Origin of the sequence: Lelliottia sp. JS-SCA-14 (genome assembly GCF_035593345.1) — a bacterium.
GTDB lineage: Bacteria > Pseudomonadota > Gammaproteobacteria > Enterobacterales > Enterobacteriaceae > Enterobacter > Enterobacter wanjuensis.
In genome coordinates, this window is sequence record NZ_CP141606.1 from 3,561,961 (window position 1) to 3,792,646 (window position 230,686).

The following is a 230,686-nucleotide window of genomic DNA, read 5'->3' on the forward strand; positions in this document are numbered from 1 at the left end:
TCCGCTTCTGGCGTCGGGCAATGAATTTATCGCCCTGGACGTGACGCTGGATATCGCGCCGTTTACGGGCGATCGCGAAAGCCGACTGGCGATCCGCCCCTATCCCCTTCAACTGGAAGAGTGGGTGGAGATGAAAAATGGCGAGCAGGTGCTGTTTCGCCCTATCCTGCCCGAAGATGAGCCGCAGCTGCGGGCCTTCATCGCGCAAGTCACGAAGGAAGATTTGTACTATCGCTACTTCAGTGAAATCAGCGAATTTACCCATGATGATTTAGCCAATATGACCCAGATCGACTACGATCGGGAAATGGCATTTGTTGCCGTTCGCCATCGTGATGAAGGCGACGAGATCCTTGGGGTCACGCGGGCGATTTCCGATCCTGACAATGTGGATGCGGAATTTGCCGTGCTGGTTCGCTCCGATCTAAAAGGTCTTGGACTTGGGCGGAGATTGCTGGAAAAACTGATTGGCTATACCCGAGATCACGGTTTGCTCTGCCTGAATGGCATTACTATGCCCCATAACCGCGGCATGATTACTCTGGCGCGCAAACTCGGATTCGACGTGGATATTCAGCTGGACGAAGGGATTGTCGCCCTCTCGCTCCGTCTGGCATCGATGTCAACCCAGGAGTAAGGTACTGGAAATGTTGACCACTTTAGCAAGTACTGGTGGTATCATTGTCCGCTTATGTTGTCTGCAGATGCCAGATAACCCTTCAATGAACAGAGAAGATACGCACTGTGATGTTGTCAAAATTTAAGCGTAACAAACATCAACAACACCTTGCTCAACTACCGAAGATTTCTCAGTCAGTTGATGATGTCGAGTTCTTTTACGCTCCCGCCCATTTCAGGGAGACGCTTCTGGAAAAGATTGCGAGTGCCACACAACGTATTTGTATTGTGGCGCTTTATCTTGAACAGGATGAAGGTGGACGCGCGATTTTAAACGCGGTCTATGAAGCTAAACGCCAGCGCCCGGAACTGGACGTTCGTATCCTGGTTGACTGGCATCGTGCGCAACGCGGTCGAATTGGTGCGGCAGCGTCCAATACCAATGCGGACTGGTACTGCCGTATGGCGCAGGAAAACCCGAGCGTCGACGTGCGCGTTTACGGTGTACCCGTCAACACGCGTGAAGCCCTTGGCGTTCTGCATTTCAAAGGTTTCATCATTGATGACAGCGTCCTTTACAGCGGTGCGAGCCTCAATGACGTCTACCTGCATCAGCTCGATAAGTATCGCTATGACCGTTACCATCTGATCCGCAATGCGCAGATGGCGGACATCATGTTCAACTGGGTGGACCAAAACCTGGTGCATGGTCGTGGCGTGAATCGCCTTGACGATCCTCATCGTCCAAAAAGCCCGGAAATCAAAAACGATATCCGTCTGTTCCGCCAGGAACTGCGCGATGCGGTTTATCATTTCCAGGGGGATGCGGATAACGAACAGCTCTCCGTGACACCTTTAGTCGGCCTGGGCAAATCCAGCCTGCTGAATAAGACCATCTACCATCTGATGCCGTGCGCAGAGCAGAAGCTGACAATCTGTACGCCGTACTTCAACTTACCGGCGATACTGGTCCGCAATATTATTCAGCTGCTGCGCGATGGTAAAAAAGTCGAAATCATCGTCGGGGACAAAACCGCTAACGACTTCTTCATCCCTGAAGATCAGCCGTTTAAGATCATCGGTGCGCTGCCGTACTTGTATGAGATCAACCTCCGTCGTTTCCTGAGCCGCCTGCAGTATTACGTTAATACCGACCAACTGGTAGTGCGCCTCTGGAAAGATGAGGACAACAGCTATCACCTGAAAGGGATGTGGGTTGACGATGACTGGATGCTGCTGACCGGGAATAACCTCAACCCGCGCGCCTGGCGTCTGGATCTGGAAAACGCCATTCTGATCCACGATCCTCGGCATGAGCTTTCGGCCCAGCGCGAGCGTGAGCTCGAATTGATTCGTACCCATACGACGACCGTGCGTCACTACCGCGATTTGCAGAGCATTGCCGATTATCCGGTGAAAGTGCGTAAGCTTATCCGCCGGTTACGTCGTATTCGTATCGACCGCCTCATCAGCCGTATTCTGTAACGAACCAGCCCTGTCATCGACGGGGCTTTTTTTGGAGTCCGTTATGCGAATCTTCCTCCTGCTCTCTCCCCTCTTGCTTTCAGGTTGCAGCCATATGGCCAACGACAGCTGGCAAGGTCAGGATAAGGCCCAGCACTTTATCGCCTCGGCAATGCTCTCTGCCGCCGGGAATGAAGTCGCACAACATCAGGGCTATAGCCGCGATCGTAGCGCCGTTTACGGGTTCATGTTCTCTGTCAGTCTTGGCGCGTCAAAAGAGTTATGGGATAGCCGCCCTGCGGGGAGCGGCTGGAGCTGGAAAGATTTTGCCTGGGATGTCGCAGGTGCCACAACCGGCTATGCGGTGTGGCAACTGGCTCACTATTAAAGACGGATCCCTTTCCCTCTGCGGTGTAGCATCAGGGAGACAATAAATGCGAGCACGCCCATCACAGTGACGTACCAGAAGAAGGTGCTTTCACTGCCGACCGACTTCAGTGTTAGCGCGACATATTCCGCCGAGCCGCCAAAGAGTGCATTCGCCACAGCATAAGACAATCCCACACCTAGCGCACGGACCTGAGCGGGGAACATTTCTGCTTTTAATATTCCGCTGATCGAGGTGTAAAAACTGACGATCACCATCGCCACCATGACGAGTGCGAAAGCGGCATAGGGAGAGGAAACGTGTTGCAGCGCGGTCAGGATTGGGACAGTACAAAGGGCAGATAATCCGCCAAAGATAAGCATTGATGTCCGCCGCCCAATTCTGTCTGACAGCGCACCGATCAATGGCTGAATGAGCATAAACACAAACAGTGCGGCAGTCATAACAACACTGGCCACATTCGCGTGCATCCCGGTGGTGTTGACCAGATACTTCTGCATGTAGGTTGTGAAGGTGTAGAAACTCAGGGAACCGCCAGCGGTAAACCCTAATACCATCACAAAGGCTTTCCGGTTACGCCATAATCCTTTCAACGATCCGGCCTCTTTCAGTGCCCTCACCTCTTTTTGCGAGGTTTCATCCAGTTGACGACGCAGCCACAAGGCGACGACAGCCAGAACGGCCCCCATCGCGAACGGAATTCGCCATCCCCAGGCATGTAACTGTTCATCGGTCAGGATTTGCTGCAGAACAACGACCACCAGAATGGCCAGCAGTTGTCCGCCGATCAAAGTGACATACTGGAAGGAGGCGTAAAAACCTTTACGCCCTTCAACGGCGACCTCACTCATGTACGTCGCGCTTGTACCGTATTCGCCACCGACGGAGAGCCCCTGGAACAAACGAGCCAAAAGCAACAGTGCGGGTGCCCACGTACCGATAGTGTCATAACCTGGCAGACAGGCGATCACCAGCGATCCCAGACACATCATGCAAACGGAGATCAGCATGGAGGTTTTACGCCCCTGCCGGTCTGCAATACGGCCAAACAGCCAGCCACCAATCGGGCGCATCAGGAATCCGGCAGCAAATACCCCTGCGGTTTGCAGCAACTGAGTCGTGGTGTTTCCGGACGGGAAAAAGATATGGGCAAAATAGAGGGAACAAAATGAGTAAACGTAGAAGTCGAACCACTCGACCAGATTACCCGATGAGGCACTGACGATCGCCCATACCCTGCGTCGGGTATCACTGTCAGCCAGCGTCCCGTTCGATGTGATGCTTTCGGCCATTTTACTGTGCTCCTGCCATAAGACTTAAGCGTGTTGGGCGCTGAATGCCCCAATCATTTAGTAAATGAAATGTTATATTTTTGTTATATTTAACATTGTGATTTACGTCGCACATTTACTTAGCAGGATAAGCGATTAGGAGGAGTTCGAGAAATGGTGTTTAACGACAAAAACGCGAAAAGGCCATCCTTTCGGATGGCCTCTTCACTTAATTGATGCCTGGCAGTTCCCTACTCTCACATGGGGAGACCCCACACTACCATCGGCGCTACGGCGTTTCACTTCTGAGTTCGGCATGGGGTCAGGTGGGACCACCGCGCTAAAGCCGCCAGGCAAATTCTGTTTTATCAACACGCATCTCTGCACGCTGATTAATCTGTTATCAGGCTGAAAATCGTCGTCTCTGCTTTCGCCAAAACATCTTCGGCGTTGTAAGGTTAAGCCTCACGGTTCATTAGTACTGGTTAGCTCAATACATCGCTGCACTTACACACCCAGCCTATCAACGTCGTAGTCTTCAACGTTCCTTCAGGACTCTCAAGGAGTCAGGGAGAACTCATCTCGGGGCAAGTTTCGTGCTTAGATGCTTTCAGCACTTATCTTTTCCGCATTTAGCTACCGGGCAATGCCATTGGCATGACAACCCGAACACCAGTGATGCGTCCACTCCGGTCCTCTCGTACTAGGAGCAGCCCCCCTCAATTCTCCAGCGCCCACGGCAGATAGGGACCGAACTGTCTCACGACGTTCTAAACCCAGCTCGCGTACCACTTTAAACGGCGAACAGCCGTACCCTTGGGACCTACTTCAGCCCCAGGATGTGATGAGCCGACATCGAGGTGCCAAACACCGCCGTCGATATGAACTCTTGGGCGGTATCAGCCTGTTATCCCCGGAGTACCTTTTATCCGTTGAGCGATGGCCCTTCCATTCAGAACCACCGGATCACTATGACCTGCTTTCGCACCTGCTCGAGCCGTCACTCTCGCAGTCAAGCTAGCTTATGCCATTGCACTAACCTCCTGATGTCCGACCAGGATTAGCTAACCTTCGTGCTCCTCCGTTACTCTTTAGGAGGAGACCGCCCCAGTCAAACTACCCACCAGACACTGTCCGCAACCCGGATTACGGGTCTACGTTAGAACACCAGCCATTAAAGGGTGGTATTTCAAGGTTGGCTCCACGCAGACTGGCGTCCACGCTTCAAAGCCTCCCACCTATCCTACACATCAAGGACCAGTGTTCAGTGTCAAGCTATAGTAAAGGTTCACGGGGTCTTTCCGTCTTGCCGCGGGTACACTGCATCTTCACAGCGAGTTCAATTTCACTGAGTCTCGGGTGGAGACAGCCTGGCCATCATTACGCCATTCGTGCAGGTCGGAACTTACCCGACAAGGAATTTCGCTACCTTAGGACCGTTATAGTTACGGCCGCCGTTTACCGGGGCTTCGATCAAGAGCTTCGCGTTGCCGCTAACCCCATCAATTAACCTTCCGGCACCGGGCAGGCGTCACACCGTATACGTCCACTTTCGTGTTTGCACAGTGCTGTGTTTTTAATAAACAGTTGCAGCCAGCTGGTATCTTCGACTGGTTTCAGCTCCGTCCGCAGGGACTTCACCTACACACCAGCGTGCCTTCTCCCGAAGTTACGGCACCATTTTGCCTAGTTCCTTCACCCGAGTTCTCTCAAGCGCCTTGGTATTCTCTACCTGACCACCTGTGTCGGTTTGGGGTACGATTTGATGTTACCTGATGCTTAGAGGCTTTTCCTGGAAGCAGGGCATTTGTTACTTCAGCACCGTAGTGCCTCGTCATCACACCTCAGCGTTAAAAAGGTCCGGATTTACCTAAACCTTCCGCCTACATGCTTAAACCGGGACAACCGTCGCCCGGCTAACATAGCCTTCTCCGTCCCCCCTTCGCAGTAACACCGAGTACAGGAATATTAACCTGTTTCCCATCGACTACGCCTTTCGGCCTCGCCTTAGGGGTCGACTCACCCTGCCCCGATTAACGTTGGACAGGAACCCTTGGTCTTCCGGCGAGCGGGCTTTTCACCCGCTTTATCGTTACTTATGTCAGCATTCGCACTTCTGATACCTCCAGCCCCCCTCACAGGACACCTTCAACGGCTTACAGAACGCTCCCCTACCCAACAACGCATAAGCGTCGCTGCCGCAGCTTCGGTGCATGGTTTAGCCCCGTTACATCTTCCGCGCAGGCCGACTCGACCAGTGAGCTATTACGCTTTCTTTAAATGATGGCTGCTTCTAAGCCAACATCCTGGCTGTCTGTGCCTTCCCACATCGTTTCCCACTTAACCATGACTTTGGGACCTTAGCTGGCGGTCTGGGTTGTTTCCCTCTTCACGACGGACGTTAGCACCCGCCGTGTGTCTCCCGTGATAACATTCTTCGGTATTCGTAGTTTGCATCGGGTTGGTAAGCCGGGATGGCCCCCTAGCCGAAACAGTGCTCTACCCCCGAAGATGAGTTCACGAGGCGCTACCTAAATAGCTTTCGGGGAGAACCAGCTATCTCCCGGTTTGATTGGCCTTTCACCCCCAGCCACAAGTCATCCGCTAATTTTTCAACATTAGTCGGTTCGGTCCTCCAGTTAGTGTTACCCAACCTTCAACCTGCCCATGGCTAGATCACCGGGTTTCGGGTCTATACCCTGCAACTTAACGCCCAGTTAAGACTCGGTTTCCCTTCGGCTCCCCTATACGGTTAACCTTGCTACAGAATATAAGTCGCTGACCCATTATACAAAAGGTACGCAGTCACCCCATAAAGAGGCTCCCACTGCTTGTACGTACACGGTTTCAGGTTCTTTTTCACTCCCCTCGCCGGGGTTCTTTTCGCCTTTCCCTCACGGTACTGGTTCACTATCGGTCAGTCAGGAGTATTTAGCCTTGGAGGATGGTCCCCCCATATTCAGACAGGATACCACGTGTCCCGCCCTACTCTTCGAGTTCACAACGTGTGCATTTTTGTGTACGGGACTATCACCCTGTACCGTCGGACTTTCCAGACCGTTCCACTAACACACGCGCTGATTCAGACTCTGGGCTCCTCCCCGTTCGCTCGCCGCTACTGGGGGAATCTCGGTTGATTTCTTTTCCTCGGGGTACTTAGATGTTTCAGTTCCCCCGGTTCGCCTCATGCCACTATGTATTCATGACATGATAGTGTGTCGAAACACACTGGGTTTCCCCATTCGGGTATCGCCGGGTCAAAGGTTCATATCACCTCGCCGACGCTTATCGCAGATTAGCACGCCCTTCATCGCCTCTGACTGCCAGGGCATCCACCGTGTACGCTTAGTCGCTTAACCTCACAACCCGAAGATGTTTCGTAAAACATCTCGTGTTGCGAAAATTTGAGAGACTCGAACACACCGTCACTCTGTTCTTATTACGGAGAACAGACGCAGCGTGTCGTTTCAATTTTCAGCTTGATCCAGATTTTTAAAGAGCAAATATCTCAAACATGACTCGGAAGTCAGTTTTGAGATATTGAGGCAGGTGACTTTCACTCACAAACCAGCAAGTGGCGTCCCCTAGGGGATTCGAACCCCTGTTACCGCCGTGAAAGGGCGGTGTCCTGGGCCTCTAGACGAAGGGGACGTGTAGTCTCAATCGCAAGACGCCTTGCTATTTACTTTTCATCAGACAATCTGTGTGAGCACTACAAAGGCAGGTTCTTTCAGGTAAGGAGGTGATCCAACCGCAGGTTCCCCTACGGTTACCTTGTTACGACTTCACCCCAGTCATGAATCACAAAGTGGTAAGCGCCCTCCCGAAGGTTAAGCTACCTACTTCTTTTGCAACCCACTCCCATGGTGTGACGGGCGGTGTGTACAAGGCCCGGGAACGTATTCACCGTAGCATTCTGATCTACGATTACTAGCGATTCCGACTTCATGGAGTCGAGTTGCAGACTCCAATCCGGACTACGACGCACTTTATGAGGTCCGCTTGCTCTCGCGAGGTCGCTTCTCTTTGTATGCGCCATTGTAGCACGTGTGTAGCCCTACTCGTAAGGGCCATGATGACTTGACGTCATCCCCACCTTCCTCCAGTTTATCACTGGCAGTCTCCTTTGAGTTCCCGGCCGAACCGCTGGCAACAAAGGATAAGGGTTGCGCTCGTTGCGGGACTTAACCCAACATTTCACAACACGAGCTGACGACAGCCATGCAGCACCTGTCTCACGGTTCCCGAAGGCACTAAAGCATCTCTGCTAAATTCCGTGGATGTCAAGAGTAGGTAAGGTTCTTCGCGTTGCATCGAATTAAACCACATGCTCCACCGCTTGTGCGGGCCCCCGTCAATTCATTTGAGTTTTAACCTTGCGGCCGTACTCCCCAGGCGGTCGACTTAACGCGTTAGCTCCGGAAGCCACTCCTCAAGGGAACAACCTCCAAGTCGACATCGTTTACGGCGTGGACTACCAGGGTATCTAATCCTGTTTGCTCCCCACGCTTTCGCACCTGAGCGTCAGTCTTTGTCCAGGGGGCCGCCTTCGCCACCGGTATTCCTCCAGATCTCTACGCATTTCACCGCTACACCTGGAATTCTACCCCCCTCTACAAGACTCTAGCCTGCCAGTTTCGAATGCAGTTCCCAGGTTGAGCCCGGGGATTTCACATCCGACTTGACAGACCGCCTGCGTGCGCTTTACGCCCAGTAATTCCGATTAACGCTTGCACCCTCCGTATTACCGCGGCTGCTGGCACGGAGTTAGCCGGTGCTTCTTCTGCGAGTAACGTCAATCACTGTGGTTATTAACCACAATGCCTTCCTCCTCGCTGAAAGTACTTTACAACCCGAAGGCCTTCTTCATACACGCGGCATGGCTGCATCAGGCTTGCGCCCATTGTGCAATATTCCCCACTGCTGCCTCCCGTAGGAGTCTGGACCGTGTCTCAGTTCCAGTGTGGCTGGTCATCCTCTCAGACCAGCTAGGGATCGTCGCCTAGGTGAGCCATTACCCCACCTACTAGCTAATCCCATCTGGGCACATCTGATGGCAAGAGGCCCGAAGGTCCCCCTCTTTGGTCTTGCGACGTTATGCGGTATTAGCTACCGTTTCCAGTAGTTATCCCCCTCCATCAGGCAGTTTCCCAGACATTACTCACCCGTCCGCCGCTCGTCACCCGAGAGCAAGCTCTCTGTGCTACCGCTCGACTTGCATGTGTTAGGCCTGCCGCCAGCGTTCAATCTGAGCCATGATCAAACTCTTCAATTTAAGTTTGATGCTCGTGAATTAAACTTCGTAATGAATTACGTATGTTCACTCAGAGACTTTGGTATTCATTTAGCGTCTTGCGACGTTTAGAATCCATGTCACTTTGAGTGCCCACACAGATTGTCTGATAAATTGTTAAAGAGCAGTGCAACGCGGCTTTCGCTCACCGTTGCGAGGTCCCGTATAATACGTTTTCCTCATTCAGAGTCAAGCGTTTAATTTCGCTTTTCTCTGTCGGCGTTCATCGCTGAACCCCTGCTGCTACGGCGGCTTGCGTGCCGTTGTTCCGTGTCAGTGGAGGCGCATTATAGGGAGTTATTCTGAGGCTGCAAGTGTAAATCAGAAAACAATGACTGACTGCTCACTTTCCAGGCAAATAATATCCCGGACATTGAGTTTCGCCTGGTTTTTAAACAAAAACGAGCCCCGCAGGGCTCGTTTTTCAGGTTTTGTGAATTACTGCACGGCCACAATTCGGTCTTCGTTCACTTCGAGACGAATGACTTTCCCTGGAATCAGCTCCCCGGAAAGAATTTGCTGTGCCAGTGGGTTTTCAATCTGCTGCTGGATAGCACGTTTCAGAGGACGCGCCCCGTAAACCGGATCGTAACCATTCGCACTCAACAGTTTCAGCGCGTCGTCGGAGATATGGATCTCGTACCCACGCTCTTCGAGACGTTTATACAAACGCTGCAGCTGAATCTGCGCAATAGAAGCAATGTGTTTTTCCCCAAGCGGGTGGAACACGACCACTTCATCAATACGGTTAATGAACTCCGGACGGAAGCTATGGCTAACCACGCCCAGCACCAGATCTTTCATATGACCGTAATCCAGCTCGCCGAAACGTTCCTGAATCAAATCGGAACCCAGGTTCGAGGTCATGATCACCACGGTGTTGCGGAAATCGACCGTTCTCCCCTGCCCGTCAGTCAGACGACCATCGTCCAGAACCTGCAGCAAGATGTTGAAAACATCCGGATGCGCTTTTTCCACTTCATCTAACAAGATGACGGAATAAGGACGACGACGAACCGCTTCAGTCAGGTAACCCCCTTCTTCATACCCGACATATCCTGGAGGCGCACCGACCAGACGCGAGACAGAGTGTTTCTCCATAAACTCGGACATATCGATACGCACCATCGCGTCGTCGCTATCGAACATAAAGTTCGCCAGGGTTTTACACAGCTCGGTCTTACCCACACCGGTCGGCCCCAGGAACAGGAACGAACCAATCGGACGATTAGGATCGGACAAGCCCGCGCGGCTACGACGAATTGCATTCGATACCGCTTCGACGGCCTCATCCTGGCCGATGACACGGTGATGAAGATCATGTTCCATCCGCAGCAGTTTTTCGCGTTCACCTTCCAGCATGCGGGCAACCGGGATCCCCGTCCAGCGCGCCAGTACATCGGCAATTTCCACATCCGTCACTTTATTACGCAGCAGACGCATGGTTTTGCCTTCTGACTGCGTCGCCATCTCCAGCTGTTTTTCCAGTTCCGGAATTTTGCCGTACTGCAGCTCAGACATACGCGCCAGGTCGCCCACGCGACGCGCCTGCTCAATGGCAATTTTCGCCTGCTCAAGCTCAGCCTTGATCGTCTGGGTGCCCGAAAGCGACGCTTTCTCAGCTTTCCACTCTTCTTCTAATTCGGAATACTGACGCTCTTTGTCGTCCAGCTCCTCATTGAGCATATCCAGACGTTTTTTACTCGCCTCATCAGACTCTTTCTTCAGCGCCTGCTGTTCAAGCTTGAGCTGAATGATCCTGCGGTCGAGTCTGTCGAGCTCTTCCGGTTTCGAGTCTATCTGCATGCGAATGCTGGATGCCGCCTCATCAATCAGGTCGATGGCTTTATCCGGCAGTTGCCTGTCAGCGATATAGCGATGAGACAATGTGGCAGCCGCCACAATCGCCGGGTCCGTAATCTGCACATGGTGATGCAACTCATAGCGCTCTTTCAGACCACGCAAGATTGCGATGGTGTCTTCCACCGTCGGTTCAGCCACGAACACTTTCTGGAATCGACGTTCCAGCGCGGCGTCTTTTTCAATGTACTGGCGATACTCATCGAGCGTAGTCGCGCCGACGCAGTGCAGTTCACCGCGAGCCAGAGCCGGTTTCAGCATGTTCCCGGCGTCCATTGCGCCATCGGCTTTACCGGCACCGACCATGGTGTGCAATTCGTCGATGAACAGAATGACATTCCCTTCCTGTTTCGACAGATCGTTAAGCACGCCTTTTAAACGCTCTTCGAATTCACCGCGGTATTTTGCCCCCGCCACCAGCGAACCCATATCCAGCGCCAGCACTCGGCGGCCTTTCAGCCCTTCCGGCACTTCGCCGTTGACAATACGCTGGGCCAGACCTTCGACGATGGCAGTTTTACCGACGCCCGGTTCCCCAATCAGTACCGGGTTGTTTTTAGTACGACGCTGCAGTACCTGAATGGTACGGCGAATCTCTTCGTCACGACCGATCACTGGATCGAGCTTGCCTTGTTCCGCACGCTCAGTCAGATCGACCGTATATTTCTTCAAAGCCTGACGTTGGTCTTCGGCTCCCTGATCGTTCACGCTTTCACCTCCACGCATTTTTTCAATCGCCTGAGTCACACTGGCGGTTGTCGCACCGGATGATTTCAGCAGATCGGTCAGCGTACCGCGTGATTCAAGCGCCGCCAGAACAAAGAGTTCCGACGAGATAAAGTTGTCCCCACGTTTTTGCGCCAGCTTGTCGCAAAGATTCAGCACGCGCACCAGATCCTGAGAAGGCTGAACATCCCCACCGGTGCCTTCCACCTGTGGCAGACGGCTCAGTGCCTGATCGATAGCCGTGCGCAGCTCGCCAGCATTAATGCCAGCAGACGTAAGTAAAGGACGTACCGATCCCCCTTCCTGATTCAGCAAGGCGCTCATTAAATGAAGAGGTTCGATAAATTGGTTGTCGTGCCCCAGTGCGAGAGACTGGGCATCGGCGAGAGCAAGCTGGAATTTATTAGTAAGACGATCCAGACGCATAACTCCTCCCATAACAGGTCAAATTTGCTACTGGAGATTAAATGAGGTCATCCCTCAATTATTCAAGGTTAATGACCTGAATTATGCGAAAAGAAAACGGCGCGTGCCGGATCGTCTTGATTCGTTAGGTTATATCAGCCAAATGAAACTTGCCATACGACCTGTGGTTTTGTCGCGACGATAAGAGAAAAAATCACCCTTTTCGGTGAAGGTACAGCGATCGCCACCGAAGATCTGCGTCACACCGACATTGCCCAGACGCTGACGGGCAAGCTGATAGATATCGGCCAGATATTTATCCCCTGTCGGTTGGAACGCGCTGACGGCTTGCGGATCTTGTTCGATAAAGGCTTCCCGCACTTCAGGGCCGACTTCAAAAGCCATCGCACCGATGGCCGGACCGAGCCATGCGATGATATTGCCTGGAGCATCATCAAAGCAGGCGACCGTCTCTTCCAGCACACCCGCGCACAGCCCCCGCCATCCGGCATGGGCTGCGGCCACTTCGGTGCCCGCACGGTTACAAAACAGAACCGGCAAACAGTCGGCGGTCATCACGGCACAAACTGTCCCGGGCGTATTGCTGTAGGATGCATCGGCGCGTTTAGAAGCATAGGGTTCCCCCGTCAGCTTCAACACATCTTTGCCGTGCACCTGCTCAAGCCATACGGGTTTTGACGGCAAATTCCCTGCCGCAAACATGCGCTTGCGATTCTCTTCAACGTCTTCAGGGTTATCACCACAGTGAGCCCCCAGATTCAATGACGCCCATGCATCGTGGCTCACGCCACCCACACGGGTTGAGCTACAGGCTGCCACGCCTGCAGGAATTGGCCACTCCGGGACAATCAGTTTGGTCATAACCAGTCCACTTTATCCTTATGTTCTTCAAAGTCTGCGCGCATCGCAGCGATGAGATCGACCATATCCTGTGGGATTGGCGCATGCCATTCCATTTCGATACCGGTGATCGGGTGGTAGAGACGCAGCATCGTTGCATGCAACGCCTGGCGGTCGAATTTACGCAGGGTGCTGATAAACTCTTCCGATGCGCCCTTCGGCGGACGCGGACGGCCACCGTAAACCTGATCGCCCACCAGCGGATGGGTGATATGGGACATATGCACACGGATCTGGTGAGTACGGCCCGTTTCCAGACGCAGACGCAGGCGCGTATGAATGCGGAAATGTTCCATGATGCGGTAGTGCGTTACCGCAGGTTTCCCCATCGGATGCACCGACATATGGGTACGCTTGGTCGGGTGACGGCTGATCGGCTCTTCTACCGTGCCGCCGGACGTCATGTGACCAATCGCCACGGCTTCATATTCACGGGTGATTTCACGCAGCTGCAGCGACTCCACCAGACGGGTCTGGGCAGGAACGGTTTTCGCGACCACCATCAAACCGGTGGTGTCTTTATCCAGACGGTGAACGATGCCCGCACGCGGTACGTCAACAATCGGCGGATAATAATGAAGCAGCGCATTCAGTACGGTGCCATCAGGATTACCGGCGCCAGGATGCACGACCAGGCCGCGCGGTTTGTTGATCACCAGAATGTCGTCATCTTCATAGACGATTTCTAACGGGATATCCTGCGCCTCGAAGCGGACTTCTTCTTCTATTTCAGCATTGATGGCGACGGCTTCCCCACCTAACACTTTCTCTTTTGGCTTGTCCCATACTTTGCCGTTAACCAGCACGCGCTGGTCAAGAATCCATTCTTTTATGCGTGAACGCGAATAATCAGGGAACATTTCGGCCAAAGCTTGATCTAAGCGTTGACCGAGCTGATTTTCGGAGACTGTTGCGGTGAGTTCTACTCGTTGTGCCATAGACTGCTTCTTCGTTTAACGTTGGGTTTTACGGCTTTGCCGTATAATATAGTGTGCTATTGTAGCTGGTCTTAATCGGGAGCAGGAAAGAGATTCTCCCGGACAAACATTTGAGGAAAGTCAAAACGTCATGACGCGCATGAAATATCTGGTGGCAGCGGCCACGTTGAGCCTGGCTTTGGTGGGCTGCTCCGGTTCAAATGAACAGGTCCCTGACAATCCGCCGAATGAAATCTATGCGACTGCACAACAAAAACTGCAGGACGGTAACTGGAAACAGGCGATAACGCAACTGGAAGCGCTGGATAATCGTTATCCATTTGGTCCGTATTCCCAACAGGTACAATTAGATCTCATCTACGCCTACTACAAAAATGCCGATCTGCCGCTGGCTCAGGCTGCCATCGATCGCTTCATCCGTCTGAACCCGACTCATCCGAACATCGATTATGTCATGTACATGCGCGGCCTGACCAACATGGCTCTGGATGACAGTGCCCTGCAGGGTTTCTTCGGTGTTGATCGTTCTGACCGTGACCCGCAGCACGCGCGTGACGCCTTCAATGACTTCTCCAAGCTGGTGCGTGGCTATCCGAACAGTCAGTACATCACCGATGCCACCAAGCGTCTGGTGTTCCTGAAAGATCGTTTGTCCAAATATGAGTACTCCGTCGCGGAGTATTACACGCGTCGTGGTGCATGGGTTGCCGTGGTTAACCGTGTCGAAGGCATGCTGCGTGATTACCCGGATACCCAGGCCACTCGCGATGGCCTGAAGCTGATGGAAAACGCATACCGTCAGATGCAGATGAACGCGCAGGCTGAAAAAGTCGCGAAGATCATTGCCGCTAACAGCAGCAATACCTGATCGTTCCCCAAATGCAAAACGGCAGCCCAAGGGCTGCCGTTTTTTTATCCATTATGGTCACTCGCAGAAGCGGTTTCGTACCGACCAATCCTATCAACTATGGCCGCAATTCCTGAGTTCGACAAGGTAAAATTCGCCTGTTCCTGTCTTTCCTCACAAAAAAGCTTCCTTGACAAAAAGTGACAAAATAACGTGATTTAGATCACACATTTTGACATTAGGACAGGTATGCTGGAATCACCAAGACGGAAAGACAAGAGGTAAAATTTATGACAATGAACATTACCAGTAAACAAATGGAAATTACTCCGGCAATCCGCCAGCACGTCGCAGACCGTCTCGCCAAACTGGATAAATGGCAAACTCATTTGATTAACCCGCATATCATTCTGTCTAAGGAACCACAGGGTTTTACCGCTGACGCAACTATCAATACTCCTAACGGCCATCTGGTCGCCAGCGCGAAACACGAAGATATGTACACCGCTATCAACGATTTGATCAACAAGCTGGAACGGCAGCTCAATAAAGTGCAACACAAAGGCGAAGCCCGTCGTGCCACCACCTCGGTGAAAGACGCAAGCTATGCCGAAGAAGTTGAAGAAGAGTAATCCTTTAAATTGAGTGTCCCGCTAACGCGCCTCCGGGCGCGTTTTTTATTGACAGGATGAAAACAGTACGGGTACTTTAAAGGTCTCAATCACAGGATGAACTCATGACACACACTCCGTTTTTCTTCGCATTCTTTTTTACCTTCCCCTGAATGGGAGGCGTTTCGTCGTGTGATAAAGAATGCGAAGACGAACAACAAGGCCTCCCACACCGGGGGGCCTTTTTTATTGATAACAATAAACGAAATAGGCAACGCTATGACATCGGAAAACCCGTTACTGGATCTGCGAGTAAAAATCAGCGCACTGGATGAAAAACTGCTGGCGCTGCTGGCCGAACGCCGTACCCTGGCCGTCGAAGTGGGCAAAGCCAAGCTGGACTCCCACCGCCCGGTACGCGACATCGATCGTGAGCGCGATCTGCTGGAGCGACTGATCGAGCTGGGTAAAGCACACCATCTTGATGCCCACTACATCACTCGCCTGTTCCAGCTGATCATCGAAGATTCCGTCCTGACCCAGCAAGCGCTGCTGCAACAACATCTGAATAAAACCAATCCGCACTCCGCGCGCGTGGCATTCCTCGGGCCAAAAGGCTCTTACTCGCATCTGGCGGCGCGCCAGTATGCCGCCCGCCATTTCGAAGAGTTCATTGAAAGCGGCTGCGCGAAATTTGCCGATATCTTTAATCAGGTCGAAACCGGACAAGCGGACTACGCCGTCGTGCCGATCGAAAACACCAGCTCCGGCGCCATTAACGATGTCTACGACCTGCTCCAGCACACCAGCCTGTCGCTGGTTGGCGAGTTGAATATTCCGATTGATCACTGCGTACTGGTTTCTGGCTCAACCGATCTCAGTCAGATCGATACGGTCTACAGCCACCCGCAGCCGTTCCAGCAGTGCAGCCAGTTCCTGAATCGCTATCCGCACTGGAAAATTGAGTACACCGAGAGCACCTCAGCGGCGATGGAAAAGGTGGCGCAGGCGAACTCTCCACGCGTTGCCGCGCTCGGCAACGAAGCGGGCGGTGCGTTGTATGGCCTGCAGGTACTGGAGCGCAACCTGGCGAACCAGACGCAGAACATTACCCGCTTCGTGGTACTGGCGCGTAAAGCGATTGATGTGTCCGACCAGGTTCCGGCGAAAACGACGCTGCTGATGGCAACCGGCCAGCAGGCAGGTGCCCTTGTTGAAGCCCTGCTGGTGTTACGTAATCACAATCTGATCATGACCAAGCTGGAATCCCGTCCGATTAACGGGAATCCGTGGGAAGAGATGTTCTATCTCGATATCCAGGCCAACCTGAAATCAACGTCCATGCAGAATGCCCTGCGCGAACTGGGCGAAATCACCCGTTCAATGAAAGTACTGGGCTGCTATCCGGGCGAAAACGTGGTACCGGTCGACCCGGTTTAACGTTCGACAAACCGGCTTTTCTTCATCCCTGCCACGCTGACGAGCAGGGTGAAGATCGCCCCGGAGAGCGGATAGTCCGCCACTTCCTGACTATCCATGTTCTCGCGCGTAGTGGTGATAAACAGCGTTTTCATCTCATCGCCGCCAAAACAGACCATCGTCGGGCAACGCACCGGCAGGCGATACTCTTCCAGCTGTTCGCCCTGCGGGGAAAATCGCGCAATACGCCAGCCATCAAACAACGCGCTCCAGTAACAGCCCTCGACATCCATCGCTGCCCCATCAGGAATGCCCTCGCCCTCCTCGAACCGGCGAAACACCTCACGCGCCCCCGGCTCGCCCTGCTCATTCAGCGGCGTACGGTAGATCACGCGATTCGGCGTGTCAGAGGTGAACATCCACCGTTTGTCCGGACTAAACGCGAGGCCGTTGTGCCCGTGAATATCGCACTGAATCACTTTCGGCGTCAGATCGTTATCGATACGCATCAGCATCGCGCCGTTGTAATCGCCCGGCCCCCAAAACGTGCCGGCATAAAAACGCCCGAGGTGATCGGTTCCGCCATCGTTAAAACGAGCCAGCTGAGGATTCGACGGGTTATCGCAGACTTTACGCTGGAGCAGGCCATGCTTATCCGTCAGCCAGATCGCGTTACGCATCGCGACGATAAACCCGCCCTTTTCGCGTATGGCAAAACAGCCGACCTCTTCATGGAAGGAGAGAACAGAGTGTTGACCAGAAGAGAGATGATAGCGATGAATTTCGCCTTCCAGAATATCGGCCCAATAGAGCGCATTCTCGCTTTCGCTCCAGGTCGGGCATTCCGTTAAGTGCCCGGTGTAATCGAATAAAACCTGCGGTTCAGCCATGACAAATCCCCAAAATGAAAAAAGCCAGCAGTGCTGGCTTTTAGTATATACATCATCGGATTACTGGCGACTATCGTTCGCCTGGCGTAACAGGGTGCGGCTCTCGCTCTGGAAGCGCTTCGCGTAATCGCCGAACCAGTGCTCAACCTTGCGGAAACTGTCGATAAAGGCCTGTTTATCGCCCTGCTCCAGCAGCGCTATCGCTTCACCAAAGCGCTGGTAGTAGCGTTTGATCAGCGCCAGATTATTCTCTGACGACATAATAATGTCCGCATACAGCTGCGGATCCTGGGCAAACAGACGCCCGACCATCGCCAGCTCCAGGCGATATATCGGCGAGGAGAGCGCCAGCAACTGCTCCAGCTGCACGTTCTCTTCCGCCAGATGCAGGCCGTAAGCGAAGGTCGCAAAGTGGCGCAGCGCCTGAATGAAGGCCATGTTCTGATCGTGTTCTACCGCGCTGATGCGGTGCAGACGTGCGCCCCACACCTGAATCTGTTCCAGGAACCACTGGTATGCTTCCGGCTGACGACCGTCGCAGTAGACCACAACCTGTTTCGCCAGGCTGCCGCTGTCCGGACCGAACATCGGGTGCAAGCCCAGCACCGGTCCGTTATGGGCTGCCAGCATCGCCTGCAGCGGTCCGTTCTTCACGGAGGCCAGATCCACCAGAATACAATCTTCCGGCAGAGGCGGCAGCTTGCCGATAATCTCTTCGGTCACATGAATCGGCACGCTGACGATCACCATGCCTGCATCGTCCATCAGCTCTGGCGCACGCGCCCAGTCTTCTTTTTCAAGAATGCGCACCTGGTAGCCAGAAAGCGTCAGCATCTTCTCAAACAGACGCCCCATCTGACCGCCGCCGCCGACGATCACCACCGGACGCAGCGACGGACAGAGGGTTTTGAAGCCCTTATCGTTTTCGCTGGAGTAGGATTCACGCATCACGCGGCGCAGGACATCTTCAATCAGATCGGGAGAAACGCCCATCGCCTCGGCCTCGTGACGTCGGGATGCCAGCATCGATGCTTCGCGCTCTGGCACGTAAATCGGCAAACCGTATTTACTTTTGACTTCCCCGACTTCAGCAACCAGTGACATCCGGCGCGCCAGCAAATCCAGCAGCGCCTTATCCACCTCATCAATTTGATCGCGTAGTGCGGTCAATTCTGCAACCATAACAAACCTCTTAAGCCAGACGCGTCGCCAGCTGGCCGTTCAAATCTTTGTGGATCTCACGCAGCAGCGCGTCAGTCGCTTCCCAACTGATGCACGCATCCGTAACGGAGACGCCGTGTTTCATGGCGCTGCGCGGCTGTTCGGATGACTGATTACCCTCGTGGATATTACTCTCAATCATCAGACCGATAATCGAACGGTTGCCATCTTTGATTTGCGCGACAACGGATTCCGCTACCGCAGGCTGGCGACGGTAATCTTTATTGGAGTTACCATGGCTGCAATCTACCATCAGAGCCGGGCGCAGTCCCGCCTGTTCCATCTCTTTTTCGCACTGTGCAACATCTGCCGGGCTGTAGTTCGGTGCTTTGCCGCCGCGCAGGATCACGTGACCATCCGGGTTGCCCTGAGTTTGCAGCAGGCAAACCTGGCCGGCCTGGTTGATCCCGACAAAACGGTGCGGCATCGCCGCAGCGCGCATGGCGTTGATCGCCGTTGCCAGACTTCCGTCAGTGCCGTTCTTAAACCCAACCGGCATCGACAGGCCAGAGGCCATCTCGCGGTGAGTCTGTGATTCTGTGGTGCGCGCACCAATCGCAGACCAGCTAAACAGATCGCCCAGGTATTGCGGGCTGTTCGGATCGAGCGCTTCGGTCGCCAGCGGCAGCCCCATGTTCACCAGCTCCACCAGCAGACGACGCGCAATCTTCAGACCGGCTTCCACATCAAACGAGCCATCCATGTGCGGATCGTTAATCAACCCTTTCCAGCCCACGGTGGTACGAGGTTTTTCAAAATAGACGCGCATGACCAGGTAGAGGCTATCGCTGACCTCCTCTGCTAATGCTTTAAATCGACGAGCGTATTCAATCGCGGTTTCAGGATCGTGTATGGAGCAAGGCCCGCACACCACCAGCAGACGCGGATCGCGACCGGCAATGATGTTGGAGATGGTCTGGCGGGAGTGCTCGATCTGCGCTTCCTGTTCAGAGCTCAGCGGGAATTCGTGCTTCAACTGATCGGGCGTGATCAAAACCTGTTCGTCGGTAATATGTACGTTGTTCAGCGCGTCTTTTTGCATGATGGCGATCCTGTAATGCTCGTTTGCGATAGTGGTTTCCTCGATGAGGTGAACACACAATATCACACCAAGTAAAGATTTCAATCCAAAATACGTAAACATTACGTTACAACAAGCACTTTCAGGCAAAAAACATTCGATTAATCCGTAAACTTAAAATTACACAACGATTCTCTCTTGCCAGGCTATGCTCAAGAAAAAGGAGAATGATTATGCGTCCAACGGTTTTCGCCTTGCTGGCACTATTTTTGACAGGCTGTCAGATTAACCCCTACACCTTCCAGCCCACCTGGACGGGCACCAGCTGGTTCACGGCAGGTAAAGAAGATGCCATGAATGGCGTGTCGATCAAAAGTAACGAAACCCTCGCCGATAATTTCAACGATCCTGACGTTGATCGTAACGAATACCTGCGTGGCTATGCCGACGGGCAGAAAAAAATATGCACTGAGGATTTTGTCTACGCCTGGGGAGTATCCGGGAAAGTATTTCCTGCGAGCTGCGATACAGCAGAAAATGCAGACCTGTTACGCAAATCCTGGCAAAAAGGAATGGATGAAGGGATGCGCGGATCACGGCTTAATTAATTTAATAACATAACCATTTCATTTAGTTGCGAATAAGATTTAACTTAAGTCACCAAAAATTCCACATAATGACTGTTCAGGTAAACAATGGTATTCTGCCCGCAATATTTAAGGACATATATTTCCAGAGCGGTATGGCGGATTCTGGTGAGACATTTTTTTACGTTCCCTTTGTGCCACCTCATTCTGGCGCTCATGTTATGCCTTGTCGGCGGACAGACTTTCGCGGCAGCCATGACAGAAAAAGACAAGTCAGTGCGTTCCATCGTTTCTGGCATCGTCAGCTACACCCGTTGGCCGTCGCTTTCTGGCCAGCCTAAGCTCTGCATCTTCTCGTCGTCCCGTTTTACACAGGCGCTCAGCGACAGCGGCTCTGCGGCGTTACCCTACGTTCCGCTGATTGTTCACAATGAGACTGAGGCATTAAATGCCACCTGCGATGCCGTTTATTTTGGAAATGAATCGCCTGCTAATCAACTTCAATTATTCAGGAATTATCAGGGCCGGGCGTTACTATTAATCGCCGAACAAAACCCGGAATGCGTTATTGGCAGTGCTTTCTGCCTGATAATTAATGAAGAAACAGTGAGATTCTCCGTCAATCTGGATGCCCTGTCTCGCAGTGGCGTAAGAGTGAATCCGGATGTGTTAATGCTTGCCCGGAATAAGAAGCATGAATAAGGAACTTTCTACAACGCCACGCCCAACGTTTAAAAGAACGCTGCAGCGTATTAGCATGATTAGCGTGGTTATTACCATGACGCTAATATGGTTATTATTGTGTATTGCTTCGGTTGTGACGCTGAAACAATATGCGCAAAAAAATCTCGAATTAACCAGCGCCACCATGAGCCGCAGCCTGGAAGCGTCGTTAGTCTTTAATGATGCGACTGCCGCCAGCGAAACGCTCGCGACGCTGGGGAAACAGGGCCAGTTTTCCGTCGCCGAGGTGCTCGACGCCCGCCGCAATCAGTTTGCCTATTGGTCGTGGAACCCTGACGAGAATACCGACACGCTGAGCCCCCTGGTCAGCCGCTGGCTGTTCCCTGTCCCGGCAACCCAGCCCGTCATGCATAACGGCAAGGTTATCGGGGAAGTTCGCATCACCGCGCGCGATAGCCTGATCAGCCACTTCATCCTGACCTCATTTGCCGTCCTGACGGGATGTATTCTCTTCGCCGCCTTTGTGGCGTTGACCATCACCCGCTCTTTGCATGACGGGATCGTCACGGCGCTGCAAAACATCACCGACGTGGTGCATGACGTCAAAACGAACCGTAATTTCGCGCGTCGTGTAGAAGACGAGCGCATCGAAGAGTTTCACCGCTTTGGTCTGGACTTCAACAGCCTGCTCGATGAAATGGAAGAGTGGCAGCTCAAACTGCAGGCGCGGAACGCACAGCTGATGCGCACGGCGATGCACGATCCGCTGACCGGGCTGGCTAACCGCGCCGCTTTTCGCAGCAGTATTGCGGCGCTGATGAACGACTCTTCCGCCCAAATGAATTCCGCCCTGTTGTTCCTGGATGGCGACAACTTTAAGCAGATCAACGACACCTGGGGTCACGCGGCGGGCGATTGCGTGCTGATTGAAGTGGCCAGCCGTATGGTGGAGTTTGGCGGGAAACGTTATCAATCTTACCGTCTGGGCGGCGATGAATTTGCCATGATCCTCTACGGCATTCACTCCCCGGAAGACGTTCAGCAGATCTGCACTGCGCTTTCGCAGAAATTCCTTCTGCCCTACGACCTGCACAACGGGCATACGGCAAAAATGTCACTCAGCATTGGATTTGCTCTGGCGTGGGAAAATACCTCCGTTGAGGCATTACTGGAGCAAGCCGACCGCAATATGTATCAGGTGAAACACCAGCGTCCAACATTAATTTCGTAAAAAAAGGAACACGTTATGTTAAGGCGATATCTCGCTCCAGTCTTACTGGCCTCAACGATTCTGGCAGGCTGCCAGGCACCGCCTCAGGGTAAATTCAACGCAGAACAGATCGCGGCGATGAAATCCTACGGTTTTAACGAAATGAACGGCGACTGGTCCCTCGGCCTGTCGGCCAAAATCCTGTTTGGTAAAAACGAATATCAGCTACGACCGGAGAGCGAGCAGCAGATCCAGACCATGGCGACCAGACTAGCCGCAACGGGCCTGGTCCACGCGCGCATGGACGGACATACGGACAACTACGGTGAAGAGAGTTACAACGAATGCCTCTCTTTAAAGCGCGCTAACGTCGTGGCAGATGCCTGGGCGAAAGGGGCCAATATCCCGCGCAGCAACCTCACCACGCAGGGATTAGGTAAAAAGTACCCGGTCGCCAGTAACGCAACCTCACAAGGACGCGCTGAAAACCGCCGCGTTGCGGTAGTCATCAGCACGCCTTAGGCCATTATTTGGTGGATTCAGACAGGGACAGAATCGACTGCGCGCGCCAGCGCAGCCAGTCAATCAGCACGAAAAAGGCCAGACTGAACCCCATCACCGGCATCATCATTCCCAGCATCACGCTGATGAACAGCGTCACTCCTCGCCCGCTGGCGGGGAGTGCGAGCCAGCACTGACAGAGCGTGAGCACCGGATTCCCTGCGGCCTGCGCCGGACGACGCATCCACCACATCCGATATCCCCATGCGATCAACACGCACAGCCCTGCACCGAAGACGATCAGGACCAGCTGATTCACCAGGCCAAACAGGATCCCCATATGGAAATCCACGCCCCAACGCGTGAGCTTTGCCATCAGCGGGAAGTCCGCAAAACGCGTCTGATCGAGGATCTGCATCGAGTGCGGATCAACGGCCACGCCATCGACCTGCGTTGGCCAGCCCCTGTCGATCTCAGTGACGGTCCATGCCTTGTCTGAACTTTTCGCGGGGCGAATTTCGAGCTTGTTCGCATCAATCCCGGCATTTCTCGCCGCGTGCAGGACGTTATCAAACAGCGTCAGATCCATCGCCATTTCAGGCATCATCATCCCGTCGTGATGCCCGCGATGTTCGGCGTGAGGATCAACGTCTGCCGCGGGACCGTGCAGATGAGTGTTCACCTGCGGCGTCAGCCAGTTCATTTGCGTACGCAGCTTATCGACGTTTCCACCCGCCCACTGCGACCAGGTCAGTCCGGTGGCCGAAAACAGCAACATGCCACCCAGCAGCCCCCAGCCGAGCGCGACGTGCAGACGACGGCGATTCTGGAACCTGTTATTGATGCGCCGCTTTGGACGGGTATAAAACCACAACGCAATTCCGCCCAGGGCTGCGATCCACATCCAGGAGGCGGCCAGCTCGCTATACAGCCGCCCAACATCCCCCAGCATCAGCGAGCTGTGCAGATAGTCGATTTTCTGGCGCAGCGGCAAAATCCCGCTGGTCCCGTAGACCGTGATATCGCCGCGAACCTCCAGACTCACCGGATCGATAAAAATCGCCCGGTTTTCCGACGGCCCAAGCATCGGGTCGGCAAACATCACCCGTGTGGTCTCCCCGGCTATCAGCCCCGGGCGGACGGCCTGCAGGCGCAGGTCTTCCCCAATCGCTTTTTCGGCTACCGCAATTTGCTCAGCCAGCGGCTGAGCTTCCCCGACGGTGTCGGTATGAAGCGCATGTTGATACAGCCTATTTTCGAGCTGCGGTGTCGCCACATAGAGCGTCCCCGTCAGCGCAGCGAAAAAAATGAACGGGCCGACAAACAACCCGATATAAAAATGGAGGCGTCGCAGCAGGTTTCCCCATGCGGCGCGTGGCGTAATGGCAGTCATACTTTTCCTTTGTGCAGGCAAAACGTTATCGATACGCAAAAGCGCATTCTTTATGGTTTACAGGGAAAAAGCAGACAGCAGCGGTGGAGCGCGGGTATCAGGATACAACCAGGGGAAAAAGTGCCAGTGACTGACCGCCTGTCGCGGTGGTTTCACACGCTGGCGCAGCAATACCGCGCACATCAGCACAATCAGCGCCAGCATCACGCCCGGCACATGGGCCAGAAGCACACAATAGCCACAGGCTTCGGCGTGATCGAGCGGCATTGAGTGCGACGTCTCACCATGATGCTCTGCCATCGACATCTGGCTCATATCATGGCGCATCCCTGGCATCGCGCTCATGGGATCTTTTTGTAGCGAAATGGAAATTAGAGGTGCCACCACGATCAGCAGGATCGCAAACAGCGCGGTCCATGCCGCTGCGCGTTTCAAGGCTGACTGATGCAGTGCGTTCTTCACTTACCCTCCGCTAGAGAGCGGGTATTGTAAATGATTTATGACGAGAGGGTTAACAAGCGGAGCGGATTTAGATAAAAAAGGGCCGGCCTTGCGGCCAGCCCTTTTAACAGGATGTTGCTTAAGCGAGTCTTAGTTCAGACGCTCTTTGATACGAGCAGACTTACCAGTACGCTCACGCAGGTAGTACAGTTTAGCTTTACGTACAGCACCACGACGTTTGACAGTAATGCTGTCAACTACTGGAGAGTGAGTCTGGAAGACACGCTCAACACCTTCGCCGTTGGAAATTTTACGAACAGTGAATGCAGAGTGCAGACCGCGGTTACGAATAGCGATAACCACGCCCTCGAATGCCTGCAGACGTTTTTTGGAACCTTCAACAACCCATACTTTCACTTCCACGGAATCACCCGGACGGAATGAAGGTACGTCCTGCTTCATCTGCTCTTGTTCAATTTGCTTAATAATGTTGCTCATAATTTAATCTCTTATCCTGGGTAAACTGATATATCGGGAGCGTATTACGCTTGCCCATCATGTTTATGTTGCTGTTGTGCGTGCTCTTTTTTGAACTCCGCCAGCAACCTTACTTGCTCTTCAGTCAGAGCCAGGTTTTCCAGAAGTTCAGGTCTTCTAAGCCAGGTTCGGCCCAGCGACTGCTTCAAACGCCAGCGACGTATCTCGGCATGGTTCCCCGACAGCAATACCGCCGGTACTTCCATCCCTTCTAACACTTCAGGGCGGGTATAGTGTGGGCAGTCCAGCAATCCATCAGCAAAAGAGTCTTCTGTTGCTGAAGCTTCATGGCCCAGTACACCCGGAATAAACCGGGCAACGGAGTCAATCAGCGTCATTGCCGGTAACTCACCACCGCTGAGAACGTAATCGCCGATTGACCATTCTTCATCAATTTCGGTCTGAATTACGCGCTCATCTATCCCTTCATAGCGACCACATACCAGAATCAGTTTCTGATTCGTGGCCAGTTCGCTTACGCCCGCTTGATCAAGCTTGCGTCCCTGAGGTGACAGATAAATCACCTTCGCGCCTTCACCTGCCGCGGCTTTTGCTGTATGGATCGCATCCCGTAAGGGTTGCACCATCATTAACATCCCCGGTCCGCCGCCGTAAGGACGTTCGTCCACGGTACGGTGCCGGTCATGCGTGAAGTCACGAGGACTCCAGCTTTCGATGTTCAGCAGGCCTTTTTTTACTGCCCGGCCAGTTACCCCGTAATCAGTAATCGCGCGGAACATTTCAGGAAACAGGCTAATTATGCCAATCCACATAGCGCCGTCTTTTACCGTTTATCCGGAGAATTTAAAAACCAGGATCCCAATCTACTTCGATAGTTCGCGTAGTGAGATCGACTTTCTTGATAACCTGCCCATCGAGGAACGGAACCAGCCGCTCCTTGATGCCAAATGCATCTTTCAGGTTTGCCTTAATGACGAGAACGTCATTTGACCCGGTTTCCATCATGTCGATGACTTTGCCCAGGCCATAGCCTTCAGTGGTGACCACCTGGCAACCCATAAGGTCTTTCCAGTAGTAATCACCCTCTTCCAGCGAAGGCAGCTGCGATGAATCGACGACAATTTCGCAATTGGTCAGCAGATTCGCCGCATCGCGATCGTCAACGCCTTTCAGCTTGATCACGATATCCTGATTGTGGTGGCGCCAGCTTTCCAGCTCGACCGCTTCCCACTTACCACCTTTCTGGATAAACCAGGGCTGGTAGTTAAAAATGCTTTCAGCGTCTTCAGTGGAGGAAAACACTCTGAGCCAACCACGGATACCGTAGCAAGAACCCATTTTTCCCAATACGATCGGTTCAACAGGTGCTTTATTGCTCATCATGACCACCGTGACAGATTAAGCTGCTTTGTTTGCTGCTTTGATAAGCGTAGCAACGCGATCGGAAACAGTAGCGCCCTGGCCAACCCAGTGAGCGATACGATCCAGATCCAGACGGGTTTCTTCTTCAGAACCGCTAGCGATCGGGTTGAAGAAACCAACGCGCTCAATGAAGCGACCGTTGCGTGCATTACGGCTGTCAGTCACAACAACCTGGTAGAACGGACGCTTTTTTGCGCCGTGACGTGCTAAACGAATAGTTACCATAACATCCTCTTGTGTGAATAAAACACAGGGCCCCATCGAGGAACGGAGCCCAGTGTCATATTAAAAGCCCGAAAATTTTACTGATTTCTGGGGAAAATGCAATCAACAGTTACTCAGTCTGCTGTAAATGGCAGGCAAGCCAGGCCAATCAGCGGCCCGGGAAGCCTGGGGGCATCATGCCCTTCATGCCACGCATCATTTTCGCCATTCCGCCCTTCTTCATTTTCTTCATCATGCGCTGCATGTCGTCGAACTGTTTCAGAAGGCGGTTAACATCCTGCACCTGCATGCCGCAACCGGCGGCGATGCGGCGTTTGCGCGACCCTTTGATGATTTCAGGCTTCGCACGTTCTTTCAGCGTCATCGAGTTGATGATCGCCTCCATACGCACCAGCACTTTGTCATCCATCTGCGCTTTCACGTTATCAGGGATCTGGCCCATGCCCGGCAGTTTGCCCATGAGGCTTGCCATGCCGCCCATGTTTTTCATCTGGCGGAGCTGCTCGAGGAAGTCGGTCAGATCGAAACCGTCGCCTTTTTTCAGCTTGCTAGCCAGCTTCTCAGCCTGCGCGCGGTCAACCTTGCTTTCGATATCTTCGATCAGCGACAGCACATCGCCCATGCCGAGAATACGGGAGGCGATACGGTCCGGGTGGAACGGCTCCAGCGCTTCGGTTTTCTCGCCGACACCGAGGAACTTAATCGGCTTACCGGTGATATGACGAATTGAGAGCGCCGCACCGCCGCGGGCGTCACCGTCCACTTTGGTCAGCACAACACCGGTTAACGGCAGCGCTTCGTTAAACGCTTTCGAGGTATTCGCCGCATCCTGACCGGTCATCGCATCGACAACAAACAGGGTTTCAACCGGATTAATCGCGGCGTGAACCTGTTTGATCTCGTCCATCATCGCTTCGTCGACGTGCAGACGACCGGCGGTATCCACCAGCAGCACGTCGTAGAATTTCAGCTTCGCTTCTTTCAGCGCTGCATTGACGATATCTACTGGCTTCTGGGCAACGTCGGATGGGAAGAAGTCCACGCCGACCTGCTCTGCCAGGGTTTCAAGCTGTTTGATCGCCGCCGGGCGATAGACGTCGGCAGAGACCACCAGCACTTTTTTCTTGTGCTTTTCGCGCAGGAACTTACCCAGCTTACCGACGCTGGTGGTTTTACCCGCACCCTGCAAACCGGCCATCAACACCACCGCAGGTGGCTGCGCGGCCAGGTTCAGGACCTGGTTCTCTTCGCCCATTGCCGCAACCAGTTCGTTGCGAACAATTTTGACGAACTCCTGACCCGGGGTCAGGCTCTTGTTCACTTCATGACCAACCGCTTTCTCTTTTACGCGGCTGATGAACTCGCGCACAACGGGCAGCGCCACGTCGGCTTCGAGCAACGCCATGCGCACTTCGCGCAGCGTTTCTTTCACATTGTCTTCGGTAAGGCGCCCACGGCCGCTGATGTTGCGCAGCGAGCGCGACAAACGATCGGTTAAATTATCAAACATTGTCTCTCGCCTGAGGTAGAAACGTTAGGTCGCGACAGCGACACGTACATAGAATTTTGCCGGAGTATAACATGAAGGCGTCTTTGTTGTTATGCAACGGTTGGAGCGCGCGTCACGTAACGTTATACTGCTTATCTTTCTTATTAAGACAACTGTCGACGCCTATATGCCTGTTTTCGCACTGATCGCCCTTGTTGCCTACTCTTGCAGCCTTGCGCTGATTATTCCTGGCCTGCTGCAAAAAAACAGCGGCTGGCGGCGCATGGCTATTTTGTCGGCAGTGATCGCCCTGGTCAGCCATGCGTTTGCGCTGGAATCGCGCATTATTCCGGGCGACGGCAGCGTACAAAACCTGAGCGTTCTCAACGTTGGCTCGCTGGTCAGTCTGATGATCTGTACGGTGATGACCATTGTCGCCTCCAAGAATCGCGGCTGGCTGTTACTGCCGATTGTCTACGCCTTCGCGCTGATCAACCTGGCGTTCGCCACCTTCGTTCCCAATGAATTCATCACCCACCTGGAAACCACACCGGGCATGATGGTGCACATCGGTCTGTCGCTCTTCTCTTACGCGACGCTGATCATTGCGGCGCTCTACGCGATGCAACTGGCGTGGATCGACTACCAGCTGAAAAACAAAAAACTGGTTTTCAACCAGGAAATGCCGCCGCTGATGGTCATTGAGCGTAAGATGTTCCACATCACGCAGATCGGTGTGGTGCTACTGACGCTGACGTTGTGTACGGGTCTGTTTTATATGCAAAATCTGTTCAGCATTGAGAATATCGATAAAGCGGTGCTCTCCATCATTGCGTGGTTTGTCTATATTGTCCTGTTATGGGGCCATTATCATCAGGGCTGGCGCGGTCGTCGCGTCGTCTGGTTTAACGTAGCGGGCGCTGGCATCCTGACGCTGGCCTATTTTGGCAGTCGCGTCATACAGCAGTTCGTCGGCTAAGCAACAAAGGAGTTCCCCCTGGAACACATCTCCACCACCACGCTGATCGTTACGCTGATCGTCATGGTGGTTATCTCCGCCTATTTCTCAGGTTCGGAAACCGGCATGATGACCCTCAACCGCTACCGGTTACGTCATCGCGCTAAACAGGGCAACCGTGCCGCCCGACGCGTCGAAAAGCTGCTGCGTAAACCCGATCGCCTGATTAGCCTGGTGCTGATCGGCAACAACCTGGTCAATATTCTCGCCTCTGCGCTCGGTACCATCGTCGGGATGCGTCTTTACGGCAACGCGGGTGTCGCCATTGCCACCGGCGTTCTGACCTTCGTCGTCTTAGTGTTTGCGGAAGTCCTGCCAAAAACCATTGCCGCACTTTATCCCGAGAAAGTCGCCTATCCGAGCAGCTTCCTGCTGGGACCGCTGCTGATCCTGATGATGCCCCTGGTGTGGCTACTGAACATGGTCACGCGCCTGCTGATGCGCATGGTCGGCATTAAAGCCGACGTGGTGATCAGCAGCGCGCTGAGCAAAGACGAACTGCGCACCATCGTACACGAATCCCGCTCGCAGATTTCTCGCCGCAATCAGGACATGCTCCTGTCGGTGCTGGATCTCGAAAAAGTGAGCGTTGACGACATCATGGTGCCGCGCAATGAAATCGTCGGGATTGATATCAACGACGACTGGAAAGCCATCGTCCGCCAGCTGACCCACTCCCCCCATGGCCGCATCGTGCTTTATCGTGACTCACTCGACGACGCCATCAGCATGCTGCGCGTGCGCGAAGCTTATCGCCTGATGACGGAGAAAAAAGAGTTCACTAAAGAGGTGATGCTCCGCGCGGCTGATGAGCTTTACATCATTCCCGAAGGCACACCGCTGAGTACCCAGCTGGTTAAATTCCAGCGCAATAAAAAGAAAGTCGGCCTGGTGGTCAACGAGTATGGCGATATTCAGGGGCTGGTAACGGTCGAAGATATTCTGGAAGAGATTGTCGGTGATTTTACGACGTCGATGTCGCCATCGCTTGCCGAAGAGGTCACGCCGCAAAACGACGGTTCGGTGCTGATCGACGGAAGCGCCAACGTGCGTGAGCTCAACAAAGCCTTCAACTGGCACCTGCCGGAAGACGACGCTCGCACGATTAACGGTATGATTCTGGAAGCACTGGAAGAGATCCCGGCGTCCGGCACCCGTGTGCGCATCAGCCAGTACGATATAGATATCCTGGACGTGCAGGACAATATGATCAAACAGGTGAAAGTTATCCCGGTCAAACCGCTGCGGGATAGCGTGGCCGAACGGTAATGTTGTAGGCCGGGTAAGCGCAGGTGCCACCCGGCACTACAGAGGCAAATTACGCCTTCGCTTTCGCGACAGTCACCATCGCGGCACGGATCGTACGACCGTTCAGCGTGTAACCTTTCTGCATCACAGCCAGCACATTGCCTGCCGTCACCTCTTCAGATTCCACCATCGCAATCGCCTGGTGAACGTTAGGGTCCAGCGCCACGTTGGTATCGGCAACCACTTCCACACCGAACTTACGCACCACATCGAGCATGGATTTCAGCGTCAGCTCAAGGCCTTCGACCATCGCCGCCATGTCCGGATTGGCTTTATCAGCCACTTCCAGCGCACGATCCAGGCTATCAATCACCGGCAGCAGCTCGTTGACGAATTTCTCCAGCGCGAACTTATGCGCCTTCTCCACGTCAAGCTCAGTACGGCGACGCAGGTTTTCCATCTCCGCTTTGATACGCAGCACGCTTTCGCGCTCGCGATTCTGGGCTTCAGTTAACTGAGCTTCCAGATTCGCAATTTTTTCATCGCGCGGATCCACCTGCTCAGCAGAAGCATCCGGCTCTACAGCCTCAACTTCTTCGTGCTGTTCCATGATAATTTCTTCCGGGGCTTGCCCCTCAGGCGTTTTCTGTTCTTTACTACTCATGAATTTCTCCGCGTTTTTCTGCATTCATCTCGCTAACTTCGCTTATTATGGGGATCAGTTTCCGGGATTCAAGGGAACAAAGCATATTGTCACCATCATTCGGCACAAGGACCTCCAGAAAATGAATAATCATTTCAAGTGTATTGGGATTGTCGGACATCCACGTCACCCTACCGCGCTGACGACACATGAAATGTTGTATCGCTGGCTGTGCGCGAAAGGTTACGAAGTGATGGTGGAGCAGCAAATTGCGCAGGAACTGCAGCTTAAAAATGTGAAGACCGGTACGCTGGCGGAGATCGGCCAGCAGGCGGATCTCGCCGTCGTGGTCGGCGGTGACGGTAACATGCTCGGCGCGGCCCGCACGCTGGCGCGCTATGACATCAAAGTCATCGGCATCAACCGCGGCAACCTGGGCTTTCTGACCGACCTCGACCCCGACAACGCCCATCAACAGCTGGCCGATGTCCTGGATGGTCATTACATCAGCGAAAAACGCTTTCTGCTCGAAGCGCAGGTTTGCCAGCAGGACTGCCAAAAACGGATCAGCACGGCCATCAATGAAGTGGTTCTGCACCCGGGCAAAGTCGCGCATATGATTGAGTTCGAAGTCTATATCGACGAAGTCTTTGCCTTCTCTCAGCGCTCAGATGGGCTGATTATCTCCACGCCTACCGGCTCTACCGCCTATTCCCTTTCCGCTGGCGGACCGATTCTCACGCCTTCGCTGGATGCCATCACCCTGGTACCAATGTTCCCGCACACCCTTTCGGCTCGCCCGCTGGTCATTAACAGCAGCAGCACCATTCGTCTGCGTTTCTCACACCGCCGCAACGACCTCGAAATCAGCTGCGACAGCCAGATTGCCCTACCGATTCAGGAGGGAGAAGATGTCCTGATCCGGCGTTGCGATTACCACCTGAATCTGATTCACCCGAAAGACTACAGCTATTTCAACACATTAAGCTCAAAGCTTGGCTGGTCAAAAAAATTGTTCTAAATTTGCATCCAGCACTTTACTGTATATAAAACCAGTTTATACTGTATGAAAATACAGTTATGGTTTTTCATACAGGAAAACAATTATGCTGGCACAACTGACCATCAGCAACTTCGCCATTGTTCGTGAGCTTGAGATCGACTTTCAGAGTGGAATGACGGCCATTACCGGTGAAACCGGTGCAGGTAAATCTATTGCCATTGATGCGCTCGGGTTGTGTCTCGGCGGCCGCGCAGAAGGCGACATCGTGCGTACGGGCGCTAACCGCGCCGATCTCTGCGCACGCTTTTCCTTAAAAGATACTCCTGCCGCGCTGCGCTGGCTCGAAGTGAATCAACTCGAGGATGGACGTGAGTGTTTACTTCGCCGCGTCATCAGCAGCGATGGGCGTTCCCGCGGTTTTATCAACGGCACAGCGGTTCCCCTCTCTCAGCTCCGCGAGCTGGGCCAGCTTCTGATTCAAATCCATGGCCAGCACGCACACCAGCAGCTCATTAAACCTGAACAACAAAAAGCCCTGCTTGATGGCTATGCCGGTGAGTACGCGCTCACTCAGCTGATGGCCGAGCACTATCGCCAGTGGCACCAGAGCTGCCGCGAACTGGCACTGCATCAGCAGCAAAGCCAGGAACGCGCCGCGCGCGCTGAGCTGTTGAACTACCAGCTGAAAGAGCTTAATGAATTTAACCCACAGCCGGGCGAATTTGAGCAGATTGACGAAGAGTACAAACGACTAGCGAATAGCGGCCATCTCATTTCGACCAGCCAACAGGCGCTGAATCTGCTGGCTGATGGCGAAGATATCAACCTGCAAAGCCAGCTCTACACCGTGCGCCAGCAGGTCACTGAACTGGTCAGTCTCGACAGCAAACTGTCCAGCGTACTCGATATGCTGGAAGAAGCGGCGATTCAGATTTCCGAAGCGGGTGAAGAGTTGCGGCATTACTGCGAACGCCTGGACCTCGATCCGAATCGTCTGTTTGAGCTGGAGCAACGTATCTCCCGTCAGATCTCACTCGCGCGTAAGCACTACGTCACGCCGGAAGAGTTGCCGAACTATCACCAGTCACTGTTGGATGAACAGCAACAGCTCGACGATCAGGCCGACTCGCTGGAAACGCTCTCTCTGGCGGTGAATGTTCACCATCAGCAGGCGCTGGCTACGGCGAAGCAGCTTCACGAAGTGCGTCAGCACTATGCGCAGGAACTGGGCCAGCACATCACCGAGAGTATGCATGCGCTGTCGATGCCGCACGGCGTCTTTACCATTGACGTCAAATTTGAAGTCAATCATCTGACAGCAGAAGGCGCGGACCGCATTGAGTTTCGCGTGACCACCAACCCCGGCCAGCCGTTACAGGCCATTTCCAAAGTCGCTTCGGGTGGTGAACTGTCGCGTATCGCCCTGGCGATTCAGGTGATCACCGCGCGTAAAATGGAAACTCCGGCTCTGATTTTCGATGAAGTGGACGTGGGGATTAGCGGCCCGACCGCTGCCGTCGTTGGCAAACTGTTACGTCAGTTGGGCGAGTCAACTCAGGTCATGTGCGTGACTCACCTGCCGCAGGTGGCGGGTTGTGGGCATCATCATTTCTATGTCTGCAAAGAAACCGATGGTGAAATGACGGAAACCCACATGCACCCGCTGGATAAAAAGGCGCGCCTGCAAGAGCTGGCGCGGCTGCTCGGCGGCAGCGAAGTGACGCGCAACACGCTGGCGAATGCGAAAGAACTGCTGGCCGCATAAACTTTTTCGGGATCTCAGGGTCATACAGAACAACAAAAACGCCGTCAGACCGGTTTCAAAGTGGGGCAAGGTCTATTATCATCGGCATATAACATATGAGCCGCGTATTGCTCGGGCCCGAAAAGGAATCAAATCACATGCGCTGTAAAACGCTGACCGCTGTCGCAGCGGTTCTTCTGATGTTGACCGCAGGTTGTTCCACTCTGGAGCGAGTGGTTTACCGTCCTGACATCAACCAGGGGAACTACCTCACACCTAACGATGTGTCTAAAGTTCGTGTCGGCATGACACAACAGCAGGTCGCTTATGCACTGGGAACCCCGATGATGTCCGATCCGTTCGGCACCAACACCTGGTTCTATGTTTTCCGCCAGCAGCCTGGCCATGAAGGCGTGACTCAGCAGACGCTGACCCTGACCTTCAACAGCAGCGGTGTGTTAACTAACATCGATAACAAACCGGCGCTCACCAAAGAGTAAGGTTTCAGAAATGCAAAAAGGTGCTCAGTGAGCACCTTTTTTGTTTCTTACGCTGTTTCGTACTACTTCCCAGCTTTCTCCGCGCGCTGACGGCGCAGTTCTTTAGGATCGGCAATCAGCGGACGATAAATCTCAACGCGATCGCCATCGTTCAATACATCCGTCAATTTTACCGGACGGCTGTAGATCCCCACTTTATTCTTGCTCAGATCGATATCGCTGCGCAGTTCCAGCAAGCCAGAGGCGCGAATCGCTTCTTCAACGGTGGCACCTTCTTCCAGCTTCACGCGCTGCAGATACTGCTTCTCCGGCAGTGCATACGCCACTTCCACCGCTATTTTAGGCGACACTGTAAACCTCTTTGGCGCGGACCGTGAACGCCTGGACCATGTTCGAGGCCAGCTCTTTAAAGATGCGGCCAAATGCCAGTTCGATCAGCTTATTAGTGAACTCAAAGTCCAGATGGAACTCGATGCGGCAGGCATCTGCGCTCAGTGGCGTAAACTTCCAGCCCCCCATCAGCTTTTTGAATGGGCCGTCCACCAGATGCATCAAAATGCTTTGATTATCGGTCAGCGTATTTCGGGTGGTAAACGTCTTACTGATCCCTGCTTTAGACACGTCCACCGCAGCAGTCATCTGCGTCGGGCCAGCGTCCAGCACCCGACTACCGGTACATCCCGGAATAAACTGCGGATAGGACTGAACGTCATTCACTAACTGGTACATTTGTTCCACACTGTAGGGGACAAGCGCAGTACGACTAATCTGAGGCATAGCATTTTCCATGGTCACACAACGGACAAATAATAACATTTATCCCCTGTTAAAAAAACGCTAAGGCTTATCTCGTGCTAAGATAGCGCGTTGGACCTCACAGGACGCAATCGCAATGAGGTTACTTTTTGAACTCAGATTACCTATGGCTTCACGACACTTATGACGAAGAAAAAAGCACATAAACCTGGCTCGGCAACCATTGCGCTGAACAAGCGTGCCCGCCATGAGTATTTCATTGAAGAAGAATTCGAAGCTGGCCTTGCGTTGCAGGGCTGGGAAGTCAAATCCCTGCGTGCAGGGAAAGCCAACATCAGCGACAGCTATGTGATCATGATTGATGGCGAAGCCTTCCTGTTTGGTGCGAACTTTACGCCGCTGGCCGTCGCCTCTTCGCACTATGTTTGCGACCCAACGCGCACGCGTAAACTGCTGCTGAACCAGCGCGAACTGGCTTCACTCTTTGGCCGCATCAACCGCGAAGGCTACACCGTCGTCGCCCTGTCTCTGTACTGGAAGAACGCCTGGTGCAAAGTGAAAATTGGCGTAGCAAAAGGTAAGAAACAGCACGACAAACGTGACGACGTGAAAGACCGTGAATGGCAGGTCGATAAAGCGCGTATCATGAAGCACGCAGGCCGTTAATTTCTGCCTGAATTTTGTACTTTTCAAAGTGATTTAAGAACTTATCGTTCCACGCTGGCATCACCGATGCCAGTTCTGGTATACTGAGTTCAACACATTGGGGCTGATTCTGGATTCGACGGGATTTGCGAAACCCAAGGTGCATGCCGAGGGGCGGTTTGCCTCGTAAAAAGCCGCAAAAAAATAGTCGCAAACGACGAAAACTACGCTTTAGCAGCTTAATAACCTGCTAAGAGCCCTCTCTCCCTAGCTTCCGCTCTTAAGACGGGGATCAAAGAGAGGTCAAACCCAAAAGAGATCGCACGGATGTCCTGCCTGGGGCTGAAGTGTTAAAACTAATCAGGCTAGTCTGGTAGTGGCGTGTCAATCCGCAGGTGCCAGGCGAATGTAAAGACTGACTAAGCATGTAGTACCGAGGATGTAGGAATTTCGGACGGGGGTTCAAATCCCCCCAGCTCCACCAAATATTGATGTACTGAAGTTCAGTAAAGTCTACTAAGCCCGCACAGCACAAGCTCTGCGGGCTTTTTTACGTCTATTGTAGTCTAGTGAGAATTGCTGAGAACTACGAGTTATGGCACCCTGAATGGGACCCACGAAGATGGGTCCTAAAATCGAGGGTCCCAAACATGGCCAAAATCGCTAAGAAGCTCACTGACACTGAAATCAAAAGCACCAAACCTGCCGAAAAAGAGGTTAACCTTTTTGACGGCGATGGTTTGCTGTTGCGAATCGCTCCCCTGGCGAAGGGAGGGAAGAAAAATTGGTATTTCAGATATGCAGTGCCTGTGACCAAAAAGCGAACTAAGGTGAGCTTAGGAACCTATCCTCACCTTACACTTGCGAAGGCACGAGCTTTACGTGATGAATACTTGTCGTTGCTTACAAATGGTATAGACCCCCAAGTTCATAACAACCAAAAAGCCAATGCACTGAAAGATGCCACGGAACATACATTTCAAGCAGTAGCCAAGAAGTGGCTTGATGAGAAAGTCAAAACGTCAGGCATCTCCCAAGATCATGCTAACGACATCTGGCGAAGCCTAGAGAGAAATATCTTTTCCACATTGGGTGATACCCCAATTAAGGAGATTCGCCCTAAAATGCTTAAACAGCATTTAGAACCCATAGAAAAACGAGGTGTCCTTGAAACACTTCGCCGCATCATATCCCGCCTGAATGAAATTTTCCGCTATGCAGCAACAGAAGAACTCATAGAATTCAACCCGGCAGACAACCTGGGGCAACGGTTCAGCAAGCCAAAAAAACAGAATATGCCAGCATTACCCCCTTCCGAACTCCCTCGCTTCTTGGTTGCTCTAAACAATGCTTCTATCCGTTTGGAAACAAGGCTACTGATTGAGTGGCAACTTCTCACATGGGTTCGCCCAGGTGAAGCTGTTCGCACAAGATGGTCAGATATTGATATTGAAACTGGCATGTGGAACATCCCGGCGGAGTTTATGAAAATGAAGAAGCCTCACAAAGTTCCACTGAGCAAAGAAGCTTTGCGAGTTTTGGATTTAATGAAAGTCATCAGCGGGCATAGAGAGTGGGTGTTCCCCAGTATCAAAGCTCCACTCAATCACATGCATGAACAAACAGCTAATGCGGCCATAATCCGTATGGGTTTCGGAGGTGAGCTTGTAGCTCACGGTATGCGATCCATTGCTAGAACGGCTGCTGAGGAGTCTGGCAAGTTTAGGACTGATGTCTTAGAAGCCGCCCTTGCCCACTCGAAGAAAGATGAAATAATTGCAGCCTACAATCGTGCAGAGTATCTCACTGAACGGGTGGTTCTCATGCAATGGTGGAGTGACTATGTTTCGTCTCAAAAATGCAAAGTTATTGCCGCATAACTCTCCCATGATGGATTAACTATCTTGATTTAGTTAAAGAATTAATAATCACACCATTAACCTATGTGGACTAAGCATAGCCATTTACAAATGGGGACATTGAGTCCACATAACGAAAGCTGTCGGTCATATCAGCTAAATAATTCACATCTCTTCTCGATTATCATACACCTCGAAGATCTACCAAATTCGCTCTAATCAATGATAAAACAGTTGAATTCGGTTAAAATTTGATCAATTTTATCCTCTACATTGTATTGAATCATCCATGAGGTTTCGTGCATGGCTAGCGAAAATGACAAAAATCATAGAGTTAGGGTCGCGCAGTACTTGAGGATGTCTACCGACCATCAGCAATATTCTTTACATAATCAGTCCGAATATATCAAAGATTATGCTGAAAAGAACAATATGGAAATCGCTTATACCTACGATGATGCAGGTAAGAGCGGAGTCAGTATCGTAGGCAGGCATTCTTTGCAGCAGTTACTTAGCGATGTAGAACAAAAGAAAATAGATATACAGGCTGTATTATTTTATGATGTGAGCCGTTTTGGTCGTTTTCAAAATAGTGATGAAGCGGCATATTATTCCTTTCTATTTGAGAGAAATGGTGTAGATCTTATATATTGTTCCGAACCTATACCCACTAAAGATTTCCCTTTAGAGTCCTCTGTTATACTGAATATAAAAAGATCTAGTGCTGCATATCACAGCAGGAATTTATCTGAAAAGGTATTTATAGGGCAAGTAAATTTAATAAAGCTTGGTTATCATCAAGGCGGTATGGCTGGTTATGGGCTGAGACGTCTTTTAGTAGACGAAAATGGCATAGCTAAAGAAATATTGAGTTTCCGCAAAAGAAAGAGTATTCAAACAGATAGGGTAATATTAATTCCGGGACCAAAAAATGAAATAAAAATTGTAAATAGAATATATGATCTCTTTATAGATAATAACGTCCCAGAATTCATTATTGCTGAGAGATTAAATGAACAGAACATACCTGCAGAAAATGGAACATTATGGACTCGTGCAAAAATACATCAAATTTTGACAAATGAAAAATATATTGGAAACAACATATATAACAAAACCTCATCTAAATTAAAAAGTAGGCTTGTAAAAAACCCCAAACATGAATGGGTTAGATGTGACAAGGCATATAAACCTATTATTTCAAAGAAAAAATACAATAAAGCTCAAGAAATAATTCAGCTCCGATCCATTCATTTGACTAATGAAGATCTATTAGAAAAACTAAAACAAAAATTAGAATCTAATGGAAAACTATCAGGCTTTATCATTGATGAAGATGATACAGGCCCTTCATCTTCTGTTTATAGAACCCGATTTGGTGGTCTTTTAAGAGCATATACTTTGATTGGTTATAAGCCAGAACATGATTACAGCTATCTCAAAATAAATGAAGCACTAAGATCATTTTACTCAGAGATAATTGAGGATTTTAAGGGTGAAATTTTAAAAAGTAACTGTCATATAGACGAGTATAAATATGCCCCAATGCTTTACATCAATGATGAGTTTTTAATTTCCGTCCTTGTTACTAAATGCATACATATGAAATCAGGTAAACTTAGATGGAAAGTCCGGTTTGATAACTCACAGAAAGCAGACATAACAATTGTTATACGAATGAATTCACAAAATATTTCACCTCTTGATTTTTATATCATACCAAAGATTGAAAACGAATATAATAAAATGTGCATGACGGAAACAAACAACATTCGATTAGATCTCTATAGATTTGATAATCTTGATAAACTTCTACAAATTATTACTCGCATGAAAGTGAGGGAACTATATGCTGCCTGAAAAAAATGAATTCCCAATAATTCAAATTGAGATTGCAAAAATAAAATTTCTTAACCCACGAACAAGAAATAAGGTAGTGCATGAAGAAATAAAGGAAAGCATAAAAAAAAGAGGATTAAGCAAGCCTATAAGCGTAAGAGCTACTGATGAAGGCGATTTCAAATATGCTTTAATTTGTGGTCAAGGGAGAATAGAGGCTCTCGTTGCATTAGGTGAAACTATTATTCCAGCAATTATAAGAGATGTATCAGAAGAAGATGCTTACGTTATGAGTTTAGTTGAAAACATTGCAAGGAGAAGACCACGTTCTAATGAGTTATTACAGGTGATTAAAGACATGAAAATCAGAGGACTTTCAGACTCCGAAATAAGTGAGATTACTGGATATTCATCGAACTGGGTGAGCAGTATTAATATGCTACTTGATAAGGGAGAGCATAAACTTCTCTCAGCAGTCGAACGGGGTAATTTGCCTCTGTATCTCGCAGTGCAATTTGCAAGATGTGAAACTGAGGAAGCACAAGATATTCTTACCGAAGCATATGATAAAAAATTAATAAAAAGTCGGGACATTATAAAGATAAAACACATTCTAAATCAAAGAACAGTTGGGAATAAAGGTGCAAAAGCAGCCGGATTTTATTATCACAAACCATCAAAAAGGATGACTGCAGAGGAGTTGATTGAGCTTTATGAAAATAGTATCGCTGAACATAAATCTGTTTATAACAACTCAAAATTCATAAAAACCAACCTACTAATAGTAAATGAGATTTTTAACATCATAATGATGAATAAAAGCTTTCAACATATACTTGAACAAGAGAATCTTTCAGAACTACCATCTCAGATATTAACCCCAGTAAACAAAGAGGTATTAAAATGATTCAGATACGTTTTGGCGATAATTTTATTTACCTGGAAACTAATAAGTTAATTCCATCTAAGGAATTATTAGAAAACGTAAAGCGAAGCCATAAATATCATCAAATAGTTACCTCTATCGAAAGCTTAGGTATTATTGAACCAATAATAGTATTCTATGACAAAGATAAAGATGTCACTAAGATACTTGATGGCCATTTAAGGGTTGAGGCTTTAAAAGACTTAGGTATAGAAAAAGCTCCATGTATACTTTCGAGCATAGATGATGCTTTCACTCCTAACAAACAAGTGAATCATATAAATGTAGTTGAAGAACATAGAATGATAATTAAGTCTCTGGCAAAAGTATCAATTGAAAAACTTAGTGCTGCTTTGGGCATATCTGTTGATGCCATAAAAGATAAAGCGAATGTGATGAACGGCATAGATCCAAGTGTAATTGCGAAACTTTCTGATAAACCTATACCTAAGGCTACATTTGACGTTTTGAGGAAAATGAAGCCAATTCGCCAAATTGAAGCAGTCGGTACAATGATTAATTTTGATAATTATAGTAAAAAATTTGCAATGAGCATCTTGGATGCAACACCGGCATCGATGATAGTAAATAAAGGGAAAAACACTCCCTATAAAAAGGACATAAAAAAAACCATACTTCGTCTGGAACAAGAAATGGCAACAACTTCGGAAGAAACGAAAAAGCTTCAAACCGAGTATGGTTCAGATATGTTGAAATTCGTTATAATCCAGTCATATATTAATAAATTACTTGGCAATTCTAAAGTTCTTCATTGGTTCTTAGAAAACGAGGTTGATTATCTTAATGAGTTAAAAAGAATTTCTAGAATAAATTCTTTGGATGATAAGACTCTTACTGAAAACAGCAAGTCATAGTCATGGTTTTATATAGCCTAAATAAACCAAGAAGTATACTTACACAACGACCTTCACGCCGAAGAAGCTGTCAGATACGCCAGCAACCAAAGCATTACGTTTAAGTGTCAGTCATTGATACGAAGGGATAACTGCGTATCAGCAGCCGGACATTGAGTCGAATAAAGGCTGGTAGAGAGGGACAGTTCTGTGTCACCGGGAGATTCGTCAGAAACATCAGCGGCAGAACAGATGAACCAGCAATTGGTAGTGCACAGAAAACTCTCCAGTATTTAATTATTCAACTTAACACTAAAAAAAATCACATATTTAATATCATAATTTTTCTTTGGTCTACGTATGCGAGAGATATTGTGGCTTTAACCGGGTATTAGGAGTCGTTTCAGATAAAAGATGTTCTTCGATTCGACTGGACTTGGTAATAGCAATAAGTAATCGTTAATATTGAAGGACGAAAGGCTACTTCAAAACAAAGTAACCTTTCCAATATTCCCATCTATGGGACAAGTGGTACATTAACTGCACATAGTGCAGGATACATATGACATAAAACTTTTTATTTATGGCATACATTATAAATAACTTGTATTTTATGAATGTCAATAGGTTCTTGTTTAATACTTTTAAAATAATTAATTGATTGTTTTTATTATAGCTTCGCTTGTACAAGCGAAGATCCTATTGTTCTTGAATGAATAATGCCAATTATAAGAGAAGCAAGGGCTAACTCTGCGAAGCCGCTGCGCTTGCTTCTCCGGTTTCCCCTTGCTTTTCTTCCCTTCGGTTAGAAAAGAAAAACCTGGTCTTTCTCTTTCAATGTCTGCACATTTACTACAACAGATTAGACAATCGCAACTATTTATTTTATATGGAAAACTAGTGCTTAAATTGCAGCTCTCATTTTTATCAATCATTTTGCATAAGATAAATTTAAGTTTATATACCAAGGCATTCCGTTAGTTTTTACACGTAGGTAAACTAATAGTCAAAATCGAACTTTGAATTGTAGATTCTTTTAATTTAACTCTATCCATCCGGTTAGAGGTAAAGGGAGGTTCATTTCAAGATATCATTGAACACAGTTCCAGATTAATATTATCAAAGAATTGAAAAAGATAATTATTATTGCAATCCGTTAATGAGTCCACTTCAATTTTCCGTTCTTCTTACAGCGTTCTGAACAGTTAAACATATGATAGCTATTTAAAACCTTCGGTAATCTTATCCAATACGGACTTGTCTGGTTTGATAATTACCAGAATCACACTATGCTCTTCAGTCTAATTTGTCAGTGATAAGGAGATCCGACCTATCGAACTTGCGTCATTTCCTAAATTTAGTGATTATAAATGTGGTTATCTATGGTCTTGTTGTGAAGATGTAGGCTGGAATTATCATGACGAACTGCAGCCTACATAAGCCGACAGTACGGCTTTGATCGAATCATTAACTCTTTTATCATCTCAGGAACTGTGCAGACATTCCAGTTCAATTTTATAACGTTCAGTAAAAATTTAAAAAGGTGACAGCCCATGCTCTCAATTGCAGACAATCAACCGTCTTTGATGATCATGGGTATATAAGTTTAACAAGATGTCTTCATCTCATGTGATTAAAATATATAACAACACTAATTTAAAAATCGATTCTTAACTCTTCCAAAATATCACCCTTTATATTTCATTAAATTAATATCATAACTACACATACTAATTAGATAGTGTGTTAATTAAATTCATCTAACTGACTCAATGATCTTTTGTTCTATAACTCGCCCACCTTGCTTTCCAGACAAAGGACCAATTAGTACTTTAAAGTCGGCATAGTCATCTGCCTCAGGCCTATGCTCTATAATAACAATTGCATTGAATAATTTAGATTTTTGATATATAAAATTCAGCACCTTCGAAGCCGTCTCAGAATCAAGTCCAGCGACAGGTTCATCAATAAACAATATTTTGTTTGTTTTTCTGGACTTAGATAGTATTTCACATAATTTTATTCTACGCATTTCACCACCTGACAGGGACTGCGTTTTTCTATTAAGTTTCAAATGTGATATTCCAAGATAATGGATAGTTTCAAGAATAGTATTAATCTTAGTGTTATTAAAAAAAGAGCTTAACTCTTTCAACTCAGTATCATATACATCTATTATATTCATACCATTAATCTGAGACTTTACTTCATCTATATTGTGGTCAAACAGTTTACCCTCACATTTATGACATGATATGTAGATATCCTTTTCAAAACCCCTTTCATATTTTATCACGCCCTTACCTTCACAAACTTTACATCCACCAAGTTTGTTTGGATGGAAATACTCTATATCTAATTTTGTTGTATCGGAGAAAAATTCTGCAATTAATTTATTCAAATCCGTGATAGTTGCGACAGTAGAACGTCCTGTATATGATGACAATTTTTGGCTTATATAAATCGAATCGGTAAGACTACAAATGGCTTTAGCTAAAGATGATTTCCCCGATCCGGAGATTCCAGAAAAAACAGTAACACACTCTTTAGGGATACGTATATTTTGATTAATGATGTTATTTTTATTAAGCCCTTCAAAATAATAGTAATCAGATATATTATTTTTGGGATTGAGGTTCCTTTGCGGCTGAATTTTTTCTTTTTCACAAATTTCCCCACCAGAAGAACCAGCGTATTTACCAACATGGATTTGCTGATCAGCAAGATCTATGAAATACTGCGAGTGCTCTACTAAAATAACTGTGTTTTTTTCTGATAATTTTTTTAGCTTTTGAAAGATAACTTCAAAATCGACAGGGTTAATTTGGGATGATATTTCATCGATAACAATCAGAATACCTGTTGTATTAGATGTTAAAAGCCTGCTGAAAATAAGTTTTTGTATTTCCCCCCCAGAAAGACTGGGAATTGAACGAGACAAATTTAAATATCCCAATCCCATATTATTTATTGAGGACAACACTCTAATTAATACTGAGTCACCTATAGTTTTTTTCAGGGTATTACATAATTCAGATATAGGAGATAGTAAAAATTCATCAAATGTAAATCCTAAAACATCAAGTTGGGCTGTTTCTTGGTTAATTCTGCTTCCATTACAAAATGAGCAATTTTCTTCCTTTTTATACTTTGAATTGTTTTGGCTCCGTCCTATATTCGAATTAGCAAAAGACATTACGCCTTTATAAAAAGCTCTTCTTTGCTTCGTTTTTCCTTTGTGTTTAAATCTAAAAGATAATTTCTCAGCGCTTTCTCCATATAGTATTAGGTTTTTCTTTTCAAGTGATAGTGAATCAAAAGTATCATCTACTTTTATATTATTTTTATCACAATAGACCATAAGTAATTGGTGATAATAATCAGATAACTCACCAGTCCGCCAACATAAAAATGGTTTTTGATCTAGTCTACATTTTTCATTAATTAATTCAGATTCATCCACACTAACTATCTCGCCGAGGCCTAAGCAGTGAGGACATTCATTTCTATAATTGTTTATTTTTAATTTATCATAATTAGGTACTGCTACGTTTCTTTTGATTTTTAAAGATGACAAAGCTTGAGCTATATTCAGATATGAATATATAGTTGAACGAGGGTTGTTATTTGTGTTTCTTTGTGGTATCGCAACAGCGGGAATTAACCCACTGAAATTTGCAACTTTATAATCACTTTCATTCAAATAACCGTTTTCTACAGCATCAAACTCATCTTTGCATAATTGATAAATTGATGAAAATGCTAAAGAACTTTTTCCTGCGCCCGAACGGCCATAAATAGCGGTTATTGTATTAAATGGTATAGTAACATCTAAATTTTTTAAATTATGGGTGGCTATTCCCTCAAAAATGATCTTATTCATACTTTCCTCTACACCAATCACATTCAGGATCACGTGGAACATCTTGGACGTTAAAAGATAAACTTCTAAGACTAAATTCGACTCTTTTATTTTCTTGTTGCAAGTGATCTACTTTCCCGGCAAGTAATTTTATAGCGTCCAAGCTTGCAAGGCTTGCAGCCAGACCTGATAGTGGTGAAAATGAACCTAATTTTCGTTTTACCCGGTGCAATTTCTTCACATTAACAAGGTCTTTGCTATTTATTTTTCCTAAAAATAGGTTAAAACAATTAAAGCATGCTGACTTAAATGGAATAATTGTCTGACCGATAAGGGTTTGATGAAGATTATATCCCCCGCCAACTATATGTGGGATATTATGAATCATACTAAAGAGGGCGATTATTTTACTGGTGTAATCCACATTAGGTTCATCAGCGCAGTTTATTATCAAATCTATATCAGAGGGTAGAATATTTCTTTTAAAAAAATCATCATCGATAATGTCATTGATAATGTCAATCTTAATATCTGGAGATATCTTTTTCAAAGAGTTGAGTAACGCTATATTTTTATCAGAGTTAATTTCATCCTCGAAATAAAACTGACGATGTAAATTACTTATATCTACATTATCGTGATCTACAAATATTATCGAACCAACATTGCAATGAGCAAGATACGTTGCCACATTACTACCGACTGCTCCAATACCTACAATCATTACTTTTGATTTTTTAAGATTAATTATACATTCTAAAACCTCACTGGTGGTATGACAGTAGTCTTCAAATGTATTGATCATTCTATATTGTTCAGTGACAAGCTCTGCAGGGTATTGGCAATCTTGATCGATAATTATATTGTTTTCATTCAAAAACAAAGCTAATTTTTCAAGTTGTTGAATATCGATTCCTGAATAATTTGCTACAATTTCTTGAAGAGAAGTTTGCCCATCAAACATCTTTAAGAGTTCAACTATATTTGGAAAGTTGATTTTTATTTTTATACTTTCTCTAATATTGGATTTAAAAAACTCTACAGTATCATCATTTACGACGATACCAATACTTTGTCGCAGTCTAAAATTATTCATTACAGATTTTGCATCCACTTTGTTTTACCAATTCAAAATTAGTCATTTTGCCTTCGTTTGGAAGGTATTCATACCGACTATTTACATATGAAAATGCTGAATCATCCAACAGGAAGTGAATTAATTTCATGCAACTTAGATTAGCTGAAAAACCATTCATCATTGCTAATCCACCAGGCCCTCCTGGAATATAATTATCATAGACAGATTTTGAAAGGTCCAGTTGAGGATTATTGACTATACTATATACAGGCTTCCATCCTTTTAATGCCTTTGAAAACGTATTTTGGGCACAATCTATACAGGGTGTATGTGGAGGGAATATTAATTCTCCTGAACTCATTAAGTGGGCGTCAAATCCACCTGATACATACAGCGGAATAGCTCTTGCTTGTGCATATCTACCAAGTTTTAAAGAAGTATGACCTATATAAGGCTCATCACAAGTATTAATAATCAGATCTGTATCATCAGAAATGATAGAGGATAGATTAGTAGTAGGTATAAGTTTTTCAAAATGTTTTGTTATTATTACTCGACTATCGATCCAACTCAAAAATTCTGACAGGACATCTACCTTTGGTTTTCCGATTTTCTTATAGTTATAATAACAATGCCTTGCTGCATTTGACTTTGAAAGGGACTTATAATCAACCAAAACTATATTTTTAACACCTGCGCGGACAAGTATTTCTATAATTTTGGCTCCTACAGCTCCACACCCAAATAAAACAACCTTTTTGCTCTCCAAGATATGTTGAGTTTCTACACCAGGTCGTTCAAGGACAAAATCGTCCCAAAATGTAATTTGTCGTGAAAAACGAGGTTCAATATCGCAAATGTTATTTACATCATAAATAAAATGTTGATTTAGTAAAAAAGCAATTAGTTTATCGACATCTTTTGAGCGTAGGGACCCCATCTCAGTAACTATATCATTTATAGTTTTTATACCATCAAGGCTGGCAATAAATCGAGCGACATTTTTATTAGTTTTTATTTCTAATCTATCACGCGTTGTCATCACATGAAATGTGAGTTTGACATTATCAGTATTATCTTCATTCGATATAAAAATATCCACAGTTTCTTTTATTTTATATTTTTTGGAGTCCATTGTATATTCCCAATAAAATCGCCCATCAAGGGCGATTTTGAATTTAGATTAATATTGGAGAACGCCGGCGTTAACCTCCAAGTATTTTTCCCAAGCATCTAAATTCGACGCTGAGTTTTGCTCGTCGTTACCAGCTCGCGTGCATACACGAGTACAACAGTCACTACGTTCTCCAGAGCAACCACCCGTATAGTTGGCGGTAGCATTGGTATTGCTGATGACTTCAAATGTTAAATCTAAACACTGCATATCAGGTCCTTTGCAAGTCAATTGATTAGCAAGCTAAGCATTCTCTTTGATATAGCTTAATTTTAAGAAAAAACTTACCCTTCATGATGATTAAATCACAAAACTTCTGTTCATGGGAATGGTAATTTTTTGTGCGGATTCAATGCCAAATCTCATCAACAGATCGTCCTAAATAGATGCTCGGAATAGTAAAACAGTTTGAGGGAACTCAGCACGCACTGAGCGAAGCAGATCGTAGCACTTCTTCTCCGTAGCGAACGATGCCCGATACATAAAACGCTTCATAAAACCCATGACAAGACCCACACCCGCAGATTGATCACCATGCTGATGTAGCATCGTGGTGACCGTGGCAGAGACACTGCCAAAACGCTCAGCTATGCCCGTTCATCCACTGAGCGTTGGATAAACTGGTTTACAGTTTCGAGGATTGAAGACCAGAAATCGTTGCCTACCGGACACTCTCGTCGCTAGTCGTTAGAGCAAATTCATTCAACAATATAGGCTTACATAAATGCGAACTCGCGTAGTCATACCATGAAGTTTAATGGCTATCTTGCAGATGCTAAATAACCAAGGTGGGGTTCCACTGAGAGTATGTACCTAGCTGAGTATTTTGTGGGATGATAGGCACATGAAAACGGGAGACTTTGAGTGAATATTATACCGATTCGGGGCGATGCCGAATGGACCGCTTTGGAATTCTTTGCTGGTATCGGCCTGGCGAGAGCTGGGATGGAGCAGGCGGGAATCAAGACTGTTTGGTCTAATGACTATGACCTGAACAAAAAATCGATGTATGAAGGCCATTGGAAAACTCACAAGCTTTTTCTGGCAGACATTCATACCCTGAATAGCGAAGACCTGCCAACTGCAGATGTTGCTTGGGCCTCTTCTCCCTGCACTGATCTTAGTCTGGCGGGTAAGCGTGTCGGCCTGCGGGGAGGCAGGGAATCGTCCGCCTTCTTCGGATTTACTGATTTGCTTGCAGGGATGAATGAACGCAAGCCTGAAGTGATCGTCCTCGAAAATGTCACAGGCCTTGCCTCCTCCCATAACAGAGAAGATTTGAGAGCTGCGGTTAAAGAATTTAATGAGTTAGGTTATGCAGTCGACGCAATCACTCTGGACGCCCGACGTTTTGTGCCACAGTCCCGACCAAGGTTATTCCTGATAGGAGCAAAAAATCCTATTGATGGAGGCGAACAGGATTCGTGCCTGAGACCAGACTGGCTTTCCTGGCTGCATAAAGATGCTGAAGTACGCACCTTCATGATGCCTTTACCTAAAGCACCTGAGCTACTAAGCCAAGGGTTCACTCTTGAGATTGAGGCTATCCCAGACAGCGACCCTCGGTGGTGGAATGCTGATAAAGTTTCTCTTTTTAAAGAGTCCATGGCATCGGTACAGCGTGAAAGGTTAGAACATTTTGTCAATCTAGACTGTACAACTGCCCGCACAGCCTATCGTAGAACTCGTAATGGCATTCCCGTATGGGAAATGAGAGCAGAAGACATTTCAGGATGTTTACGCACAGCACGTGGCGGTTCCTCCAAACAGGCGGTGGTGATCATGGGTAGGGGCGCACTCAAAATCAGGTGGATGACCGGACTTGAGTATGCACGTCTGATGGGGGCTGGCTGGTACACGCTGGAAAATTTGCGCGACTCACAAATTCAATATGGTTTTGGGGATGCCGTCGCTGTTCCTGTTGTTGGCTGGGTCGCCCGGCACATGATCCTCCCTCACCTTGAGGCCGCAAAAAAAGCGCAAGGAATAAAAGTGAATGAATAAGTTGAATTACTCCGAAGCGTATCTTGCAGCGGCGAAAGCCTGGTACGAAGGTGAACGAGCCAAGAGTGGCGCGATAAATACCAATGTAATGAATGCAGGACTGATCGTCTCACGTATGATGGCTGATGGTATGCCTATTACTGACGAACGTCTGTACAGCGAAGGAAAAAGCCAAGTACGAGGGCTCAGTGGTGCCACCATATCAAAGATTCTTGAACAACATGGCGAAACCCGCGTTTTTACCCGTGAAGGTGGGCGTACGTCCAGAGGGACTATTTTCCTTGCTGCTGCATTTCGGGATGTACTTAACAATACTCAAGTAAATGGAAATGAGCCTGTCGACACAAAACTGGTTTCCAACCAGCTCGAAGCTTTCTTCACTCAATGCGTGCGTCTGGACTATTTTGACAAACAGAGAATAACAGTCGACCTAGATTACAACAAGCCAGTTGCATCTGTGGTAAGCGATATTCTTAAAGCGTCGGCGGAACGTTCAGACAAACCCACTGGAGCTGTGCTACAGCATCTTATTGGAGCCAAACTCCAATTGCGCTTTCCCAATGTTAAAATCGGCAGTGACAGAGCCAATGCAGCTGACTTACACACTGACCGTGAGGGTGATTTTCAGGTGGGTACTACTGCATTCCACGTGACCACCGCACCTATGGAGAAATTGATTTCGCGCTGTGTCGAAAACAAACGTGCAGGCTACAGGCCGGTCATCCTAACTCTTGAAAGCAAAGTCATTGCAGCACGCCAGATGGCTGATAACGTTGGTATGTCTGAACAGATAGCCGTCCAGGCAGCCGAAACTTTCATCGGTAACAATATTGAAGAGATTGCTATCTATGACGGCGATAAAATCCGTGAGGGTCTCGCAAGACTGATACGTACGTACAACGTCCGTATCAATACTATCGAGATAGATAAATCCCTTATGATTGATGAGCCTCGTTGGATCGTTAACTTACTGACCGACTCCTGAAATACATAGAGATCAGCAAGCTTAACGAGTCGCTTTTTTCCACCATACCTAATCCCCAGAACTAAAGCACTACGGCTTGGTTGGGCTGGCGTAAGTCTGCACACTGGGCCTTTTGCATTATGATTTACTCAGAATATATAACCAATATGTCGGAAAAGGTTTAAAGTGAATGATTCGTTTTGACGGGATACTTACGATTATCATAGCACCATCACATATTGTGTCTCAGACACAAAGTTGAAAATTAAACCTGGAGTAAAAGATATAACATTCCCCCGCTACAATAAGATTCGCCTCAAACATAAAATCTTTAATGAAACACATTTCCTCCTAAGCATTGGGAAACAAAAACCCACCAATCAACCGCGAAATAAAAAAGCACTTTTTGCTAAATATAAATTTATTTATATAAAACATCGCATTAAATTAATCATATAAAAAGAAAACGTTTACTTATTTTTAATTATTAAAAATAAATTTGATTTTTAATTATTTAATAATATATATTCATTCCATCAAAAAAAATAATAAAGGAGAATAAAAATGAAAAAACAAAACCACTCAACCCTGACAAGTTACCTCTCTAAAACAAAAAAGAATACAGACCTCTACCGCCTGTATAACCCGCACTTCTCAGTATTCTGTAAAAATAGCACTGAAGATCATGATTTTTATCTTAATTATTTTTCCAGACATATGGTGACGGAAAGAAACATTCTGACCATATTTGCTATCCATACCTTTTTCTCTTATGGCATGGACAAAAAAGAGACCATAAAAGCCTTTACTCGTTTCCTTAAAGAGGAGAATAACGACGCTTTTTATCAGTCATTTTCTTTTCGTGGCTGCAATATCATTTACACAAACAAAAAAAGAGAAGTGAAAGAGATCTCATGGTTTTCCTTCTCACGGATCTATGACGAGATCGTTAAGATAAAAGAATATGAATACAACAATAATACCTGGCACAAAATGGCCGCTTAAAAAAGGAGCCCCCCCATGAGTAACTATACAGAAGATAATTTATTTGACAGCATATCTAAAAAAGACGTCCAGAATTGCATTGCTGCAGGCATTGACATTAACACACTAAATGAACACGGTGAAAACGCCCTTTTCGGTTGCGACAGTATCGGGGCTTTAAAAGCCATGATTGAAGCAGGCATAGCGCTGAACCATACAGATTGTTATGGTAATAATGCCCTGTTTAGCAGAAAAAGCCCACGAGCACTGGGGCTATTGATAAAATCAGGTATTAACGTTCATCACAAAAATAATAAAGGCCAGTCCTGTCTTCACTGGCAGCACTACGACATAGATTGTGCGGAACTCCTCATTAACGCGGGCGTTGATATCCACAGCACAGATAATGAAGGTCAAACGCTTCTTTACAACCTCCACGATCATGACGTCTTTGATTACTGGGTAAATAAAGGGTGTGACATAAACCACAGAGATTATAATGGCAAAGCGGTGCTGGACCTTCCGACTGACGACGAGTGGTGGATATATGATTTCAGTATTAATGCCCTCAAACGCCATGTTGACAGAATAGACAGCACACCAGTTTTATTTAAACATATTTCAACTGAGGCGTTGCCTCTGATTGCTTTGCTTCATGAAAAAGGGCGTAATATCCTTATCGCTGAACACTGTACCTTCGCATTATATGTCAAAAACATGAAGTCCTTCTTTACCTCACTGAAAAAATATACCGATATCAGTCATGTTCAGTTTTATAATTGTTATCATGACAGACATATTGGTGTCTATACTGGTATTGAGACAGTAAAATGGTTTATTCGAAATGGTATCAGAGTGGACGACGATATACTGAGACAGCGTGCTGACTCTGATAAAATTTTTGACTATATAAGCGGAAGAGAGAAAAAAGATTTTCTCAAAATCATGAAACCAGAAATCACCCATGCGCCGAAGAGAAAAAGAATGTGATAATTTAGCCCTTTATTCAGCCTGAGCAGGTTTCATTTCATGATAACTGACCTGATAAATCCTGATAAGTAAGCCATTCAGCCAATGGCTTACTTATTTTATTTTCTCTGATTATATGCATTATATTTCACATGACGTATTGACTTATTTACATCATCCGTTATCTGTAGTAATAAACAAACAATACAAGGATAACTATGAATAATGACATAACAAGACTATCAAGGCGTGGAAAATTCCATACTGACAAACTTCCGCCTGATGAAAGACGAAGCCACTGCGTCAGTGTCAGATTAAATGAAGAAGAATTAACTATTCTCGACAGTAAAAGAGGCCAGTATAAAAAAGGGGAATGGTTGAGAATGGCCTCCCTGAACAAACTCCCACCGGTTCTGCCCGAAATAAATCGCGAAGCATGGATTAAACTCGGCAGCCTTTCCCAGGATTTAAATTACCTACTGAATCATCTTGACAAGAAAAGTACTGACAGCGAACTAACCCGTACAGAACTCTTTGCCCTGCGCAGACAAATCAAAACGCTTCGGGATCACCTTATTCCCTCAACATTTCTGGAGCAAGACCGATGAAAGGCATGCAGAAAATAAAAAGGGGTAAACAGTTTGCAGGAGTGGTGCTTTACAGCCTCAAATCCGGTCCACACCACAACGTTATGCCTTATGTCATCGGTGGTAATATGATCGGAAGTTCGGTGGCTGAGCTTATCAGTGAGTTTGAAATTTCTAAACAATTGCGTCCCGATGTCGCCAAACCCGTCTGGCATAATTCACTTCGCCTGCCAAAGGGAGAAACACTGTCAGCCAGACAGTGGGCGGCATTCGCCGACGATTATATGACCCGGATGGGGTTCACTGAAACGCACCTTCGCTGTTATATCCTTCACGATGATACCGACGGGCAGCATATCCATATCATTGCAAGTCGCATTAACATGGCCGGTGGAAAGCTGTACCTGGGGAAAAATGAAAATCTCATCAGCACCCGCATTATCAGCGAACTGGAGCGAATACACGGACTCACTGAAACAACACCTGCAACCAGCAGTCGCCCTCAGGCTAAAAGAAAACCCTCACGCAATGAGCTGATGATGGCAGAACGAACAGCAGTTCCCTGCCCTAAGTCTCAGTTGCAGACCCTGATTGATAATGTCTTAACGCATCGTCCCGATTTACTGACTTTTATCGACATGCTGGAACAGAAAGGTGTGACCTGTAAACCCAATATCGCGTCGACCGGAAAAATGAATGGATTTTCATTTCAGTACCAGGGTATTGCCTTTAAAGCGTCTCAGCTTGGAAAAAAGTATGGCTGGTCTTCTCTGCAAACGCAGATTGATTTTACACCAGAGCACCTGGCCTTACTGAAAAAAGAGCAACAACAGACTGTACCAGTGCCAGTGCCAGTGCCAGTGCCAGTGCCAGTGCCAGTGCCAGTGCCATCATGCGAGCCTGAAGAACAGGTTGCAAACCGGGAAACGATTCTGGAGAAAATCCTTCAGCTTGAAGAAAAAATTCGTCTGGAAAGACAACAGGAAACAGTGGGTGTCATTCAACTCAGGAGCAAACTGCACAATACAGCTCGTCAGATACCCCGCCAGCGTCGTCTGCATTCGTGGCTTGTATTGCTCGGCCATATTGTGGCACTTCTCAGGCGCAGGGGCATGTCTCTGTTACATGCCACTGCACATCCTTTCCACCAAATCCTGCACCTGCATCTTCTGACACCCTGTCATTCCATGACAACAAATCCCATTAAAGAACAATTAGTTAAAAATAACCCCCATCCTGCACCATAAGTTAACTAATCCATATTTTAGTGATAGTCAATAAAATATTGATCGTTTATATAGATCGATAATCTTGTTATGATAGTTATAACCTATTAACATAGATCCATCGATCGGTACAAGCAATTTTACTAAAGCGGATCATTCATCGAAAATGTTCAAAAATACATCACCTTAAATCAGGCCACGGAGTCATGATGGATAATAAAACGATTAGCTGCCCCTTCTGCTTTACACAAAGCCCGCACGGCGTGCGGATTTGCAAAGGCTGCCATGCAAAAGTCGCCTACGGTGAGAGTCCGCTCAGTGTGGCATTCCTGTTTCAATTCGTGGCATTAGCTCTCGCCTGGTTAGTATTTTCATTGACCGGCAGCACTCCTGTCTCAGTCATTACGTTTTTTGCCAGCGTCATTATTCTTATCTGCATTATTAAAAAGAAATATGCAGACAGAGTTGTTTTTATACGGTGATATTAATTTCATACCACCGCAAACATAAAAAATTAATATGAGAGAACTTATGAACAGATTCATGATTTCTGTGTTTTTTATTTCTGCTTTCCTTATTTCTGGTTGTTCAACATCAGGCAACCAGCATCTAAAAAAAGAAACAGCACAAAGTCTGCAGTCGAAAATTATAAAAAATAAAACAACGAAATCAGAAATCATTACCGCATTAGGTGAGCCCGAAACCAAAACTACACTTGATAGTGGCAATGAAGAATGGACTTATTCGATGGATAACAATCAGTTTGATGCCACCACATTCATTCCAGTGGTCGGGTTGCTGACAGGCGGTTCACAGACGCAGGCCAAAACGCTGGAAATCGAATTTAAAGGCGAAACGGTCAGTAAGTGGACGTTCTCTGAAAACAACAGCAAGATGAAAACCGGCCTTATTCAATAACGTACTCTACAGTCTGGGATTATTTTATGAAAACATATGCATTTACCACACTCATTGCGTCCATTTTTTTGCTGAGTGGCTGTACCGGTGAACCGTCTGAGCAGGATATTTACACTGCGATGAATAAGGTCATGGAGCAGACGAATGCCATCGTTAAATCCATAGCAGGTAAAGATGTCCCGAAAGACGCACTGCGGGAATTAAAATCTGTCAAAAAGCATGACTGCGAAAAACTATCGGATAAAAGCTATAAATGCAATGTAACAGCTGTTGTCGATAACGAAAAACGCACAGCGGCTGTCACGCTGATCAAAACGGATGATGGCTGGCAGGTCATTGATAAGTAAGACCACAGTAAAACAATCCCGCCAGGCAGGACACCAGACCGGTGGCTCCTGCCTTTTTAATGCCCGGTAATGTCTTGCGGGAAACGACTGCTTTTATGTCACTCTGCCATCCCCTGTCCAGTACGTATCCGCTGCCTCACAGCCTTTTCCTGACCACGGATCCTGGTGGTGTATAAGCCAGAGAACGTGCAATGCGTTTCTTTTCATACTGTGCCAGTAAATCAGCATAAATGTGCTCTGCTTCATCCAGATTGCCTGAAATATAATTCACGAGCGAATTCAGGCAATGCAGTAATGTGTCACTGTTTGCGAGTTGCCTGAGCAGAGGGGCCTTCAGGGTAGAAACGACACCCATAAACATCTGCATGATATTATCAACGTGATAACACGAATTGCGATATTGCGCCCGTGAATAAAAATACTTCAGATGGTATCCAGCGAAAAGCACATAAAGTTTTCTGTAAAAAATATTGTTATTAACACTGTCGCGATGGTGTGTTATATATTTATCAACAACAAATATAAACTTTTCTTCCTGAGAAGAAACACAAATATTACTCATAACCCTCTCCTTTTTTGTTTTTATAATTAAGTACTATCAGCTTTAAAATTTAAATCAATACAAAATTGAAAATATTTTATTTTAAAATGACAACTATTTATTCTTTTAATACTGGAAACAGCTTACGCTGTTGCAATGTTGAGTCCGATCGATTGCATTACCACTTCCTTTTTTCAAAAGCCAGGTAGTTTCCAGATTTCAGATAAAACCCCTTCAGGAATTTTTTTGAGAGAGTGCTACGCACCGGCTCACGCCCCCGACGACAGATATATGTAGATTATTTTTACCCGTCAGATGAAAACCCAACGTTTAATCCCTCTTGCAGCGCCGCTGAGTGCCCACAGCACTCACTCGCTGAAGCAGAAAGGATTTTTCCGAAGGGGTTCCGGCGTGAGCCGTATTAAGTTAACGGGTAAATCATGTAGTCGGGTCCACTCTTTCGCTAAACTCAGCAGTCTGAATCTCTGCGCGAAGCGTATTTGTGCTGAGAGCTAAACCCAACTGTCTGAACTCCTGCGCGAAGCGTATTTCTACTGACAGTTAAACACTATAGCAATGTTCTGAAGCCCAGTGGCGCAACATACAGGTGCGCAGGCTTCACTTAAGGAATAATATTACGAAGGAAAATCAGCAATAGCAGTGTTTATCAAACTGTGTACAATGGAATTTTGTGTCAGTCTAAAGCTAAATTTCGGTTTCTTGTTTCTTTATCACTCTTTTATCTTGCAAATACAAAAAGAAAATTAATCAATTACATCAACAAGTTAAGATAGAATATTGGTTGTATCTTTCAGAACCAAAAATTATTAATGACATAACGGGTGATGGTGAAATTTAGCACCCTTCGTAATAACTCTGACAACCCTTAATATTTCACTAAAAAAATAATCACAGAGCAATAAATATAATATTTTAAAATTTTTATTACTAATAATATTGACAAACAAATTTAATATGCCATATCTGTTATCACAATAATAAAAAAGGAGCCATTATGTCAAACACAAGTGTTATGTTAACTAAAGAACAAAAAGCAATCATTGCAGAAGCATTAGATGTTATGCCCGAAGATCTGGAAGAAATAAAAGTTAAAGCAAGTGCCTGTAAAAAGACATCCTTTCGTGACGATTTTTCGATGGTCTTTAAAGATAATACGGCCACACTCGCCCGAATGGATCTGACACCAACGGCATTCAGAATTGTTCTTTATCTTTTCTCAGTCATTGATTATGGAAATATTATCCCTGACTTTTCACAGTCACGTACTGCCAGAGAGTTAGGACTGAATAAATCGAATGTTTCACGTGCATTCAGAGAATTATTTGAGAGGAAAATACTGATCCGTAACGCTGAAGACGGTCAGGTTTACCTGAATTCTAATTTATGCGTAAAAGGTATTCCTCATCGTTTCAATGAAGATCTGATGGATAAATTCAGTAAATCCAGACTTGAGACTGAAGATTTTGCCACTTCATTCAACTTTTATCGCGCAGGGCGCAAAACAAAGCCTGTAAAAAAATCCAGAAACAGATATCCAACTGACGGCATTCCCTTTTAAAAGACATAACAGCGCGGTGATTTTACGCCCCACACCAGCGAAAAACTTAATAAAACAAAGGATATCTTTATGAAGCAAAGACTCCCTGCTTACCTTTACCAGAATAAATTATCAGATGAACAACGCAATCTGAACAATACTGCTCACTATGTGTTTTGGCTTCTCACATTAATCGCTTCATACACACCAGATAAAAACACTGTTTACCTGAACTTTCACCGTGCAACATCCATCGCACAGCAGGAAGATATACATATTACGCCAGCCCGATTTTATCGGGCCATCGATGAACTGATTGATACGAATGTTATTATACCTACTGAGTTCAAATACCAGTATCGTTTAAACCCTGTATTTTTCAGTTATCTTAAATAAAACAAAGGGCAGAGAATGAAAGTTTAGGATATTCCTATCCTGCAATGCTTACTATAGCAAAACCACATGACCGCTATCAAAAGCACATAATTTTATATATCATTACCAGTAGGATTAAAATAAGAAGGTACAGACTTGTGCTGTCTGTACCCATGATAATTTATTACAGACTTTACACCTTTTTACCTGCGTTATTCTTTCTGATAATATTTTTTTCATTGACAAGGTGCTCAATACACATTCGTACTTCATCATTAATGGTAACATCTGTAGCACCTTCGACCAGTATAGAACACAACAAATAAAGAAGGACGTGCTCAAACTCTATCTCTTCGACTGGATCTACATAATTACGATAGGTTTCAATAGCCTCATACAAGCTATCCGGTGAAGTCACAAATGCACATACAAAATCTTTATCTTCCGGTACTCTGATTGAATTATTCATTTTAAATCTCCTGTACTTATTAATTTATAATGTCACAGTAAAAATGCCATCATAATTTCCACCAATGACTATTGTTATTACTTCTTAATACCAAAGCCTAACCTAATACTACTTATAAAATATCAGGCGGCCCTCGGCTCATTGTTGAATAGCACCATTTATTTTTACACACCAAATTTAATACACTCATCATTAGCCCCGTAATCAGGCTGCATTTTTACGTGAACGTTCAATTGCAGATGCGATCCATTCATCTACTTCGCTTTCGACAAATGCAATTGCACGCGAACCAATTTTTATTGGTTGTGGAAATAAACCTTCGTTGATTAGACGATAAATCCAGGCCTTGCCATAGCCGGTTCTGTTCATAACTTCTGGCAAGCGAATTAGGCGGGTATTTTGATTGTTCATTTTGTTTTCCCTTTGTCGTTGTGATGGGATCACTATACGAACAGTTGGGAAAAGAAAGGAGCGAGCTTCCTAACTGCAGGGTTACGGTCTGCCCTGCAGTAGTAGACTTCGGGAATTCGAGATCAGTTAGAATCAGAGAGTTTCATCACATCTGAAACTCTCATGTTTTTCAGGTGGGGATTTCGGTTCATGAAAAAATTGAACTGCCTAATGAAGTCTATCGTTGCAGCTTTCATCGCAAGCGGACGATCTGAGTCTTTAATGTGATACCCTAAACGGGTAGTTGTTTCTTCATCTTCATCAGTATAAAGAAGCCGGGAGAGGCGATCATCTGAGATTCTTAGTTCTTTCCTTTTTGCCCAAAGTAAGATGTCCAGCATCGCAACCAACCTGTAATTTATGATTTTTTTAATGGTTCCATAGCCGAAACGAACGATACCGGTTTCATTAACTTCCACTCCTTTTACCGATCTCCATTGTGGCAGGGCCGCTTTTATCGATTCGGCTATTTCATCGTCAGTACCACTACCAAGATCGATTTCAAGCAACACCGTTTTCTCACATAAGGGGGACAAGAGTTGTGACACATAAGCTTCGTGATGAGGCGCATTAACACAATATTCATCGTTTCCTTCCTCCCAGGTGAAAAGATTCACACTAAGAGCCATCACACTAAGTTCAGCAAGCCTGGTGATATCCGTGATAAAAATGTGTGGAGGACTGTAGAGAGTATCGTTAACTGTTGGATAATCGAGATGCTTCCCTTTGAAAAGATGGGGGTTCCCACTGAAAATTTCAGTCATGTACACCCATAGCCCTTTCTTTTCTTCGTCAGTAGGCCCAGGCTTGTACAGAAGTGCTCTTGCCCAAAGTTCGTGATACAAGGCATTTAAACTGATGTCTTCGAGCTTGCGATAGTTATCTATGTCAAGCCAAGCTTTGATTTCTTTAGTATGCTCTGGTGACCAGTTTTTCAAAATTCAAATCTCCTGCCTTCTTAAAGATTTAAGTCATACGAATAGAGTTCAGTTAGTTTGAAAAAACTACCGTATTCACTAATCGATGAAAAGCACTTCCTGCTTGCAAGTTAACCTAGCCAGAAGGAAGTTGAACTGAGAAATTTGTTATCTTTTGATGCAACTTGCCAGGGTCTACGTCCTGTCAGGAAAGGAGAGGCAGGGACATGGACCGACTACGCCCTGCCTCTTACTTTACTCTGGGCGTATCTTGTCGTTGTTCTCGACCTGTTCGCCAGAAAAACCGGAGGGGTGGGCAATGAAATTCAATTCTCACCTGACAACAAACTTACCATCAGAGCACTGGAAATGGTTTGGGAGCGCCAGGGGTCAACAACGGGTAAAAAGTGATCCGCATACCGCCACCACCGACGGTCTAATGTTGATCCACCTTGTTTACTCAGGATTAGCTTCAGCGATAACCCCGGCTTTCCGTTTTTGCTTCAGTCGATAGCCTTCTCCTTTTATTTGTACGACGTGTGTGATGTAAAATCCGGTTCAACATTGCCGATGTAATGGTAGCATCTCCCGCGAAGGTTTGGTCCTATAGTCCGGACGGCAGGTTACAGGCGTAAATTTACTGCAGGTGTTTCTGATGTATCCACGGGTGGTTTGTGGAAATTTTTATTCCGCACATCATGAACACCTTTCCCCAGCTGTTGCATTTCACAGAATTTCTGATATCTAATGACTTAAACATTTTTTCATGGGGGTGTTTATGGAATTAGTCATATCCTTATTACAAAAGGGATTATTAGAAAAGGCATTAGACCTTGCCATTTCTGAATCATTCTTCAATGCAAGATCACCTGATGATATAAAGAAAGCTTTAAAAATAGGCTATGACATTAATGCTGTTAACAGTAACGGCAACAATGCCATTTTTGCCTGCAGAACCCTGGAAGCCATGGATTGCCTGCTCAGTTATGGAATTAATATACACCATATCAACGGACATGGGCAAAATGCGCTCTTTCATCAAAAAAATCCAGAAATACTGAAGAAACTGATTGAACTGGGTTTAGACACCTCGCATACGGATACTAATGGCTACACATGCATTTTTGAACATTACAGGAATGCTGAAGGATTGACAGAATTAATTAATGCTGGTTGTGATATAAATCACATCGATAAAAAAGGAATGAATATTCTCTTCATGCCCCTTTCCCCGGAAGTTTTATCCGTAGCAATAGATGCTGGATGCAATGTCAATCAAATTGATCATTCAGGGAAAGGATTTATTGAAAATGTATATGATTATGAATTACATGATATCATTCTCTCGCATATTGATAAATTTGACAGAAGAACGCTGCATGTAGATTTTTGTGATCTCGACTCAGCCTTTTTCTTGTATTACCTTTCTGAACATGGATTCAAAATAGAACTTAATAAAGACCATTTCACCATTAACAGTTACATTGGTGATTATAAAGAAATCTTATCCATACTTGATTTCATCAGTGAAATTCATGATATTCACTTCTATAAATATAAAGGCGGCCCTCTCTATAAAGATATCAACAAGCGAATTGTAAAGTGGATGATAAGAAATAATCTCTTGGTTGATTTATCAAAAATAGATAAACACAAGGATTATGAAGAAATTAATTCATACAAAATCCGTCGAGAACAGAAAGAAATCTCCAGGCATTTAAAACCTGCTAAAAGTATATCTGCAACAGTCAAAAACGGCGGAAGATTGTGAGAGCTTATATGTGTGATTCATTCTCATTGTTTCAATATACTGCCTCAACATGAACAAAGAAATTCAGCATCAACTATATTGGGAATTACTCTATGAATCGTATGGTGCTAAGGGTCTGACGCCTCTGCCTGGTGATGTGGAAGCTGCAGGCAATTTTAAAATATCTGCTCGTTGTTTAGTGAACTTGTCAATCATTACCCAAGTGATATTGATTATCAGCACTCGTGCTGGATCACGGCACTTCTGGAAATAAAACTTAATGAGGTAAATGATTGTCAGATGTATTCGAGAACTGCCCATCGCTGATAGCCAGTATCAATGTCAAATCAGGTTCTGATCTCCTAATCGTGCTCTCGCGATCAGTTTTCATAGAAACAGTATCCTTTATGCTCGGAAAGGCATATACCCCTAAAGCAGCTCAGGTTTATCTGGCTGAGGCTATGACGCGAAACCATTAGGGAATCTAAAAAAAGTAAAGACTGTGTGATTTGTGAGCTTGATTGAATGCACTGAGAGCTCACGCCGCTGGCGATATTGCTTAAACACAACCGGCAAATAGATCGATAGTCCCCACGGAGGAACGAGGGCATATGCCAGCTTACGTTGTTCGGGAACTTCTGCTTAGTGCCAGGAGCGGACATTTTGTCTCTCGATTCAGGCGGCCAAATTCAGTAAACCACTTCATACTCACTGATCAGCCGCGATGTGTGCGCTGTGTTGCCGTTATTGCAATCACATCCTAAGAAGATTTCTGAGAAACGCAATTAACTTCAATGATATTATATACAAAGGAAACGCTGGGAAACCGGGGTAAAGTTTGGGTGTCACAAAGCCCCGAACCGTTTCGCGGTGCATCACATAGCAATCACCTATCCCTGAGGTAACTATATGGACTTTACGGAATATCAAGAAGAAATAATCGAAGATGTTAAATCTTGCCTTGAAAACTTACAAGTCCAACCCATTTTATTCATGGGTGCAGGTATTTCACAACGATATATAAAAGCGCCTGACTGGGAAGGTCTATTAAAGCAACTAGCGGAAATATGCCCCTTGATCAAACGCCCTTATGGTTACTACAGCCAAACAAAGGGTGATAACAAACCTTTGATTGCTAGCGATTTTTGTGACTTCTATGCTGAATGGGCTTGGGATGATGGCAAGGTTCGCTATCCAGAGACATACTTTGAAGGAACGACTCCAAAAGATATTTATATTAAGCATGAAATTGCATCCATTCTGAATGAATTATCAAACTCCGTTGATTTCTCGAACATGGAATATACAGAGGAAGTTCAGAAATTAAGGAAAGTAAAACCTCATGCAATAATCACAACAAATTATGACGACACATTAGAAAAAATATTTGACAATTATCAGGCAATAGTTGGTCATAACGTTGTTAAAGTGAATTATTCATCTTATGGCGAAATCATGAAAATTCATGGTAGCAGTCATGAAGTTGAAAGTATTGTTATTACAAATGAAGATTATGTTGATTTCTATAAACGTAAGAAATATATCAGTGCTAAGTTGCTAACATATTTTGCTGAACACCCCTTGTTTTTCTTTGGGTACAGTATCAATGATGAAAACATAAAGGCAATTCTCTCTGATATAGATGAAATCATCGCTCCCAATAATGCATTGATTCCAAATATTTATCTTGTCTCCTTCAGTAAGGACTGCGAGGCCACTGGTTCTCATCAAAAGGAATTGCTAATCGGTGTTGGTGAGAATAAAAGCGTTCGAATCAAGGTGATATACGCAAATAATTTTGGTTGGATTTTTGATGCGTTATCATCTAATACACCGGAAATTAGCGTTAATCCAAAACTTGTGCGTGCATTTCTAGCCAGAACGTACACATTCGCATCAGAATCCCTTGTTAAACAAGAACTTCCATACGATTTTGAGATGTTCCGCAATATTGCAGAGCATGATGATGCATTAGCAAAAATGTATGGTATCGCTGAACTCAATAATGGGCAGGCACTAAATGCTAGTTTCCCATATACAATGTCTGATCTGGCAAGGATTCTCGACATGGGATCGTGGCACTATGTTAATCAAGAATTCGAAAAATTAAGAAAACTAACCGACTTCAACATTAAAGCATCAGACAACAATTATCATGTTTTCATTAAATCTGGGAAAAGTGGTGTCGGAAAATACTCATCTGAGGCACTTGACTTATTGCGAAAATTAATAAACGGGGAACAGTTTGAGTTAAACCCATAATTAAAGATGATGCACACAATGACGTTATATTAAAGAGGCCGCTGCGAGAGACTTTTTTGCAGCAGCCTTTTCAACATATGGGCATTTCTAACGAACCAGTGATTAGACATTTTCACTGAATCTTGACATTTCTGCCTGAGTTAAATAGTTTTTTACAGTTGTTTTACGTCCGATCCTCGCTCATAGCAGACATGAATACTCTGCTAATTAGCCACTCCGGGCCTGAACGGACGAGGTACACCATCGACTCAAGCGGACAAGTTTATGGGCCACTACAGTATTTGAGATAGAGCAGTTTTTATTGACCCTCTCAGTAATCAGACGCTAAATATCCAGCCACACTTACATTTAGTTTGCCATAGAGCGTGTTATTTTGAAGTCGCTAGGCATGTTGGAACCATGCGAGGTTCTGTGGTTCTACTTTATGGTTCCTTTTTGGAACCCATAACGAAATTAATTTAAACAAAAATATTAAATATCAATACACTATAATTAAAAGCACAGGGACGCCAGCCCACCAAAAATTCTTGGTTGAAGGTCACCAGAGCCTGATACGAAGTCCTGAAAGCCCGCATGTGGACTGACCCCATAAAGTTGGACAGTTCATGTTAAGCGGCTATCGGGGTCTGGGTTCGGTATTCTACCGGACTCAGGCCTTTTAATTTCAGACTGATCCGCTCGTTGTTATAGTAATGGATATAGTCCTCTATCGCCTTCCTCAGTTCATTCAGATTGCTGAACCTGTTCAGGTAAAAACACTCCGATTTCAGTGTGCCGAAGAAGTTCTCCATTACCGCGTTATCCAGGCAGTTTCCCTTGCGTGACATGCTTTGTGTCATACCCTTCGCCTTTAACTTTGCCTGATAACCTGCCATTCGATATTGCCAGCCCTGATCCGTGTGCAGCAACGGTGCATCCTCCGGTTCGAGCACTGAGAATGCATCATGCAGCATCGTATTAACCATCTCCATCACCGGCCTTTCCGACAGGCTGTATGAGATGATTTCCCGGTTAAAAAGGTCCAGCACCGGCGACAGGTACAGCTTTTTACCCTGCACCGAGAACTCGGTGACATCCGTGACCCATTTTTCATTGGCTTTCGATGCACCGAAGTTCCGGCCCAGGATATTGGGTGCAGCCTTGCCCACCTCACCTTTCCAGGCACGATATTTCTTCACCCTTATCAGAGAGCGGAGCGACAGCTCTGCCATCAGCCGCTGCACTGTTTTATGGTTTACCAACAACCCTAGTTTTCTCAATGAGAGCGTGATCCTGCGGTAGCCATAACGCCCTTTGTGATAGTGGTAAATCTCTCTGATTTTGTCTTTCAGCCCGGCATGCCTGTCCACTCGCTTCAGCGCATTTATATTGTGATACCACGTACTGCGGGACATGCCCGCTGCACGCAGAAGATCACTGAGCGCATACTTCAGCCTTAGCTCACTGATTATTGCGGCTTTCTGCCGTTTTTCTCGCTTTGAACTAAGGCCTTCAGCTTTTTTAGGTAGGCATTCTCTGCGCGCAGGTAACGAAGTTCAGCCCGCAACTCTTCGGGAGATAACTTTTCCAGCGCCGCATCGGTAAGTGGAGGTGTTTTTTTGGGTTTTGTCATGTCCTTGCTCCGGCCAGGTTTTATGCTCAGAAGTCCTTTTTCACCTGCGTCTTTGTAGACATTCACCCAGTGCCGGACAACGGTTTCAGTGGAGATATTAAACCGTGCGGCAGCTTCGCGCATCGAAAGTTCTTCAGCGAGAACAGTGCGTACGACAGCAATCCGGAACGCCGGAGAATGGCGGTCATTTTTCCAGGTAATGCCATCAATACCGTGGAGTTGCCAGGCTCTTACCCAGCGTCGCACTGATGTTCTTTCAACACCAAAACGTTCAGCGGTACGATGTGTTCCATCTTTTCCGGCAAGGTAGTGATTGACGACAGCTAATCTGGTTTCGAGGGAATATTTTGGCTTTGCCATAAAAAACTGCACCTTACTCAGTTGGGTGTCCAACTTTTAGGGTGCAGTCCAACGGTGCAAGCCTGGCCTGCGGGCTTTTTTGTGGCTAAAATCTGTCACGAGAGTTTTAAACCGAACCTCATCGCAACTCAGCCAGACACTTCATAGACCATTAACGGTTATCTCAAATAACATCATCACCATTAATCAATTCATCACTACAGGCGTAATATTTCGATCGTTAATGCGCTTTTCACTGTGCCTTGTGTTGGCGTTTGGCCGGATAATTTCACCAGACCCAGTCCAACAATCGTATTATAAAGATTGGCGCGGAAATAATCGGTGTTCACATTCACCACATTACCTTCCTGATCGTAAACACCGACGCCGACACCCTGAGCGGCCCCTTCGGTTGTGTCGGTATTTGCCAGAACTTTCCCGGTTGCTTCATCGGCAGTTCCGACAAATTTATAGGCAATGCGGCTATCCAGCAGCAAATTGTGGCAACCCTGGTCACCGGTAACGGACAGTGAAACCCCTTCATCGGGTGTCGTTTTTACGCCCTGCTCGCGCAGGTTTGTCACATCAGTGCTAAGGTTAACCAGTGCTTTAGAGACATTCACCGTACACGATGCGCTGGTGTCAGGAGTCCCCGTGACATTACCGGCAATATCGATGGTGGCAGATGTATCTATATCTTCAGCATGTGCCGTCGCCATCACAAACAGTGCTGAAATGGCTAAACCTAAAATACGTTTGTTCATATACAGTCCTTATATATTTAATTTTTAAAAATAGGCGAAATACACTAACTCTTGATGCACAATGTATTTCCCTATTGAATTCAAAGGCGTTTACACCGAATCCGAGAATATAATATTGCGGTTATTGTGTGTCTTACGAACGCGGGTATTTGATCCATTTCTGGATTAAATAAAGGGGAGATTATTCTGGGCTATAAAGTTATTGCGCCCGAACGGGCGCTTGCGTTAAAAATCTCTGTACGAGAAGGTCTTCTACAAATTCGCCATCTCATACTTCTTAATCTTCCGATACAGCGTCGCAATCCCAATCCCCAGCTCATCTGCAGCCTGTTTTTTATTGCTGTTACGACTCAGCGCACCGCGGATCATCTGCCTCTCCATCTCCTCCAGCACTGTCACGCTCTCATCCTCGGAAGTCGTACTCGATCCAGGCAGTTGAGCTTCGGCCACTCTCCTGCTGCTCACCAGATTTGGCGGCAGTAATGAGATATCAATCACGCTGCCGGACGGCACGACGTTCACCAGGTACTCGATCAAATTGCTCAATTCACGGATGTTGCCTGGCCACTGGTACTCTTTCAGAAAGGCGATAACGTCGGGTGCGACGCCGGGATAGACCAGGTTAAGGCGACGGGTATGCAGATGCAGGAAATAGTGGATCAGCAGCTCGATATCCTCCTGCCGCTCACGCAGCGGCGGCAGATTAAGCGGAATGACGTTCAGGCGGTAGTAAAGATCCTCGCGAAACTTCCCATTGCTAATGAGTTGCTCGAGATTCTGATTAGTGGCCGAAATAATGCGGATATCCACCGGCAGCGGATGGCTGGCCCCGACTGGCTGAATCTCCCGAGACTCAATAGTGCGCAGCAGTTTGGCCTGCAGCGACAGTTGCATATCGCCAATTTCATCGAGGAACAGCGTCCCATGATTTGCCGCCTGAATCAGTCCGGTTTTACCGTTCGCGAGCGCCCCAGTAAAGGCGCCCTTCACGTAGCCAAACAGTTCGCTCTCCAGCAGCTGTTCCGGGATAGCGGCGCAGTTGATGGCGATAAACGGCTGGTCCCGGCGGTCGCTCAGCTTATGAATCGCACGGGCGACCACCTCTTTACCAGTGCCACTCTCACCGGCAATCATTACGCTGGAAGGGCTCGGCGCTACGCGGCTCATGAGCGTTTTTAACTGTCGCATCGGCGGACACTCCCCCACCATCGCCTCAATCTGCGGCCCCTCCTGAACATGATTCAAATCAGTAGAAGAGTGAGACTGATGAAACGCCATCAAAAACAGCCACTGATCCTGCACCGCATGCAGCTGGCCGATAATCAGCTCCTTCTTATCCTCAATGGAGATGACGTGCTGCATGTGACCGTGTCTGAAGTTACCTTCAAAAGTCAGAGGGCTGAAATGGATGCTTTTTCCCATAATATTGTTGTGCGTGGCGCCCATGATCTTTAACGCCACCTGATTCGCACAGATGACTTTCTGATCGCGCCCCACCACCAGAACGCCTTGGTCCATATTTTCAATCATAGTGGTGAAAAGCTTCTGAATATTGTCGCTGCCCGCCTGATCTTGTAAAAGTCGTGCGACAAATATGGAAGAGATATGTCGAACATAATCAGAAAACGCCTGAATATTGTCATTAATTCGCTCCTGCTGCTCGCAGGTCAGCGCCACCAGGCTAATGACTCCCACACATTGATCCTGGTATATTACCGGCGTTCCCAAAAACGCCTTCTCTTTACAATTCTCTTTATGAGAGCAATCGGTACACAGGGGATCGAAACGCGAATGCGTCACCACCTTCTCTTTTTTTGTTTCTATTATGTAACATAATAACCGGGAGTTTTTGCTGAGTTTTCTCCCGAGAGATTTACCATACGCCCCCGTTCCGGCGACCCGACACAAAGTATTATCAACAATCTCCACCTCAAGCTGCAGCACGCTTGAGAGCATCCTTGCAAACTGTTGAATCGTAGGCTGAATTTGCATAAGAATAGAGGGTGCATTAGAGGAAGTCATAATCAACCTTTTCATATTGTGCATCGGGCGACATATCCGAAAGCGTCATGCCACGTCTTTTCCACAATGATACTACGCTCTCTTTAGCAGGAATTGACATAGAGAGTTTTGTTTCCCGCTTCGTAGCCAAAAATATGCAGCCCTTATCACATTTTCATATCATTATGATATTTAGCGTCGGCCTTTTATCAATTTCGCGAAGAGACTCAGCCTAATTTCACTTGATCAATCCGGCCCCATTGCATTGCCATTAAACATCCTTCTGACTCTCTCGCCTGGTATTACATACGTCTCAAACAAATTCGTGATTAGCTTCGCAAAATCATCACCCTTTCACGCCTGACAGTTCTGCAATCTAGATCTGGCGCACTAATTGCTTGTTGTGCATCAGCGCTGGCTGTCGCTATTTCGGTACCCCCGCACATCCGACCGCACAGCAATCATTAAGCTCGTTACTTACAATCAGGATTGAAAATGAAAACTGTCAACGAATTGATTAAGGATATCAATCAGCTTAATTCTCACCTCCATGAGAAGGATTTCCTGCTGACGTGGGAGCAATCTCCGGATGAGCTGAAACAGGTGCTGGATGTCGCCGCGGCGCTCAAAGGGCTGCGCGCCGAAAACATCGCCACCAAAGTGTTCAACAGCGGACTGGGGATTTCCGTTTTCCGCGATAACTCAACGCGCACCCGCTTCTCCTACGCCTCGGCGTTAAACCTGTTAGGCCTTGCTCAGCAGGATCTCGACGAAGGGAAATCGCAAATCGCCCACGGGGAAACGGTTCGCGAAACGGCCAACATGATCTCCTTCTGCGCGGACGCCATCGGGATCCGTGATGACATGTATCTCGGCGCGGGTAACGCCTATATGCGTGAAGTCGGCGAAGCCCTGGACGACGGCCACCAGCAGGGCGTTCTTCCGCAACGTCCGGCGCTGATCAACCTGCAGTGTGATATCGACCACCCGACCCAATCGATGGCCGATCTGGCCTGGCTGCGCGAGCATTTCGGCTCGCTGGAAAACCTGAAAGGCAAAAAAATCGCCATGACCTGGGCCTACTCCCCAAGCTACGGCAAACCGCTGTCCGTGCCGCAGGGAATTATCGGTCTGATGACCCGCTTCGGTATGGACGTCACTCTCGCACATCCGGAAGGTTACGACCTGATCCCAGAAGTGCTCGAAGTGGCCGAAAGCAACGCCAAAGCCTCCGGGGGCAGCTTCCGTCAGGTGACGGATATGGCCGAAGCCTTCAAAGACGCAGACATTGTTTATCCGAAATCCTGGGCCCCTTACAAGGTCATGGAAAAACGCACCGAGCTGCTGCGTGCCAACGATCACGACGGTTTGAAAGCCCTGGAGAAAGCCTGCCTGGCGCAAAATGCTAAACACAAAGACTGGCACTGCACCGAAGAGATGATGGCGAAAACCCACGAGGGCGATGCCCTGTACATGCACTGTTTGCCTGCGGATATCACCGGCGTTTCATGTGCCGAAGGTGAAGTGGCCGAAGCGGTCTTCGAAAAATACCGTATCGCCACCTACAAAGAGGCGAGCTGGAAGCCTTACATCATCGCCTCAATGATCCTGTGCCGTAAATACGCCAAACCTGGCCAGCTTCTGGCTGAGCTGCTCAGCGAAGGGCAGAAACGCATCAAATAATTCACCCGGCTGGCAGACCCGCCAGCCGTCTCTTTTACACCAGGGAGAAGGATCGCCTATGTCTACTTTCTCAATGAAGATGGATATTGCCGACAACCATTTTTTTACCGGGGAACACTCGTCGCTGTTCTCTCGCCAGCAGGCGCAGCAGGCCCGTCAGTTCCATCAAAAAATAGCCGGTTACAGGCCAACCCCCCTGTATGCCCTGAATGACCTGGCCGCCCTGTTCGGTGTGCACAAAATTCTGGTCAAAGACGAATCTCAGCGCTTCGGCCTCAACGCCTTCAAAATGCTGGGTGGTTCGTACGCCATCGCCCAACTGCTGTGTGAAAAATACCAGTTAGATATCAACGCCCTCTCCTTCAATACGCTGAAAAACAGCATCAAAGAGAAGATGACCTTCGCCACGACTACCGATGGCAACCACGGGCGTGGCGTGGCCTGGGCGGCAAAACAGCTTGGGCAAAATGCGGTGATCTACATGCCGAAAGGCTCCGCGCAGGAGCGCGTTGACGCCATTCTTCGCCTCGGCGCGCAGTGCATCGTCACCGACATGAACTACGACGATACCGTCCGCTTCACACTACAGATGGCACAAAAAAACGGCTGGGAAGTGGTGCAGGACACCGCGTGGGAAGGCTACACCAAAATCCCGACCTGGATTATGCAGGGTTACGCGACCCTCGCCGACGAAGCGGCCGACCAGATGTCCTCTCTGGGGATTGCCCGCCCGACACACGTCCTCTTACAGGCCGGTGTTGGCGCGATGGCCGGCGGCGTGCTCGGTTATCTGACCAACGTCTACGGCGCACATGAGCTGACCTCAGTCATTGTTGAGCCGGACCAGGCCGACTGCATTTATCGCTCCGGCGTGAAAGGCGACATCGTCAATGTTGGCGGCGATATGGCCACCATTATGGCGGGCCTCGCCTGCGGTGAACCCAATCCGCTGGGCTGGGAGATCCTGCGCAACTGCGCCAGCCATTTCGTCTCCTGCCAGGACAGCGTCGCGGCCCTGGGGATGCGGGTGCTGGGCAATCCTCTCGGCAACGACCCCGCCATTATCTCCGGTGAATCCGGTGCCGTCGGCGTGGGGCTACTTGCCGCCATTCACTGCCATCCCGATCGCGATGCGCTAATGCAAAAACTCGGGCTGGACAGCCACTCCGTGGTGCTGGCGATCAGTACCGAAGGCGACACAGACGCGAAGCACTACCGGGAAGTGGTCTGGGAAGGCAAACATCCGGCAGCGCGCTAACGCATTTTCATTTCATCCCGAAACACGGGAAAACAAGGACTGGAGAACAACTCAATGGCTAAGCAAATTCCTTTCAAACTGATTACCGAAAAAGCAAAACATTATCAGGACGATATGACACGTTTTCTGCGCGACATGATCGCCATCCCAAGCGAAAGCTGCGATGAAAAGCGCGTTGTGCATCGCATCAAAGAAGAGATGGAAAAAGTCGGGTTCGACAAAGTGGAAATCGACCCGATGGGCAACGTGCTCGGCTATATCGGCCACGGCCCGCGTCTGGTGGCGATGGATGCTCACATCGATACCGTCGGCATCGGCAACATCAAAAACTGGAACTTTGACCCGTATAAAGGCATGGAAACCGATGAACTGATCGGCGGGCGCGGCGCGTCCGATCAGGAAGGCGGCATGGCCTCCATGGTCTACGCCGGGAAAATCATCAAAGATCTGGGGCTGGAAGATGAGTACACCCTGCTGGTGACCGGCACCGTGCAGGAAGAGGACTGCGACGGCCTGTGCTGGCAATACATCATTGAGCAGTCCGGCATCCGTCCGGAGTTCGTGGTCAGCACCGAGCCCACCGACTGCCAGATCTATCGCGGCCAGCGCGGACGCATGGAAATTCGCGTCGACGTTCAGGGCGTCAGCTGTCATGGCTCTGCGCCGGAACGCGGCGACAATGCCATCTTCAAAATGGGCCCAATCCTCAACGATCTGCAGGGGCTTTCGCACAACCTCGGCAATGATGAATTCCTCGGCAAAGGCACCCTCACCGTCTCCGAAATCTTCTTCACCTCGCCAAGCCGCTGCGCGGTGGCGGACAGCTGCGCCGTCTCCATCGACCGCCGTCTGACCTGGGGCGAAACCTGGGAAGGCGCGCTGGAAGAGATCCGCGCCCTGCCAGCGGTCAAAAAAGTCGGTGCAGTCGTCTCCATGTACAACTACGACCGTCCTTCATGGACCGGTCTGGTCTACCCCACCGAGTGCTATTTCCCGACCTGGAAAGTGGAAGAGAATCACTTCACCGTCCGCGCCCTGAGCAACGCCTATGAAGGCCTGTTCGGCAAAGCGCCGGTCGTCGACAAGTGGACCTTCTCCACCAACGGCGTCTCGATCATGGGCCGTCACGGCATTCCGGTGATCGGCTTTGGTCCAGGCAAAGAGCCGGAAGCGCACGCGCCGAACGAGAAGACCTGGAAATCACACCTGGTTACCTGCGCCGCCATGTATGCCGCTATCCCGCTGAGCTGGCTGGCAACCGAATAATCGCTTTTCGCATCACCTCCCGCCGCGTCCACGGCGGGAGTCTGGGGTTATCTATGCGCCTGTTGATTAAAAATGGCCTTGTCGTCAACGCCGACGGACAGGCAAAGCAGGATCTGTTGATCGAAGGGGGTCGGGTTAAACGCCTTGCCCCACGCATTGAGGTTGAGCCGACCTGCGAGATTATTGACGCCGAGGGGTGCTACGTCATGCCCGGCGGAGTCGATGTTCATACCCACTTTAATATTGATACCGGTCTCGCACGCAGCTGCGATGATTTTTTCACCGGCACCCGCGCCGCCGCCTGTGGCGGGACGACCACCATTGTCGATCATATGGGCTTTGGCCCGTCGGGCTGTCGACTGCGTCATCAGCTTGAGGCCTACCAGGGCTACGCCGCCTACAAAGCAGTGATCGACTATAGTTTTCACGGCGTGATCCAGCACATCAACGCCGCCATTCTCGATGAGATTCCGATGATGGTTGAGGCGGGTATCAGCAGTTTTAAACTCTATCTGACCTATCAGTACAAACTGAACGACGACGAGGTTTTACAGGCGCTGCACCATCTGCATCGCGCCCACGCGCTCGCCACCGTCCATCCGGAAAACGACGCGGCCATCAAGCAAAAGCGCGCCGAGTTTATCACCGCCGGGAAAACCGCCCCGCGCTACCACGCCCTGAGCCGTCCGGTGGAGTGTGAAGCCGAAGCCATCGCCAGGATGATCAATCTTGCCCAGCTCGCAGGTAACGCGCCGCTGTATATCGTGCACCTTTCCAACGGTTTGGGGCTGGACTATTTACGCCTTGCCCGCGCCCGCCATCAGCCGGTGTGGGTCGAAACCTGCCCGCAATATTTGCTGCTCGACGACCGCTGCTATGAACGCGACGACGCGCTGAAGTTTATTCTCAGCCCACCGCTGCGTAATGCCAGCAACAACGACGCCCTGTGGTGCGGCATTGCCGATGGTGGAATTGACGTGGTGGCGACCGATCACTGCACCTTCTCGATGGCCCAGCGCCAGCAGATCTCCGGTGGTGATTTCAGCCGCTGCCCGAACGGTCTTCCGGGTGTTGAAAACCGCCTGCTGCTGATGTTCTCCAACGGGGTGATGACCGGGCGTATCACGCCGGAGCGCTTCGTCGCCCTGACCAGCACCAACCCGGCAAAACTGTTTGGCATGTGGCCGCAGAAAGGGTTGCTCGCCCCCGAATCGGACGCCGACGTGGTGATCATCGATCCGAAAAGAACCACCACCATCCGCCACGAGATGCTGCACGACAATGCCGACTATTCGCCGTGGGAAGGCTTTATCTGCCAGGGCGCGATTCGCCAGACCCTCTCCCGAGGCCGGGTGATTTATCACAACGGTAAATTTACCGGCAGTGCCGGGCAGGGCCGCTTTATCCGCCGTCAGCCTTTTTCCGCTAAGCACGCTCCCGCCACGGGAACATATTTCAATGAGAGGAATCAATGAGTAAAAAAATTGTTCTCGCCCTGGGCGGGAATGCCCTGGGCGACAATCTTGCCGGGCAAATGCAGGCTGTGAAGCAAACGGCGCAGGCGATTGTGGACCTGATCGCGCAGGGTCATCAGGTGGTGGTCACCCACGGCAACGGTCCGCAGGTAGGGATGATCAATCTCGCCTTCGAAGCTGCCGCCAGAACCGAAGCCCACACCCCGATGCTGCCGATGTCCGTCTGCGTAGCCCTGAGTCAGGGTTACATTGGCTACGATCTGCAAAACGCCCTGCGCGAAGAGCTGCTCAGCCGCAACCTGCCCATTCCTGTCGCCACCTTGATTACTCAGGTGGAAGTGGATGCCAACGACGAGGCTTTCCGCAACCCGACAAAACCCATCGGATCCTTCTTCAGCAAAGACGAAGCCGACGCGCTCACCCGCCAGGGCTATACCATGAAAGAGGACGCCGGGCGCGGCTACCGCCGAGTTGTCGCCTCGCCGAAGCCACTGGATATTATCGAAAAAGAGACGGTGAAAGCGCTGATGCATGCCGGTCAGGTGGTGATCACCGCCGGTGGCGGCGGAATTCCGGTGATTCGTGAGGGCAACCATCTGCGCGGTGCCAGCGCGGTCATTGATAAAGACTGGGCCAGCGCGCGACTGGCGGCGATGATCGACGCCGATATGCTGATTATCCTCACCGCCGTGGAGAAGGTTGCCATCAACTTTGGCAAACCTGACGAACAGTGGTTAGAGAAGCTTTCGTTGAGTGATGCCGAGCGCTTCATTGCCGAAGGGCATTTCGCCAAAGGCTCCATGCTGCCCAAAGTGGAAGCGGCAGCCTCTTTCGCCCGTTCGCGTCCCGGTCGTCAGGCGCTCATTACTATGTTGAGCAAAGCCAAAGAGGGCATTGAAGGTAAGACCGGGACGATTATCGAAGGTTAATCAGCAACCGCGTCTGCCATCATCAGGCCCCCAGGGGCCTGATTTTTTACCTGCAAAAGTTCCGCCAGCACGCTGATGGCAATTTCATTCGGCGTTTCGGCCCCAATGTCATACCCCACCGGAGCGCGCAGACGGGCGATATCCGCCTCAGGCACGCCGTTTTCCCGCATCTGGCGGACAAACACCTGCACCTTGCGCCGACTGGCCAGCAGCCCAAGCCAGGCCACCGGCATCACAATCAGCTTATCCAGCGCCTCGCGATCCTGGTTATTGGTGGCGATCAGCACAAAGTTTTCCGGGCAAATCGCCAGTTGCTCAACGGCAGTCCCGAACGTGGGCGCATGCAGCAAGGTGGTCGATGGTGGAAAGTAGTCCGGGTTCAGGCTCTCTTCGTGAATATCCGCCACCGCAACGTCAAAACCCAACAACACAGCGCCATGCGCAATCGCCCGATTCACGTGACCGCCGCCGATCAAGACCAGACGCGGGCGCAGGCCATGCACGCTGATGTAAACCGACATCGCCCCGCCGCAGTCAGACCCCACTGCGTCGCTGCCGTTGCGCGCCATGCGCCCGTGAAACATTCTCGAGGCCTTCTCCTGCATCGCCTCCAGCGCTTCGGTAATCACCTTCCGCTCCACCATTCCCCCGCCAATGGTCCCCAGGATAGAGCCATCATCGCGGACCAGCATCTGGGCGGAATGTCTGGGAGTAGAGCCGCGGCTGTCGACGATTTGCGCCAGTGCAAACGCCCGGTTTTGCTCTTCAAGCCGTGCGGCTTCTGCGAAAATATTCATAACGACCTCGATGATTATTCCTTTGATCTCAATCCTGTTTGCCATGCAAGGTTTATGCTGATTTCATCCCTGTCGTGCTAAAGCGTGAGCGTCGTCGGCTTATTTGCCTTTTCAGTCCCCTTTTCGTCCTGCCGCGATAATCCCTAGGTTCTCACTATTATCATTCTGATAGCTCACTTCTGTTTTTGAGAAATAAAACTTCACCTTAAAAAAGAGTGATTTTAATTCGCATCAGGCATCGGGGGATTATTTATCCTATTGCCTTCGACTTTCGATCTGGTTCACAAATTTATTCAATCCCTGGCCGTGAGCTAACAGGTGGTGTGATTATTGCTCTCCTTCTCCTCATTCACTGGAATTATCACAACACGAGCAATGTCTTTCTGACAAATTAAGGAGAAGGTTATGGGGGATATTATGCGTCCCGTTCCGTTTGAGGAACTCTTGACGCGCATTTTTGATGAATACCAGAGCCAGCATTCCATTTTTGGTATTCCGGAACAGCAGTTTTATCAGCAGAAAGCACCGCACAGCCTGAGCGTGTTTGGCGAAAACTGCACAACGCCCGTGGGCCCTGCCGCAGGGCCGCACACCCAGCTGGCGCAGAATATCATTACCTCCTGGCTGACCGGCGGGCGGTTTATCGAACTGAAAACCGTGCAAATACTCGACCGCCTGGAACTGGAAAAACCCTGTATCGATGCGGAAGACGAATGTTTTAACACCGAATGGTCAACGGAATTTACCCTTCTGAAAGCCTGGGATGAATATCTCAAGGCGTGGTTTATTCTGCATCTGCTGGAAGAACTCTTCCCTCTCACTCCCGTCGAAAATGGCAAATCCTTTATTTTTAATATGAGCGTCGGGTATAACCTCGAGGGAATTAAGCAGCCGCCGATGCAGCAGTTTATCGATAATATGATTGATGCCTCTGCCCAGCCTAAATTTGCCGAATATCGCAACACACTCACCCGCTGGTTGCAGGATGAGTCCTTTATTAATCGCGTCAATCCGGCAGCGAAGCGATATCACCTTGCGACGCTGGCCCAGCGCATTCCGGGCAAGTTAGTGCAGAGCATCACGTTGTCCACCATGCATGGCTGCCCGCCGGATGAAATCGAAGCCATCTGCCGCTACATGCTGGAAGAGAAAAACCTCAACACCTTCGTGAAGCTCAATCCGACGCTATTAGGCTACCCACGCGTGCGCGAAATTCTCGACGCCTGCGGCTTCGGGTATATCAAACTCAGCGAAGAATCTTTCGAGCACGATCTCAAAATTGACCGGGCGCTGGAGATGCTCAACCGTCTGGTCTCCCTCGCCAAAACGCGCTCGCTGGGCTTCGGGGTGAAACTCACCAACACCCTCGGCACGCTCAACGACAAAGGCGCGCTGCCGGGCGGCGAAATGTACATGTCCGGGCGCGCGCTGTTCCCGCTGGCGATCAACGTTGCGGCGCTGCTGTCGCGCGAGTTCGACGGCAAGCTGCCCATCTCCTACTCCGGCGGGGCCAGCCAGGTTAATATCCGCGAGATCTTCGAAACCGGGATTCGCCCAATCACCATGGCGACGGATCTGCTCAAACCCGGCGGCTACCTGCGCCTGACCGCCTGCCTGCATGAGCTGGAGTCCTCCGACTGCTGGGAGATGCCGCAGATTGACGTCGCGCGCCTGAACGCGCTGGCCGAAAAAGCGACGACCATGGCCTATACCCAGAAAAGCTGGAAGCCGGAAGATCGCATTGAAGTCGCCGAACCGCTGCCAATGTTCGATTGCTACGTCGCCCCCTGCGTCACCGCCTGCGCCATCAAGCAGGACATTCCGGAATACATCAGCCTGCTGGGGCAGCAGCGATACGCCGACGCGCTTGAGCTTATCTACCAGCGCAACGCCCTGCCCGCTATCACCGGCCATATCTGCGATCACCAGTGCCAGTACAACTGTACGCGCCTCGATTACGACAGCGCACTCAACATCCGCGAACTGAAAAAAATCGCCCTCGAAAAAGGCTGGGAGGAGTATCAGCGTCGCTGGCACAAACCGGCGGGTTCCGGTTCACTTCATCCGGTCGCCGTGATCGGCGCGGGTCCCGCGGGGCTGGCGGCGGGTTACTTCCTCGCTCGCGCCGGGCACCCGGTTACGCTGTTTGAACGCGAAGAGAACGCCGGTGGCGTGGTCAAAAACATCATTCCTCAGTTCCGCATTCCCGGCGAACTCATCCAGCATGACATCGATTTTGTGGTCGACCACGGGGTGAAAATTGTCTACGGCTGCGACCCGCATTTGAGCGTGGAAAAACTCCAGCAGCAGGGCTTCCACTATGTGCTGGTCGGCACAGGAACCAACAAAAACAGCGGCGTGAAGCTGCGCGGCGATAACCCGAACGTGCGCAAGTCCCTCGATTTCCTGCGCGAATTCAACAGTGGCGATACTCTGCATCTCGGCAAACACGTGGCCATTGTCGGCGCGGGGAATACGGCGATGGACTGCGCCCGCGCGGCCTTGCGCGTACCGGGAGTAGAAAAAGCCACCATCGTCTATCGCCGCTCGCAGCAGGAGATGCCGGCCTGGCGGGAGGAGTATGAAGAGGCCCTGCATGATGGCGTCGCCTTCCAGTTCCTGAGCAATCCGGAGCAATTCAACGCCGATGGGACGCTTGTCGTGCGGGTGATGATGCTCGGCGATCCTGATGAAAAAGGCCGTCGCCGCCCGGTCGACACCGCTGAAACCCGCACCATGCAGGTCGATACGCTGATCACCGCCATCGGGGAACAGCAGGACACCGACGCGCTGGCCGCGATGGGTATTCCGCTGGATGCACAGGGTTGGCCAGAGGTCAATGCCGACGGGGAGACCCGCAAACCGGGCGTGTTCCTGATTGGCGATGTCCAGCGCGGTCCGTCTTCCATCGTCGCCGCCATCGGCAATGCCCGGCGGGCGACGGACGTGATCCTGGCGCGGGAAAACATCGCCAGTTCTCACGCCAACAAACACTGGAACAACGTCGATCCGGCGCAGGTTTATCAGCGCAAAGGGGCGATTGCCATCGCTGAAATCAGCAAAGACGACAGCGATGCGTTTGTTGCCCAGGAGGCTAGCCGTTGTCTCGAGTGCAACTATATCTGCAGTAAGTGCGTCGACGTCTGCCCGAACCGCGCCAACGTCTCCATCGCCGTACCTGGCTTCCAGAACCGCTATCAGACGCTGCATCTGGATGCGTACTGCAACGAGTGCGGGAACTGCGCGCAGTTCTGTCCGTGGCAGGGAAAACCGTACAAAGACAAAGTCACGGTGTTCAGCCTGATGCAGGATTTTCTGCACAGCAGCAACCCCGGTTTCTTCATCGACAACCACAGCGTACACGTCCGGCAGAACGACCAAACCTGGCAGCTCGCGATCGGCCAGGACAGCCAGTTCACCGAGGTTCCACCGGAGCTGAACGCGCTCTGCCGCATCATCAGCCATGTCCATCAGCACCATAGCTATCTGCTGGGAGGCGTTGAAGTATGAGTATTATCATTCTGAAAAATGCGACGGGCGTGCAGCTGCATCCGGCGAAAGTGTGGGAAAACGTCGATATCGCCATCGAAAACGACGTCATTCTGGAGGTCGGAACGTCGCTCGCCGCGCGCTATCCGCAGGCGAAAAGCAAAGAGATGAACGGGCGAATCGTCATGCCGGGGATGGTTTGCGCGCATAACCACTTCTACTCAGGTCTGTCGCGCGGCATTCAGGCGACCATCCCTCCCTGCCCGGATTTTATCTCAACGCTAAAAAACCTGTGGTGGCGTCTCGATCGCGCGCTGGACGAAGAGTCGCTCTACTACAGCGGGCTGATTTGCGCGCTGGAGGCGGTGCGCAGCGGCTGTACCGCGGTGATTGATCACCACGCCTCGCCTGAGTACATCGGCGGTTCACTCAGCCAGCTGCGCAACGCCTTCCTGAAAGTCGGCCTGCGCGGCATGACCTGTTTCGAAACCACCGATCGTAACGGCGGCACCAAAGAGCTGGTAGCCGGTGTCGAAGAGAACATTCGCTTCGCCGGGGAGATCGATGCGGCCCGGAAAAAAGGCGAGCAGCCGTATCTGGTTGAGGCGCACATTGGGGCTCACGCGCCCTTTACCGTGCCCGATGAAGGGCTGGGAATGCTGAAAGAAGCGCTCAAAATCACCGGGCGCGGCCTGCATATTCATGCCGCCGAAGACGGGTATGACGTTTCGCACAGCCATCACCGCTACGGGAAAGATCTGCTGGTGCGCCTCGCCGAATTCGACCTGCTCGACAGCAAAACGCTGGTCGCCCACGGCCTCTATCTTTCCGAAACGGATATTGCGCTGCTGAATGCCAGCGACGGTTTTCTGGTGCACAACGCCCGCTCCAATATGAACAACCACGTCGGGTATAACCAACATTTACTGGAAATACGCAATCTGGCGCTAGGGACCGACGGCATTGGCTCCGATATGTTTGAGGAGATGAAGTTTGCCTTCTTCAAACACCGCGACGCGGGCGGGCCGCTGTGGCCGGACAGCTTTGCCCGCGCATTGAGCAACGGCAACGAGCTACTGAACCGCAACTTCAACGCTCGTTTTGGCCGCCTTGAAGCGGGCTTCAAAGCGGATCTGACGGTGTGTGACTATCAACCTCCGACGCCGCTTATTGCCGAAAACATCGCCGGGCATATCGCCTTCGGCATGGGGTCTGCCAGCGTGTGTGGTGTTATGGTCAACGGCGTGATGATCTATGAAAACCGGCAGTTTACCTTCGACTGCGAACCGATCTTCGCCGAAGCACGAAGGGTGGCGAAGAAACTCTGGGCGCGGATGGATAACCTGTCCTGATAAAAAAATCCCCCCGGCGAGACGCTGCGGGGGGATTTGTTCGCGCCAGCCTTCACCAACTGACGGTATCGGCCTGGCGCTTTTGTCGCAGCGCCACCAGCTGCTGTTCAGTCATGAGACTCAGCGCCGCCGTCGGGCAGGCTTCGACACAGGCCGGGCCGCGCTCCCTGCCAGCACACAGACTGCATTTCACCATCGCCGGTAATTCCCCAGCCTTAATCTCAATGGTGATCGCGCCAAACGGACAAACCACCGCACAGCGCTGGCAGCCGATACATTTTCCGGCATCGGCTTCAACCCGCTCTTTCCCCATCGATAACGCTCCGCTCGGACAGACCGCCACGCAGGGCGCGTTCTCGCACTGATGACACATCACCGGAACGCTCAGGGTATTCAGGCGCAGCACGGTAAGTCGCGGCTGAAGTTTGCCGCCCGGCGCGCCGTGCTCCAGCGCGCAGGCCAGTTCGCAGGTCCGACAGCCAATACAAGCTTCCGGGCTGGCAAAAATAAAACGCGTCATGCTTCCTCCTTACGCTTAAACAGCGTCAGCATCTCCTGCGCCGCCTGCCGTCCGGCCACCATCGCCGTGACCACCAGATCCGCGCCGTGAACGGCGTCTCCGCCCGCAAAAACCTTGTCGTTGCTGGTTTGCGTCGTGCCGCGATCTTTCCCTCCGGTGCAAATTTGCCCCCAGCGGTCGAGCGCGATCCCGTTCCCGCGCAGCCACGGCATATCGTGCGCCTGGAAACCAAAGGCCATGATCAGCACGTCGGCAGGCAGTTCAAATTCCGACCCGGCCACCGGCTGCGGACGGCGGCGTCCATCCGGGCCGGGCTCGCCCATTTCAGTGCGGATCAGCCCAATGGCGCTCACCTGGCCTTTGCGGTTGGACTGAATAACGCGCGGCTGCACGTTGAACTGAAACTCCACGCCCTCTTCGCGTGCGTTACCGACCTCTTTCTTCGAGCCGGGCATACTTTGCTCATCGCGGCGATAGGCGCAGGTGACGCTGGCGGCCCCCCGACGGATGGCGGTGCGCAGGCAGTCCATTGCCGTATCACCGCCGCCGAGCACAACTACGCGTTTGCCCTTGATTTCGGTCAGCGGGTACTCCGCCACCTCTTCGAGGCCCATCACTTCGCGGGTACTGGCGATCAGGAAAGGCAGCGCCTGAATGACACCCGGCAGCGTTTCGCCCTCCAGCCCTGCGGCCATCAGGCCGTAGGTGCCCACGCCGAGGAACACAGCGTCATAGATGTCCACCAGCTCATTGAAAGCGATATCGCGGCCCACCTCCTGATTAAGGTGAAAACGAATCCCCATTTCACTGAAAATTTCGCGCCGCACCGCAAGAATATTTTTATCGAGTTTGAAAGGCGGAATGCCAAAGGTCAGCAGCCCGCCAATTTCCGGATGACGATCAAACACATCCACCTGCACACCCGCGCGCGCCAGAATATCGGCACAGCCCAGCCCCGCAGGCCCGGCCCCGATCACCGCCACCCGCTCTTTGCGCGGCACCACTTCGCCGATTGTTGGTCGCCAGCCCGTCGCCAGAGCGGTATCGGTGATATAGCGCTCAAGATTGCCGATCGCCACCGATCCGCCTTCGTTTTTCAGCGTGCAGGCCCCTTCGCAGAGTCGGTCCTGCGGGCACACCCGGCCACAGATTTCCGGCAGCGAGCTGCTCTGATGGCACAGCTCGGCGGCCTCAATAATTTTGCCCTCATTCACCAGACGGATGAAATCCGGAATCGCGTTATGCAGCGGACAGGTCCAGTTGCACCAGGCTTTTTGCGCGCAGCTCAGGCAGCGCTCGCTTTCATATCCGGCATCGCACTTTGCAAGCGGGCGGTAAATCTCGTCGAAATGCTGTTTGCGCTGTTCGGCATCGACCTTTTTCGCCCCGATGCGCGGCGGTTTGTTCAACATCTCCTGGCGTCGGATTCCGTGATGCGGCTCCTGCTGCTGCCCCAGCGCCGAGCGGATTTGCCGTTCGCGCCTGAGCTGGTTGAGCGCCTTTTCGTCTACCAGGCGCAGCGCCTGCGTCGGGCAGTTCGCCACGCAGGCCTGTTGCCCGGAGGCATTTTCACTGCACAGATCGCATTTTTGCGCCAGCAGCGGCGATGACTCGTCGTTCGCCACCATCTCAATGGCCCCAAACGGACAGGCGATGACGCAGTTTTTACAGCCGATGCACGCCTCCTGGCGGAACTGCACGCTGTCGTTGGCGAATAACAGCGCCTGGGTAGGGCAAACGGCGACGCAGGGCGCGTCATTGCAATGATGGCAGGTGGTAGCGCTGCTGGCACCGCGCTTAAAAATGACATGAATGCGCGGAAGAAAATCACTTCGCTGCTGCGGCCAGCTATCCTGGTGATGGGAGAGAACGCAGGCGACTTCGCAGGCATGGCAGCCAATACAATTCGCCGCATCCGCGACAATAAATTTATTCATTTGCTTCCCTTTATTATTCTGAAATGACTCAGGGACGCTATGCAATTATCAGGCGATGTTTGGTTGAGGGATTTTTCGAAACGCCATTTTGCGAGCCATATCAAAAACTCGCTCGGCAACCCGGATATTTAAAACGTTAACCTTTTGAAAATATGGACGCTATCTGCGATGACCATACCATTATGAGAGATAATTCTTCTCAATGTGATATCGCCAGAGAGTGTGTATTGGAATTCGCCTCGCAAACTTATTTCAGGGCATTTCATTATTTCCGACGACGCGTGATTTAATTCACAGAATATATTCATCACGGGTTTGCGCATTCATTTCTGGCACAGCTTACGCATAACACTCTCCGTGTGCGCAACATGCTGGTGATCTCATCAGCGCAGGGAGGCTAAGGCCTTCGAATCGTAACTTCAGCTTTCAACCCAATCGGTGTGCTGGGGTCGTACAGGAGACAACCTTTTTATGAAAGACATGGCCATTCCGGCTCCACGAGCCACAGGGTCAACCGCTCCGGTTGACGAAATTCTGCCCATAACTCAAATGATCCTCTACGGTCTGCAGCATGTGCTGGTGATGTACGCCGGTGCGGTGGCGGTGCCGCTCGTGGTGGGCAGCGCGGTGGGGCTTCCCCCCGAGCATATTATTCTACTGATCAGTGCCGATCTGTTTGTCTGCGGCATCGCCACCATCATTCAGTCCATGGGCGCGACCCAGTGGCTGGGCTGTAAACTGCCGCTGATTCAGGGGTGTACTTTTGCCGCACTGATCCCGATGGTACTGATCGGCAAGCAGTACGGCATCGGCGGGATTTCCGGCGCGGTGATTGTCTCGGGGGTTTTCATTCTCTGCTGCGCGCCCTGGATTAGCCGCCTGGTCCGCTTCTTCCCGAAAGTGGTGATGGGCGGGATCGTTACGCTGATCGGCCTGTCGATTATGCCCGTGGCGGGAGGCTGGATTGGCGGTGGCTCAAGCGAAATGCCCGGATTCGGCAATCTGTTCTGCCTGCTGATGGGGGCCATCACCCTGGTGATTATCCTTAATATTTACACCTTCGCCTCGGGGGTAATTAAAAACACCTCCGTGCTGATCGGACTGGTAATTGGTACCGTGCTGTGGAGTTTCTTCAAGCCGCTTAATTTCAGCCTCGTCCATACCACCCCGTGGATCCACCTGCCGACGGTGATGCCCTTCGCGAAGCCTGAGTTTCACATTATCCCCGTCGCGCTGCTGTCGATGGTGATGGTGGTCGTGATGGTAGAAACCATGTCATCGATGATGGCGACGGGCGATATCGTGGGCAAAAAAGTGGATGCGGTGATGCTGCGCAATGGCCTTAACACCTGCGGGCTGGCGACCACCTTCTGCGGCTTCTTTAATCTGTTCCCCTACGCCGCCTTTGCGCAGAACGTCGGGCTGATCGGCCTGACGGGCGTTCGCAGCCGCTATGTGGTTTCCGTCTCGGGAATGATTCTGGTGCTGATGGGCATTTTCTCCAAAATGGCGGCGCTGGTGGTGCTGATCCCGAAACCGGTGCTCGGCGGCGCGGGGATTGTGATGTTCGGGATGGTGGCCGTGTCCGGCATTCGCACGCTGGGACAGGTGAACTACCGCAATAACAACAACGGGATGGTGGTGGCGTTGACCCTGGGCCTCGGCATGATGCCGGTACTGGTGCCTAATCTGTTTAGCCAGTTCCCGCCGATGGTTCAGCTGTTCCTGCACAGCGGGATCACCATCGGCACGCTGACGGCGATTGTCGCTAACCTGACGCTGAATGGAAGCGTGCCTTTCCGCGTCTCCCACGACGCACTGGTGCCAGACCCGCTCCCGCCCAGCTCGGCGGCGCGTAATATGGCGGTGAGAACCGTGCGGATGTGGCTCCTGCTGCGCAAAGTGCAAAAAGAGCAGCAGCTTCTGCAGCAGGAAGAGAAGTGATGGCAACCCGACTTTTGGTTGCGGCGATCATTCTGGCGCTGCTGGCGGTTCCCGCCGTTCAGCAGGCCATCGACCTGGGGCTGAGCAGCCGCTTCAGCTTCGGGTTACTCTTTTAACGAGCCAAAAAAAACGCCCCGGCAGGCAGGCCACCGGGGCGATGCAGAAAAAGATTACTTTGAAGTCATCGTGCAGGCTCGACCACTCCATTGCGCGACCTGCGAATACTGCGCTGGCGTATCAACATCCCAGTGAATGCCCTGCTCTTCCACACTCACCACGTGCGTTTCGATCTGATTGATTACATCTTTAAGCGTGGAGCCTTCCGGCGCGTGCGCGATCAGCGCTTTGGCTCGCTGAGGCAACAAAATGGGATGTCCTTTCCCCCGGTTGTGTCCGGGGATCAAACAGACGTCCCGATCTCCGCCAGACCACAGGGTGCGATAAACGTCGGGAGTGACTTCCGGCATATCCCCTAGCGCGAGGAAAAAGCGTGCAGAGGTCACCGCAGCCACCCCGCACTGAACAGAGGAAAACATCCCCGCCTCGTAGTCAGGGTTCTGGATAACGTCGATGCGCGGATGATCCTGGTAGTACAGCGCCAGCTCATTGCCACGATGTCCGGCCACCAGTATCACGCGATCGCAAAACGATAACGCGCTGGCAAGCGCGCTATCGAGGATGGTCCCGTCGCCCCAGGGCATCATCAGTTTCCACTTTCCCATCCGGCTGGAGAGACCTGCCGCCAGCATGACGCACTCTTTTGTTTGCCTGGTACTCACCCTTCTTCTCCTCCAGTTACACCGCCGCCTGCGCGGCGGTGTCGGTTCGACTTACCCTTTCAGGACGGCTTTAATGGAGGTGATGATCGGCTGATATCCGGTGCAGCGGCAGAGGTTGCCCTCCAGCGCCTCTTTCAGCTCGTCATCGTCAGGAGTGGGGTTCACGTCCAGCAGCGCTTTGGTGCTCATCAGCACACCCGGCGTGCAAAAGCCGCACTGCACGCCGCCGTGACGGACAAAGGCATTTTGCAGGCGCTTGCCGACCGGATCGCGATACAGCCCTTCGACGGTCTCAATCTCTGCCCCGTCGCACTGGGCGGCCAGCAGCAGGCATGAGCACGCCGATTTGCCATCGACAACAATCGTACAGGCCCCGCACTCCCCGACGGAGCACCCTTCTTTGGTGCCCGTCAGCTGCAGGTCGTCACGCAGAAAATCGATCAGACGCTGGTTATCTTCGACATCACGAGAAACGCGAATGCCATTCACAATAAGCTCAATATGATTCATGGTCATGGCTCCTTATTTGCTCTGCTCTGTCATCACTTCCAGCAGCATCTGCCGGAACATATCGATAAATACCGGAATCTTGTACGGGGCAGACCAGCGCCCGCCAATTGCGCCTTCGATCAGGGTATGAAGCACCTGCTCCGCATGCGCGATGGTGTCAGCCGTCAGACGTTTGCCCACCAGAGCCTGCTCGACGACCGTCAAACGCTGCGGCTTGCTCATCAGCGCCCCATCTACCAGCCGACAAACCTGAATGACCCCCGCCGCATCCACGTGGAACTGGCCGGTTAAACTCTGGCGGGTGATGTTGAGGGCGTTTCGCCGTCCCAGCTGCAGATAACGCGTAGTCAGCGGCTGTTTCATCGGAGCCGGAAGATGGATATGTGTCACCAGTTCATCCGGTTCGAGGCAGGTGCGATACCCGCCGGTGACAAACTGGCTGACCGGCATGCGGCGCACGCCCCGCAGGCTGCGCAGCTCAACTTCAGCATCATAGATAATCAGCGGTGGCAGCGAATCAGCGCACGGCGCGGCGTTGACGATGTTGCCGCCAATAGTCGCGCGATTGCGCAGCTGCAGTGAGCCAACCGTGCGACAGGCCGTGACCAGCAGCGGATAGCGCGCCTGAATCAGCGGATGTTTGACCAGGTCGCTAAAGCAAACACCCGCCCCGACCGACACGCCGCCGTTCACATCAGCTATCTCTTTTAGCTCCCGCAATGCCGCGATATTGACCAGCGGCACGCCTTCTGATTTCATGCGCGCCTGAACCAGCAAATCGGTACCACCCGCAATCGGCACAGCCTTAGTGTCAGCCAGCAGAGTGAGCGCCTCTTCCAGCGTGTGAGGGATTTTTAACGAAACAGAATTGAGCCGGTGGATCTGCTTTTTCTCTTCGGAGTCGAGCATCAACTCGCTCTGACGTTCCGGTTTTTTCAGGTTGTAGCCGAGTCTGACCTGCTCGAGCGTCAGCGGCAGAGTGCGGTTGTAGCGTTCAATGGCAAAACTCACCGCATTGTTTAACGCAGCTGCCCCCAGCTCCAGCACCGGCTCGCCGATCACTTTCGCTCCCATCGGCCCGGCGTTGTCATGGTTCTCAACGGCGATAACGTCGATGTGCGGCATGTCCTTGATGGTCGGCAGCAGGTAGGTATCAAAGTTTTCCGACTTCACCACGCCGTGCTCGGTGTTGAAATCTTCCAGCATGCCGTAGCCGATCATCCCCTGCAGGACGCCGCCATAAACCTGACCGACGAACCCGACCGGGTTGATGACTTTGCCGACGTCGTGAGTCGCCACCACGTTGTTCACCGTCACTTTACCGGTGCGCGTGTCCACCGCCACGTCGGCGATTTGACAGCCATAAACCCAGGTAAAGTACGGGCTACCGCTCCCTTTTTCCTCGTCCCAGTGAATATCGGGAGCCACGTGCCAGCCGTAGGATGACAGATTCGCGCCGGTCGCTTTGGTCATGTCGACCACCTGCTGGAAGCTCAGGCTGTGCTCAGGATGATGGCGATGGAACACGCGCCCTTCCCGCCAGACCAGATCCTCATCGCTACCGGCTTTCAGCGTCTCTTTGATCGCCGCCGCCATGCGTTTTTTGATCTTACTCGCCGCGCTCAGAATCGCCTGTCCGCCCATCAGCGTGCCGCGCGAGGCCACCGTAGAGCCGCCATCGGCAATCATCGCCGTCGCCGGTTCGCTGAACATCACCCGATCAAGCCCGATACCAAAGGCTTCGGCTGCCAGCAGCGACATGGTGGTTTGCAGCCCCTGCCCGTTCTCCGATACCGACGTAGAGATGTTAACGCTGCCGTCCGCATTCACCTGCATCAGCGCTGACGACGCATCCAGCCCTTCCGCCCCCAGCGAGCAGCCGCGATGGCTTAGGGCAAACCCGATGCCGTAGCGAATCGGGCCGCCCTGCGCATTGAGTTCCCGGTAGTGCGCCCGCTTCGCTTCAAACTCCGCCTTAATCAGCGATTTTTGCAGAACCTCTTCGGCGGAAACCTTGTGTTTATCGAAGACCTGCCCGGCCATGCTGGTATCACCCTGCTGCAACACGTTGCGCAGACGGAATTCCACCGGCGACAACCCGATGATCTCCGCCACTTCATCCATCAGGGATTCGTTGGCAAAAATCACCTGCGGTGCGCCGTAGCCGCGATAGGCCGAGGTGTAGTTATTGTTGGTGTAGACGCCCGTCACATCGACGCGCACTTTTGGAATGTTGTACGGGCCTGCCGCCTGGACCGAGCTGCGCCAGGTCACAAACACCGTCTGCCCGGAGTAGCTACCGCCGTCGGCGATAATCTCGATTTTCATCGCCTGAATGTGGGCGTCGTCGTCGAGCCCGATGCGGTATTTCATTTTATAGGGGTGGCGTTTATAGCTTTCCCGCATCGACTGTTCACGGTTGTAGGTAAACTTCACCGGACGTCCCGTCAGGTGAACCAGTAGCGCCGCGCGACACGCCAGGTTATCAATGATGTCATCTTTGCCGCCAAACGAGCCGCCCAGTACCGAGCGTTTCACGTTCACTTTGGCCTGCGGGAGGTCGAGATATTTGGCCACGATGCCGCGAATACGGTGCGCATTCTGAATCGAGCCGGAAATGGTCATGATCTGCTCGTTATCATCCAGATACGCGGTGATCGATTCCGGTTCGATATAGCCATGTTCCTGGAATCCGACCTCATATTCACGTTCAAAAATGCGCGTGGAAGCGGCAAACCCGGCGTCAATATCGCCTTTCACCGTGTGATGGTGATTAATGATGTTGCTGTCCAGCTCGCTGTGAATCAGCCGGGCTCCGGGCTTCATCGCCTCTTCGGGAGAGGTAATCGGTTCCCAGGGGGTGTAAGTTACCTTGATTTTGTCGACCGCAAGACAGGCGACTTCATAAGATTCGGCAGCCACCACGGCAATCACATCGCCGCGATAGGCGATTTCACGATCGATAATCGGGGGATAGTCGGGAATAATCACGCCCAGGCTGCGTTGACCGGGAATATCTTTCCAGGTCGCGATTTTTATCACCCCAGGGACCTTCTCCGCCTCCGACAAATCCACAGAATCAATTCGCCCGGCGGGGATATCGACATATCGACACGCGCCATACAGCATATTCTTCATTCTGATGTCATCGCCGTACACGGCCTTGCCATTCACCTTCGCAAGCCCGTCTACCCGCGGCACCTCATTGCCAACCAGCAATGTTTCCATGTTGTTTCCTCTCCGCTAACAGAAAAAAGATAGGGTGATGAAGCAATGGCTGTGCCATCTCTCGTGGCAGAGGGAATTTGAATAGCGTTCTGTGAAGTCAATTCAGAAAAAATCGTGCGAGGGGGTAACGTGGGATCGAGGGGCACGACGCGCCCCTATCAAATGGAGAAAACGCGTATCACTATGATAAAACTATCTCTATCGGGAAGGAGGTTAGTTCTTTAAGATCTTATCAACCCAGGCAATCACGCCAAACAGCACAATAAAAGCCAGCTGCGCCCGGCTTGCCACTATTCGCCCGTCCAGCAATCTCACGATTAACATGCAACAGACGACAATAGCGAGCCAGTAGGTCACACTGAGCACGCTGAGTTTTATCGGATGATTTCTGCGTAGGGTAATCAATCGGATAAGAATAATCAGCAGCGCGGTTATTTCATAGAGAGCGAGATAATCCATGATGACACCTTTATTTTTTGTCTGCTAAGCGTTTTAGTAAAATATCAATAATGGTATTAATCAGTCTGACGGCGATGGCTGCGGTTAATGCGGCGGTAAATGTTTTGTTCAGTTCCGGTGCCGGGCTGATAAATTTATCCATGCCTTTGTTTAACAGGTTGGTTGTGCTTTCGGCACAGCTGACGCCTAAAATAAAGGAGACCACGAAATAAGCGCTGCGCTGCCAAAAGCTCACATATTTGATATTGACGGTGTAGATAATGGCGCCGCAGGCCGCTCCGGCCAGTAAAGAAATACTTTCATATTGAGTCAATAATGTCATCGGCATCTCATTCCAAAAAGGAAGTGACGAAAGAGAAGTCAACAAATCCATAGTAGTTCCCCTTTAAATGAGTCAGTCCCGGCCTAAGCCGGGACGATGATTAGGGTGATTATTGAGTGTCAACCAGGCAGGACAGTGTCTGAGAAAGCAGAACGCTGGTGCTCGCCGCAGGCTGAACGGTGTAATAGACTTCGGCGTAGCCTTTATAGCCGGCGCCATTTGGATAGAAGTACTGATTATCCACGGTGAAGACCACTTTGGTCTGTCCGTCGACAACCGCGGCGTTGCCCGTGGCTTCAGTCTGGGTGATCAGGCGGCCCTGCTCGTCAAAGCCTGACCAGAAGTAGGTGACGGAATCACCCGCCGCGATGCTTGAGTACTGAATTTCAACGTCAACGCCGTCGCCCGCGTCGCTGATGTTAATCCACGGATCGGCATCAGCCACCACCGGTTTAGCCAGACTTGGCATAACCTGACCGTCGTCGGAAACCACAACCGGCACCGGTGAAGAGTTCACCGTATTTCCGGACTGTGTAGTGGAACTGTAATAGACGCTATAAGTGCCATTTTTAAGGCAATCTGGCGACATTTCGTTGGTCACATCAATAATGAATGGCGGATGAACCGTGTCGGTAATAATAAATTCACGGCTGTCAGCCTCGCCCCAGTAGAAAGTGACAATCTGGTTGAGTTCAATATTGTCGTAAATTGGAATTTCAGCCTGCACACCAAATTGCAGATCGTAATGATCGAGGGTGAATAAATCATCGGCGTTAGCATTGGTGATTGTCGGCGCAACATGCGGCGTATAGGTGTTGATGACGTATTTGCGGCCCACGAGATCATCCGCAGTGGTCGCCGTCACGCTGACGGTGCTCGCACCAACGGTGGCGGTAACGTCGATCTTTGCGATACCTGATGCATCGGTTTTTGATGAAATGTCTGAAAGCGCCCCGCCTACAATGGCCCAGTTCACAACGATATCCGCTACCGCAGGTTTACCATCGGTTAAGATGGTTGCAGAAACGGTAGAGACCTGAGAACCATCGTTAGCGATTGGGTTTGGGGTGGCGCTTAATTTTGAAACGGTGTTAGCCATACTATTTACCTTATTAATATAAACGATACCATCTGTATCGGGGTCCATAATAAACAGCCACACCGCACAGCGTTGCGCTTAATACAGTCACCCAACGGGCAATAAATAGTTTTCTGAACAGCGCGCAATAAAAAGCCGCTGATTAAAACAGCGGCTAAAGAAAGGCAGTCATATTTAGAACGGATTATTACTCCAGCCGGTCGATGGGAAATAGCCCCCGTTTACCGATGAGAAAAACTCTGCCACGCTAAAATCATCCGCCGCCGTATTTGGCGTCACGGTTAATACGGTGGAAGAGCTGGTCGTTTTCACCGACAGACCATAGATAATATTATCCAGGCCGCGCTTCAGGGCGATATATTTCCCCGTGGTGAAGGATTTGGTCACACCGCCGGTAGTCAGATTCAGCGCATTCAGCACGTGCTTTTTATCCTCCTCGGTGACGTAAAATAGCGTGTTCCCGTCGACGGAAAAGGCGCTCTGGATAAATACGGTGCTCAAACCCGTCACTGATTCAGTCAGATGAACATCCAGCACGTTACCGGCGATGGTGAACTGACCGTACACCAGGCTGGCGTTATTCCGCTGGACAGCGATGTTGTTTTTGCTGATATCAATGCAGGTTGGGACGCCGCCACACGGCAGGAAGACCGCGCTGTGGCTGACCACCTGGTTGTCTTTGCAATAGACATTCACTAGCTTGTACATGCCCTCTTTTTCAGCCACGTAGAACAGCCAGCAGCCGCCGTTGGCGGTATCACCCACAATACTCAGCGGCGAATTGATCATCGCCTCGACGGGCAGTGCGATAATGGCCTTCGCGTCCACCGAGGAGTCATTCATAAGATTGCGCTTGATATGGGCGTAGTTCAGGCCAACGCTGTCGATGAAATACAGGTGGGCATCGTCCGCCGCGCTGGCATCGGGCGCAAAGGCGCAGTTAGCCACATTGGCAGGCAGACTATCAAATAACCCGCTGGCATCGGCGACGGTTTTAAACGTCGAATCCATCAGGTATTTACCCAGAATATAATATCCTGTGCCGCCCGGCAGCGTGATGACATTACCGAAGTTATCCGAATCCACCGGGACCAGCGGGAACCCCGGAGATTCTATTTGCATCACATCATTCGTGAAGTCAAAAATACTGCGGTGATTAGCGCTGCCAGGAAACCAATATTGCTGATACGTTTCAGAATTAAAAGTCATAATATCCTCTCATTTCTACTGGAATGAAAAATCACCCTTACCGAATGGCAAGGGTGAGGACGCTTATTTCAGGGCGTTGATCTGGTATTGAATATTGCCGAAGGTCGCGGAGCTGTTAATGTCCTGGTTCAGCATTTCCGTCACTTCAATTGCCCCTGTTTCAGGGATTTCGGTGATGGTTAATACCGGGTCGATGCTGGTAAACAGGTTCGTGCCGTAGACCGTGCCGTTTGGCGCCAGCTTCAGGGAGAGATACTGATAGCCGTACACATAGCTGGAATCAGCAGAGTAAGAGGCCTGGCTGTCAATCTCATACACCCATACCTGGTTTTTCTTGGCGCTATCCAGCTTTTTCAGGAAATAGAGCTTGGTCGCGGAAGCGTTGAAATCAGGTGTCAGGGTGGCCGTTGAATTACTGACCAGCGCCTGATTGATGACCGAGAAACCGGTCGATACTTTGAGTTCGCCCACCATGATCTGATTGTTGACGGTGACGGCAATCTTATTGCCAAAGGTCACAATCGAGCTGGTTTTGCAGTCCACGGCGGCCGTGATGCTGGAGAACGGCGAGAGCATGATATGCACCGGCGCGGTGGTGCTGACGCCGGTGGTATCGCACTTGTAAGCCACCATGGTGTTCGCATTGGCCAGGGTTAAGACCCAGAACTCATTCTCGTTCACACAGGCCAGGCCAAACGGCGTCGCCACGCCATTGTCATTATTCAACGACTGGGTTCCCACCCAGTTCGCTTTCCCGCCCAGGCCGAACGGGAAATTCACAATGGCATAGTTGAGATGCTTGGTTGAGCGATCCACATAGAAAACATAATAGGTGGGAATGGATTCCGAGCAGCTCGGCGCAATAATACTGGTCAGGTAAGTGTGATCCAGCGTATCGAGCTTATAATCCGGATTAACCAGATTATGGTAGCCATCATAGATATTATTGCCGTCGAAGAATAAAACCCATTTACCGGTTTGCGGGTCGCAAATAGTGGATTCCTGCTGAGCGGTATTGGCTTCAACGACGCCCGGCATAGCGCCCGGCTCACGGTTGAGCGTATTGTTGGCGTTGTTAAAGTTATACAGCATGCGTGCCGTGGAGGTTGAGCTGGTTTGCGGCGTACCCGCCATCCACTGCATCTGCGCCTGTAAAGAAGGGATCTTTGCGCTTGCTTTTAATTCATCCATTTTTATCTTCTCTTGAGATTAGAAATAATAAGTGCAATAGCTGCCGTCGGAAGGATTCACCCGAGAGACGGTAATTGCTGTGTTGTTAAGATTATTTGCGGTAATACTGAATATCACCGGGCTGCTGACATTGACGTTCAGGTCGGTAACGAGACCTCCTTTATTCACTCCATCGATATAAATATCTGCGTTGTTATTGGTACTCAGGGTAAAGTTGCCCGCCTCTTCACTGACGGACAGCTTGAATTCGCGATTGCCGGTGCCAGGGATATAAGGTTCGCTGGTCAGGAGTGGGACGGTGATATCGTTGGTGCGCTCGGTTTCAAAGCCCACCGTGGAAGCAGGAATTGAGCTGCCGATAATCTGCGCGGTAATGGTGTTGTTCAGCGTGTCGCTCCCGGAGATATTGGTTTGCGCATACCCCTGGAAGTCGGTATTGATGGTGATGGTTTTGAGTTTGTTGTTGGTGAAATAGTTATTGCCGAACAGGCTGAACTCCACGGCGACATTGCGCAGCGGCACGCCGTTGTCCATCGCCAGATACTTCACGAAGCATCCCTGAATCACGGTGTTATTCCACGGCGCGTAGCCGGTCGAGCCGCCGAGATAGCTTGATCCGGTGATGACATCGCCCTCGGTATCAATGTTAGCCACGCTGTCGTCGGAGTAACCAATCCCGCCGGAGTGGAAGTTCACCGTGTAGTTAACGACGGCATAACCTTTGCCCGTTGGGGTGATGTATTTCGAAGGCACCGTGAAGGTCATTGTCTGCAGTCGGGCTTCATCCGCCGTGACGCTGCGGGTGGCGGAATAGACCGTGCCCGGCACCGGCGTGATGTCCGTGCCTGTATAGCAAGACCAGAACAGACTGACGCTGTCCCCTTCCGCCATCGACGGATAGCTGACATCGACCGGCGTGCCGCCGTTGCTCATCGCATCCGTTTCCGTGATGACGCCGTCATCCAGGGCTTCCGGCACCGTCGGAGCCGGCAGTTCAAGACTATGGGTCACGTCGACGCCAATTTCGGCGGCGAGGGAACTGCCCTGCTCGCCGGAGGCAAACAGCACGTTGTAGTAGCAAATGCCGTACCCGATACCGACAGGCAGGATCTCCGCGGTCGGGATGTTAACCACAAAGCCGCCGCTGAGATCCGTCTCTTTCACCAGGGTAATAAACTGCCACTCCGTTCCGGCGACCGGATCGCCATTTTGCGAGTAGCCCTGCCAGTGGGTGGTGACCGTATCGCCCACGCTGATGGCCGGATAAGCCGGGATCTGCACCGGCGTGCCGTTATCGCTGGCCGCTTCGTCCGCATCGATCCACTCATCGTCACCTTCAATAAAGACCGGCGGCGGCAGCGTGTTCCCGCTGGAGGTATTGATGTTGACGAAGCCGTTTTCCGAGCGCTCATTGCGGATGTCCGTGTGGGTCACGACATACCAGGCGCGCGCACTGTCCATATTTTCCGGAATGATAAACGCCGTGCTGATGGTGACGTTGAACCCGCCCAGTTCGCTCTCCTGAACCGTATGCGAAACGCTGGTGATGCTCTCCTGAATCACTTTTCCGTCGCGCGTCCCGACCCAGTACAGGGTGACGTTATCGTCCACGGCGATGCCCGGATAGTTAGGGATGGTGACCGGGGTGCCGCCGCCGCTCATGGCGTCGTCGTAGTCGAGGCTGTTATCGGCCCCCGCTTCCGGGAAGAGTGGCGGAGGCAGCGTGCCGGTGGAGGTTCTGTCGATAATCACTTTGCCGATGTTCGACCAGAAGCTGTTTTGCGCCGCGTCCACCAGGTTGTATTGCACCTTGTAGACTCCGTCGGGGAGCAACAGCGCGGCCTGCGGGTTGATCGCGGACGGCCACGGGAAATATTGCCCCATCGGGCCTTCGCCAAGACCAATAGAGTCAATAGCCACGCTTTCAAACCACAGCTCGAGAAAATCACCCGGTGCCGCATTTTCATACTCGGCAATATTAATAAGCACACCCGATGTAGAGAGTTCGGCCAGGTTGATCACGCCATCATTTTCCATTTGCGGAAATGATGGCGCATATAAAGTTTTTACAGGCATAAATATCCCTTTTAGGAAAATAATGAGTTCGTGACAGAGGCACTATAAGGATTCAGGAGGAGACGAATGGGGCAGAAATGAATAGCGAGAAATGCATTTTTTGCACAGCTACCGTTTCGATGAGTGTAAGAGTTGGCAATCTTTGTAATATTGACTTACATCTTAGCGGTTTTATCACATCGTGCTTTTTGTCGCTTTTCGGATTTTCTCCGATAGAATGTTTTCAAGGATACTCAACGACCGGAAGCCTGATGAATATTCCCCGAAAGCATGTCAACGATATAATCAACCACTTTATTAATAACACCCATCTGACGACAAAAATTAGCGTTTACAATCCAGGCGAAAACGACCGGACGCTGCTCGATGACGACTGCGTATTAATGGTTATTGAAGGGTATATTTCACTGGTTCGCGAAAAAGATGGCATTATCATGGCTTCTTTTGAAGGCCCTTACATCATAAAAATCTGCTCCTCGGGCGTATTTAATAAGATGCGTCTTAGTCAGGACAGTAACTTTTCCTATATCACCTGCAGACGTAGCGATTTTTATCAATACATCGGCGAGAAAGACCTTTGGTATAGCCTGGTCCAGATTCTGGAATACAGCACCTGGCAGCTTTACTCTAAAATAGAGATGATGACCCACGGCAGCGTCTATGACAGCGTGAAGTTCTATTTGGGAAAACTAAACAGTCATCCCGCGCTATGTCAGAAAGAGAATGTTTGTCAATATATTGTTGTCAGAACGGGTTATGCAAAAAGCGGAGTGATGGCGATTCTGAATGAATTACGGAAAGGAGGCTATATCACGATTGTGCGCGGTAAGTTAACCGGGTGCACTAAATTGCCAAATAAATTCTAAATTAACACGAGCGCTCGTGATCGTTATTAGAACAATTTGCTAATGTGCTTGATGATATTGGTTAGTTCTTCGTTGTGCTTAGCGCTCCGGCGCGAATAAAAGTAGGTGGTTATTCTGATGTCATCGAGCAAGATGGTATGACTGCGGTTGATGTTCATCATCTCACAGGTGGTGAGCGGCAACAGCATGTACCCCGTGCCGTTGGCTGACATCAGCAGGAAGTCAAGGATGGAGCCGTTGACGCCGCGGATCCGCGGGGTGAAATGCACCGCCTTCTCCAGCACCCCGGACAGACGCATCTGCGCGCTGGTCACCATATTTTCCCTGACCAGCAGCGGTATTTCTGCCAGTTTTTCCGGGTCGTTTTTGAGCTCGCTGTTGGTTATTAATAATAACGCGCTGCTGCTGTGGCTCTGGGCGACGACGGTTTGCGGAACGGGAAAATGATGGTTACTGACGATCAACGTATTGTGGCCCAACTCTCCGGCATCAAAATCCTCTTGTGTAATTTTCCTGCGGCTCAGTTGATAAGGTAACAGGCTCTTTTTCAGGCTGGACTCAATAATATCTGCGGGGTTATCAGGGAACGAGCTGTCAAGGATAATCTGTGTGACATTCTTTTTCCGCGTGGTCCCCAGCCGGTCTTCAATATGCATTATCTTTCGATATAAAGGCTCGGTTTGCTCGTATATCTCGAGCGCATATTCCGTTGGCTTAAACAGTCCATGCTGGCGAATAAATAATTTTTCTCCAAAGAGTGTTTCGAGTTCGTTAATCGTTTTACCCAAAGGTGAACGTGTAATAAAAAGTTCTTCACAAGCTTTGTTTAGACATCGCTTCTCCATTACCGTCATGAAATATTTCAGTTTCTTTGTTAATAAGAAGTGCATCAGTCTTTCCCCTTATCTACCCTAAAATTCATTGCAGTCCGCATCATCATATTGATGTGTGATGGAATAGCAAATGCTGTTTATTTTCTCTCTGTGCCTTTGATAAATGTAAATTATCATGTTAGTCCAGGTTATATGAGCAACTTCTGCCCAAACCCGTGCAAGATTGGACCGGTCTAAGAATTTTCGGATATCGTTAATGTCACGCGGATTAACCTGGCTTCACGGAAATAATTTTAAACATCTCACGTTCAAATCTGGAAGTGCGTCATGTAGCGTTTTTTTATTGCAGGTCAGTGTGGTAAATAGTGTGGTGAAAATGGCGGGGCTAATATTTTATTAAAGACAACTGTATTTATCGACGTGGCATTAAACAATGTCTCTCTGAGCCTCCGCTCTGGCAAAAGCTTTATCCAACTCACCGCAGTGATTCTTGTAAATAGGTTATATTCGCATGTATAAAAAAAGAATCCCGCCGACTCCGGCGGGCTATATTCGGCAGTGGCTGATATGGACGCAAATTGCGCTACAGATTATTTTTCCTTTTTTTACCGTCTTTCCTGCCAGCGCCGGGGAAGTCAAGGATGACGGGCAGGAATACGCCTCCCTGAGCGACAATATTAATCAGGTTGCCAGCACGCTGGCGGCAAATAATCTCCAGCAAAGCCTCTCTCAGGCTAAAGGCAACCTGGTCTCCGGCGTCACCTCCTCGGCGTCGTCCTCCGCGCAGGCGTGGCTCAGCCAGTTTGGCACCGCGAAAGTGCAGCTGAATGTCGACCAGGACGGCAACTGGGATCAAAGCTCGCTGGATCTGCTGGTTCCGCTTTACGATGACAAAAAATCCATGCTGTTCAGCCAGTTTGGTTTGCGTAAACCCGACGATCGATTGACGACCAACCTCGGGATGGGGGTGCGAACCTTTTATCTCGACAACTGGATGCTGGGCGGCAACGCCTTCTTTGATGATGACATGACGGGCAAAAACCGCCGCGTGGGGTTCGGGGCGGAAGCCTGGACCAACTTCCTGAAACTCTCAGCCAACGGCTATCTGGGCACCACCCAGTGGCACAGCTCCCGCGACTTTGACGACTACAACGAAAAACCTGCCGATGGTTTTGATATTCGGGCCGAGGCATATCTCCCCGCACTTCCGCAGCTGGGCGCAAAAGTCATTTATGAAAAGTACTACGGCGATAAAGTGGCACTGTTTGATAAAGATGACCTGCAAAAAAATCCGTCTGCCGTCACCATCGGCGTGAACTATACCCCCGTTCCGTTGATCACCGTGGGCACCAACTATCGCCGCGGTCAGGACGACATGAACGATATGCAGTTTCAGGTCGATATGCGATTCGACTTTGGCCACGACTGGCGTTATCAGCTCTCCCCGGACAACGTGGCGCTGCAGCGCAGCCTGGCGGGAAGCCGTTACGATGTGGTCGAGCGTAACAACCAGATCGTGATGCAATATCAGAAGAAAGAGACTCAGGGCGTAACCACCCTGCTGATGACGGCCCTCACGGATTACAGCCCGGCGGATGGTCTGGCGCAGAACACGCTCCAGGTTCAGGCGCTGGATGCCAAAGGGGATAAGGTCAAAGGCGCGCCTGTGGCCTGGTCCGCCTCCGGCAACGCGAAGCTGGACAGAACCGCCGGCTCAACGGATGCCGAAGGGATGATGACGATTAATATTTCCGATGCTCAGAATGAAATCGTCAACGTCACCGCCACCAGCGGCAGCGCCTCCACCACTCTCCCGTCGCACTTTAACGAGGTCAAAGCGGCGAAACTGGTGCTGACGGTGGATAAAAACGGCAGCTTCGCCAACGGCCAGGCGACGGACGATGCCACGGTTCGCGTATCGGACATCAACAATCATCCGGTGGCGAACACCAAAGTCGCCTGGGCGCTTGAGGCTCCGGCGAAGCTCGCGGAATCTCAGGCGGTCACGGATGCCGAGGGGCTGGCGCACGTCAAAGCCACCTCCCTGGTGCCGGGTGAATCTGTGCTGTCGGTCAGTTCGGGCGATCTGTCCGACCAGAAAACGTTGCAGTTTGTCGTCAACGCCGAACAGGCCAAAATCACCGACTTTAGCGTCACCGTCGATAACAGCCCCGCCAACGGCAAAACGCAAAACAGCGCGCTGATAACCGTAAAAGATCCCTCCGGAAATCCGGTCAAAGACCAGCCGGTAACGGTGAAAGCGGACAAATCGACGGTCGCGTTTGGCGCACCGGCCAAAGCGCGCGCGGCGACGCCGGGCCAGACCGATGACAAAGGGGAGCTGCGCGTCTCATTCAGCGACACGGTAGCCGAAAGCGTGCAGCTCACCGCCACGCTCAGCAACGGCGACAGCAAGCAGACGCAGGCGACCTTCGTGGCCGACAGCGAAAGCGCGACGTTACACGACCTTAAGGTGACGAAAGACGGCGCGCTGGCGAACGGCACCGATGCCGACCACGCAGAGGTGACGGTGCTCGACGGCCAGGGCAATCCCCTCGCTAACCAGCTGATCACCTGGAGCGCGACCCCGCAGGGCACCACCTTCCTGCCCGCCAGAACCAGCACCACCGACAGCGCGGGTAAAGCGCAGATCGGCTACACCAGCAAGATCGCGCAAACCATCCAGCTGACCGCCACGCTCGCCAACGGCGAAAAAGCCAGCACCGCGTCGCTTTTCGTCCCGGATGCCAACAGCGAGCAGATTAAAACCTACACCGTCACCGGCGGGGCGGTAGCGAACGGCACCGCCACCAACAGCGCCACGGTCATCGTGACCGATAGCTTTAACAACCCGGTCACGAGTGAGAAAGTGACCTGGACGCTCTCCGGCACGGCGGTCGGGTCGGAGCCGGAAAGCACCACCGATGCCGCCGGTAAAGCCTCCATCACCCTCACCGACACTAAAGCGGAGACCGTAGGCGTGAAGGTGGCCCTGAAAAATGGCGCCACTGAAACTCAGGACTCGGTGTTTGTCGCCGACAGCGAGCACGCGCTCATCACCTCATTGCAGGTGACAAAGGACGGCAGCCCGGCGGATAACAAAACGCCTGACACGGCAAAAATCGTGGTGATGGATAGCCACAATAATCCGGTGAAAGATGCAGTGGTGACCTGGACGTTCGACAGCGCCTCAGTCACCGCCCCCGCCACCAGCAAGACCAATAAAGACGGCGAAGCCAGCGTGGACTACACGGATGCCATCGCCGAGTCGGTTAATCTCACCGCCTCCCTGGCAAACGGTGAGCATAAAAGCGTGGCAAGTCAGTTTGTCGCCGATGTCTCCTCCGCCAAAGTGGCGCTTGCGATGCTTAAAGATGGGGAGTTAGCCGATGGGCAAAAAGCGGACGTGGTCAAAGCGGTGGTGACGGATGCGCTGGGCCATACGCTGGCGAATCAGACCATCACCTGGAGCACTGGCAGCACCACGGCTTCCGTTGAGCCGACCAGCCAGACGAACATCACCGGTGAGTCGCAGGTGACCGTCACTGATACCGTCGGGGAAGCGGTGAACATCACCGCCACACTCGCCAACCAGGCCACGGCGTCGCAGACGGCGAGCTTCACCTCGCACAGCGTGACGGCGATCCAGCAATACCGTAGCCCGCAGAAGGCGGACGGCAGCGGGCAGATCTACTTCACGGCGACGGTGACCAACGAAAAAGGGGCGCCGGTAAAAGATTCTCCGGTCACCTTTAGCACCACGGGTCATGGCGTGCTAAGCGCCACCACGATGAATACGGATGGGAACGGCGAAGCAGAGGTCATAGAGACCGATGTAACGCCGGAAGTGGTGACGGTGACGGCGAAATCTGCGGATTACGCGCTGGATGCCGGGAAAAGCACCACCGGGGAGTTTACCCAGGATCAGATCACCGCCCTGACCGCGAACGGCAAGAGTTTTGCCCCTGACGCCGGGTTCCCGAAAACCGGCTTCCTCTCGGGGAGCTTTACGCTGGAGATCGGCAATACAACGGCGAACAACGCCAACTATACCTATACCAGCGATAACAGCTGGCTACGGCCTGACAGCACGCCCGGTAAGTACATCATGGCGTCGCCCCCGACCGTCGACATGAAAACCGTGACCCTGACGGCCACGCCAAAATCCGGCCAGGGGCAGCCGCTCACCTATGTCGTGCACCTCGATCACTGGTTTACCAACATCGCGCGGTCATCGAAAGATCCGACGATCGCCGATCAGGACTGTCTCAATAAAGGGATGACCATCCCGGGTTACAAATTACTGTCCGATGTGCCTCCCAGCAGTCAGGGTGTGCGTGCTGTCGGCAGTTTGTGGGGAGAATGGGGCGATCTGAGCACCTACAGCAACTGGTCGACGGCCAGTACCGCCCAGTCGATGTGGGCGGCGGAGGATGGCGTTCACGAAACCCGCATTTTCGTCCACTGGCGTGATGGCTACGTGAACGAGAACATCCCGTCCGACAATATGGACGAGGTGTGTCTGGCGTTCTAAGCAGCAGAGAAGACTGGCGTTCGCACCGTGGGCGGACGCCAGACTCAGACCCCGTTGATCCACTTACAGTTTTATCCTAAAGCCATGCCGCTTCGCTCGTGCCATCCTTAATCACGCTCATAACATGAATAACGTGAATTGAGGATATTATGAAAAAGACAATTATCGCATTATCTGCACTTCTGCTGGCTTCCCCTGTTTTTGCCGCAACCACACACGCAACCGACGACACCGTTGCCGCCGCGAAAGCGAACGCTAACGACGCGAAGCAAAAACTGCATGAAGAGCAGAACAAAGGTGAAGAGCTGAAGCTCAAAAACCAGCACGCCGCTGAAGGCAAAAGCGAGAGCTTTGGCAGCAAGGTGAGTGAGGATTCCCAGAAGGCATGGCACAAAACCAAAGAAGGTACCGAGAAAGGTTGGGATGCCACCAAAGAAGGGACCGAGAAAGGCTGGAATAAAACCAAAGAAGGCGCATCTTCTCTGGAAAAGAAAGTCACCGAGTAAGTTATCTCCCCCGAAAAGGCCGCCATCGCGGCCTTTTTTATTTGCAGGCAGGTGCGGTCTGCATTGCCCGGTGGCGCTGCGCTTACCGGGCCTACAAAAGCCAGTTCGGAGGGTTTTGTAGGCCGGGTAAGGCGAAGCCGCCACCCGGCGCATACACCGCTGCGGCCCCAATTCGCCCGGTGGCGCTGCGCTTACCGGGCCTACAAAGTCCAGTTCGGAGGGTTTCGTAGGCCGGGTAAGGCGAAGCCGCCACCCGGCGCAAACGCCGCTGCGGCCTCAATTGCCCGGTGGCGCTGCGCTTACCGGGCCTACAAAGGCCAGTTCGGATGGTTTTGTAGGCCGGGTAAGGCGTAGCCGCCACCCGGCGCAAACACCGCTGCGGCCCCAATTCGCCCGATGGCGCTGCGCTTACCGGGCCTACAAAGTCCAGTTCGGAGGGTTTTGTAGGCCGGGTAAGGCGAAGCCGCCACCCGGCGCAAACACCGCTGCGGCCCTAATTCACCCGGTGGCGCTGCGCTTACCGGGCCTACAAAGGCCAGTTCGGAGGGTTTTGTAGGCCGGGTAAGGCGTAACCGCCACCCGGCGCAAACACCGCTGCGGCCCCAATTCGCCCGATGGCGCTGCGCTTACCGGGCCTACAAAGGCCAGTTCGGAGGGTTTTGTAGGCCGGGTAAGGCGAAGCCGCCACCCGGCGCAAACACCGCTGCGGCCCCAATTCGCCCGGTGGCGCTGCGCTTACCGGGCCTACAAAGTCCAGACCGGATGGTTTTGTAGGCCGGGTAAGGCGTAGCCGCCACCCGGCGCAAACACCGCTGCGGCCTCAATCGCCCGGTGGCGCTGCGCTTACCGGGCCTACAAAGACCAGCCCGGAGGGTTTTCGTAGGCTGGGTAAGGCGTAGCCGCCACCCGGCGCAAACAGCGAAAGTCTCAACTTTATTTCCCCTCACCCCGAATAAATCTCCCTCCCCGTGCGTTTACCCCTTGCCCGCATACTGGAGATCCGCCCGATGATTCGCCCTTTGATATTTGTGCTCGCCCTGCTCTCTCCTGCCCTTTACGCGCAGCCGGTCAGCTATGTCATCAACACCGAGAAAACCCCCATTACCCTCTCGTGGCACGCCTTCGGCGGTATCCTCTCCTGGGCCAATCTCAACGGCGTGACCGGGAACGTCACCCTGGATCCGAAGAATGAGTTCAGCGATCGCATCGAGGTCACCATCCCCGTCTCGACGCTGGTGGCGTCCAACCGCCTGCTCACCTGGCAGCTCAAGAGCGATATGTTTTTCGACGCCGCGCGCTACCCCACGATCCAGTTCAACAGCACGCGAATCGTCACGCTCGGCGACGGGCGTTTCAGGGTGTTTGGCTCACTCAAGGTCAGGGACATTACCCGCCCGGTGATCCTGGAGGCGACGCTGGAAGAGCACAAAGCGCAGGAGTCCATCTCGCTGCACGCCACCACCGCCATCTCACGATCCGCCTATCAGATGGATAAATTCGCGATGGTGGTGGATGACCGCATCAATATTAACATTGAGATCCAGGCCAGCGCCTCATAGCAGCGCCAGCTGCAGCTGACGCGCGCTGGCCTTAAGCTGCGTCGCCGGGTTGCGACCAATCAGCACAAACTGATAGTCCCTGTCGCGCCACCAGGCGACATTCATCCCGTGCCGCTGTTCGTTGCTGATATCGGTCACATCCCCCTGCTCAAGGGGGGAAATACACAACGCCATCGGCCCGAAATCCGCATGCATCCAGACGATCTGAGCGATCGCCGTGCTCTCGTAGCGCAGCATGCGGATCATCTTCAGCTCCGCATCGGCCAGAGCCAGCTGCAGCTCACTCACTTTCAGGCCAATATCCTCGGCGGTACGCACGATCCCCCTTGCAATGAGCGGCGGTGAGCTGTCCACATCCAGCAGAGTTTCGGCGCTGTAGAGCGACATGTACTGCGCCTCAAGATCGCGAATACGTTCGTTCTCCGTGTGCAACGCCACCGACGGACGCGCCAGATAGCCGAGCCCGGAACCGATCAGCAGAAAACCGACGGACGCGGCGATAAGCGCGCGGCGGCTGACACCGGGCCGGGACGCCGGGGTGTTTGCCAGCCAGGTCTCCAGCCGTTCCTCCATCTGCGCCGACGGCGCCTCTTCCAGCAAAGGCGCAAACGCGCGCTGATAATCCTGATGGCTGGTTTTCAGCTCCTCCGTGCGCGCCGAGAGCCGCTCGTCGTGGGCAAGCTGCTCTGCAAAGACGCGGGCGTCGTTGGGGTCCATCTCACCATCCAGCCAGGCGACAATCGCATCGTCCTGATAAGGAGGCGTAAAACGTAACGATTTCAAGAGCGTTTCTCCTTTGCTGCCGGGCGGGCGTCCAGGGTTTTCGCCAGCTGGGCCCGCGCCGTGGCCAGGCGGCTCATCACGGTGCCGATGGGGACCGACAGCGTGTCAGCCGCCTCCTGATAGGTGAATCCTTCGACGTAGACTAAAAACAGCGTGTTGCGCTGGGCTTCGGGAAGAGCATTCACCCGCTGCATGATTTTTTGATAGTGAATGCGATCCTCATCCTGCCCGTGGGTATCCGGGGCGATCAGCTCTTCGCTGGGCACAAATCCCTGCCCCTGGCGGACGTGGCGGGCGCGCAGATCGGAGATCCAGATCGAGTGGAGAATCGAGAACAGCCATCTGTCGATACGGGTGCCCGGCGTGTATTGCGCGCTCCGTTCGAGCGCGCGGACGCAGGTCGACTGAACCAGCTCCTCAGCCAGATCCCGGTTTCGCGACAGCACCAGCCCGTAGCGCCAGAGGCGCGTCAGGTGTGCTGCCAGCTGTTGGCGAACGTCACTGGTGGTGATTTTTCATACCCTCCCGCTGCAATCAGGATTCCGGATGGCCGTTGATCGCCGCCTGCAGATCGCGATACTCCTCGCAATCCTGGCCGCAAATCCCGGCAATGACTTTCAGCTGCTCTTTCGCCAGATCCGGGCGACCTTTCACCATCCAGGCTTCACCCAGATACTCACGCGCTTTGGCGTAGTTGGGCTGCAGGGCAAGGGAGCGCTGATAATAGCCGATGCCCTCATCCGTGCGCCCCAGTTTGCGGGTCGCATAGCCGCGATAATTCCACGCCTCTGCCGTATTGGCATTTTTCAGGGAATCCAGCAGATTCAGCGCCGCCTGGTACTCCCCTTTTTTCGCGAGGTGGTACGCATAATTGGTTTTGTCCTCATCGCTGAGGCTGCTGGTTTTCTCCGGGACACAGGTCTTACTCACGCTGTCGTACACCTGTCCCGACGGGCAGTCCGGCGTTTTACTCTCAGTATCATTATTGCCCATCGCAAAGACCTGCGGGGCCTGTAAGAAAAATAACAGCGCCGGGATGGCGAGGGTTTTAGCGAAGGTACGAGGAAGCGATGACAGAGCGTTCATTTTCTACTCCTGGTTCGGTGGTTGTCAGGTGAACGAGGAGTAAACGCCTGAGCGCCTGCTTCTATTCGACGAAAAGGGAAGATTTATCGGTGCCGAAAATCATACTAACGGCCTATGCAACCTGGTAACGGAAAAGGATAAATTGAGCCAACAATAAAGCCCGTATTTATTATTAGCGTATCTAGCAGATTATTGCCGCTTCGCCACTCCTATTTTTCATTCCGGTCGCAAACATAATATATCGTATAAATGATTCATTCACCGCATCTAAAATAACGTTTTAGCCCTCCTTAATTGACCGCATATTTACATTCAATAAATTCAAATATATTCACTGAATTAATTCGCATTATATCCAAACCCGAAAAGAGAAAAAAACACCGCAGCCGCACGCCACGCGGGATGCGGTGGGAAACTGGCTTATAGCCATCTTGGTAAAACTATTCAATTCAGAAGGGGTTAACTGCAGGTTACCGGTGCTTCATTTGCATAATCTGATATTTATAGCTATATCATTTTTAGTCCATTTAAATAATATCTTTATAAATCACAGGGCTTTATATAACACAAAAAACACCGAATACAAGTCAAGCCAAAGTAAATAAATAGCTTCACCTGATGTTGCCACTCTATTCGCTGGCGGGCATCGGCCGCTCTGAAGAAATCAACGGTAAGCACTATCGTCAAAAATAGTGAATTCGCCGGGGGCGCTCTTTACCCGCAGAAAAGTGATGGCTTCGTCTTGCACGCCATTTCAATAAAAATCTGTTGGGAGTCATCAATATGAGCCAAATCTCTGTCATTTCGAAACTTACTGGCGTGGAAACCACCACAGAAGGCACTCAGGTTACTCTGGATCACTCCTCCATTGTGAAGCTTCACGTCGGCCGGGCCGACATTTCCCACTACACGCGCAGTGGCAACGATCTGATCGTCAGCCTGCACTCCGGCGAAGTCATTACCCTGAAAAACTTTTACCACGGCGACGCGCAGGGCGAGAGCCAGCTGGTGCTGCAGGAAGGCAACGGCGCGCTGTGGTGGATTGAAGACCCAACCGCCGCAGAGCACTACGAGGCGATTGCCTCAACGGATGTGCTGATGGGCTCCTCCGGCGATGGCGGCGGCGCGGCCATCTGGCCGTGGGTGCTGGGCGGTGTTGCCGTCGCAGGCGGGATCGCCCTTGCCGCGGGTGGCGGTGGCGGCGGAGGCGGTGGTGGTGGCGATGACGACAACCCGACCAACCCTGGCAATCCGGGGAACCCGACTGACCCGGACACTACGCCGCCGAACGCACCGACCAATCTGCAGTTCTCCGGGGATGGGACCTCGGTCTCAGGGACCGCAGAGCCTGGCAGCACTATCACCCTGAAAGATGCCAACGGCAATCTGGTCGGCACCGGGAAAACCGGCAGCGACGGGAAATTCACCATTGAACTCGGCACCCCGCTGACCAACGGCGAGCAGATTTCTGCCACCGCCACCGACTCCTCCGGCAACGTCAGCAAAGAGGGTCACGTCACCGCGCCGGATCTGGTCACGCCGGATGCACCGGACATTTTGATCGTTAACGACGATGTCGGGAGCGAAACGGGCCCGCTGTCCAACGGCCAGCGCACGGATGACGCGCGCCCGACCCTGAGCGGGATCGGCGAAGCGGGCACCACCATCACCATCTTCGATAACGGCACCAAAATCGGCACCACAACCGTCGACGCCAAGGGCAACTGGAGTTTTACCCCGCCGAATGCGCTGTCCAACGGCAGCCATACCCTGACCTCTACCGCCACCGATGCGGCGGGACACACCAGCGCGCCGTCTGCCGGGATCACCATTGTGGTCGATACGGTGGCGCCAACGGCACCGGTGATTTCCAGTGTCACCGATGACGTCGACCCGGTCACCGGGCCGCTCAACAACGGCGGCAGCACCAACGATCAGCGCCCGCTGCTCACCGGCACCGCCGAAGCCAATTCCACGGTGACGATCTACGATAACGGTATCGCAATCGGCACCGTCACCGCCGCCGCGAACGGCAGCTGGACCTTTACCCCGTCCGTCAATCTGAGCGAAGGCAGCCATGTGCTGACGGTTCGCGCCACCGACGTGGCCGGGAATACCAGCCCCGCCTCGCCGGGCTTTACTATCACGGTCGATATCACCGCTCCCGCCGCACCGTCGGCGTTTGTGGTGAACGATGAAGTCGGCTCGATCCGCGGCGCGGTTTCCGCCGGCCAAACCACCGACGCCAGCCAGCCACGCCTCACGGGCCGCGGCGATCCGGGCAGTACGATTATTATTTACGATAACGGCGTGGAAGTCGGGAGAGTGACCGTCGGCCCGAACGGCCTGTGGGCCGTAGCGCCGAATGGCCCGCTGTCGGAAGGCCCGCACTCGGTCACGGTGCGTGAAATTGACGCCGCCGGAAACCCGAGCGGCCTGTCGCAGGCCATCAACTTTATCGTCGACACTGTCGCACCGACCCAGCCGGTGATCGCCTTAAACCCTGCCGGGAATCAGGTGACCGGCACCGCCGAACCGAACAGCACCATTACCATCACCAACGGCACCGGTCAGAGCTGGACGGGCACGACAGATGGCAGCGGTAACTTCACTATTCCGCTCAACCCTGCGCAGACCAACGGCCAGACCATTTCCGTCATCGCCTCTGACGCCGCCGGGAACGACAGTATTCCGGCCAACGTCGTCGCCACCGACACCATCGCCCCGAACCCACCGGCCGATCTCACCGTCGCCGGTAACGGCGCCAGCGTCAGCGGCACCGCCGAAGCCAACAGCACCGTCACGGTCAAAGATCCGGGCGGCAATGTCATTGGCACCGGCACCACCGACGGGACCGGCCATTTCACCGTGCCTGTCGCTCCGCCGCAAACCAATGGCGAAGTGCTGGAAGTGATCGCCAAAGACCCCGCAGGCAATGCGAGTCAGCCGGGTCATGCCGATGCACCGGACACCACCGATCCGCTGGCACCGGATAATCTGGCTGTCTCTGACGATGGCACCACCGTCACCGGCACCGCCGAGCCGGGCAGTACCGTCAGCATCAAAGGCCCGGATGGCACCGAGCTGGGTCACGCCACGGCGGGCGATAACGGCGACTTTACCGTCACTATCAACCCGCCGCAGCTCAATGGCGAAACACTGACCGCCGACGCGACGGATCATGCGGGCAACACCGGGCCAACCGCCTCGGTGGATGCCCCGGATATCACCCCGGCGCAAACCCCGGTGATCACGTCGGTGTATGACGACGTAGCCAACGGCATCGGTGATGTCGCGAACAATGGCCTGACCAACGACGCGACGCCAACCATTCGCGGCACCGGGGAGCCGGGCACCACGCTCTATCTCTTCAGCGGCAGCAATCAGATCGGTACCCTGACCATCCCACCGAGCGGCATCTGGGAGTACACCCCATCGGTGCACCTGCGCGAGGGCGGGCACGTCCTGACCGCCACCGCCATTGACGCCGCCGGGAACGCCAGCGGCACCTCGAACAGCTGGAGTATTACCGTCGACAGCGCGGCCCCTGCGGCACCGGTCATTACCTCCGTGGTTGACGATGTCCCAGGCAGAACCGGTCCGCTCGATACCGGCGAAATCACCAACGACGCTCGTCCAACCCTCAACGGCACGGGCGAACCTGGGGCGACCATCAGCGTGCGTCTGGACGGCGTGCAGATCGGTACCGCCGTGGTCAGCGATGGCGGTTCATGGACCTTTACCCCGACGCAGGCGCTCCCGGAAGGCGGCCCGCATACGCTCACCGCCGTGGCGATAGATCAGGCCGGGAACGTCGGTTCCCTTTCGAATGGATTTGAGATCATCGTCGACACCACGCCGCCACCGGCTCCGTCGATCGCGACGGTCACCGACAACACCGGGAGCGTCACCGGCCCGGTCACCAGCGGCACCCCGACGGATGAAACCCGTCCGGTGCTGACGGGCAACGCTCCGCCGAATACGATTATCACCGTGTATGACGGCACCACCCTGCTCGGCACCGCCACCCTCAACGGCAGCGGCGGCTGGAGCTTTACCCCACTCACCCCGCTCACCAACGGCACCCACTCCCTGACGGTGGTCGCGACCGATTCCGCAGGCAATTCCACGTCCTCACCGCCATTTAGCCTGGTGGTGGATACCGTCGCCCCGGCGACGCCAGACTCCCCGGACGTGACCGTCAACCCGGACGGCCAGCCAACGGCGCTGAATCCTGGCGAAGCGACGCGCGACACCACGCCGACCTTAAGCGGCACCGGCACGCCGGGCGATACGGTGACCATCTACATTGACGGCGTTAAACAGCCTGATGTGATCACTGTTCAGCCGAACGGCACATGGACCTGGACGCCGACTCAGGCGCTGCCAAACGGCTCTTACGATGTCGCCCTGACCGTGACCAACAAAGACGGCGCGGGCAACGAAAGTGCGCCATCTCAGCCGGTGACCATCATCATTGATACCGATCCGCCAGCGACCCCGACCGCACCGGTGGTGACCGATAACGTCAGCCAAATCACCGGCCCGGTTGCGGATAACACCAGCACCAACGATTCACGTCCGGTGCTGAGCGGCACCGGTACCGCCAACGACGTGATCATTATTTATGACAGCGTGGGCGGCGCGGCGAAAATCGAAGTGGGCCGCGTCACCGTCGGCGCGGACGGCAACTGGAGCTGGCGGCCAGACACGGCGCTGACCCAAACCACCCACGCCTTCACCACCACCGCCACCGACGAAGCGGGGAACGTGTCGGGCACATCGCCGGTGATTACGGTGACGGTGGATACCACACCGCCGGTCACGCCTGAAATCACCGCAGGTACCGTCGCTAATGGCGGCTCGACGTCAGACGCCACCCCGACCATCAGCGGGACCGGCACCAGCGGCGATACGGTGATTATCTATAACAACGGGGTCGAAGTGGCTCGCGTGCCTGTCACCGGCGGTAACTGGACCTGGACCAGCCCGTCCGTCTCAGACGGCGCGCTGAAACTGACCGTCTCCTCCGTCGATGCAGCGGGTAACGTCAGCGGCACCAGCCCTATTTACACCATCACGGTGGATACCGTCGCGCCGACCACGCCGCAGATTGATAGCATCTCCAGCAGCACACTGGCGAACGGCACGCTCTACACCAACGACAGCACACCGACCATCAGCGGCAAAACCGAAGTTGGCAGCACCATCACCGTGCGGATCGACGGCGGCGCGCCGCAGCAGGCCACCGTGGATGCCAACGGTAACTGGACGCTGACCCTGCCGAACGGCTCAGCGCTGACGGATGCCCCTCATACCATTATCGTCACCGCCACCGACGCCGCTGGAAACGCCACGCCGAGCGCGCCGGTGACCGTGACGGTTGATACGAATGCCCCAAATGCACCAGTGGTCACCAGTCTGGCTGTCGAAGGGACGCCGCTGACAGGCACCGCAGAACCGGGCTCTACGGTGATCGTCAAAGGGCCAAATAACGTTGAACTGGGTCGGGGCGTCACCGATGGCTCGGGCAATTACTCCATTGCCCTTTCTCCGGCGCAAAACAACGAAACCACCCTGACCGTCACGGCGACAGACGCCGCAGGCAACGTCAGCGGCCCGACAGACTATCAGGTCACCGACACGCCGAATCTGCCGGATGTTCCGGCGATCACCTCCATCGTCGATGACAATGGTCTCAGCGGTGACGTTGAGGTGAAAGGCGCAAGCTCCAACGACACCACGCCGATCCTCAGCGGGACCGCCGTGGCGAACAGTATTGTGACCATCTATCTCGATGGCAGCCTGGTGCCCTGGGCGGTCGTCACCGCTGGCCCAACCGGAGCCTGGACAGCCAGCTCGCTGGTCCCGCTCGGCGAAGGCCCGCACAGCTTTGCTGCCACCGCCACCGTGGGCGCTGAGACCAGCGGCCTCTCTCCTGCCGCCACCGTCACCATCGATCTGACCGCACCGAACGCACCAATCCTCGGCGCAGTCACCGATGACGTCGGCCCTGGCACCGGGCCGCTGACCAACGGACAAATCACCAACGACAGCCGCCCAACCCTGAGCGGCACCGCCACGGCGGGCGATACCATTACCATCTACAACAATGGCACCGCCATTGGCACTGTGGTGGTGGGTTCCACCGGCACCTGGAGCTTTACCCCAGGGGGGGCGCTGGGGGAAGGCAACCACGCCCTGACCATTTCCGCCACCGATCCGGCGGGGAATGAAAGCCCGCAATCTCCGCCGTTCAATATCGTGGTCGATACGGTCTCCACCACGCCGGTGATTGTCGGCGCGGACGATAACGTCGGCACCGTGACCGGGAACGTCCCGTCCGGCGGCACCACCAACGACAGCACGCCGACGCTTTCGGGCACGGCGGAAGCCAACAGCAGCATCGCGATTTTCGAAGGCAGCACCCAGATTGGCACCGCCACCGCCAACGGTTCGGGGAGCTGGAGCTTTACCCCGACCACGCCGCTGGGCGAAGGCAGCCACACCTTTACGGTGATCGCGACCGATCCTCAGGGCAACGTCAGCACCAGCTCGAACAGCTACACCGTGATCGTCGATCTCACCCCGCCAGCGGTACCGGTGCTCACCTCCGTTGCCGATGACGTGCAGGGCGGCGCGGTCGGCAATCTGACCTCGGGGCAGCTCACCAACGATGCCACGCCAACCCTCACCGGGACCGGCGTCACGGGCAGCACCATTCACATCCTGAATAATGGTACTGAGATCGGCACCGCAGTGGTCGTGGGCGGGGCCTGGACCTTTACACCGCCGACCGGACTGGCCGACGGCGTGTACAACATCAGGATCAACGCCACCGATCCGGCGGGTAATATCTCGGCGAACTCCCCGGTCTTCTCCTTCACCGTGGATACCACGCCGCCTGCGGCACCGGCTCTCACCTCGGTGCAGGACGACGTCGGCCCGGTCACCGGAAATATCACCGACGGCGGCAGCACCAACGACAGCCGGCCAACCTTTAACGGCACCGGCGAGATCGGGGCGACGGTCACTCTGCTCAGCGACGGACAACCCTTCGGTACCGCGGTGGTGAACTCCCAGGGGAACTGGACTTTCACGCCAACGGCACCGCTGGCCGACGGGGCGCACACCATCACCATCAGCACCACCGACGTGGCGGGCAATACCTCCATCACCAATACCACCTTCACCCTGACGGTCGATACCCAGCCGCCAGCCGCACCGCTGATTATTAACGCCACGGATGACGTCGGCGCTATTCTCGATCCGGTGTTAAACGGCAAAACCACCGACGATACCCGACCGCAGCTGAACGGTTCGGCGGAGGCCAACGCCACCATCATCATCTATGAAAATGGCGTCCAGGTCGGCACGGTGCAGGCCAACGGCTCGGGCGCATGGAGCTTCACCCCGCCGAGCGCCCTGAGCAACGGCAGCCACACCTGGACCGCCACCGCGACCGACGCGGCGGGCAACGTCAGCGTGGCGTCGCCGGGCTTCACGGTGATCGTGGATACCATCGCACCGCTGGCTCCAGCCATCACCCAGGCGATTGACGATGTCGGCACCGTCACCGGCCCGCTCGGCAGCGGCCAGACCACAGATGACACCCTGCCGCGCCTGATCGGGACCAGCGAACCGAACGCGACCATCAATATCTATGAGGGCAACACGCTCCTCGGTACCACCACGGCGGATGCCAGCGGGAACTGGGCGGTGACGATCACCACCGCGCTCACGGCAGGACCGCATAACCTTGTCGCGCAGGCCACCGATGCTGCGGGGAATAACAGCGATCCGTCCCCGAGCTTTAGTCTGACTATCGACCTGACGCCGCCAACCATTCCGGTGCTGCTGACGGTGGTGGATGACGTCGGCACCGTGACCAACCTGACCAGCGGCCAGCTCACCAACGACGCCCAGCCAACCCTCTCGGGCACGGCGGAAGCGGGCTCGACGGTGAAAATCTACGATAACGGCGTGCTGATTGGCTCCGTCACTGCCACCGGCGGCGCGTGGTCCTTCACACCGACCCCGGCGCTGAGCGACGGGCTGCATCCCCTGACCATCACCGCCACCGACGCCGCCGGGAACGCCAGCGGTCCGACAACGGCCTTCGTGGTTAACGTGGACGCCACCGCGCCAATTGCCCCGGTGATTTCGTCGGTGGTCGATGATGTCGGCACCATCACCGGACCGGTGATCAACGGCAATCCGACCAACGATACGACGCCGACGCTGAACGGCACCGCCGAGGCCAACACGACGGTGCGCATTTACGACAACGGCGTGCTCATCGGCACCGTGACCGCCGATGGTAACGGCGTCTGGACGCTGCCGCAGGCCACCATCTCGTTGACCAACGGACAGCACAACTTCACCGCCACTGCGACGGACGCGGCGGGCAACACCAGCGCACCGTCGTCCATCACCTCCATCGTGCTGGATACCGTCGCACCGGGTGTGCCGGGCACGCTGGCCGTCATCAGCAACGGGACACACGTCACCGGTCTGGCGGAAGCGGGCAGTACCGTCACCATCACCAGCAGCACCGGGACCGTACTGGGCACGGCGACAGCGGACGGCAGCGGCGCGTTCAACGTCACTATTTCACCGGCGCAGACCAACGGCGAAACCCTGCTCGCCTTTGCGACTGATAAAGCCGGTAACGCGGGCGCAACGAGCAACGTCATCGCGCCATTCACTAACCTGCCGAATGCGCCGCTGATCACTACCGTCAACGACAACGTCGGGACCATCACCGGCAATCTGACCAACGGCAAATCTACCGATGACACCACGCCAACCCTGAGCGGGACGGCGCAGCCGAACTCCACCATTACGCTGTACAACAACGGCGTGGCGATGGGCACGGCGACCACGGATGTCAACGGTAACTGGACCTTTACCACGCCGGTGCTGGGCGAAGGCTCCCACGCCTTTACCGCCACCGCCACCAACGTCATCGGCGGCACCGGGCCGGTCTCGCTGCCGACGACGGTCATCGTCGACACCATCGCCCCGAACGCGCCGAACGGCACCTTCAACGCCGACGGCAGCGTGCTGACGGGCACCGCCGAAGCGGGCAGCACCGTCACCATTCGTCTGGCGGATGGTTCAACGGTCACCACCACGGCGAATGCCGGAGGCACCTACAGCTACAGCTTCCTCAATAAACAGACGGAAGGTCAGACCCTGCAAATCACCGCCACCGATGCGGCGGGCAACACCTCGACGCCGGGCTCGGCACTGGCCCCTGTGGTGCCGCTGTCGGCCAGTTCGAACGTGGAGGAGCTGGCACTCGGCACCACGGCGACGGTGACGAACGCTCAGTACAGCGACTACGGCTCCCTGCTGGTCGGCGCGCTGGGCAACGTCCTGACGCTGCTGGGCAACGACACGGCGCAGGTCGGCTTTACGGTCAGTGCGGGCGGAAGTGCGGATATTTCGATCAACGCTAACGCCACGGGCGTGGTGCTTTCTCTGCTCAATACCCTGGAAGTGGTGGTGCAGCGCTGGGATGCGGTCAACGGCACCTGGACCACGGTGGTGGACACCGGTCTGCCGCAGTTTGCCAACCTGCTGACCCTCGGGGCGAGCGGCGTGACGCTCAACATGACCGGGCTGGCGGACGGGCAATACCGCGTGCTCAGCTACAACACCAACCTGCTGGCAACCGGGTCCTACACCAGCCTCGACGTGGATGTCACCCAGACCAGCGCCGGGACGGTGACGGGCGTCACCACCCAATCCGGAAACGTGATTTATGACGTTGACCCGACCACCGGCAGCGACAACGCCCCGGCGGGCACCCGCATCACGGCAGTCACCGATGCGCAGGGCCACACGGTGAACGTGACCGCAGACGGAACGGTGATCCAGGGTCAGTACGGCACCCTGACCATCAACCTCGACGGGAGCTACACCTACACCCTGACCAACACCAGCGCCGCCGTTCTGGGGCGGACCGAAAGCTTCACCTACACCATCGGCCATAACGGGGCCAGCGCCTCGGCGCAGCTGGTGATCTCGCTCGGCGCGAACACCGTCACCAACAGCGTCACGGCGGTGGACGATACGGCGAGCTTCACCTTCGACACCAGCGTGCACGCCATTAACAACGGCACCTCGTCCCAGGGTGGCTTTACCGTTGTCGGCGTGAATCTCGGCAACACGCTGGGGCTGAACCTCCTCGACGATCTGAGCAATCCGATCATCTATAACGTGGCGGAAGGCACCACCCGCACCATGACCATCCAGGCCTCCGTGGGCGGCGTGGCGCTGGCCTCGGTGTTCGACCTGTACGTCTATAAATTCAACGAGGCGACGCAAACCTTCGAGCAGATGCGCGTCCAGCCAGGCTGGCTGCGTGCGCCGCTGCTGGGCGGAACGTCAGCCACTCTGACGCTCAACCTGCCGGCGGGTGAGTACCTGTTCCTGCTGAACACCGCGGCGGGGATCACGGCCCTGACGGCCTACACCCTCAACGTGCTGGAAGACCATGTCTACACCGTCTCAAGCGTCGGCGGCAGCACCACCGGCGATGTGCTGGCGGATGATATCGCCCCGGCTGGCACCCACGTCACCTCGGTGAACGGTGTGACGGTCAATGGCACCGGCGTCACCACTATTCAGGGGGAATATGGCACCCTGACCATCAATGCGGACGGGAAATATACCTACACCCTGAACAGCGGTGTCGGGGCCGATCACATCAAAACGCCGGATACCTTCGTCTACACCGTGACCGCGCCAAACGGCGATAAAGACACGGCGTCGCTGAACATCACCCCGACGGCGCGGGCGATGGATGCGGTCAACGACGTCAGTGCGGTGATGGACGTGACCTCGGTTCACCACACCTCGGCATACTCGGACACCACCGTCGGAAGTGCCAGCTGGCAGGCGGCGCTGCTGGCTTCCACCCAGGGCAGCGGCAGCGGCACCTTTGTGGTCGACCCGAACACGGCGCTGCATAACGTGGTTCTGCACTTCAACGTCGCGTCGCTGCTCTCTCTCGGCGGGCTGACGGTGGACTGGGTGCTGTCGAACGGCTCGACCACCATCCGCAGCGGTTCGTTCAACGGGGGATTACTGCTGGGCGGCACCGCGACGGTGAACCTCAGCGGGCTGGATCTGGATGCGGGCACCTACACCCTCTCCTATACCGGGAAAATGGGCGCGCTGGCGGCGGGGCAAATCACCATCACCCCGGACGTGGTGGGGACCACTTACTCCCTCACCCAGTTCGATTCCACCAGCGGCCACACCGTCAACGGCAACATCTTTGACGGGACGGATTCGCAGGGGGCGATGGATCAGCTGCACTCGGTCGATACCCGTCTGAGCATCACCGGCTACAACGGCGTGACCACCACCCTTGACCCGTACACCACCAGCGCCGCTAACGTCACCATTCAGGGGCATTACGGCACGCTCTCCATCGGTGCGGACGGGCATTACACCTACACCATGAACACCGGGGTGTCGCTCTCGAGCATCACCTCGAAGGAGGTCTTCAACTACACCCTGACCGATGCGGCAGGCAAAACCGACAGCGCCTCGCTCACCATCAACATGGCCCCGCAGTTCATCAGTTCGGAGCATAACGATGTGATCAACGGGACGGCTTACGGCGATACCCTGATTTATCAGGTGCTGAACAACACCGTGGGTAACGCCACGGCGGGCAACAGCACCGGGGATCACTGGACCAACTTCTCCATCAGCCAGGGGGACAAAATCGATATCGGCGATCTGCTGGTGGGCTGGAACGGACAGGCATCGACGCTCGGGAACTACGTGCATGTCACCACCAGCGGTAACAACACTGTGATCTCCATCGACCGTGACGGGACAGGGACCACCTACACTAATACCACGCTGGTCACTTTGGACAACGTGCAGAGCAGCTACGACGAACTGGTTAATCAGCACCACAACATCATCACCTGATAGCACAACACAACTGACCCGGGCGTTCAGCGCCCGGGCATGAAGCGGTACTCTTTTATTAGGGATATGACATGGGAATGAAGATGCCTTACTGGTGGCTCTCGTGCTGCCTGATATCTGTGCCCGCGCTCGCTGCCAATCCTGCGGGGGTGATCAACACCGGCTTCCTGAGTGAAGAACAGGAGTTGCCGTCGCTGAATGGCCGCGTCGCGCCGGTTGCCGGTAACGCCGCACCCGGCACGCTCAAGCTGGGGGACGCCGTGAACCGCGCCGTCAGCTGGCATCCGACCATCAGCGAAGCGGTCGGGAAACTCTACGAACAATCGGAACAAGTCGACGTCGCCAAATCGAAATACTATCCGCAGGTCAACGCGGGCATGGACGGCGGCTATAGCCACGACGGCAGCAACAACGGCTTTACCCCTTCATTAGTACTTTCTCTCTCTCAGATGCTCTACGACTTTGGCAAAGTCGCCAGCCAGGTACGCGCCGAAAACGCAGGCGTGGCCCAGCAGCAGGCCAATGTGCTGGTGAGTATTGATACCATCGGCCACGACACGGCGCTGGCGATGGTGCAGGTGCAAACCTGGCAGCAGATGGTGGAAACCGCCAAAGAGCAGCTGGATGCGCTGTCGTCTATCGGCAACCTCGCCCGCCAGCGTAACGACGAAGGGGCGAGTTCCCTGTCGGACGTGGTGCAGACCGACGCCCGTATCGAAGGCGCTCGCGCCCAGCTCATGCAGTACCAGGCAAGCCTCGACAGCTCTCGCGCCACGCTGATGAGCTTTCTCGGCTGGAACAATCTGAACACCATCAGCAACGACTTTCCCGATAACCTGAAACGCAGCTGCGATGTCGCCGAACCGGACGATCGGCTGGTGCCTGCGGTGCTCTCCGCGTGGGCGCAGGCCAACGTCGCGCAGGCCAATCTCGACTACGCCAACGCCCAGATGACGCCGACCGTCTCGCTCGAACCGGAAGTGCGCCACTATCTCAACGACCGCTACGCGGGCAGTGAGTCGCTGGATCGCACCCAGTATTCCGCCTGGGTGAAAGTGCAGATGCCGCTCTACCAGGGCGGCGGTCTCACCGCCCGGCGCAACGCCGCCGGACACGCCGTCGAAGCCGCGCAATCCACCATTCAGCGCACGCGCCTCGACGTGCGTCAGAAATTACTCGAATCGCGCAGCCAGGTGATGAGCCTGCTGAGCACCCTGCAAATCCAGGGCCGCCAGGAAGCCCTCAGCGTTCGCACCCGCGAACTCTATCAGCAGCAATATCTCGATCTCGGCTCACGCCCGCTGCTCGACGTGCTGAACGCCGAGCAGGAGGTCTATCAGGCGCGTTTCACCCAGCAGCAAACCGTCGGGCAACTGCACCAGCTGCAGCTGAGCTGCCTGTATAACACCGGCCTTTTGCGTCATTCGTTCGATCTTGAGAACCGCACCATTCAGACTGTGGAGATCCAGCCATGAAGCAATCCGATAAACCGCTGGGCGAAAGCATTCCTGAAGAGACGCTGGAGCACTGGGCGCAGGCCTTTGGCTATGTCGCCACCCGCTACCGCGTGGCCTGCTCTCCTGGCGCACTGGTCGCCAGCGCGCCGTGGCTGAAGGGCAAACCGATGGTCCCGGCGCTGACCCAGCTGGCGCGCGAAGCGGGGCTCTCCTTTCAGCTTCTGACCGCCACGGAGCAGTCCATCAACAGCTGGAAACTGCCGGTGGTGGTTGAGCTCAACGAAGGTAAAATCGGCGTCATCGAGCACTTCGACGGCGACGATACCCTCGATATCAACTTCATCGACACCTCGCCGCACAACAACCGCGTGTCGATGACTGCCCTTCTGCCAGCGATTCGCCACGTGGTCGCCCTGCGCCCGCTGGCGGCGCTGAAAGACAGCCGCGTCGACGCCTATATTTCCAAATACCGCCCGGACTGGCTCTACCGCCTTGTGATGCGCGACATGCGCCCCTACACCTGGGTGATGCTGGCGGCGCTGTTCATCAACGTGCTGTCGCTCTCCGGGATCGTCTTTTCGATGCAGGTGTATGACCGGGTGATCCCCGCTCAGTCCTACCCGACGCTGTACGTCCTGACCATCGGCGTGCTGATCGCCACCTTGTTCGGCTTTGTGCTGCGCATCGCGCGCGGGCACATTATGGATCTGCTCGGCAAACGCGCCGATCTGCGCGTCTCGGATCGGGTGTTTGGGCACGCCCTGCGCCTGCGCAACAGCGCGATCCCGCGCTCGACCGGGAGCTTTATTTCCCAGCTGCGCGAGCTGGAGCAGATCCGCGAGATGGTCACCTCCTCCACCATTTCTACGATTGTCGATCTGCCGTTCTTCTTCCTGTTCGTGGTGGTGCTGGCGATCATCGCCCCGCAGCTGGCGTGGATCGCCCCCGTCGCCGCGGTGCTGATGGTCCTGCCCGGCCTGCTGCTGCAGAAGAAACTCGCGGCGCTGGCAAAACAGTCTGCCCATGAATCCACCCTGCGCAACGCGGTGCTGGTGGAGAGCGTGCAGGGGCTGGAGGACATCAAGCTGATGCAGGCGGAGAACCGCTTTTTGCAGCAGTGGAACAGCTACATCCAGATCACCGCCGAGTCCGGCCTGCGCACCCGCGAGCTGACGCAGAACCTGATCAGTTGGGGAATGACCATTCAGAGCCTGGTTTACGCCGGGGTGATCGTGGTCGGCGCGCCGATGGTGATCGACGGCACGCTCACCACCGGTTCGGTGGTCGCCGCCTCGATGCTGGCCTCGCGGATGATCGCCCCGATGGCGACCCTGTGCGGCGTGCTGGCCCGCTGGCAGCAGGTGAAAGCCGCCAAAGAGGGACTGGACAGCATCATGCAGCTGCCGACGGAGAATCAGCGCGAAGAGTCGCCGATCCGCCAGGACGTGCTGCGCGGGCATTACCTCTTCGATCAGGCGCAGTTTCGCTATCACCCGGAAGATCCGCGCATGGCTCTGCGCATTAACCGGCTGGAGATCCAGCCCGGCGAGAAAGTAGCGATCCTCGGGCGCAACGGCGCGGGGAAATCCACGCTGCTGCAGGCGATGTCGGGCGGGATGGATCTGGCGGGCGGCGAACTGCGTCTCGACAACCTCAGCCTGCCGCATCTCGATGTGGCGGATCTGCGGCGCAACGTCGGTTTTATGACCCAGAACGCCCGGCTGTTTTACGGCACCCTGCGGGAAAACATCACCCTCGGCATGCCGCGTGCCACCGATGAGGAGATCTTCGCGGTGCTGGAGATGTGCGGCGCGGCGAGCTTTGTGCAGAAACTGCCGAAAGGGCTCGACTACCCGATCATGGAGAACGGCGTGGGGTTGTCCGGCGGGCAGCGTCAGTCGATCCTGCTGGCGCGCATGTTCCTGCGCGATCCCAATATCGTCCTGCTGGATGAACCGACCGCCTCGCTGGACGAGCACACGGAGCGCGAGTTTCTCCAGCATCTCGGCGAGTGGCTCGGCAACCGGACGCTGATCGTCGCTACTCACCGCGTGCCGGTGCTGGAGCTGGTGGAGCGCGTGGTGGTGCTGAAAGAGGGCATGCTGGTGATGGACGCGCCGAAGGCGCAGGCCCTGAGCAACAGCCGCATGCAGCAGCAGGCAAACGGACGGGAGTGGAAAAATGAAAATCAGTCAGCGTGACGTGGCGGCGATGGACGATCTCGATAACGCTCTCGACTCCGAAAGCGGCTACTCGGGCGCACGACGGATCGTGATCCTCTCCCTGCTCCTGTTCATCATCGTAGGCGTGTGGGCGTGGTTCGGCATTCTCGACGAGGTCTCGACCGGGACGGGGAAAGTGATCCCCAGCTCGCGCGAGCAGGTATTGCAGTCTCTCGACGGCGGCATTTTGACCGAGCTGAACGTGCGCGAGGGGAATCTGGTGCAGGCGGGTCAGGTGCTGGCGCGGCTCGACCCTACGCGGTCGGAATCTAACGTCGGCGAAAGTGCGGCGCGGTATCGCGCGTCGCTGGCCTCCAGCGTGCGCCTGACGGCGGAGGTGAACGATCTGCCGCTGGTCTTCCCCCCTTCCCTGATAAAATGGCCGGATCTGATCGCCGCCGAAACCCGGCTCTACACCTCTCGCCGCGCGCAGCTTGATGACACCCAGCGCGAACTGAGGGCGGCGCTGGATCTGGCGAATAAGGAGCTGGCGATCACCCAGCGGCTGATCAAAACCGGTGCCGCCAGCCGGGTGGAAGAGTTACGTTTGCAACGGCAAAAAAGCGATCTGGAGCTAAAACTCACCGACGTGCGCTCCCAGTATTACGTGCAGGCTCGCGAGGCGCTGTCGAAAGCCAATGCCGATGTCGATATGGTCTCGGCGGTGCTGAAAGGCCGCGAAGACTCGGTGACACGCCTGACCGTGCGATCGCCGGTGCGCGGGATCGTGAAAAACATCAAAGTGACCACCATCGGCGGCGTGATCCCGCCTAACGGCGAGCTGATGGAGATTGTGCCGGTGGACGATCACCTGCTGATCGAAACCCGTCTGTCGCCCCGCGATATCGCTTTCATCCACCCGGAGCAAAAGGCGCTGGTGAAAATCACCGCCTACGATTACGCCATCTACGGCGGGTTGCACGGCGTGGTCGAAACCATTTCGCCCGACACCATTCAGGACGAGGCCAAACCGGAAGTGTTCTACTACCGGGTGTTTATCCGCACCAGCCAGGATTATCTGGTCAATAAAGCGGGCCGGAAATTCTCGATCGTGCCGGGGATGATTGCGACGGTGGACATCAAAACCGGGGAGAAATCGGTGATGGATTACATGATTAAGCCGTTCAACCGGGCGAAAGAGGCGCTGCGGGAGCGGTAAAAAAGCCCGGTGGCGCTGCGCTTACCGGGCCTACAGGGTTTGTAGGTTTTGTAGGTCGGGTAAGCGCAGCGCCACCCGACGGGTGTTCTGCCACTCCATACATTTTTCCTGAAGCCACCTCGCAGGACGAAATTTCTTCTTCATTTCCCCCTTTCAGCCTCACTCGACGAGGCGTATTTTCCCGTGACTTCAGAGGCTGTTTCTGACTGCATTGAGCCAAAAGTCGGGTCAAATTCTGATTAAGTAATAATCGGCAGAAATGCACTTGCGCACAGTGCATCGGTGCAATACCATTAACGCAGCTTCAAAGGGACAGGAGCTAAAATGCATCATGTTGAAGAACATTAATAACTTTCGCGATCAGTGGCTTGAGGATTTCTTCCTGTATGGAAAATCTCACAAAATATTCCCCTCAAGCATTGAAGCCGCCCTGGCGAGAAAACTGGATATCATCAATGCCGCAACGTCCCACAGGGATTTGCGCTCGCCGCCAGGCAATATGTATGAAGAACTTAACCCACCAATGTCAGGGTTTTCTTCCATACGAGTTAACAAACAGTACAGACTGATATTTAAATGGGTGGCCGGTAAAGCCGAAGACCTCTACCTCGCCCCGCATAAATACAAGCCTTATAAATAGTGAGGTATCCTACATGACTTCCCAACAATCCCTCCGCAAACCCACTACGCCGGGTGATGTGTTGCAGTACGACTACCTTGAGCCGCTGAACCTCAAAATTGCCGATTTGGCCGACATGCTTAACGTGCACCGCAACACCATCAGCGCGCTGGTGAACAATAACCGCAAATTAACCGCTGACATGGCGATTCGTCTCTCCCGCGTCTTTGATACCTCCATCGAGTTCTGGCTCAATTTGCAGCAGAACGTCGATATCTGGGAAGTGCAGAACAACGCGCGGACACAGGAAGAGATGAGCCGTATCAAAACGATTGCTGAGGTTCTCGCAAAAAGAAAGTCTGACCAGCAGGACATCGCCTGAACTCTGCTACAGTACCGCCAACATAAAATTCAGGGAGTGAGCATGCGCCAGAGAACCATTGTTTGTCCGATTATCCAGAATGACGGGGCATATCTACTGTGCAAAATGGCGGCGGATCGCGGGGTGTTTCCCGGCCAGTGGGCGCTGTCGGGTGGCGGCATGGAGCCTGGTGAAACCATGGAGCAGGCGCTGCGCCGTGAGATCCGCGAAGAGCTGGGCGAGGCCCTTGAGATCACCGACGTCAAACCCTTCGCCTTTCGCGATGACATTCGCGTCAAAACCTACGCCGACGGCACCACCGAAGAGATTTACATGATCTACCTGATCTTCGACTGCATCAGCGCCAACCGTGACGTGACCTTTAACGAAGAGTTTCAGGAGATCGCCTGGGTGCTGCCGGAATCCTTAAAAGAGCTGGATCTCAACGAGGCGACGCGGATCACCCTCTCGCAAAAAGGGCTTCTGTAATCAGTTCACCTGCGGTGCAGCCGAGAGATACACCCGCACATAGCGCGTAAACTTACCCAAAAACACCCCCGCGAATACACCGCCGGAAACAATTGCAAACGCGCTCATTCCCGGCTGTTGCAGCGTCTCGGGCGAGACGACGGTCATGACGCCTAAGACGTATTTCACGCCGAACGCCAGCAGCATAAATGGCAGCGCTGAGTAGTCGGCCTGTCGATAAATGCTGCGGGGCTGTGCCGCGCGGGTGGTATTCACTTGCTTAACCAGCAGATAGCCCAGCGCCGCGCCCGCCAGCAGCCCGGCGATCCACAGCGTGCAGGTCGCGACGGTGAGTTTGCGAAACACCACCAGATCGTAGATATCCCAAATCAGAAAGATCGCGGGAATAATCGCGAGCTTTTCCAGGGCTACGATGGCCGGTTTTCGGGCTTTGATACCGCGGGAGATCAGGAAGATAAACAGCACCCACACCCAGACGGGCGTGTGAGTGATCACTCCGGTGATGAATTCTGTCATAGGAATTACCGTCAGTGAGATTTTCGCACCGGGATAGTATTACGCACAATGGCGACCGCGCCATCATGCGTAAGTGGGTTCAGAGCGAAATTTTCAGGCGTCGAACTGCCTCTTTCAGCTGCTCATCCGTGGCCGTCACGAAGGACATGCGCAGGGTCGAATGGTCCGGGTTGCTGCAATAGAAGAACTCGCCCGGCACGAACACCACGCCGTTCGCCAGCGTCTTCGCCAGCCACTCGGTGGTGTTGAGGCCGTTGTTGAATTTTGCCCACAGGAACATCCCGCCCTTCGGCTTGTGGAAGGTCAGCACATCGCCCAGCTCGTTTTCCAGCTCAGTGGCAAAGGTCTGATATTTCTGGCGATAGGCATCGCGGATCAGCGCGATCTGCCCGGCGAGACGCCCGGTTTGCAGATACTCAAAAGTCATCAGCTGCGACAGGGTGCTGGTGTGCAAATCGGTGGTTTGCTTCAGATTCACCACCGCCCGCTTCAGCCACTCCGGGACCACCAGCCAGCCGACGCGGGTGCCCGGGGCGAGGATTTTGGAGAAGGTCGAGGTGTAGACGACGTTTTCTTCGTTGCCAATCGCTTTGGCGTGCGCCATCAGCGGGCGGAACACGTCAGAGGTGTAGTTGATCTCGCTGTACGGGTCGTCTTCGATAATCACGAAATCGTAGCGTTTTGATAACTCCACCAGCTGTTTGCGGCGGTTTTCAGAGAGCGTCACGCCGCCGGGGTTGCCGAAGGTCGGCACGATATAGACGGCTTTGATGGTTTTGCGGCTGACCAGGGCTTCGAGTTCATCGACTTTCATCCCTTCCCCGTCGGTGCCGACGGATTCAAGATTGGCCTGCGCCAGGCTAAAGACCTGCAGTGCGGCGAGATAGGTCGGGCTTTCCACGACGACGGTGTCGCCAGGGTTGATGAGCGCACGCGCCAGAATATCCAGCGACTGCTGCGAGCCGGAGGTGATGACCACGTCATCGGCCTGGCAGGCGATCCCGCGCTCAACGCAGATCTGGCCGATGGCGCTACGCAGTTCCGGATAGCCCTCGCTCAGGCCATACTGAAAGGCCTCGCCAAAATGGCGGGATAACACGGCATCGGCCGCGATCTGTAATCCTTCGTGATCGAAAAGATCGGGATTCGGAATGCCGCCGCCGAGGGAGATCACTCCCGGCATTTTGCTGTGTTTTAACAATTCACGGATGGCGGAAGATTGCAGGCTTTGCACGCTGCTGGCGAGTTTGTTCTTAGACATACTGTCGGGGCCCTGTAGTTCTGATTTTTATGATGTTCATAGTGTTAGTAACACATCTGTGGGGCTTTGATCATCACTTTTAGCGCCATTACTGGTCTTCTTTTGGAATGATTGAGATATGCCCGTTGCGCTCGAGGATGGCGTACTTAATTTTGCTGAACTCTTCGATACCCTGCGTCTGGCGCGCGGCGACTAAAATATCGTCGCAGGAGACGTCCACCTTTTTCAGTTTGTCCGGTAACGGCATACCGTTTTCCAGCAAAATGACCGGGGAGCCATCGAGGACCGTTTCGGCACCGGAGAGGTACTTTTTCATCAGCCCAAAAAGCATATCAATGACGACCAGGGTCACAATGGTCAGCATCGCGCCCGTAACCGAAAAATCATTTCCCAGCAGCGCCTGCTGAGTCGCCTCACTGATAATCAGCAGTAAAATCAGATCGAAACTGGTCATCTGCAATAGCGCGCGACGCCCCGCCACTTTAAACACCACCAGCAGGATCAGATAGATTGCCAGTGCCCGGAAAACCATCTCCATATTGCGCTCCTAAGGATAAATAAACTGCCAGAAGCGGATTTCCGGCTCGCTGTTAACCTTGATTGAATTAACTGATTTGCCCATGCCCGTGGGCGTAACAAACATCCGCACGGAGAAATCACCTTGCGTTTTCACATTGCGATAAATCAAATACAGCGTTTTTCCCTCACTGAACATGCTATCGGGTTGCGGTGAAATGGCACCTGGCTCAAATATCGTATTTAATTCACCATTAATACTGAAAATATAGCTTTCGGCAGGTAATGATCGCGTAGAAAAGCGCAGTTCGAATTCTGTTTGCAGGCGACCAAAACGCTCATAGTGAATAGCCAGCGTGTGCGCGTTATTTTCTTTTTGCGCCGAGCTAAAATAACCGTTAGAAAACAGCCCTGACAGGGCAGAAATAATAATGCCCAGCAACACCACCAGCCCAACCTGGCGGAATAAGGCCTCAAAGTTCAGCCCACGCCTGCTTTCCGTGATGCCGGGTAATCTCTCTTTTTCTCGCGCCATTGCTCACCTCATTGCCTCGCGCTCTGCTCAGCAAGATGATTTTCAAGGATAAACGTTTTGTGGATTATCCCGTTTGTTAGATTAAGCAATAGCCACAGCGGGGGATAAGTCAAGCCAGCTCCCCGTGAATATTTCAACAATGTAAAGCTACCAAAATCAGGGAGAGTGCGTTTCGGCCCTACCAATATCAGGGAGGACGATGTCAGGAATAAGCTGCCCTTTAGGATAATTCCCCATTTCATCCGTCAGGTAAAAAACCAACAATTTAATCCGTTTTATTTGCTATGGAATATCCATGACATTTGCCGGTCATCTCCGGCACTCATCACCATTAAATGAAAATAAAGGATTACGGGAAATGAATAAAATATCTCTGGCGGTATTGGTGGCGGCAAGTCTGGCCAGCGGCGCAGCTCTGGCGGATAACCACACGGTTTCTCTTGGCTATGCGCAGAGCAAAGTTGAGAATTTTAAAAATATCCGCGGCGTTAACGCGCAATATCGCTACGAATGGGATTCTCCGCTCAGCGTCATGGGTTCTTTCACCTATATGAGCGGCGATGACGATCAGAGATATTATGTCGCTTCTGATTCGGTCAAAAATCATATCGACGTGAAATATTATTCATTGATGGCGGGTCCGGCTTATCGCATTAACGACTATGTGTCGTTATATGCCCTGGGCGGCGTGGCGCATACCAAAGCCGACGGGGATTCTACCTGGGTGAACGCGGGTGACGGGTACACGCAGAAAGACAGCATCTCAGAAAAATCGACCTCGTTTGCGTACGGTGCGGGCGTGCAGTTTAACCCGACCGCAGAACTGGCGATTAATGTCGGTTATGAGGGGACGAACGCGGATCTGCAGGGCGACCATTCGATTAATGGCTGGAATGTGGGCGTCGGGTATCGGTTCTAAGCGGCGTTTGTGCCGGGTGGCGGCTTCGCCTTACCCGGCCTACGGGGTCTGTGCGGTATTTGGGCCGGGCATTAAACCGCACGTATGCCTTGTAATAGATGATCTATGTAATACGTCAATTTCGGCAACGGGCGTAAATCCTGCCGCCACAACAGATGTACCGGCCTCGGTTCCGGTGTGAAAGGCTCCAGCACCCGAATCAACCTGCCATTCGCCAGCTCGTCGGCCACCAGCACCTCCGGCTGCAACAGCAAACCCGCACCGGCCACCGCCGCGGTGCGTAATCCGTACCCGTCGTTACAGCGCAAAATCGCATCGCGTTTCCAGCGCACCTCCCCTTCCACGCCCGGCAGCCGCCACTCGTTGCGCGCGGTCCAGACCGTGTGGGAAAGACAGAGATGATCGACCAGATCGGCAGGTGTTTGCGGCGTCCCGTGGCGCGCCAGATACGCCGGAGCCGCGCAGATCACCATCCGATACGGACACAGATATTTCGCCACCAGATCCTCGTGACGAATATCGCCGATGCGGATCGCCAGATCGAAGCCCTCATTGACCATGTCCACCATCCGATTGGTCAGATCCAGTTCGACGCGCACCTCCGGCCAGGTCTGTAAAAAGGTCGCCGTGAGCGGAGCGATCACGCAGCCGCCAAAGGAGGTCGGCGCGCTGATGCGCAGCGTCCCGGCCGGGGCTGCGCGCAGGCGTTCCACCGAGCTTTCGGCAATCGACACCTGCTCCAGCACCCGCTTTGCCTCGTCGTAAAACACCCGCCCGGCGTCGGTGAGGCTTTGACGACGGGTGTTGCGCTCCAGCAGACGCGTGCCAAGCTGTTCCTCCAGCAGCGCAATGTATTTTCCGACCATCACCGCCGACATCTCCAGCCGCGCCGCCGCCTGCGTAAAGCTGCCGCTCTCGACCACGGCGATAAAGGTCTCCATGCCGCGAAGCTTATCCATATTGCAAACCCCTGGTTAGTAATCTTCTAACTTTAGCCCAGTTTATCTCAGTTCTGATTTATTAAAGAATGGAGGCTCACAACCTGAAGGAGTCTGCTATGAAAATCGTCATTATTGGTGCCAGCGGCACGGTCGGCCGCGCCGTGACAGAAGAGTTGAGCCGTAAACACGAGGTGATCCGCGTCGGTCGCACGCAGGGTGATGAGCAGGTGGATATCACGTCGCAGGCCAGCGTGCAGGCGCTGTTCGAAAAAATCGGCCCGGTGGACGCGATTGTTTCTGCCAGCGGCGGGCTGCATTTTGGTCCGCTGGCGACCATGAAAGACAGCGATTTTGACCAGGGTTTGCAGGACAAACTGCTGGGACAGGTGCGCCTGGCGCTGACCGGTCAGCACTACCTGAATGAGGGCGGGTCGATAACTCTGATCAGCGGGATTGTCGCTCACGAGCCGATTGCCCAGGGGGTGAACGCGACCACGGTGAACGCCGCGCTGGAAGGCTTTGTCCGCGCTGCGGCCTGCGAACTGCCGCGCGGAATTCGTATCAACCTGATTAGCCCAACGGTGCTGACGGAATCCGCCGAAGCGTACGACGGATTTTTCCCCGGCTTTGAAAGCGTCCCTGCCGCCACCGTCGCGCTGGCCTACCGCCGCAGCGTGGAAGGCGTGCAGAGTGGTCGGGTTTATAAAGTCGGTTACTGAGGTTTGACGGCAGCGATCAGCACCAGCATCGGTCGCTCCGCCTCTTCTGCCAGCGCGGGCCAGGCGTCAATCTGCGCCTGCGTTGGGCCCCACTCGTTGACTTCCCGAAGCGTTAAACCTGCTTTGATCAGCGCATTCAGCGTGGTGCCGAGCGTGCGGTGATATTTGATCACCCCGTCCGCCAGCCAGTTGCTGACGCGCTGCCCCTCCTGCTGATACTGATTCACGCCCCAGAACCGCGCGCCGTTGTCATCCGTCAGCCAGCCCTGGCGCGAGGCGCAGGTGTAGATCGGATGTTCCATCGAAAAGACCAGGCTACCGCCGGGCTTGAGCGCGCGCTGAACGTGGCTGAACAGCGTGTCGAGTTCCGGGAGATAGTGCAGCGCCAGCGAGCTGTAGACCAGGTCGAGGCTGTTTTCTTCGAGTTGCAAAGATTCCAGATCGCTGCGTTGGTAGGTGATGGCCGCATCGGTGGTGAGTTCAAGCGCGCGGGCGAGCATTTTTTCGGAGATATCGACGCCCATCACCTGTGCCGCGCCCATTTCGCGGGCGCTGCGGCAGAACCAGCCGTAACCGCAGCCGAGATCGATGACCGATTTTCCCGTCAGATCGGGGAGCATGGATTTAAGCGCCGGCCATTCCGGTGCGCCATCAAGGCCGTGGACCGAGCGTGGGAGCTGGGCGTAGCCCTCGAAAAACGCCGGATTGTCGTAGATATTTTGTGCCATCGCAGATCCCTCTATAAGAATGTGCTTAGCATTATACTTCATCGCCGGTTGCCGGGTGGCGCTTCGCTTACCCGGCCTACGGTTCGTGCTGCTGTTGATTTTGTAGGCCGGGTAAGGCGTAGCCGCCACCCGGCAGCAAGCGACTGTGCGGCCTAAAACGCCCGGTGGCGCTGCGCTTACCGGGCCTACGGTTCGTGCTGCTGTTGATTTTGTAGGCCGGGTAAGGCGTAGCCGCCACCCGGCAGCAAGCGGCTGTGCGGCCTAAAACGCCCGGTGGCGCTGCGCTTACCGGGCCTACAAAAAACTTATCCCCCGACGTTACCCCACACCAGGTTCCCGTTATGGAACGTCGCGGTGCGCGGGGAGATGCGCGCCACGGCTTCGGCGGAACAGGAGGCGTCCACCAGCACAAAGCTCGCGGCATCCTGCGCTTTCGGCCACACGCGTTCGCCCTTGTCGTTCAGCGGCAGCACGTCGCCGGTGGCGATCCCCAGCGCGCGCGACAGGGTCTGCTCGTTCGGGCGGATGTAGAGCTGTGCGTAGAGATTGGCTTTTTCCAGCATGTCGCCCAGACCGTACGGCGACCAGTGGTCGATCACGCTGTCGGTGCCCGTCATCACAAACACACCTTTATCGCGCAGCTGCTTAAGTGGCATATGCAGGGTGCCAATCGGCACCGTCGAAGCAATGGTGATCTGCTGCGCCGCCATGCGCGTGGCGATGGCATCCACCTCTTGCTCGTTCAGCGTCGCCAGCGCGAAGCCGTGGCTGATGGTCAGCTTGCCCTTCAGTTCCGGGGTTTTCTCGACCGTCTCGACCATATAATTCAACGCCGCCACGCCCGCCGGGCTGGTTTCGTGCAGGTGGATATCCACGCCTTTATCGTAATCCAGCGCGATCTGGAACATGGTGTCGAGGGATTTTTCCATCGCGCCGTCGACGTTGGTCGGGTCCAGCCCGCCGACGTACTGCGCTCCGGCCTGCATCGCTTCGCGCATCAGCGGCTCAGATTTTGACAGCAGTAAACCGTGCTGCGGGAAAGCGACGATTTCACAGTCAAAACCGGGTTTACGCCGCGCCAGCACCGCCTGCAGGTTCTCCAGATTTTTCAGGCCCGACGTCGGCTCGATATTGCAGTGGCTGCGGGCGATGGTCGAGCCTTTGGACTGGATCAGATCGATCAGTTTTTCCGCGCGCTCCTGCGTATAGGGTTGCAGCTCCGGCAGCAGCTTTTGCTCGAGACGAATCATGTCCTGAATCGTCGTTCCCGCCGGGCGATTGAGCGAGCGCCACGGGCCGCCGTAGAAGGTTTTATCCAGATGGATGTGCATGTCGCGCATCGCCGGAAGCATCAGCTTGCCGCCCGCATCGTAGTGCGGAAGCGTGCTGTCGGCGTGGCTGTTGTTGTCGCGCAGGGCGACGATTTTGCCGTCCTGAATTTCCAGGGTTTTTAGCTCGGTACGGGTGCTGGTTGCGACATCGCCGTCGAAGTTAAACCCGGCCTCCAGCAGCACGTTGTCGAGGTAATAGTGTTTCGCGGTGATGTTCATCGGTTTGCCCGTCTCGCAGGTTTTATTCGCTGTCTCAGCAGCATACGCGACGGAACCGGTCGCGCCAAACAGCGCGCAGGCAGTGACCATTTTACCGCTCTGGCTGATAAACTCCCGGCGGCTTTTATTCTCTTTCATCTTATCTTCCTTATCTCTTTCTTACGCATTCACGATGTGGGTGCCGGTCTCACCGCGCAGCGCCGCAGGCAGGCAGTCTGGCGAGGTGATAATGACCCGTTTGCCGCCCTGTTGCAGGAACGCCAGGCTGGCGACAATTTTCGGCAGCATGCTGCCCGCCGGGAAATGGCCCTCTTCCATGTAGCGCGTCATTTGCGCCACGTTGACGGTGTCGAGCGCCTGCTGATTCGGCTTGCCAAAGTGAACGCACACTTTCTCCACGCCGGTGGTGATCACCAGCACGTCGGCTTGGATCTCGCGCGCCAGCAGCGCGGTGGAGAGATCTTTATCAATCACCGCGTCGACGCTCTGATAATCCCCTTCTGGCGTGCGGATCACCGGAATCCCGCCGCCACCGGCACCGATCACCACAAAGCCTTTTTGCGTCAGGGTTTTGATGGCGTCGGCTTCGACGATGCGCACCGGCTGCGGCGAGGCGACCACGCGACGGTAGCCGCGCCCGGAATCTTCCACAAAGTGCCAGTCCGGATGAGCGAGCTGCAGCTCGTCGCGCTGGGCTTCACTGAAAAAGGCGCCGATGGGTTTGGTGGGATGGGTAAAACCGGGATCCTGTAGATCGACTTCCACCTGGGTGACCACCGTCACCGCCTTTTGCTCACCGCGCGCGGCGAGGCGATTGTTCAGCGCCTGCTGGATCAGATAGCCGATCCCGCCCTGAGTGTCGGCGACACAGTTGGCGAGCGGCGTCAGGGGCAGACCTTCGCGCTCGTGGGCGATCTCCGCGCGACGCAGATCGAGGCCGACCTGCGGGCCGTTGCCGTGGGTGAGGACGATGTCGTAGTCGGAGGCGAGCATCTCTAATACCGATTCCGCGACCGCTTTGACCGCCTGCGCCTGGTGTTCAATCGACTGGCTGGCGTTGTCTTTGATAATGCTGTTGCCACCGATGGCGACGACCATGAGTTCTTTCATGTGTTTTCCTTTAGATTGGTGCGGTCTGGGGCCCTCACCCCGGCCCTCTCCCACAGGGAGAGGGAGAAACCGGTTCCCTCTCCCTGTGGGAGAGGGTTAGGGTGAGGGCATCAGGCATTATCAGGACTCTGAAACCGGCGCTGCCGCCCGCGTCACTTCGCGGCTATCCAGCACGTGTTTCACCACAAACATCCCGCTCATCATCAGGTACGCCGTCACAAACATCAGCGAACTCCCTTCGGCGAAACCGACTACCGGGGCGTGGATGACACCGAACATCGCCAACAGTGCGCCCACTGCTGCAGCAATCGCTCCGCGCAGCGGTTTATTGATGATGGCGAAGATAGCGATACAGCCCCAGAGCATGCTGGCGAGCGGTGCGCCGTTGCCCAGATGCACCAGCCCTTCGTAGTAGATGCCTTTACTGTGCAGCACGTCGGTGCCAATCTTCGCCGCATTCGTTCCCGCCGCCCCCATCACGCTGTTCATCATGGTCAGCGCCCAGTTGGCGATCCACGGGAACAGGCAGATGAAGATGACGGGCACCTCCACTTTGGGCGTTTCCCTCACCACCTGGTTGGCGGTGACCACGCCGATAAACACCAGAATCGGCACGATGGCGGTCATCGGAATGATGGCGAGCATAAAGGCCCCCAGCCCGAACAGCGGCACGATGAACATAGTCACGCCCGACGCCAGGGTATAGCCGATGCTCGCGCCCATCGCTTTCCAGCCCGCGTGGCCGACGTAGACCGTCACCGGGAACGGGTTGCCCATCAGGCAGCCGAGCATGGAGGCCAGACCGTTCGCCAGCATCACTTTGCGGGTCGGGTATTCGTCCCCTGCCGCGTGGGCGCTTTCGATGTTTTCGAGGTCAAAGATGTAGTTCGCCAGACCCAGCGGAACCGCCGACGCCAGATACGGCAGAGCGTGCGGTAAACCTTGCATGAAACTGTCAACGTGGACTGACGGCGGGTTAAAGCCGAACGAGGACATGGACGCTTTGATCGCTTCCGGGCTTTGCAGACCGGAGATCCACGCCAGCGCGGTCCCGGCGATCAGCAGCAACAGACCGGTCGGGATGCGGGCGAAGATCGGCTTTTTACCGAACCAGTTGATGAAGATCAGCAGCAGCACGATGAAGGAGACCGTCGGCGCTTCGAACGCCTGCAGCATCGGGTTCATCGCCAGCAGCAGCAGGCCCAGACCGGACAGGCACGACAGCAGCACGGTACGCGGGATCATCTTGCGGATGGTTTCACCGAGGAACGAGCCGCCCGCCAGAATCATCGCTTCCACGAAGCACCACACCAGACCAATCTGGATGGCAAAATCCGCGTCGCCGGTCTGCTGGTAAACCGGCATCAGCACCAGGAACGTCACCGTGAAAATGGACGGGGCGCTCGGGCCGGACGGCAGCGCCGTCACATCACTGCGCCCGGTGTCGCGCTGCATCTGCAGGCCAAACCACGCGTAGCAGATGCTGGCGACCAGTACCGCCAGCCCGAAGGCTGGCGCGATGCGTCCATAAACAATCTCTTTCGGGATGCCGACGACAAAAATGAGCAGTCCCATCATGGTCAACAGGTTAGTCAGGTTATTGGTCATGAGCCCGAAATAGGCCGCCCAGTCACCTCTTTTCCACTCCAGTTTCATGCTTTTCATGAATGCTTACCTTATAAAAAGTAGCGATCGCGGAAGGTCAACAGCGCCTTTTCAAAACAGCTAAATGGCGGGTGAACGATGCCCGCCCCAATCATGCCGATCCCGGCGTCTTTGTGGGCAATGGCGGTGTTGATCACCGGCAGAATGCCGCTGGCAGCGACTCTGGTGATATCAATCGCCGTCGGAATGCCCATAAACGAGAGCAGCGGAATGGTGACGTTCGGGTTTTCGCCGAGGGTGATTTCACGCATCTGGCGCGAGAAGTCGATGGCTTCGTCCACCGTGCCGCCCACCAGCGCCACAATCGCCGGAGCCGTCGCCATCGCAAACCCGCCGATGCCGTAGGTTTCGGTGATGGCGCTGTCGCCGATATCCAGACCGGAGTCTTCCGGCTTGTAGCCCGCAAACATCGGGCCAATCACCTGCTGCGCCGGGCCGGTAAACCACTGCCCCGGCAGGCCGGAGATGCGCAGACCAAACTCAAAACCGTTGCGCGCCATGGTGGTGACGACGGTGCTGTACTCGATCCCGTGCGCGGCATCGAGCGCGGCTTTGCACATCGCCATCCACGTCGGGCCGGAGAAGTAGTCGCTGCTCGCCACAAACTCGAACACCTGACGCTGCTGCTCCACCGGATAACCGGCCTGAATCAGGCCCGGCGTCAGAGCCTGGATCAGCAGCGTGGTGCCCGCGTTGTTGCGGTTGTGGCACTCGTCGCCCATGTGCAGGGCCTGGGCCAGCATCAGGCGCAGATCGATTTCGCCGATGATTTTCATCGCATCGCGCAGCATCGGGCCGAGCACATCGCGCATCCAGTTCAGACGATCGATCACGCTCTGGTCGTTAGCGCCCATGCGCAGGATCTTCGCCATCTGCTCGCTGAGGTTGGTGAACGCCCGGTTGCCGTAGGTTTTGTTCTCGACGATGTGCATAAACATCGACGCCGAGGTGATGCCCGCCATCGAGCCGACGCAGTCATGTTCGTGGCACGGCGAGAAGGTGATTTCGCCGGATGCAGCGAGGCGTTCCGCGTCTTCCAGATCGCTCGCCAGCCCTTCAAACACCAGCGCGCCCGTTACCGCACCGCGCATCGCACCGCACATGTTTTCCCACGCGACCGGCGGCCCGGCATGCAGGATGGTGGTGCGGGTCATGCCTGGCACCACGTTAATGGCCTGGTCGAAGCCCACCAGCACCGGATGAGACTGGATAATGCGCTCCAGCGCCTGTTGGTTGGCGGCGGCGATTTTGTCGGCGAGCGTGGAGTGCGCCAGTTGATCCAATGCTTCGACCACCTGCAGATTGCCCTGCCCCGGCGGCGTCCAGTCGAGCTGCGTGACCGGCACGTGCTGTTTTTTCAGGTCGTCGCTGAACAGGGCGATGCCGACGTTGATGACGTTCAGCGGCTGGTTAAATAAGGTTTTCATCAGGCTTTCTCTCCTTTGCAGACAAATTCACGCGCCAGTAATCCGGTATTGGTACTGCTGCTGGCCCAGATCACGCCGGCGTCCGTCAGCAGCTGGCACTGCTGCGAAAGCGACGGAGTATCCAGATCGGTGCCGAGCACGTAGCCGAGGATCTCCAGCGGGCGGTTGTCCGCTTTCGCGATAGCCTGCGCCTCTTTGATGGCGTCGATCATTACCCCGACCGGGTCTTCGTGAGAGCCGAAACCGAGCACGAAATCCATCACGATCACCCCCACTTCCGGATCGCGCGCCTCTTGCAGCAGGCGGCTGATGCGGTTGGTCGGGTCGATCATCGGGTGCGGTTTGCCGTTGGTGAAGTCGTCGTCGCCAAAGTCGAGGAAGGTATGAGCCTGGCTGACGTTGAGATCGGCCAGCCGTTTGGTCGGGTCCGGCTGGATGTTGCTGTAGACGTCGTCGAATTTTTCCAGCGCCGCGAACATCGCTTCGTCGCACAAAGTGCCGCCGCAGAACAGACCGCGAATGTACTTTTGCTGCGGGGTCAGACGGGCGCGGACTTCTTCAATGAGCGGCCAGTTGAGCGGGTGCAGATCCAGCGACTCTTTTTTGATGCCAGTGAGGAGGACCGCTTTCAGGGCTGCCTCTTTGGTGCCGCGCGCGAACTGCAATCCGTCTTCATCGGCGGGCGGTTCGTTGCGCCCGAGGAAACAGACCACGACCGGTTTGCGGCAGGCGCGGGCGCGGGCCAGCACTTTTTCAGCCACTTTTGGCGCAGGCGGTTTCGAGATTAGAGCAATCACCTGGGTGGCCTCGTCGGCTTCCAGCATTTCAATGGCGTCGAGCATCATCAGGCCGCCGATTTTTTCACTCAAATCGCGCCCGCCTGTGCCGATCAACTGCGAGATCCCGCCGCCGAATTCATGAATGCGCGCGCTCAGCTCCTGGCTGCCGGTGCCCGATGCGCCGACGATGCCAATCGGCCCGCGACGTACCGCGTTGCCAAAGCACAGGGCCGCGCCATTGATAATGGCGGTGCCGCAGTCCGGGCCCATCATCAGCAGGCCTTTCTCATGCGCCAGCTGCTTAAGCGCCAGTTCGTCGTCAAGGCTGACGTTATCGGAGAAGAGCATCACGTTGAGATCGTTTTCCAGCGCCTGGCGCGCCTCGCGGGCGGCGAACAGACCGTTGACGGAGATCACCGCCAGGTTGCTGTCGGGACGATGCGTTTTGGCGCTGGCGAGCGTGGCAAAACGGGATTCGTGCGCCCCGCCGCTCTCTTTGCGGGTAAATAACGCTTCGATGGCCGCCAGAGTTTCGTCGTCAGCGGCATCGCCTTTAATCACAATCAACAGGTCGCCGTTTTTAGCGTCCTGCAGTTCTGGCGTTAATAAGCCTAAATTTTTTAATACGCCTTTATTCATTTCGGTCGCCATCGCCACAAACGCCTGGTCCACACCGGGCAATTTATTGGCTTTGGTCGAGACCGACATCAGCGAGACCGAATCAAAATAAGTGTTCTTTTTAATAACGATTTTGGTGGGCATGTTTCCTCCCGAATGCGGGCAAAAGGGGGCCGTCATCATGATGAAGTCATGATGGTAAAGGTGAAAATTTTCAGGTCAGGCAAGCCCGGAAAGGCTTGCCGAATACATTATGCGCCGGCGGCTAACAGCAGCTCGGCAATGGCGTGATAGCCTTTTTCGCGCGCCAGTTCGAGCGGGGTTTTACCGTATTTATCGGTCATGTGCGGATTGGCGCCGTGGTCGAGGAGTAATTTGACGATCTCCTGCTGTTTCGCCCCGCCGTCGTTGAGGACGATGGCTTCCAGCAGTGGCGTCCAGCCGACAAAGTTGGTGTGGTTGACGTTGATATCCGTGTGGGTCAGCAGTTCGCGGACAATCTCCACGTGACCTTTTTCGCTGGCAGGCGTGATGCCGACGCCGCCGAAACGCGACAGACGGTCGAGATCCGGCTTCGCGGGCAGAACAATGCGCAGCAGGGTTAGGTCGTTTGTCAGGCAGCTAATTAAGAACGGGTTAAAACAGGTCTGATCCTGCTGGTCGATATCCGCCCCGGCGGAAATAAGGAATTCGACGCAAGAGTAATGCTTTTTCAGGCTGGCAGTAATAATGGCGGTTCTTTTCTGGCGGTTGGTGGCGTTGATATCCACCCCTTTTTCCAGACAGGCTTTGAGCGCATCCAGATTGCCCTGCTCTGCCGCCAGCAGAAATTCAGTAACGAGTTCATTTGCAGACATATTCAGACTCCGATGTTTTCATTTCTGATGCCCTGAGAATAGCAACAGCCCCGCGATAAAAGAATCCGCTTAAATTTCATTCATCGTAAGCCGAGACATTGTTGAATCAAAATCAACAGTCGGGTCAAAACGTGCGTGGGTGCAATGTTTTTCTTATCTTTGACGCACTTTTAACGCGCTAAACGGCTTTCTGCTTATGGCTCGACACGCCTTGACTGGCGCGGCCTGAAACAAAATAACAGAAGTGTGATAGTGCTCAAATGAGTTGTAACCGCAGTGTTAAATATTGTTCAAAACTGATTGCCGTCACGGGCGATTACAAATAGATTCAACAATACTGCCGGGCGAATAAATAAGGGCGAGCCATGAATTCTATTTTTACCGAAGAGAACCTGCTGGCCTTTACCGCTGCGGCGCGCTTCGGCAGTTTCAGCAAAGCCGCCGAGGAGCTGGGCGTGACGACGTCGGCCATCAGCTACACCATCAAACGGATGGAGACCGGGCTGGACGTGGTGCTGTTTGTGCGCAATACGCGCAGCATCGAGCTGACGGAGTCCGGGTTTTACTTTTACCGTAAAGCCACCGATCTGCTGAATGACTTTCACGCCATCAAGCGCGGGATCGATACCATTTCGCAGGGCATTGAGGCGCGGGTAAGGATTTGTATTAATCAACTGTTATACACCCCGCGCCACACCGCCCGCTTATTACAGGTATTAAAAAAGCAGTTTCCGACCTGCCAGATCACCGTCACCACCGAGGTGTATAACGGCGTGTGGGATTCGATTATTAATAATCAGGCCAATATTGCGATTGGCGCGCCGGATACCCTGCTCGACGGCGGCGGGATTGATTACACGGAGATCGGCGCGATTCGCTGGGTATTCGCCATTTCTCCCCAGCATCCGCTGGCATTTTCCCCTGAGCCGATCGCCGAAAGCCAGCTGCGGCTCTATCCGAACATCATGGTCGAAGACACAGCGCATACGATCAATAAAAAGGTGGGTTGGTTGTTGCACGGACAGGAGGCGATTCTGGTGCCGGACTTTAACACCAAATGTCAGTGTCAGATCCTCGGGGAAGGGATTGGTTTTTTACCGGAGCATATGGCGCGGGAGGCGGTGGAAGAAGGTTTACTGGTGACGCGGCGGATTAATAATCCTCGCCAGGATTCCCGCATGCTGCTGGCGACGCAACATGCGGCGACCGGTCAGGTCACCCGCTGGATCAAACAGCAGTTTGGACCGCAGGGGGTACTGACCGGGATTTATAACGATTTACTGTGGCGGGATTAATCGCGGGACTGCACCCAAAAGGCGTGAATAAGCCCGGGGATGTAACCCAAAAGCGTCAGCACGATATTAATGATAAACGCCCAGCCGAAGCCTTTGCCCAGCAGCACGCCCAGCGGTGGGATAAGAATTGTAAAAACGATACGCCAGAAACCCATACTTTCTCCATACTCCATACAAGCTAAAAAAGATCATTGTTAAAAAAGAGTTATTAACTCTAAGCGTAGCGAGTTTAGCCTGGCCTGCCATTTTGCCCGCGCGCTTTTACGCTCCTTTACCCTCTTTACAATCACTTAGGCTGGCGATTAAGGGGTATTCGGGCATGACAACTGTACCCGGCTTCCGACGTGGGCTAAGGTAAGACATACCAAAACGAGGAGATCATTATGTTTACAGTTGGAGATGTTGTGCAGCCACGTATGGGCGGCCCGAAATTGAAAATCGTTGAAGTCCATGAGGATCAGATTGTTGCCGTACAGGCAAGCAACGAGCAGGGAGAGAAGTTTACGCTGAAGGCAGCAGATGTGACGCTGTATAAAGAAGACGGCGATTTCGGCGTCTGTTGAAAGCTCAGGGCGGTGAGATACCGCCCTGATGTACCACTTAGATCAGAAAATCATCCAGTGATTGACCGTTTGCCAGCGCGTTCGCGATTGGCTTAGGCGTACGGCCCTGGCCGGTCCAGGTTTTTTCTTCACCGTTGACGTCAGTAAAACGATATTTCGCTTCACGCGCCTGACGTTTTTGCGGCTGGCTGGCGCCTTTCAGAACGTCTTTGCCCAGCAAGTCTTCCGGAGAAATACCGTCTGCTTTCATCAGCTCTAACAGCGCATTAATTTTCTGCTGCTGTTCTGCCTGCTGGCTCTGCATTTCATCTTGCTCATTACGTTTTTCTTCCGTAACGATGCGGAATTTTTCCAGCATTTCTTCAAGCACATCAATTGAGAATTCACGCGCCATTGCGCGAAGGGTACGGATATTATTAAGATTTTGTAACATTGAAGACATATTACTGAAGACCTTTTATGAGTTGATTCAATGAGCAATAGTTCAATATGGTAATCCACTTTACTTTGAATATCCATTAATTTCCTCCCTGACTTTTATTGAGGATATTCAAAAATATTTATTTAATTATCGTTACCTTTATTTGCACTCCTCGCAAAATTGCATTTAGTTTATCGCCCCGTTTCTATTTCAAAACGGCGTTCGTCGTGTGATTCTTCGCCCGTCACTTCTTCATTTCTGAATAATCATTCACCTGCGCGGCATAACAACACAAAAACCAATGTCAGAATAATTCACCACAAAATGCGCTTTGGAAGCAGATTCTTCACCACAAGCTCACTTTTCATTCTGCGGGAAGGAGAGTCTGCTGAACGCCAGTTTCGTGCGGTTGAACCCTCATTGATAAAACAAACTTAACATATTGATTTTAAAAACTGTTTACAGGTGTAAAACAGAAAATGCCGAGGGTTGCAGAAAGGAACTCTGTTTAGAGCATTTTGTGGACAAAACGCCATTAAATAAAAATTAATCACTCATTGTGACTTTCAAAGCAGAGAGATACTCTATACACGCTCAAGAAAGCAACCTAAAGCACCAATCGCTGCGGGTAAAATCTCTGTTTTGTGTTTATCTCAAGGAGTTCGGACATGTTCTCACCGCAGTCTCGCCTGCGCCATGCAGTTGCAGACACTTTCGCGATGGTTGTCTACTGTTCCGTAGTGAACATGCTGATCGAGATATTCCTCTCCGGAATGTCTTTTGAGCAGTCCCTTTCTTCCAGACTGGTGGCGATCCCGGTTAACATTCTTATTGCATGGCCGTACGGTTTTTACCGCGATGCGGTGATGCGCGTGGCGCGCCGTTTTAGCCCGTCTGGCTGGATGAAAAACCTGGCGGACGTGCTGGCGTATGTCACCTTCCAGTCCCCGGTGTATGTGGCGATTTTGCTGACCGTTGGCGCAGACTGGCATCAGATTGCCGCTGCCGTCAGCTCGAATATTGTGGTGTCGATGTTGATGGGTGCCGTCTACGGCTACTTCCTCGACTACTGCCGCCGCCTGTTTAAAGTCAGCCAGTATCATCAGTCTCAGGCGTAACGTGCTGCGACTGGCCGCTGCCAGTCGCGTGTTTACTGCGGTTCGCCAAACAAACCTGTCAGAAATCTCTCCAGCGCCATGCGGGAGCTAAAACCATGCGGAATGCCGTAATGCTGGTGCCGTTCTCCGGCTAAATAGAGCGGAAATTCCTGATAGTGATCGCAAGTTTTGATATCCGTGGCCGGCTCAGCAAACGACAAACTGCGGTCTTTCAGCGTGGGGTGAATAATCAGCGCAGTGCGTCCCATTCGGGCTTCACGGTTAACGTAAACATAATTATCGCCGCGGCGATATCCGTATGTTTTCTGTGTCACTGCATCCATGATGAAACCCGCTTTTTCAAGAACGCGCGCCACCTCATCGGGTCGTAAATACATATTTTATCCTCGTTATCTTTTCCTGCGGGCCAACCTTACAATATTCAGCATTAGCAACGCTTTCAGATAAATCCATAAAGGCTCCGATAAGTCGTGACTCGCTTCAGATATTAAAAACCTGGACTAAACTGTGTGTGAACGCAAAATTATGGAGGATCGTATGTTTAACAGACCGAACCGAAACGATATTAATGACGACGCTCAGGATATTCGTAACGATGTCAGCCAATTAGCAGACACACTGGAAGATGTTTTGAAATCCTGGGGCTCTGATGCGAAGGACGAGGCGGATGTCGCCAGGCGTAAGGCTCAGTCTCTGCTGCGTGAAACCCGCGCCCGGATGCATGGCCGCTCGCGCACCACGCAGGCCGCCTGCGATGCCATTGGCTGTGCCAATACGTTCATTCGCGAAAAACCGCTGTATGCCGTGGGGACCGTCGCCGCGGTGGGGATTTTTATCGGTGCGTTACTGACGCTGCGTAAATAGTCCTTAAAGCGTGATTCGTTGACCCTCGTTCGCTCCGGCGTTCGGGGGTTTTTATTTTTCGCTCAAAAAAAGCACCGCAAACCGCGTACAGCCTGCCCCTCCTCGCTGCGTTCATCATCGAGGCTAAATCAATCGTTAAATCCCATATCTTGTATGGTTGAAACTTACATCAACTACATCTAGTATTCCTTTTGACAAGACACACACAACCTGACGCGTTCATTCGCGCCGCTCCCTCATTCTAAATGGAAATACGAATCATGAGCATTACTATTTACACTCGTAACGACTGTGTTCAGTGCCACGCCACCAAACGTGCAATGGAAAGCCGCGGCGTCGAGTTTGAGATGGTGAATGTGGACTTACAGCCCGATGCGGCAGATACCCTGCGCGCACAAGGATTTCGTCAGCTTCCGGTGGTGATCGCCGGGGAAACCAGCTGGTCAGGCTTTCGCCCGGACATGATTAACCGCCTGCAAACTCAGGCCGCCAGCGCATGAGTCTGATCGTCTACTTCTCCAGCAGCTCGGAAAACACGCTGCGCTTTATTGAGCGCGTCGGGCTGCCCGCGGTGCGTATTCCGCTTAACGAGCGCGAGCGGATTCAGGTAGACGAACCTTACATTCTGGTGGTCCCCAGCTACGGCGGCGGTGGAACGGCGGGCGCGGTGCCCCGCCAGGCGATCCGCTTTCTGAACGATCCCCATAACCGGGCGCTGATTCGCGGTGTGATCGCGGCAGGTAATCGCAACTTTGGCGATGCTTTCTGTCGCGCCGGGGATGTTATCTCGCAAAAGTGCGGCGTGCCGTATCTCTATCGTTTTGAACTGATGGGGACACAGCAGGACGTAGAGAACGTGCGTAAAGGAGTGAATGAATTTTGGCAACGACAACCGCAGAACGCGTAATGCAGGGATCGACGGATTACCATGCCCTGAACGCCATGCTGAACCTCTACGATCGTGAGGGGCATATTCAGTTTGGCAAAGACCACGAGGCGGTCGACGCCTTTTTCGCCGCCCACGTTCGGCCAAACACAGTGCCGTTTGCCAGCCAGCAGGCGCGGCTCGACTACCTGGTCAACGAGGGTTATTACGAAGAACGCGTGCTGACGCGCTACGACCGCGCTTTCGTGGTGAGCCTGTTTGAACGCGCCCACACCAGCGGTTTTCGTTTTCAGACTTTCCTCGGGGCCTGGAAGTATTACACCAGCTACACGCTCAAAACCTTCGACGGCAAACGCTATCTGGAAAGTTTTGAAGACCGCGTCTGCATGGTCGCCCTAACCCTCGCCCAGGGCGACGAAGCGCTGGCGCAGCAGCTGACGGATGAGATCCTCTCCGGGCGTTTCCAGCCTGCGACACCGACGTTCCTCAACTGTGGCAAAGCCCAGCGCGGCGAGCTGGTCTCCTGCTTCCTGCTGCGCATCGAAGACAATATGGAGTCGATTGGCCGCGCGGTGAACTCGGCGCTGCAGCTCTCCAAGCGCGGCGGCGGCGTGGCGTTTTTGCTGTCGAACCTGCGGGAATCCGGCGCGCCGATCAAGCGCATTGAGAACCAGTCTTCGGGCGTGATCCCGGTGATGAAAATGCTGGAAGATGCGTTTTCCTACGCTAACCAGCTGGGGGCGCGTCAGGGCGCGGGCGCGGTCTATCTCCACGCCCATCACCCGGACATCCTGCGTTTTCTTGATACCAAGCGCGAAAACGCCGACGAAAAAATCCGCATCAAAACTCTTTCGCTTGGCGTGGTGATCCCGGATATCACCTTCCAGCTGGCGAAAGAGAATGCCGGGATGGCCCTCTTCTCCCCGTACGATATCGAGCGCATCTACGGCAAGCCCTTCGGTGACGTGGCAATTAGCGAGCTGTACGACGAACTGGTCGCTGATGACCGCATTCGAAAAAAATACATCAACGCCCGCGACTTCTTCCAGACTCTGGCCGAGATCCAGTTTGAGTCCGGCTATCCGTACATCATGTATGAAGATACGGTGAACCGCGCCAACCCAATTGCCGGGCGCATCAACATGAGCAACCTGTGCTCGGAGATTTTGCAGGTTAACAGCGCGTCTACTTACGACGAGAACCTGGACTACGCCGAGACTGGCAAGGATATCTCCTGCAATCTCGGCTCGCTGAATATTGCCCACACCATGGATTCGCCGGATTTTGGCCGTACCGTGGAGACCGCTATTCGCGGACTGACGGCGGTATCGGACATGAGCCACATCCGCAGCGTGCCGTCGATTGAAGTCGGGAATGCCGCGTCCCACGCCATCGGGCTGGGGCAGATGAACCTGCACGGCTATCTGGCGCGGGAAGGTATCGCCTACGGTAGCCCGGAGGGGCTGGATTTCACCAACCTCTATTTCTACACCATCACCTGGCACGCCCTGCATACCTCGATGATGCTGGCCCGCGAGCGCAAACAGCGTTTCGCCGGATTCGAGCAATCGCGCTACGCCAGCGGGGAGTATTTTAATCAGTATCTGGAAAGCGACTGGCAGCCGAAAACCGACAAAGTGCGCGCGCTGTTTGCCCGCGCCGGAGTCCATCTCCCGACGCGTGAGATGTGGCAGCAGCTGCGCGCCGACGTGATGCAGTACGGCATCTACAACCAGAATCTGCAGGCGGTCCCGCCGACCGGATCGATTTCCTATATCAACCACGCGACGTCGAGCATTCATCCGATCGTCTCGAAAATTGAGATCCGCAAGGAAGGCAAAACCGGGCGCGTGTACTACCCCGCGCCGTTTATGACCAACGAGAATCTGGCGCTGTATCAGGATGCCTATGAGATCGGCCCGGAGAAGATTATTGATACCTACGCCGAGGCCACGCGCCATGTGGATCAGGGGTTGTCCCTGACGCTGTTCTTCCCTGATACCGCCACCACGCGGGATATCAACCGAGCGCAGATCTACGCCTGGAAAAAAGGGATCAAAACCCTGTACTACATTCGCCTGCGTCAGCTTGCGCTGGAAGGCACCGAAATTGAAGGCTGCGTGTCCTGCGCGCTGTAAGGAGAAAGGATGAAACTGTCACGCGTCAGTGCCGTTAACTGGAATAAGATCCAGGACGATAAAGATCTGGAGGTGTGGAACCGCCTGACCAGCAACTTCTGGCTACCGGAAAAGGTACCACTCTCCAACGATATTCCGGCGTGGGCGACGCTCAGCCACGCCGAGCAGCAGCTGACCATCCGCGTGTTCACCGGGCTCACGCTGCTCGACACCATTCAGAATACCGTCGGTGCCCCGGCGCTGATGGCCGATTCGCTGACCCCGCACGAAGAGGCGGTGATGTCGAATATCAGCTTTATGGAGGCGGTCCACGCCCGCTCGTACAGCTCGATTTTCTCGACGCTGTGCCAGACCAAAGATGTCGATGCGGCCTATACATGGAGCGAAGAGAGCGCCTCGCTCCAGCGCAAAGCCCAGCTGGTGCTGGAGTATTATCAGGCCGATGAGCCGCTGAAGAAGAAAATCGCCAGCGTGTTTCTGGAATCCTTCCTCTTCTATTCAGGCTTCTGGCTGCCGATGTACTGGTCGAGCCGCGGCAAGCTCACCAATACCGCCGATTTGATTCGCCTGATCATTCGCGATGAAGCGGTACACGGGTATTACATCGGATATAAGTATCAGAAAGGGCTGGAGAAAATTAGCGAAGAGAAGCGCGAAGAGCTGAAAGGTTTTGCCCTTGATTTGCTGATGGATCTCTACGATAACGAGCTGAGCTACACCGAAGAGCTGTATGCGGGCACCGGCTGGGAGGAGGATGTGAAAGCCTTCCTCTGCTACAACGCCAACAAAGCGCTGATGAATCTCGGCTACGAGGCGCTGTTCCCGCCGGAAATGGCGGAGGTGAACCCGGCGATTCTGGCGGCGCTCTCGCCGAATGCCGACGAAAACCACGACTTCTTCTCGGGCTCCGGGTCGTCTTACGTGATGGGTAAGGCGGTGGAGACGGAGGATGAGGACTGGGATTTTTAGCGCGGCGTTGTCCCCTCACCCTAACCCTCTCCCCAAAGGGGAGAGGGGATCGCTCGGTGCGGTCTTTTCTCCCTCGCCCCTTTGGGGAGAGGGGAAAATAACGAATCTGAATTTAATATAAATTCCACTTCCTCCCCCACAAATATCCCCCATCATCTATACTGTAATTCCAGCGTCATATTCTCCTGAATTATTCCGATTCAGAAGAAATTCCCCGACCGCGCGGCAAAAATCTCAGAAAAATTCAACACCCGCTCAGCCCTTTCCTCATGGGAAATTCAGCCGTTTCGCTAACGGCAAAATTCGTGCCATAAGCGGCGCAAGGGTTGTCTCAGATTCTCAGTATGTTAGGGTATGGCCAGTTCATTATTTTTAATGGTATTCATATCGACGCAATCAAATAACGGGAATATTTCTATTGCATGGCAATTAAATTAGAAGTTAAAAATCTATATAAAGTATTTGGCGAGCATCCGCAGCGCGCGTTCAAATATATTGAAAAAGGACTTTCAAAAGAACAAATCCTGGAGAAAACAGGATTATCCCTTGGCGTTAAAGACGCCAGTCTGGCAATTGAAGAAGGCGAGATTTTCGTCATCATGGGATTATCCGGTTCGGGTAAATCGACCATGGTTCGCCTTCTCAATCGCCTGATTGAACCCACCCGCGGACAGGTGCTGATTGATGGCGAAGACATCGCCAAAATATCTGACGCCGAGCTTCGTGAGGTGCGCAGGAAAAAGATAGCGATGGTCTTTCAGTCATTCGCGCTAATGCCACATATGACGGTACTGGATAATACCGCTTTCGGTATGGAATTAGCGGGAATCCCTGCGGCGATTCGTCAGGAAAAAGCGCTGGATGCATTACGTCAGGTGGGGCTGGAAAATTATGCCCACGGCTATCCGGATGAACTTTCTGGCGGGATGCGCCAGCGCGTCGGTTTAGCCCGCGCATTAGCCATCAATCCCGATATTTTATTAATGGATGAAGCCTTCTCGGCGCTCGATCCATTAATTCGTACCGAGATGCAGGATGAGCTGGTAAAACTGCAGGCAAAACATCAGCGAACCGTGGTCTTTATTTCCCACGATCTCGATGAAGCGATGCGTATTGGCGATCGTATTGCCATTATGCAAAACGGCGAAGTGGTGCAGGTCGGTACACCGGATGAAATTCTGAATAATCCGGCCAATGATTATGTTCGTACCTTCTTCCGCGGCGTGGATATTAGCCAGGTGTTTAGCGCCAAGGATATTTCCCGACGTGCGCTGGACGGCATTATTCGTCGCACCCCAGGTTTTGGCCCGCGTTCGGCGCTCAAACTGTTGCAGGATGAAGACCGCGAATATGGCTATGTCATTGAACGCGGGAATAAATTTGTGGGCATTGTCTCCATCGACTCTCTGAAAAAAGCGCTTAGCGAAAACCAGGGAATCGATGCGGCGTTACTCGACGCTCCGCTTGCCGTGGACGCGGAAACGCCGCTCAGCGAGTTGCTCTCTCACGTCGGCCAGGCACCCTGCGCGGTTCCGGTTGTCGGGGAAGAACAACAATACGTCGGCATCATTTCAAAACGCATGTTGCTGCAGGCTTTAGATCGCGAGGGGGCAAACAATGGCTGATCAATCAAACCCGTGGGGAACCACAGAAGCGGCGGATAGCGCCGCACAATCGGCAGATGCGTGGGGCACTTCCGCACCTGCGCCCGCTGACGGCGGCGGTACGGCAGACTGGCTCACCAGCGCGCCCGCTCCGGCACCGGAACATTTCAATATCATGGACCCGTTCCATAAAACCCTGATCCCGCTCGACAGCTGGGTGACCGAGGGCATCGACTGGGTGGTGACCCACTTCCGTCCGGTGTTCCAGGGCATTCGTGTCCCGGTGGATTACATCCTGAACGGCTTCCAGCAGATGATGCTCGGCATGCCCGCGCCTGTCGCTATCGCCCTGTTCGCCCTGATTGCGTGGCAGTTCGGCAGCGCAGGGATGGGTATCGCCACGCTGATTTCACTGATTGTGATTGGCGCGATCGGTGCCTGGTCTCAGGCCATGATCACTCTGGCGCTGGTCCTCACCGCCCTGCTGTTCTGCGTGGTGATCGGCCTGCCGATGGGGATCTGGCTGGCGCGCAGTCCGAGGGCGGCGAAAATTATTCGTCCGTTACTGGATGCGATGCAGACCACACCGGCGTTTGTCTATCTGGTGCCGATTGTCATGCTGTTCGGGATCGGGAACGTGCCGGGTGTGGTCGTGACCATTATCTTCGCCCTGCCGCCGATCATCCGTCTGACCATTCTGGGGATTAACCAGGTGCCGGCCGATCTGATCGAAGCCTCGCGCTCGTTCGGTGCCAGCCCGCGCCAGATGCTGTTCAAAGTGCAGCTCCCGCTCGCGATGCCGACCATTATGGCGGGTGTGAACCAGACGCTGATGCTCGCCCTGTCGATGGTGGTGATCGCCTCGATGATCGCCGTGGGTGGACTCGGTCAGATGGTTCTGCGCGGGATCGGTCGTCTCGATATGGGGCTGGCCACCGTGGGCGGCGTCGGGATCGTGATCCTCGCCATTATTCTTGACCGCCTGACTCAGGCTGTCGGTCGTGACTCACGCAGTCGCGGCAACCGCCGCTGGTACAGCACCGGCCCGGTCGGGTTGTTAACCCGTCCATTCATTAAATAAGGAACAACGATGCGACATAACATCCTTTTTGCCACAGCGTTTGCCACCCTTGTCTCCACCAGCGCATTCGCCGCTGATCTGCCGGGCAAAGGCATGACCGTTCAACCGGTTCAGAGCACTATTTCGGAAGAGTCCTTCCAGACCCTTCTCGTCAGCCGCGCGCTGGAGAAGCTGGGCTACACGGTGAATAAGCCGAGCGAAGTGGATTACAACGTGGGTTACACCTCGATTGCCTCTGGCGATGCCACCTTTACCGCCGTGAACTGGCAGCCTCTGCATGATGATATGTATGCCGCAGCGGGCGGGAGTAAGAAGTTTTACCGCGAAGGCACCTTCGTGACCGGTGCGGCGCAGGGTTATTTGGTCGACAAAAAAACCGCCGATAAATATCACATCACCAACGTTGAGCAGTTGAAAGATCCGAAGATCGCCAAACTGTTCGACACCAACGGTGACGGCAAAGCCGACATGATGGGCTGTTCGCCGGGCTGGGGCTGTGAAGCGGTGATTAATCACCAGAACAAAGCCTTCGATCTGGAGAAGACCGTCGACGTCAGCCACGGGAACTACTCCGCAATGATGGCCGATACCATCGCCCGCTTTAAAGAAGGCAAACCGGTGATCTACTACACCTGGACGCCGTACTGGGTGAGCGACGTGCTGAAACCGGGTAAAGATGTGGTCTGGCTGCAGGTGCCATTCTCGTCTCTGCCAGGCGAACAGAAGGACATCGATACCAAACTGCCGAACGGCATGAACTACGGGTTCCCGGTGAACACCATGCACATCGTCGCCAACAAAGCCTGGGCTGAGAAAAACCCGGCGGCAGCGAAACTGTTCTCGGTGATGAAACTGCCCCTGGCGGATATCAACGCGCAGAACGCGATGATGCACGAAGGCAAATCGTCTGAAGCGGATGTTCAGGGTCACGTTGACGGCTGGATCAAAGCCCACCAGCAGCAGTTCGACGGCTGGGTGAATGAGGCGCTGAGCGCGCAGAAGTAAGGTTTTCCCCTCTTCCAAAGGGAGAGGGGGATTAGGTTCCCTCTCCCCGTGGGAGAGGGTTAGGGTGAGGGCATCAGGCCGCACAATCTCACCCTCCCAACCCTAAACCGCACAAACCACCACGCAACAAATCCCCAACATTCACATTCATCCGTTATGATGGTTTCTGAAAAAATAATCACTTAACTTACGATTGTTGAACCCCATGACAAAAACATCTCAAGGGCTTAGCCCGGCACTTATTCTGCTCATGTCCGTGGCAACCGGCCTGGCGGTGGCCAGTAACTACTATGCGCAGCCCCTGCTCGACACTATCGCCCGCGCCTTTTCTCTCTCGGCCAGTTCAGCCGGATTTATTGTCACCGCCGCCCAGCTTGGCTATGCCGCGGGGCTGCTGTTCCTCGTGCCGCTGGGCGATATGTTTGAACGCCGCAGATTAATCGTCTCGATGACGCTGCTGGCCGCAGGCGGGATGTTGATCACCGCCTCCAGCCAGTCGCTGGGGATGATGATCCTCGGTACGGCCCTGACCGGGCTGTTCTCGGTGGTGGCGCAAATCCTCGTCCCGCTGGCCGCCACCCTCGCGGCTCCGGAAAAGCGCGGGAAAGTCGTTGGCACGATCATGAGCGGCCTGCTGCTGGGGATTTTGCTGGCGCGTACCGTGGCCGGGCTGCTGGCGAGTCTCGGCGGCTGGCGGACGGTCTACTGGGTCGCCAGCGTGTTAATGGTGGTGATGGCCTTTGCCCTGTGGCGCGGCCTACCAAAAGTGAAGCAGGAAAACCATCTCAACTATCCTCAGCTTCTCGGTTCGGTTTTCAGCCTGTTCACCCAGGATAAACTCCTGCGCACCCGCGCGCTGCTGGGCTGTTTCACTTTTGCCAACTTCAGCATTTTGTGGACCTCGATGGCCTTCCTGCTGGCCTCACCGCCATTCAACTATTCCGAAGGGGTGATTGGCCTGTTCGGTCTTGCGGGTGCGGCCGGTGCGCTGGGGGCACGTCCTGCCGGGGGGCTGGCGGATAAAGGTAAATCCCATCTGACGACGTCTGCCGGGCTGGTCCTGCTGCTGCTCTCGTGGGCGGCAATCTGGTACGGGCATATCTCGGTGCTGTCGCTGATTGTCGGAATTCTGGTTCTCGACCTGACGGTTCAGGGCGTGCATATCACCAACCAGACGGTGATCTACCGGGTGAAACCTGAGGCGCGTAACCGCCTGACCGCCGGTTACATGACCAGCTACTTTATTGGCGGTGCGGCGGGCTCGCTGATTTCAGCTTCCGCGTGGCAGCACGCGGGCTGGACGGGGGTTTGCGTGGTGGGTACGGTTGTCGCCGCCATCAACCTGCTCATCTGGTGGCGCGGATATCACCAGCAGGAAGCCATTATCTAAGCTTTACATCGGTTTGGGGCGACTTAGGGTGTTAAGCAGCCCCACACTCTGTTAAGGTGAGCGTAATTATTTATCCCAGAAATTTTACTGTGGGTGACATATTAGATTACCGCATGAAAAGTTTAGACCTGGTGGCTTCACCACTCCCCTGCAGATCGCTGACATCTCCATCCCGTTTGAAACTTCATGCTGTTTCGCATCACCCGACCCCGTCTTTCATGGGCGTTTGCCCTTCCTTTTCTGTGCTTACCGGGTCACGGACTCACCCGGCACTTTCTGACAGTGATATCAGTTTGGCGGATATAACCGCACAAATAATTCATTTACATTATTTGTCACTGTCGTTACTATATCGACTGTAATTAATGAGGTCATACCCAAATGGATAGTTCGTTTACGCCCATTGAACAAATGCTTAAATTTCGCGCCAGTCGTTATGAGGACTTCCCTTATCAGGAGATCCTGTTAACCCGCCTGTGCATGCACATGCAGGGTAAACTGCTGGATAACCGCAATAAGATGCTGAAAGCTCAAGGGATTAACGAGACGTTGTTTATGGCGTTGATTACCCTGGAGTCTCAGGAAGATCACAGCATTCAGCCTTCGGAGCTGAGCTGCGCGCTGGGTTCGTCCCGTACCAACGCGACCCGCATCGCCGATGAGCTGGAAAAACGCGGCTGGATTGAGCGCCGTGAAAGCGACAACGACCGCCGTTGTCTGCATCTGCAATTGACCGACAAAGGTCACGAATTCCTGCGCGGGGTGCTTCCACCTCAGCACAACTGTCTGCATCAACTTTGGTCTGCCCTGAGCACCACCGAACGCGATCAGCTCGAGCACATCACTCGCAAGCTTCTCACCCGTCTGGATCAGATGGATGAAGAAGGCGCCATTCTTGAGGCGCTGAGCTAACGCGACGACACGCTCAACCATCCAGATTTAATAAAAAAATTGATAGGCCAGCACGTCACACTGCTGGCCTTTCTGACAACAGGTCGGCTCAGCCGATGTGAAAATAAGAAGATCGTGGAGAACTACAATGAGCGCAAATGCGGAGAACACTCCCCCGCAGCAACCGGTCAACACTAAGAAAGGCAAACGCAAGAGCGCCCTTCTGCTGCTGACTTTGCTCTTTATTATTATTGCCGTGGCATATGGGATCTATTGGTTTTTAGTACTGCGTCATATTGAAGAAACCGATGACGCATACGTGGCAGGGAACCAGGTTCAGATTATGGCGCAGGTGTCGGGCAGCGTGACGAAAGTCTGGGCTGACAATACCGACTTTGTGCAGAAAGGGGATGTGCTGGTCACGCTCGATCCGACCGATGCCCAGCAGGCGTTTGAAAAAGCGCAGACTCAGCTGGCCGCCAGCGTGCGTCAAACCCGCCAGTCGATGATCAACAGCAAACAGCTGCAGGCGAGCATCGACGTGCAGAAAACCGCACTGGCTCAGGCCCAGAGCGACCTCAACCGTCGCGTGCCGCTCGGCACCGCCAACCTGATTGGCCGTGAAGAGCTGCAACACGCCCGTGACGCCGTGGCCAGCGCGCAGGCGCAGCTCGACGTGGCGATCCAGCAGTACAACGCCAATCAGGCGATGATTCTGGGCACCAATCTGGAAGAACAGCCTGCCGTGAAACAGTCGGCAACCGAAGTGCGTAACGCATGGCTCGCCCTGCAGCGTACCAAGATTGTCAGCCCGATGACCGGCTATGTTTCGCGCCGCTCCGTTCAGCCTGGCGCCCAGATAAGCCCGACAACGCCGCTGATGGCGGTGGTTCCGGCCTCCAATCTGTGGGTGGATGCGAACTTCAAAGAGACGCAGCTGGCCCACATGCGTATTGGCCAGACCGCGACTATCGTCAGTGATATCTACGGCGATGACGTGAAGTACACCGGTAAAGTGGTCGGTCTGGATATGGGGACCGGCAGTGCCTTCTCCCTGCTGCCTGCGCAGAACGCCACCGGGAACTGGATCAAAGTGGTTCAGCGTCTACCTGTGCGTATCGAACTGGATGGCAAACAGCTCACCGATCACCCGCTGCGCATCGGTCTGTCGACCCTCGTCACCGTGGATACCGCTAATCGCGACGGTCAGATGCTGGCGAACCAGGTTCGCACTCATCCGGCCTATGAAAGCAACGCCCGTGAAATCAGCCTTGATCCGGTCAACAAGCTGATTGACGACATCGTGAAAGCGAACGCCGGTTAATCCGAAGGTGAGCGGTATGCAACAGCAAAAACCGCTGGAGGGGGCGCAGCTGGTCATTATGACCATTGCGCTGTCGCTGGCGACATTCATGCAGGTGCTGGACTCCACCATCGCAAACGTGGCGATCCCGACCATCGCCGGTAACCTCGGCTCATCCCTGAGCCAGGGGACCTGGGTGATCACCTCGTTTGGGGTCGCGAATGCGATCTCCATTCCGATTACCGGCTGGCTGGCGAAGCGCGTCGGGGAAGTTCGGCTGTTCCTGTGGTCAACGGTGTTGTTCGTCATCGCCTCCTGGGCGTGTGGCATGTCCAACAGCCTGACGATGCTGATCTTCTTCCGCGTGATCCAGGGGATTGTGGCCGGGCCGTTAATCCCGCTGTCGCAAAGTCTGCTGCTGAATAACTACCCGCCCGCCAAGCGCTCTATCGCGCTTGCGCTGTGGTCAATGACGGTGATTGTCGCCCCGATTTGCGGGCCGATTCTCGGCGGGTATATCAGCGATAACTACCACTGGGGCTGGATCTTCTTCATCAACGTACCAATCGGTGCAGCGGTGGTGTTGATGACGCTGCAGTCGTTGCGCGGTCGGGAAACCAAAACCGAACAGCGGCGTATCGACGGCGTGGGACTGGCGCTGCTGGTGCTAGGGATTGGTAGCCTGCAGATTATGCTCGACCGGGGTAAAGAGCTGGACTGGTTTGCCTCGCAGGAGATTATCGTGCTCACCGTCGTCGCGGTGGTGGCGATCAGCTTCCTGATTGTCTGGGAGCTGACGGACGATAACCCGATCGTCGATCTCTCGCTCTTCAAGTCGCGAAACTTCACCATCGGCTGCCTGTGTATCAGTCTCGCCTATATGCTCTACTTCGGCGCGATCGTTCTGCTGCCGCAGCTGTTGCAGGAGGTATACGGCTACACCGCAACCTGGGCGGGTCTGGCCTCTGCGCCAGTCGGTCTGATTCCGGTCCTGCTGTCGCCGATTATTGGTCGCTTTGCCCATAAGCTCGACATGCGTCGACTGGTCACATTCAGCTTTATTATGTATGCGGTGTGCTTCTACTGGCGTGCGTATACGTTCGAACCGGGAATGGACTTTGGCGCGTCCGCGTGGCCGCAGTTTATTCAGGGCTTTGCCGTGGCGTGCTTCTTTATGCCACTCACCACCATCACCCTGTCGGGACTTCCGCCAGAGCGAATGGCGGCGGCATCGAGTCTGTCGAACTTCACCCGTACGCTGGCGGGCTCCATCGGGACGTCGATTACCACGACGCTGTGGACGAACCGCGAGTCGTTGCATCACGCGCAGTTGACCGAGTCGGTGAACGCCTTCAACCCGAATGCCCAGCAGATGTATTCCCAGCTGGAAGGTATGGGGATGACGGAGCAGCAGGCGTCGGGCTGGATTGCCCAGCAGATCACCAACCAGGGGCTGATTATCTCTGCCAACGAGATTTTCTGGTTCTCCGCAGGGATATTTATCCTGCTGCTGGGGCTGATCTGGTTTGCCAAACCGCCGTTCGGCGCGGGCGGTGGCGGCGGTGGCGCGCACTAACCTGGCGCCTCGCCGGAAAAGTTGTCCGTTTCGCGACAGCTTCTGTCAGTTCTGATAAAGCAGCGCTCCTGAAATCGCTTCACGATAGTGAAAAGACAACAGGAGCGCATCATGCTGAAACACCCCGCACAAAAATATCAACCTTATCCCCCGATCTCCCTGCCCGACCGCCGCTGGCCGGAGCAACGTATCACCCATGCTCCACGCTGGCTCTCCACCGATTTGCGCGACGGGAATCAGGCGCTGGCCGAGCCGATGGACATCGCGCGCAAGCTGCAGTTCTGGGAGTTACTCCTCGGCTGCGGTTTTAAAGAGATCGAAGTCGCCTTCCCGTCCGCCTCGCAGACCGATTTCAATTTTGTTCGCCAGCTCATTGAAGAAAATCGTATTCCCGACGATGTCACTATTCAGGTGCTCACCCAGGCGCGGGAAGATTTGATTGTCCGCACCTTCGAATCATTGCGCGGCGCGAAACGGGCGACCATCCATCTGTACAACGCCACCGCCCCGCTGTTCCGCCGCCTGGTGTTTGGCATGGATAAGGCGCAGATTGTTGAGCTCGCCGTGCGCTCGACGCGCCAGATCCGCACCTTGTGCGAGGAGAACCCGGACACACTCTGGCAGTACGAATACTCCCCGGAAACCTTCTGTTTTACCGAACCGGAATTTGCGCTGGAGATTTGCGAAGCCGTCGCGGAGATCTGGCAGCCGTGCGCCGAGCGGCCGATGATCCTCAACCTGCCTGCCACCGTGGAAGTCAGCACGCCGAATGTTTACGCTGATCAGATTGAGTATTTTTGTCGTCACTTTAGCCGCCGGAGCGAGGTGTGTATTAGCGTTCACCCGCATAACGATCGCGGCACGGGTGTCGCCAGCGCGGAGCTGGCGGTGATGGCGGGAGCCGACCGCGTGGAAGGTTGCCTGTTCGGTAACGGCGAGCGCACGGGGAATGTCTGCCTGGTGACGCTGGCGATGAATTTGTACAGCCAGGGCGTGAGCCCCCGTCTGGATTTCAGCAACATGACGCAGGCGGTTGAGGTGGTGGAGAGCTGCAATCAGCTGCCCGTTCACCCGCGCCATCCATGGGCGGGCAGTCTGGCGTATACCGCCTTTTCCGGCTCCCATCAGGATGCGATTAAAAAAGGCTTTGATGCCCGTCAACCGGACGAGCGCTGGGAGATGCCCTATCTGCCCGTCGATCCGCAGGATATCGGCTGCTCCTATGAAGCGGTGATCCGGGTGAACAGCCAGTCGGGCAAAAGCGGCAGCGCGTGGCTGATCGAGCAAAACCACGGACTCAAACTGCCCCGCGCCCTGCAGCAGGATTTCAGCCAGCACGTGCAGCAGGAGACCGACAGCCACGGCAAAGAGATGACGCAAAACGCCCTGTGGCAGCTGTTCCGCGCGCGTTACGGCCTGGTAGCGACGCCGCATTTTGCCCTGCAAAGTTACCGGAGCGAGAGCCAGCAGGACGGCCAGCAGCGCCTGACCGCGACTGTCGCCGTCGAGGGCGGTACGCGTCAGCTTGAGGGTCAGGGGAATGGTCTGTTATCGGCGGCGGCCAGCGGAATCAGTCGCTGGCTGAACACGCCGTTTGTGATTAAGGATTATCACGAGCACTCGCTGGGGGCGCGCAGCGACAGCCGTTCGGTGGCGTACATTCGCTGTCTGTTCCAGGACGGCAGCAGCCGCTGGGGTGTCGGGATTGATAACGACGTAGCGCGCGCCTCGCTTCAGGCGTTGCTCAACGCCGTCGGCTAAGCATTCCTGAAATAGTCGCTGGGTGAGATCCCCATCACCCGGCGAAACATCGCCGTGAACGCGCTGTGGCTGCCGTAGCCCAGATCGAGCGCCACGCGCAGGACCGGCTGGCCCTGCGCCAGCCGAACCAGCGCCTCCAGCAGGCGCGCCCGCCGCGTCCATTCTCCGAAACTTAATCCGGTTTGCTGCTGAAAATGACGGTTCAGGGTGCGCTCGCTCATGCTGGTGAGGCTCGCGGCCTGCGCGCTGCTCCAGTGATTTTCCGGCGCACTGCGGATCTGCTGACACAGCTGGCGCAGCACGTCCGTTCCCGGTTCAGGCAAGCAGAATGGCAGTACCGGCATCAGGCGGATTTCATCAAGGATCAGCTCATAGATGCGCTCATGGCGACTGCCGGGGGAATACGATTCGGGGAGATCAAAGGCGCTGACGATCAGTTCCCGCAGTAAAGGGGAGATCTGGACGATCTGGCATGACGCGGGCAGATCGGCGCGGGCCAGGGGATCGATAAACAGCGTTCGTGCCGCAACGTTGCCGGTGATGCGTATCGCGTGCGGCGTCCCGGCGGGCAGCCAGACGCCGCGCCCGGGTGGCACGACCCAACATCCGGCCGCCGTATCAACGCGCACCACGCCGCTCAGGCTGTGCAGCAGCTGGGCGCAGTCGTGCTGGTGCCAGGGCTCGCTGTCGCCATTTTGATAATCATGGGCGAAAGGAACCAGCGGGCGATGGGCAAAGGAGAACGTTGAGGTTGTGGTCATAGGGTTTCGCAGGAGGGAGGCGTGGGTTCCGTGCGGTGTTTGTGCCGGGTGGCGGCTGCGCCTTACCCGGCCTACGGGTTCGGCGCGGGATTCGGGCCGTTGTAGGCCCGGTAAGCGCAGCGCCACCGGGCATCGGCTGGCACCCTGCTAGATGTGCAATTCCTGCAGCTTTTCTTTCGGCAGCGCCAGCTCTTCGTTGCTGTTCACGCGAACGTCACGATCGATGATGTGACGCGCGATCTCCTGCGCCTCTTCCAGAGAGTGCATCTGATAAGTGCCGCACTGGTAGATGTTCAGCTCAGGGATCTGGTTCTGCTCTTTCACTTTCAGCACGTCGGCCATCGCCGCTTTCCAGGCATCCGCCACGCGCGTTTCATCTGGCTGACCAATCAGGCTCATGTAGAAACCGGTACGGCAGCCCATCGGGGAGATGTCGATGATTTCCACGCCGTTACCGTTCAAATGATCGCGCATGAAACCGGCGAACAGGTGCTCCAGGGTGTGAATACCTTTTTCTGGCATCACTTCTTTGTTCGGCACGCAGAAACGCAGGTCGAATACGGTGATTGTGTCGCCGTGCGGGGTATGCATGGTCTTCGCAACACGGACAGCAGGTGCTTCCATACGGGTGTGGTCGACTGTGAAGCTATCTAATAACGGCATACGTCACCTCCGATAGTGATTATTTTTAAAATAAAATGAACTCTTTGTTTCCCTGCGCGTCTGAGTATATGAAAGACGCGCATTTGTTATCATCATCCCTGATTTCAGAGATGTATATTTTGGCCACAGCGATGTGGCCTTTTTCTTTTCTGTCAGGCGTTCTTCGCCAGAAACTCATCAAACGACTCGGTATCCGCAGCTTCCACTTCACGCTGACGCACCACTGATGCCTCACGCTCTGCCACGAAATCCTCTTCGCTTAAGACTTCCAGCGGCTCCTGCTGCAGCATGTCGCGATACTGCGCGGCAAGCGAACGGCCGGTTCCACCGATACCTTGATCAATCATAGAACGCAGAATGCGCGCTGAGAACGTCAGTTCCGGGTTATCAAAAGATTCGACCAGCTGATCGCACACCTTCTGATACTCCTCACCGCCGTACACGCTGTCCATCGTCTGCGCCACACGTTTGAGATCGCGGAACAGGTCTTTGCCGACTTTCGCCAGCGGGAACTGCGCCGTTTCACAACCGATGCCGAGCGTCAGGCCTGGCTTGCGCCCTTCCAGAATTACACGATTCCAGTTGGTGCGCGTACAGAGCAGTTCGTCAGAACTCATCTCTGGCGCATCCGCCAGCACACACCAGACCATAAACAGGTCGAGGAAACGCACCTGCTGCTCGTCGACGCCAATCGGCGAGAACGGGTTGATATCCAGCGAGCGCACTTCAATGTACTCAATGCCGCCGCGCTCCAGCGCATCCGACGGCGCTTCGCCGCTGCGCGTCACGCGTTTCGGGCGGATCGGCGCATACAGCTCGTTTTCAATCTGCAGCACGTTGCTGTTGATCTGCAGGCGCTTGCCGTCTTTTTCGAGGCCGATTTTCTCGTACTCTTCCGACGGCGTTTTGATCGCTCGCTTCAAGCCTGCCACATATTCGTGCAATTCGTTAAACGTAATTCCGAGATTGCTTTGCGACTTATTGGTATAACCAAGGTCGCTCAGGCGCAGAGAGGTGGCGTACGGCAGGTAATACATGCCGCAATCGGTCTTCTCAAACGGCAGCGTGGTCGGTTTGCCCTGCAGGAACGAAGAGCAAATCGCAGGCGAAGCACCAAACAGGTACGGGATCACCCAGCCAAAACGGTAGTAGTTGCGGATCAGACGGAAATAGCCCGCCGAGATCGACTCTTTATCCGTTTCGCCGCACTTCGCCTGCCAGAATGCCATCGGCAGCGAGAAGTTGTAGTGTACGCCGGAGATGGTCTGCATCAGCGCGCCGTAGCGGTTTTTCAGCCCTTCGCGATAGAGCGTTTTCAGGCGACCAATGTTCGAGGTGCCGTATTGCGCCAGCTCAATGTCCTGCCCCTGCTCAATGTAGCAAGGCATGCTCAGCGGCCACATGCGCTCATCGCCCAGTTGACGGGCGGTAAAGCGGTGAACATCGCGCATCAGCGTCAGCATGTGGTCAATATCGCCGTCGACGGGCGTAATGAACTCCAGCAGCGCTTCGGCAAAATCGGTTGTGATCCATTTATGTGTTAGCGCAGAGCCTAACGCTTCAGGATGGCCTGTTGTTGCCAGGCTGCCATCTTCGTTTACGCGCAGAGTTTCGCGCTCAAGCCCACGCTGAATGCCCTTCAGAGCCTGAGGGTGTTTTTCCAGCCAGGCCAGCGCCTGTGATACGTCCGGGATCAAATTGACCTCCCGCCTGTCAAAATAAGAGTTATCCAGCATAAATTGTAATGGTTGACGATTGAAGGTCGCTTTTTCATTCCACCAATTAGTGCCACCACGTCATGCCCTGCAGTGTTACGAGTGCCACGAGGGCATAGCGCAACGCCTTGCCAAGGCATAAAAAAAAGAGCACCGGTCCCCAGGAGATGCGCATCCATCCCGCCAGCAGACACAGCAAATCGCCTATAACAGGCATCCAGCTTAGTAACAGCGTGACAGCACCATAGCGTTTAAGCCAGCCTGCTGCCTTTTCCTGCCAGCGTGATTTTTCACGCAGCGGAAAGAAACGCCCAAGAATAACGTTAGTCAGCCCTCCAAGGCTATTACCCATTGTTGCTATTACTACCAGCAACCAGGGCTGACTGACGCCAGATAACAGCATCGCGACCAGCACCACTTCCGAATTACCCGGTAAAAGTGTGGCACTTAAAAAACTGCTGGCAAATAAAGAAGCAAGTGACAGCAGGTCACTCACAGCAGGCGAACATCCACAGCATCCATTCCGGCTGCCTGTGCGGCCTGAATGCCAAAGTCGGCATCTTCGAACACCACGCACTTATTCGCCGGGACGCCCATCAGCTGTGCGCAAAGCAGGAAGGTGTCCGGAGCGGGTTTGTGGTTTTGAACATGATCGGCGGCGACAACCGCAGAGAAATAGTGGCGCAGACCCAGATGATTGAGCAGCGCTTCGGCCACCGCGCTTTCACTGCCCGTACCGACAGACATCGGACGACGACCGTGCCACGCTTTGACCACCTCAATCAGCGGTAAAGGGGTTACGGTGTCTAACAGCATGGCTTTGACAGCGTCGGTTTTTTCACGGGCCAGCAGATGGGGATCGAGATCGGCGTGGTTCAGTTCAATCACCGCCTGAGCGATTCGCCAGGTGGGTGATCCATTGAGCGCGACCATGGCCTGTAAGTCGAACGTCATGCCATAACGACCGAGAACGTCATTCCAGGCTTTACGATGTGTGGGTTCGGTGTCCAGGATGGTGCCATCCATGTCGAAGATCAGACCGTCATACTGTGCGTACATCGTGCTCTCGCCAAACGATTAACAAGATATTACTTTATCGTAAACGAGGATTTTTGTCGCTGATTCTGGTTGTAATACAAAGAGGATGATGGGTAATTGAGCTATGGGGGAATACTAAGAAGAGATGGTGCATCCGGGAGGATTCGAACCTCCGACCGCTCGGTTCGTAGCCGAGTACTCTATCCAGCTGAGCTACGGATGCATCAGGGTACTGCTATTGACATAGTAAATGGTGCATCCGGGAGGATTCGAACCTCCGACCGCTCGGTTCGTAGCCGAGTACTCTATCCAGCTGAGCTACGGATGCATCGGGATTTACTATTTTACTGCTTGATACGTCATATCACTTCGAAAGCAATACGAGGTAATAGATGGTGCATCCGGGAGGATTCGAACCTCCGACCGCTCGGTTCGTAGCCGAGTACTCTATCCAGCTGAGCTACGGATGCATCAGGGGGTACTGCTTTTACTGCTGATTCAATGTCACTCAACAAGCCGCAACACTGAGAATGATGGTGCATCCGGGAGGATTCGAACCTCCGACCGCTCGGTTCGTAGCCGAGTACTCTATCCAGCTGAGCTACGGATGCAAAATGGCGGTGAGGCGGGGATTCGAACCCCGGATGCAGCTTTTGACCGCATACTCCCTTAGCAGGGGAGCGCCTTCAGCCTCTCGGCCACCTCACCACACAACGCCTCTTTCGAGTGCTTCGAGTAACTCGTTAAGAGCTTCTCGTCGCTGCGTGGCGCATATATTACTTTCTGGGACTTATAAGTCAAACAATTTTCCACAAGCTTTTATCGTTTGCACAAATCACACTCAATTCGCATGTAAAAGCTGCAAAGAGGGTGTTTTATAAACGGATTTTGCGGGCATCAGCACAGAAATCCTCAGGCTAAATTGCGGACTTTGGGCGAGATAAGGTCTGGAGAGTGACAAAAAACAGAAGGAATGAAATCGAACGGTAACTTTATGCAGGAAGAATATCGAGAGGGTTGCGTCTCGCCGGGCGGCGAGACGCGATAATATCAGTAACTGGACTGCTGGGATTTTTCAGCCTGGATACGCTGGTAGATCTCTTCACGATGGACAGAGACTTCTTTAGGGGCGTTCACACCAATACGTACCTGGTTACCCTTCACCCCTAAAACTGTCACGGTGACCTCATCCCCAATCATGAGGGTCTCACCAACTCGACGAGTCAGAATCAGCATTCTTTGCTCCTTGAAAGATTAAAAGAGTCGGGTCTCTTGTATCCCGGCATTATCCATCATATAACGCCAAAAAGTAAGCGATGACAAACACGTAATGTGTAAGCAGTCACGGCATCACATTCTGTTAAACGTAAGTTTAGCCGATATACACAAACTCAACCTGACTTTATCGTTAGCGATAGCGTAGTGATAAGAACGCCATAACCCTGAAGTTATGGCGTCTGTTTACGCTTTGTAATTATTACAGTTTAGCGCTTACCCAGCTTTCAACGCTGGCCAATGCTGCTGGAAGTGCTGCCACGTCCGTACCACCGGCTTGCGCCATGTCTGGACGACCACCACCTTTGCCACCCACCTGCTGGGCGACCATGCCAATCAATTCCCCTGCTTTCACGCGATCCGTCACATCCTTAGAGACGCCCGCAATCAGAGAAACCTTACCTTCTGCCGCTGTCGCCAGGACGATAACCGTGGAACCGAGCTGGTTCTTGAGATCATCCACCATGGTGCGAAGCATCTTAGGCTCAACGCCTGCCAGTTCGCTGACCAGCAGTTTAACACCTTTAATTTCAACCGCTTTGCTGGAGAGGTTTGCACTCTCCTGCACCGCAGCCTGCTCTTTCAGCTGCTGCAGCTCTTTTTCCAGCTGACGGGTACGTTCCAGCGCGCTACGCACTTTCTCGCCCAGGTTGTGGCTGTCACCCTTCAGCAGTTGCGCAATGTCGTGCAGCTGATCGCTTTCTGCGTGCAGGCTCGCCATCGCACCTTCGCCGGTCACGGCTTCGATACGACGCACACCCGCCGCAGTACCTGATTCAGACAGGATACGGAACAGGCCGATATCACCCGTACGCGAGGCGTGAGTACCGCCGCACAGTTCGGTAGAGAAATCACCCATGCTCAGCACACGAACGCGCTCGTCGTATTTCTCGCCGAACAGCGCCATCGCCCCTTTCGCTTTCGCTGCTTCCAGATCCATGATGTGGGTCTCGATAGGCAGGTTACGACGAATCTGAGCGTTGACCATGTCTTCCACCGCGCGGATTTCAGACGGTTTCATCGCTTCGAAATGGGAGAAATCAAAGCGCAGCACTTTGTCATTGACCAGAGAACCTTTCTGAGCAACGTGTGTACCCAGTACATCGCGCAGAGCGGCGTGCATCAGGTGCGTGGCAGAGTGGTTCAGACGAATGCGCGCACGGCGAGCTTCATCCACTTCCGCTTTCACGCCCGCGCCGACTTTCAGGGAGCCTGAAGCCAGTTTACCGACGTGACCAATTGCCTGGCCGTATTTCTGAGTATCGGTGACGGTAAAGGCAAAGTCGTTACCTTTCAGTGCGCCTTTATCGCCCACCTGGCCGCCCGATTCCGCGTAGAACGGCGTTTTGTCCAGAACCACAACCGCATCCTGGCCTGCGCTGATGCTGTCCACGGCTTTGCCGTCAACAAACAGCGCGGTCACTTTGCCGGTCAGTTCCAGATGATCGTAACCCTGGAATTCAGACGCGCTGTCGACGCGAATCATCGCGTTGTAGTCTGCGCCGAAACCGCTGGATTCACGCGCACGGCGGCGCTGCTCTTCCATTGCGGCTTCAAAGCCCGCTTCGTCAACTTTAATGTTGCGCTCACGGCACACGTCCGCGGTCAGGTCGACCGGGAAGCCGTAGGTGTCGTACAGACGGAATGCGGTGTCACCATCCAGCGTATCGCCGGTCAGCTTAGACAGCTCTTCGTCGAGCAGAGCCAGACCGCGCTCAAGGGTACGCGCAAACTGCTCTTCTTCGGTTTTCAGAACCTGCTCAACCTGCGCCTGCTGGCGTTTCAGCTCGTCGCCCGCCGCGCCCATGACGCCAACCAGCGGCCCCACCAGCTTATAGAAGAAGGTGTCTTTCGCGCCCAGCATGTTGCCGTGACGGATCGCACGACGAATGATACGGCGCAGCACGTAGCCACGGTTCTCATTCGATGGGATAACGCCGTCGGCAATCAGGAACGCACAAGAACGAATATGGTCCGCGATAACGCGCAGGGATTTGTTGCTCAGATCGGTCGCACCGGTCACTTCCGCCACGGATTTGATCAGGGTGCTGAACAGATCGATGTCGTAGTTGGAGTTGACGTGCTGCAGAACAGCCGCGATACGCTCCAGACCCATACCGGTGTCCACAGACGGCTTCGGCAGCGGCTCCATGGTGCCGTCAATCTGACGGTTGAACTGCATGAAGACGATGTTCCAGATCTCAATGTAGCGATCGCCGTCCTCTTCTGCGGTTCCCGGAGGGCCGCCCCAGATGTGGTCGCCGTGATCGTAGAAGATCTCGGTGCACGGACCGCAAGGACCGGTGTCACCCATCTGCCAGAAGTTGTCAGACGCGTAAGGCGCGCCTTTGTTGTCGCCGATGCGAATAATGCGCTCACGCGGGATACCGACTTCTTTTTCCCAGATTTCGTAAGCTTCATCATCGGTTTCGTAGACAGTTACCCACAGACGCTCTTTCGGCAGGTTGAACCAGTTTTCACCGGTCAGCAGTTCCCACGCGTATTGAATGGCGTCGTGTTTGAAGTAGTCGCCGAAGCTGAAGTTGCCCAGCATCTCGAAGAAAGTATGGTGACGTGCGGTGTAGCCGACGTTTTCCAGATCGTTGTGTTTACCGCCCGCACGCACGCAACGCTGTGACGTTGTGGCGCGGGAATAATTACGCTTGTCGAGACCAAGGAAAACATCCTTGAACTGGTTCATCCCGGCGTTGGTAAACAGAAGAGTCGGGTCATTGTTCGGTACCAGGGAGCTGCTGGCAACAACCTGGTGTCCCTTACTATGGAAAAAGTCGAGAAACGCCTGACGGATCTCAGCGGTGCTCTTGCTCATAATTATCCTGAAATCAAGCTAACGAAATGTCGCAGCCAGCCTGTCTCTGTTGATGCCCGGACGGACTGACTACTGGAAAAAGTGGGAATAAGATAAGTTTTCTTGCAAGGGAAGTAAAATCCCGCATGCGCTCAATCGGCAAAATTACGCCATATATCCTGAATATCTTCCATCAGGAAGCCGCGGTACAACAAAAATCGCTGGATTTTGACTTTTTCTGAAAATTCGCGCGAAAGGGGTTCACCGTACTTGCGCACGGCCTGCTCGCGGGCCAGTTCACACCAGTCAATGTCGCATTCACGCATCGCCTGTTCGGTGGCCTCACGAGGGATACCTTTTTGGTTGAGTTCCTGACGGATCCTGGCCGGGCCATAACCCTTGCGGCTGCGGCTGGCGAGAAAGCGAGTCACAAAACGACTGTCATCAAGATAGCGATATTCGTAGCACCAGGCGACAACGCGGTCGTAATCTTCCACTGTTGCGTCGATCGCTTCCGGTCCGTTTTTCCCCATCACGGGTGCCGCGAGTTTACGCCGTAGCTCCTGTTCGCTGTGGTCACGCACCGCCAGAATACGCACTGCGCGATCCAGTAAACGCGCGTAGGCAGGGCGACGCGGGGTGTTTTCGCTCATAACAAACCTGCTGTTTTACAAATGCAAAAAGGGCCGCAATCGCAGCCCTTGTTTTTAGAAGAAGTGGTTAGAAATCTTCTTTGGTTTCTTCAACGTCAGCACTGTCGACAACGAAGTCAGGCTTAGAGTCCTGGTTGTTGAGAAGCAGTTCACGCACTTTCTTCTCAATTTCTTTCGCTGCTGCCGGGTTTTCTTTCAGCCAGGAGATAGCGTTCGCTTTACCCTGACCGATTTTGTCACCGTTGTAGCTGTACCAGGCGCCCGCTTTTTCAATCAGCTTCTCTTTCACACCCAGGTCAACCAACTCGCCGAAGAAGTTGATGCCTTCGCCGTAGAGGATTTGGAACTCAGCCTGCTTGAACGGTGCGGCGATTTTGTTCTTCACCACCTTCACGCGGGTTTCGCTACCGATGACGTTATCGCCCTCTTTCACCGCGCCGATGCGACGGATATCCAGACGGACAGAAGCGTAGAACTTCAGCGCGTTACCACCGGTGGTGGTTTCTGGGTTACCGAACATCACACCAATCTTCATACGGATCTGGTTGATGAAAATCAGAAGAGTATTAGATTGTTTCAGGTTACCGGCCAGCTTACGCATCGCCTGGCTCATCATACGTGCCGCGAGGCCCATGTGAGAGTCACCGATTTCGCCTTCGATTTCCGCTTTTGGCGTCAGCGCCGCAACGGAGTCGACAACCAGCACATCGACTGCACCTGAACGCGCCAGGGCGTCACAGATTTCAAGCGCCTGCTCACCGGTATCCGGCTGAGAACAGAGCAGGTTGTCGATATCAACACCCAGTTTACGGGCATAGACCGGGTCCAGCGCGTGCTCGGCGTCGATGAACGCACAGGTTTTACCTTCGCGCTGTGCGGCGGCAATCACCTGCAGCGTCAGGGTTGTTTTACCCGAAGATTCCGGCCCGTAGATTTCTACGATACGGCCCATTGGCAGGCCGCCCGCGCCCAGTGCGATATCCAGAGAAAGCGAGCCGGTGGAGATAGTTTCCACGTCCATGGAACGGTCTTCACCCAGGCGCATGATGGAGCCTTTACCAAATTGCTTTTCAATCTGGCCGAGTGCTGCCGCCAACGCTTTCTGTTTGTTTTCGTCGATAGCCATTATTACTCCTGTCATGCCGGGGAACTGCGCCGGATAGTGAATTCTGTTCTGTTGGTGCAATTATACTGTATGGTCATACAGTATCAAGTGTTTTGTAGAAATTGTTGCCAGAGCGTTTTTAACGCGTATTCCGTCGCCTGTCGGCGCACGCTTTCGCGGTCACCGCTGAAGCATTCGCGGAAGGTAACGCCCTGCCCCTGCGAAGTCGCAAAACCAAACCAGACGGTGCCGACCGGTTTGACATCGCTGCCGCCATCCGGCCCGGCGATGCCGCTGATGGAGATCGCGTAATCCGCACGGGCGGCTTTGAGCGCGCCTATCGCCATCTCCACCACGACCGGTTCGCTCACCGCGCCGTGCTGTTCGAGCGTCGATTCACGCACGCCAATCATCTGGGCTTTGGCTTCGTTACTGTAAGTGACAAAACTGCGTTCGAACCATGCGGAGCTCCCCGCGATGTCCGTAATCACCTTTGCCACCCAGCCGCCGGTGCAGGATTCTGCCGTCGTTAAGGTCGCGCCGCGCTGCTTCAACGCCAGCCCGACGACTTCGCTCAGCTGCATCAATTCATGGTCAGTCATCATCGCTTCAGGCTCCTGAAAAACATGCAGCACAAGATAGCACTTTCTCATGGGATATGGGGATGAGGTTCCGGTTTTACGAGGAGGCTTCAGAAAAAAGCCGACGCGGTCGCATCGGCTTTGAAAAGCGAATTACTTCATGCTGTCGGCGAGCGTATTCACGTTGTGGCGAAAAGCGTTCACGTAGGTGTCCGCCACGCCGCCTTTGGCGGAGAGCGCTTCGGGATAGAGTTCCCCGCCCGGCTGCGCGCCCGTCGCACTGGCAATTTGCTTCACCAAACGCGGATCGAGCTGGTTTTCCATAAACCAGGTTTTAACGCCGTCAGCCTTAATCTGATTGATGATCTCAGCCACCTGCGCGGCGCTGGCCTCGCTCTCGGATGACAACCCTTGTGGGGCCATAAAGGTCACGCCGTAGGCGCGGCTGAAATAGCCGAAAGCGTCATGGCTGGTGAGCACTTTACGTTTCTCCTGCGGGATAGCACTAAAGCGCGATTTCGCCCAGCCGTCGAGCTGTGTCAGCTGTGCAATGTAAGGTTTGCCTGTAGCCTCGAGCGCCACTTTCTCTTGCGGATCAGCCTTGACCAGCCCCGCCAGAATATTTTGCGCGTATAACGCCCCATTGGCGGCGCTGTTCCAGGCGTGCGGATCGGTCACGGTTTTGCCGTCTTCCTCCAGGGTATGCGTTTTGACCCCGGCTGATGCGACGACCAGCGTGCCTTTAAAGCCCGAGGCTTTCACCAGACGATCCAGCCACCCTTCCAGCCCGAGACCGTTGACCACCACCACATCTGCCTTGCTTAACGCGGCGCTGTCTTTCGGCGACGGCTCAAAGGTATGCGGATCGCCGTCCGGCCCCACCAGCGTAGTGACCTTCACATGATCGCCGCCCACTTCCTGGGTGATGTCTCCCAGAATAGAAAAACTGGTCACCACGTTCAGCGTTTTTGCCTGCGCGCCGTGGGACATCAGCCCCAGCGCGAGCGCCATCATTATTCCTGTCTTCTTCATCTTTTCCCCTTGCGTTAAAAAAGCGCGCGCAGACTGCTGCGCGAGCCACATAAAACCGAAATAAAGAACCATGCGCTTGCGGTCAGCACGATGGAGGGCCCGGCGGGCAGGCTCGCCGCCCACGACAGGCTCAATCCGAGCCAGGCGCAGAACACGCCGCTGACGCCTGCCATCAGCAACAGTCCCGGCAGAGTGCGCATCCAGCAGCGTGCGGCCACGGCAGGGAGCATCATCAGCCCTACCGCCATCAGCGTGCCGAGCACCTGGAATCCGGCGACCAGGTTCAGCACCAGCAATGCCAGGAACAACCCGTGCAACAGCGCGGGAAGCCGTCGGGAATTAACCTGCAGCCACGCGGTATCAAAAGCCTCCGTGACCAGCCCCCGGTAAAACAGTGCCAGCAGCATTAAGGTCAGGCCGCAGACGCCCGCCACGAACAGCGCCGCATCGTTATCCACCGCCAGAATCGAGCCAAAAAGCAGATGCAACAGATCGACGTTTGACCCGCGCAGGGAAACCAGCGTGACGCCGAGTGCCAGCGAGCCCAGATAAAGCCCGGCAAAGCTGGCGTCCTCTTTCAGGGGTGTGCGTCGACTGACCAGGCCTGCCACCAGCGCCACGACGATCCCGGCGATGAATCCGCCAAGACTCATCGCCAGCAAAGACATTCCGCTGACCAGATACCCCACCGCCACGCCCGGTAAAATGGCGTGCGACAGTGCATCGCCCATCAGACTCATCCGCCGGAGCAGTAAGAAAACGCCAAGCATCGTGGTGCTGACGGAGAGCGCCAGGCACACCACCAGCGCGCGGCGCATAAAGCCGTATTCGATGAACGGCTGGAAGAAAATATGCCAGATCATGCGACTCTCACCCGCTCGGTGCCCCAGTGAGGCGTCGCCGTATCGAGGCGCAACGTCTGCGGGAAATGGCGCGACACACGTTCGCTGTCGTGCAGTACCGCCAGCACCGTCTGCCCGCCCAGATACATGTCCAGCATCAGCTCCATCAGCACGTTACAGGTGGCTTCATCGACGCCGGTAAAAGGCTCGTCCAGCATCACCAGCGGCGCGTTCTGCACCAGCACGCGGGCGAAAAGCATGCGCTGGAACTGGCCGCCCGAGAGTTCGTCGATGGTGGCGGTCCCAAGATCCTCAAGACCGACGCGTTCAAGCGCTTCAGCGATCCTGAGCCGGGTTTCGCGGCGATACGCCTTCAGCAGGGAGATTTTCGGCCAGCAGCCCATGCTCACCACGTCCTGAACAGTCAGCGGGAACTGCGCTTCCAGGGAGTGACGCTGCGCCAGCCAGCCGATCGTCGGGCGTTTTTCGCGCCAGCGAAATCCCCCGCTGACCGGCGGAATAAATCCCGCCAGGGTTTTGAGCAGCGTCGATTTGCCGCAGCCGTTGGCCCCGACAATCGCCGTCATGCTGCCGCGCTCGATGACGCCGTTGAGCGCCTGAGTCACCGGCTGGCGGTCGTATCCCGCCACCAGGTTTTGCAGTTCAATCATGGAAGAACCACCGCCCAGCGCACCGCCAGGCCAATGAGCACAATCAGAATGGCCGCCAGCCACAGCCGGTTGAGCGCGGAAAGAGAAAAGAGAGACATCGTTGCACCGCCAATAAATGTTATAACATAACAATAATCAAATGCGATGCGGATGTAAACGCGAATCAAAAAGAGGGAGTGTGGCGAAATGTTTCTGTGCGGAGGAGTGTGTTGCCCGGTGGCGCTTCGCTTACCGGGCCTACAAAACCGTCGTAGCCGCCACCCGGCAATCTCAAAGCAAACTACTGACTAAACGGCGACGTCCCCGGAACGCGCGCCAGCGAGACCGCCTGACCAAGCTGCCACACGGCCATCGCATAGTGCGTGCTGTGGTTATAGCGGGTGATGGTGTAGAAGTTTGGCAGACCGTACCAGTACTGATAGCCGGTGCCGATATCCAGACGCAGCAGGCTGGCCGTCTGATGATTACCCAACGATTGCATCGGCGTTAAACCTGCCGCCGCCAGCTGCGACACGCTGTAGTTGGTTTTGAAGCCATTCTCCAGCCCTGGCGCCTGGCCGTTCGCCTGCACCGCCACCGGATCGCCCTTCACCCAGCCGTGCGCTTTGAAGTAGTTCGCCACGCTGCCGATGGCATCCACCGGATCCCATAGATTGATATGCCCGTCGCCGTTAAAGTCGACCGCATACTCTTTATAGGAGGACGGCATAAACTGGCCGTAGCCCATCGCGCCTGCGAAGGAACCTTTCAGATCGAGCGGATCGTCCTGCTCGTCGCGCGCCATCAGCAGGAAGGTTTCCAGCTCAGACTGGAAGTATTCCGCACGACGCGGATAGTTAAAGGAGAGCGTCGCCAGCGCATCGAGAATGCGGGTTTTGCCCATCACGCGGCCCCAGCGGGTTTCGACGCCGATAATCCCGACGATAATTTCCGGCGGCACGCCGTACACCTGCCACGCGCGCGTCAGGGCATCCTCATACTGATTCCAGAACGCCACGCCGTTTTGCACGTTGTCCGGGGTGATGAATTGTTTGCGATAGCGCAGCCACGCGCCGTTTGGCCCGGTCGGCACCTGCGCCGTCGGTGCCTGGCGGTCCATCAGACGCAGCACGTAGTCCAGACGTTTCGCCTGAGACAGAATCTCGTGCAGCTGCTGTTTGTTGAACCCATGTTTGTTCACCATCTTATCAATGAACTGCTCGGCGGCCGCGTTGTTCGCGAAATCCCCGCCCATCTGCATCATGTTGTGCTGCGGCTCGAGGAGAAAACCACCCGATGGGGTGCCCGCCGTCTGTTGAACTTCCTCTGTTTTCGGTTTGCTGCTACAGGCAGCAAGCATAATCAGCGCGGGTAGGAGCGCTGCGTAACGACGCTTGACCATGAGACATCCATTTAAACGAATTCGATAAGTGGCAAGTATGGTAAAGCATCCTCAATGCCTCAAGGAAGCGGTTCTGCGACCCTTCGCAAAACTTTTGTCATTCCTTAAGATTCTGACCTTTCGAATGCACTATCATGAGCGCTGCCCTTCTGTTTGCTCCGCGCAGACAGGAAGAGAAAGGAACGCTAACCGGAGAGAAAGATGAGTGATTTTCTGCTAAACACAGGCCGTCAGACGTTAATGCTGGAGCTTCAGGAAGCCAGCCGACTGCCGGAAAGGCTGGGCGAGGATTTTGTCCGCGCGGCCAATACCATCATCCATTGCGAAGGCAAAGTGATTGTCGCAGGCATCGGGAAGTCCGGCCATATCGGCAAGAAAATTGCCGCCACCCTCGCCAGCACCGGCACCCCCGCCTTCTTTGTCCATCCGGCCGAAGCGCTGCATGGCGATCTGGGGATGATTGAAAGCCGCGACGTGATGCTGTTTATCTCCTACTCCGGCTCGGCGAAAGAGCTCGATTTAATCATTCCGCGCCTGCAGGAAAAATCGGTCGCCCTGCTGGCGATGACCGGAAAATCACGCTCACCGCTGGCGCTGGCCGCCAAAGCCACGCTGGATATTTCTGTGGAACGCGAAGCCTGCCCGATGCATCTCGCCCCGACTTCCAGCACCGTCAACACCCTGATGATGGGCGATGCGCTGGCGATGGCGGTGATGCAGGCGCGCGGCTTTAACGAAGAAGATTTTGCCCGCTCGCATCCGGCGGGTGCGCTGGGCGCGCGGTTGCTGAATAAAGTGCATCATCTGATGCGCACTGAAGACGCCATCCCGCAGGTGAAACTCACCACCAGCGTGATGGACGCGATGCTCGAACTGAGCCGCACCGGCCTGGGGTTAGTCGCCGTGTGTGATGAAAATGGGCTGGTCAAAGGGGTCTTTACCGACGGCGACCTGCGTCGCTGGCTGGTCGGCGGCGGCAAACTGGAAGCCATCGTCAGCGATGCCATGACCACCGGCGGCCTGACGCTCAACGCCGAAAGCCGCGCCATCGAAGCCAAAGAGATCCTGATGAAGCGCAAAATCACCGCCGCGCCGGTGGTGGACGACAGCGGCAAGCTGTGCGGTGCGATCAACCTGCAGGATTTCTACCAGGCTGGAATTATCTAACCCTTCAGCCCAAGACGTTTCGCCAGCCGATGCAGGTTGGCGACGTCTGTCTCTAACGCGCGGGCGCTGGCCGCCCAGCTGCGATTATTCTGCTCCAGCGCGCGGGTGATCATCTGACGCTGGAAAGCTTCCGTCGCCTCACGCAGGTTTTCCGGTGTCATCACGGGTGCGTCCGCCACCGCGACAGGCACCGCCTCGTCATGCAGGGCAAAATGCTGCGCGTGGATCACCACTTCATCCCCGGTGCGCGTCGCGCGCGCCAGCACCACCGCACGGTGGATGGCATGTTCCAGCTCGCGCACATTCCCTGGCCAGCCGTAGCTCAGAAGATGGCGACGCGCGCCGGGGCTGAGCACCACGCGGGAGAGTCCCATTTTTAGCCGACACTGCTCGCAGAAATAACCTGCCAGCAGGACCACATCTTCACCGCGCTCGCGCAGCGGCGGGACAGAAAGCGGAAACACGCTTAAGCGATGGAACAGATCGGCGCGGAAATTCCCGGCCAGCACCTCTTCGCGCAGATCGCGGTTCGTCGCCGCCAGTACACGCACGTCCACCCGCAGGCTGCGGTCATCGCCGACGCGCTGAATATCGCCGTACTGCAACACGCGCAGCAGCTTGGCCTGCAGTGCCAGCGACAGCTCACCGATTTCATCGAGGAACAGCGTGCCGTTGTCGGCCATCTCGAACTTGCCGCTGCGGTTGCTGATCGCCCCGGTAAACGCCCCTTTCACGTGACCGAACAGCTCGCTCTCCGCCACGCTCTCCGGCAGCGCGGCACAGTTGAGATAGACCAGCGGATTGACCGCCCGCGGCGAGCCTTCGTGGATCGCCTTCGCCACCAGCTCTTTCCCGGTGCCGGTTTCCCCGCTGATTAAAACGTTCAGATCGGACGCCGCAACGATATCGATCTCTTTTTTCAGTTGCATCATGCCCGCCGACAGGCCGATCATCTCCGTGTGCGCCACCTGCTCAAACGCCGCCGGGCTGCCCGGCAAAATGTTCTGGCTCTCCAGCTGTTCAATCAGCAGCGCGTTGTTCAGCGCTCCGGCGGCCAGAGCGGCAATCAGGCGCAACTCTTCGTCGCTAAAAGAATCGAACTGGTCTGGCTGAAGTCCGTCGAGGGTCAGGGCACCAATCAGGTTTTGCCCGGCGAACAGCGGCAGGCCGATGCAGGCGTGGACTTTCAGGCTCTCCTGACCAGGAATTAAACCGTCGTAGGGATCGGGCAGATCGCTGTCCGCCGGGAAACGCACCACGTCGCCCGCGCGGGCAATGGTTTCGAGACGTGGATGGCCTTCAAGCGTAAAGCGCCGTCCCAGTACGTCCTGCGCCAGCCCGTCGATCGCCAGCGGAATGAACTGCCGCCCTTCGTAGCGCAGCAGCGCCGAGGCGTCGCAATCCAGCACGTGGCGCAGGGTGGAGATCAGCCGCTGGAAGCGGTCCTGATGGCCGATACCGGTCTGTAATTCAATGGCGATCTTCGCCAGCACCTCTACGGAAAAGCTCATTTGCGCCTCGCGGTCATTTTGACAATCCATACTGTCATATTGACGATAAACCGCATAGTCAAATCGACTACCCCCTGCGAGTGACTTTTTATAAAACCATTTTAAATTAACAAGTTAAAAAACTGGCACGTAACTTGATATAGCCAAATCATCTTATTGAACAACACCGTCTTAATTTGAGGTTGCTATGTCTATTCTGGTTAAAAATAACATTCATTGGGTTGGCCAACGTGACTGGGAAGTGCGTGATTTTCACGGGACCGAATACAAAACGCTGCGCGGCAGCAGCTATAACAGCTATCTGATCCGTGAAGGCAAAAACGTGCTGATCGATACCGTCGATCACAAATTCAGCCGCGAGTTCGTGCAGAACCTGCGCAGCGAAATCGATCTGAATGACATTGATTACATCGTGATTAACCATGCGGAAGAGGACCACGCGGGCGCGCTGACCGAGCTGATGTCTTATATTCCGCACACGCCAATCTACTGCACCACCAACGCCATCGATTCGATTAACGGCCATCATCACCACCCGGAATGGAATTTCCACACCGTCAAAACCGGCGATACGCTGGACATTGGTAACGGCAAGCAGCTGATCTTCGTCGAAACCCCGATGCTGCACTGGCCCGACAGCATGATGACCTACATGACCGGCGACGCGGTGCTGTTCAGTAACGACGCCTTCGGTCAGCACTACTGCGATGAACGCCTGTTTAACGATGAAGTGGATCAGACGGAGCTGTTCGAGCAGTGCCAGCGCTACTACGCCAACATCCTCACCCCGTTCAGCCGCCTGGTGACGCCAAAAATCACCGAAATCCTCGGCTTCAATCTGCCGGTCGATATGATTGCCACCTCGCACGGCGTGGTCTGGCGCGAAAACCCAACGCAAATCGTGGAGCTGTATCTGAAATGGGCGGCGGATTATCAGGAAGATCGTATCACCCTGTTTTACGACACCATGTCCAACAACACCCGCATGATGGCAGACGCCATTGCCCAGGGCATCAACGAAGTCGACCCGAACGTGGCGGTGAAAATCTTCAACGTGGCGCGCAGCGATAAAAACGAGATCCTGACCAACGTCTTCCGCTCAAAAGGCGTGCTGGTCGGCACCTCCACCATGAATAACGTGATGATGCCGAAAATCGCCGGTCTGGTCGAAGAGATGACCGGCCTGCGTTTTCGCAACAAACGCGCCAGCGCCTTTGGCTCCCACGGCTGGAGCGGCGGCGCGGTGGATCGTCTCTCTACCCGTCTGCAGGATGCCGGTTTCGAAATGTCGATGAGCCTGAAAGCGAAGTGGCGTCCGGACATCGACGCGCTGGAAATTTGCCGTCAGCACGGCCGCGATATCGCACGTCAGTGGGCGCTCGCTCCACTGCCGGAAGCCGCCCCAAAAGCGCCTGAACAGAAAGACGATTGCGCCTGCGCTGCTGCGACAGCCGCCGATCTCGGCCCTTGCATGCAGTGCAGCGTCTGCCAGTGGATTTACGATCCTGCTCTCGGCGAACCTTTGCAGGATGTCGCCCCAGGCACCCCATGGCGCGATGTGCCGGACAACTTCCTCTGCCCGGAATGTTCCCTCGGGAAAGACGTCTTCGATGAACTGGCGACGGAGGCAAAATGAGCCACGGCATTGTGATCATCGGCTCGGGCTTTGCCGCCCGCCAGCTGGTGAAAAATATTCGCAAGCAAGACACTAACGTCCCGCTGACGCTGATCGCCGCTGACAGCATGGACGAGTACAACAAACCTGATTTGAGCCATGTCATCAGCCAGAATCAGTGCGCCGTCGACCTCACCCGCCAGACGGCGGGGGAGTTCACCGAACAGTTTAACCTGCGCCTGTTCCCGCATACCCGGGTGACGGATATCGACGCCAGCGCCCGTGTGGTGAAGAGCAAAGACCAGCAGTGGCAGTACGACAAACTGGTGCTGGCGACAGGCGCGTCTGCCTTTGTGCCCCCCGTTGAAGGCCGCGAATTGATGCTGACGCTGAACAGCCAGCAGGAGTATCAGGCCTGCGAAACCCGGCTTCGTGATGCGAAGCGGGTGATGATTGTCGGCGGCGGTCTGATTGGCACCGAACTGGCGATGGATTTTTGTCGCGCCGGGAAAGCGGTCACCCTGGTCGATCACGCGGCCAGCATTCTGTCGGCCCTGATGCCAGCGGAAGTAAGCAGTCGCTTACAGCACCGGCTGACGGAGATGGGTGTGCACGGGCTTCTGAAATCTCAGCTCCAGAGCCTGACGGAAACCGAAAATGGCATTTGCGCCACGCTGGATCGCAACCGCAGCGTTGAGGTGGACGTGGTCATCGCCGCAACAGGTCTGCGCCCGGAAACGGCGCTGGCGCAGCGAGCCGGAGCGGATATTCACCGCGGTGTGAAGGTGGACAGCTATCTGCAAACCTCGCAGCCCGACATTTATGCCCTCGGCGACTGCGCGGAAATCAACGGCCAGGTCCTGCCGTTCCTGCAGCCGATCCAGTTAAGCGCGATGTATCTGGCGAAGAATCTGCTGGGGGCCAGCGCACCGCTGAAACTGCCCGCGATGCTGGTGAAGGTCAAAACGCCAGAGCTGCCGCTGCATCTCGCGGGAGAGACGCAGCGCCAGGATCTCAACTGGCATATGGCGATTGAACCACAGGGGATGGTCGCAAAAGGCGTCGATGGTGACGGCCAGCTGCGCGCCTTTGTGGTTAGCGAAGATCGGATGAAGGAGGCTTTCGCTCTGCTAAAGTCGCTGCCCGTTTAACCCTTAACCCTCTGCCACGTTTACTTAACCTTAGGATTTTATTATCCGCTGCCCCATTTTTACGGGGCATTTTTTTGCGCATTCTATTCACAAGATAAATACAAAGAAGATAAATCATCGCCATCAGTCCCTTTTTTATTATTTATATGAATACATAGAACGAAAGGAGTGAATATATAAATGCGCGTTATTCATCCCTCTCGAACCATATATATTTTATATTTTTTGATAAATTGATTATCAGGCGTAATTTAATTGAAACAGATAATAAAAAGCAATTTATGCTTAGATTATTTTTTTAAATAATGATTAGGGACATCAGCCAGTCCCAGCGCATCGTAGCCGCGCCAGCGATAGTTCAGCATCGACAGGCACCAACAGACAATAAACAAACCGATAACAATAAATCCGGCATCGCCGAGATTATTATTAATGGCACCTACCGCGTCCCAAATTCCGCCGCTTAATGCAAATTTATCCATAATCAGACCCAGCGCTTCCAGCCCGCCGATAAATAACGCCACCACCACCGAGGTCCCCGTGATGGTCATATTGTAATAAAGCTTGCGCTGCGGTTTATTGAATGCCCAGCCGTAGGCGCCAATCATCAGTAAATTATCGAGGGTATCCACCAGCGCCATGCCGCTGGCAAACAGGGCCGGAAAGATCATAATCGACCACACCGACATGCCGTTCGAGGCGCTGGCGGCTGAAATCCCCAGTACGCCGATTTCGGTGGCCGTATCAAACCCGAGGCCAAACAGAAAACCGACCAGATACATCTGCCAGCTTTTACTCACCAGACGAAACGTCGCACTAAACAGCCAGCTCATCACCCCGCCCTGCGCCACGGGTTCGGCATTGACCGCCTGACCTTTTTTTAACGCCTGAAAACTGCGCCAGACGCCGCGGAGAATCACCATGTTCACCAGCGCCATCGCCAGTAAAAAGGTGGCGGAAACGGCGGTGCCGATCAGGCTGCCGCTCTCGTGAAACCAGCTCATGTTCTTTTGAAACGCCGTCGCCGTGGCGGCAATCGCTACCGAGGCCAGCACCACGATGGTCGAGTGCCCGAGCGAAAACCACGCCCCGACGCCGGACGGGCGTTTACCCTGCTGCATCAGCTTGCGCGTCACCGTATCTATCGCGGCGATATGATCGGCGTCGACCGCGTGGCGCAGGCCGTAACACCACGCCAGCAGGCTCGCCGCCATCAGCGTGGTGCTGCCGCTGAAGGTGTGCCAGGCCCAGCCCCAGGCGAGCAGATTAGCCGCCAGCAGAATCAGAAGAAGCGGTTCGTTAGAGAGGCGTCGAAGCATGTCAGTTCCTGTGTGCGAGCATTCGGGCGGCAGCCACCGCCGCCTGCCCGAACGAAATCGCCCCGTCGCCCGCGGGTAATTGCCCAGGGAACAGGAGCGTAAATTCAGAGAGATAACATTGCAGCCGCGCGCGCAGCAGTCGGTTGTGCAGCACGCCGCCGCTCAAGCAGAGCGTCGAAATGCCAAGGCGTTCGGCGTGATGGACCATTAGGTCTGCGAGCCCTTTTGCCAGCGCGTCATGGAAGGCCCACGCCCGTTCAGCGGGCGTCGCCTGCCAGTCGAGCCACTGCTGCCAGAATGTGGACATATCGTCCACCGCCAGCGTCACCGGATGATGCACGCCGGAGCAGGTCGCCGCGAGGGCTTCAAGCTGACAGGCGGCTTCGCCTTCGTAACTTTGCCTGTCTGGCGCAATGCCGAGGGCACAGGCCACGGCGTCAAACAGTCTTCCACAGGAGGAAGCCAGCGGGGCGTTGATTCCCCGCGCCACCGCCGTCGCCAGCAGCGGCCAGTTGTGCGCCTGGACGGCGCGCGTTTCAGGCCGGGCCTGCCAGTCAGGCACAAACGCCAGGCACTGGGCGAGCAAATTCCGCCACGGCTCGATGGCCGCCAGATCCCCGCCCGGCAGCGCTACGGCAGGCAAACCGCCAAGGTGAACGCACTCCAGGTAATTCACCCGCAGGCACTCGCCGCCCCACAGCGCGCCGTTCTCGCCTATCCCGATCCCATCGAGTGTCAGGGCAATCACGTCGCCGCCGTTGAGCGGCCAGCCGTTTTCGGCCAGACACGCCGCCGCGTGAGCATGGTGATGAAGCACTGTCTCTTTCGGCAGCGCCAGCGCTTCGGCCCACCGGGCAGAACGGTAGCCCAGATGGGCATCGCACACCACGCGTTCCGGCTGGAAATCATACATCTGCTGAATAACCTCCAGCGCCCCGCGCCACTGGCGTTCGACACCGTCGTCGCTCAGATCGCCAAAGTGCTGACTCAGCACCGCCTGCCCGCCGCGCACCAGGCAGAAGGTGTTTTTCATCTCCGCGCCGAGACAGAGCATCGGCGGGATATCCGTAAAGCCTGCGGGCAGCGGAATGGCGTCCGGGACAAAACCCCGCGCGCGGCGCAGCATCGCGCCCTGCGCGTCCATCACCGAATCATCCATGCGCTGCAGGATGTCGCGGTTATGCAGCAAAAATCCGTCGGCGAGTTCGCCCAGTTCCTCCAGCGCCTGTTCGTTGTTGAGCGCAGGCGGCTTGCCGCTCAGATTCCCGGAGGTCATCACCAGCGGGCGGGCGCAGTCGTCCATCAGCAGATGTTGAAGCGGGTTAGACGCGAGCATCACGCCTATGCAATCGAGATCCGGCGCGATGTTGTGCGGCAGAGGCGGCAACGCGCTTTTCGCGGTCAGCACAATGGGTGCGGCGGGAGAAAGTAAACGCTCCCTGACGGGGGCAGGTAAGCCATTGGCATGAGGCAGCATCACCGCCAGCGGTTTCGCCGGACGATGTTTACGCTCGCGCAGGCGCGCCACGGCCAGTTCATTATTCGCGTCGCAGGCCAGATGAAAACCGCCGAGGCCTTTGATCGCCACGATTCCGCCGCTTTTCAGCATCGCAACGGCAGCCGCTAAGGCGTCATCACGCGTCAGGCGACGGTCACCGGCGCGCCACTCCAGCTCCGGCCCGCAGTCCGGGCACGCCACCGGCTGGGCGTGAAAACGCCGGTCCGCCGGATCGCGGTATTCGCGCTCGCACGGCGCGCACAGCGGAAAGGCGGCCATCGCCGTATCAGGCCGGTCGTAGGGCATGGCGCGAATGATGGTAAAACGCGGGCCGCAGTGGGTGCAGTTGATAAAGGGATAGCGGTAGCGACGTTCGCGTGGATCGCGCATTTCAGCGAGGCACGCCGGGCAGGTCGCCGCGTCCGGGACGATTTGCGTGGACATCGCCCCGGACGCGCTGTGGCGGATGGTGAACTTCGCAGGCAAATGCGGCCAGGTCAACGGCTGAGTTTCAACGCTGTCGATACGCGCCAGCGGCGGGCAGTCCAGCAACAGCCGCTGTTGAAACGCCGTCGCCTCGTCCGCCAGGCGCACCAGCACGCCTTCCCCGTCGTTACAGACGTCACCGCGAAGACCGAGCTGATTCGCCAGCTGCCAGACAAAGGGGCGAAAACCCACCCCCTGCACTTTGCCGCGCACCCGCAGCTGCACGCCGTTACGGCTCATAATGACTAAAACAGCATCGATGACGAGGTGTCGAACGCCGCGCGGCGGCGCTTCTCGGCGCTCATCTGTTCCAGCTTGTTACGATCGACGCAGACCAGGGCGTGCGTCGGGCAGGCTTCGATGCACGCCGGGCCGCTCTCGCGGTGGTTGCACAGATCGCATTTGTTGGCTTCGGCTTTGTCGGCGCGCACGCTCAGGCCCGCGCCGCTGTTGCGCACAACCGGACGCACGACCACTTCCATCGCGCCGTACGGACAGGCCACGACGCAGGTTTTACATCCGATGCAGCGCTGCTGCATCACCTGCACAAAGCCGTTTTCACGGTTAATGGCCCCGTTAGGGCAGACGTTCGCACAGGGCGCGTCTTCGCACTGGCGGCAAATTGCCGCCGTTGAGATATTCACGCCCTTGATGACATGAATACGTGGCAGGAAAGATTCCGGGGTCAGGGAGGCACAGTCCTGCTGCGCCTGATGGGACACAACGCACGCCACTTCACAGGTACGACAGCCAATACATTTACTGGCATCAGCCATAATAAAACGGTTCATCTGCTTCTCCAGCATTAAGTTATGCGGCGAAACATACATAAAGCGTGCCACATTTTAATACACTGATTTCACTGAACTTAATCAGTGGCCCCAGATGTCATCGTCACGAGTGACGATGACATCTGTCGACGTCAGACATGAACGTGAGCGGCAACCGAATCACGCAGGATTAGCTCACCGGGGAAGGCCTGTTGATAGTTGAACTCGCCGCCGTCGAGCATAAAAATCAGGCGGCTGATGGTCTCTTTGATCATCTCCGTGACCGGAATACGCACGCTGGAGAGCGAGGGCACGATGTAGGGGGCGATAGCCACATCATCAAACCCTACCACCGACACCTCGCCCGGCGTGGCGATCCCGCTGTCATGAAGCTGTTTCAGCGCACCGATCGCCATATCGTCATTGCTGGCGACCAGTGCGGTAAATTTCGCGTTGCGTTCAAGCAGCGTGGCAACGCCCGCCGCCCCGCTCTCCGGGGTCCATCTCCCCTCGACCTGCAACTCGTCGCGCAGGGGAATGTAGTGCTGTAACAGCGCCTCTTTGTATCCTGAAAGACGTTCGATACCGGTCGGGGAATCCAGCGATCCGGTGATAAAGGCGATATCCCGATGGCCCATCGCAATCAGCTGCGACACCGCGTCCTGGCACGAGGCCTTATGATCGGACCACACGCAGTGGCTGCTGTTTTTGCGCAGGCGACGGTTTAGCACCATGATCGGCTGCTCCTGCTTTTCGATAATCTCGTCCATCTCATCGACGCTTAAAAAGCGCGGATAGATGATGATCGCATCGCAGCGCATGTCGAGCAGATACTGGATCGCCTCACGCTCTTCGTCGGCGCTGTGCTTCCCGTCCGCCAGAATCAGCTGGCGGCCTTTTTCTTCCGTCATGCGCGCCGCGTGGAACAGCAGTTCACTGAAATAGACGCCGTGATACAGGGTGTTGGTGACCACCAGCCCCAGGGTTTGCGTCCGTTTGGTGGCGAGATTTCGCGCCAGTAAATTCGGGCGGTAGCCGCTCTCTTCAATCGCCTGAAAAACCCGGTCTTTTGTCTCCTGGCTCACGTAGCCATTGCCCGAAAGCACCCGAGAAACCGTGGCCTTCGACACCCCTGCCCGCTTCGCCACTTCCAGCATCGTGGTCATCTGAATATTCCGTCTAAAACTGATGCGCCGAAGTGTACTGCACCGCGCGAAAATTGTCGCAGCGCGTATCTCACGCTTTTGAATGGTCAAAGTGATCGCTATCACGAATGTAAAAAATGCATAAACCTCCATCTTGTTTCATACGAAGAAACTCATCATGATTTTGTGGAACCGGTTTCCTACACGTTCTCACAATTACAACAGGATCACTTCCGATGGCCAAAAATTATGCCGCGCTGGCGAAAGACGTTGTCAGCGCGCTCGGCGGCAAAGACAACATCGTCGCCGTCACCCACTGTATGACGCGCCTGCGCTTTGTGCTGCAGGACGAAAGCGCCATCGACAGCGCGACCCTCAAAAGCATCAGCGGCGTGCTCGGCGTGGTGCGCAACGACAACCAGTGCCAGGTGATTATCGGCAACACGGTTTCTCAGGCGTACCGCGAAGTGGTGAATCTGCTGCCTGCCGGAATGCGTCCTGCTGAGCCGCAAGGCCCGCAAAAACTGACTCTGCGCCGGATCGGTGCCGGGATCCTCGACGCGCTGATCGGCACCATGTCCCCGCTGATCCCGGCGATCATCGGCGGTTCGATGGTGAAGCTGCTGGCGATGATCCTCGAGATGACCGGCGTGCTGACCAAAGGCGCACCGACGCTCACCATTCTGACGGTGATCGGCGACGGCGCGTTCTTCTTCCTGCCGCTGATGGTGGCCGCCTCTGCCGCCGTCAAATTCAAAACCAACATGTCGCTGGCGATTGCCATCGCGGGCGTGCTGGTCCATCCGAGCTTTATCGAGCTGATGGCGAAAGCCGCCCAGGGCGAGCACGTGGAGTTCGCCTTTATCCCGGTCACCGCCGTGAAATACACCTACACGGTGATCCCGGCGCTGGTGATGACCTGGTGCCTGTCATACATCGAACGCTGGGTGGACAAGATCACCCCGGCGGTGACCAAAAACTTCCTTAAGCCGATGCTGATCGTGCTGATTGCCGCCCCGCTGGCCATCCTGTTGATTGGTCCGATCGGTATCTGGATTGGCACCGCGATTTCCGCGCTGGTTTACACCGTGCACGATTATCTCGGCTGGCTGTCCGTCGCCATCATGGGCGCGCTGTGGCCGCTGCTGGTGATGACCGGGATGCACCGCGTCTTTACGCCAACCATCATTCAGACCATCGCCGAAACCGGCAAAGAAGGGATGGTCATGCCGTCGGAAATCGGCGCGAACCTGTCGCTCGGCGGTTCTTCGCTGGCGGTGGCGTGGAAAACCAAAAACCCGGAGCTGCGCCAGACGGCACTCGCGGCGGCGGCATCCGCCATCATGGCGGGGATTTCTGAACCGGCCCTGTACGGCGTGGCGATTCGCCTGAAACGCCCGCTGATTGCGAGCCTGATCAGCGGCTTTATCTGCGGCGCGATCGCCGGTATGGCGGGACTTGCCAGCCACTCCATGGCGGCACCGGGCCTGTTTACCAGCGTCCAGTTCTTCGATCCGGCGAACCCGATGACCATCGTCTGGGTGTTTGGGGTGATGGCCCTGGCCGTGGTGCTCTCCTTTGTTCTGACCCTGATCCTCGGCTTTGAGGATATCCCGGTCGAAGACGAGGCCGAGAAAGCCCGCGCCCTGCAAACCGCACCGGTTCCGGCACACGAGGCGCGAGCCTGATGAATAACGAGGTCAACATGTCTGTTTTTCCAGAAGGATTTTTATGGGGTGGCGCACTGGCCGCCAACCAGAGTGAAGGCGCTTATCGCGAGGGCGGCAAAGGGCTGACCACCGTCGATATGATCCCCCACGGCGCAAACCGGATGGCGGTGAAAGTCGGGAAGGAAAAACGTTTTACGCTTCGCGACGACGAGTTTTACCCCAGCCACGAGGCGATTGATTTTTACCATCGCTACAAAGAAGACATCGCCCTGATGGCGGAGATGGGTTTTACGGTGTTCCGCACTTCCATCGCCTGGAGCCGCCTCTATCCGAACGGCGACGAGCCGCTGCCGAATCAGGACGGCATCGCCTATTACCGTGCGGTGTTTGAAGAGTGCAAAAAGTACAACATCGAGCCGTTAGTAACCCTGTGCCACTTCGATGTGCCGATGCACCTGGTCACCGAATACGGCTCCTGGCGCAACCGTAAAATGGTCGATTTCTTCGCACGCTATGCGCGCACCTGCTTCGAGGAGTTCAACGGCCTGGTGAAATACTGGCTGACCTTCAACGAGATCAACATCATGCTGCACAGCCCGTTCTCGGGCGCGGGGCTGGTGTTTGAAGAGGGCGAAAACGAAGACCAGGTGAAATACCAGGCCGCGCACCACGAGTTAGTGGCGAGCGCGCTGGCAACCAAAATCGCCCACGAGGTGAACCCGGAAAACCAGGTCGGCTGCATGCTGGCGGGCGGAAATTTCTATCCTTACTCCTGCAAGCCAGAAGACGTGTGGACGGCGCTGGAAAAAGACCGCGAGAACCTGTTCTTTATCGACGTGCAGGCGCGCGGCAGCTATCCGGCCTACTCGGCGCGCGTGTTCCGCGAAAAAGGGGTGACGATTGTTAAAGACCCGGCTGACGACCAGATCCTCAAGCACACCGTCGATTTTGTCTCGTTCAGCTACTACGCGTCACGCTGCGCCTCGGCGGAGATGAACGCCAACAACACCAGCGCGGCCAACATCGTTAAATCTCTGCGCAACCCGCACATCGAAGTGAGCGAATGGGGCTGGGGCATCGACCCGCTGGGCCTGCGCATCACGATGAACATGATGTACGACCGCTACCAGAAACCGCTGTTCCTGGTGGAAAACGGGCTCGGTGCGAAAGACGAGATCGACGCGAATGGTGAGATTAACGACGACTATCGCATCAGCTATCTGCGGGAACACATCCGCGCGATGGGCGATGCGATTGAAGACGGCGTCCCGCTGATGGGCTACACCACCTGGGGCTGTATCGACCTGGTAGCGGCATCCACCGGGGAGATGAGCAAGCGCTACGGGTTTGTGTATGTCGATCGCGACGACGCAGGCAACGGGACGCTGGACCGGAAACGCAAAAAATCGTTCTGGTGGTATAAGAAGGTGATTGCGAGTAACGGGGCGGATTTGGGCTAGTCGCTTACATCGGTCTGGGATTTTGTAGGCCCGGTAAGCGCAGCGCCACCGGGCAATTTCAGGCCGCAGCGCCGTTTCCCGCCGGGTGGCGGCTGCGCCTTACCCGGCCTACAAAAACCCTTTTTAGGCCGGGCCACAACGGCTCATAACTGCGCAAATCCCCCATCCCCTTCCCACCCCGCCAGCCGGGAATAGACCACTTCAACCGCCGCTTTAATCGCTGGCGTCATCGGGTAATAAAACCCGACAATATCCGGCTGAATGCCCAAAAACAGCACCTCGCCCACGTCGTCTTTAATCTGATCGACCAGATAGTTGAGGGGCATATTGTGGGTGGTCATCATGAACATCTCCGCGATATCGTCCGGGTCGATCAGGCGGATTTCGCCGGGGTTCAGCCCCATGTCCGTCGCATCGACAATCAGCAGACGGTCCGGGCGCAGCTCGCGCAGGGCGACCACGTCGTTTTCCGGCGCGCTGCCGCCGTCGATCACCCGCCAGTTGCCCTGCGGATTCGCGAAGCACATCTCCGCCAGCAGCGGGCCTGCACCGTCATCGCCCATCATGCTATTGCCGACACACAGTAAAACGTCAGTCACGTAATCTCCTCACCATCAGGTAGATGGCGCTCTCCTGATGAATATCATGCAGCATGCTGAGCAGCGTTTTGCTCCACGCCTGCTGGGCGGGGGTTTGCACCGCCAGCGCCGCGTCAAAGGCGTTCGCCAGCATGGCGATGTGGTTGCTGTCGATGACGATCTCGCCATACTTCGGCACGCCTTCCATTTTGCGCCGCGCCGTACTGTCCGTCTCCAGCGTGCCGATCCAGGCCAGATACTCTTGCCACGGGCAGCTCAACGCCGCCTCTAAACAGTCGATCACGCCAAGGTGGTGGCCAATCGCCAGGCTGTAATAGACCACCTGCTGGGCCGCATCCGGCGTCGCATCGTTCTCATCGATAAATTTACGGCTCAGCTGACTGAACACCACCTGTTCGCTCATCGGATACGCGCCTCGTCGACCACCTGGTTGAGGTTCGCCACGATCTCGTTCAGACGCGGATCTTTTTCCGCCTCCAGCCAGCGCTCAACCTGATGCTCGCCCTGGCTCAGCAGACGCAGATAGTCATCGGCAATCTGGCGGCCATAGCGATATCCGGCAAGACGACGCGCCGTCCTGTCGACCTTCACCCGCAGCGGCTGCACCATGTCCGGATGCAGAATTTGCGCGGGCTGGTTGTCGATTTCCCCCGGCTCGCGGGCGTGAATTTTCTGCTCCAGCAGCCCCAGCGCCATCGCAAAACCGTACAGCGTCGCGGCAGGCGTCGGTGGGCAGCCGGGAATATAGACATCCACCGGCACGATTTTGTCGGTCCCACCCCAGACGCAGTAGAGATCGTGGAAGATACCGCCGCTGTTGCCGCACGCCCCGTAGGAGATGCAGATTTTCGGATCCGGCGCCGACTGCCAGGCACGCAGGGCCGGAGATCGCATCGCGCGCGTCACCGCGCCGGTGAACAGCAGAATGTCCGCATGACGCGGAGACGGCACCACTTTGATGCCAAAACGTTCGGCGTCAAACAGCGGAGACAGAGTGGCGAAGATTTCAATCTCGCAGCCGTTGCAGCCCCCGCAGTCCACGCGGTAGACGTAGGCGGAACGTTTGATTTTTTTCAGCAGAGACGCTTTCATGTTGGCGATGGATTCATCCACCGTCATCGGCACCGGAATGCCGTTATCGTCGCGCGGGCCGAGTAAATTATTCATCAGCTGGCTTCTCTCATGTGGCGGGTGATATCGATGCGGTCGGACGGCAGCAGGCACTTCTGACGCTTGCACTCCGGGCAGGTTTCAAACCCTTCCCGGTGCAGTTCCGCCCGCGCATCGCCGTTGTGTTTCAGCAGCGCGATGGCATAGTCGATCTCTTTTTGCACGGCGAACGGATGGTTGCAGACGCGGCAATGGCACAGGTCAAAGCGCGACTGCTGAAGGAAATCGGCTTTGTTCCACACCGCCAGCTCGTACTCCTGCGACAGCTTAATCGCCGCCGTCGGGCAGACCTCTTCGCAGCGACCACAGAAAATGCAGCGCCCGAGGTTGAACTGCCAGGCCAATTCATTCGTCGCCAGATCCGTCTCCACCGTCAGGGCGTTCGACGGACAGGCATTCACGCACGCCGCACAGCCGATGCACTGCTGCGGGTTGTGCTCCGGTTTGCCACGAAAGTTTTTATCGACCGGCATCGGCTCAAGGGGATAACTGCTGGTGACCGTGCCGGTTTTGATCACTTTTTTGATAAATGTAAACATGACGGCTCCTTATTTCAGCGGCGAGTTCTTGCGCTCGATGCTGTAGCGTTCAAGCTCTTTGTACGGCACCACCTGGCTTTTCTTCTTGCGTACATCCACCACCGTCATGCGGTCGGTACAGGAGTAGCAAGGATCGAGGCTACCGATGATCAGCGGCGCGTCAGACACCGTGTTGCCGCGCAGCATATAGCGCAGGGTCGGCCAGTTGGCGTAGGTCGCCGCACGACAGCGCCAGCGGTAGAGCTTCTGGTTGTCGCCGGTCATGCTCCAGTGGATATCATCCCCGCGCGGCGCTTCGGAGAACCCGAGGGCGAAGCGGTTCGGAATATAGGTAAAGCCTTCCACTGCCAGAGGCCCGCCCGGCAGGTTATCCAGACCAAAGTCGATCATATTCAGCGCGGTAAAGACTTCGTTGATGCGCACTTTCAGGCGGGAAATCACGTCGCAGCCCTGCTCGGTGTGGACCGTCATCGGCAGCAGGCCGTAGCCCACGAACGGGTGATCGGCGCGGGTATCGCGGGCGTGGCCGCTGGCGCGTACCATCGGGCCGACGTTGCTGAAGTCGCGGGCGATCTGCGGATCAAGACGGCCCACACCGACGGTACGCTGCTCGATGTTGGGCGTGCTGAGCAGCATATCCACCAGATCCTGCACGTCGCGGCGCATCTGCTGCGCCAGCAGGCGAGTCTGGATCATGTCGTCTTTCAGCAGATCGCGGCGAATCCCGCCGATCAGGTTCAGACCGTAGGTTTTACGCGCCCCGGTGAGGATCTCCGCCATTTTCATCGAGGCTTCACGGACGCGGAAGAACTGCATAAACCCGGAATCAAAGCCGACGAAGTGACAGGCCAGGCCGAGGTTCAGCAGATGCGAATGCAGGCGCTCCACTTCCAGCAGAATGGCGCGGATCATCTGAGCGCGCTCCGGCACCACGATCCCCATCGCGTTTTCCACCGAAGTGGTGTAGGCGGTGCTGTGGGCGAAGCCGCAGATCCCGCACACGCGATCCGACAGGAAGGTGACTTCGTTATAACCCATGCGGGTTTCCGCCAGTTTTTCCATTCCACGGTGGACGTAGAACAGGCGGTAATCGGCATCGATAATATTTTCGCCATCGACAAACAGGCGGAAGTGGCCCGGTTCATCGGAGGTGACGTGCAGCGGGCCAATAGGCACCACGTTGTTCTTTTTGCTGCCGAGCTCGTTGATGAACTCGTAGGTTTCGCTGTCGGTGGTCGGGGCAGGACGCTGGCGATAATCCATGCTGTCTTTGCGCAGGGGATAGAGTTCATCCGGCCAGTCGTCGGGAAGCACAAGACGGCGTTCATCCGGCAGGCCGACCGCGATCAGACCGTACATATCGCGCACTTCGCGCTCGCCCCACACCGCCGCAGGCACGCGCGGCGTGACGGACGGGTATTCCGGTTTATTCGGATCGACTTCGACGCGCACCGTAATCCAGCACTTCTCGCCCTGCTCCATCGACAGCACGTAATAGACCGCGTAGTTGCCGCACAGCTGACGTTCGTCGTTGCCGAACAGCACCGACAGCCAGCCGCCCTGCTGGTAATAGAGAAACTCCACCACTTCCGGCAGATAGTTCACCTTGATGGTGACGGTGATCTGGTCTTTGGTCTGCCAGCTCTCCTCCAGCACCACGCCGGGAAACGCCTGATGCAGTGCGGCGAGATACTGTTGACCCACTTTTTCTTCTGACATGCTAAAACTCTCTGTAATCACGCCACCAGCAAGGAGACGAAGGCTAAAAAGGCGAACCCAAAACCGGCCCAGGTGATGCGCGAGGTGGCGTTGAACCGCAGACGCGCCATGCTGTTTTCAAACAGGGCGATGATCAGCACACCAACCACCAACTTGAGCACGGCCATTACTACCGCCAGCAGTAAACCCGCCGCCGAGAAGTGCGTCATCTGTCCCCACGGGAAGAAGACGCCGACAAACATCTGCAGCACCACCAGCTGTTTAAGGCTGATGCCCCATTTCAGGACCGCAAAACCGTAGCCGCTGTACTCCGTGAGCGGGCCTTCCTGCAGCTCCTGCTCCGCTTCCGCGAGGTCAAACGGCAGTTTGCCCATCTCGATAAAGGTGGCGAACGCGCAGGCGCAGAGGGCCAGAATCAGCGGAACGCTGCGGGCAACCGGCCAGTGATAGACGGTATCCGCGATAAAGCTGATGTGGGTCGAACCCGCGACCTGCGCCGCGACCCACAGGCCCAGCAGCAGAATCGGCTCAACCAGCACGCCGAGCATCGCTTCGCGGCTGGCACCAATACCAGTAAACGGACTGCCCGTATCCAGCCCGGCAATCGCAAAGAAAAAGCGCGCGATGGCGAACAGGTAAATCAGGGTAATCAAATCACCCAGCACCGGCAGCGGCGACGCGATCGTCACCACTGGCAACGCGGTGGCGATGGTCAGCATCACGCCGACCATCACGAACGGCGTCAGGCGGAAGACCCAGCCGGAGGCGTCCGGGGCGATGCTCTGACGACCCATCAGCTTGAAGAGATCGCGGTACTCCTGGAGGACGCCAGGGCCGCGACGGTTGTGCATTCGGGCGCGGGCCACGCGGGTGATGCCCGAGAGCAGTGGCGCAGCGGCGAATAACACCAGCGCCTGAAGTAATGCCAGTAACAGACTCATGTCAGGCTCCTCGTGAAATCACAATCACCACCAGCACCGCCAGCTCGACAAGCGCGAGGCGACGGAACAGCGTGGGCGCGACCGCGCTTTGCCAGCCGGGGATCATCCTGACCGGATTCAGGGCGTGGCGCAGTTTCAGCACAAAGGCGAAGTTCTCTTTCACCGGCATCGCAAAACCGTGCGCGGTAATCACCATCGACTGCTCGTGCTCGTATCCGCAGGCCCATGCCGTCCCGCGTGAACGGGCAGGCAGACGGTCGCGTTTGAAGAACATCATCAACACCAGCGGCAGAAGCGGCGCAGCGATCAGCAGCAGGGCCATCATCGGCTGCGAAACGGCGGTGTGGGCGGTGGTGAGCGGCAGCGGAACCGCCGAACCCAGCAGCGGCAGCAGCCACGGCGCAGCCACCCCGCCCGCGATGCAGCACAGGGCCAGCAGCACTACGCTCGCCGTCATCAGGGCCGGTGCGCAGCGGGCGTTTTCCGCCTCGCGGGTGCGCGGTGCGCCGAGGAAGGTGACGCCGTAGACTTTCGCCATACACATCACCGCCAGCGCGCCGGTGATCGCCAGACCGACAGCCAGCATCGGCCCCAGCAGACGGGCGACAAAGACATCGCTCTGGCCGAGAGCAAAGAAGGACTGATAGATCACCCACTCACCGGCAAAGCCGTTGAGCGGCGGCAGCGCGGCCATCGCCATCAAACCGACCAGCATGGCGAGCGAAATCAGCGGCATTTTTTTGCCAATACCGCCGAGCTTCTCGATATCGCGATGCCCGGTGCGGAACCAGACGCTGCCCGCCCCGAGGAACAGCGTGCTTTTAAACAGGCTGTGGTTAACGAGGTGATATAGCCCGCCGATGAAGCCACAGGCGATCAGCGCCGGATGGTTCAGCGCCAGGCCGGTCAGCCCCGCGCCCAGACCGAGCAGGATGATGCCGATGTTCTCCAGGGTGTGATACGCCAGCAGACGCTGGATGTTGTGCTCCATCAGGGCGTACAGGCCGCCGACAAAGGCGGTGATCATCCCGGCAATCAGCAGCACTACGCCCCACCACAGCGGCGGCTGGCCGCCAATCAGGGAAAGGGTCAGGATGCCGAACAGACCGACTTTCATCACCACCGTCGAAAACAGCGTCGCGGCGGGGGCGGACGCATTGGCATGCGCCTGCGGTACCCAGCCGTGCAGGGGAATAATCCCCGCCAGCAGACCAAAGCCGACCACGCCCAGCAGCCAGATATCCGCCCCGAACGGCAGCATCTGCGCGCGGGCGCTCAGGAGATCCAGATCCAGCGTGCCGTAGCGCTGCCACACCAGCCAGCAGGTCAGCGCCAGCAGAACGGTGCCGAGGCGCCCGAGGGCAAACCACAGTTTCCCGGACTGGCTGCACCCGGTCAGGAACACGCCGCACAGGGCCATGATTTCCGCCATCACCACCAGCGCCGCCAGATTGCTGGCGACCACCGTACAGACGGCGGCGGCGAGCAGGAGATTGACCAGCAGACCGTTGGGTTTGGTCTGCGGATGGCGATGCCAGTCAATATTGAACAGGCTGACAAACAGGCCGCACAGGCCAAAGGTGATGAGCCAGATCGCGTTCAGCGGCGTGAGCTGGACGGTGTGGCGAACCAGCGGCATCACGCCTTGCGCATGCAGACCGCCGGTAAGCACCATAAATCCGGCGCAGGTTGTGATCGCACTCCCCAGCGCGCCGCCGATCCCGGCGGTCCATCCGCTGAGGGTTTTGTGGAACGAGAAGAGCAGCGACAGCACGGCCGCGGCCACAAACCAGGCCACGGCGCTGTTAATCAGAGTCACAGCGTTCATTTCGCCCCCTCGTTTTGCGCCTGGAACAGCGACAGATCGCCAAAATCGGTGTTTATCGTCAGCTCGCGTTTGCGTTTACTGGTGCGCGCGATATCGCGGATGTTAACCAGAATCAGCGCTTTGGTCGGGCAGGTGCGCACGCACGCCGGGCCTTGCTCATCGAAGCTGCACAGATCGCACTTCACCGCCACGGCGCGCACGCCCGGCACCCAGTCCAGCAGGCTGCTGACGCGGGCCGGTGCGGGAGGCGCTGGCGGCGCTTTTGGCGAGTTGGCGTTGGCCGGAATATGCAGCGGACGGCTGCCGGAAAATTCAATCGCGCCAAACGGACAGGCGATGCCGCACAGCTTGCAGCTCACGCACAGGCTCTCGTTCAGCTGCACCGCGCCATCGATACGGGTGATGGCATTCACAGGACAGACGCCCGCGCAGGGGGCATCCTCACATTGATGGCAGAGCTGCGGGGCAGACTCTTTTTCATTACGCATAACGCGCAGGCGCGGCATCGACTGCAGCCCGTGCAGACGGTGTGTTTCGGAACACGCCGCTTCACAGGTGTGGCAGCCAATACAGACCGTCGAGTCAGCAATTACAAAACGGTTCACCGGGTAGTCCTCAGGACAGTGTCATTTTTGACGACGACGTGCCATCTCGACACATCTCGACACGTAAACATCAGGCGGTGCGCGATTCGCTCACCAGTTCGTGCAGATTCACCGGGAGGTTGTGTTCCACCGCCGCATAGAGGCCGTCGTACACCGGCGCGATTTTTTCCAGATAGTGTTCAAGCACCTGGTGGCGATCGCGGGTGCTGACGTGACCGTCAACCATGCCGTCGGTCATCAGCTGTGCCTGGGCAATGCGCTGCCTTTCGCCGTCTTTGGTTTCGACGTGGTATTCGATGACGTGGCTGTTGAAGTTGTCCGCCAGGGTGACGTAAATCGTGAAGTGGCCGAAGAGGATGAAGCACAGATCCTCCTGCGCCGCGCAGCTCATGGCGTGGTGCAGATGGGCTTTTGACAGGGTGATGCCCTGAACCAGTGAGTTGCAGTAGAGGTGCCACTGCTCCTGTAATTGTTGATGGCGTTGCGCGATGTAATCCGCTTTTTCGCTAAGTTCCCAAATAGTCATCTCAGGTATCCGGTTAATGGAGATGAGGGCTGTTAAGCAGATTTTGTGCCAGTTTTTATCATGCTGATATTTATCGATTTTTCATCATCATCACTGTCAACATCAGCGTGTCGACGTGTCATTTCGTCAGCGCCGACATCGTCACGCCTTATCTCAAATTAAGCTGGCATCGTTATTGCATTAACGCCTAAAACATCAGGAGGCGTCATGCACGAAATCACCCTCTGCCAGCGCGCGCTGGAACTTATCGAACAGCAGGCGAAGCAGCATCACGCGAAACGCGTCACCGGCGTGTGGCTGAAAGTCGGGGCGTTTTCCTGCGTCGAGCCCAGCGCCCTGACCTTTTGCTTTGAGCTGGTGTGCCGCGACACGCTGGCGGAAGGCTGCGAGCTGCATCTCGAAGAGCAGCAGGCCGAATGCTGGTGTGAGACCTGCCAGCAGTACGTCACGCTGCTGTCATCGAAAGTGCGAAGCTGCCCGCAGTGTCAAAACACCGGGCTGAGGATCGTCGCGGACGACGGCTTGCAGATCCAGCGCCTCGAAATAGACCAGGAGTAAATCATGTGTAGTACCTGCGGTTGCGCCGAAGGCAACCTGTATATCGAAGGGGACGAGCATCGCCCCCACTCCGCGTTTCGCTCCGCGCCCTTTTCTCCCCCCCCGCGCAACGTATCAGCGTTGACCGGCCTGCGCTTTGCGCCGAAGCCATCGGACGAAGGCGACCTGCATTACGGCCACGGCGAAGCGGGCACCCACGCGCCGGGCATGAGCCAGCGTAAAATGCTGGAGGTGGAGATCAACGTGCTGGACAAAAATAACCAGCTCGCCGCCCGCAACCGCGCGCGCTTCGCCGCTCGCCAGCAGCTGGTGCTGAACCTGGTTTCCAGCCCCGGCTCCGGCAAAACCACCCTGCTGACGGAAACCCTCAAACGCCTGAACCAGCGCGTCCCGTGCGCGGTGATCGAAGGCGATCAGCAGACCGTGAATGACGCCGCGCGTATTCGTCAAACCGGCACCCCGGCGATTCAGGTGAATACCGGTAAAGGCTGTCATCTGGATGCGCAGATGATTGCCGACGCCGCGCCGCGTCTCCCCCTCCCTGATACGGGCATTCTGTTTATCGAGAACGTGGGCAACCTCGTCTGCCCGGCCAGTTTCGACCTCGGTGAACGGCATAAAGTGGCGGTGCTCTCCGTCACCGAAGGGGAGGACAAACCGCTGAAATACCCGCATATGTTTGCCGCCGCCTCGCTAATGCTGCTCAACAAAATCGACCTGCTGCCGTACCTCGACTTCGACGTCGAGAAGTGCCTGGCCTGCGCCAGGGAAGTGAACCCGGAGATTGAAATCCTGATGGTCTCCGCCACCAAAGGCGACGGCATGGAGAGCTGGCTGAGCTGGCTGGAGAACGAGCGATGTGCATAGGCGTTCCAGGACAGATTCGCGCCATCGACGGCAACCAGGCTAAAGTCGAAGTCTGCGGGGTGCTGCGCGATGTCGATCTCACACTGGTGGGCGTTGTGGATGAAAACGGCGCCTCGCGCCTCGGTCAGTGGGTGCTGGTCCACGTCGGTTTTGCCATGAGCGTGATTAATGAAGACGAGGCCCGCGACACCCTCGCGGCGCTGCAAAACATGTTTGAAGTCGAGCCGGACGTCGGCGCGCTGCTGTTTGGCGAGGAGCGTTAAACCATGCGCTACGTTGATGAATATCGCGCCCCGGAACAGGTGATGCAACTGATTGCGCATCTGAAAACGCGCGCTTCGCTGCTGGAGTACACCGCCGCGCGCCCGCTGCGCATCATGGAAGTGTGCGGCGGCCACACCCATGCCATTTTCAAATTCGGCCTCGACCAGCTCCTGCCCGATAACATTGAATTTATTCACGGCCCCGGCTGCCCGGTGTGCGTCCTGCCGATGGGCCGCATCGACAGCTGCATTGAGATAGCCAGCCAGCCGGAGGTGATCTTCTGCACCTTTGGCGACGCCATGCGCGTGCCGGGAAAAAACGGTTCGCTGATGCAGGCCCGGGCGCGCGGCGCGGATGTGCGGATCGTCTATTCGCCGATGGATGCCCTGAAGCTGGCGGCGGAGAACCCGGCGCGCAAAGTGGTCTTTTTCGGCCTCGGGTTTGAAACCACCATGCCCGCGACGGCCATCACCCTCCAGCAGGCCAAAGCGCAAAATCTCACCAACTTTTTCTTCTTCTGTCAGCACATTACGCTGATTCCGACTCTGCGCAGCCTGCTGGACGAACCTGACAACGGCATCGACGCCTTTCTGGCGCCAGGCCACGTCAGCATGGTGATTGGTACCGGGGCCTACGGTTTTATCGCCGCCGACTATCATCGCCCATTAGTGGTTGCTGGATTCGAACCACTTGATCTACTACAAGGCGTGAACATGCTGGTTGAGCAGAAAATAGCAGCCCTGAGTACGGTGGAAAATCAGTATCGCCGCGTGGTCCCCGATGAGGGCAACCGGCTGGCACAAGCGGCCATCGCCGAAGTGTTTAGCGTCGAAGGCGACAGCGAATGGCGCGGGCTGGGGCTGATTGCCGAATCCGGCGTCCATCTGACCGACGCCTATCAGGCATTCGACGCCGAAGCGCATTTTCGGCCTGTGCCGCAGCAGGTGTGCGACGACCCTCGCGCCCGCTGTGGCGCGGTGTTAACCGGTAAATGCAAACCGCATCAGTGCCCGTTATTTGGCAACACCTGTAATCCGCAAACCGCGTTTGGCGCGCTGATGGTCTCTTCCGAAGGAGCCTGCGCCGCGTGGTATCAGTACCGCAATCAGGAGTGTGAAGCATGAAGACGGTGGAAATGGCCCACGGCAGCGGCGGCCAGGCGATGCAGCAGCTAATTGGTCAGCTGTTTATGTCCGCCTTCGACAACCCGTGGCTGGTGGAACAGGAAGATCAGGCGCGTATCGCGCTCTCATCCCTGACCACCCAGGGCGATCGGCTGGCGTTTTCCACTGACAGCTACGTCATCGACCCGCTTTTTTTCCCCGGCGGTGATATCGGCAAGCTGGCGGTGTGCGGCACGGCGAACGATGTGGCGGTGAGCGGTGCGATCCCACGCTTCCTCTCCTGCGGTTTTATCCTCGAAGAGGGGCTGCCGATGGAGACCTTAACCGCCGTCGTCCACAGCATGGCGCAGACCGCGCGCGACGCGGGCATCGCTATCGTCACCGGCGACACCAAAGTGGTGCAGCGCGGCGCGGCGGACAAACTCTTTATCAACACGGCGGGCATGGGCGCGATCCCGACGGATATTCGCTGGGGCGCGCAGCAGCTCGCGGTTGGCGATGTCTTGATGGTCAGCGGGTCGCTGGGCTGCCACGGCGCGACGATCCTGAATCTGCGCGAAGGGCTGGGGCTGGACGGCGAACTGCAGAGCGACTGCGCAGTGCTGACGCCGCTTATCCAGACGCTGCGCGACTGCCCTGGCGTCAAAGCCTTGCGCGACGCGACGCGCGGCGGTGTGAATGCCGTGGCCCACGAATTCGCTGCCGCCAGCGGCTGCGGAGTTGAACTGGTCGAAAGCCAGCTGCCCGTCAAACCGGCGGTGCGCGGCCTGTGCGAACTGCTGGGTCTGGATCCGCTTAACTTTGCCAACGAAGGCAAACTGCTGATCGGCGTGGAACGCGCTCACGCCGAAGCAGTTCTGGAAAAACTGCGCGCCCATCCGCTCGGGCAGAATGCCGCTATCATTGGTGAGGTGGTTGAACGCAAAGGGGTGCGACTGACTGGCCTGTATGGCATCAAACGCACGCTGGATCTCCCGCACTCGGAACCGTTACCCCGTATTTGCTAGAACCACGCGAAAAGTGGTCAGCACTGTTTCTCTTTTTTTTGCCAGTTTCTTTGGAAGCGATATGTCGTATACACCGATGAGCGATCTTGGACAGCAAGGGCTGTTTGATATTACGCGCACACTTTTACAGCAGCCCGATCTGGGTTCACTGAGCGATGCCCTCACCCGGCTGGTCAGGCAGTCTGCGCTGGCAGACCACGCCGCGATTGTGCTCTGGAACAGTACCAGCCAGCGTGCGAGCTACTTTGCCACGCGCGACAACGGCAAGCCCGTCGAATATGAAGATGAAACGGTGCTGGCGCACGGCCCGGTGCGTCGTATTTTGTCGCGCCCGGACGCCCTGCACTGCAACTTTGAGGAGTTTCGTCAGGCCTGGCCGCGACTTGCCGACAGCCCGCTGTATTCGCCCTTCGGTCACTACGGCCTGCTGCCGCTGGCGGTGGATGGCCGCATCTTTGGCGGCTGCGAATTTATCCGCAATACCGATCAGCCCTGGAGCGAAGCGGAATACGAGCGCCTGCATACCTTCACCCAGATCGTCAGCGTGGTGGCGGAGCAGATCCACAGTCGCGTCACGGATAACGTCGATTACGACTTGCTGAGCCGCGAGCGCGATAACTTCCGCATTCTGGTGGCGATTACTAACGCGGTGCTCTCCCGGCTGGACATGGACGAGCTGGTGAGCGAAGTCGCGAAAGAGATCCATCACTACTTTAAAATTGACGCCATCAGCATCGTGCTGCGCGGTCATCGCAAGGGCAAACTGACAATTCACTCCACCCACTATCTGGATGAAACCAACCCGGCCCACGAGCAGAGCGAAGTCGACGAAGCCGGAACGCTCTCGGAGCAGGTGTTTAAAAACAAAGAGATGCTGTTGCTTAATCTCAGCGAGCGCGACGAGCTGGCGCCCTACGAGCGGATGCTGTTCAACTCCTGGGGCAACCAGATCCAGACCCTGTGCCTGCTGCCGCTGATGTCCGGCAACACCATGCTTGGTGTGCTGAAACTTGCCCAGTGCGAAGAGCACATCTTCACCACCACCAATTTAAAACTGCTGCGCCAGATCGCCGAGCGCATCGCCATTGCCCTCGATAACGCCCTGGCGTATCAGGAGATCCACCGCCTGAAAGAGCGGCTGGTGGACGAAAACCTGGCCCTGACCGAACAGCTGAACAACGTCGACAGCGAATTCGGCGAGATCATCGGCCGCAGCGACGCCATGTTCAGCGTGCTCAAACAGGTCGAGATGGTGGCCCAGAGCGACAGCACGGTGCTGATCCTCGGCGAAACCGGCACCGGGAAAGAGCTGATCGCCCGCGCGATCCACAACCTCAGCAACCGCAACAGCCGCAGGATGGTGAAAATGAACTGCGCGGCGATGCCTGCGGGTCTGCTGGAAAGCGATCTGTTTGGTCACGAGCGCGGCGCGTTTACCGGAGCCAGCACCCAGCGCATTGGCCGTTTTGAACTGGCGGATAAAAGCTCGCTGTTCCTCGATGAAGTGGGTGATATGCCGCTGGAGCTGCAGCCGAAACTGCTGCGGGTATTGCAGGAACAGGAGTTCGAGCGTCTCGGCAGCAACAAGCTGATCCAGACCGACGTGCGCCTGATCGCCGCCACCAACCGCGATCTGAAAAAGATGGTCGCCGATCGCGAGTTCCGTAACGATCTCTACTATCGCCTGAACGTGTTCCCCATTTGCCTGCCGCCGCTGCGCGAGCGTCCGGACGATATTCCGCTGCTGGTTAAAGCCTTTACCGCCAAAATCGCCCGTCGGATGGGACGCAATATCGACAGCATTCCGGCGGAAACCCTGCGCACGCTTTCTGCGATGGAGTGGCCGGGCAACGTGCGCGAGCTGGAAAATGTGATTGAGCGGGCGGTGCTGCTCACGCGCGGGAACGTGCTGCAGCTTTCCCTGCCGGAGGTCATGGTTTCACAGGAACCGATGCCGGTGGCAGAGCGCCCGCAGGAGGGCGAAGACGAATATCAGCTGATTGTCCGCATCCTGAAAGAGACCAACGGCGTCGTCGCCGGGCCGAAAGGTGCCGCGCAGCGTCTGGGGCTGAAACGCACCACCCTGCTTTCGCGCATGAAACGCCTCGGGATTGAGAAGGATATGCTGGTCTGATTCACCCCCTCTCCGGCGGGAGAGGGTTTCCTTTCAAATTCATGTTATAAATTTCCCGGTACATCCCATTCAACTGTTCTCCAGGAGGTAACATGTCTGTTTCCGCACGCAACCAGCTCGCCGGTACCGTCAGCGCCACATCGCACGGTGCCGTTAACGATGAAGTTGAACTCACCCTGACCGGCGGTGCAAAACTGGTGGCGATCGTCACCACCAGCAGCAAAGAAGCGCTGGGTCTGGTACCGGGGAAAGAAGCGATTGCGCTGATCAAAGCGCCGTGGGTGACGCTGGCGACGGAAGAGTGCGGCCTGAAGTTTTCCGCGCGTAATCAGTTCGCAGGTGCGATCAGTCAAGTGACCGAAGGTGCGGTTAACGCCACGGTACATGTGAAAACTGATGCAGGGTTTGAAATCGTTGCCGTGGTCACCAACGAGAGCCGCGAAGAGATGCAGCTTGCGGCGGGTAAGCGCGTTATCGCCCTCGTAAAAGCGTCTGCCATTTTAATCGCCACCCGCGCATAATCCTCAGGTGCCGTACGGTGTGCGGCGCTATTTTTTCGGGCGGTACTTTTCCGGCAACTCCGGCACCGGACGGCGATCGTCAATCAGATGGCGAATCGTCAAAATCGGGTGTCGCCATAACATCCGTGGCCCGGCCCAGCGCATCACCTGCTTCATCTCTTCCCGTTTCGCGGGCTGGTAGCAGTGAACGGGACACTGTTTGCAGGCGGGTTTTTCCTCACCGAACACACACTTATCCAGACGTTTATCGGCATAGGCGTTCAGCGCCTGATAATGCCCCGCCTCGCGGGATGCCTCCGGGCATTGCCGCGCATACAGCGCAATCATTTTGCTGATGGTCTCTTTTTCGCGGGAGATGCGTTTTCCTGACATGTCACGTTACCGGTCAATAAAGTGCATTTATAATACATTTTTATAGCCCCCGTTTCAGCCCGTTTCATTATTTGCATTCCATTTTCTGAAGACCGCTTCCAGTTTTAAACCTATCCTTGCCGCATTTTACTGGTATTTTATACAGGTAAATTTAATGCCACCAGGCCGCTGTTAAGGGAGTTTTTTATGTCAGAAATGATCGCTGTTCAGCCGCAACGCCATCTTAAAGTGGGCTACTTCAGAAAGCGCCACGAAGATCGGAACACCAAAATCCCCAAACGCTATAGCGTACACGCCGCATTAAGCCTGAAAGGCGACTGGCTGGAACAGGCAGGATTTAAAACCAATTCGCAGGTCCGGGTGGTGGTAGAGCACGGAAAATTACTCATTGAGCTCATGGATAAACCGGTGGCGTAAACTCTCGACTTTTTACTGCGCCTGGTCATTTTTTCATGCGACAATAGAGGGAATTAACGAGCTGTTGGCCGCTCAAAACGCAACAATTTCAAAGAAATGGATATCATAACTCCATGAGCACAATCGACAATTTAACCGCGCATACCCCGATGATGCAGCAGTACCTGAAACTGAAAGCTCAGCATCCGGAAATTCTGCTGTTTTATCGTATGGGCGACTTTTACGAGCTTTTTTATGACGATGCCAAACGGGCGTCGCAGTTGCTCGACATCTCGCTGACCAAGCGTGGCGCATCAGCGGGTGAACCGATTCCGATGGCGGGTATTCCGCATCATGCGGTGGAAAACTATCTGGCGAAGCTGGTGAATCAGGGTGAATCCGTCGCCATCTGCGAACAGATTGGCGATCCGGCCACCTCGAAAGGTCCGGTGGAGCGCAAAGTCGTTCGCATCGTCACGCCAGGCACGATTAGCGACGAAGCCCTGCTCCAGGAGCGTCAGGACAACCTGCTCGCCGCCATCTGGCAGGACAGCAAAGGTTACGGCTACGCCACACTGGATATCAGCTCCGGGCGTTTTCGCCTGAGCGAACCTGCTGACCGCGAAACCATGGCGGCAGAACTCCAGCGCACCAATCCGGCGGAGCTGCTCTACGCCGAAGATTTCGCCGAGATGGCCCTGATCGAAGGGCGTCGCGGCCTGCGTCGTCGGCCGCTGTGGGAATTTGAAATTGATACCGCGCGCCAGCAGTTAAACCTGCAATTTGGCACCCGCGATCTGATTGGCTTTGGCGTGGAAAACGCCCCGCGTGGGCTGTGTGCCGCAGGCTGTCTGCTGCAGTACGTGAAAGACACCCAGCGCACGACCCTGCCGCACATTCGTTCCATCACCATGGAGCGTCAGCAGGACAGCATCATTATGGATGCCGCCACGCGCCGTAATCTGGAGATCACCCAGAACCTCGCGGGTGGAGTAGAAAACACCCTGGCGGCGGTGCTCGACAGTACGGTCACACCGATGGGCAGCCGCATGCTCAAGCGCTGGCTGCATATGCCGGTGCGCGATACGGCGGTGCTGGTAAGCCGCCAACAGACGATTGGCGCCTTGCAGGATCGCTTTACGGATCTGCAGCCAGTGCTGCGTCAGGTGGGCGATCTGGAGCGTATTCTGGCCCGTCTGGCGCTGCGCACGGCGCGTCCGCGCGATCTGGCCCGCATGCGTCACGCCTTCCAGCAGTTACCTGAGCTGCGTGCGCAGCTGGCGGAAGTCGACAGCGCGCCGGTGCAAAAGCTGCGTGAAAGCATGGGGGAATTTACCGAACTGCGCGAGCTGCTGGAGCGCGCGGTGGTTGAAGCGCCGCCGGTGCTGGTTCGCGATGGCGGTGTGATTGCCCCTGGCTACAACGAAGAGCTGGACGAATGGCGCGCCCTGGCGGACGGTGCCACGGATTATCTGGATAAACTGGAGATCCGCGAGCGCGAGCGTCTGGGGCTCGACACCCTGAAAGTGGGCTATAACGCCATTCACGGCTATTACATTCAGATCAGCCGCGGGCAGAGCCATCATGCGCCGATCCACTACGTTCGTCGCCAGACGCTGAAGAACGCCGAGCGCTACATCATTCCAGAGCTGAAAGAGTACGAAGACAAAGTCCTCACCTCCAAAGGCAAAGCGCTGGCGCTGGAAAAACAGCTCTATGAAGAGCTTTTCGACACGCTCCTTCCACATCTGGCCAATATGCAGCTGAGCGCCAGCGCGCTGGCTGAGCTGGACGTGCTGGTCAACCTGGCAGAACGGGCTGACACGCTGAACTACACCTGTCCGACATTCACCGACAAGCCGGGCATTCGCATCAGCGAAGGGCGTCACCCGGTGGTGGAACAGGTGCTGAACGAGCCCTTTATCGCCAACCCGCTGAATCTCTCTGCCCAGCGTCGGATGCTGATCATCACCGGTCCGAACATGGGCGGTAAAAGTACCTACATGCGCCAGACCGCGCTGATCGCCCTGCTGGCCTATATCGGCAGCTACGTTCCGGCGCAAAGCGTGGAGATTGGCCCTATCGATCGTATCTTCACCCGCGTGGGTGCGGCGGACGATCTGGCCAGCGGTCGCTCCACCTTCATGGTTGAGATGACCGAAACTGCCAACATTCTGCACAACGCCACGGAAAACAGCCTGGTGCTGATGGATGAGATTGGTCGCGGGACATCGACCTATGACGGTCTTTCCCTCGCCTGGGCGTGCGCCGAAAGTCTGGCGAATAAGATCAAAGCGCTGACCCTGTTTGCGACACACTACTTTGAGCTGACACAATTGCCGGAGAAAATGGAAGGCGTCGCCAACGTCCATCTCGATGCCCTGGAGCACGGCGATACCATTGCCTTCATGCACACGGTGCAGGATGGCGCGGCCAGCAAGAGTTACGGCCTGGCCGTTGCTGCGCTGGCGGGAGTGCCGAAAGAGGTGATCAAACGCGCGCGCCAGAAACTGCGCGAGCTGGAAAGCCTTTCGCCAAACGCGGCGGCGACGCAGATTGACGGTTCGCAGATGTCGCTCCTGTCCATGGCGGAAGAGACGTCACCGGCGCTTGAAGCGCTGGAGAATCTCGATCCGGACTCCCTGACGCCGCGTCAGGCGCTGGAGTGGATTTATCGCCTGAAGAATCTGGCGTAAATTCTCGCACTCAGCATTAACCGGCTCTGGTGCGCAGATAGTCAATAAAGACGCGCACCTTAGCCGAAACATGCTGCGCATCGGGATAAACCGCGTAAATGCCCTGCTGCGCAAAACCGTAGTCGGGTAACAGATGCACCAGCCGCCCATTTTCCAGCTCGGCTCTGACCAGCCATTCAGGTAGCAAGGCCACGCCAGCTCCCGCGAGCGCAAAGGCCATCAGCGCCTGAGCGCTGTCGGCAAACAGCCGTGCAGGGCGCTTAATCTCTAACAGCACACTTTTCCCGCTGGCATCGGTCACCTGCCAACGCAGCGGTGCAGGAAGACGTTCGTGAATCAACCACTCGGCCTGCGCCAGTGCATCCAGCGAATCAACCGGATTTGCGGCCAGCCATTCAGGGGCGGCCACGGGATATATCGCAAAACGTGAAATCAGCGCCGCGTGATAGCGAGAGTCAGCAAGCTGACCCAATCGAATGGCGACATCGAAACGCTCTGCAATCAAATCAGCATGATGTGAAGAGGCGACGTGGCGTATCCGTAAATCCGGGTGAAGCCGACTAAACTCCGCCAGAACCGGGATAATCACCTGCGCGCCATACTCCGGTGTGGAGGTGATTCTCAGCTCACCGCTCAGGCCAACATGGCTGGCCCTGACTTCATCCTGTAAATTCTCAGCGGCTTTTAACAACTCGACGCCGCGCTGGTAAAAGAGCGAACCCGCTTCCGTCAGCGTAATACGCCGCGTCGAGCGCAGGAGAAGCGTTACACCCAACTCGTTTTCCAGCTGGCGAATATTGAAGCTTACGACAGCTTTTGTTTGCCCGAGCGCAGTCGCCGCTGCGGTAAAACTGCCGGTGTCCACCACGGCGACGAACGTCGTCATTCGCTGTAAATTGAGCATAGCTGCCACCATTACTGTCAAAATTATTTTGACAGTATATCGTCAGGGACGCCGTTTATCCCTCGCTTTCAGACAGATACATTACCGCTCCTTAATGGAGGGTAAAACATGGCATACCGTAGTAAAGTCGCCATCGTATTTCTGCTGGGCTTTTTTCTCGATCTCATCAATATGTTCATCGCCAGCGTCGCGTTCCCGACAATGGCCGTGGCGTTTCATTCATCCGCCCCGGCGCTGGCATGGGTCAGCAACGGATATATTGCGGGCATGACGCTGGTCATCCCTTTTAGTGCTCTCATCACCCGCCGCCTGGGTGCAAAGCGGCTTTTCATTCTTTCTCTGACCCTGTTTTGTGCCGCGGCCACTGCTGCCGGTATGTCTGACTCGTTGAATCACCTGATCTTCTGGCGTGTTTTACAGGGTGCTGGCGGTGGATTACTCATCCCGGTTGGACAGGCGCTGGCATGGCAACAGTTTAAACCGCACGAACGGGCTGGTTTATCGACGGCGGTAATGCTGGTCGCACTTCTCGCACCTGCGTGCGCCCCTGCACTGGGTGGAGTTCTGATTCAGTTCTTTCACTGGCGATGGATTTTTTTCGCCCCACTGCCGCTTGCCGTTGTCACGCTACTCCTGGCTTGCCTGTGGCTTAAAAACGAGACTGCTCCGCCCGGCCCTGCAAGGTTGCTGCATTTCCCCCTGTTGTCCGACCCGCTGCTGCGTTTCTCAATGCTGGTCTATCTGTGCGTGCCGGGGATATTCATCGGCGTGAATGTGGTCGGCCTTTTTTACCTGCAAAGCGTGGCGAAGATGACCCCGGCGGCGACCGGAGCGCTTATGCTTCCCTGGTCCCTCGCTTCGTTTATCGCCATTTCAGCCACCGGAAAATATTTCAACCGCCTTGGCCCGCGCCCGCTCATTATCACCGGCGGTCTGCTGCAGGCAGCCGGAATCGCGGGTTTGACGACAGTCTCTGCCGCCACGCCCGAATCGCTCACTATTGCCCTCTTCGTCCTTATGGGTGCAGGTGGCAGTTTGTGCAGCAGCACAGCTCAGAGCACCGCATTTCTCAATGTTGCCTTTGAAGAGATGCCGGATGCCAGCGCCCTTTGGAACTTTAATCGTCAGTTGAGTTTCTTTCTTGGCGCGACGCTGCTGGCGCTGATACTCAGTACGCTGCAACAGGTTTTCACCCCTGCTCAGGCCTGGCATGGGGTGTTTATTTTGTCATCCGTAATCACGCTTTTGCCCATCATGAGTGCGCTGCGCCTCAACAACCAACAGGTGCTTATGCATCTTCATAAGGAAACATCATGAATACATTCGAAAATAAAATCATTGAGACGCACGTCGCCATTGAAAACTGGCTCGGAAAAGGTACAGGCGATCACGAAGCACTGATGGCCCACTTCAGCGAAACATTCAGCATGGTGACATTAACCGGCGCTTGTCTGGATTATCCCGCCCTGAAAGGATTCTTTCTGACGCAGCGCGGAGGCCGTCCGGGGCTGTCTATTACCGTGGACAGCGTGGAAGTGCTGGAAACATGGCCAGAAGGTGCCGCGCTACGGTATCGGGAGATTCAAAGTCAGCCTTCAGCCGCCACCACCGTGCGATGGTCTACGGTGCTGTTGATCAAACAAGGCGAAAGTGTGCTCTGGCGTCATCTTCACGAAACGGCCCAGGGATAGAAAAGAAAAAGGCCCGTCTCTCGACGGGCCTCTTTTAGATGAAAACTCGCTTATTCGCGGAACAGCGCTTCGATATTCAGCCCTTGCCCCTGCAGGATTTCACGCAGGCGACGCAAACCTTCTACCTGAATCTGACGAACACGTTCACGAGTCAGGCCAATTTCACGGCCCACATCTTCCAGTGTCGCAGCTTCATACCCCAACAGACCGAAACGACGTGCCAGCACTTCACGCTGTTTGGCGTTCAGTTCGAACAGCCATTTGACGATGCTCTGTTTCATATCATCGTCTTGCGTGGTGTCTTCCGGACCGTTGTCTTTTTCATCGGCCAGGATGTCCAGCAGCGCTTTTTCGGAATCGCCACCTAGCGGGGTGTCGACGGAGGTAATGCGCTCGTTGAGACGCAGCATACGGCTTACGTCATCAACCGGTTTATCGAGCTGCTCGGCAATCTCTTCCGCACTTGGCTCGTGGTCCAGTTTATGGGACAACTCACGCGCAGTACGCAGATAGACGTTCAACTCTTTGACGATGTGAATCGGCAGGCGAATCGTACGGGTTTGGTTCATGATTGCCCGTTCGATGGTCTGACGAATCCACCAGGTCGCGTACGTAGAGAAACGGAACCCACGTTCTGGGTCAAACTTCTCAACGGCGCGGATCAGGCCCAGGTTGCCCTCTTCAATCAGATCCAGCAGTGCCAGACCACGATTGCTGTAACGACGAGCAATTTTCACCACCAGACGCAGGTTACTTTCAATCATGCGGCGGCGTGAGGCGACATCTCCACGCAATGCGCGACGCGCGAAATAGACTTCTTCTTCGGCCGTTAACAGTGGGGAATAACCAATCTCCCCAAGGTAAAGCTGAGTCGCGTCAAGCACACGCTGTGTGGCGCCCTGCGATAACAGCTCTTCTTCAGCTAAATCGTTATCACTGGGTTCCTCTTCAACCAAGGCTTTCTCATCAAAAGACTCGGCTCCGTTCTCATCAAATTCCGCGTCTTCATTTAAATCATGAACTTTCAGCGTATTCTGACTCATTAAGGTGGCTCCTACCCGTGATCCCTGAACGAGACACCCTGAAGCGGTATGCCCCGTCAAATTATCGCTGCGGTAAATATTGCAGCGGGTTTACGGATTTCCCCTTGTAACGAATTTCAAAATGCAAGCGTGTAGAACTGGTGCCGGTGCTACCCATGGTAGCGATTTTTTGCCCCGCCTTGATTTCTTGTTGCTCCCGGACCAGCATTGTATCGTTATGGGCGTAGGCACTCAGGTAATCATCGTTGTGTTTGATGATAATAAGATTACCGTAACCGCGCAGAGCATTACCGGCATACACAACGCGTCCGTCTGCGGTCGCGATGATTGCCTGTCCTTTACTCCCTGCGATATCGATCCCTTTATTTCCCCCCTCGGAGGAAGAGAAGTTCTCGATAACCTTGCCATCAGTCGGCCAGCGCCAGGTTGAAATTGGCGCACTGGAAGATTGACTGCTGGCAGTCGGTACGGAAGAGCTAACCACAGGTGCCGTCACCGGTGCTGTGACGACAGTCGCAGACGGCTTATTATTCGGCAACATTTTGTTAGCACTCTGTTCACCTGAATCCTCAGAATACGTAATTGTTGGCTGTGAAGCAACCACCGCGCTGGTATTTTGCGCAGGTTTAACGCTGTTATTTTGCGCGGTGACATCCGCCGCTGAAACGGAGTTGCCTGGCGTCAGTGGCGTACCGGTGGCGTTACCCACCTGGAGCGTCTGCCCGACTTCCAGACCATACGGGGCCTGCACGTTATTTCGCTGGGCGAGGTCACGGAAATCGTTCCCGGTGATCCACGCGATATAGAACAGGGTGTCGCCGCGTTTCACGGTGTAGGTGCTGCCGCCGGTATAACTTCCTTTCGGAATGTTCCCATACTTGCGGTTATAGACTATACGGCCATTTTCGGTCTGCACAGGTTGTTGCACTGGCTGAATCTGAGTTGGCTGCGTGCTCGGGACGTGAACAGGCTGGATCTGCGGAGTTTGCTGCGGTGCCGCAGTCCCCATTTTAGGCGGAGGTGTAATCAGCATTCCACCGGAAGTGTTCCCCGAGTTGCTGCTTCCGCCGACTGAGCTCACTGGCGCAGGGGCGTTATTTGAACTCGTACAACCTGCCAGCCAAAGCGAAACCAATGACAATGCCGCAACACGGCTGATGGTGAATTTCGGGCTTCCCGCGCTCATTTATCCCCCAGGAATGTGTTAACTACCAGTGACTTAAAATTAACCGTGATGGCTCGAACCTTTTGCGCCACACCATACGCTGAATTTTTCCGAATAACCCTGGAAAATTCCGAGTATCAGGCAAGCTCTCCTTTGACCAGAGGCACAAAGCGCACGGCTTCTACGGTATCGATAATGAACTCGTCGCCCCGTCGATAAACACGCTTAAGCAGCTGTTGTTCATCGCCCACCGGCAAAACGAGAATGCCGCCGTCGTCCAACTGCGCCAGGAGCGCAGACGGGATCTCAAGCGGTGCTGCCGTCACGATAATGGCATCAAACGGCGCGCGGGCCTGCCAGCCCTGCCAGCCATCGCCGTGACGGGTTGAAACATTGTGTAAATCGAGCTGTTTAAGGCGACGGCGGGCGTGCCACTGCAAACCTTTGATTCGCTCGACGGAGCAGACATGATGAACGAGATGGGCCAGAATTGCCGTCTGATACCCTGAACCAGTGCCGATCTCCAGCACGCGGGATTCCGGCGTCAGCTCCAGCAGTTCGGTCATCCGCGCCACCATGTACGGCTGCGAAATCGTCTGCCCCTGCCCTATCGGCAAGGCCACGTTTTCCCACGCTTTGTGTTCAAACGCCTCATCCACAAATTTCTCACGCGGTACCTGTGAGATAGCCTCAAGCACACGCTCGTCGGTGATGCCCTGAGTGCGTAATTGATTCAGAAGAGCTTGTACACGTTTACTTACCATTGTGTGTTCACCCCGGCACGTTCCAGCCAGCCTGAGACCACATCTTGCGCGTTATACGCGGTTAAATCCACGTGCAGCGGCGTGACGGAAACATAGCCTTCGTCCACGGCGGCAAAATCCGTATCCGGCCCGGCGTCGCACTGCTCGCCAGGCGGACCAATCCAGTAGAGGGTGTTTCCGCGCGGATCCTGCTGCGGGATCACTTTGTCCGCCGGATGGCGGCTGCCGCAGCGCGTCACACGAATGCCTTTGATCTCCTCAAGGGGCAGATCCGGCACGTTAATATTCAGAATACGTCCGGTGCGCAGCGGCTCGCGGCTGAGCGCACGCAGGATGGAGCAGGTCACGGCGGCCGCCGTGTCGTAGTGCTTATGGCCGTTGAGAGACACCGCCAGCGCCGGGAACCCGAGATGACGCCCTTCCATCGCCGCTGCGACCGTGCCCGAGTAAATCACGTCATCGCCCAGGTTTGGGCCAGCGTTGATGCCTGACACCACCACGTCCGGGCGCGGGCGCATCAGCGCATTGACGCCGAGGAAGACGCAGTCCGTCGGCGTCCCCATCTGTACCGCGATGTCACCATTATCAAACGTAAAGGTGCGAAGGGATGATTCCAGCGTTAAGGAGTTGGACGCACCGCTGCGGTTACGATCGGGAGCAACAACCTGCACCTCGGCAAATTCGCGCAGGTGTTTCGCCAGCGTCTGAATGCCAGGCGCATGGATCCCATCATCGTTACTCAGCAATATTCGCATAGTCACCCGACGTATTGATTAGTTCCCTGACAACACTGGTGGCAAAGCTCCCGGCCGGCAGCCAAAAACGTAACTCGACGGTGACGTCATCCCACCAGTTCCAGCTCAGCTGCTGCGGATAGAGCAGCATCGCACGGCGTGCCGCCTCGACTTTCTCCCGCACCAGCAGTGATTGTAATTCTGTCTCTTCTGCTACCGCGGCCTGCTCTGCGACAAGCGCATCGCCCTGCGGCCCCCACTCTCCCGAGCCGGGCAGCGCGGCGGTAATCATCAGCGTTTTGTTATCGACGCGCGCCTGCAGATCGGCCATTTCGTCGCTTGTTGCCACAAACCAACTGCCGCGTCCCGCTAATTGTAGCGCATCGCCGACAACAACTTGATTCGCGTCCGTTTTTTTCAGTCGTTCGCTCACAATCTGATTAAACAACGCACTGCGGGCCGCCGACAACCAAAAACTGCGTTTATTCCTGTCGCGCACCGGGGCATTGCTCTGCGCCCAGCGCAGCGCGCCCTGCAGGTTGCTGCCGCCCAGCCCAAAACGCTGAGCGCCGAAATAGTTCGGTACGCCCTGCTCGCTGATGGTGGTCAGGCGTTTTTCCACGTCATCGCGATTCGTGACTTCACGCAGCACCAGCGTAAAGGCATTGCCCTGAAGCGCGCCCAGGCGCAGCTTGCGCTTGTGGCGGGCGTACTCCAGCACCTTACAGCCTTCCAGCTCAAATTTGCTTAAATCAGGCATCACATTGCCCGGCACGCGCGCGCACAGCCACTGCTCCGTGACCGCGTGTTTATCTTTTTGCCCGGCAAAGCTCACTTCACGGGCGTGAATCTTCAGGAATTTTGCCAGCGCATCGGCCACAAATCGAGTGTTGCAGCCATTTTTCAGAATGCGAACAAGCACATGTTCGCCTTCGCCGTCCGGCTGGAATCCGAGGTCTTCTACGACCACGAAATCTTCCGGGTTGGCTTTCAGCAGGCCATTGCCCTGGGGTTTGCCGTGCAGATACGTCAGGTTATCAAACTCGATCATTTGGCCGCCTTCACCAGCAGCGCGACGGCCTCGCAGGCGATACCTTCGCCACGCCCGACAAATCCGAGTTTTTCCGTGGTGGTGGCTTTGACGTTGACGTCATCCATATGACAACCGAGATCTTCAGCGATAAAGACGCGCATCTGCGGGATATGCGGCAGCATTTTCGGGGCCTGGGCGATGATGGTCACATCGACGTTGCCCAGGGTGTAGCCCTTGGCCTGAATGCGGCGCCAGGCTTCGCGCAGCAGCTCACGGCTGTCCGCGCCTTTAAAGGCCGGGTCCGTGTCCGGGAACAGTTTGCCAATATCGCCAAGCGCCGCCGCGCCGAGCAGGGCGTCGGTTAAGGCATGCAGCGCGACATCGCCATCAGAATGCGCCAGCAGGCCCTGTTCAAAGGGAATGCGTACGCCGCCAATGATAATCGGGCCAACGCCGCCAAAGGCGTGTACGTCAAAACCGTGTCCAATTCGCATTATGCCTTCTCCTGAGGGATCGTACGGGTAAGATAAAATTCCGCGAGCTGTAAATCTTCCGGGCGCGTCACTTTTATATTATCAGCGCGCCCCTCAACAAGCTCAGGGTGGTAACCGCAATACTCCAGCGCCGACGCTTCATCGGTGATGGTTGCGCCTTCATTGAGCGCGCGGGTTAAGCAGCTGTTGAGCAGTTCGCGGGGGAAAAACTGGGGGGTCAGCGCGTGCCATAAATCGACGCGCTCAACGGTATGGGCAATCTTCTGCAGGCCTGGCTCGGCGCGTTTCATGGTGTCGCGCACAGGTGAGGCCAGAATGCCGCCTGTAGTACTGGTTTCGCTGAGTTTGAGCAAACGGGCCAGATCGTCCTGATGCAGACACGGGCGGGCGGCGTCGTGCACCAGCACCCACTGCGCATCTCCTGCGGCGCGAAGGCCAGCCAGAACGGAGTCGGCGCGCTCTGCGCCACCATCAACGACGGTAATCTGTGGATGATTTGCCAGCGGTAGCGCGGCAAAACGGGCATCGCCCGGACTGATGGCGATCACGACGCGCGTCACCCGTGGGTTCGCCAGCAGCGCCGCCACGGAGTGTTCAAGGATCGTTTTGTCGCCAATGGAAAGGTACTGCTTAGGACACTCTGTTTGCATGCGCCGACCGAAACCTGCTGCCGGTACCACAGCGCATACATCCGAAAAAGTCACTGCCATGTCGTAATCCTGGGCCTGATTATCGATTGTTTTGTGCTGAGCCCTGACTGCGTTTAGACGCATCCGGCACCAGACGATAAAAGGTTTCGCCCGGCTTGGTCATACTGAGTTCGTTACGTGCGCGTTCCTCAATCGCCTCTTGCCCGCCATTGAGGTCATCAATTTCAGCAAAGAGTTGATCGTTTCGCGCTTTAAGTTTTGCGTTCGTTGCCTGCTGTGCCGTGACGTCGTCATTGACGCGGCTGTAGTCGTGAAGACCGTTCTTACCGAACCACAGCGAATACTGCAGCCAGACCAGCAAAGCCAGCAACAGCAGTGTTAATTTACCCATCCAGCCCCCTGAAAAACGGCATCATCATCCCATAACTTTCCGTTCGACTCTACTCTGGGGTTTTAATTATGTCTTAAGTTAGCCCATCAGCCATAAAAACAGCAGGCCAAAGATGATCACTACCGTAGCAATGGTGATAACGGTGCTGTAGAGCAGCCGCCCGTTGAGCAGCGAGTGCAGCGCAATGCCGACCACCACCGCGACGGGCATCAGTGCGAGGAAGAAAGGCCAGGTGTAGAGGAAGAAAAACAACGTATTGCGGCCATAGATCGCGAACGGGATGCCGAGCGCCAGCAACCACGAGGCGAAGCCGACCACGGCCCCAGGAAGTGACCAGGTCGTCTCGTCATCAGCCGATACGGTTTCCGACCCGGTGATAATGTAATTCTCACTGTTACGCATAGCAGTTCCTGTGACCATGACACATCTTACGGGCAGCGAGCTATCCGTTCGATACCGTCTCAGGATCTGATAATATCGCCCCGTCTGAGCAGGTCTAATAATTGGCTTACTAAATTTGTTACCAATTGTTGACCCTCCAGGTGAATTTCTGGCGATTCAGGCGCTTCGTAAACCGAGTCAATGCCGGTGAAATTGCGCAGCTCTCCCGCCCGGGCTTTTTTATACAGCCCCTTAGGATCGCGCGCTTCGCACACCTCCAGCGGCGTATCAACGAACACTTCGATAAACCGCTCGTGCCCCACGCGCTCGCGCACCATCTGCCGCTCAGCGCGATGGGGCGAGATAAACGCGGTTAACACCACCAGACCGGCATCGGCCATCAGGCTCGCCACTTCGCCCACGCGGCGAATATTCTCTTTGCGATCTTCGTCGCTAAAGCCCAGATCGCTGCACAGGCCGTGACGGACGTTGTCACCATCGAGTAAATAAGTGCTTACACCCTGCTTATGCAGCGCCTCCTCCAGCGCCCCGGCGACGGTGGATTTCCCCGAACCGGAGAGCCCGGTAAACCACAGCACTACCCCACGGTGACCGTGGAGTTGTTCGCGCGCGCTGACCGTCACCGGATGAGGGTGCCAGACGACGTTCTCATCGTGCTGGGCCATTATTTGCCTCCTAGCAAATCGCGTGCGCCCCAGTGCGGGAAGTGTTTGCGCACCAGCGCGTTCAGCTCCAGCTCAAAGGCGCTGAATTCAGAAGGCACGGCGGTCGCCTGCTCGTGCGGTTCGCGCACCATCCCGGCACCGACGGTGACGTTGGTCAGACGGTCGATAAAGATCAGCCCGCCCGTCACCGGGTTTTGCTGATATTTGTCGAGCACCAGCGGCTCATCAAAGGTGAGATCCACCAGCCCAATCCCGTTCAGCGGCAGCTCGGTGACCTGATGCTGCGCCAGATTGTTGATGTCCACCTGATACTGAATGCCATCCACGCGCGCCCGGGTTTTCTTGCCCGCGATTTTAATGTCATAGCTCTGACCCGCCGTCAGCGGTTGTTCCGCCATCCACACCACGTCCAGAGAGGCACTCTGCACGGCAGGCACGCTCTCCTGCGCGTCCAGCAGCAGATCGCCCCGGCTGATATCGATCTCATCTTTCAGTACCAGGGTGACCGCTTCGCCCGCACCTGCTTCCGGCAGATCGCCGTCGAAGGTCACGATACGGGCGATGGTCGACTCCACGCCGGACGGCAGCGCCTTCACGCGCTGGCCGACTTTCACCACGCCGGAGGCAATGGTCCCGGAGAAGCCGCGGAAATCGAGGTTCGGGCGGTTCACATACTGCACCGGGAAGCGCATCGGCTGGCTTTCCACCGGGCGCTGGATTTCCACGGTTTCCAGCACTTCGAGCAGCGTCGGGCCGCTGTACCACGGCATATTCACGCTCTGGGTGGCGACGTTGTCGCCTTCCAGCGCGGAGAGCGGCACGAAGCGGATATCCAGATTGCCCGGCAGCTGCCCGGCAAAGGTCAGGTAGCTCTCGCGGATCTCGTTGAATTTCTCTTCGCTGAAATTCACCAGATCCATTTTATTGACCGCCACCACCAGGTGTTTGATGCCCAGCAGGGTGGAGATAAAGCTGTGGCGACGGGTCTGATCCAGCACGCCTTTGCGCGCGTCCATCAGCAGGATCGCCAGCTCGCAGGTCGACGCGCCGGTCGCCATATTACGGGTGTACTGCTCGTGCCCTGGGGTATCGGCGATGATGAATTTGCGTTTCTCGGTGGAGAAATAGCGGTACGCCACGTCGATGGTAATCCCCTGCTCGCGCTCGGCCTGCAGACCATCCACCAGCAGGGCCAGGTCGAGTTTTTCGCCCTGCGTGCCGTGACGTTTGCTGTCGTTGTGCAGGGAGGAGAGCTGGTCTTCGTAAATCTGTCGCGTGTCGTGCAGCAGGCGGCCAATCAGGGTACTTTTCCCGTCATCGACGCTGCCGCAGGTCAGAAAGCGCAGCAGGCTTTTGTGCTGCTGAGCGTGAAGATAGGCTTCCACGCCGCCTTCATCAGCAATTTGTTGTGCAATAGTGGTGTTCATGGCGGCTCCTTAGAAATAACCCTGACGTTTCTTCAGCTCCATTGAGCCTGCCTGGTCGCGGTCAATCATGCGCCCCTGTCGCTCACTGGTGGTGGAGACCAGCATCTCTTCGATGATCTCCGGCAGCGTCTGCGCGTTCGACTCCACCGCGCCGGTCAGCGGCCAGCAGCCCAGCGTGCGGAAGCGCACCATCTGTTTCTTGATCACTTCGCCCGGCTGCAAATCAATGCGATCGTCGTCGATCATCATCAGCATGCCGTCGCGCTCCAGCACCGGGCGCTCAGCCGCCAGATACAGTGGCACGATTTCGATATTTTCCAGATAGATGTACTGCCAGATATCCAGCTCGGTCCAGTTGGAGAGCGGGAAGACGCGGATGCTTTCGCCTTTGTTGATCTGGCCGTTGTAGTTGTGCCACAGCTCCGGGCGCTGGTTTTTCGGATCCCAGCGGTGGAAGCGGTCGCGGAACGAGTAGATACGCTCTTTGGCACGGGATTTCTCTTCGTCACGACGCGCGCCGCCGAAGGCCGCATCAAAACCGTATTTGTTCAGGGCCTGCTTCAGCCCTTCGGTTTTCATGATGTCCGTATGTTTGGCGCTGCCGTGGACAAACGGGTTGATGCCCATCGCCACCCCTTCGGGGTTTTTGTGCACCAGCAGCTCGCAGCCGTAGGCTTTGGCGGTGCGGTCGCGGAACTCGTACATCTCGCGGAATTTCCAGCCCGTATCCACGTGCAGCAGCGGGAACGGCAAGGTGCCCGGATAGAAGGCTTTACGCGCCAAATGCAGCATGACGCTGGAGTCTTTGCCGATGGAGTACATCATCACCGGGTTCGAAAATTCAGCAGCCACCTCGCGGATAATATGGATGCTTTCCGCTTCGAGTTGCCGCAGGTGGGTCAGTCGTTTTTGGTCCATAACCAGTCCTTAAGCCAGATTCACCACAGAAGAGCCAAAGCTTTCCGGGTTGGTTGTGTGTTGAAACCAGGCGAGCGTCTGATGCAGCTCAACCACCTCTCCCACCACAATCAGGGCGGGCATGGGGGCATTTTTCGCCAGGTTTGCAAGGTGTTGTAAGGTGCCGGTCGCGACATGCTGATCGCTGCGCGTTCCGCGTGAAATCACCGCCACCGGCGTCGCCTTATCGCGTCCGTGACGAATCAATTGTTCGCTGATGTCAGCGGCTTTCATGGTGCCCATGTAGATCGCCAGCGTCTGACGACTCTGCGCCAGCTGCGCCCAGTCAAACGGCGTGCTGTCGGCTTTGTAATGCCCGGTGACGAAGGTCACGCTCTGGGCGTAGTCGCGATGCGTGAGCGGGATGCCGGCGTAGGCCGTCACCGCAGAGGCCGCCGTGATACCAGGCACGACCTGAAACGGCACGCCCGCCTGCGCGGCTGCCTGCAGCTCTTCGCCGCCGCGCCCGAAGATAAAGGGGTCACCGCCTTTGAGGCGCACCACGGTTTTTCCGGCCAGTGCGGCGTCAATCAGCATCTGGTTGGTTTCGTGCTGCGGCACCGAGTGCTCGCTCGCCCGTTTACCGACGCAGATTTGCTCGGCATCGCGACGAATAAGCTCACGCACCTCGTCGCTCACCAGATGATCGTAAAAGACCACGTCTGCCTGCTGAATAACCTGCAGACCACGCAGCGTCAGCAGCCCGGCGTCTCCCGGCCCGGCACCGACCAGAATAATTTCGCCCTGCTGTTTTTCCGAAGCCTGAAGCGACTGCTCCAGCTCGCGCTCGGCTGCCTGTTCGTTTCCCGCCGCCATCAGGCTGGCGAAACGCCCGCGGAAGGCCTGCTCCCAGAAGCGGCGGCGTCCGGCGGTCGTGGTCACCTGCGATTTCAGGCGTTCACGAAAACTGCCCGCGACCTCCGCCATTCGGCCCAGGCTTGCAGGCAACAGCGCTTCGAGCTTTTCACGCAGCAGACGCGCCAGTACCGGCGCGTTGCCGCCAGAGGAGATGGCAATCAGCAGCGGAGAACGGTCGACAATCGAGGGAAAGATAAATGAGCACAAAGGCTGGTCGTCCACCACATTCACCAGCCGGTGGCGGGCATTGGCCGCGTCGAACACCCGACGGTTCAGGGCGCGATCGTCCGTCGCGGCAATCACCAGCACCACATGGTCCAGCTGTGACTCATCAAACTCTGACGCTGTGACAATCTGCACCTGCGCGCCCGCCCGCTGTAAAAAAGCGATTTTGCGATCGGCGATTTCGCCCGTCCCGACAACCAGCACCGGACGGTCTTTTAATGAAGCAAACAGCGGCAGATAGTCCACGATGCACTAACTCGTCTCAACAACAGGAATAGTGGGACTATAGGGGGCGGCTTAGAGTGAATGAAATTACGAATTGGAATGAGTAGTTACTCAATGGAATAACGACTCAGGAAAGCTAATATCAAAAAGTGCTTAACGCGCGAAATATCGGGCATTTAAGAGCAAATGAAATTGTGTAAGCGCGGTCACAGTTTCATACTAGGCGCGTTAAAATTTTGTTCTATTTTTTAAGGACTCACTATGTTTCGCGCAATGCGCCACCGTATCGCTGCCCTGGCGTTCGGCGTTTGCTGTATCCTCCCGGCTCAGGCAACCACTCACCCGTTGGGTGAGATCGCATCCACTCAGGCGCGCCATATTGCGACCATGTTCCCGGGCCGAATGACGGGGACGCCCGCAGAAATGCTCTCGGCGGATTACGTTCGCCAGCAGTTTGCACAGATGGGCTACCAGAGCGATATTCGCGCCTTTCACAGCCGCTACATTTATACCTCACGCAATAACAGTAAAAATTGGCACAACGTGACCGGCAGTACGGTTATCGCCGCGCATGAGGGCAAAACGGCGCAGCAGATTATTATCATGGCGCATCTCGATACCTTCGCGCCGATGAGCGACGCGGACACCGACAACAATCTCGGCGGCCTGACGCTGCAGGGGATCGACGATAATGCCGCCGGTGTTGGCGTGATGTTAGAGCTGGCCGAGCGCATGAAAGACATTCCGACCCAATACGGCATTCGTTTTGTCGCCACCAGCGGCGAAGAAGAAGGCAAACTCGGCGCGGAAAATCTGCTGGCGCGCATGAGCGCGGCGGAGAAGAAAAACACCCTGCTGGTTATTAACCTCGATAACCTGATCGTCGGCGATAAGCTCTATTTCAACAGCGGCAAAAGCACACCGAACTCCGTGCGCAAATTGACGCGCGACCGCGCGCTGGCCATTGCGCGCAGCCAGGGCATTCTGGCGGCGATCAATCCGGGGCGTAACCCTGATTACCCGAAAGGCACCGGCTGCTGCGGCGATGGCGAAGTCTTTGATCAGGCGGGGATCCCGGTGCTGTACGTCGAGGCGACGAACTGGTCGCTGGGCAAAAAAGATGGCTATCAGCAGCGCAACAAATCCAGAGCTTTCCCCGAGGGCACCAGCTGGCATGATGTGAGGCTGGACAACCAGCAGCATATCGATCAGGCGCTGCCCCAGCGCATCGAACATCGCAGCCGTGACGTGGTGAAAGTGATGCTGCCGCTGGTGAAGGAGCTGACGAAAGCGGGGAAAGCCTGAGCAGAAAAGGGAATGGGTGCATGAGGTTAAACCCTGACAGCGCAATACGCGGGGTCACCCCCGCGTTGTTGCTACTTCTTCGGTTCGCAAGCAAGAACAGCTCTGAACTCCATACCACGCTCTCTGACACTCAACTCGCAAAGCGAGTCTCGCACCATCAAGGTGAATCCTAATGCTGTGGCACACAGCACGATGATTGCCACCAGGGCGTATTTGGTCAGCATGTATTGCCTCCATGCAAAGAAGAGGCTAACATCCAAACTGTCTCGGTTTAGACGTCGGCCTCAGGTGGATAGAAATATCTCCTGGGGCTTTCGCCTAACTGGAACCTTGAAAATGCTCAAAGCCAGTTAGCCTCAAGCACCCGCCGCCATAGTACGTATCACACCGTCCCTGCCCAAACCTGTTGTGCTAAATGCAGAATGCGCCTCGCAATAAAAATGCCCCCGCTCATGACAAACGGAGGCATCAGACAGCTTTCAACTCAAAACTTACCCTTCGTGCAGGCCGCACTCACGCTTGAGCCCGAAGAAGCGCGTCTCTTCTTCTGCCATACCCGGCTCCCACTTGCGTGTGGTATGGGTGTCGCCCACCGACAGATAGCCCTGATCCCACAGCGGATGGTATTTCAGCCCGTGCTGTTGCAGATACTGGTACACGGTGCGGTTGTCCCAGTCGATAATCGGCAGGACTTTAAACACCCCGCGCTGAATGCCCAGCACCGGTAAACTGGCCCGACTGCCGGACTGCTCGCGGCGTAAACCAGCAAACCAGGTTTTACCGTTCAGCTCACTCAGCGCCCGATTCATCGGCTCGACTTTGTTGAGCTCATTGTATTTCTCAATACCCTCAACGCCCTGCTCCCACAGCTTACCGTAGCGCGCTTCCTGCCACGCCGCGCTCTGCTCCGCGCGATAGACCTTGAGATTCAGTTTGAGCTTGTCCGTCAGTTCATCGATGAACTGATAGGTTTCCGGGAACAGGTAGCCGGTATCCGTGAGGATCACCGGAATGTCCGGGCGGATCTGATTCACCAGATGCAAACTCACCGCCGCCTGAATGCCAAAGCTCGACGAGAGCACATAATCGCCCGGCAGGTTTTCCAGCGCCCAAGCGACGCGGCCCTGTGCGTCGAGTTTCTCAAGCTGAGCGTTGGTTTCTGCGAGCGCGAGAATGCGTTCGACTTTGGGCAGATTGTTAAGGGCGTTTAGATCGAGTCTGGACATAAGTTCCTCACTGTTTGCGTTGCCTGATGGCGCTTCGCTTATCAGGCCTACAAAAACCGTCTGCGCTAGCGCCACCGGGCAACAGACCGCACTACTCCCAGAAATCCCGCGCCGGATCGAGCACCGGACGGACGATGCCCGCACGCACCGTAAAGTCGCCGAAGCCTTCACCCGCTTCGCGCTCTTTCGCCCAGCGTCCGACCAGTTCGTCGAGGGAGTCGAGAATTTCCGGTTCGGTAATGTTTTCGCGATACATGCGCGGAATGCGTGTCCCGCTGCGGTTGCCGCCAAGATGGACGTTGTAGCGTCCCGGCGCTTTCCCCACCAGCCCCAGCTCCGCCAGCAGCGCACGGCCACAGCCGTTCGGGCAGCCGGTCACGCGCATCACAATGTGTTCGTCGCCGATGCCGTGTTTCTCCAGCACCGCTTCCACTTTATCGGTGAACGACGGCAGGAAACGCTCGGCCTCGGCCATCGCCAGCGGACAGGTCGGGAAGGAGACGCAGGCCATCGAGTTTTCGCGCTGCGGTTTCACCGCATCCATCAGCGTATGATCCCGCGCCAGCTTCTCAATCTTCGCTTTCTGGCTTTCCGGCACCCCGGCGATGATCAGGTTCTGGTTCGCCGTGATGCGGAACTCGCCTTTATGGATCTTAGCAATTTCCAGCAGACCGGTTTTCAGCGGACGGCCTGGATAATCCAGAATACGACCGTTCTCGATAAACAGCGTCAGATGCCATTTATTGTCGATGCCTTTCACCCAGCCGATGCGATCGCCGCGACCGGTGAACTCGTACGGACGGATCGGCGCGAAGGTGATCCCTGCGCGACGCTCCACTTCCGCCTTAAAGGTCTCGACGCCGACGCGCTCAAGGGTGTATTTGGTTTTCGCGTTTTTACGATCCGTACGGTTGCCCCAGTCGCGCTGGGTGGTCACCACCGCCTCGGCCACCGCCAGGGTGTGCTCCAGCGGGATATAGCCAAACTCGCTCGCCGTACGGGCGTAGGTTTTCTTGTTGCCGTGCTCAATCGACAGGCCGCCGCCCACCAGCAGGTTGAAGCCCACCAGCTTGCCGTTCTCGGCAATCGCCACGAAGTTCATGTCGTTGGCGTGGAGATCGATATCGTTCTGCGGCGGGATCACCACGGTGGTTTTGAACTTACGCGGCAGATAGGTCTGACCGAGGATCGGCTCTTCGTCCGTGGTCGCGACCTTCTCCTGATCGAGCCAAATCTCCGCGTAGGCGCGAGTGCGCGGCAGCAGATGTTCAGAGATCTTTTTCGCCCATTCGTAGGCTTCGGCGTGCAGCTCGGACTCGAACGGGTTCGAGGTGCAGAGCACGTTACGGTTCATGTCGTTGGCGGTCGCCAGCGCGTCGAGGCCCACGGAGTGCAACATCTGATGCACCGGTTTGACGTTCTTCTTCAGAATGCCGTGGAACTGGAAGGTCTGACGGTTGGTCAGACGAATGCTGCCGTAAATAGTGTTGTCGTGGGCGAACTTATCAATCGCCTGCCACTGCTTCGTGGTGATGACACCACCCGGCAGACGACAGCGCAGGAGCATCGCATGACGGGGTTCGAGTTTTTGCTCAGCACGCTCGGCGCGGATATCGCGGTCGTCCTGCTGGTACATGCCGTGGAAGCGGATCAGCAGGAAGTTGTCGCCTTTGAAACCGCCGGTCAGACCGTCATTTAAATCTTCGGCAATGGTGCCGCGCAGGTAGTTGCTCTCTACCTTCATGCGCTCGGCGTCCGTCAGTTTGCCTTCGACCACCAGTGGGCCAGGGTGTTTTTCGCTCATTAGTAGACATCTCGCTGATAACGGCGCTCTACGCGCAGCTCACTTAAAAATTCATCCGCCGTTTCGGCATCCATACCACCGAATTCGGCAATCACTTCCAGCAAAGCCTGCTCGACGTCTTTCGCCATGCGATTCGCGTCGCCACAGACATAAAGATGGGCACCGTCATTGATCCATGCCCACAGCTCTGCGCCCTGTTCGCGCAGTTTGTCTTGTACGTATATTTTTTGTTTCTGGTCGCGAGACCAGGCCAGATCGATGCGGTTCAGCACGCCCTCTTTGACGTAGCGTTGCCACTCCACCTGATAAAGGAAATCTTCCGTAAAGTGCGGGTTGCCGAAGAACAGCCAGTTTTTGCCCGGCGCTTCATCCGCCGCGCGCTGCTGCAGGAAGGCGCGGAACGGGGCGATGCCGGTGCCAGGACCAATCATGATCACCGGCGTTTCCGGGTTAGCCGGCAGACGGAAGTTGTCGTTGTGCTCGATGAACACCCGCACTTCGCCCTCTTCTTCGACGCGATCGGCGAGGAAGCTCGATGCCCCACCGGCGCGCGCACGGCCTTCAATATCAAAGCGTACCGCGCCGACGGTGATATGCACTTCGCTCTCCACTTCCGCCTGCGATGAGGCGATGGAGTAGAGGCGCGGCGTCAGCGGACGCAGCAGGCCGATGAGTGCCTCCGCATCCAGCTGAGCTGGCGCAAAACGCACCATGTCAACAATCGGGGTGGTCGCCGCGTAATGCTGGAGTTTGGCTTTGTCGCCCACCAGCGGCAGCAGGGATTCGCTGCGCGTCAGAGTGGCGTAATTCTCAACGATGTTCGCCGTGTTGACCGTCAGCTCGAAATGCCACTGGAGCGCTTCGGAGAGCGGCAGGGTTTTGCCGTCATGGGTGACGGTTTCGGTGCCTTTCAGCCACAGCAGCTCTACCAGCTCTTTCACCAGCTTTGGATCGTTCTGATACCAGACGCCGAGCGCATCGCCCGGCTGATAGCGTAAACCGGAATCCCCGAGATCGATTTCGATATGGCGAACGTCTTTTTCCGAGTTGCGACCGGTGATTTTCTGATTCACCGACAGGCTCGCCGTCAGCGGCGCTTCTTTAGTGTACGGGCTGGTCAGCACTTCGTTGACCACGCCCGAGGCGGTCACCGCGGCCTGCGCGGCGGACTCCGTCGGGACGCGCGCTTTCAGCACCTCAACGATGCGTGCGCGCCACTCAGCGGCGGCGGGCTGATATTCCACGTCAGCGTCGACGCGGTCCAGCAGGCGCTCTGCGCCCAGCTCCGCCAGTTTGCTGTCGAAGTCTTTGCCGGACTGGCAGAAGAATTCATAAGAAGTATCGCCGAGGCCAAAGACCGCAAACGCGGTGCCGTCGAGTTTTGGCGCTTTTTTCGAGAACAGGAATTTATGTAGCGCAACCGCTTCTTCCGCCGGTTCGCCCTCGCCCTGCGTGGAGGCCACCACGACCACCAGTTTTTCTGACGCGATTTGTTTGAATTTATAATCCCCGGCGTTGACCAGGTTCACGTTCAGTTTGGCGGCCAGCAGGTCGTCGCGCAGCGCTTCTGCCACGCGGCGGGCGTTGCCCGTTTGCGACGCGGAGATCAGCGTAATCGCCGGAATTTCCACCGCGGCAGGTGCAGTCGTCGCCACAGCCCCAGGCTGTTGATTGAGCATTCCCCAGAAATAACCGGAGACCCAGGCGAGCTGGGTGGGTGAAAAATCAGTGGTGGCCGCCTGAAGGCGCGCCAGTTGCTCCGGGTTCAGGGGAAGCAAATTCGAAGGTGGGGCCTGTGTTGTCATGCGTTGTTATGTTCCAGTAGCAAAGCGGAATTTATGCAAAAAGACCAAACTAGAGATAAGGTTAACGGCGGGGATAATAACAATTAAAGAAGGGATGGAAATAATAAATAACCAAAAGAACTAACCGCTTTTAGTCATGGTTCTTAACATTAAAACCGATAAAGCAAACTGTTGAATTAGCTGCTTTTTATAGTCACAAAGGATGAGAAAAGCTCGCATCCGGGACAAGGGCCGTTTTAGTTAATGCGAAAAAAGGGTCTTTCCGGTACTATGCGGCGGTTTTTTCCGCATTCGCATTACTGAGAGCACATCATGTCCACCACACTGTTTAAAGATTTCATCTTCGAAGCCGCCCACCACCTGCCGCATGTTCCAGAAGGACACAAATGCGGCCGTCTGCACGGACACTCGTTCATGGTGCGTCTTGAAATTACCGGTGAAGTCGATCCGCACACGGGCTGGATCATGGACTTCTCCGAGCTGAAAGCCGCTTTCAAGCCGACCTACGACCGACTCGATCACTATTATCTGAACGATATTCCCGGCCTTGAAAATCCGACCAGCGAAGTGCTGGCGAAATGGATCTGGGAACAGATGAAACCTCTGGTCCCGCTGCTGAGCAGCGTGATGATCAAAGAGACCTGCACGGCCGGCTGCGTTTATCGCGGCGAGTGATTTTTGCCTTTGAGGCAGCGGTCAAACTCCCTTTAATTTCGCTATGTTAGGGTTGTGCGTTCTCAGGAAAAGGAGCGCAAGGTGGCGGACGATTTTGACCTTATTATCATTGGCGCAGGGATTGCCGGTTCGACCTGCGCTCTGCTCAGTGCCCGCGCCGGATTGTCCGTTCTGCTCATCGAGCGCGGCGAACAGCCCGGCAGCAAAAACCTCTCTGGCGGCAGGCTTTACGGTTACGCCCTCGCCGATATTCTCCCCGATTTTCACACTCATGCGCCCTTAGAGCGGCGTATTACCCGCGAGCATTTCTCTCTGTTAACCGCTGACGGGGCGACGACCCTGTGCGCGCAAAACCCGGCGAGCCCGTCGTGGAGCCTGCTCCGCGCCCGGTTCGATCCCTGGCTGGCCGCGCAGGCGGAAGCCGCGGGCGCTCTATTGCTGTGTGGCGTGACTGTCGATGCGTTGCACCGCGAACAGGGCCGCATTACGGGCGTGATGTGCGAGGGTGAGTTGTTAAGAGCGCGCGTCGTGGTGCTGGCCGAAGGGGCAAACACCCTGCTCGCCGAGCAGCAGAATCTGGTCTCTCGCCCGTCGATGGAGCAGATGGCGCTGGGCATCAAAGAGACGCTCGCCCTTGACCCCGCGCGCATTCAGGAACGTTTCCATCTGGAAGAGAACGACGGCGCGGCCTGGCTGTTCAGCGGGCAAATCTGCGGCACTAAACCCGCCGGGGCTTTCCTTTACACCAATCAGCACTCTCTTTCGCTGGGGATTGTCGCCCCGCTGGCGTCCATGCGAAACGGACCGGGTTCCGCCTCCTCTCTGCTGGCAAAACTGAAACATCACCCGACGCTGCGCCCGTTAATTCGCGACGCCGAAACCCTGGAATATGCTGCCCATCTGGTGCCGGAAGGCGGCCTGAGTTCGGTGCCCCTGCAGCGCGCCGGTGAGGGCTGGCTGCTGATTGGCGATGCCCTGCGCACCTGCATCAATACCGGCGTGACGGTCCGGGGGATGGACACCGCGATGCTAAGCGCCCAGGCCGCCGCGCAGGCGCTTATCACCCATTTCCGCGCGCCTGAAAAACCGCTGCAAACGCTGTTTGACCGCGAACTGGAACGCAGCGCGCTCTGGCATCAGCTCCAGCGCTATCGCGATGTTCCCGCCCTGCTGCAGCGGGAGAGTTTTTATCACCAGTGGCCGGAATTCAGCCGCGCCGTGATGCGCGATTTAACGCGAGCAGGAACCGACGCTAATCCGCCCCTGTGGCGCATCCTGCTGCGTCATACGCGGCGCTTCGGCGTTGCACGGATGGGCGCTGATATTCTGAGGAGTCTGCGATGTCTGTAAACGAAAGTCTGGCGCACAATTGCTACCATCCCGCCGGAGAACCCCACATTCAGCTGCGGGAAAACCTCAGCGACGAACAGATTTTACTCCTGCAAAAGATCTGCCCTGCAGGGTTGTTTACGCCCGATTCTGCTGGCAGGGTAAATGTGCATTTTCAGGGCTGCCTTGAGTGCGGCTGCTGCCGACTTCTGGCGGGCAGCGACGCGCTGGCCGGGTGGCAGTATCCCCCTTCCGGCGCGGGGTTGACCCTGCGTTTTGGCTAAAAATAATAAGGATCAACGCGTGCCAATTCTTCACCTGCTCAGACAAAACCCCGTTATCGCGGCGGTTAAAGACAACGCCAGCCTGCAGCTGGCTATCGACTCAGACTGCCAGTTTATTTCCGTGCTCTACGGCAATATCTGCACCATCACCGGGATCGTGCAAAAGATCAAACAGGCCGGGAAAATGGCCTTTATCCATGTCGATTTACTGGAAGGGGCGTCGAATAAAGAGATTGTGATTCAGTTTCTCAAGCTGGTGACCCAGGCCGACGGGATCATCAGCACCAAGCCGAACATGCTGAAAGCCGCCCGCGCCGAGGGCTTTTTCTGCATTCACCGCCTGTTTATCGTCGATTCAATTTCGTTTCATAACATCGATAAGCAGGTGGCGCAGTCCAACGCCGACTGCATCGAAATCCTGCCCGGCTGTATGCCGAAGGTGTTGAACTGGGTCACGGAGAAAGTGCGCCAGCCGCTGATTGCGGGCGGACTGGTGTGCGATGAAGAGGACGCCCGCAATGCGATCGCCGCTGGCGTGCTGGCGCTCTCCACCACCAATACCGACGTGTGGAAGCTGGCAAAAGATCTGAATTAATCCCGGCACGCCACCAGCGCCTGAAGCACTTCCTGCGCATCCCCCACCACACCCACGTCCGCCGCGGCAAACACGGCGGCGTCTCGATCCTGATTGATCGCCACAATAAACCGGCTTTGCGAGACGCCTGCCATAAACGCCGACGCGCCGGACGCGCCCGCGATCAGACACACCTCGGGTGCGACGCTTTGTCCGGAGATCCCGAGCATTCGCTGTTCATCGCAGCCTCCCGCCATCACTCTTTGCCGGGTGAAAGCGGGTTCAGAGTGGAGTGCGGCGGCGAGTTGATCAAAAATCTCACCCGTCGCTCCCTGCCCCGTCGCCAGCACAACGCGCGCTGACTGCAACGGATGCGCGAATTTGGTGAGGATCTCAGGCTCCGGTAATCCGCCAGAAATCTCAATCGGCACTATCTCTGTGGTGGGAATATCCGTCGGGAACACAGCATTAAGGCGAGGAAGATTCGCCGCCAGCGACAGGCAAATCGGGAGACGTTCAGGCCGCAGCGTGGCCGTCAGGGCGCTGCCGTAAACGGCTTTAGTGACGGTGTGCGTCTCGTTGTTCCAGCTCTGGACCTGGCAAATCGCGCTTCCGCGCAGGCGCCAGGCCAGGCGGGTGGCCAGTTCGTCGCCTGCCGCTGCGGAGGGAAACAGCACCATCTCCGGCGAATCGGTGATAAACGCCGCTTCCAGCGCGGGCAGAAGCGCCTCTGTGTTTCCTCCGTTTATGCACCAGCAACACTGCGGGTGAAGTTGATGAGCGGCCAGAAAATCCGCCATCGGGCCTTCGTCTTCGGGTTTGAGTATCACCATCGCGATGTTCATGGCTGCATCCTCTGCGCCAGGTAGTCATTCCACAGACGCTGCGCGGCCTGCGGGGCGGGTTCGTCGATGATGATCCCGCTGCGGCGAGAGAGGTGGCGCGCGAGACTGAGGCAGGAGACCTTTGCTGCCGCCGCCTCGCATGGCCGCTGTTCGATCTGCGCTTTCGCCGCTGCCAGCCGCGCCCGCATGCCCGGCACCCGCAGCGCCATCTGCCCGCGATTCTGCACCCTCAGTACCGCTGGCTGATGCACCGACCACCGGCTGCGCTGGTGCAAATCCTCACACTCGACGATAAAACCCTCGCCGTCCACGTTCAATCCGCATACGGAAGACAAACAGGGCCAGCCGAGCATCTCCGCCAGCAGCCAGCCGGTTTGTCCGTTCTGACCTTCGCTGCTTTGCGTGCCCAGCAGCACCAGACCCGCGTTCTGTTCCCGAACCTGTTCCGCCAGCTGCTGCGCCACAAACGCGGGGGAAAAGCGGAGCTCCTCCTCGCAGGTCAGCAACGTCCGGCGGGAAAACCCCAGCGCCGCCAGATGGCGCAGCATCGGCAGCGCGCGGTCGTCGCCAATCGTCACTGCGCTGAGTTCCAGTGCAGGATTAACGTCGCGCGCCAGCAGCATCAGCTCCGCCGCGCCCTGCTCGTCATTGCCCATGAGCGAGCGCATCAGCGTGCGATCCGGGCCCGTTCCACTGCGGGCCGCCGCCTGCCAGTCGGCCTCTGACAGCATCGACAGATCCGGCTCGGCCTTAAATGCCAACAGAATGTTCATTCACCTTTCCCAGCGGCTTTGGCGGCAGCTCGGCCGCCTCCACCAGCGATAGATTTTTGGTTTCCGGCGCCCACAGGAGCGACACCAGCAGCCCGACCAGCAGGACCGCGACCAGCATCAGCAGCGTGTTGCGCATTCCCCAGGAGAGCAGCGCCATCGGCAGCAGCCCGGTGGCGATCGCCGCGCCGAGTCGGCTCATGGCGGTGGCGAAACCCACGCCCAGGGAGCGAATGTCGGTCGGGAAACTCTCAGCGGGCAGAATTCCGACCAGGTTGCTCGCCGCCGAAATCGCGGTGCTGAACAGCACGAACAGCAGCAGGATCAGAGTGCTGTTGCTGGCGGGTGTGAAGGCCAGCGCCGTGAGCGTCAGCGCCAGCAGCAGAAAGCTGCTGATGAGAAACTGGCGTCGGGAGAGCGACCAGGTGAGCACCAGCCCGAGCAGCGCGCCGACAATCAGCAGGCTGTTGAGGATCAGGCTCGCGGTCAGGGCATCTTCCAGACCAATCGTCCCGGCGATGGTCGGCAGCCAGGTGTAAATCACAAACCACGGCACCACCAGACAGATAAAGAACAGGCTGTTAAACGCCGTGCGCCGCCAGTAGCGGGCGGAAAACAGCGTGCGGATATGGCGGGTGGTGACGCTGGCAATTTCATCGCCGGGCAGCACATTCGCCCCCAGAAAGCGCCGCACCACCGCGTGCGCTTCGCCGATCCGCCCCTGGCGCATCAGCCAGCGGGGCGATTCCGGCGTGCCCATCCGCAACAGGGTGATCGCCAGCGCCGGGAAGGCGGCGGAGGCCAGCAGCCAGCGCCAGGTTTCGGGTTCACTGTTGATCCACAGATGCCCCGCCACGCTCGCCAGCACGTAGCCGATGGTCCAGACCACGCTGAACGCGCCGAGCAGCATGCCGCGATAGCGTTTGGGGGAGAATTCCGCCAGCAGCGTGTGGCCCACGGAGTAGTCGCCGCCGAGGCCAAAACCGATTAAGACACGCAGAAAAATCAGCTGTTCCGGCGAGGTGACAAAAAACTGCAGAAAGGAGGCCAGGGTGATCAGCAGAAAGCTGAAGGTGAAGATGCGCTGGCGGCCAATGTGATCGGAGATCCAGCCCAGAATCAGGCTGCCGAGAAACAGACCAAACAGCGCCGAGCCGCCGACCATCCCCTCCTGCATCGCCGTCAGGTTCATCTGTGACTGGAGCGGAATAATCGCGTAGCCGATGACGCCGAGCACGTAGCCGTCGGTCAGATGGGCACCAAAAGTGAGACCGGCAATACGCCAGTGAAAGCGGGTTAGCGGCAGATCGTCCATTCGTACGGGTGACGCGCTCATGGCTCCCCCTTCAGGAAAAAGGACGGCTTCCCCGAGGAGAAGCCGTAGCAGTGATTATTTTTCAATCGGATAGATGGTTCCGGTATTCATAATGCCATTCGGATCGAACTGTTTTTTCAGCCCTTCCAGCAGCGCCCAGGCGGTGCCGTGCTCCGCTTTCGCCCAGTGCACGCGGTGCTTACCGATACCGTGGTGGTGCACCATCGAACCGCCGAGGGCGATCGTCTCTTCGCAGATGATTTTGTTCAGCGGGTTGTGGTACTTGTCGATCTCCTCTTCCGGCTTACAGTCCACCACGTTGTAGTCGTAGACGAAGTACATGTTGGTGCCATTGATGTAGCTGTGGGAGGAGTGGCCGCCGAGCATGGTGATGTCGTCCGCGTGCGGGAATTCAGTGCGGATACGGTGGATCACGCGCTCGTAAATCTGGTTGATGCAGCTCCAGTCACCGGACACTTCGGTGGTGAAGCCCATGTTGCCGGTTTTGAGGATCTGCACGCGCTCGGCAGCCACTTTTTCCGGGCCCCAGTTGAGGTTGTTGAACCAGTTTTCGATCAGCTTGCTGTCCACGCGGGTGCACTGCGGGTAGCGCGCCACAATCTCGGCGATCCCTTCCCCGGTGGCGCGCGCCATGCGCGGATTGCCTTCGGCCATAAAGATCATCACGCATTTGCCTTCAGCAAAATGGGTGAAGTGCTGCGTTCCGTCTTCGGCGTCGTACAGGCGGGCAATCGACGGACGATAGCCTTCGACCATCACTTCGCGCAGGATCTCAAAGCCGGTTTTCATCTCGTCGAGAATGTAGCCATAGTAGAGATTGTTTTCCGGGGTGAATTTGAAAATTTTCACTGTCACTTCAGTGATGTAGCACAGCGCCCCTTCGTTGCCGATGATGATATGACGGATGTCAGGCCCGGCGGCACGACGCGGCACGTTCTTGATGCGGGTAATGGTGCCGTTCGGCAGCACCGCTTCCAGCCCGACCACCATATCTTCGATCGCGCCATAAAGAGTGGAAAACTGGCCGATACTGCGCGTCGCCACGAGCCCGCCCATCTGCGCCAGCGGTTTGGACTGCGGGGAATGGCCGGTGGTGTAGCCTTTGGCGCGCAGCGCGTTTTCCAGCACTTCCAGCGGGACGCCGCACTGGGCGGTGGCCTGCATGTTTTCGATATCAATATCGATAATTTTGTTCATCCCGGAGCCGTCGAGCACCAGCGAGTTTTTCACCACCGTTTCCAGCCCGCCTTCCGTTGCGGAAGCTCCCGTACGCGGTACGCCGTTGATTTTGTGCTGATTCATAAATGCCAGCACGTCGGAAACCTGCTGCGTCGAGCCAAGTTTCACCACCGCCGCGGGCAGAGGCAGGGTAAACACGCCGTGAATATCGGCATATTTTCGAAAGCGGTCGACGCTGTTTTTCTTCAGTACG

General features: G+C 54.6%; 199 protein-coding genes, 6 tRNA genes, 3 rRNA genes, 1 other RNA gene, 5 pseudogenes and 1 other annotated feature (2 of these 215 running past the window's edge). Of the genes and pseudogenes, 95 read left to right on the forward strand and 119 right to left on the reverse strand.

Features of this window, described 5'->3' with window-relative positions:
- The 3 genes from U9O48_RS16600 to U9O48_RS16615 all read left to right on the forward strand — a co-directional run.
- Positions 1-637: the end of a bifunctional acetate--CoA ligase family protein/GNAT family N-acetyltransferase gene (locus U9O48_RS16600; protein ID WP_285158647.1), read on the forward strand. The gene continues 2,027 nt to the left of window position 1, outside the view; the window shows 637 of its 2,664 coding nt (coding positions 2,028-2,664); the start codon falls outside the window, past its left edge; the stop codon is at positions 635-637.
- A gap of 110 nt (positions 638-747) precedes the next feature.
- Positions 748-2,103, forward strand: a complete 1,356-nt coding sequence (gene pssA, locus U9O48_RS16610; protein WP_285146925.1) for a CDP-diacylglycerol--serine O-phosphatidyltransferase — start codon at positions 748-750, stop codon at positions 2,101-2,103.
- Positions 2,104-2,146: 43 nt separating this feature from the next.
- Positions 2,147-2,470 carry a YfiM family lipoprotein gene (locus U9O48_RS16615; protein ID WP_282494144.1) on the forward strand — a complete coding sequence of 108 codons (324 nt, stop codon included), beginning with the start codon at positions 2,147-2,149 and terminating at the stop codon, positions 2,468-2,470.
- Here the strand turns inward: U9O48_RS16615 and U9O48_RS16620 are convergent.
- From U9O48_RS16620 to rluD, 8 genes are all read right to left on the reverse strand, one after another.
- Positions 2,467-3,762: an MFS transporter gene (locus U9O48_RS16620; RefSeq protein ID WP_282494143.1), complete on the reverse strand. Its 1,296-nt coding sequence runs from the start codon at positions 3,760-3,762 to the stop codon at positions 2,467-2,469. The two genes, U9O48_RS16615 and U9O48_RS16620, sit on opposite strands and share 4 nt — an antisense overlap.
- A 217-nt stretch (positions 3,763-3,979) precedes the next feature.
- Positions 3,980-4,095, reverse strand: a 5S ribosomal RNA gene (gene rrf, locus U9O48_RS16625).
- Positions 4,096-4,195: 100 nt separating this feature from the next.
- Positions 4,196-7,100: ribosomal RNA gene (locus U9O48_RS16630) — 23S ribosomal RNA — on the reverse strand.
- A gap of 216 nt (positions 7,101-7,316) precedes the next feature.
- Positions 7,317-7,392 (reverse strand) — tRNA-Glu (locus U9O48_RS16635).
- An 84-nt stretch (positions 7,393-7,476) separates the two neighbouring features.
- Positions 7,477-9,016, reverse strand: a 16S ribosomal RNA gene (locus U9O48_RS16640).
- Together the 16S, 23S and 5S rRNA genes with 1 tRNA gene alongside form the textbook arrangement of a ribosomal RNA operon.
- A gap of 456 nt (positions 9,017-9,472) precedes the next feature.
- On the reverse strand, positions 9,473-12,046 hold the full coding sequence (gene clpB, locus U9O48_RS16645) for an ATP-dependent chaperone ClpB (RefSeq protein ID WP_282494242.1): 2,574 nt from the start codon (positions 12,044-12,046) through the stop codon (positions 9,473-9,475).
- 129 nt (positions 12,047-12,175) lie between these two features.
- Complete coding sequence (yfiH, locus tag U9O48_RS16650) at positions 12,176-12,907, reverse strand: purine nucleoside phosphorylase YfiH (protein WP_324722808.1); 732 nt, start codon at positions 12,905-12,907, stop codon at positions 12,176-12,178.
- Positions 12,904-13,884 (reverse strand): 23S rRNA pseudouridine(1911/1915/1917) synthase RluD, encoded by a 981-nt coding sequence (rluD, locus tag U9O48_RS16655; protein WP_282494240.1) that lies wholly within the window; start codon positions 13,882-13,884, stop codon positions 12,904-12,906. The genes yfiH and rluD overlap by 4 nt, the downstream gene beginning before the upstream one ends.
- 130 nt (positions 13,885-14,014) lie before the next feature.
- Here rluD and bamD point away from each other — a divergent pair, with 130 nt between their 5' ends.
- The 4 genes from bamD (at position 14,015) to pheA (ending at position 16,782) form a co-directional block, all read left to right on the forward strand.
- A complete protein-coding gene (gene bamD / locus U9O48_RS16660) occupies positions 14,015-14,752 on the forward strand; it encodes an outer membrane protein assembly factor BamD (protein WP_095282962.1) in 738 nt (245 codons plus the stop codon).
- A gap of 269 nt (positions 14,753-15,021) precedes the next feature.
- Positions 15,022-15,363, forward strand: a complete 342-nt coding sequence (raiA, locus tag U9O48_RS16665) for a ribosome-associated translation inhibitor RaiA (protein ID WP_095282963.1) — start codon at positions 15,022-15,024, stop codon at positions 15,361-15,363.
- Positions 15,364-15,466: 103 nt separating this feature from the next.
- Positions 15,467-15,592, forward strand: a sequence feature (Phe leader region).
- Positions 15,468-15,515, forward strand: a complete 48-nt coding sequence (pheL, locus tag U9O48_RS16670; RefSeq protein WP_261628237.1) for a pheA operon leader peptide PheL — start codon at positions 15,468-15,470, stop codon at positions 15,513-15,515. (Overlaps the previous feature by 48 nt.)
- Before the next feature lie 29 nt (positions 15,593-15,621).
- On the forward strand, positions 15,622-16,782 hold the full coding sequence (gene pheA / locus U9O48_RS16675; protein ID WP_282494239.1) for a bifunctional chorismate mutase/prephenate dehydratase: 1,161 nt from the start codon (positions 15,622-15,624) through the stop codon (positions 16,780-16,782).
- Here pheA and U9O48_RS16680 read toward each other — a convergent pair.
- From U9O48_RS16680 to aroF, 3 genes are read right to left on the reverse strand one after another with little or no spacing between them, the layout of a single operon-like run.
- Positions 16,779-17,651 (reverse strand): SMP-30/gluconolactonase/LRE family protein, encoded by an 873-nt coding sequence (locus tag U9O48_RS16680; protein ID WP_324722809.1) that lies wholly within the window; start codon positions 17,649-17,651, stop codon positions 16,779-16,781. The genes pheA and U9O48_RS16680 overlap by 4 nt on opposite strands.
- A gap of 60 nt (positions 17,652-17,711) precedes the next feature.
- Complete coding sequence (gene tyrA / locus U9O48_RS16685) at positions 17,712-18,833, reverse strand: bifunctional chorismate mutase/prephenate dehydrogenase (RefSeq protein WP_324722810.1); 1,122 nt, start codon at positions 18,831-18,833, stop codon at positions 17,712-17,714.
- 10 nt (positions 18,834-18,843) lie between these two features.
- Positions 18,844-19,914 (reverse strand): 3-deoxy-7-phosphoheptulonate synthase AroF, encoded by a 1,071-nt coding sequence (gene aroF, locus U9O48_RS16690; RefSeq protein ID WP_324722811.1) that lies wholly within the window; start codon positions 19,912-19,914, stop codon positions 18,844-18,846.
- A gap of 212 nt (positions 19,915-20,126) precedes the next feature.
- Between aroF and U9O48_RS16695 the strand changes: the two genes are divergently transcribed.
- The 4 genes from U9O48_RS16695 (at position 20,127) to U9O48_RS16710 (ending at position 22,896) form a co-directional block, all read left to right on the forward strand.
- Entirely contained in the window at positions 20,127-20,501 is a 375-nt protein-coding gene (locus U9O48_RS16695; RefSeq protein ID WP_282494235.1) for a DUF2799 domain-containing protein, read from the forward strand.
- A 234-nt stretch (positions 20,502-20,735) separates the two neighbouring features.
- On the forward strand, positions 20,736-21,182 hold the full coding sequence (locus tag U9O48_RS16700; RefSeq protein WP_324722812.1) for a YfiR family protein: 447 nt from the start codon (positions 20,736-20,738) through the stop codon (positions 21,180-21,182).
- Entirely contained in the window at positions 21,175-22,395 is a 1,221-nt protein-coding gene (dgcN, locus tag U9O48_RS16705) for a diguanylate cyclase DgcN (protein WP_282494233.1), read from the forward strand. Before U9O48_RS16700 ends, dgcN begins: the two co-directional genes overlap by 8 nt.
- Before the next feature lie 15 nt (positions 22,396-22,410).
- A complete protein-coding gene (locus U9O48_RS16710; RefSeq protein ID WP_324722813.1) occupies positions 22,411-22,896 on the forward strand; it encodes an OmpA family protein in 486 nt (161 codons plus the stop codon).
- 4 nt (positions 22,897-22,900) lie between these two features.
- Here U9O48_RS16710 and U9O48_RS16715 read toward each other — a convergent pair whose 3' ends face one another.
- The 7 genes from U9O48_RS16715 to ffh all read right to left on the reverse strand — a co-directional run bounded on the left by U9O48_RS16715 (position 22,901) and on the right by ffh (position 28,364).
- Complete coding sequence (locus tag U9O48_RS16715) at positions 22,901-24,268, reverse strand: PepSY-associated TM helix domain-containing protein (RefSeq protein WP_324722814.1); 1,368 nt, start codon at positions 24,266-24,268, stop codon at positions 22,901-22,903.
- A gap of 57 nt (positions 24,269-24,325) precedes the next feature.
- Positions 24,326-24,730 (reverse strand): DUF2946 domain-containing protein, encoded by a 405-nt coding sequence (locus U9O48_RS16720; protein ID WP_324722815.1) that lies wholly within the window; start codon positions 24,728-24,730, stop codon positions 24,326-24,328.
- A gap of 129 nt (positions 24,731-24,859) precedes the next feature.
- Positions 24,860-25,207 (reverse strand): 50S ribosomal protein L19, encoded by a 348-nt coding sequence (rplS, locus tag U9O48_RS16725; protein WP_095282974.1) that lies wholly within the window; start codon positions 25,205-25,207, stop codon positions 24,860-24,862.
- 44 nt (positions 25,208-25,251) lie between these two features.
- Positions 25,252-26,019, reverse strand: coding sequence for a tRNA (guanosine(37)-N1)-methyltransferase TrmD (gene trmD / locus U9O48_RS16730; protein ID WP_282494229.1), 768 nt, complete (start codon positions 26,017-26,019; stop codon positions 25,252-25,254).
- Positions 26,020-26,050: 31 nt separating this feature from the next.
- Complete coding sequence (gene rimM, locus U9O48_RS16735; RefSeq protein WP_100779247.1) at positions 26,051-26,590, reverse strand: ribosome maturation factor RimM; 540 nt, start codon at positions 26,588-26,590, stop codon at positions 26,051-26,053.
- A 15-nt stretch (positions 26,591-26,605) separates the two neighbouring features.
- Entirely contained in the window at positions 26,606-26,854 is a 249-nt protein-coding gene (rpsP, locus tag U9O48_RS16740; RefSeq protein ID WP_014171249.1) for a 30S ribosomal protein S16, read from the reverse strand.
- A gap of 148 nt (positions 26,855-27,002) precedes the next feature.
- Complete coding sequence (ffh, locus tag U9O48_RS16745; protein WP_324722817.1) at positions 27,003-28,364, reverse strand: signal recognition particle protein; 1,362 nt, start codon at positions 28,362-28,364, stop codon at positions 27,003-27,005.
- A gap of 166 nt (positions 28,365-28,530) precedes the next feature.
- Between ffh and U9O48_RS16750 the strand changes: the two genes are divergently transcribed.
- Positions 28,531-29,322, forward strand: a complete 792-nt coding sequence (locus U9O48_RS16750; RefSeq protein ID WP_282494228.1) for a cytochrome C assembly family protein — start codon at positions 28,531-28,533, stop codon at positions 29,320-29,322.
- Between the two features lie 18 nt (positions 29,323-29,340).
- The gene (locus tag U9O48_RS16755; RefSeq protein WP_100779245.1) at positions 29,341-30,630 is read left to right on the forward strand and encodes an HlyC/CorC family transporter; all 1,290 of its coding nucleotides are present in this window, start codon (positions 29,341-29,343) and stop codon (positions 30,628-30,630) included.
- 49 nt (positions 30,631-30,679) lie between these two features.
- On the opposite strand, the gene grpE is transcribed toward U9O48_RS16755, so the two are convergent.
- Positions 30,680-31,273, reverse strand: coding sequence for a nucleotide exchange factor GrpE (gene grpE / locus U9O48_RS16760; RefSeq protein ID WP_282494227.1), 594 nt, complete (start codon positions 31,271-31,273; stop codon positions 30,680-30,682).
- A gap of 121 nt (positions 31,274-31,394) precedes the next feature.
- Here grpE and nadK point away from each other — a divergent pair, with 121 nt between their 5' ends.
- From nadK to bamE, 3 genes are all read left to right on the forward strand, one after another.
- Positions 31,395-32,273 carry an NAD(+) kinase gene (gene nadK, locus U9O48_RS16765; protein ID WP_015960089.1) on the forward strand — a complete coding sequence of 293 codons (879 nt, stop codon included), beginning with the start codon at positions 31,395-31,397 and terminating at the stop codon, positions 32,271-32,273.
- Positions 32,274-32,358: 85 nt separating this feature from the next.
- Positions 32,359-34,020 carry a DNA repair protein RecN gene (recN, locus tag U9O48_RS16770; RefSeq protein WP_285144983.1) on the forward strand — a complete coding sequence of 554 codons (1,662 nt, stop codon included), beginning with the start codon at positions 32,359-32,361 and terminating at the stop codon, positions 34,018-34,020.
- Positions 34,021-34,157: 137 nt separating this feature from the next.
- Positions 34,158-34,499: an outer membrane protein assembly factor BamE gene (gene bamE / locus U9O48_RS16775; protein ID WP_015960091.1), complete on the forward strand. Its 342-nt coding sequence runs from the start codon at positions 34,158-34,160 to the stop codon at positions 34,497-34,499.
- 62 nt (positions 34,500-34,561) lie between these two features.
- Here bamE and U9O48_RS16780 read toward each other — a convergent pair whose 3' ends face one another.
- A complete protein-coding gene (locus U9O48_RS16780; protein ID WP_285144982.1) occupies positions 34,562-34,849 on the reverse strand; it encodes an RnfH family protein in 288 nt (95 codons plus the stop codon).
- Complete coding sequence (locus U9O48_RS16785; protein ID WP_282494224.1) at positions 34,839-35,276, reverse strand: type II toxin-antitoxin system RatA family toxin; 438 nt, start codon at positions 35,274-35,276, stop codon at positions 34,839-34,841. Before U9O48_RS16785 ends, U9O48_RS16780 begins: the two co-directional genes overlap by 11 nt.
- A 162-nt stretch (positions 35,277-35,438) precedes the next feature.
- Between U9O48_RS16785 and smpB the strand changes: the two genes are divergently transcribed.
- The 6 genes from smpB (at position 35,439) to U9O48_RS16815 (ending at position 41,398) form a co-directional block, all read left to right on the forward strand.
- Positions 35,439-35,921, forward strand: coding sequence for an SsrA-binding protein SmpB (gene smpB / locus U9O48_RS16790; protein ID WP_282494223.1), 483 nt, complete (start codon positions 35,439-35,441; stop codon positions 35,919-35,921).
- A gap of 99 nt (positions 35,922-36,020) precedes the next feature.
- Positions 36,021-36,384: a transfer-messenger RNA gene (gene ssrA, locus U9O48_RS16795) on the forward strand.
- A gap of 166 nt (positions 36,385-36,550) precedes the next feature.
- Positions 36,551-37,780, forward strand: coding sequence for an integrase domain-containing protein (locus U9O48_RS16800; RefSeq protein ID WP_001062342.1), 1,230 nt, complete (start codon positions 36,551-36,553; stop codon positions 37,778-37,780).
- 282 nt (positions 37,781-38,062) lie between these two features.
- On the forward strand, positions 38,063-39,619 hold the full coding sequence (locus U9O48_RS16805; RefSeq protein ID WP_000135615.1) for a recombinase family protein: 1,557 nt from the start codon (positions 38,063-38,065) through the stop codon (positions 39,617-39,619).
- Positions 39,609-40,505: a ParB/RepB/Spo0J family partition protein gene (locus tag U9O48_RS16810; RefSeq protein WP_324722822.1), complete on the forward strand. Its 897-nt coding sequence runs from the start codon at positions 39,609-39,611 to the stop codon at positions 40,503-40,505. Before U9O48_RS16805 ends, U9O48_RS16810 begins: the two co-directional genes overlap by 11 nt.
- Positions 40,502-41,398, forward strand: coding sequence for a ParB/RepB/Spo0J family partition protein (locus U9O48_RS16815; protein WP_000614783.1), 897 nt, complete (start codon positions 40,502-40,504; stop codon positions 41,396-41,398). Before U9O48_RS16810 ends, U9O48_RS16815 begins: the two co-directional genes overlap by 4 nt.
- Before the next feature lie 1,735 nt (positions 41,399-43,133).
- On the opposite strand, the gene U9O48_RS16820 is transcribed toward U9O48_RS16815, so the two are convergent.
- From U9O48_RS16820 to U9O48_RS16830, 3 genes are read right to left on the reverse strand one after another with little or no spacing between them, the layout of a single operon-like run.
- Positions 43,134-45,260 (reverse strand): ATP-binding cassette domain-containing protein, encoded by a 2,127-nt coding sequence (locus U9O48_RS16820; protein WP_324722823.1) that lies wholly within the window; start codon positions 45,258-45,260, stop codon positions 43,134-43,136.
- Positions 45,253-46,335: a HesA/MoeB/ThiF family protein gene (locus U9O48_RS16825; protein WP_007777514.1), complete on the reverse strand. Its 1,083-nt coding sequence runs from the start codon at positions 46,333-46,335 to the stop codon at positions 45,253-45,255. The genes U9O48_RS16820 and U9O48_RS16825 overlap by 8 nt, the downstream gene beginning before the upstream one ends.
- Complete coding sequence (locus tag U9O48_RS16830) at positions 46,328-47,452, reverse strand: ThiF family adenylyltransferase (protein WP_007777516.1); 1,125 nt, start codon at positions 47,450-47,452, stop codon at positions 46,328-46,330. The genes U9O48_RS16825 and U9O48_RS16830 overlap by 8 nt, the downstream gene beginning before the upstream one ends.
- A 480-nt stretch (positions 47,453-47,932) precedes the next feature.
- Here U9O48_RS16830 and U9O48_RS23390 point away from each other — a divergent pair.
- The 10 genes and pseudogenes from U9O48_RS23390 to U9O48_RS16875 all read left to right on the forward strand — a co-directional run.
- A pseudogene (locus U9O48_RS23390) lies at positions 47,933-48,172 on the forward strand (IS630 family transposase); the annotation flags it as partial.
- Positions 48,173-48,355: 183 nt separating this feature from the next.
- Positions 48,356-49,495 (forward strand): DNA cytosine methyltransferase, encoded by a 1,140-nt coding sequence (locus U9O48_RS16835; protein ID WP_007777519.1) that lies wholly within the window; start codon positions 48,356-48,358, stop codon positions 49,493-49,495.
- On the forward strand, positions 49,488-50,480 hold the full coding sequence (locus tag U9O48_RS16840) for a DUF4928 family protein (RefSeq protein ID WP_007777521.1): 993 nt from the start codon (positions 49,488-49,490) through the stop codon (positions 50,478-50,480). The genes U9O48_RS16835 and U9O48_RS16840 overlap by 8 nt, the downstream gene beginning before the upstream one ends.
- 543 nt (positions 50,481-51,023) lie before the next feature.
- Positions 51,024-51,464 (forward strand): hypothetical protein, encoded by a 441-nt coding sequence (locus U9O48_RS16845; protein WP_007777535.1) that lies wholly within the window; start codon positions 51,024-51,026, stop codon positions 51,462-51,464.
- Between the two features lie 15 nt (positions 51,465-51,479).
- On the forward strand, positions 51,480-52,433 hold the full coding sequence (locus U9O48_RS16850) for an ankyrin repeat domain-containing protein (protein WP_094338249.1): 954 nt from the start codon (positions 51,480-51,482) through the stop codon (positions 52,431-52,433).
- Positions 52,434-52,630: 197 nt separating this feature from the next.
- The gene (locus U9O48_RS16855) at positions 52,631-53,020 is read left to right on the forward strand and encodes an ATP-binding protein (protein WP_121571966.1); all 390 of its coding nucleotides are present in this window, start codon (positions 52,631-52,633) and stop codon (positions 53,018-53,020) included.
- Entirely contained in the window at positions 53,017-54,246 is a 1,230-nt protein-coding gene (locus tag U9O48_RS16860) for a relaxase/mobilization nuclease domain-containing protein (RefSeq protein WP_049077605.1), read from the forward strand. Before U9O48_RS16855 ends, U9O48_RS16860 begins: the two co-directional genes overlap by 4 nt.
- A 188-nt stretch (positions 54,247-54,434) precedes the next feature.
- Positions 54,435-54,707, forward strand: coding sequence for a hypothetical protein (locus U9O48_RS16865; RefSeq protein WP_001594380.1), 273 nt, complete (start codon positions 54,435-54,437; stop codon positions 54,705-54,707).
- Positions 54,708-54,756: 49 nt separating this feature from the next.
- On the forward strand, positions 54,757-55,143 hold the full coding sequence (locus U9O48_RS16870) for a hypothetical protein (RefSeq protein ID WP_031376616.1): 387 nt from the start codon (positions 54,757-54,759) through the stop codon (positions 55,141-55,143).
- A gap of 26 nt (positions 55,144-55,169) precedes the next feature.
- Entirely contained in the window at positions 55,170-55,490 is a 321-nt protein-coding gene (locus tag U9O48_RS16875; RefSeq protein ID WP_001594383.1) for a hypothetical protein, read from the forward strand.
- Between the two features lie 136 nt (positions 55,491-55,626).
- On the opposite strand, the gene U9O48_RS16880 is transcribed toward U9O48_RS16875, so the two are convergent.
- Positions 55,627-56,052: a hypothetical protein gene (locus U9O48_RS16880; protein WP_023317202.1), complete on the reverse strand. Its 426-nt coding sequence runs from the start codon at positions 56,050-56,052 to the stop codon at positions 55,627-55,629.
- Between the two features lie 994 nt (positions 56,053-57,046).
- Between U9O48_RS16880 and U9O48_RS16885 the strand changes: the two genes are divergently transcribed.
- Both U9O48_RS16885 and U9O48_RS16890 read left to right on the forward strand, forming a co-directional pair.
- The gene (locus U9O48_RS16885; RefSeq protein ID WP_000072654.1) at positions 57,047-57,610 is read left to right on the forward strand and encodes a helix-turn-helix domain-containing protein; all 564 of its coding nucleotides are present in this window, start codon (positions 57,047-57,049) and stop codon (positions 57,608-57,610) included.
- 69 nt (positions 57,611-57,679) lie between these two features.
- Positions 57,680-57,985: a hypothetical protein gene (locus U9O48_RS16890; protein WP_000813690.1), complete on the forward strand. Its 306-nt coding sequence runs from the start codon at positions 57,680-57,682 to the stop codon at positions 57,983-57,985.
- 172 nt (positions 57,986-58,157) lie between these two features.
- On the opposite strand, the gene U9O48_RS16895 is transcribed toward U9O48_RS16890, so the two are convergent.
- The 3 genes from U9O48_RS16895 to U9O48_RS16905 all read right to left on the reverse strand — a co-directional run bounded on the left by U9O48_RS16895 (position 58,158) and on the right by U9O48_RS16905 (position 59,821).
- Positions 58,158-58,433, reverse strand: a complete 276-nt coding sequence (locus tag U9O48_RS16895) for a hypothetical protein (RefSeq protein WP_001065761.1) — start codon at positions 58,431-58,433, stop codon at positions 58,158-58,160.
- Between the two features lie 204 nt (positions 58,434-58,637).
- The gene (locus U9O48_RS16900) at positions 58,638-58,844 is read right to left on the reverse strand and encodes a helix-turn-helix transcriptional regulator (protein WP_001064738.1); all 207 of its coding nucleotides are present in this window, start codon (positions 58,842-58,844) and stop codon (positions 58,638-58,640) included.
- Positions 58,845-58,966: 122 nt separating this feature from the next.
- Positions 58,967-59,821, reverse strand: a complete 855-nt coding sequence (locus tag U9O48_RS16905) for a DUF6387 family protein (protein ID WP_000800614.1) — start codon at positions 59,819-59,821, stop codon at positions 58,967-58,969.
- A 240-nt stretch (positions 59,822-60,061) separates the two neighbouring features.
- Between U9O48_RS16905 and U9O48_RS16910 the strand changes: the two are divergent.
- Positions 60,062-60,190 (forward strand): annotated as a pseudogene (locus U9O48_RS16910) (IS3 family transposase); the annotation flags it as partial.
- Between the two features lie 66 nt (positions 60,191-60,256).
- Here the strand turns inward: U9O48_RS16910 and U9O48_RS16915 are convergent.
- Positions 60,257-60,404, reverse strand: a pseudogene (locus tag U9O48_RS16915) (ATP-binding protein); the annotation flags it as partial.
- A 174-nt stretch (positions 60,405-60,578) separates the two neighbouring features.
- Between U9O48_RS16915 and U9O48_RS16920 the strand changes: the two are divergent.
- Together U9O48_RS16920 and U9O48_RS16925 are read left to right on the forward strand one after the other, a co-directional pair.
- Positions 60,579-61,571: an ankyrin repeat domain-containing protein gene (locus U9O48_RS16920; protein WP_100124857.1), complete on the forward strand. Its 993-nt coding sequence runs from the start codon at positions 60,579-60,581 to the stop codon at positions 61,569-61,571.
- An 888-nt stretch (positions 61,572-62,459) separates the two neighbouring features.
- Complete coding sequence (locus tag U9O48_RS16925; RefSeq protein ID WP_121571970.1) at positions 62,460-63,812, forward strand: SIR2 family NAD-dependent protein deacylase; 1,353 nt, start codon at positions 62,460-62,462, stop codon at positions 63,810-63,812.
- 608 nt (positions 63,813-64,420) lie between these two features.
- On the opposite strand, the gene U9O48_RS16930 is transcribed toward U9O48_RS16925, so the two are convergent.
- The 3 genes from U9O48_RS16930 to U9O48_RS16940 all read right to left on the reverse strand — a co-directional run bounded on the left by U9O48_RS16930 (position 64,421) and on the right by U9O48_RS16940 (position 68,549).
- Positions 64,421-65,784 (reverse strand): IS3 family transposase gene (locus tag U9O48_RS16930; RefSeq protein WP_285143722.1). Its coding sequence is split into 2 segments (ribosomal slippage): positions 64,421-65,307 and positions 65,307-65,784, totalling 1,365 coding nucleotides; the frame shifts between segments, so codons are not numbered across the junction.
- Between the two features lie 197 nt (positions 65,785-65,981).
- Positions 65,982-66,527: a fimbrial protein gene (locus U9O48_RS16935; RefSeq protein ID WP_282494222.1), complete on the reverse strand. Its 546-nt coding sequence runs from the start codon at positions 66,525-66,527 to the stop codon at positions 65,982-65,984.
- A 252-nt stretch (positions 66,528-66,779) separates the two neighbouring features.
- Complete coding sequence (locus tag U9O48_RS16940) at positions 66,780-68,549, reverse strand: sigma-54 interaction domain-containing protein (protein WP_285157145.1); 1,770 nt, start codon at positions 68,547-68,549, stop codon at positions 66,780-66,782.
- Positions 68,550-69,023: 474 nt separating this feature from the next.
- On the opposite strand from U9O48_RS16940, the gene ygeW reads away from it, so the two are divergent.
- Genes ygeW through arcC form a run of 5 tightly spaced genes read left to right on the forward strand, consistent with a single transcriptional unit; the run spans position 69,024 to position 75,139 of the window.
- On the forward strand, positions 69,024-70,211 hold the full coding sequence (gene ygeW / locus U9O48_RS16945; protein WP_285144921.1) for a knotted carbamoyltransferase YgeW: 1,188 nt from the start codon (positions 69,024-69,026) through the stop codon (positions 70,209-70,211).
- A gap of 58 nt (positions 70,212-70,269) precedes the next feature.
- Positions 70,270-71,469: a diaminopropionate ammonia-lyase gene (dpaL, locus tag U9O48_RS16950; protein ID WP_285144920.1), complete on the forward strand. Its 1,200-nt coding sequence runs from the start codon at positions 70,270-70,272 to the stop codon at positions 71,467-71,469.
- A 54-nt stretch (positions 71,470-71,523) separates the two neighbouring features.
- Entirely contained in the window at positions 71,524-72,735 is a 1,212-nt protein-coding gene (locus tag U9O48_RS16955; RefSeq protein WP_285150792.1) for a YgeY family selenium metabolism-linked hydrolase, read from the forward strand.
- A 53-nt stretch (positions 72,736-72,788) separates the two neighbouring features.
- The gene (hydA, locus tag U9O48_RS16960; RefSeq protein WP_282494218.1) at positions 72,789-74,210 is read left to right on the forward strand and encodes a dihydropyrimidinase; all 1,422 of its coding nucleotides are present in this window, start codon (positions 72,789-72,791) and stop codon (positions 74,208-74,210) included.
- Positions 74,207-75,139 (forward strand): carbamate kinase, encoded by a 933-nt coding sequence (arcC, locus tag U9O48_RS16965; protein ID WP_285150793.1) that lies wholly within the window; start codon positions 74,207-74,209, stop codon positions 75,137-75,139. Before hydA ends, arcC begins: the two co-directional genes overlap by 4 nt.
- A gap of 17 nt (positions 75,140-75,156) precedes the next feature.
- On the opposite strand, the pseudogene U9O48_RS16970 reads toward arcC, so the two are convergent.
- A pseudogene (locus U9O48_RS16970) lies at positions 75,157-75,936 on the reverse strand (XdhC family protein); the annotation flags it as partial.
- 405 nt (positions 75,937-76,341) lie between these two features.
- On the opposite strand from U9O48_RS16970, the gene ygfK reads away from it, so the two are divergent.
- Together ygfK and ssnA are read left to right on the forward strand one after the other, a co-directional pair.
- Positions 76,342-79,446: a putative selenate reductase subunit YgfK gene (gene ygfK / locus U9O48_RS16975; protein WP_285150794.1), complete on the forward strand. Its 3,105-nt coding sequence runs from the start codon at positions 76,342-76,344 to the stop codon at positions 79,444-79,446.
- A complete protein-coding gene (gene ssnA / locus U9O48_RS16980; protein WP_285150795.1) occupies positions 79,443-80,777 on the forward strand; it encodes a putative aminohydrolase SsnA in 1,335 nt (444 codons plus the stop codon). The genes ygfK and ssnA overlap by 4 nt, the downstream gene beginning before the upstream one ends.
- 52 nt (positions 80,778-80,829) lie before the next feature.
- Here ssnA and U9O48_RS16985 read toward each other — a convergent pair whose 3' ends face one another.
- Both U9O48_RS16985 and ygfT read right to left on the reverse strand, forming a co-directional pair.
- Entirely contained in the window at positions 80,830-81,297 is a 468-nt protein-coding gene (locus U9O48_RS16985) for a 4Fe-4S dicluster domain-containing protein (RefSeq protein ID WP_285150796.1), read from the reverse strand.
- Positions 81,294-83,234, reverse strand: a complete 1,941-nt coding sequence (gene ygfT / locus U9O48_RS16990; protein ID WP_285144912.1) for a formate-dependent uric acid utilization protein YgfT — start codon at positions 83,232-83,234, stop codon at positions 81,294-81,296. The genes U9O48_RS16985 and ygfT overlap by 4 nt, the downstream gene beginning before the upstream one ends.
- A gap of 471 nt (positions 83,235-83,705) precedes the next feature.
- Between ygfT and U9O48_RS16995 the strand changes: the two genes are divergently transcribed.
- Positions 83,706-85,178 (forward strand): nucleobase:cation symporter-2 family protein, encoded by a 1,473-nt coding sequence (locus U9O48_RS16995; RefSeq protein ID WP_285144911.1) that lies wholly within the window; start codon positions 83,706-83,708, stop codon positions 85,176-85,178.
- A 170-nt stretch (positions 85,179-85,348) separates the two neighbouring features.
- On the opposite strand, the gene U9O48_RS17000 is transcribed toward U9O48_RS16995, so the two are convergent.
- The 9 genes from U9O48_RS17000 to U9O48_RS17040 all read right to left on the reverse strand — a co-directional run bounded on the left by U9O48_RS17000 (position 85,349) and on the right by U9O48_RS17040 (position 96,051).
- A complete protein-coding gene (locus U9O48_RS17000; protein WP_390888450.1) occupies positions 85,349-85,927 on the reverse strand; it encodes an NTP transferase domain-containing protein in 579 nt (192 codons plus the stop codon).
- Between the two features lie 81 nt (positions 85,928-86,008).
- Positions 86,009-86,467 carry a (2Fe-2S)-binding protein gene (locus U9O48_RS17005; protein ID WP_282494210.1) on the reverse strand — a complete coding sequence of 153 codons (459 nt, stop codon included), beginning with the start codon at positions 86,465-86,467 and terminating at the stop codon, positions 86,009-86,011.
- Between the two features lie 12 nt (positions 86,468-86,479).
- The gene (locus U9O48_RS17010; RefSeq protein WP_324722828.1) at positions 86,480-89,695 is read right to left on the reverse strand and encodes a molybdopterin cofactor-binding domain-containing protein; all 3,216 of its coding nucleotides are present in this window, start codon (positions 89,693-89,695) and stop codon (positions 86,480-86,482) included.
- Positions 89,696-89,908: 213 nt separating this feature from the next.
- A complete protein-coding gene (locus U9O48_RS17015) occupies positions 89,909-90,154 on the reverse strand; it encodes a hypothetical protein (RefSeq protein ID WP_324722829.1) in 246 nt (81 codons plus the stop codon).
- Positions 90,155-90,164: 10 nt separating this feature from the next.
- Entirely contained in the window at positions 90,165-90,527 is a 363-nt protein-coding gene (locus tag U9O48_RS17020; RefSeq protein WP_282494207.1) for a putative holin, read from the reverse strand.
- A 58-nt stretch (positions 90,528-90,585) separates the two neighbouring features.
- Entirely contained in the window at positions 90,586-91,575 is a 990-nt protein-coding gene (locus U9O48_RS17025; RefSeq protein ID WP_324722830.1) for an Ig-like domain-containing protein, read from the reverse strand.
- 174 nt (positions 91,576-91,749) lie between these two features.
- Positions 91,750-92,697 (reverse strand): hypothetical protein, encoded by a 948-nt coding sequence (locus U9O48_RS17030; protein ID WP_285150799.1) that lies wholly within the window; start codon positions 92,695-92,697, stop codon positions 91,750-91,752.
- A gap of 150 nt (positions 92,698-92,847) precedes the next feature.
- Positions 92,848-93,975, reverse strand: a complete 1,128-nt coding sequence (locus tag U9O48_RS17035) for a hypothetical protein (RefSeq protein ID WP_285150800.1) — start codon at positions 93,973-93,975, stop codon at positions 92,848-92,850.
- 18 nt (positions 93,976-93,993) lie between these two features.
- Positions 93,994-96,051 (reverse strand): hypothetical protein, encoded by a 2,058-nt coding sequence (locus tag U9O48_RS17040; RefSeq protein WP_285150801.1) that lies wholly within the window; start codon positions 96,049-96,051, stop codon positions 93,994-93,996.
- A gap of 251 nt (positions 96,052-96,302) precedes the next feature.
- Here U9O48_RS17040 and U9O48_RS17045 point away from each other — a divergent pair, with 251 nt between their 5' ends.
- Positions 96,303-96,917, forward strand: coding sequence for a helix-turn-helix domain-containing protein (locus tag U9O48_RS17045; protein ID WP_285150802.1), 615 nt, complete (start codon positions 96,303-96,305; stop codon positions 96,915-96,917).
- 26 nt (positions 96,918-96,943) lie between these two features.
- On the opposite strand, the gene U9O48_RS17050 is transcribed toward U9O48_RS17045, so the two are convergent.
- A complete protein-coding gene (locus U9O48_RS17050) occupies positions 96,944-97,807 on the reverse strand; it encodes a LysR family transcriptional regulator (RefSeq protein WP_285150803.1) in 864 nt (287 codons plus the stop codon).
- Positions 97,808-98,261: 454 nt separating this feature from the next.
- Between U9O48_RS17050 and U9O48_RS17055 the strand changes: the two genes are divergently transcribed.
- The 3 genes from U9O48_RS17055 (at position 98,262) to U9O48_RS17065 (ending at position 104,349) form a co-directional block, all read left to right on the forward strand.
- Positions 98,262-102,284, forward strand: coding sequence for an Ig-like domain-containing protein (locus tag U9O48_RS17055; RefSeq protein WP_324722833.1), 4,023 nt, complete (start codon positions 98,262-98,264; stop codon positions 102,282-102,284).
- Positions 102,285-102,433: 149 nt separating this feature from the next.
- Positions 102,434-102,790, forward strand: a complete 357-nt coding sequence (locus tag U9O48_RS17060; RefSeq protein WP_285150805.1) for a hypothetical protein — start codon at positions 102,434-102,436, stop codon at positions 102,788-102,790.
- 1,007 nt (positions 102,791-103,797) lie between these two features.
- Complete coding sequence (locus U9O48_RS17065; protein WP_285150806.1) at positions 103,798-104,349, forward strand: YceI family protein; 552 nt, start codon at positions 103,798-103,800, stop codon at positions 104,347-104,349.
- Here U9O48_RS17065 and U9O48_RS17070 read toward each other — a convergent pair.
- The 3 genes from U9O48_RS17070 to U9O48_RS17080 are packed head-to-tail and all read right to left on the reverse strand — an operon-like array spanning position 104,344 to position 106,218.
- Positions 104,344-105,132 (reverse strand): hypothetical protein, encoded by a 789-nt coding sequence (locus tag U9O48_RS17070; RefSeq protein WP_324722834.1) that lies wholly within the window; start codon positions 105,130-105,132, stop codon positions 104,344-104,346. The genes U9O48_RS17065 and U9O48_RS17070 overlap by 6 nt on opposite strands.
- Entirely contained in the window at positions 105,129-105,644 is a 516-nt protein-coding gene (locus U9O48_RS17075) for a sigma-70 family RNA polymerase sigma factor (protein WP_324724410.1), read from the reverse strand. Before U9O48_RS17075 ends, U9O48_RS17070 begins: the two co-directional genes overlap by 4 nt.
- A 22-nt stretch (positions 105,645-105,666) precedes the next feature.
- The gene (locus U9O48_RS17080) at positions 105,667-106,218 is read right to left on the reverse strand and encodes a tetratricopeptide repeat protein (RefSeq protein ID WP_282492912.1); all 552 of its coding nucleotides are present in this window, start codon (positions 106,216-106,218) and stop codon (positions 105,667-105,669) included.
- Between the two features lie 783 nt (positions 106,219-107,001).
- Between U9O48_RS17080 and U9O48_RS17085 the strand changes: the two genes are divergently transcribed.
- The 7 genes from U9O48_RS17085 (at position 107,002) to nudI (ending at position 124,483) form a co-directional block, all read left to right on the forward strand.
- A complete protein-coding gene (locus U9O48_RS17085; protein ID WP_324722835.1) occupies positions 107,002-118,176 on the forward strand; it encodes a BapA/Bap/LapF family large adhesin in 11,175 nt (3,724 codons plus the stop codon).
- 71 nt (positions 118,177-118,247) lie between these two features.
- The gene (locus U9O48_RS17090; RefSeq protein ID WP_282492910.1) at positions 118,248-119,651 is read left to right on the forward strand and encodes a TolC family outer membrane protein; all 1,404 of its coding nucleotides are present in this window, start codon (positions 118,248-118,250) and stop codon (positions 119,649-119,651) included.
- Positions 119,648-121,834 carry a type I secretion system permease/ATPase gene (locus tag U9O48_RS17095; protein ID WP_285144899.1) on the forward strand — a complete coding sequence of 729 codons (2,187 nt, stop codon included), beginning with the start codon at positions 119,648-119,650 and terminating at the stop codon, positions 121,832-121,834. Before U9O48_RS17090 ends, U9O48_RS17095 begins: the two co-directional genes overlap by 4 nt.
- 10 nt (positions 121,835-121,844) lie before the next feature.
- Complete coding sequence (locus U9O48_RS17100; protein ID WP_324724412.1) at positions 121,845-123,014, forward strand: HlyD family efflux transporter periplasmic adaptor subunit; 1,170 nt, start codon at positions 121,845-121,847, stop codon at positions 123,012-123,014.
- A 331-nt stretch (positions 123,015-123,345) separates the two neighbouring features.
- A complete protein-coding gene (locus U9O48_RS17105; protein WP_282492908.1) occupies positions 123,346-123,654 on the forward strand; it encodes a type II toxin-antitoxin system RelE/ParE family toxin in 309 nt (102 codons plus the stop codon).
- Between the two features lie 13 nt (positions 123,655-123,667).
- Positions 123,668-124,015: a HigA family addiction module antitoxin gene (locus U9O48_RS17110; protein ID WP_285144898.1), complete on the forward strand. Its 348-nt coding sequence runs from the start codon at positions 123,668-123,670 to the stop codon at positions 124,013-124,015.
- Between the two features lie 42 nt (positions 124,016-124,057).
- A complete protein-coding gene (nudI, locus tag U9O48_RS17115) occupies positions 124,058-124,483 on the forward strand; it encodes a nucleoside triphosphatase NudI (protein WP_285150810.1) in 426 nt (141 codons plus the stop codon).
- Here nudI and U9O48_RS17120 read toward each other — a convergent pair whose 3' ends face one another.
- From U9O48_RS17120 to U9O48_RS17135, 4 genes are all read right to left on the reverse strand, one after another.
- Positions 124,484-124,999: a DUF6622 family protein gene (locus U9O48_RS17120; protein WP_285150811.1), complete on the reverse strand. Its 516-nt coding sequence runs from the start codon at positions 124,997-124,999 to the stop codon at positions 124,484-124,486. It lies immediately after the preceding gene.
- A 79-nt stretch (positions 125,000-125,078) separates the two neighbouring features.
- A complete protein-coding gene (locus tag U9O48_RS17125; protein ID WP_324722837.1) occupies positions 125,079-126,260 on the reverse strand; it encodes a PLP-dependent aminotransferase family protein in 1,182 nt (393 codons plus the stop codon).
- 88 nt (positions 126,261-126,348) lie between these two features.
- The gene (locus tag U9O48_RS17130; protein WP_324722838.1) at positions 126,349-126,798 is read right to left on the reverse strand and encodes a DUF421 domain-containing protein; all 450 of its coding nucleotides are present in this window, start codon (positions 126,796-126,798) and stop codon (positions 126,349-126,351) included.
- Between the two features lie 9 nt (positions 126,799-126,807).
- Complete coding sequence (locus U9O48_RS17135) at positions 126,808-127,311, reverse strand: hypothetical protein (protein WP_324722839.1); 504 nt, start codon at positions 127,309-127,311, stop codon at positions 126,808-126,810.
- Between the two features lie 358 nt (positions 127,312-127,669).
- On the opposite strand from U9O48_RS17135, the gene U9O48_RS17140 reads away from it, so the two are divergent.
- A complete protein-coding gene (locus tag U9O48_RS17140; RefSeq protein WP_324722840.1) occupies positions 127,670-128,230 on the forward strand; it encodes an Ail/Lom family outer membrane beta-barrel protein in 561 nt (186 codons plus the stop codon).
- A 71-nt stretch (positions 128,231-128,301) separates the two neighbouring features.
- Here U9O48_RS17140 and U9O48_RS17145 read toward each other — a convergent pair whose 3' ends face one another.
- Positions 128,302-129,189 (reverse strand): LysR family transcriptional regulator, encoded by an 888-nt coding sequence (locus tag U9O48_RS17145; protein WP_324722841.1) that lies wholly within the window; start codon positions 129,187-129,189, stop codon positions 128,302-128,304.
- A 68-nt stretch (positions 129,190-129,257) separates the two neighbouring features.
- On the opposite strand from U9O48_RS17145, the gene U9O48_RS17150 reads away from it, so the two are divergent.
- Positions 129,258-129,890 carry a short chain dehydrogenase gene (locus U9O48_RS17150; protein WP_282492899.1) on the forward strand — a complete coding sequence of 211 codons (633 nt, stop codon included), beginning with the start codon at positions 129,258-129,260 and terminating at the stop codon, positions 129,888-129,890.
- Here U9O48_RS17150 and U9O48_RS17155 read toward each other — a convergent pair.
- From U9O48_RS17155 to U9O48_RS17185, 7 genes are all read right to left on the reverse strand, one after another.
- Positions 129,884-130,618 (reverse strand): class I SAM-dependent methyltransferase, encoded by a 735-nt coding sequence (locus U9O48_RS17155; protein WP_285150815.1) that lies wholly within the window; start codon positions 130,616-130,618, stop codon positions 129,884-129,886. The two genes, U9O48_RS17150 and U9O48_RS17155, sit on opposite strands and share 7 nt — an antisense overlap.
- 305 nt (positions 130,619-130,923) lie before the next feature.
- Entirely contained in the window at positions 130,924-132,306 is a 1,383-nt protein-coding gene (locus U9O48_RS17160) for an amidohydrolase family protein (RefSeq protein ID WP_324722842.1), read from the reverse strand.
- 21 nt (positions 132,307-132,327) lie between these two features.
- Positions 132,328-133,278, reverse strand: a complete 951-nt coding sequence (locus tag U9O48_RS17165; RefSeq protein WP_285157877.1) for a carbamate kinase family protein — start codon at positions 133,276-133,278, stop codon at positions 132,328-132,330.
- Positions 133,279-133,398: 120 nt separating this feature from the next.
- Positions 133,399-134,943 carry a xanthine permease gene (locus U9O48_RS17170; protein ID WP_285157878.1) on the reverse strand — a complete coding sequence of 515 codons (1,545 nt, stop codon included), beginning with the start codon at positions 134,941-134,943 and terminating at the stop codon, positions 133,399-133,401.
- A gap of 11 nt (positions 134,944-134,954) precedes the next feature.
- On the reverse strand, positions 134,955-136,370 hold the full coding sequence (locus U9O48_RS17175; protein ID WP_324722843.1) for a DUF1116 domain-containing protein: 1,416 nt from the start codon (positions 136,368-136,370) through the stop codon (positions 134,955-134,957).
- A complete protein-coding gene (gene fdrA, locus U9O48_RS17180) occupies positions 136,370-137,911 on the reverse strand; it encodes an acyl-CoA synthetase FdrA (RefSeq protein ID WP_324722844.1) in 1,542 nt (513 codons plus the stop codon). The genes U9O48_RS17175 and fdrA overlap by 1 nt, the downstream gene beginning before the upstream one ends.
- Positions 137,912-138,018: 107 nt before the next feature.
- On the reverse strand, positions 138,019-138,624 hold the full coding sequence (locus tag U9O48_RS17185) for an ankyrin repeat domain-containing protein (RefSeq protein ID WP_282492892.1): 606 nt from the start codon (positions 138,622-138,624) through the stop codon (positions 138,019-138,021).
- Between the two features lie 365 nt (positions 138,625-138,989).
- On the opposite strand from U9O48_RS17185, the gene U9O48_RS17190 reads away from it, so the two are divergent.
- Positions 138,990-139,919 (forward strand): LysR substrate-binding domain-containing protein, encoded by a 930-nt coding sequence (locus U9O48_RS17190; protein WP_282492891.1) that lies wholly within the window; start codon positions 138,990-138,992, stop codon positions 139,917-139,919.
- Here U9O48_RS17190 and U9O48_RS17195 read toward each other — a convergent pair.
- Entirely contained in the window at positions 139,916-140,074 is a 159-nt protein-coding gene (locus tag U9O48_RS17195) for a YqaE/Pmp3 family membrane protein (RefSeq protein WP_282492890.1), read from the reverse strand. The genes U9O48_RS17190 and U9O48_RS17195 overlap by 4 nt on opposite strands.
- 228 nt (positions 140,075-140,302) lie before the next feature.
- On the opposite strand from U9O48_RS17195, the gene U9O48_RS17200 reads away from it, so the two are divergent.
- Positions 140,303-140,482, forward strand: a complete 180-nt coding sequence (locus U9O48_RS17200) for a hypothetical protein (protein ID WP_282492889.1) — start codon at positions 140,303-140,305, stop codon at positions 140,480-140,482.
- Between the two features lie 37 nt (positions 140,483-140,519).
- Here U9O48_RS17200 and stpA read toward each other — a convergent pair whose 3' ends face one another.
- Positions 140,520-140,924: a DNA-binding protein StpA gene (gene stpA / locus U9O48_RS17205; protein WP_095283013.1), complete on the reverse strand. Its 405-nt coding sequence runs from the start codon at positions 140,922-140,924 to the stop codon at positions 140,520-140,522.
- A 647-nt stretch (positions 140,925-141,571) separates the two neighbouring features.
- Here stpA and alaE point away from each other — a divergent pair.
- On the forward strand, positions 141,572-142,021 hold the full coding sequence (gene alaE / locus U9O48_RS17210) for an L-alanine exporter AlaE (protein ID WP_285144883.1): 450 nt from the start codon (positions 141,572-141,574) through the stop codon (positions 142,019-142,021).
- A gap of 32 nt (positions 142,022-142,053) precedes the next feature.
- On the opposite strand, the gene U9O48_RS17215 is transcribed toward alaE, so the two are convergent.
- On the reverse strand, positions 142,054-142,398 hold the full coding sequence (locus U9O48_RS17215; RefSeq protein ID WP_100779198.1) for a DUF2002 family protein: 345 nt from the start codon (positions 142,396-142,398) through the stop codon (positions 142,054-142,056).
- Positions 142,399-142,558: 160 nt separating this feature from the next.
- Between U9O48_RS17215 and U9O48_RS17220 the strand changes: the two genes are divergently transcribed.
- From U9O48_RS17220 to leuA, 13 genes are all read left to right on the forward strand, one after another.
- Complete coding sequence (locus U9O48_RS17220; protein WP_100779197.1) at positions 142,559-142,885, forward strand: DUF883 domain-containing protein; 327 nt, start codon at positions 142,559-142,561, stop codon at positions 142,883-142,885.
- Between the two features lie 245 nt (positions 142,886-143,130).
- A complete protein-coding gene (gene nrdH / locus U9O48_RS17225) occupies positions 143,131-143,385 on the forward strand; it encodes a glutaredoxin-like protein NrdH (protein ID WP_095283017.1) in 255 nt (84 codons plus the stop codon).
- Positions 143,382-143,792, forward strand: coding sequence for a class Ib ribonucleoside-diphosphate reductase assembly flavoprotein NrdI (gene nrdI / locus U9O48_RS17230; protein WP_285150821.1), 411 nt, complete (start codon positions 143,382-143,384; stop codon positions 143,790-143,792). Before nrdH ends, nrdI begins: the two co-directional genes overlap by 4 nt.
- Positions 143,765-145,909, forward strand: a complete 2,145-nt coding sequence (gene nrdE, locus U9O48_RS17235; RefSeq protein ID WP_324722846.1) for a class 1b ribonucleoside-diphosphate reductase subunit alpha — start codon at positions 143,765-143,767, stop codon at positions 145,907-145,909. The genes nrdI and nrdE overlap by 28 nt, the downstream gene beginning before the upstream one ends.
- Positions 145,910-145,918: 9 nt before the next feature.
- On the forward strand, positions 145,919-146,878 hold the full coding sequence (nrdF, locus tag U9O48_RS17240; RefSeq protein ID WP_282492884.1) for a class 1b ribonucleoside-diphosphate reductase subunit beta: 960 nt from the start codon (positions 145,919-145,921) through the stop codon (positions 146,876-146,878).
- 422 nt (positions 146,879-147,300) lie between these two features.
- Positions 147,301-148,503, forward strand: a complete 1,203-nt coding sequence (gene proV, locus U9O48_RS17245; protein ID WP_282492883.1) for a glycine betaine/L-proline ABC transporter ATP-binding protein ProV — start codon at positions 147,301-147,303, stop codon at positions 148,501-148,503.
- Positions 148,496-149,563 carry a glycine betaine/L-proline ABC transporter permease ProW gene (gene proW, locus U9O48_RS17250; protein ID WP_285154472.1) on the forward strand — a complete coding sequence of 356 codons (1,068 nt, stop codon included), beginning with the start codon at positions 148,496-148,498 and terminating at the stop codon, positions 149,561-149,563. Before proV ends, proW begins: the two co-directional genes overlap by 8 nt.
- 9 nt (positions 149,564-149,572) lie before the next feature.
- On the forward strand, positions 149,573-150,568 hold the full coding sequence (gene proX / locus U9O48_RS17255; protein WP_285144879.1) for a glycine betaine/L-proline ABC transporter substrate-binding protein ProX: 996 nt from the start codon (positions 149,573-149,575) through the stop codon (positions 150,566-150,568).
- Between the two features lie 205 nt (positions 150,569-150,773).
- Positions 150,774-151,958, forward strand: a complete 1,185-nt coding sequence (locus U9O48_RS17260) for an MFS transporter (RefSeq protein WP_282492880.1) — start codon at positions 150,774-150,776, stop codon at positions 151,956-151,958.
- 381 nt (positions 151,959-152,339) lie between these two features.
- Positions 152,340-152,870, forward strand: a complete 531-nt coding sequence (gene mprA / locus U9O48_RS17265) for a transcriptional repressor MprA (protein WP_100779188.1) — start codon at positions 152,340-152,342, stop codon at positions 152,868-152,870.
- Between the two features lie 127 nt (positions 152,871-152,997).
- Complete coding sequence (emrA, locus tag U9O48_RS17270; RefSeq protein WP_282492879.1) at positions 152,998-154,173, forward strand: multidrug efflux MFS transporter periplasmic adaptor subunit EmrA; 1,176 nt, start codon at positions 152,998-153,000, stop codon at positions 154,171-154,173.
- 16 nt (positions 154,174-154,189) lie between these two features.
- Entirely contained in the window at positions 154,190-155,728 is a 1,539-nt protein-coding gene (gene emrB / locus U9O48_RS17275) for a multidrug efflux MFS transporter permease subunit EmrB (RefSeq protein ID WP_282492878.1), read from the forward strand.
- A 111-nt stretch (positions 155,729-155,839) separates the two neighbouring features.
- Positions 155,840-157,489 (forward strand): 2-isopropylmalate synthase, encoded by a 1,650-nt coding sequence (leuA, locus tag U9O48_RS17280; protein ID WP_324722847.1) that lies wholly within the window; start codon positions 155,840-155,842, stop codon positions 157,487-157,489.
- On the opposite strand, the gene U9O48_RS17285 is transcribed toward leuA, so the two are convergent.
- The 19 genes from U9O48_RS17285 to mltB all read right to left on the reverse strand — a co-directional run bounded on the left by U9O48_RS17285 (position 157,486) and on the right by mltB (position 172,015).
- Positions 157,486-158,250: a helix-turn-helix transcriptional regulator gene (locus tag U9O48_RS17285; RefSeq protein WP_324722848.1), complete on the reverse strand. Its 765-nt coding sequence runs from the start codon at positions 158,248-158,250 to the stop codon at positions 157,486-157,488. The two genes, leuA and U9O48_RS17285, sit on opposite strands and share 4 nt — an antisense overlap.
- 147 nt (positions 158,251-158,397) lie before the next feature.
- Complete coding sequence (gene luxS, locus U9O48_RS17290; protein WP_324722849.1) at positions 158,398-158,913, reverse strand: S-ribosylhomocysteine lyase; 516 nt, start codon at positions 158,911-158,913, stop codon at positions 158,398-158,400.
- A gap of 152 nt (positions 158,914-159,065) precedes the next feature.
- Positions 159,066-160,610, reverse strand: coding sequence for a glutamate--cysteine ligase (gshA, locus tag U9O48_RS17295; RefSeq protein ID WP_285154467.1), 1,545 nt, complete (start codon positions 160,608-160,610; stop codon positions 159,066-159,068).
- A gap of 85 nt (positions 160,611-160,695) precedes the next feature.
- On the reverse strand, positions 160,696-161,124 hold the full coding sequence (locus U9O48_RS17300; RefSeq protein ID WP_282492874.1) for a YqaA family protein: 429 nt from the start codon (positions 161,122-161,124) through the stop codon (positions 160,696-160,698).
- Positions 161,121-161,687 carry a fructose-1-phosphate/6-phosphogluconate phosphatase gene (gene yqaB / locus U9O48_RS17305; RefSeq protein WP_282492873.1) on the reverse strand — a complete coding sequence of 189 codons (567 nt, stop codon included), beginning with the start codon at positions 161,685-161,687 and terminating at the stop codon, positions 161,121-161,123. The genes U9O48_RS17300 and yqaB overlap by 4 nt, the downstream gene beginning before the upstream one ends.
- Before the next feature lie 125 nt (positions 161,688-161,812).
- Positions 161,813-161,889: transfer RNA gene (locus U9O48_RS17310), tRNA-Arg, on the reverse strand.
- Positions 161,890-161,917: 28 nt separating this feature from the next.
- Positions 161,918-161,994: transfer RNA gene (locus U9O48_RS17315), tRNA-Arg, on the reverse strand.
- A gap of 65 nt (positions 161,995-162,059) precedes the next feature.
- Positions 162,060-162,136, reverse strand: a tRNA-Arg gene (locus tag U9O48_RS17320).
- Positions 162,137-162,200: 64 nt separating this feature from the next.
- A tRNA-Arg gene (locus U9O48_RS17325) sits at positions 162,201-162,277 on the reverse strand.
- Between the two features lie 4 nt (positions 162,278-162,281).
- Positions 162,282-162,374 (reverse strand) — tRNA-Ser (locus tag U9O48_RS17330).
- 342 nt (positions 162,375-162,716) lie between these two features.
- Entirely contained in the window at positions 162,717-162,902 is a 186-nt protein-coding gene (gene csrA, locus U9O48_RS17335; RefSeq protein ID WP_000906486.1) for a carbon storage regulator CsrA, read from the reverse strand.
- A gap of 241 nt (positions 162,903-163,143) precedes the next feature.
- On the reverse strand, positions 163,144-165,771 hold the full coding sequence (gene alaS / locus U9O48_RS17340) for an alanine--tRNA ligase (protein ID WP_285154072.1): 2,628 nt from the start codon (positions 165,769-165,771) through the stop codon (positions 163,144-163,146).
- A gap of 131 nt (positions 165,772-165,902) precedes the next feature.
- On the reverse strand, positions 165,903-166,403 hold the full coding sequence (recX, locus tag U9O48_RS17345; RefSeq protein WP_324722850.1) for a recombination regulator RecX: 501 nt from the start codon (positions 166,401-166,403) through the stop codon (positions 165,903-165,905).
- A gap of 67 nt (positions 166,404-166,470) precedes the next feature.
- Complete coding sequence (recA, locus tag U9O48_RS17350; RefSeq protein WP_282493076.1) at positions 166,471-167,529, reverse strand: recombinase RecA; 1,059 nt, start codon at positions 167,527-167,529, stop codon at positions 166,471-166,473.
- A gap of 83 nt (positions 167,530-167,612) precedes the next feature.
- Positions 167,613-168,110: a nicotinamide-nucleotide amidase gene (gene pncC, locus U9O48_RS17355; protein WP_282493079.1), complete on the reverse strand. Its 498-nt coding sequence runs from the start codon at positions 168,108-168,110 to the stop codon at positions 167,613-167,615.
- 132 nt (positions 168,111-168,242) lie between these two features.
- Positions 168,243-169,121: a metal ABC transporter substrate-binding protein gene (locus tag U9O48_RS17360; protein WP_324722851.1), complete on the reverse strand. Its 879-nt coding sequence runs from the start codon at positions 169,119-169,121 to the stop codon at positions 168,243-168,245.
- Between the two features lie 14 nt (positions 169,122-169,135).
- Complete coding sequence (locus tag U9O48_RS17365; protein WP_324722852.1) at positions 169,136-169,984, reverse strand: metal ABC transporter permease; 849 nt, start codon at positions 169,982-169,984, stop codon at positions 169,136-169,138.
- The gene (locus U9O48_RS17370) at positions 169,981-170,634 is read right to left on the reverse strand and encodes an ABC transporter ATP-binding protein (RefSeq protein ID WP_324722853.1); all 654 of its coding nucleotides are present in this window, start codon (positions 170,632-170,634) and stop codon (positions 169,981-169,983) included. The genes U9O48_RS17365 and U9O48_RS17370 overlap by 4 nt, the downstream gene beginning before the upstream one ends.
- A 280-nt stretch (positions 170,635-170,914) precedes the next feature.
- A complete protein-coding gene (gene mltB / locus U9O48_RS17375; RefSeq protein ID WP_285144868.1) occupies positions 170,915-172,015 on the reverse strand; it encodes a lytic murein transglycosylase B in 1,101 nt (366 codons plus the stop codon).
- Between the two features lie 201 nt (positions 172,016-172,216).
- Between mltB and gutQ the strand changes: the two genes are divergently transcribed.
- Positions 172,217-173,182 (forward strand): arabinose-5-phosphate isomerase GutQ, encoded by a 966-nt coding sequence (gene gutQ, locus U9O48_RS17380; RefSeq protein WP_324722854.1) that lies wholly within the window; start codon positions 172,217-172,219, stop codon positions 173,180-173,182.
- Here gutQ and norR read toward each other — a convergent pair.
- On the reverse strand, positions 173,179-174,693 hold the full coding sequence (gene norR / locus U9O48_RS17385; RefSeq protein WP_324722855.1) for a nitric oxide reductase transcriptional regulator NorR: 1,515 nt from the start codon (positions 174,691-174,693) through the stop codon (positions 173,179-173,181). The two genes, gutQ and norR, sit on opposite strands and share 4 nt — an antisense overlap.
- Positions 174,694-174,880: 187 nt before the next feature.
- Between norR and norV the strand changes: the two genes are divergently transcribed.
- The gene (gene norV / locus U9O48_RS17390) at positions 174,881-176,329 is read left to right on the forward strand and encodes an anaerobic nitric oxide reductase flavorubredoxin (protein ID WP_324722856.1); all 1,449 of its coding nucleotides are present in this window, start codon (positions 174,881-174,883) and stop codon (positions 176,327-176,329) included.
- Positions 176,326-177,459 carry an NADH:flavorubredoxin reductase NorW gene (gene norW, locus U9O48_RS17395; protein ID WP_324722857.1) on the forward strand — a complete coding sequence of 378 codons (1,134 nt, stop codon included), beginning with the start codon at positions 176,326-176,328 and terminating at the stop codon, positions 177,457-177,459. Before norV ends, norW begins: the two co-directional genes overlap by 4 nt.
- Before the next feature lie 290 nt (positions 177,460-177,749).
- Here norW and U9O48_RS17400 read toward each other — a convergent pair whose 3' ends face one another.
- From U9O48_RS17400 to U9O48_RS17415, 4 genes are all read right to left on the reverse strand, one after another.
- On the reverse strand, positions 177,750-178,778 hold the full coding sequence (locus U9O48_RS17400; RefSeq protein WP_324722858.1) for a HoxN/HupN/NixA family nickel/cobalt transporter: 1,029 nt from the start codon (positions 178,776-178,778) through the stop codon (positions 177,750-177,752).
- A 1-nt stretch (position 178,779) separates the two neighbouring features.
- Complete coding sequence (gene hypF / locus U9O48_RS17405) at positions 178,780-181,002, reverse strand: carbamoyltransferase HypF (protein WP_324722859.1); 2,223 nt, start codon at positions 181,000-181,002, stop codon at positions 178,780-178,782.
- Between the two features lie 5 nt (positions 181,003-181,007).
- The gene (gene hydN / locus U9O48_RS17410; RefSeq protein WP_282493065.1) at positions 181,008-181,553 is read right to left on the reverse strand and encodes an electron transport protein HydN; all 546 of its coding nucleotides are present in this window, start codon (positions 181,551-181,553) and stop codon (positions 181,008-181,010) included.
- 131 nt (positions 181,554-181,684) lie between these two features.
- Positions 181,685-182,698 carry a LacI family DNA-binding transcriptional regulator gene (locus U9O48_RS17415; RefSeq protein WP_285144861.1) on the reverse strand — a complete coding sequence of 338 codons (1,014 nt, stop codon included), beginning with the start codon at positions 182,696-182,698 and terminating at the stop codon, positions 181,685-181,687.
- Positions 182,699-182,913: 215 nt separating this feature from the next.
- On the opposite strand from U9O48_RS17415, the gene ascF reads away from it, so the two are divergent.
- Both ascF and U9O48_RS17425 read left to right on the forward strand, forming a co-directional pair.
- Positions 182,914-184,365: a PTS cellobiose/arbutin/salicin transporter subunit IIBC gene (gene ascF / locus U9O48_RS17420; RefSeq protein ID WP_285157883.1), complete on the forward strand. Its 1,452-nt coding sequence runs from the start codon at positions 182,914-182,916 to the stop codon at positions 184,363-184,365.
- 17 nt (positions 184,366-184,382) lie between these two features.
- Positions 184,383-185,807, forward strand: coding sequence for a 6-phospho-beta-glucosidase (locus U9O48_RS17425; RefSeq protein ID WP_324722860.1), 1,425 nt, complete (start codon positions 184,383-184,385; stop codon positions 185,805-185,807).
- 143 nt (positions 185,808-185,950) lie between these two features.
- On the opposite strand, the gene hycI is transcribed toward U9O48_RS17425, so the two are convergent.
- The 9 genes from hycI to hycA all read right to left on the reverse strand — a co-directional run bounded on the left by hycI (position 185,951) and on the right by hycA (position 193,734).
- Positions 185,951-186,406, reverse strand: coding sequence for a hydrogenase maturation peptidase HycI (gene hycI / locus U9O48_RS17430; RefSeq protein ID WP_324722861.1), 456 nt, complete (start codon positions 186,404-186,406; stop codon positions 185,951-185,953).
- The gene (locus U9O48_RS17435; RefSeq protein ID WP_324722862.1) at positions 186,399-186,809 is read right to left on the reverse strand and encodes a formate hydrogenlyase maturation HycH family protein; all 411 of its coding nucleotides are present in this window, start codon (positions 186,807-186,809) and stop codon (positions 186,399-186,401) included. The genes hycI and U9O48_RS17435 overlap by 8 nt, the downstream gene beginning before the upstream one ends.
- Positions 186,806-187,573, reverse strand: coding sequence for an NADH-quinone oxidoreductase subunit B family protein (locus U9O48_RS17440; protein ID WP_282493059.1), 768 nt, complete (start codon positions 187,571-187,573; stop codon positions 186,806-186,808). Before U9O48_RS17440 ends, U9O48_RS17435 begins: the two co-directional genes overlap by 4 nt.
- Positions 187,573-188,115: a formate hydrogenlyase complex iron-sulfur subunit gene (locus U9O48_RS17445; RefSeq protein ID WP_282493058.1), complete on the reverse strand. Its 543-nt coding sequence runs from the start codon at positions 188,113-188,115 to the stop codon at positions 187,573-187,575. The genes U9O48_RS17440 and U9O48_RS17445 overlap by 1 nt, the downstream gene beginning before the upstream one ends.
- 9 nt (positions 188,116-188,124) lie before the next feature.
- Positions 188,125-189,834 (reverse strand): hydrogenase large subunit, encoded by a 1,710-nt coding sequence (locus tag U9O48_RS17450; RefSeq protein WP_324722863.1) that lies wholly within the window; start codon positions 189,832-189,834, stop codon positions 188,125-188,127.
- 17 nt (positions 189,835-189,851) lie between these two features.
- The gene (locus U9O48_RS17455) at positions 189,852-190,775 is read right to left on the reverse strand and encodes a respiratory chain complex I subunit 1 family protein (RefSeq protein ID WP_324722864.1); all 924 of its coding nucleotides are present in this window, start codon (positions 190,773-190,775) and stop codon (positions 189,852-189,854) included.
- Position 190,776: 1 nt separating this feature from the next.
- On the reverse strand, positions 190,777-192,603 hold the full coding sequence (hycC, locus tag U9O48_RS17460; protein WP_324722865.1) for a formate hydrogenlyase subunit 3: 1,827 nt from the start codon (positions 192,601-192,603) through the stop codon (positions 190,777-190,779).
- Positions 192,600-193,208, reverse strand: coding sequence for a 4Fe-4S dicluster domain-containing protein (locus U9O48_RS17465; protein WP_282493054.1), 609 nt, complete (start codon positions 193,206-193,208; stop codon positions 192,600-192,602). The genes hycC and U9O48_RS17465 overlap by 4 nt, the downstream gene beginning before the upstream one ends.
- Positions 193,209-193,278: 70 nt before the next feature.
- Positions 193,279-193,734: a formate hydrogenlyase regulator HycA gene (gene hycA / locus U9O48_RS17470; RefSeq protein ID WP_282493053.1), complete on the reverse strand. Its 456-nt coding sequence runs from the start codon at positions 193,732-193,734 to the stop codon at positions 193,279-193,281.
- A 207-nt stretch (positions 193,735-193,941) separates the two neighbouring features.
- Between hycA and hypA the strand changes: the two genes are divergently transcribed.
- From hypA to U9O48_RS17505, 7 genes are all read left to right on the forward strand, one after another.
- Positions 193,942-194,292 (forward strand): hydrogenase maturation nickel metallochaperone HypA, encoded by a 351-nt coding sequence (gene hypA, locus U9O48_RS17475; protein ID WP_282493052.1) that lies wholly within the window; start codon positions 193,942-193,944, stop codon positions 194,290-194,292.
- Between the two features lie 3 nt (positions 194,293-194,295).
- Positions 194,296-195,159, forward strand: coding sequence for a hydrogenase nickel incorporation protein HypB (hypB, locus tag U9O48_RS17480; RefSeq protein WP_324722866.1), 864 nt, complete (start codon positions 194,296-194,298; stop codon positions 195,157-195,159).
- Positions 195,150-195,422 (forward strand): HypC/HybG/HupF family hydrogenase formation chaperone, encoded by a 273-nt coding sequence (locus U9O48_RS17485; RefSeq protein ID WP_282493050.1) that lies wholly within the window; start codon positions 195,150-195,152, stop codon positions 195,420-195,422. Before hypB ends, U9O48_RS17485 begins: the two co-directional genes overlap by 10 nt.
- Positions 195,423-195,425: 3 nt before the next feature.
- Positions 195,426-196,547, forward strand: a complete 1,122-nt coding sequence (hypD, locus tag U9O48_RS17490; RefSeq protein ID WP_324722867.1) for a hydrogenase formation protein HypD — start codon at positions 195,426-195,428, stop codon at positions 196,545-196,547.
- Positions 196,544-197,554, forward strand: a complete 1,011-nt coding sequence (hypE, locus tag U9O48_RS17495) for a hydrogenase expression/formation protein HypE (protein ID WP_324722868.1) — start codon at positions 196,544-196,546, stop codon at positions 197,552-197,554. The genes hypD and hypE overlap by 4 nt, the downstream gene beginning before the upstream one ends.
- Positions 197,555-197,615: 61 nt before the next feature.
- Positions 197,616-199,688, forward strand: a complete 2,073-nt coding sequence (gene flhA, locus U9O48_RS17500; protein ID WP_324722869.1) for a formate hydrogenlyase transcriptional activator FlhA — start codon at positions 197,616-197,618, stop codon at positions 199,686-199,688.
- A 92-nt stretch (positions 199,689-199,780) separates the two neighbouring features.
- Complete coding sequence (locus U9O48_RS17505; protein ID WP_285144843.1) at positions 199,781-200,209, forward strand: TOBE domain-containing protein; 429 nt, start codon at positions 199,781-199,783, stop codon at positions 200,207-200,209.
- A 27-nt stretch (positions 200,210-200,236) separates the two neighbouring features.
- On the opposite strand, the gene U9O48_RS17510 is transcribed toward U9O48_RS17505, so the two are convergent.
- On the reverse strand, positions 200,237-200,581 hold the full coding sequence (locus U9O48_RS17510) for a nitrous oxide-stimulated promoter family protein (protein WP_282492826.1): 345 nt from the start codon (positions 200,579-200,581) through the stop codon (positions 200,237-200,239).
- 186 nt (positions 200,582-200,767) lie between these two features.
- Between U9O48_RS17510 and U9O48_RS17515 the strand changes: the two genes are divergently transcribed.
- A complete protein-coding gene (locus U9O48_RS17515; protein WP_282492825.1) occupies positions 200,768-200,998 on the forward strand; it encodes a SymE family type I addiction module toxin in 231 nt (76 codons plus the stop codon).
- Between the two features lie 113 nt (positions 200,999-201,111).
- Positions 201,112-203,673: a DNA mismatch repair protein MutS gene (gene mutS / locus U9O48_RS17520; RefSeq protein ID WP_285150847.1), complete on the forward strand. Its 2,562-nt coding sequence runs from the start codon at positions 201,112-201,114 to the stop codon at positions 203,671-203,673.
- Between the two features lie 16 nt (positions 203,674-203,689).
- Here mutS and U9O48_RS17525 read toward each other — a convergent pair whose 3' ends face one another.
- On the reverse strand, positions 203,690-204,598 hold the full coding sequence (locus U9O48_RS17525) for a LysR family transcriptional regulator (RefSeq protein ID WP_324722870.1): 909 nt from the start codon (positions 204,596-204,598) through the stop codon (positions 203,690-203,692).
- An 87-nt stretch (positions 204,599-204,685) separates the two neighbouring features.
- On the opposite strand from U9O48_RS17525, the gene U9O48_RS17530 reads away from it, so the two are divergent.
- A complete protein-coding gene (locus U9O48_RS17530; protein ID WP_324722871.1) occupies positions 204,686-205,894 on the forward strand; it encodes an MFS transporter in 1,209 nt (402 codons plus the stop codon).
- Positions 205,891-206,268, forward strand: coding sequence for a DUF4440 domain-containing protein (locus U9O48_RS17535; RefSeq protein WP_324722872.1), 378 nt, complete (start codon positions 205,891-205,893; stop codon positions 206,266-206,268). The genes U9O48_RS17530 and U9O48_RS17535 overlap by 4 nt, the downstream gene beginning before the upstream one ends.
- Before the next feature lie 50 nt (positions 206,269-206,318).
- Here U9O48_RS17535 and rpoS read toward each other — a convergent pair whose 3' ends face one another.
- The 13 genes from rpoS to cysG all read right to left on the reverse strand — a co-directional run bounded on the left by rpoS (position 206,319) and on the right by cysG (position 217,322).
- On the reverse strand, positions 206,319-207,311 hold the full coding sequence (rpoS, locus tag U9O48_RS17540) for an RNA polymerase sigma factor RpoS (protein ID WP_095283101.1): 993 nt from the start codon (positions 207,309-207,311) through the stop codon (positions 206,319-206,321).
- 61 nt (positions 207,312-207,372) lie between these two features.
- Positions 207,373-208,497 carry a murein hydrolase activator NlpD gene (gene nlpD, locus U9O48_RS17545; protein ID WP_282492820.1) on the reverse strand — a complete coding sequence of 375 codons (1,125 nt, stop codon included), beginning with the start codon at positions 208,495-208,497 and terminating at the stop codon, positions 207,373-207,375.
- Positions 208,498-208,613: 116 nt separating this feature from the next.
- Positions 208,614-209,240, reverse strand: coding sequence for a protein-L-isoaspartate(D-aspartate) O-methyltransferase (locus tag U9O48_RS17550; protein WP_282492819.1), 627 nt, complete (start codon positions 209,238-209,240; stop codon positions 208,614-208,616).
- A complete protein-coding gene (gene surE, locus U9O48_RS17555) occupies positions 209,234-209,995 on the reverse strand; it encodes a 5'/3'-nucleotidase SurE (RefSeq protein WP_285144838.1) in 762 nt (253 codons plus the stop codon). Before surE ends, U9O48_RS17550 begins: the two co-directional genes overlap by 7 nt.
- Entirely contained in the window at positions 209,976-211,025 is a 1,050-nt protein-coding gene (gene truD, locus U9O48_RS17560) for a tRNA pseudouridine(13) synthase TruD (protein WP_324722873.1), read from the reverse strand. Before truD ends, surE begins: the two co-directional genes overlap by 20 nt.
- The gene (gene ispF / locus U9O48_RS17565; RefSeq protein WP_285144836.1) at positions 211,022-211,501 is read right to left on the reverse strand and encodes a 2-C-methyl-D-erythritol 2,4-cyclodiphosphate synthase; all 480 of its coding nucleotides are present in this window, start codon (positions 211,499-211,501) and stop codon (positions 211,022-211,024) included. The genes truD and ispF overlap by 4 nt, the downstream gene beginning before the upstream one ends.
- The gene (gene ispD, locus U9O48_RS17570; protein WP_324722874.1) at positions 211,501-212,211 is read right to left on the reverse strand and encodes a 2-C-methyl-D-erythritol 4-phosphate cytidylyltransferase; all 711 of its coding nucleotides are present in this window, start codon (positions 212,209-212,211) and stop codon (positions 211,501-211,503) included. Before ispD ends, ispF begins: the two co-directional genes overlap by 1 nt.
- A 19-nt stretch (positions 212,212-212,230) precedes the next feature.
- A complete protein-coding gene (gene ftsB, locus U9O48_RS17575) occupies positions 212,231-212,542 on the reverse strand; it encodes a cell division protein FtsB (protein ID WP_100779135.1) in 312 nt (103 codons plus the stop codon).
- Positions 212,543-212,620: 78 nt separating this feature from the next.
- Positions 212,621-212,944, reverse strand: coding sequence for a DUF3561 family protein (locus U9O48_RS17580; protein ID WP_282492814.1), 324 nt, complete (start codon positions 212,942-212,944; stop codon positions 212,621-212,623).
- Positions 212,945-213,003: 59 nt separating this feature from the next.
- Positions 213,004-213,609, reverse strand: coding sequence for an adenylyl-sulfate kinase (cysC, locus tag U9O48_RS17585; RefSeq protein WP_282492813.1), 606 nt, complete (start codon positions 213,607-213,609; stop codon positions 213,004-213,006).
- Positions 213,609-215,036 carry a sulfate adenylyltransferase subunit CysN gene (gene cysN / locus U9O48_RS17590; protein WP_324722875.1) on the reverse strand — a complete coding sequence of 476 codons (1,428 nt, stop codon included), beginning with the start codon at positions 215,034-215,036 and terminating at the stop codon, positions 213,609-213,611. The genes cysC and cysN overlap by 1 nt, the downstream gene beginning before the upstream one ends.
- 9 nt (positions 215,037-215,045) lie before the next feature.
- Positions 215,046-215,954, reverse strand: a complete 909-nt coding sequence (gene cysD, locus U9O48_RS17595; protein ID WP_095283121.1) for a sulfate adenylyltransferase subunit CysD — start codon at positions 215,952-215,954, stop codon at positions 215,046-215,048.
- Positions 215,955-215,963: 9 nt separating this feature from the next.
- Complete coding sequence (gene cysG, locus U9O48_RS17600; protein WP_324722876.1) at positions 215,964-217,322, reverse strand: siroheme synthase CysG; 1,359 nt, start codon at positions 217,320-217,322, stop codon at positions 215,964-215,966.
- 240 nt (positions 217,323-217,562) lie between these two features.
- Between cysG and U9O48_RS17605 the strand changes: the two genes are divergently transcribed.
- Positions 217,563-218,606 (forward strand): aminopeptidase, encoded by a 1,044-nt coding sequence (locus U9O48_RS17605; RefSeq protein WP_324722877.1) that lies wholly within the window; start codon positions 217,563-217,565, stop codon positions 218,604-218,606.
- A gap of 71 nt (positions 218,607-218,677) precedes the next feature.
- Here U9O48_RS17605 and U9O48_RS17610 read toward each other — a convergent pair whose 3' ends face one another.
- From U9O48_RS17610 to cysJ, 4 genes are all read right to left on the reverse strand, one after another.
- On the reverse strand, positions 218,678-218,830 hold the full coding sequence (locus U9O48_RS17610) for a Hok/Gef family protein (RefSeq protein WP_285144832.1): 153 nt from the start codon (positions 218,828-218,830) through the stop codon (positions 218,678-218,680).
- A 267-nt stretch (positions 218,831-219,097) separates the two neighbouring features.
- Positions 219,098-219,832, reverse strand: a complete 735-nt coding sequence (gene cysH, locus U9O48_RS17615; RefSeq protein WP_324722878.1) for a phosphoadenosine phosphosulfate reductase — start codon at positions 219,830-219,832, stop codon at positions 219,098-219,100.
- 91 nt (positions 219,833-219,923) lie between these two features.
- Positions 219,924-221,636: an assimilatory sulfite reductase (NADPH) hemoprotein subunit gene (cysI, locus tag U9O48_RS17620; RefSeq protein ID WP_282492807.1), complete on the reverse strand. Its 1,713-nt coding sequence runs from the start codon at positions 221,634-221,636 to the stop codon at positions 219,924-219,926.
- The gene (cysJ, locus tag U9O48_RS17625; RefSeq protein WP_324722879.1) at positions 221,636-223,441 is read right to left on the reverse strand and encodes an NADPH-dependent assimilatory sulfite reductase flavoprotein subunit; all 1,806 of its coding nucleotides are present in this window, start codon (positions 223,439-223,441) and stop codon (positions 221,636-221,638) included. Before cysJ ends, cysI begins: the two co-directional genes overlap by 1 nt.
- Before the next feature lie 309 nt (positions 223,442-223,750).
- Here cysJ and queD point away from each other — a divergent pair, with 309 nt between their 5' ends.
- The 4 genes from queD to U9O48_RS17645 all read left to right on the forward strand — a co-directional run bounded on the left by queD (position 223,751) and on the right by U9O48_RS17645 (position 226,324).
- Positions 223,751-224,116, forward strand: a complete 366-nt coding sequence (queD, locus tag U9O48_RS17630) for a 6-carboxytetrahydropterin synthase QueD (RefSeq protein ID WP_324724413.1) — start codon at positions 223,751-223,753, stop codon at positions 224,114-224,116.
- Positions 224,117-224,197: 81 nt separating this feature from the next.
- Positions 224,198-225,466 (forward strand): FAD-dependent oxidoreductase, encoded by a 1,269-nt coding sequence (locus U9O48_RS17635; RefSeq protein WP_324722880.1) that lies wholly within the window; start codon positions 224,198-224,200, stop codon positions 225,464-225,466.
- A complete protein-coding gene (locus U9O48_RS17640; protein WP_324722881.1) occupies positions 225,457-225,729 on the forward strand; it encodes a ferredoxin family protein in 273 nt (90 codons plus the stop codon). Before U9O48_RS17635 ends, U9O48_RS17640 begins: the two co-directional genes overlap by 10 nt.
- A 19-nt stretch (positions 225,730-225,748) precedes the next feature.
- Positions 225,749-226,324 (forward strand): glycerol-3-phosphate responsive antiterminator, encoded by a 576-nt coding sequence (locus U9O48_RS17645; protein ID WP_324722882.1) that lies wholly within the window; start codon positions 225,749-225,751, stop codon positions 226,322-226,324.
- Here U9O48_RS17645 and U9O48_RS17650 read toward each other — a convergent pair.
- From U9O48_RS17650 to U9O48_RS17665, 4 genes and pseudogenes are all read right to left on the reverse strand, one after another.
- A complete protein-coding gene (locus U9O48_RS17650; RefSeq protein ID WP_324722883.1) occupies positions 226,321-227,148 on the reverse strand; it encodes an FAD-binding protein in 828 nt (275 codons plus the stop codon). The two genes, U9O48_RS17645 and U9O48_RS17650, sit on opposite strands and share 4 nt — an antisense overlap.
- The gene (locus U9O48_RS17655) at positions 227,145-227,921 is read right to left on the reverse strand and encodes an electron transfer flavoprotein subunit beta/FixA family protein (protein ID WP_324722884.1); all 777 of its coding nucleotides are present in this window, start codon (positions 227,919-227,921) and stop codon (positions 227,145-227,147) included. Before U9O48_RS17655 ends, U9O48_RS17650 begins: the two co-directional genes overlap by 4 nt.
- Positions 227,899-229,319: pseudogene (locus U9O48_RS17660) on the reverse strand (MFS transporter). The gene U9O48_RS17655 and the pseudogene U9O48_RS17660 overlap by 23 nt, the downstream one beginning before the upstream one ends.
- On the reverse strand, positions 229,309-230,686 hold the 3' portion of the coding sequence (locus U9O48_RS17665) for an FAD-binding oxidoreductase (protein WP_282492799.1). The gene runs 77 nt beyond the window's last position; only the last 1,378 of its 1,455 coding nucleotides appear in the window; the start codon falls outside the window, past its right edge; it ends in the stop codon at positions 229,309-229,311. Before U9O48_RS17665 ends, U9O48_RS17660 begins: the two are co-directional and overlap by 11 nt.

Excerpts from the sequence above, each read along its gene's own strand:
- U9O48_RS16615 (WP_282494144.1), top strand. The coding sequence starts at position 2,147 with ATGCGAATCTTCCTCCTGCTCTCTCCCCTCTTGCTTTCAGGTTGCAGC.
- pheA (WP_282494239.1), top strand. The coding sequence starts at position 15,622 with ATGACATCGGAAAACCCGTTACTGGATCTGCGAGTAAAAATCAGCGCA.
- U9O48_RS17515 (WP_282492825.1), top strand. The coding sequence starts at position 200,768 with ATGTCAGAAATGATCGCTGTTCAGCCGCAACGCCATCTTAAAGTGGGC.
- U9O48_RS16785 (WP_282494224.1), bottom strand. The coding sequence starts at position 35,276 with ATGCCTCAGATTAGTCGTACTGCGCTTGTCCCCTACAGTGTGGAACAA.
- U9O48_RS16995 (WP_285144911.1), top strand. The coding sequence starts at position 83,706 with ATGAAAGACATGGCCATTCCGGCTCCACGAGCCACAGGGTCAACCGCT.
- ffh (WP_324722817.1), bottom strand. The coding sequence starts at position 28,364 with ATGTTTGATAATTTAACCGATCGTTTGTCGCGCTCGCTGCGCAACATC.
- U9O48_RS17065 (WP_285150806.1), top strand. The coding sequence starts at position 103,798 with ATGATTCGCCCTTTGATATTTGTGCTCGCCCTGCTCTCTCCTGCCCTT.
- U9O48_RS16890 (WP_000813690.1), top strand. The coding sequence starts at position 57,680 with ATGAAGCAAAGACTCCCTGCTTACCTTTACCAGAATAAATTATCAGAT.
- U9O48_RS17185 (WP_282492892.1), bottom strand. The coding sequence starts at position 138,624 with ATGTCTGCAAATGAACTCGTTACTGAATTTCTGCTGGCGGCAGAGCAG.
- U9O48_RS16880 (WP_023317202.1), bottom strand. The coding sequence starts at position 56,052 with ATGAGTAATATTTGTGTTTCTTCTCAGGAAGAAAAGTTTATATTTGTT.
- U9O48_RS17580 (WP_282492814.1), bottom strand. The coding sequence starts at position 212,944 with ATGCGTAACAGTGAGAATTACATTATCACCGGGTCGGAAACCGTATCG.
- U9O48_RS16750 (WP_282494228.1), top strand. The coding sequence starts at position 28,531 with ATGCCTGTTTTCGCACTGATCGCCCTTGTTGCCTACTCTTGCAGCCTT.
- U9O48_RS16820 (WP_324722823.1), bottom strand. The coding sequence starts at position 45,260 with ATGAATAAGATCATTTTTGAGGGAATAGCCACCCATAATTTAAAAAAT.
- U9O48_RS17190 (WP_282492891.1), top strand. The coding sequence starts at position 138,990 with ATGAATTCTATTTTTACCGAAGAGAACCTGCTGGCCTTTACCGCTGCG.
- U9O48_RS17155 (WP_285150815.1), bottom strand. The coding sequence starts at position 130,618 with ATGGCACAAAATATCTACGACAATCCGGCGTTTTTCGAGGGCTACGCC.
- recA (WP_282493076.1), bottom strand. The coding sequence starts at position 167,529 with ATGGCTATCGACGAAAACAAACAGAAAGCGTTGGCGGCAGCACTCGGC.
- U9O48_RS16855 (WP_121571966.1), top strand. The coding sequence starts at position 52,631 with ATGAATAATGACATAACAAGACTATCAAGGCGTGGAAAATTCCATACT.
- ispF (WP_285144836.1), bottom strand. The coding sequence starts at position 211,501 with ATGCGAATTGGACACGGTTTTGACGTACACGCCTTTGGCGGCGTTGGC.
- ascF (WP_285157883.1), top strand. The coding sequence starts at position 182,914 with ATGGCCAAAAATTATGCCGCGCTGGCGAAAGACGTTGTCAGCGCGCTC.
- cysH (WP_324722878.1), bottom strand. The coding sequence starts at position 219,832 with ATGTCCAGACTCGATCTAAACGCCCTTAACAATCTGCCCAAAGTCGAA.
- csrA (WP_000906486.1), bottom strand. The coding sequence starts at position 162,902 with ATGCTGATTCTGACTCGTCGAGTTGGTGAGACCCTCATGATTGGGGAT.
- surE (WP_285144838.1), bottom strand. The coding sequence starts at position 209,995 with ATGCGAATATTGCTGAGTAACGATGATGGGATCCATGCGCCTGGCATT.
- U9O48_RS16875 (WP_001594383.1), top strand. The coding sequence starts at position 55,170 with ATGAAAACATATGCATTTACCACACTCATTGCGTCCATTTTTTTGCTG.
- U9O48_RS17080 (WP_282492912.1), bottom strand. The coding sequence starts at position 106,218 with ATGAACGCTCTGTCATCGCTTCCTCGTACCTTCGCTAAAACCCTCGCC.
- U9O48_RS17010 (WP_324722828.1), bottom strand. The coding sequence starts at position 89,695 with ATGGAAACATTGCTGGTTGGCAATGAGGTGCCGCGGGTAGACGGGCTT.
- U9O48_RS17415 (WP_285144861.1), bottom strand. The coding sequence starts at position 182,698 with ATGACCACGATGCTGGAAGTGGCGAAGCGGGCAGGGGTGTCGAAGGCC.
- U9O48_RS17170 (WP_285157878.1), bottom strand. The coding sequence starts at position 134,943 with ATGAAAAGCATGAAACTGGAGTGGAAAAGAGGTGACTGGGCGGCCTAT.
- cysI (WP_282492807.1), bottom strand. The coding sequence starts at position 221,636 with ATGAGCGAAAAACACCCTGGCCCACTGGTGGTCGAAGGCAAACTGACG.
- U9O48_RS17130 (WP_324722838.1), bottom strand. The coding sequence starts at position 126,798 with ATGGAGATGGTTTTCCGGGCACTGGCAATCTATCTGATCCTGCTGGTG.
- U9O48_RS16865 (WP_001594380.1), top strand. The coding sequence starts at position 54,435 with ATGGATAATAAAACGATTAGCTGCCCCTTCTGCTTTACACAAAGCCCG.
- norR (WP_324722855.1), bottom strand. The coding sequence starts at position 174,693 with ATGAGCTTTTCCGTAGAGGTGCTGGCGAAGATCGCCATTGAATTACAG.
- nrdF (WP_282492884.1), top strand. The coding sequence starts at position 145,919 with ATGAAACTGTCACGCGTCAGTGCCGTTAACTGGAATAAGATCCAGGAC.
- U9O48_RS17025 (WP_324722830.1), bottom strand. The coding sequence starts at position 91,575 with ATGGCTAACACCGTTTCAAAATTAAGCGCCACCCCAAACCCAATCGCT.
- U9O48_RS16860 (WP_049077605.1), top strand. The coding sequence starts at position 53,017 with ATGAAAGGCATGCAGAAAATAAAAAGGGGTAAACAGTTTGCAGGAGTG.
- U9O48_RS16985 (WP_285150796.1), bottom strand. The coding sequence starts at position 81,297 with ATGACGCGTTTTATTTTTGCCAGCCCGGAAGCTTGTATTGGCTGTCGG.
- U9O48_RS17120 (WP_285150811.1), bottom strand. The coding sequence starts at position 124,999 with ATGACAGAATTCATCACCGGAGTGATCACTCACACGCCCGTCTGGGTG.
- raiA (WP_095282963.1), top strand. The coding sequence starts at position 15,022 with ATGACAATGAACATTACCAGTAAACAAATGGAAATTACTCCGGCAATC.
- yqaB (WP_282492873.1), bottom strand. The coding sequence starts at position 161,687 with ATGTACGCACAGTATGACGGTCTGATCTTCGACATGGATGGCACCATC.
- U9O48_RS17605 (WP_324722877.1), top strand. The coding sequence starts at position 217,563 with ATGTTTCGCGCAATGCGCCACCGTATCGCTGCCCTGGCGTTCGGCGTT.
- U9O48_RS17110 (WP_285144898.1), top strand. The coding sequence starts at position 123,668 with ATGACTTCCCAACAATCCCTCCGCAAACCCACTACGCCGGGTGATGTG.
- U9O48_RS17365 (WP_324722852.1), bottom strand. The coding sequence starts at position 169,984 with ATGATCTGGCATATTTTCTTCCAGCCGTTCATCGAATACGGCTTTATG.
- mprA (WP_100779188.1), top strand. The coding sequence starts at position 152,340 with ATGGATAGTTCGTTTACGCCCATTGAACAAATGCTTAAATTTCGCGCC.
- U9O48_RS17640 (WP_324722881.1), top strand. The coding sequence starts at position 225,457 with ATGTCTGTAAACGAAAGTCTGGCGCACAATTGCTACCATCCCGCCGGA.
- mutS (WP_285150847.1), top strand. The coding sequence starts at position 201,112 with ATGAGCACAATCGACAATTTAACCGCGCATACCCCGATGATGCAGCAG.
- cysD (WP_095283121.1), bottom strand. The coding sequence starts at position 215,954 with ATGGACCAAAAACGACTGACCCACCTGCGGCAACTCGAAGCGGAAAGC.
- emrB (WP_282492878.1), top strand. The coding sequence starts at position 154,190 with ATGCAACAGCAAAAACCGCTGGAGGGGGCGCAGCTGGTCATTATGACC.
- U9O48_RS17045 (WP_285150802.1), top strand. The coding sequence starts at position 96,303 with ATGAATATTCCCCGAAAGCATGTCAACGATATAATCAACCACTTTATT.
- U9O48_RS17510 (WP_282492826.1), bottom strand. The coding sequence starts at position 200,581 with ATGTCAGGAAAACGCATCTCCCGCGAAAAAGAGACCATCAGCAAAATG.
- hypE (WP_324722868.1), top strand. The coding sequence starts at position 196,544 with ATGAAGACGGTGGAAATGGCCCACGGCAGCGGCGGCCAGGCGATGCAG.
- hypA (WP_282493052.1), top strand. The coding sequence starts at position 193,942 with ATGCACGAAATCACCCTCTGCCAGCGCGCGCTGGAACTTATCGAACAG.
- U9O48_RS16810 (WP_324722822.1), top strand. The coding sequence starts at position 39,609 with ATGCTGCCTGAAAAAAATGAATTCCCAATAATTCAAATTGAGATTGCA.
- U9O48_RS17030 (WP_285150799.1), bottom strand. The coding sequence starts at position 92,697 with ATGCAAATAGAATCTCCGGGGTTCCCGCTGGTCCCGGTGGATTCGGAT.
- U9O48_RS16845 (WP_007777535.1), top strand. The coding sequence starts at position 51,024 with ATGAAAAAACAAAACCACTCAACCCTGACAAGTTACCTCTCTAAAACA.
- rpoS (WP_095283101.1), bottom strand. The coding sequence starts at position 207,311 with ATGAGTCAGAATACGCTGAAAGTTCATGATTTAAATGAAGACGCGGAA.
- U9O48_RS17050 (WP_285150803.1), bottom strand. The coding sequence starts at position 97,807 with ATGCACTTCTTATTAACAAAGAAACTGAAATATTTCATGACGGTAATG.
- U9O48_RS17610 (WP_285144832.1), bottom strand. The coding sequence starts at position 218,830 with ATGCTGACCAAATACGCCCTGGTGGCAATCATCGTGCTGTGTGCCACA.
- dpaL (WP_285144920.1), top strand. The coding sequence starts at position 70,270 with ATGTCTACTTTCTCAATGAAGATGGATATTGCCGACAACCATTTTTTT.
- U9O48_RS17530 (WP_324722871.1), top strand. The coding sequence starts at position 204,686 with ATGGCATACCGTAGTAAAGTCGCCATCGTATTTCTGCTGGGCTTTTTT.
- U9O48_RS17485 (WP_282493050.1), top strand. The coding sequence starts at position 195,150 with ATGTGCATAGGCGTTCCAGGACAGATTCGCGCCATCGACGGCAACCAG.
- emrA (WP_282492879.1), top strand. The coding sequence starts at position 152,998 with ATGAGCGCAAATGCGGAGAACACTCCCCCGCAGCAACCGGTCAACACT.
- U9O48_RS16715 (WP_324722814.1), bottom strand. The coding sequence starts at position 24,268 with ATGACTGCCATTACGCCACGCGCCGCATGGGGAAACCTGCTGCGACGC.
- U9O48_RS17055 (WP_324722833.1), top strand. The coding sequence starts at position 98,262 with ATGTATAAAAAAAGAATCCCGCCGACTCCGGCGGGCTATATTCGGCAG.
- luxS (WP_324722849.1), bottom strand. The coding sequence starts at position 158,913 with ATGCCGTTATTAGATAGCTTCACAGTCGACCACACCCGTATGGAAGCA.
- U9O48_RS17090 (WP_282492910.1), top strand. The coding sequence starts at position 118,248 with ATGGGAATGAAGATGCCTTACTGGTGGCTCTCGTGCTGCCTGATATCT.
- U9O48_RS17450 (WP_324722863.1), bottom strand. The coding sequence starts at position 189,834 with ATGTCAGAAGAAAAAGTGGGTCAACAGTATCTCGCCGCACTGCATCAG.
- grpE (WP_282494227.1), bottom strand. The coding sequence starts at position 31,273 with ATGAGTAGTAAAGAACAGAAAACGCCTGAGGGGCAAGCCCCGGAAGAA.
- U9O48_RS17125 (WP_324722837.1), bottom strand. The coding sequence starts at position 126,260 with ATGTCTAAGAACAAACTCGCCAGCAGCGTGCAAAGCCTGCAATCTTCC.
- U9O48_RS17085 (WP_324722835.1), top strand. The coding sequence starts at position 107,002 with ATGAGCCAAATCTCTGTCATTTCGAAACTTACTGGCGTGGAAACCACC.
- U9O48_RS16840 (WP_007777521.1), top strand. The coding sequence starts at position 49,488 with ATGAATAAGTTGAATTACTCCGAAGCGTATCTTGCAGCGGCGAAAGCC.
- U9O48_RS16620 (WP_282494143.1), bottom strand. The coding sequence starts at position 3,762 with ATGGCCGAAAGCATCACATCGAACGGGACGCTGGCTGACAGTGATACC.
- U9O48_RS17135 (WP_324722839.1), bottom strand. The coding sequence starts at position 127,311 with ATGGCGCGAGAAAAAGAGAGATTACCCGGCATCACGGAAAGCAGGCGT.
- rpsP (WP_014171249.1), bottom strand. The coding sequence starts at position 26,854 with ATGGTAACTATTCGTTTAGCACGTCACGGCGCAAAAAAGCGTCCGTTC.
- U9O48_RS17200 (WP_282492889.1), top strand. The coding sequence starts at position 140,303 with ATGTTTACAGTTGGAGATGTTGTGCAGCCACGTATGGGCGGCCCGAAA.
- norW (WP_324722857.1), top strand. The coding sequence starts at position 176,326 with ATGAGCCACGGCATTGTGATCATCGGCTCGGGCTTTGCCGCCCGCCAG.
- U9O48_RS17100 (WP_324724412.1), top strand. The coding sequence starts at position 121,845 with ATGGACGATCTCGATAACGCTCTCGACTCCGAAAGCGGCTACTCGGGC.
- U9O48_RS17655 (WP_324722884.1), bottom strand. The coding sequence starts at position 227,921 with ATGAACATTCTGTTGGCATTTAAGGCCGAGCCGGATCTGTCGATGCTG.
- U9O48_RS17175 (WP_324722843.1), bottom strand. The coding sequence starts at position 136,370 with ATGAAAACCTTATTTAACCAGCCGCTGAACGTCATCAACGTCGGCATC.
- U9O48_RS17095 (WP_285144899.1), top strand. The coding sequence starts at position 119,648 with ATGAAGCAATCCGATAAACCGCTGGGCGAAAGCATTCCTGAAGAGACG.
- ftsB (WP_100779135.1), bottom strand. The coding sequence starts at position 212,542 with ATGGGTAAATTAACACTGCTGTTGCTGGCTTTGCTGGTCTGGCTGCAG.
- stpA (WP_095283013.1), bottom strand. The coding sequence starts at position 140,924 with ATGTCTTCAATGTTACAAAATCTTAATAATATCCGTACCCTTCGCGCA.
- pncC (WP_282493079.1), bottom strand. The coding sequence starts at position 168,110 with ATGACTGACCATGAATTGATGCAGCTGAGCGAAGTCGTCGGGCTGGCG.
- U9O48_RS17015 (WP_324722829.1), bottom strand. The coding sequence starts at position 90,154 with ATGGATTATCTCGCTCTCTATGAAATAACCGCGCTGCTGATTATTCTT.
- nlpD (WP_282492820.1), bottom strand. The coding sequence starts at position 208,497 with ATGAGCGCGGGAAGCCCGAAATTCACCATCAGCCGTGTTGCGGCATTG.
- clpB (WP_282494242.1), bottom strand. The coding sequence starts at position 12,046 with ATGCGTCTGGATCGTCTTACTAATAAATTCCAGCTTGCTCTCGCCGAT.
- U9O48_RS16805 (WP_000135615.1), top strand. The coding sequence starts at position 38,063 with ATGGCTAGCGAAAATGACAAAAATCATAGAGTTAGGGTCGCGCAGTAC.
- mltB (WP_285144868.1), bottom strand. The coding sequence starts at position 172,015 with ATGGTCAAGCGTCGTTACGCAGCGCTCCTACCCGCGCTGATTATGCTT.
- recN (WP_285144983.1), top strand. The coding sequence starts at position 32,359 with ATGCTGGCACAACTGACCATCAGCAACTTCGCCATTGTTCGTGAGCTT.
- U9O48_RS16955 (WP_285150792.1), top strand. The coding sequence starts at position 71,524 with ATGGCTAAGCAAATTCCTTTCAAACTGATTACCGAAAAAGCAAAACAT.
- U9O48_RS16935 (WP_282494222.1), bottom strand. The coding sequence starts at position 66,527 with ATGAACAAACGTATTTTAGGTTTAGCCATTTCAGCACTGTTTGTGATG.
- rimM (WP_100779247.1), bottom strand. The coding sequence starts at position 26,590 with ATGATGAGCAATAAAGCACCTGTTGAACCGATCGTATTGGGAAAAATG.
- alaE (WP_285144883.1), top strand. The coding sequence starts at position 141,572 with ATGTTCTCACCGCAGTCTCGCCTGCGCCATGCAGTTGCAGACACTTTC.
- rluD (WP_282494240.1), bottom strand. The coding sequence starts at position 13,884 with ATGGCACAACGAGTAGAACTCACCGCAACAGTCTCCGAAAATCAGCTC.
- U9O48_RS17455 (WP_324722864.1), bottom strand. The coding sequence starts at position 190,775 with ATGAGTCTGTTACTGGCATTACTTCAGGCGCTGGTGTTATTCGCCGCT.
- yfiH (WP_324722808.1), bottom strand. The coding sequence starts at position 12,907 with ATGACCAAACTGATTGTCCCGGAGTGGCCAATTCCTGCAGGCGTGGCA.
- cysN (WP_324722875.1), bottom strand. The coding sequence starts at position 215,036 with ATGAACACCACTATTGCACAACAAATTGCTGATGAAGGCGGCGTGGAA.
- U9O48_RS17215 (WP_100779198.1), bottom strand. The coding sequence starts at position 142,398 with ATGTATTTACGACCCGATGAGGTGGCGCGCGTTCTTGAAAAAGCGGGT.
- U9O48_RS16900 (WP_001064738.1), bottom strand. The coding sequence starts at position 58,844 with ATGAACAATCAAAATACCCGCCTAATTCGCTTGCCAGAAGTTATGAAC.
- nrdI (WP_285150821.1), top strand. The coding sequence starts at position 143,382 with ATGAGTCTGATCGTCTACTTCTCCAGCAGCTCGGAAAACACGCTGCGC.
- U9O48_RS17370 (WP_324722853.1), bottom strand. The coding sequence starts at position 170,634 with ATGATTGAACTGCAAAACCTGGTGGCGGGATACGACCGCCAGCCGGTG.
- aroF (WP_324722811.1), bottom strand. The coding sequence starts at position 19,914 with ATGCAAAAAGACGCGCTGAACAACGTACATATTACCGACGAACAGGTT.
- U9O48_RS17035 (WP_285150800.1), bottom strand. The coding sequence starts at position 93,975 with ATGGATGAATTAAAAGCAAGCGCAAAGATCCCTTCTTTACAGGCGCAG.
- arcC (WP_285150793.1), top strand. The coding sequence starts at position 74,207 with ATGAGTAAAAAAATTGTTCTCGCCCTGGGCGGGAATGCCCTGGGCGAC.
- U9O48_RS17220 (WP_100779197.1), top strand. The coding sequence starts at position 142,559 with ATGTTTAACAGACCGAACCGAAACGATATTAATGACGACGCTCAGGAT.
- U9O48_RS17285 (WP_324722848.1), bottom strand. The coding sequence starts at position 158,250 with ATGACCACAACCTCAACGTTCTCCTTTGCCCATCGCCCGCTGGTTCCT.
- norV (WP_324722856.1), top strand. The coding sequence starts at position 174,881 with ATGTCTATTCTGGTTAAAAATAACATTCATTGGGTTGGCCAACGTGAC.
- U9O48_RS17145 (WP_324722841.1), bottom strand. The coding sequence starts at position 129,189 with ATGGATAAGCTTCGCGGCATGGAGACCTTTATCGCCGTGGTCGAGAGC.
- U9O48_RS17360 (WP_324722851.1), bottom strand. The coding sequence starts at position 169,121 with ATGAAGAAGACAGGAATAATGATGGCGCTCGCGCTGGGGCTGATGTCC.
- U9O48_RS17400 (WP_324722858.1), bottom strand. The coding sequence starts at position 178,778 with ATGCTTCGACGCCTCTCTAACGAACCGCTTCTTCTGATTCTGCTGGCG.
- flhA (WP_324722869.1), top strand. The coding sequence starts at position 197,616 with ATGTCGTATACACCGATGAGCGATCTTGGACAGCAAGGGCTGTTTGAT.
- U9O48_RS17440 (WP_282493059.1), bottom strand. The coding sequence starts at position 187,573 with ATGAATAATTTACTCGGCCCGCGCGACGATAACGGCATTCCGGTGCCG.
- ygfK (WP_285150794.1), top strand. The coding sequence starts at position 76,342 with ATGGGGGATATTATGCGTCCCGTTCCGTTTGAGGAACTCTTGACGCGC.
- U9O48_RS17060 (WP_285150805.1), top strand. The coding sequence starts at position 102,434 with ATGAAAAAGACAATTATCGCATTATCTGCACTTCTGCTGGCTTCCCCT.
- truD (WP_324722873.1), bottom strand. The coding sequence starts at position 211,025 with ATGATCGAGTTTGATAACCTGACGTATCTGCACGGCAAACCCCAGGGC.
- U9O48_RS17140 (WP_324722840.1), top strand. The coding sequence starts at position 127,670 with ATGAATAAAATATCTCTGGCGGTATTGGTGGCGGCAAGTCTGGCCAGC.
- nrdH (WP_095283017.1), top strand. The coding sequence starts at position 143,131 with ATGGAAATACGAATCATGAGCATTACTATTTACACTCGTAACGACTGT.
- rplS (WP_095282974.1), bottom strand. The coding sequence starts at position 25,207 with ATGAGCAACATTATTAAGCAAATTGAACAAGAGCAGATGAAGCAGGAC.
- U9O48_RS17020 (WP_282494207.1), bottom strand. The coding sequence starts at position 90,527 with ATGGATTTGTTGACTTCTCTTTCGTCACTTCCTTTTTGGAATGAGATG.
- U9O48_RS17505 (WP_285144843.1), top strand. The coding sequence starts at position 199,781 with ATGTCTGTTTCCGCACGCAACCAGCTCGCCGGTACCGTCAGCGCCACA.
- U9O48_RS16825 (WP_007777514.1), bottom strand. The coding sequence starts at position 46,335 with ATGAATAATTTTAGACTGCGACAAAGTATTGGTATCGTCGTAAATGAT.
- U9O48_RS17550 (WP_282492819.1), bottom strand. The coding sequence starts at position 209,240 with ATGGTAAGTAAACGTGTACAAGCTCTTCTGAATCAATTACGCACTCAG.
- alaS (WP_285154072.1), bottom strand. The coding sequence starts at position 165,771 with ATGAGCAAGAGCACCGCTGAGATCCGTCAGGCGTTTCTCGACTTTTTC.
- bamE (WP_015960091.1), top strand. The coding sequence starts at position 34,158 with ATGCGCTGTAAAACGCTGACCGCTGTCGCAGCGGTTCTTCTGATGTTG.
- cysJ (WP_324722879.1), bottom strand. The coding sequence starts at position 223,441 with ATGACAACACAGGCCCCACCTTCGAATTTGCTTCCCCTGAACCCGGAG.
- hydN (WP_282493065.1), bottom strand. The coding sequence starts at position 181,553 with ATGAACCGTTTTATTATGGCTGATGCCAGTAAATGTATTGGCTGTCGT.
- gutQ (WP_324722854.1), top strand. The coding sequence starts at position 172,217 with ATGAGTGATTTTCTGCTAAACACAGGCCGTCAGACGTTAATGCTGGAG.
- U9O48_RS16710 (WP_324722813.1), top strand. The coding sequence starts at position 22,411 with ATGTTAAGGCGATATCTCGCTCCAGTCTTACTGGCCTCAACGATTCTG.
- smpB (WP_282494223.1), top strand. The coding sequence starts at position 35,439 with ATGACGAAGAAAAAAGCACATAAACCTGGCTCGGCAACCATTGCGCTG.
- U9O48_RS16850 (WP_094338249.1), top strand. The coding sequence starts at position 51,480 with ATGAGTAACTATACAGAAGATAATTTATTTGACAGCATATCTAAAAAA.
- hypF (WP_324722859.1), bottom strand. The coding sequence starts at position 181,002 with ATGAGCCGTAACGGCGTGCAGCTGCGGGTGCGCGGCAAAGTGCAGGGG.
- proW (WP_285154472.1), top strand. The coding sequence starts at position 148,496 with ATGGCTGATCAATCAAACCCGTGGGGAACCACAGAAGCGGCGGATAGC.
- U9O48_RS16815 (WP_000614783.1), top strand. The coding sequence starts at position 40,502 with ATGATTCAGATACGTTTTGGCGATAATTTTATTTACCTGGAAACTAAT.
- U9O48_RS17650 (WP_324722883.1), bottom strand. The coding sequence starts at position 227,148 with ATGAACATCGCGATGGTGATACTCAAACCCGAAGACGAAGGCCCGATG.
- U9O48_RS17165 (WP_285157877.1), bottom strand. The coding sequence starts at position 133,278 with ATGAAAGAACTCATGGTCGTCGCCATCGGTGGCAACAGCATTATCAAA.
- U9O48_RS16920 (WP_100124857.1), top strand. The coding sequence starts at position 60,579 with ATGGAATTAGTCATATCCTTATTACAAAAGGGATTATTAGAAAAGGCA.
- U9O48_RS17535 (WP_324722872.1), top strand. The coding sequence starts at position 205,891 with ATGAATACATTCGAAAATAAAATCATTGAGACGCACGTCGCCATTGAA.
- U9O48_RS16680 (WP_324722809.1), bottom strand. The coding sequence starts at position 17,651 with ATGGCTGAACCGCAGGTTTTATTCGATTACACCGGGCACTTAACGGAA.
- U9O48_RS16895 (WP_001065761.1), bottom strand. The coding sequence starts at position 58,433 with ATGAATAATTCAATCAGAGTACCGGAAGATAAAGATTTTGTATGTGCA.
- cysC (WP_282492813.1), bottom strand. The coding sequence starts at position 213,609 with ATGGCCCAGCACGATGAGAACGTCGTCTGGCACCCTCATCCGGTGACG.
- trmD (WP_282494229.1), bottom strand. The coding sequence starts at position 26,019 with ATGTGGATTGGCATAATTAGCCTGTTTCCTGAAATGTTCCGCGCGATT.
- U9O48_RS16700 (WP_324722812.1), top strand. The coding sequence starts at position 20,736 with ATGACAGAAAAAGACAAGTCAGTGCGTTCCATCGTTTCTGGCATCGTC.
- hydA (WP_282494218.1), top strand. The coding sequence starts at position 72,789 with ATGCGCCTGTTGATTAAAAATGGCCTTGTCGTCAACGCCGACGGACAG.
- ssnA (WP_285150795.1), top strand. The coding sequence starts at position 79,443 with ATGAGTATTATCATTCTGAAAAATGCGACGGGCGTGCAGCTGCATCCG.
- U9O48_RS16800 (WP_001062342.1), top strand. The coding sequence starts at position 36,551 with ATGGCCAAAATCGCTAAGAAGCTCACTGACACTGAAATCAAAAGCACC.
- leuA (WP_324722847.1), top strand. The coding sequence starts at position 155,840 with ATGCTGAAACACCCCGCACAAAAATATCAACCTTATCCCCCGATCTCC.
- U9O48_RS17425 (WP_324722860.1), top strand. The coding sequence starts at position 184,383 with ATGTCTGTTTTTCCAGAAGGATTTTTATGGGGTGGCGCACTGGCCGCC.
- U9O48_RS17000 (WP_390888450.1), bottom strand. The coding sequence starts at position 85,927 with ATGCTGGCGGCAGGTCTCTCCAGCCGGATGGGAAAGTGGAAACTGATG.
- proV (WP_282492883.1), top strand. The coding sequence starts at position 147,301 with ATGGCAATTAAATTAGAAGTTAAAAATCTATATAAAGTATTTGGCGAG.
- U9O48_RS17040 (WP_285150801.1), bottom strand. The coding sequence starts at position 96,051 with ATGCCTGTAAAAACTTTATATGCGCCATCATTTCCGCAAATGGAAAAT.
- U9O48_RS16870 (WP_031376616.1), top strand. The coding sequence starts at position 54,757 with ATGAACAGATTCATGATTTCTGTGTTTTTTATTTCTGCTTTCCTTATT.
- ispD (WP_324722874.1), bottom strand. The coding sequence starts at position 212,211 with ATGGCAGTGACTTTTTCGGATGTATGCGCTGTGGTACCGGCAGCAGGT.
- tyrA (WP_324722810.1), bottom strand. The coding sequence starts at position 18,833 with ATGGTTGCAGAATTGACCGCACTACGCGATCAAATTGATGAGGTGGAT.
- hypD (WP_324722867.1), top strand. The coding sequence starts at position 195,426 with ATGCGCTACGTTGATGAATATCGCGCCCCGGAACAGGTGATGCAACTG.
- U9O48_RS16925 (WP_121571970.1), top strand. The coding sequence starts at position 62,460 with ATGGACTTTACGGAATATCAAGAAGAAATAATCGAAGATGTTAAATCT.
- U9O48_RS17150 (WP_282492899.1), top strand. The coding sequence starts at position 129,258 with ATGGAGGCTCACAACCTGAAGGAGTCTGCTATGAAAATCGTCATTATT.
- proX (WP_285144879.1), top strand. The coding sequence starts at position 149,573 with ATGCGACATAACATCCTTTTTGCCACAGCGTTTGCCACCCTTGTCTCC.
- hycC (WP_324722865.1), bottom strand. The coding sequence starts at position 192,603 with ATGAACGCTGTGACTCTGATTAACAGCGCCGTGGCCTGGTTTGTGGCC.
- U9O48_RS17005 (WP_282494210.1), bottom strand. The coding sequence starts at position 86,467 with ATGAATCATATTGAGCTTATTGTGAATGGCATTCGCGTTTCTCGTGAT.
- nudI (WP_285150810.1), top strand. The coding sequence starts at position 124,058 with ATGCGCCAGAGAACCATTGTTTGTCCGATTATCCAGAATGACGGGGCA.
- ygfT (WP_285144912.1), bottom strand. The coding sequence starts at position 83,234 with ATGAATAAATTTATTGTCGCGGATGCGGCGAATTGTATTGGCTGCCAT.
- U9O48_RS16830 (WP_007777516.1), bottom strand. The coding sequence starts at position 47,452 with ATGGACTCCAAAAAATATAAAATAAAAGAAACTGTGGATATTTTTATA.
- U9O48_RS16885 (WP_000072654.1), top strand. The coding sequence starts at position 57,047 with ATGTCAAACACAAGTGTTATGTTAACTAAAGAACAAAAAGCAATCATT.
- hycA (WP_282493053.1), bottom strand. The coding sequence starts at position 193,734 with ATGACTATTTGGGAACTTAGCGAAAAAGCGGATTACATCGCGCAACGC.
- U9O48_RS17105 (WP_282492908.1), top strand. The coding sequence starts at position 123,346 with ATGTTGAAGAACATTAATAACTTTCGCGATCAGTGGCTTGAGGATTTC.
- U9O48_RS17195 (WP_282492890.1), bottom strand. The coding sequence starts at position 140,074 with ATGGGTTTCTGGCGTATCGTTTTTACAATTCTTATCCCACCGCTGGGC.
- U9O48_RS17260 (WP_282492880.1), top strand. The coding sequence starts at position 150,774 with ATGACAAAAACATCTCAAGGGCTTAGCCCGGCACTTATTCTGCTCATG.
- U9O48_RS16940 (WP_285157145.1), bottom strand. The coding sequence starts at position 68,549 with ATGACTTCCTCTAATGCACCCTCTATTCTTATGCAAATTCAGCCTACG.
- U9O48_RS17445 (WP_282493058.1), bottom strand. The coding sequence starts at position 188,115 with ATGTTTACATTTATCAAAAAAGTGATCAAAACCGGCACGGTCACCAGC.
- dgcN (WP_282494233.1), top strand. The coding sequence starts at position 21,175 with ATGAATAAGGAACTTTCTACAACGCCACGCCCAACGTTTAAAAGAACG.
- U9O48_RS17435 (WP_324722862.1), bottom strand. The coding sequence starts at position 186,809 with ATGAGCGAACAGGTGGTGTTCAGTCAGCTGAGCCGTAAATTTATCGAT.
- pssA (WP_285146925.1), top strand. The coding sequence starts at position 748 with ATGTTGTCAAAATTTAAGCGTAACAAACATCAACAACACCTTGCTCAA.
- nadK (WP_015960089.1), top strand. The coding sequence starts at position 31,395 with ATGAATAATCATTTCAAGTGTATTGGGATTGTCGGACATCCACGTCAC.
- ygeW (WP_285144921.1), top strand. The coding sequence starts at position 69,024 with ATGAAAACTGTCAACGAATTGATTAAGGATATCAATCAGCTTAATTCT.
- U9O48_RS16695 (WP_282494235.1), top strand. The coding sequence starts at position 20,127 with ATGCGTCCAACGGTTTTCGCCTTGCTGGCACTATTTTTGACAGGCTGT.
- hypB (WP_324722866.1), top strand. The coding sequence starts at position 194,296 with ATGTGTAGTACCTGCGGTTGCGCCGAAGGCAACCTGTATATCGAAGGG.
- fdrA (WP_324722844.1), bottom strand. The coding sequence starts at position 137,911 with ATGCCCACCAAAATCGTTATTAAAAAGAACACTTATTTTGATTCGGTC.
- recX (WP_324722850.1), bottom strand. The coding sequence starts at position 166,403 with ATGAGCGAAAACACCCCGCGTCGCCCTGCCTACGCGCGTTTACTGGAT.
- U9O48_RS17160 (WP_324722842.1), bottom strand. The coding sequence starts at position 132,306 with ATGAAAGAGAATAAAAGCCGCCGGGAGTTTATCAGCCAGAGCGGTAAA.
- bamD (WP_095282962.1), top strand. The coding sequence starts at position 14,015 with ATGACGCGCATGAAATATCTGGTGGCAGCGGCCACGTTGAGCCTGGCT.